The organism is Streptomyces sp. NPDC050546 (assembly GCF_044457425.1).
GTDB lineage: Bacteria > Actinomycetota > Actinomycetes > Streptomycetales > Streptomycetaceae > Streptomyces.
This window is the reverse complement of sequence record NZ_JBITGX010000006.1, coordinates 1-210,755: the sequence shown is the minus strand read 5'-3', so window position 1 is coordinate 210,755 and position 210,755 is coordinate 1. Positions and strand designations below refer to the sequence as shown.

The window sequence follows — 210,755 nt, the reverse complement described above, 5'->3', positions numbered from 1 at the left end:
CCCACAACCCCCACCACCCCCCCACACACCCCGCGGCCGCCGGCGACCACTCCCCGGCGTACCACCACCGCGTGGGGCCCCCGCCCCCCCGCCGGCCCCCACGGGAACTCCCGTGGGGCACGGCGCGTCGGCGCGTAGCGCGTCCGTGTGCCGATCAGTCGCTCTTCGGCTCCACGAACTGCATGTCGAGCTGGATCTTCACCACTTCCCCGAGCAGACCGGGAGCGAAGCCCAGCCCGAACTCGCTGCGCCGGATCTCACCCGTGGCCTCGAACCCGGCATGCCGGCTGCCGTCCATGAGCACCTCGACCAGCCCGCCGAACTCCACGGCCAGCGACACCGGCCGGGTCACCCCGCCGATCGTCAGCTCACCCTCCATCGTCCACTCCTCGCCCTCACCCGACACCCGCGTCGAGCGGTACGTCATCGTCGGGCGCTTCTCGACGTCGAGCAGGTCGGAGGCGCGTACATGCGCGTCCCGGTCGGCGTTGCCGGTGTCGATCGAGGCCAGGTCGACGGTCGCGGAGACCCGCACGTCCTCGACCCGCTCCCCGACGGACAGTTCGGCCTCCAGCCGCTCGAAGCGCCCCCGCACCTTGGCGATGCCCAGGTGACGGATGGTGAAGTTCACGGACGAGTGGAACGGGTCCAGGGCCCAGTCACCCGGAGCCAGCGGCAGGGCGGTGGCGGCAGCGGCGGCAGCGATGTCATTCGTCATGTGCTCCACCCTGAGGGGCACGCGGCCCGGGAGGGAGACCGCCCGGAGCCTGGTAGTGGCAGGGCCACGATCCGGGCCCGCGCGCGTTGTACGTTCGGCGGGTGAGCGACAACGAGTTGGGCACGTTCCTGCGCACTTGGCGAGAAGCCGTCAGCCCCGCCGAGGCGGGCCTGCCCACGGGACCCCGGCGCCGCACCCCGGGGCTGCGACGCGCCGAACTGGCCACGCTCGCCGGTGTCAGCGTCGAGTACCTCACCCGGCTGGAACAGGGGCGCGACCGCAACCCCTCCGCCCAGGTGCTCGGTGCCCTCGCCGACGCCCTGCAGCTGTCGCTCGACGACCGGATGCTGCTGCGCCGCCTGACCAAAGAGGCGGACGGCGGCGACCCGCTGGTCTGCGCGGCGGCCCCTTCGCTCGGCTACAGCGCACGCCCCACCGTCCGGTCGGTGCTCGACCGCCTGGAGCCGGCCCCCGCGCTGGTGGTCAACTGGATCGGCGACATCCTCGCCCACACCGCGGGCTACGAGCGGCTGGCCGGACCCATCGGCCTGCTCGACGACGAACGGCCCAATCTGCTCCGGTACCTGTTCACCGACGAGCGGGCCCGCGACGCCTACCGCGACTGGGACCGGGTGGCCGACGACCTCGTCGCCCGGCTCCGGCACGGGGCCCCGCTCCGGGATCCGCACGTCGCCGAGCTGGCCGACGAGCTGACGGTGACGGCGGGGGCGGACTTCGCCGACCGGTTCGCGGACCTGGCCCTGGCCCCGCGGCGGACGGGATCCCAGCAGATCGAGCACCCGGAGGCCGGATCGCTGCGACTGCTGCACGAGACGCTCGTGCTGCCCGACGAGGGCCAGCGCGTGATCGTCCATCTGCCCGCCGACGATGCCACGGCCGCCGCCCTGGACCGCCTCGACGGTCGCCGCCCCGGCGCGCTGCGGGCCGTGGGAGAGGCCGGCTGACCGGCTTCAGCCGTCCAGCTCGTGCGCGTACGGCGGCTCCGCCCCCGCCCGTGAGCAGGTGATCGCCGCGGCGCGCGCCGCGAAGCCCAGCAGTTCCGCCCAACCGTCGGACCCCAGCGCTTCCAGGGCTCGCACGCTCAGCGCATCGCGCACCGCGAGCCCGTGCAGCAGCGCCGCGTTGACCGTGTCGCCCGCACCGATCGTGTCCACGACCTCCACCCGCTCGCCCGGCACCGTGTACTCCCCGCCGTCAGCGGTGAAGACGGTCAGCCCGTCGCCGCCCCGGGTGACCACGACCGCTGCCGGGCCCGCAGCCAGCCACTCCTGGGGCGTGCCGCCGAGCCACTGGGCGTCCTCGGCGGACAGCTTCAGCAGCGACACCGACGGCAGCCAGCTCTTGAACCGCGCCCGGTAGGCGTCCGCGTCCGGGATCAGCCCGGCCCTGATGTTCGGGTCCAGCGCGGTGAACACGCCCCGCGCCGCCGCCGAACGCATCAGTTCCTCGTACGCGCTCGCCCCCGGCTCCAGCACCAGCGAGCAGGTGCCGAAGGAGACCGCACGGGTGCCCGACGGCAGCGCGGAGGGCGCCGCGAACAGCCGGTCAGCGGTCCCGTCCACATAGAAGGAGTACGCCGCCGAGCCGTCCACGCCGACCGTCGCGACAGCGAGGGTCGTCGGCTCGGCCCCGCGCTGCACCGACGACACGTCGACCCCGGTCTCGCGCAGCCGGTCCAGCAGCGCCTCTCCGAAGGCGTCGTACGACACCCGGGAGCAGAAGGCGGCGGGGGAGCCGAGACGGCCCAGCGCCACGGCCGTGTTGTACGGGCCGCCGCCGAGCGCCGGCTGCAGCGCCGCCAGGGCACCCGCGCCCCGCGGTACCAGGTCGATCAGTGCCTCACCGGCGACGACGATCATGCGACGGTTCCTCTCTCGGACTGCGGGCCGTGCGGACTACGGGGACTGCGCGGGACTGCGTGGACTACTGGGGCTGTCGGGCCTGCCGAGGCCGTTCGGAATGCCCGGGACGTTCGGGTCGTTCGGGTCGTGTCGGCTCCTCCGGGCAGCCGCACGAGGTGCGGTGGACGAAGGCGGAGGGGAGCCGCTCCGTCCGCGCCGGCCGGTCCGGCTCGGCGAGACGCTCCAGGAGCACGTGTACGGCCCGGGCGCCGATGTCCTTGCTGGGCTGCGCGATCGCGGTGAGCCGGGGCGAGAACAGATCAGCCCAGGCGAAGTCGTCGAAGCAGCACAGCGCGATGTCGCCCGGTACGGACAGGCCGCGGGCGCGCAGGGCACGCAGTGCCCCGATGGTCATGGCGTTGTTGCCGGTGACGAGCGCGGTGGGCGGCACGGCGAGGGACAGCAGGGCCGCGGTGGCCTGTTCGCCACCGGCCGACTCCGAGTCGCCGTGCACCAGGAGCCGCTCGTCGTACGGCAGTCCCGCGAAGGCGAGACCGCTGCGGTAGCCGGTGATCCGCTCGCTCGTGGTGCTCAGCCCCGGCCGCCCCGCCACCAGCCCGATCCGCCGGTGGCCGAGGCCGGCGAGATGAGTGACCAGCCCGGACGTCGGTTCGGCGTTGTCGGCGCACACCTGGTCGAAACGGGGACCGCTGTCGCCGGCCGAGGCGCTCACCAGCCGGTCGAGGAACACCGCCGGCACGTCGTGCCGCTCAAGGTAGGCGAGCAGCCCGCGCGGATCCGCCGAGGGCGCGACGATCATGCCGTCCACCCGGCGCTCGTGCAGCAGCTGGACGACCTTGCGCTCGTGCTCCGGGTCGTCGTGCGGATCGGCGATCAGCAGGCTGTAGCCGTGTTCCAGGGCACTCGCCTCGACTCCCTGGAGGATCTCCGTGAAGTACGGGTTGCTGATCGCCGACACGGCAAGCCCGATGGAACGGGTGCGGGACGTCACCAGGGAGCGGGCCAGCGTGTTCGTGGTGTAGCCGAGCTCCTCCACGGCGTCCAGGACCGCCTGACGGGTGTGCGGCAGTACCGGCCGGGTGCCGTTCAGCACGTGCGAGACGGTCGCCACGGAGACACCGGCGCTCCGCGCGACGTCGGCCATGGTCGCCATGCCGTTCCCTTCTCCGCTGCCGGTGGTCCGGTGATACCCGGTGGGGGTGATACCCGGTGGTACCCGGTGATACCGCTGGTCCGGCGGGAGGAACGTATCGCATCCGACGGCAGACGTAAACGCTTGCGCAAACGTTTACGTCCGTACGAGACCATCATCGCGACCGCAGACCGGACAGGGCTCCGCCGTCGTGACGCCTACTCCCAGTCCCAGCCGATCCCCAGAAACCCGGCCCGCACCCGCGGCTCGACCACGTGCACCGACCGGTGGCGTCCGCTCAGGGGCAGGTCCTGGCAGCCGCTGCGCGGCGCCGCCGCCGAGTGCTGAGCGAACCGGTGGCAGCGCACCGGGAGGGCCGCCGCGTCGAAGCACACCTGGAGTGCGTACTGGCCGCCGGGGGCGTCGAAGCCCCGGACGTACTCGCGCGACTCATCCGCCGTTCCGTCCTCGACTCCGTAGCGGAACAGGAACGTGTCCCCGGCCCGCAGCCGGGTGTCGAAGAGCAGCTCGGCGGCGAACACGCCGGTATCGCGGTGCCAACGCACGCGTCCTGTACGGCAGTTCTCCAGGGCGTGCACCCTCATGCGCTCGGGCACGGCTCCCCGGTCGCCGTGGTGGACGGCGACGAAGCGGTCGACGCCGTCCCGGTGGGCGCGCACGATGTGGTGCGACTCGCGCTCGGCCAGCTCGCGTCGCGCCCCGATGCGCAGCCGCTCGTGGTGCCCGAGGGTGTGCAGGCCCCCGTCCGGCGGGCAGTCCAGCTCGGCCAGCAACTGGTCCAGGACTCCGGAGGCCTCGACGAGGGAGCGATAGGACCGGGCCGCGGGCCGCTGCCCGGACGGGCCGGCGTCGGACTCGGCGAGCAGCCGGATCAGCGACTCCTCGGGAAGGTCCAGGATCTCTTCCAGCGCGCGGACGGCTCGCAGCGACTCGGGGCGCTGCGGACGCCTGGCTCCCTGCTGCCAGTAACTCAGGCTGGTGACACCGACCTTCACGCCGTGGCGGGACAGGTGGTGCTGCACGCGTTGCAGCGGCAGCCCGCGGGCCGCGATCGCCGCACGCAGGGCGACGTGGAAGGGGCCGCCTCGCAGGGCCGAGTCCAGGTCCGCGGTGGCGACGTCCGCGTGCTGTGTGGCGTGCGGCATGCAGGGGCCTCTCTGTGAGTCGGCAACGGCTGGTCAGACCGTTCGCACTGGCCGCCCGGGGCCGTCCTGCCGGCGCACGGCAGGTCTTCACATCCGTACGCCGTCGTTCAGGGTCCCGAGTTCCACCGCATTGAAGCGTGTTGACCTGGTCCCGACAACACCTGATGCCGGACAGTGATGTACGCCCGGCCGGACATGCGAACGCCCGGGGCGTACACCCCGGGCGTTCGCGGCAGACGGTGAGTTCCTAGGAGCGGTCGCTTCCGCCCTGTTCCTCGAGGGCGAGACGCTTGGCCCGCACTATGTCGGGGTCGCGCGGGTCCAGGGCGTCGCGCAGAGCGAACGCCTCGTCCGCGTACCGGCGGGCACGGACCGTCCGCCGGGTTTTCTCGATCCGCATCCGCTTCATCTGCGCAGCCCTCCGACCCGTGGCCCGCCCGCTCCGCGTGGGAAGCGGCCGGTCCGCACTGACAACCTGTGCCTGCACCGACACGGCCCTCGTCCGCCGGACGTCGCCGTGTCCCCGTGGGAAGCCTGCATTCCCGCTACCGGCCCGCCGTAATCCCCGCGGCGGGACATGCCGTTGGAAACTGCCACCCGCCAAGCCCGTGATCGTGCCCCGCGCTCCCGTCGGACTGTCGGTGCTCGCCAGTAGGGTGTGAGACATGGTCGACCCCTCCAGCTACCGCCCCAAACCGGGTGAGATCCCCGACACGCCGGGGGTCTACAGGTTCCGCGACGAGCACCGCCGGGTGATCTACGTCGGGAAGGCGAAGAGCCTGCGCCAGCGCCTGGCGAACTACTTCCAGGACGTGGCGGGAATGCACCCGCGCACCCGGAGCATGGTCACCACGGCCGCGTCCGTGGAGTGGACGGTGGTGTCCACGGAGGTTGAGGCGCTCCAGCTGGAGTACTCCTGGATCAAGGAGTACGACCCCCGGTTCAACGTCAAGTACCGCGACGACAAGAGCTACCCGTACCTCGCGGTGACGATGAACGAGGAGTACCCGCGCGTGCAGGTGATGCGCGGTCACAAGAAGAAGGGCGTCCGCTACTTCGGGCCGTACGGGCACGCGTGGGCCATTCGCGACACCGTGGACCTGCTGCTCCGCGTCTTCCCCGTGCGCACGTGCTCGGCCGGTGTCTTCAAGAACGCCGCCCGCACCGGCCGCCCCTGCCTCCTCGGCTACATCGGCAAGTGCTCGGCCCCCTGCGTGGACCGGGTCTCCGCCGAGGAGCACCGCGAACTGGCCGACGAGTTCTGCGACTTCATGACCGGCCGCACGAACACCTACATCCGCCGCCTGGAGAAGCAGATGGGCGAGGCGGCCGAGGAGATGGAGTACGAGCGGGCGGCCCGGCTGCGCGACGACATCGGGGCCCTGAAGAAGGCCATGGAGAAGAGCGCGGTCGTGCTGGCCGACGCGACCGACGCCGACCTGATCGCGGTCGCCGAGGACGAGCTGGAGGCGGCCGTCCAGATCTTCCACGTACGCGGCGGACGCGTGCGCGGCCAGCGCGGCTGGGTCACCGACAAGGTGGAGGAGATCACCACCGGCGCGCTCGTGGAGCACGCCCTGCAGCAGCTGTACGGCGAGGAGACCGGCGACGCCGTCCCCAAGGAGGTCCTGGTCCCGGCCCTGCCCGACCCCGTGGAGCCCGTCCAGGAGTGGCTCACCGGGCGGCGCGGCTCGATCGTCTCGCTGCGCGTCCCGCAGCGCGGCGACAAGAAGGCCCTCATGGAGACGGTCCAGCGTAACGCGCAGCAGGCGCTCGTCCTGCACAAGACCAAGCGCGCCTCCGACCTGACCACACGCTCGCGTGCCCTGGAGGAGATCGCCGACGCCCTCGACCTGGACAGCGCCCCGCTCAGGATCGAGTGCTACGACATCTCCCACCTCCAGGGCGACGACGTCGTGGCGTCCATGGTCGTCTTCGAGGACGGCCTGGCCCGCAAGAGCGAGTACCGGCGCTTCCAGATCAAGGGCTTCGCCGGGCAGGACGACGTCCGCTCCATGCACGAGGTGATCACCCGCCGCTTCCGGCGCTATCTCGCCGAGAAGGAGAAGACGGGCGAGTGGACCGACGGCGAGGGCGCGGACACCCCCGAGGACGACACCCCTGAGATCAACAGCCACGGCGAGATCGTCGGGACCGGCCCCACCGAGGACGACGGCCGCCCCAGGAAGTTCGCCTACCCGCCCCAGCTCGTGGTCGTCGACGGCGGCGCCCCCCAGGTCGTGGCCGCCCGGCGGGCCCTGGACGAGCTCGGTATCGACGACATCGCCGTGTGCGGCCTAGCCAAGCGCCTGGAGGAGGTCTGGCTGCCCGGCGACGACGACCCGGTGATCCTGCCCCGCACCAGCGAGGGCCTCTACCTGCTCCAGCGGGTTCGTGACGAGGCCCACCGCTTCGCGATCACCTACCAGCGCGCGAAACGGGCCAAGCGCTTCCGCTCCAGCCCCCTGGACGACGTGCCGGGACTCGGGGACACGCGGAAGCAGGCACTCCTGAAACACTTCGGTTCGTTGAAGAAATTGCGATCTGCCACCATCGACCAGATCTGCGAGGTACCCGGCATAGGCCGCAAGACCGCGGAGACCATCGCGGCGGCCCTCGCCCAGGCGGCCCCGGCCGCACCCGCCGTCAACACGGCGACCGGAGAGATCATGGAAGAGGAACCCGGCACGGAAGCCGGCTCGGAACCCGGCACCATGGGTTCCAGTGGGGAGCCCGTGACGATGGGCGCCCCGGACGAACGACGGGGGCAGGAGACATGAATGTGAACGAGCACGACGGGCAAGAACAGCAAGCCGGAGACGGAGCACAGGTGAGCACGGGCACGCCCAACGACAAGGCCCCGGTCCCGGACGCGGCCATCCCCGAGCTGGTGATCATCTCCGGCATGTCCGGGGCAGGCCGCTCGACGGCGGCGAAGTGCCTGGAGGACCTCGGCTGGTTCGTCGTCGACAACCTGCCGCCCGCGCTGATCCCCACCATGGTGGAGCTCGGCGCCCGCTCCCAGGGCAACGTGGCCCGGATCGCCGTCGTCGTCGACGTCCGCGGCCGCCGCTTCTTCGACAACCTCCGCGAGTCCCTCGCCGACCTGGAGGCGAAGAACGTCACCCGGAGGATCGTCTTCCTGGAGTCCTCCGACGAGGCCCTGGTACGCCGCTTCGAGTCGGTCCGCCGCCCGCACCCCCTCCAGGGCGACGGCCGGATCGTCGACGGCATCGACGCCGAGCGCGAACTGCTGCGCGAGCTGCGCGGCGACGCCGACCTGGTGATCGACACCTCCAGCCTGAACGTGCACGAGCTGCGCGCCAAGATGGACGCCCAGTTCGCCGGTGAGGAGGAGCCGGAGCTGCGGGCCACGGTGATGTCCTTCGGCTACAAGTACGGTCTGCCGGTCGACGCCGACCTCGTCGTCGACTGCCGCTTCCTGCCGAACCCGCACTGGGTCCCGGAGCTGCGCCCGTACACCGGCCTCAACGAAGAGGTCTCCGGGTACGTCTTCAACCAGCCCGGAGCCAAGGAGTTCCTGGACCGGTACACGGAGCTCCTCCAGCTCGTCGCCACCGGCTACCGCCGTGAGGGCAAGCGCTACGTGACCATCGCCGTGGGCTGCACGGGCGGCAAGCACCGCTCGGTCGCCATGTCGGAGAAGCTCGCCGCCCGGCTCGCGTCCGAGGGCGTGGAGACAGTGGTCGTACACCGGGACATGGGACGCGAATGACACGACGTACTCCGCGGCTGAGCCGGCTGCGCCGGGTGGTGCCCGACGGCTCCACCGACGCACGGGCCGGCCGGCCCGCCGAGGCCCGTGGCGGCAGACCGCGCCGCCGGGGCACCCAGCCCAAGGTCGTCGCCCTCGGCGGCGGCATGGGCCTCTCCGCCTCGCTGGCCGCACTGCGCCGCATCACCGGCGACCTCACCGCCGTCGTCACCGTGGCAGACGACGGCGGGTCCAGCGGCCGGCTCCGCGACGAGCTGGGCGTGCTGCCGCCCGGCGACCTGCGCAAGGCGCTGGCCGCGCTGTGCGGTGACGACGACTGGGGCCAGACCTGGGCCCGGGTCATCCAGCACCGCTTCCAGTCCCAGGGCGACCTGCACGAGCACGCGGTCGGCAATCTGCTGATCGTCGCCCTCTGGGAACAGCTCGGCGACCATGTGCAGGCCCTCGACCTGGTCGGACGCCTGCTGGGCGCCCAGGGGCGCGTGCTGCCCATGTCCGCCGTCCCGCTGGAGCTCCAGGCCCTGGTCAAGGGCCACGACCCGGAGCGCCCGGAGGCGGTCGACACGGTCCGCGGCCAGGCCACCGTCGCCCTCACCCCGGGCGAGGTGCAGTCCGTGCACGTCGTGCCGCGCGACCCGCCCGCGGTGCCCGAGGCGGTCGGGGCCGTCCTGGACGCGGACTGGGTGGTGCTCGGCCCCGGCTCCTGGTTCTCCTCGGTCATCCCGCACCTGCTCGTGCCGGAGCTGCTCGACGCGCTCACGCAGACCAAGGCACGCCGGGTACTCTCCCTGAACCTCGCCCCGCAGCCCGGAGAAACCGAGGGCTTCTCCCCGCAGCGTCATTTGGAGGTTTTGGGACGACACGCCCCTAAACTCGCCCTGGACGTGGTGCTGGCCGACGAGGCCGCCGTGCCCGACCGCGACTCCCTGACCGACGCCGCCAAGCGGTTCGGGGCCGCGGTCGAGCTGGCGCCGGTGGCCAGACCCGACGGGACCCCGAGGCACGACCCGGAGCTGTTGGCCGCCGCGTACGACCGTATTTTTCGGATGCATGGAAGGATCGGCCCATGGCGATGACGGCAGCGGTGAAGGACGAGATCTCCCGGCTCCCCGTCACCCGGACCTGCTGCAGAAAGGCGGAGGTCTCCGCCATGCTGCGGTTCGCCGGCGGCCTCCACCTGGTGAGCGGTCGGATCGTGATCGAGGCGGAGCTGGACACCGCGATGGCGGCCCGCCGACTGAAGCGGGACATCCTGGAGATCTTCGGCCACAGCTCCGAACTGATCGTGATGGCACCCGGCGGACTGCGCCGCGGTTCCCGCTACGTGGTGCGCGTCATCGCGGGCGGGGACCAGCTGGCCCGCCAGACCGGCCTGGTCGACGGGCGCGGCCGCCCGATCCGCGGCCTGCCCCCGCAGGTGGTCTCGGGGGCCACCTGCGACGCCGAGGCCGCCTGGCGTGGCGCGTTCCTGGCGCACGGCTCGCTCACCGAGCCCGGCCGCTCCTCCTCCCTGGAGGTCACGTGCCCGGGCCCGGAGGCCGCGCTCGCGCTGGTCGGCGCCGCCCGCCGCCTGTCGATCGGGGCCAAGGCGCGTGAGGTGCGCGGCGTGGACCGGGTCGTCGTCCGTGACGGTGACGCCATCGGTGCCCTGCTGACCAGGCTCGGTGCCCATGAGTCGGTGCTGGCCTGGGAGGAGCGCCGGATGCGCCGCGAGGTGCGGGCCACGGCGAACCGGCTCGCCAACTTCGACGACGCCAACCTCCGTCGCTCGGCCCGCGCGGCCGTCGCCGCCGGTGCCCGCGTGCAGCGCGCCCTGGAGATCCTCGCCGACGACGTGCCCGAGCACCTCGCCGCCGCCGGCCGGCTGCGCATGGAGCACAAGCAGGCCTCCCTGGAGGAACTGGGCGCGCTCGCCGACCCGCCGCTGACCAAGGACGCCGTCGCCGGCCGGATCCGGCGCCTGCTGGCCATGGCCGACAAGCGCGCCTCCGACCTCGGCATCCCGGGCACGGAGTCCAACCTCGCGGACGACCTCGCCGACAACCTCGTCGGCTGACCTCACAGACCGTCAATCAGCCGGTGTCCGGCGCCCACTTGGGTGACCGGCACCGGCTTTTGCGTGTCGCTGAGGCACCCTTGACTCGATCATGGACTGTCATGAGCCTGGCATCTGTTCGCTGCTGTGGCGAACCCACGCAAGGGGGGTTCATGAGACGAAGAGCGAGATCGATCCTCGCTGTCGGCGCGCTCCTGATCGGCGGAGCGAGCTTCGCACCCATCGCCCAGGCACAACCGGGAAGTTCAGCCCCGTCCGACTCGGACGAAGTCAAGGTCTTCCGGGCCGAGGTCACCCAGCAGCAGGTACCCCTGCTGCTGGCGGCCGGCCAGGACGGCCACGAGCTCGGCGAGCAGGTGCCCGAGAAGGGCACGGGCACCGTCGAGGTCTATCTCACCGACCAGCAGGCGAAGAAGCTTCGCAAGCAGGGCGTCGACCTCAGCGAGCACAAGGTCTCCGCGGGCGCCGAGAACCGCGTCAAGAACGCCGCCGAGGGCGTGTTCCGCCCGTACAGCGGAGGGGGCGGGCTGAAGGAGGAGATCCTCCGGGCCGCGCAGCAGCACCCCGGCATCACCAAGGTCGTCTCGATCGGCAAGACGGTGGGCGGCCAGGACATCCTCGCCCTGAAGCTCACCAAGAACGCGAAGAAGACGAAGGACGGCTCCAAGCCCTCCGTCCTCTACATGTCCAACCAGCACGCGCGCGAGTGGATCACGCCGGAGATGACCCGGCGCCTGATGCACCACTACCTGGACAAGTACAGGACGGACAAGCGCGTCAAGAAGATCGTCGACTCCACCGAGCTGTGGTTCCTCCTGTCGGCCAACCCCGACGGTTACGACCACACCTTCAAGAGCGACGACAACCGCATGTGGCGCAAGAACCTGCGGGACGTCAACGGCGACGGCGTCATCAGCACCGGCGACGGCGTCGACCTCAACCGCAACTTCACCTACAAGTGGGGCTACGACGACGAGGGCTCGTCCCCGAACCCCACCAGCGAGACCTACCGCGGCGCGAGCCCGGGCTCCGAGCCGGAGACCAAGGCCCTGGACGCCTTCCAGAAGCGGATCGGCTTCACGTACGGCATCAACTACCACTCCGCCGCCGAACTCATCCTCTACGGAGTCGGCTGGCAGGTGGCCACGGAGACCCCGGACGACGTCCTGTACAAGGCGCTCGCCGGCACGCCCGAGAACCCGGCGGTACCCGGCTACCACCCGCAGGTCTCCTCCGAGCTGTACACGACGAACGGCGAGGCCGACGGCCACGCGGCGAACGTCAACGGCCTGGCGATGTTCACCCCCGAGATGTCGACCTGCGCGACGGCCTCGAACGTCGACCCGAACGACGAGTGGAAGGCGTCCGACTGCCGGTCGGTCTTCACCTTCCCGGACGACGAGAAGCTGATCCAGCAGGAGTTCGCGAAGAACGTCCCGTTCGCGCTCTCCGTCGCCGAGTCGGCCGCCCACCCCGACCGGCCGTCCTCCTCGGTCGGCATGAGCGCCGCCGACTTCACCCCGGCCGCCTTCTCCACGTCGCACTCGCGCGGCGCCGACCAGGAGATCTCCGTCGTGGCACGCAAGTCCGTGCGCGACAAGGAGCTCAGGTACCGCGTCAACGGCGGCCGCACCGAGGACATGGCGCTCAAGCCCTGGAAGGGCGGCGAGACGTACGGCGGTGAGGACAACCTCTACTTCGACGAGTACCGGGCGAAGGTCAAGGACGGCGACCCGGGCGACAAGGTCGAGGTGTGGTTCACCGGGGAGACGAAGAACGGGAAGCCGGTCTCCAGCAAGCGCTACACCTACACCGTGGCCGAGCTCCCCAGGGCGAACACCCTCGTGGTCGCCGAGGAAGGCGCCACCGCCACGCAGGCGCGGAGCTACGTCGACGCGCTCAAGGCCAACGGCCGCAAGGCCGTCGTCTGGGACGTCGCCCAGCAGGGCGCGCCCGACGCGCTCGGCGTGCTGAGCCACTACGACACCGTCGTCCACTACACGGGCGCGGGCGCCCCGGGCGTCGCCACCCAGCTCCAGCTGCGGGCCTTCCTCAACGAGGGCGGCCGGCTGATCGAGGCGGGCGAGCAGGCCGGCGGCAGTGTCGACCTGGGCGGCGGCACCCTGTCGAACGACTTCAGCCAGTACTACCTGGGCGCCTACAGCCGCACCTCCACTCCCGGGGCGACCGGCTTCACCGGCTCCGGCAGGCTCGGCGGCTTCACGGGCACGCTCGCGGGCACCCCCGGCAACCCGCTGGACAAGGCGGGCACCTACGCGGTCACCTCCGGCGAACTCCCCGCCGACACGTATCCGCAGTTCGCGAGCGAGGGAGCGGGACAGTTCGCCGGCACGGTGAACCCGTACGGCCCGTACGCCGGCTCCTCCATGGCGGCGGCCGTCCACACCAACGACGGCTACAAGCGCCTCACCCGCACCGTGGACCTCACCGGCACCACGGCCGCCGACAAGCCCACGCTGCGCACCCAGCTGCTGTGGGACACCGAGCCCGGCTACGACCACGTCCTGGTCGAGGCCCACACCACCGGCGCCGACGACTGGACGACCCTGCCCGAGGCGGGCGGTGCCACCAAGGCCACCGTGCCGGAGGAGTGCGCGGCCGGCTACTACATCAATGAGCACCCCTGGCTGAAGCGCTACCTCACCCCGACGGACGCCGGCTGCACCGCGGCCGGCAGCTCCGGCCAGTGGCACAGCCTCACCGGCGCCTCCAGCGGCTGGCGGCAGGTGAACTTCGACCTGAGCGCCTACGCCGGCAAGACGGTCGAGCTGTCGATCAGCTACGTCACCGACCCGGGCACCGGCGGGCGCGGCGTACTCGCCGACGACGCCTCGCTCGTCATCGGCGGCACCGCGAAGGAGACCGAGGGCTTCGAGACCTCCCTCGGCGCCTGGAAGACGGCCGGCCCGCCGGCGGGCAGCCCGGCCGTCCTCAAGGACTGGACGCGCACCGGGGCGCTGTTCCAGACATTCGGCGCGGTCACCACGGACGACACCGTGCTGCTGGGCTTCGGCCTGGAACACGTCGCCGCGGCGGCCGACCGGACGGCACTGATGAGGAAGGCGCTCGCTTCCCTGGACGGGTGACCCATGAGGGCCGCTCTTTCCCCGAAAGGGTGACGTCCCTGGTCAACAGGGGCGTGCTCCGTGTAGCGAAATCGAGTGATCTTGCTCTCAGTGGTGGGCGGTCCGTACCCCTACTGGCGGGTACGGACCGCCCTGCCGTGTATGAGGCATCTGGATGTCACCACCTGGGGCTCAGGGAGGTAGGGTCGTAGGCGGTCGGGGACATCCCAAACAGAGCTCGCCGGCTCTTCATGGCCGGCGTACCAACGAGGAGATCGGTTCGTGACGATCCGCGTAGGCATCAACGGCTTCGGCCGCATCGGCCGCAACTACTTCCGTGCGCTGCTGGAACAGGGTGCGGACATCGAAATCGTGGCTGTCAACGACCTGGGTGACACCGCGACCACCGCTCATCTGCTCAAGTACGACACCATCCTGGGCCGCCTCAAGGCAGAGGTGTCGCACACCGCAGACACGATCACGGTCGACGGCCACACCATCAAGGTGCTCTCCGAGCGCAACCCCGCCGACATCCCGTGGGGCGAGCTGGGCGTCGACATCGTCATCGAGTCGACCGGCATCTTCACGAAGAAGGCCGACGCCGCCAAGCACCTCACCGGCGGCGCCAAGAAGGTCCTCATCTCGGCTCCGGCCAAGGAGGAGGACATCACCATCGTGATGGGTGTCAACCAGGACAAGTACGAGCCGGCGAACCACCACGTCATCTCCAACGCCTCCTGCACCACCAACTGTGTGGCGCCGATGGCCAAGGTCCTCGACGAGAACTTCGGCATCGTCAAGGGCCTGATGACGACGGTCCACGCGTACACCAACGACCAGCGCATCCTGGACTTCCCGCACTCGGACCTGCGTCGCGCCCGCGCCGCCGCCGAGAACATCATCCCGACGACCACGGGTGCCGCGAAGGCCACCGCGCTGGTCCTGCCGCAGCTCAAGGGCAAGCTCGACGGCATCGCGATGCGCGTCCCGGTCCCGACCGGCTCGGCCACCGACCTGGTCGTGACGCTCCAGCGCGAGGTCACCAAGGACGAGGTCAACGCCGCGTTCAAGAAGGCGTCCGAGGACGGCGACCTCAAGGGCTACCTGGCGTACACCGAGGACCAGATCGTCTCCTCGGACATCGTCAGCGACCCGGCCTCCTGCACCTTCGACTCCTCCCTGACCATGGTCCAGGAGGGCAACTCGGTGAAGATCCTCGGCTGGTACGACAACGAGTGGGGCTACTCCAACCGCCTCGTCGACCTTACGGTCTTCGTCGGCAACCAGCTCTGATCAACCAAGCAGGCACGACCATGTGAGTGCAGGGCTCGGGCAGCGCGAGGACGCGCTGTCCGAGCCCTGACGCACGTACAGATCAGAGCTGTTCGATCACGAGCGCTTACGAGCGATCACGAGCTCTTTCAGGAGTCCCCTCATGAAGACGATCGACGAACTCCTCGCCGAAGGGGTCGCGGGCAAGCGGGTTTTCGTCCGCGCGGACCTGAACGTGCCGCTGGACGGCACGTCGATCACCGACGACGGCCGTATCCGCGCCGTGCTGCCCACGGTCAAGGCCCTCGCCGAGGCGGGCGCCCGCGTGGTCGTCGCCTCCCACCTGGGCCGCCCCAAGGGTGCCCCGGACCCGGCCTTCTCCCTCGCCCCCGCCGCCGCGCGCCTCGGTGAGCTCCTCGGCGCCGACGTGACCTTCGCGACCGACACGGTCGGCGAGTCCGCGCAGGCCGCAGTCGCCGCCCTGAGCGACGGCCAGGTCGCGGTCATCGAGAACCTGCGCTTCAACGCCGGCGAGACGAGCAAGGACGACGCCGAGCGCGGCGCCTTCGCCGACCGGCTCGCCGCCCTCGCCGACGTCTACGTGGGCGACGGCTTCGGCGCGGTGCACCGTAAGCACGCCTCCGTGTTCGACCTCCCGGCCCGGCTGCCGCACTACGCCGGCTACCTCATCGCGACCGAGGTCGGCGTCCTCAAGAAGCTCACCGACGAGGTCGAGCGGCCGTACGTCGTCGCGCTCGGCGGGGCCAAGGTCTCCGACAAGCTCGCCGTGATCGACGAACTGCTCGGCAGGGCCGACCGCATCCTCATCGGCGGCGGGATGGCCTACACCTTCCTCAAGGCCAAGGGCTACGAGGTCGGCGTCTCCCTCCTTCAGGAGGACCAGATCCCCGCTGTCCAGGAGTACATGGAGCGGGCCGAGAGGACCGGCGTCGAGCTGGTCCTGCCGGTGGACATCCTCGTCGCGACCGAGTTCCCGGACCTGAAGACCAAGGCCCCGGCCAACCCCACGACCGTCGCCGCGGACGCCATCCCGGCCGACCGGATGGGCCTCGACAACGGGCCCGAGACCTGCAAGCTGTACGCGTCCAAGCTCGCCGACGCCGCCACCGTCTTCTGGAACGGGCCCATGGGCGTCTTCGAGCACCCCGACTACGCCGAGGGCACCAAGGCGGTCGCCCAGGCCCTCGTCGAATCCAAGGGCTTCACCGTGGTCGGCGGTGGCGACTCCGCCGCCGCCGTGCGCACCCTGGGCTTCGACGAGACGGCATTCGGCCACATCTCGACCGGTGGCGGCGCCTCCCTCGAATACCTCGAGGGCAAGACGCTCCCCGGCCTCGCCGCACTGGAGGACTGACCCACATGACCGCGCGCACGCCGCTGATGGCGGGCAACTGGAAGATGAACCTCAACCACCTCGAGGCCATCGCCCACGTCCAGAAGCTCGCCTTCGCCCTGGCCGACAAGGACTACGAGGCCGTCGAGGTCGCCGTCCTGCCGCCCTTCACCGACCTGCGCTCCGTGCAGACCCTGGTCGACGGCGACAAGCTCAAGATCAAGTACGGCGCCCAGGACATCTCGGCGCACGACGGCGGTGCCTTCACCGGCGAGATCTCCGGCCCGATGCTGGCCAAGCTGAAGTGCTCGTACGTCGCGATCGGCCACAGCGAGCGGCGCCAGTACCACGCCGAGACCGACGAGCTGGTGAACGCCAAGGTCAAGGCCGCCTACAAGCACGGCCTGACCCCCATCCTGTGCGTCGGTGAGGAGCTGGAGGTCCGCGAGGCGGGCAACCACGTCTCCCACACCCTCGCCCAGGTCGAGGGCGGTCTGAAGGACCTCCCCGCCGAGCAGGCCGAGACCGTCGTGATCGCCTACGAGCCCGTCTGGGCCATCGGCACCGGCAAGGTCTGCGGAGCCGGGGACGCCCAGGAGGTCTGCTCCGCGATCCGCGGCAAGATCGCCGAGCTGTACTCGCAGGACCTGGCCGACAGGGTCCGGATCCAGTACGGCGGCTCGGTCAAGGCGGGCAACGTCGCCGAGATCATGGCCCAGGCCGACATCGACGGCGCCCTGGTCGGCGGCGCCTCGCTGGACGCCGACGAGTTCGTCAAGATCGTGCGGTTCCGCGACCAGTGAGTATGCGGTAGCGGCGTAACGTCGTACCCTTGCGGGGTCCAGCATGTGCTGGGCCCCGCGTCGTCCGTCAGAATCCGAGGAAGTTGGTCCAGCCGTGGTTATGGGGTTCTCGATCGCCCTGATCGTCTTCAGCCTGTTGCTGATGCTGCTGGTGCTGATGCACAAGGGGAAGGGCGGCGGCCTCTCCGACATGTTCGGTGGCGGCATGCAGTCCTCCGTCGGCGGCTCCTCGGTCGCCGAGCGCAACCTCGACCGGATCACCGTCGTGGTCGGTCTGGGCTGGTTCGCGTGCATTGTCGTGCTCGGCATCCTGATGAAGGTGAACAACTGACCGAGACGCACTTCGCACGAACTCGTACGCAAGGCCCCATGTTCGGTACGCGCAGCTGAGCGCGGCCTATCATGGGGCTTGCGTCTTAGTGTGAGGGTTGTAACTCCAATCACTGGACGCGCGTTGGGCCTTACGTAGACTGAGGCGCTCGCAGCGAAGCGGAACGCCGACTCGCTTCGCGGCACCATCACGCAGGGAGTTACGACCGTGGCAAGTGGCAACGCGATCCGGGGAAGCCGGGTCGGGGCGGGGCCGATGGGCGAGGCCGAGCGCGGCGAGTCCGCGCCGCGGCTGCGCATCTCCTTCTGGTGCTCCAACGGACACGAGACCCAGCCGAGCTTCGCCAGCGACGCGCAGGTGCCCGAAACCTGGGACTGTCCCCGCTGCGGATTCCCGGCCGGCCAGGACCGGGACAACCCCCCGGACCCACCGCGCACCGAGCCCTACAAGACGCACCTGGCGTATGTACGGGAGCGGCGCAGCGACGCGGACGGCGAGGCGATCCTCGCCGAGGCGCTCGCCAAACTGCGGGGCGAGATCTAGGAATTGAGACCGGCCGGGCACCAGCAGGTGCCCGGCCGGAGCTGCTCTCACGGGCCGCCTGCGGACCGATTGTCAGTGGTGCCCTCTACGGTTTGTGCATCGGACACAGCTGAGGGGGAGCAGTGGCGACGGTAGAGGTGGGGGGCGTGCGTGCGCCCGCGTGGCGGGGAGGCTTCGGCCGGCTCTGGAGCGCCGCGGTCCTGTCGAGCTTCGGGGACGCACTGCGGACGGCGGCGTTGCCCCTGCTGGCGGTCACCCTGACCGACGAGCCGCTGCTCATCGCCTCCGTCACGGCCTGCGGCTATCTGCCCTGGATCGTCTTCGGCCTGCTCGGCGGGGCCGTCGCCGACCGGGTGGACCAGCGGCGCGCCATGTGGATGGTGGACGCCTTGCGCGGGCTGCTGGTCGCCGCCTTCGCGGTGGCCGTCGCTCTCGGCCATGCCTCGATCGCCCTGCTGATCGTGCTGGCCTTCGCGCTCACCACCCTCCAGACCCTTTTCGACAACGCGGCGACCGCGCTGCTGCCCGCTCTGGTCGACCGGGACGCGCTGGGCAGTGCCAACGCCCGGCTGCTGACCGGCCAGCGCATCGCCGGTGGCCTGCTGGGCGGACCGGTGGTGCCGCTGCTGCTGGCGGCCGGGGTGGCGGTGCCGTTCGCGGCGGACGCGGTGACCTTCCTGGTGGCCGCCGCGCTCATCGCCACGCTCCCGGCCGCCGGGCCGGACCGTGAGCCTGGGCCGGCGGGCAGCACACTGCGGCGGGAGATCGCCGAGGGACTGCGCGTCCTGACCGGCGACAAGGCCCTGCGCGGACTGTGCGCCGCCACCGCCCTGTGCAACATCGGAATGGGCGCGCTCGTCGCCACCCTCGTGATCCTGGTGACCGGCTGGCTCGACGCGGGCAATGCCGGATACGCGGTGGCGATGACCGCGTACACGGTCGGCAGCCTGGCCGGGGGAGCGGCCGGCGGCCGGCTCGTCACCCGCTTCGGACGGATGCGCCTGGTGCTCGTCGCCGGGACGGCGCAGACCGCCGCTCTCCTCGTCATGGGCTCGGTGCGCAGCATGGTCGCCCTGGTGGCCGCCCTGGCCGTCTTCGGGTTCATGGGGATGGTGTGGAACGTCAACACCACGACGCTGATGCAGCAGCGCAGCCCCGCCGAGCTGCTGGGTCGTGTGAGCTCCGCCTTCCGGACGCTCGCGGTCGCGGGTGCACCCCTGGGCGCGCTGCTGGGCGGAGCCGTCGCCGGCGCCTGGGGCGAGAACACCCCCGCGCTGCTCGCGGCCGCCTTCTTCGTCCTGTCCGTCACCGCGCTGATACCCGCGCGCCAGTCGGACGTACCTGTTGTTGCGCCGGACGACGGCGCGACGACAGGCCACGGCAACCGCTGATCAACTAGGTTGGACCGGCAGCGGGGCAGGTACGCAGCAGCACAGGCAGGCAAGGAAGAAGGCTGAAGTCCGAGATGAACGCAGACGGCCGTACCAGGCTCAACCAGACGCCCGAGTGGACGGCGCTGGCCAAGCACCGCGAAGAGCTGGGAGAGGTCCGGCTGCGCGAGCTGTTCGCCGCCGAGCCCGGCCGCGGCACCGCGTACGCCCTCCGGGTCGGCGACCTGTACGTCGACTACTCCAAGAACCTGGTCACCGACGAGACGCTGGCCCTGCTCCAGGAGCTGGCCGCCGCCACCGACGTCTTCGGGCTGCGGGACGCCATGTTCCGCGGCGAGCGGATCAACGTCACCGAGGACCGGGCCGTGCTGCACACCGCGCTGCGGGCGCCGCGGGACGCGGTGGTCGAGGTCGACGGCGAGAACGTGGTGCCGGGTGTGCACGCCGTGCTGGACAAGATGGCCGGCTTCGCCGACCGCGTCCGCTCCGGGGAGTGGACCGGGCACACCGGCAAGCGGATCCGCAACGTCGTCAACATCGGTATCGGCGGCTCGGACCTGGGCCCGGCGATGGCGTACGAGGTGCTGCGCGCCTACACGGACCGCTCGCTGACGTTCCGCTTCGTGTCGAACGTGGACGGCGCCGACCTGCACGAGGCCGTGCGCGACCTGGACCCTGCGGAGACGCTGTTCATCGTCGCGTCCAAGACGTTCACCACGATCGAGACCATCACCAACGCGACCTCGGCGCGCTCCTGGCTGCTGCAAGGCCTGGGGGGCGATGAGAAGGCGGTGGCCAAGCACTTCGTGGCCCTGTCGACGAACGCGGAGAAGGTCGCCGGGTTCGGTATCGACGTCGACAACATGTTCGAGTTCTGGGACTGGGTCGGCGGCCGCTACTCGTACGACTCCGCGATCGGCCTCTCCCTGATGATCGCCATCGGGCCGGACCGCTTCCGGGAGATGCTCGACGGCTTCCGCATCGTCGACGAGCACTTCCGCAACGCGCCCGCCGAGGCCAACGCCCCGCTGCTGCTGGGCCTGCTGGGCATCTGGTACGGCAACTTCCATGACGCCCAGTCGCACGCGGTGCTGCCCTACAGCCACTACCTGTCGAAGTTCACCGCCTACCTCCAGCAGCTCGACATGGAGTCCAACGGCAAGTCGGTGGACCGCGAGGGCCGTCCCGTCCAGTGGCAGACGGGCCCGGTGGTGTGGGGCACGCCCGGCACCAACGGGCAGCACGCCTACTACCAGCTCATCCACCAGGGCACCAAGCTCATCCCGGCGGACTTCATCGGCTTCGCCCGGCCCGTCGCCGAGCTGAGCGAGGAGCTCAGGGCGCAGCACGACCTGCTGATGGCGAACTTCTTCGCGCAGACGCAGGCGCTCGCCTTCGGCAAGACGCCGCAGGAGGTGCGGGCCGAAGGGGTGCCCGAGGAGCTGGTGGCGCACAAGACGTTCCAGGGCAACCACCCGACCACCACGATCCTGGCCACCGAGCTGACCCCGTCGGTCCTGGGCCAGCTGGTCGCCCTCTACGAGCACAAGGTGTTCGTGCAGGGCGCGGTGTGGAACATCGACTCCTTCGACCAGTGGGGCGTCGAGCTCGGCAAGGTCCTCGCCAAGCGCGTCGAGCCCGCCCTGACCGAGGGCGCCGAGGTCGAGGGCGTGGACGCGTCCACCAAGGCGCTGGTCGCGACGTATCGGGAGCTGCGCGGCAGGGAGTGAGGGATTCCGGGCTGCGGGCGCGGACGGCGGGGTGCCGTCCGTGTCCCGTAGACTCCCGGGCGATCATGACGGCGAGTGCTCGGGGGAGCGCAACATGGCACGCACACGCGGAAGTTGGACGGGCGGCACACTGACGGCCCGGTCCCTCATGAAGCCCCAGGACGTGGCTCGGGCGGTGTTCCACCCCGCGTGGATACCGCAGCCGCTCGATCCGTCGGTGGAGCGGCTCAAGAGCTTCCGCGTCATCGCCGGGGCGGTCACGTCCCTCGGGGTCTACACCTTCGTCGAGGGTGGCTTCGACCTCACGGAGCTGCTGGAGAACGCGATGACCGCCTCGGTCGTCCTGCTCTTCCTCACGCCGCTGACGGTCGGGGCGATGCTCTGGGTCTGGCGGCGCGGCGGCACCGTGCGGCAGTTGCGCGTGCCGCTCCTCAACTCGCTGAAGCTGCTCCTGCTGTTCGTGGGGTGCGTGGCCTCCCTGCTGGTGCTGGTGCAGACGGTGAACGGGTCGGCGAACCCGATCGTGATCATAGGCGTCGGTGTGACGATGATGTGGATGCTCATCTTCACGGCCTACGGAGCGGTGCGGGTGTCCGGCAACTTCTTCGGCACCGCCGCCACGCACCGCTGTCTGCCGCCGCTGCTCGCCCTGGTGACGAGCTGGCTGGTGGCCGTCCCGGACCTGGTCACCGGGGATCTGCACGGTCTGAGCCTCACGCTGGGCGTCGTCTTCATCCTGGGCGCTCCGCTGACGGTCACGGCGATCGCGCTGCTGGAGATGGGGCGGCTGAAGCGGCGGTACGGGATCCGGCTGAAGGCTCATCCGGCGACCCTGGCGGCGATGCCGGGGCCCGTGCCGCCCAGGGCACCGACGGTTCCGCCGGGCATGCCGCCCCACCTGCCGCCGCAGGGAAACCCTTACGGCAACCCGTACGCGCCGAACCGGCAGCAGCCTTACAACCCGCAGTTCCCTTACCGGGGCTGAGCACCGGGGCTGAGCACCGAGGCTGAGGACCGGGGCTGAGGACTGGGGCTGAGCACCGGGTGGAGCGCGCCGGGGTCGACCACCGAGGTCGTCAGGCCACCGCGCTCAGCGTGTCCGCCAGCCGCCGCCGTGCGGCCCGGGCCGCGGGCACGGCGGCCAGGGCCGCCGCACAGAGCACCGCCGCCGCCCCCAGCAGCAGCATGAGCAGGGCCGACGGGCCCTGCGCGATCCCCGCGCCGATCCCGCTCGATCTGCCCTGGGCGTCGATCAGCCACTGGGCGAGGGGCAGGCCCAGGGCGGTGGCGGCGAGCACGGCCGCCAGGGCCGTACAGCCGATGGCCGTGACCGTGATCGCCGTGATCTGGCGGGGGGACAGGCCGATGGCCTTCAGCGCCAGCAGGTCCCGTTCACCCTCGCGGACGGCGCCGCCGATCGCGGTCAGCAGCTCGATGAGCCCGATGAGGGCGAGCACGGCGATCAGCCCGGCGACGACCGCCCGCAGCGGGGAGAGCCCGTCGGCGGGGTTGGCCACGGTGTGCACGTCCAGGTGGCCGCGCCCGGCCGTGGCGAGCCGGTCGGCGACCTCCCCCGGGTCGGCGCCGGGATCCAGGCGCAGCTCGTAGAGGGTCGGGCGGAGCCCCGGGTCGTTCGCGCGGAGGGTGTCGAGGGACGTGGAGATGACCCGGCCGGCGTTCTCCGGCTCGATGCTGCGGCCCACGATGTGCAGGATCTGCGGCTGGTCGCCGACGGTCATGCGGACCCAGTCGCCGACGCGTACGTCCAGCAGGTCGAGCAGCCCCTGACCGGCCACCGCCTCGTCGGCGCCGTGGGCGGCGCGGCCCTCGGCGAGGGTGTACGGGTAGGGGTCCTGCTGGGTGCCGAGGCCGCGCAGGGCGATGGTCGCCGTCTGGCCCGGGACCAGGGCGGCCGTCTCGACGCCGGGGTAGGCGGCGGTGACCTGCGGGTCGCGTTCCAGGAGGGCGCGGGTCTGCCGTTCACCCAGACCGCTGTCGGCGCGGACGCTGAGCGTGGTGGGCAGGCCGATCTGCTCCGGCTCGCTGTGGAAGCGGTCGATGGTGGTCCACGCGCTCATGGCCACGACGATCAGCAGCAGCGGCAGGGTGAGGCGGGCGACCGTGGCGAGGGAGCGGGGGCGGCGGGTGAACGCCTTGTGCCAGCCCAGCACCAGCGCGGGCGGAATCCGCAGGCCGAGCGCCCGGCGGGCCATGCCGGACAGCTGTCCGGTCCGTGGAGCCGCGGGAGGGAGCCTGAGGAGGCGGCGCACGCCGCTCGCCGGCCGCCCGCCCGGCGAAGCGGAAGCGGGCCGCCTTCCCCGGTCGGCGGACCGAACCCCGAGGCTCCGGCCCGTCGCCCCGGACAACCGCCCGCCCAGCGCCGCCGCGGGCCTCGGCACCGGCACCGGCGGCACCCGTCCCGCCCGCCACGCGGCAAGGCCGGTGGTCGCGCCGATGAACAGCACCGCGCCCACCGGGACCACGACCAGCGCCACGGTGTGCCCGGGAAGGCCCTGCCACACACCGACCGCGTCCCCGAGCCGCCCGGGGATCCTGCTGCCCAGGGCCTCGGCGAGCGTGGCGGCGGCGACGGCGCCCAGCAGGGCGTAGGCGAGGTGCTGGAGCAGGAAGACGCGGACCACCTGCCCCGGGGTGAAGCCGATCGCCTTCAGCACGGAGAGGTCCCGCAGGTGGCCGCGGATACGGGTGCTGATCGCCCCGTGCACGGCGAGCCCGGCGGCGACCAGCGCGCCCAGCCCGAACAGGCCCAGCACCTGGCCGAGGAGCCGGTTGTCGCCCTGGGCCTCGGCGCGTGCCTGCTGCCAGGTGGACACCTCGCCGATCGCCCCGGCTCCCAGCACGGTCACGGCACGCTGCACGACGTAGGAGGTGTCGTCGGGGTCCGTCAGCCGCAGCCCGATCGCCTGGCCGCCGGGATCCGGCACGGCCGATGGCAGGGCCCACACCAGGCCCGGCTGCTCACCGGGCCGGTAGCGCGGCTCGGCGCTGTCGGCGAGCCCCACGACGGTCAGCTCGCGGGCGGTGCCGGGCACGCCGATGGTGTCGCCGGGCTCGGCCAGCAGGGCGCGGGCGAGGCGGCTCTCCAGGACCACACCGTTCGGCGTCGCGGGGTCGAGCCAGTGGCCGGAGACGACCGGCGGGCGGCCGACGGAGGGTCGTTCCGGGGTGCCGCGCAGTTCCACGGCGGCGCGGCTGCCCCGTGCGGAGACGGTGGTGTCGGCGGTGGGATAGGGCCCGGCGACCGAGTCGACGCCGTCCAGGCCGGCCAGTTTGCCGGTGTCGGCGGCGCTGTCGGTGTGCAGCCAGACATGCGCGCCGTGCGACTGCGTGAACACCCGCTGCCAGGGGTTGGTCGCATACCCGAACAGGGCCGTGGCCAGCAGCAGCGAGGCGACGATGCCCGCCGTGGCGAGGACGAGGAACAGCGCCTCGCCGCGGTGCGTGCGCAGATCGGAGTGCGCCCAGCGCAGGGTGGCTCGCACGGGCCTCAGCCTCTCGGCCCGGGCGTCGGGCGGTCGGGCACCCGGCCCCTCGGCCCACTCGTGGCGCAGCCGTCGTACACCCGCATGTCAGTCCTTGAGTTCCAGCACACCGGAGATGCCGGACCGGCGCGGGGGCGTGCCGCCGTCGAGTTCCGCGTCGTCGGCGATCCGGCCGTCGAAGAAGCTGATCACCCGGTCCGCAGCGCTCGCCAGCCGCGCGTCATGGGTGACCAGCAGGATCGTCTGGCCGCGCTGGTGGAAGCGGGACAGCAGCCGCATCACCTCGCGGGTGCCCTTGCTGTCGAGGCTGCCGGCCGGTTCGTCGGCCAGCAGCAGCGGGGGATGGTTGACCAGGGCCCGGGCCAGGGCGACCCGCTGCTGCTCACCGCCGGACAGCTCGCCCGGCATGCTGCGCTCCTTGCCCGTCAGGCCCAGCTCTGCCAGCAGCTGCTCGCGCTCGGTACGCGCCCGCTTCGGCGAGCTCCCGGCGAGCAGGGCCGGCAGCTCCACGTTGTCGGCGACGGACAGGTTGGACACCAGGTTGAAGAACTGGAAGACGATCCCGATCCGCTTTCTGCGCTCCACCGCCCAGCGGGCCTCGCCGTAGGTGTCGGTCGACTCGCCGTCGAGCCAGAGCCGGCCCGCGTCCGGCCGCTGGAGACCGCCGAGCAGATGCAGCAGCGTCGACTTCCCGGCGCCGGACGGGCCGGTGATCGCCACGAACTCGCCCTGCCGTACGCACAGGTCCACCCCGCGCACGGCATGGGCGGGCGCGCCCTCGCCGTGGTGGGTCTTCACCAGCCCCTCGGCGCGCAGCACAGGAGCGGGACGGTCGTCGCTCACTCCAGCTCCTCCAGCTCTTCCTGGCACCGCTCCAGCCAGTCGAGATCGGCCTGCAAGTGCAGCATCGCACCCTCTATCAGCAGATGCGCGATGCGGTTGTCGCGGTCTTCGGCGGCGGCGAGCTTCGACAGCTGCCGCATGGTGTTCAGGTACTGGCGCCGCTGGTGGTTGATCAGGGAGATCTGATTGGCGAGCCCGGTCTGCGGAGCGAGCGCCAGCTTCATGAAGAAGTCGTCCCGCACCCGCGGCTCGTCCTCGGGCTCCTCGAACCAGGCGCGCAGCGCCTCCCGCCCGGCGTCGGTGAGGTGGTAGACCTTTTTATTGGGCCGGCTGGACTGCGCCACGTCCTCGCCCTCGATCAGTCCCGACTTCTCGAGGCGGCCGAGGGTCACATAGATCTGGCCGACATTCGGCTGAGGGTACGCGGAGCCCAGCAGTTGCTCAAGGTCCTGCTTGAGCTCGTAGCCATGGGCGGGGCCGCGGGCGAGGAGTGCCAGGAGGTGCAGGCGCACGCGTGCAGTCCTCCTGTCCGGTCAATGTGCTCCAGACCCTAGTATCGCCCATACCTAACAGGTATACATGGCCTCTGATTCCGGGCAAGGGAGCCCGTCGCCGGTGTACAGGGAGGAACCTATGCGGTGGATCCATGCCGCGGGTAGGGGCCTTCTCGTTCTCGTCGTGGTCATGACCGGCTACGTCGCCGCCGGGGCACAGGCGGGCGAGCCGGCCGACGGCGGGCGCGGACCGCTCACCCTGGCCACCGCCGGAGACCTCACCGGCTATCTCGGCCCCCTGCTGGAGGGCTGGAACCGCACCCACCCGGGCGAGAAGGTGACCCTCGTCGAGCTGCCCGACTCGGCCGACGAGACCCAGGCGCAGATGGCCACCGACCTGCGTGACGGCGACCGCAGCCGGTTCGACGTGCTCAACATCGACGTCAACTGGACCTCGGAGTTCGCCGCCGCGGGCTGGATCAGGCCGCTGCCCCGCGACCGCTTCCCGCTGAAGACCTTCCTCCCGCCGGTCGTGGACACGGCGACCTACGACGGACAGCTGTACGCCGTCCCGTACGTCACCAACGCCGGCCTGCTCCTCTACCGCAAGGACGTCCTCGACGAGGAGGGCGTCGCGCCGCCGCGCACCTGGGCGGAGCTGGAGCGGTACGCGAGGACCATCGCCCCGAAGCACGGCCTCGACGGCTACGCCGGGCAGTTCCTGCCGTACGAGGGCCTCACCGTCAACGCGGCCGAGGCCGTCTACTCGGCGGGCGGTTCGATCCTCGGCGACGAGGGAGAGCGCGTCACCGTCGACTCGGCGGCGGCCCGCGAGGGCATCGGGTTCCTGGCGCGCGGAGTGCGAGAGGGCTGGATCCCGAAAGAGGCGCTGACCTACAAGGAGGAGGAGTCCAAGCAGGCCTTCCAGGACGGCTGGCTGCTCTTCCTGCGGAACTGGCCGTACGCGTACGTCGGCGCCTCCGCCCCGGGCTCCCGGGTCGCCGGGAAGATCGGCGCCGTGCCGCTGCCCGGACGGGACGGTCCGGGGACGAGTGTCCTCGGCGGCTCCAACCTGGCCGTCAGCACACACGCCCGGCATCCCGACTCGGCCGCCCGGCTGCTCGCGTACCTCACCAGTGAGGGCGTGCAGCGTCAGGTCCTCACCCGTGGCGCGCTGCCGCCCGTGCGGGCCGATCTCTACAAGGACCCGCAGCTCATCCGCAGGTTCCCGTATCTGCCGACCCTGCGCGAGAGCGTGCTCGCGGCCGCGCCGCGTCCCAAGAGCCCGCGTTACGACCAGGTCAGTCTGGTCGTCCAGGCGGTCGTGCACGACGCGATGGCCGGGCACGAGTCGCCGACGGCGGCGGTGCGCCGGCTGGCACGGGAACTCGCCGTCATCTCGCGCGGCTAGCGCTGTCGGCGACGCGCTTCTAGTTACTTGTTAGGTAACGCGGACGTCTCATCTGGCTGAGATATGCCCGATTCACCCCTAATTTTACTACCTCAACTTCGCGGTAGCTTCTGCCTTTTCATTGACACCCTCTCGACACGCCTACTTAACATGCATGCATAACCGCTGCCCTCCTCAGAGACAGGTCGATGGGTTGAACAGGCACCACTGGTGGCGTGACGCAGTGATCTATCAGGTCTACGTCCGCAGCTTCCTCGACAGCACCGGCGACGGCGTCGGCGACCTCGCCGGCGTCCGGGCCGGGCTGCCGTATCTGAAGAAGCTCGGCGTCGACGGGATCTGGCTGAGCCCCTTCTATCCCTCGCCGCAGCACGACCACGGCTACGACGTGGCCGACTACTGCGACGTCGACCCGCTCTTCGGCGACCTCGCCGAGTTCGACCTGCTGGTGGGCGCCGCGCGGCGGCTCGGCGTCAAGGTGCTGCTCGACATCGTCCCGAACCACTGCTCCAGCGAGCACCCCTGGTTCCGCGAGGCTCTCGCCGCGGCTCCCGGCAGCGAGGCCCGCGCCCGCTTCCACTTCGCCGACGGCCGCGGCCCGGACGGCGACGAGCCGCCCAACAACTGGCACGCGATGTTCGGCGGTCCGGCGTGGAGCCGGGTGACCGAGGCGGACGGGCGGCCCGGCCAGTGGTACCTGCACATGTTCACGCCCGAGCAGCCCGACTGGAACTGGCGCGAGCCGGAGGTCGCCGCCGAGTTCGACCGGGTGCTGCGCTTCTGGCTGGACCGGGGCGTCGACGGCTTCCGCATCGACGTCGCCGCAGGCCTCTACAAGCACCCGGAGCTGCCCGACTCCGACGACCCGGAGGCCGACGCCCGCACCCGCGACTCGGTCAACCCGCTCGCCTGGAACCAGCCCGAGGTGCACGAGGTGTGGCGGCGCTGGCGCTCCATATGCGAGGAGTACACCGAGCGGGACGGCGGCGAGCGCCTCCTGGTCGGCGAGGTCTCCGTCCCGACCGCCCGCGAGCACGCCCGGTACGTCCGCCCGGACGAGCTCCACCAGGCCTTCTTCTTCGACCTGCTCAGCGCCCCCTGGGACCCCGAGGCCTTCCAGAAGGTCATCTCCGAGGCCATGCAGGACATCGCCGGGACCGGCTCGACCGTCACCTGGGTCCTCAACAACCACGACCAGGTCCGCACCGTCACCCGCTACGGCGAACCCGCCACGGAAGGCAGCGGACTCGGTGCCGCCCGGGCCCGCGCCGCCGCGCTGCTGATGCTGGCACTGCCCGGCGCCGCCTACATCTACCAGGGCGAGGAGCTCGGCCTGCCCGAGGTCGTGGACCTGCCCGACGACGTGCTCACCGACCCGATCTTCCACCGCACCGGCAGCCGGGCCCGCATCCGTGACGGCTGCCGGGTGCCGCTGCCCTGGTCGGGGCAGGCGTCGCCCTTCGGCTTCACCTCCGGTGTGGAGAGCGCCAAGCCGTGGCTGCCGCAGCCGGAGTACTTCGCCGAGTACGCCACCGACCGCGCCCTCGCCGACACCCGCTCCTTCTGGCACCTGTACCGCGACGGCCTCCAACTCCGCGGCACGCTGCCCCAGCTGGGCGAGGGCACGCTGCGCTGGCTGGACGCCCCGCCCGGCGTCCTGGCCTTCTCCCGCGGCGACGACCTGGTGTGCGCCGTCAACTTCGGTACGGCACCCACCCCCGCGCCGGTCTCCGGCACCCCCCTGCTGGCCAGCGGTCCGTGCCCCGCCGGGGTGCTGCCCGGCTCCACGGCCGCCTGGTGGATCAGTTCCTGAACTCCCCGCTAGTCAACTCCCCGAAGGGACATCAACGATGATGCGACGACGTACCACCCTGCTCACCGGCTGCACCGCACTCGTCCTGGCGCTCGGCGCGACCGCCTGCGGCGGCGGCCCCGTCACGGCCGGCGGCGGCGACAAGGCGCTCAGCGGCCAGACGGTCACCGTGGCCGGCGTCTGGTCCGGCACCGAGCAGAAGAACTTCCAGAAGGTGCTGGACGCCTTCACCGAGAAGACCGGCGCCAAGACGCAGTTCACGTCCACCGGCGACAACGTCTCCACCGTCGTCGGCAGCAAGATCGAGGGTGGCAACGCCCCCGACGTCGTGATGGTCCCGCAGGTCGGCGTGCTCAAGCAGTTCGCCGCCAAGGGCTGGCTGAAGCCGCTGTCGAAGAAGACCGAGCAGTCCGTGGACTCGGGATACGCCCCCGTGTGGAAGGAGTACGGCAGCGTCGACGGCACCCTCTACGGCCTGTACTTCAAGGCCGCCCACAAGTCGACCGTCTGGTACAGCCCCGACGCCCTCGCGCAGGCCGGCGTGAAGCCGCCGAAGTCGTACGACGAGATGCTGAAGGCCGGGCAGACCGTGTCCGACTCCGGGCTCGCCGCGTTCTCCGTCGCCGGACAGGACGGCTGGACCCTCACCGACTGGTTCGAGAACGTCTACCTCTCCCAGGCCGGGCCCGAGAAGTACGACGCCCTCGCCGCGCACAAGCTGAAGTGGACGGACGCGTCGGTCGTCGACGCCCTCACCACGCTCGGCAAGCTCTTCAAGGACAAGCAGCTCATCGCCGGCGGCCAGAAGGGCGCGCTGAACACCGACTTCCCCGGCTCCGTGGAGAAGGTCTTCGGGCCGGAGCCCGAGGCCGGCATGGTCTACGAGGGCGACTTCGTGGCCGGCGTCGCCAAGGACCAGTTCGGCAAGACCGTCGGGAAGGACGCGAACTTCTTCCCCTTCCCCGCGGTCGGCGGCGGCGAGGCGCCGGTCGTCAGCGGCGGTGACGCGGCCGCCGTCCTGAAGGACGGCAAGAACCAGAAGGCCGCGCAGGCTCTCACGGAGTTCCTGGCCACGCCGGAGGCCGCGGCGGTGTGGGCCGAGGCGGGCGGCTTCCTGTCCCCGAACAAGGAACTCGACCTCGCGAAGTACGGCGACGACGTCACCCGTGCCACCGCCAAGTCCCTCGTCCAGGCCGGGGACTCGGTCCGCTTCGACATGTCGGACCAGGCCCCGGCGGCCTTCGGCGGCACGAAGGGCACCGGCGAGTGGAAGCTCCTCCAGGACTTCCTGCGCGACCCGTCCGACCCGAAGGGCACCGCGGCGAAGCTGGAGGCCGCGGCGGCCAAGGCGTACCAGGACTGATACGCCATGACAGCGACCCTCGTGAAAGAGACGAGTCCCCCGCCGCCCGGCACGATCGCCGACCGTACGCGGCGACTGCGCCGGCGCGGCAAGCTCATCGCGCTGCTGTTCGTGCTGCCCGCGCTGCTGCTGCTCGGCGCGCTCGTCGTCTACCCCGTGCTGTTCAGCATCGGCCGCAGCTTCTTCGACGCCTCCGGGACGACCTTCGTCGGCGGCGACAACTACACCGAGATGTTCAGCGACCCGGCCACCCTCAACGCCGTGCGCAACACGGCCATCTGGGTCGTCGTCGCGCCGGCCCTGCTGACCGGTCTCGGGCTGATCCTGGCCGTCCTGGTGGAGAAGGTCCGCTGGGCCACGGCCTTCAAACTGCTGCTCTTCATGCCGATGGCGGTCTCCTTCCTCGCCGCCGGCATCATCTTCCGGCTCGCCTACGACGAGGACCCCGACAAGGGGGTCCTCAACGCGGCGGTGGTCTCCGTCCACGACGCGTTCGAGGGCTCCTCGTCCTACCCGACGGCCCGGGCGCGTGACGGGCAGGGGCTGACGAAGGAGAAGGACGGGTCGTACCGCACGGGTGCGAACGTGTCGCCCGGGGACGCCGTGACGCTCGGTCTTGTCGGGGTACTCCCCGACGACCTGCCGGGCGGCACGAAGCCCGCGTTCGAGGCGGCGGGCCAGAAGGCCGCCCCGGACGAACTGCGCGGCGTGGTCTACCTGGACTTCACGCCCGGCGGGGGAGGGGAGCAGGGCAAGGTCGACCGGCGGGAGAGCGGACTGCCCGAGATGAAGGTCGAGGCGGTGCGCGACGGCAAGCCGGTCGCCACGGCGACCACCGCGTCCGACGGCTCCTTCCGCTTCGAGGGACTCGAACAGGGCTCCTACGCGGTGCAGTTGCCGGCGTCCAACTTCGCCCCGCCCTACGAGGGCGTCTCCTGGCTCGGACCGGCGCTGGTCACACCGGCGATCATCGGCGCGTACCTGTGGATCTGGACCGGCTTCTCCATGGTGCTCATCGGCGCCGGCCTGGCGACGCTCCCGCGGGACACGCTGGAGGCGGCGCGGATGGACGGCGCCAACGAGTGGCAGATCTTCCGGCGGATCACGGTGCCGTTGCTGGCGCCCGTCCTGACGGTCGTCTTCATCACCCTGGTGATCAACGTGATGAAGGTCTTCGACCTCGTCTACATCATCGCGCCCGGGCCGGTGCAGGAGGACGCGACCGTGCTCGCGACGCAGATGTGGCTGGTGTCGTTCGGCGGCGGCAACAACCAGGGGCTCGGCAGTGCGCTCGGTGTGCTGCTCCTGCTGCTGGTGGTTCCGGCCATGGTGTTCAACGTCCGCCGCTTCCGAAGGAGTAACCGATGAACGCGGTTCGGCGCGGGTTGGGCAACGGTGTCGTCCAGGCCTTCCTCGTGATCGTGGGCCTGGTGTGGATGACGCCCCTGGCCGGGCTGTTCCTGTCCTCGATGCGGTCTGCCGAGGACACCGCGAAGGGCGGCTGGTGGACGGTGTTCACCAGCCCCGGGCAGCTGTCCTTCGACAACTACTCGGAGCTGCTGGGGAACGCCGGGATCACTACGGCGTTCTGGAACACGGTGCTGATCTCGGTGCCGACGACGGTGCTGGTCGTCGTCATCGCGGCGCTCGCGGGCTATGCCTTCGCGTGGCTGGACTTCCCCGGGCGGGAGACGATCTTCCTGGTCGTGGTCGCGTTGCTGGTGGTGCCCGTGCAGATCGGGCTGCTGCCGGTCGCGAAGCTCTTCGGGCAGCTGGGGCTGTTCGGGACGATCCCGGGTGTCGTGCTCTTCCACGTCGCCTACGGACTGCCGTTCGCGGTGTTCCTGCTGCGGAACTACTTCTCCGAGATACCGAAGGAGATGCTGGAGGCAGCGCGCATGGACGGGGGCAGCGAGTGGCGTATCTTCACGCGGCTCGTTCTGCCCGTGGGGCGGCCGGCGATCGCCTCCCTGGCCATCTTCCAGTTCCTGTGGGTGTGGAACGACATGCTGGTGGCGCTGCTGTTCGCGGACAGCTCCTCGCAGCCGCTGACGGTGGAACTCCAGTCCCAGATCCGGCAGTTCGGCAGCAACATCGATGTGCTGGCGCCGGGGGCGTTCGTGTCGCTGGTGGTTCCGGTGGTCGTGTTCTTCGCGTTCCAGAAGCACTTCGTGCAGGGCGTGATGGCGGGGTCGGTCAAGTAGCCGCAGCACCAGGGGGCTCCGCCCCCTGGACCTCCGGATACCTTCGCCCACCCACCACCCGATGCGGTCAGCCAGGAGGCTGGACTCGCGAGTCGCCCAATGCAAGGGCAGTTTCTAGTGGTGGGTGGGCATAGGCGGGGGGTCCATGGGGCGGAGCCCCCTGGTACGTCAGGCCGACGCCGGCGGATACAAGGAACGGGGCAGCCCCGAAGCCGCCGCAGCGTCCAGCAGCCACAGCGTCCGGCTGCGCCCGTACGCCCCCGCCGCCGGGGCCTGGATCTCGCCCGCACCCGAGAGCGCGATCGCCGCCGCCTGCGCCTTGTCCTCCCCGGCCGCGAGAAGCCACACCTCACGGGCCGAGCGAATCGCCGGCAGCGTCAGCGTCACCCGGGTCGGCGGCGGCTTGGGCGCGCCGTGGACACCCACGACCGTACGGTCCGTCTCGCGTACCGCCGGCAACTCCGGGAAGAGCGAGGCGACATGCGTGTCCGGCCCGACGCCCAGCATCAGCACGTCGAACGTCGGCACGGGGCCGTGGTTCTCCGGGCCGGCCGCCCGCGCCAGTTCCTCCGCGTACGCGGCCGCCGCCGCGTCCACGTCGGCGCCGTGGGGGCCGTCCGACGCGGGCATCGCGTGCACCCGCTTCGGATCGAGCGGCACCGAGTCGAGGAGTGCCTCCCTCGCCTGCGTGATGTTGCGCTCCGGGTCGCCCTCGGGCAGGAACCGCTCGTCGCCCCACCAGAGGTCGAGCCGGCTCCAGTCGACGGCGTCCCGGGCGGGTGCCGCGGCCAGTGCGGCCAGCAGGCCGTTGCCGTTGCGGCCGCCCGTGAGGACCACGGACGCCGAGCCCCGGGAGGCCTGCGCGTCCACGATCTTCGTGATCAGCCGGGCCGCCGCGGCCTGCGCCATCAGCTCCTTGTCGCGGTGCACGACCAGCTGCGGTGCCGTACTCACTTCGTCGTAGCCCTCACTTCGCTGTACCCCTCACTTGCTCGTAGCCTTCCGTACCGGCTCCAGCGCGGGCGGCTCCTGCTTCACCGGTTCCTGCGCCGTCGCTTCCGCAGCGGGTGCTTTCGCAGCCCTTTCGACGGGAGCGGGGAGGGCGAGGCGGCCTCGCCCGTCACTTTTGGGCTCTCCGCTCTCTCCTTTGGCCGGCGATGCCACCGACTCCTCGGAGACCCGAGGGGCCGGAGCCGCCCAGGAGGACTTCAGCCGGTCCACCCCGTACCGCAGGGCCGACGCGTACGTGTCGTCCGGGTCAAGCCGCCGCAGCTCCTCCGCTATCAGCTCGGCCGTGTCCCGGCGCTTGAGCGCCACTCCGCGGTCCGGCTGGCCGTCGATGGAGAGCGTGGCCAGGGAGCCGTCCGCGCGGTCCAGCTTGATCGGGCCGCAGTTGGTGTCCAGGCGGACCGCCGTCAGACCGGGCCCGCCGGACAGCGACCGCTTCACGGGGACGTCCAGCCGGTCCGCGAGCCACATCGCCAGCAGCTCACAGCTCGGGTTGAACTCCTCGCCCTCCACCTCCACGGCCCTGACCTCGCAGGTGACCTGGTCGAGGGCCGCCGCCAGCATGGAGCGCCAGGGCGTGATGCGGGTCCAGGACAGGTCCGTGTCGCCGGGGGTGTAGGTCCCCGACCGGGTCGCCAGGTCCCGTACCGGCTGCTCGGAGGCGTAGGTGTCGGTGACACGGCGCTGGCCGAGGGCACCCAGCGGGTCCTTCGCCGGGTCGAGCGGCGCGTTCACCGGCCACCACACCACCACCGGGGCGTCCGGCAGCAGCAGCGGCAGCACGACCGACTGGGCGTGCTCGGCCACCTCGCCGTACAGGCGGAGCACCACCGTCTCGCCCGAGCCGGCGTCCGCGCCGAGGCGGACCTCCGCGTCCAGGCGGGACTGCGTACGGTCGCGGGGCGAGCGGGAGACGCGCTTGATGACCACGAGCGTGCGCGAGGGATGCTCGTGCGAGGCGTCGTTGGCCGCCTTCAGCGCGTCGTAGGCGTTCTCCTCGTCCGTCACGATGACCAGCGTGAGCACCATGCCGACCGCCGGGGTGCCGATCGCCCGGCGGCCCTGCACCAGCGCCTTGTTGATCTTGCTGGCGGTGGTGTCCGTCAGGTCTGTCTTCATGGCCGGCGCCAGCTCCGTCCGTGTCGCTCGAGCATTTCGTCCGCCTCGACGGGCCCCCAGGTACCGGCCGGGTACTGGGCGGGCTTGCCGTTCCTGTCCCAGTACTCCTCGATCGGGTCGAGGATCTTCCAGGACAGCTCGACCTCCTCGGTACGCGGGAAGAGGTTCGAGTCACCGAGAAGGACGTCCAGGATGAGACGCTCGTACGCCTCCGGGCTGGACTCCGTGAAGGACTCGCCGTACGCGAAGTCCATCGACACGTCCCGGATCTCCATCGACGTGCCGGGGACCTTGGAGCCGAACCGGACCGTCACGCCCTCGTCCGGCTGGACGCGGATGACGATCGCGTTGGAGCCCAGCTCCTCGGTGGCCGTCGTGTCGAAGGGGGAGTGCGGGGCCCGCTGGAAGACGACCGCGATCTCCGTCACCCGGCGGCCGAGGCGCTTGCCGGTGCGCAGATAGAAGGGGACACCCGCCCAGCGGCGGTTGTCGATCTCCAGCTTGATCGCCGCGTAGGTGTCGGTCTTCGACGAGGCGTTGATGCCGTCCTCGTCCAGATAACCCGTCACCTTCTCGCCGCCCTGCCAGCCGGCCGAGTACTGGCCGCGCACGGTGTCCCGGCCCATGTCCTTCGGCAGCCTCACGGCGCCGAGCACCTTGGTCTTCTCGGCGGCCAGCGCGTCCGCGTCGAACGAGGCCGGCTCCTCCATGGCGGTGAGCGCCAGCAGCTGGAGCAGGTGGTTCTGGATGACGTCACGGGCGGCGCCGATGCCGTCGTAGTACCCGGCCCGGCCGCCGATGCCGATGTCCTCGGCCATGGTGATCTGCACATGGTCCACGAGGGACCGGTTCCAGATCGGCTCGAACATGGTGTTGGCGAAGCGCAGCGCCAGGATGTTCTGGACGGTCTCCTTGCCGAGGTAGTGGTCGATCCGGAAGACCTGCTCCGGGGCGAACACCTCGTGGACGACCTTGTTGAGCTCCTCGGCCGACTTCAGGTCGTGGCCGAAGGGCTTCTCGATGACCGCGCGCCGCCAGGAGCCGCCCTGCTGGTCGGCCAGCTGGTGCTTCTTCAGCTGCTGGATGACCACCGGGAAGGACTTCGGCGGCACGGAGAGGTAGAAGGCGAAGTTGCCGCCCGTGCCCTGGGCCTTGTCCAGCTCCTCGATCGTGGAGCGCAGCCGCTCGAACGCGTCGTCGTCGTCGAACGTGCCCTGCACGAAGCGCATGCCCTGGATGAGCTGCTGCCAGACCTCCTCGCGGAAGGGCGTGCGGGCATGCTCCTTGACCGCGTCATGGACCTCCTGTGCGAAGTCCTCGTGCGCCCACTCACGGCGCGCGAACCCCACCAGCGAGAAGCCCGGCGGCAGCAGACCCCGGTTGGCGAGGTCGTACACGGCGGGCATGAGCTTCTTGCGGGACAGGTCGCCCGTGACGCCGAAGATGACCAGGCCCGACGGCCCCGCGATACGCGGGAGCCGTCGGTCCGCGGGGTCACGCAGCGGATTGCTGCTCGACACCTGTTCAGCCCTCCGAGGGGGCGAGGCGCTTGAGCTCGGCCTCGGTCGACTTCAGCAGGTCGGTCCAGGACGCCTCGAACTTGTCGACGCCCTCGTCCTCCAGCAGCTGGACCACGTCGTCGTACTTGATCCCGAGCTGCTCGACCGCGTCGAGGTCGGCGCGGGCCTGCTCGTATGTGCCGGCGAGGGTGTTGCCGGTGATCTCACCGTGCTCCTCGGTGGCGTACAGCGTCGCCTCCGGCATGGTGTTCACCGTGTTCGGAGCGACCAGCTCGTCGACGTACAGGGTGGACTTGTACGCCTTGTCCTTGACACCGGTGGAGGCCCACAGCGGACGCTGCTTGTTGGCGCCCGCACGCTCCAGCGCGCTCCAGCGGTCGCCCGAGAAGACCTCCTCGTACGCCTGGTAGGCGAGCCGGGCGTTGGCGATGGCGGACTTGCCGCGCAGCGCCTTGGCCTCGGGGGTGCCCAGGGCGTCGATGCGCTTGTCGATCTCGGTGTCGACGCGCGAGACGAAGAAGGACGCCACCGAGTGGATCTTGGACAGGTCCAGGCCCTTGGCCTTGGCCTTCTCCAGACCGGTCAGGTAGGCGTCCATCACCTCGCGGTAGCGCTCCAGCGAGAAGATCAGCGTGACGTTGACGCTGATGCCGTTGCCGATCGTCTCGGTGATGCCCGGCAGACCCGCCTTCGTGGCCGGGATCTTGATCAGCGTGTTGGGGCGGTCCACCAGCCAGGCCAGCTGCCGGGCCTCGGCGACCGTCGCCTTGGTGTTGTGCGCGAGGCGCGGGTCGACCTCGATCGACACCCGGCCGTCCTGGCCGCCGGTGGCGTCGAAGACCGGGCGCAGGATGTCGGCGGCGTCGCGGACGTCCGCCGTGGTGATCATGCGGATGGCCTCTTCGACGGTGACCTTGCGGGCGGCGAGGTCCGACAACTGCTGGTCGTAGCCGTCACCCTCGGAGATCGCCTTCTGGAAGATCGTCGGGTTGGTGGTGACGCCCACGACGTGCTGCTGGTCGATCAGCTCGGCGAGGTTGCCGGACGTGATCCGCTTGCGCGACAGGTCGTCCAGCCAGATCGCGACGCCTTCCTCGGAGAGGCGCTTGAGTGCGTCTGTCATGGAAATTCCATCTCCTACGTGTCGTATATGAGCGTCAGCGCTGAGCTGCGGCGATCGATTCCCGCGCGGCGGCGGCCACGTTCTCGGCAGTGAAGCCGAACTCGCGGAAAAGGACCTTGCCGTCGGCCGAAGCACCGAAGTGCTCCAGGGAAACGATGCGGCCGGCGTCCCCGACGTACTTGTGCCAGGTCAGTCCGATACCGGCCTCGACCGCCACGCGCGCCTTCACGGCGGGCGGCAGGACGCTGTCCCGGTACCCCTGGTCCTGCTGCTCGAACCACTCCACCGACGGCATGGACACCACGCGCGTGGGCACGCCGGAGCCCTGGAGCTGCTCGCGCGCCTCGACAGCGACGTGCACCTCCGAGCCGGTGGCGATGAGGACGACCTCGGGCTCGCCGCCCTCGGCCTCGAACAGGACGTAACCGCCCTTGGCGGCATCCTCGTTGGGCTCGTACGTCGGCACGCCCTGACGCGTCAGCGCCAGACCGTGCGGCTGGCCCTTGCCGAACTCCTTCGTCCAGCGCTTGAGGATCTCGCGCCAGGCGATCGCGGTCTCGTTGGCGTCCGCCGGGCGCACCAGGTTCAGACCCGGGATCGCCCGCAGCGACGCCAGGTGCTCGATCGGCTGGTGCGTCGGGCCGTCCTCGCCCAGGCCGATGGAGTCGTGCGTCCACACGTACGTCACCGGAAGGTGCATCAGCGCCGACAGCCGCACCGCGTTGCGCATGTAGTCGGAGAAGACCAGGAACGTGCCGCCGTAGATCCGGGTGTTGCCGTGCAGCGCGATGCCGTTCATCTCGGCGGCCATCGCGTGCTCACGGATACCGAAGTGGATCGTGCGGCCGTACGGGTCCGCCTCGGACAGTGGGTTGTCCGCCGGGAGGAACGACGACGTCTTGTCGATCGTCGTGTTGTTCGACCCGGCCAGGTCGGCCGAGCCGCCCCACAGCTCGGGGACGACCGCGCCGAGCGCCTGGAGGACCTTGCCGGAGGCGGCACGCGTGGCCACGCCCTTGCCGACCTCGAAGACCGGGATCTTCTCCTCCCAGCCGGTCGGCAGCTCGCCCTTGGCGATCCGGTCGTACTCGGCGGCGCGCTCGGGGTTGTTGTCCCGCCACTGCTGGTACGCCTTCTCCCACACGGCCCGGGCCGCCTGGCCCCGCTCCAGCGCCCTGCGGGTGTGGGTGATGACCTCGTCGGAGACCTCGAAGCTCTGCTCCGGGTCGAAGCCCAGCACGCGCTTGGTCGCGGCCACCTCGTCGTCACCCAGCGCCGAGCCGTGCGCGGCCTCGGTGTTCTGGGCGTTCGGGGCGGGCCAGGCGATGATCGAGCGCATCGCGATGAACGACGGCCGGTCGGTGACGGCCTTGGCCGCCTCGATCGCGTCGTGGAGCGCGTGCGGGTCCAGGTCGCCGTCCGGCTTGGGCGCCACCCGCTGCACGTGCCAGCCGTACGCCTCGTACCGCTTCACCGTGTCCTCGGACACGGCCGTCTCGGTGTCGCCCTCGATCGAGATGTGGTTGTCGTCCCACAGCAGGACCAGGTTGCCCAGCTTCTGGTGGCCGGCCATCGAGGACGCCTCGGCGGAGATGCCCTCCTGGAGGCAGCCGTCGCCCGCGATGCAGTAGACGAAGTGGTCGAAGGGGGACTCGCCCTCGGCGGCCTCCGGGTCGAACAGACCGCGCTCGTAGCGGGCGGCCATCGCCATGCCCACCGCGTTCGCGACACCCTGTCCGAGCGGGCCGGTCGTCGTCTCCACACCGGTCGTGTGCCCGTACTCGGGGTGGCCGGGGGTCTTCGAACCCCAGGTGCGGAAGGACTTCAGGTCGTCCAGCTCCAGGCCGAAACCGGCCAGGTACAGCTGGGTGTAGAGGGTCAGGGACGAGTGCCCGGCGGACAGCACGAAGCGGTCCCGCCCGACCCAGTCGGCGTCCGCCGGGTCGTGTCGCATCACCTTCTGGAAGAGGGTGTAGGCGGCAGGCGCCAGGCTCATCGCCGTACCCGGATGGCCGTTACCGACCTTCTGTACGGCATCGGCGGCCAGGACACGCGCGGTGTCGACGGACCGCTGGTCCAACTCGGTCCACTCGAGGTCTGTTGTGGTCGGCTTGGTGCTCACCCTGGGTCAGGGCTCCTCTCCACATGATCGGATGCCGGTGTATCGGGGCGCCCACCGGCCGCAGTCGAGCCTACCCCCGTGGGACGTGCGTTTTTTCGAGTCACTCCAGAGTGCCGGGGCTCATCCCGATCCGCCTCCTGACTGGGCCGTACCGCATTCGGCAAGTGAATACGGAGCCGCTCATCCGGGTGCTCAATCGAGCTTGGACGCGCCCGTCGGAACCCTCCCCTCAACACGACCCGACCCCCGCGAATGTCCGACTCTGGGCAACGTCTAAAGTGGCGTGGTACGCGCGAGCCTTTACCGGGACTTCACACGGCTGAGGCTTGCTGGGATGTCTCTGTAGGGGTGTGCGTGACGGCCGTTGAATCCCGTCCAGCGGGGATGACCGGGACGGACCAGAGCCCGGCCCACCGGCCGCTCGGGGCCCGTGTCATGGCGTTCGTGGCTCTCACCAAGCCGCGGATCATCGAGCTGCTGCTGATCACCACGGTTCCGGTGATGTTCCTGGCGCAGCAGGGTGTGCCCGACCTGACGCTGGTGCTGCTGACCTGTGTCGGCGGTTACCTGTCGGCGGGCGGCGCCAACGCGCTCAACATGTACATCGACCGCGACATCGACGCGCTGATGGACCGCACCTCGCAGCGCCCGCTGGTCACCGGCATGGTCAGTCCGCGCGAGTGCCTGGCCTTCGGCATCACCCTGGCCGTCGTCTCGACGCTGCTGTTCGGCCTCGCGGTCAACTGGCTCTCGGCCTGGCTCTCCCTCGGCGCGCTCCTCTTCTACGTCGTCGTCTACACGATGATCCTCAAGCGCCGTACCTCCCAGAACATCGTCTGGGGCGGCATCGCCGGCTGTCTGCCCGTGCTGATCGGCTGGTCCTCGGTCACGAACTCCATGTCGTGGGCGCCGATCATCCTGTTCCTCGTCATGTTCTTCTGGACGCCGCCGCACTACTGGCCGCTGTCGATGAAGGTGAAGGAGGACTACGCGCGCGTGGGCGTGCCGATGCTGCCGGTGGTCGCCTCCAACAAGGTGGTCGCCAAGCAGATCGTGATCTACAGCTGGGTCATGGTCGCCGTCTCGCTCCTGCTGACCCCGCTCGGCTACACGGGCTGGTTCTACACGGCGGTCGCCCTGCTGGCCGGAGGCTTCTGGTTGTGGGAGGCACACGGCCTGCAGAACCGGGCCAAGGCCGAGGTGACGGGCGCCAAGCTCAAGGAGATGCGCCTCTTCCACTGGTCGATCACCTATGTGTCGATCCTGTTCGTGGCCGTCGCGGTCGACCCGTTCCTGCGCTGACGTACGTCACAGGGCCCTCCCCTCGCCAGTCGATCTACTCGTGAGTAGCATCCTGACCATGGCAGACACGCAGCAGGTTGACCCGAAGGCCGAGCGCAAGGTCGCCCGGCTCGCCAAGCAGATCAGCACCTTCTCCAAGACCCACGGCGGCGCCGAGGGCCAGGTCGCCTACCTCGGCGAACGCGGCGCCCGCATCGTCCTCGTCGGCGAGGACGGGGACTGGGGCGACCTGGTGGCCCCCTCGTTCGAGATCGCCGAGCAGGCGGTGGAGAAGTCGGGCATCACCCGCCACGAGTCCTTCGACGGCGAATTCGCGGCCAAGGTCAAGACGGGCCCCTACGAGTGGTCCCGCATGGCGGGCATCCAGGTGGGCGGCCCGAAGAACGGCTGATTAGCCGCCCTTTTCGTTTGGGGGCGCGGGGAACTGCGCGAGCAACCACAACGGCCCCGCACCCGCCATCACCCGTCACCTCCCACCGCGGGACCGCGACCTCAAACCCGGTTCACCCGTTAGGACCCTTGAAAGCAACAGGGTCCACACCGGGAGGCCCGGATGATCGAAACGCCCTCACTGGTGGACCAGTACTGCCACGGAGTACTCCGCACAGAGCTGGGCCTCGGCACCTTCGAGGCCCACCTCTCCCGCACCGAGGGCCCACCCGCCCCCGGCACCACCCTCTTCGACACCCAGACCGGCTTCGCGGTACGGCGCTGGTGCCCGCCCCTGCTCGGCCTTGAACCCCACTGCGCCCCTGCCCGCTACCTGGCCCGCCGCCGCGAACTCGGCGTCCTGGAGTCCGGCCGCCGCCTCCTGCGCGGCAGCGGCATCACGACGTACCTCGTCGACACCGGCCTCCCCGGCGACCTCACCGAACCCCGCGAGCTGGCCTCCGCCGGCGCCGCCGAGGCCCATGAGATCGTGCGCCTGGAACTGCTCGCCGAGCAGGTCGCCGACACCTCGGGAACCGTCGAGTCCTTCCTCGCCAACCTCGCCGAGTCCGTGCACGCCGCCGCCGCGAACGCCGTCGCCTTCACCTCGGTCGCGGGCGTCCGGCACGGCCTCGCGCTGGCGCCCGAGCCGCCCGGGCCGGGAGAGGTGCGGGGAGCCGTCGGCCGCTGGCTAGCGGGGCGTGGTGTCGGCGGGGAGCTGAGCGACCCCGTCCTGCTGCGGCATCTGCTGTGGAGCGCCGTCGCCTCGGGCCTGCCGCTCCAGCTGCACGCGGGGCTCGGGGCGCCGGGCCTGCGCATCGACCGTACGGATCCGGTGCTGCTGACGGACTTCGTGCGGGCCACGGCCGGGCTCGGCACGGACCTCGTCCTGCTGCACGGCTACCCGTACCACCGGAACGCCGCCCATCTGGCCGGCGTCTTCCCGCACGTCCACGTCGACTGCGGTGCCGCCCTGGTCCGCACCGGCGCCCGGGCCGCCACCGTTCTCGCGGAGATCCTGGAGCTGGCTCCGTTCGGAAAGATCCTCTTCTCCAGCGGTGCCCAGGGGCTGCCCGAACTGCATGTGGTGGCCGCCCGGCTGTTCCGCGAGGCGCTGGGCAGGGTGCTCGGCACCTGGGTCGCCGAGGGCGCGTGGTCACTGGCCGACGCGCAGCGGGTGGCGGGGATGCTGGCGTCGGGGAACGCGCGCAGGGTGTACGGGCTCGGCTAGGCCTCGGTCACCCGACTAGGCCGTGGCCCCCCCCGACTATGCCCTCGGCCCTCCGACTAGGCCTTGGCCACTCGGCTAGGCCTTGGTCAGGGTGGCCTCGGCGGCCGGACCGGGCAGGTCCACGGCCTCCTCCGGCCGCTCGCGCAGCGACAGCGCCACCCGCAGCACCCAGATCCACATCACGGCCGAGCCGAACATGTGCAGGCCGACCAGGACCTCGGGCAGGTCCGTGAAGTACTGGACGTATCCGATGACGCCCTGCGCGAGCAGGATCAGGAACAGTTCGCGGGTGCGCTTCAGCGGATCCTTGGGCGCGTCGACCGCCTTGAGGACGAACCACAGGGCGAACGTCAGCGTCACCACGATCCACGCCAGCACGGCGTGCAGCTTGCTCACCGTCTCCCAGTCGACCGGCATCCGCTCGACCTCGCTGGAGTCGCCCGCGTGCGGGCCCGCGCCGGTGACCACCGTGCCGACCAGGATGAGCAGGACGGCCGCCGCCGTCAGGAACCACACCAGCTGCCGCACGGCCTTGCCGACCAGCGGGCGCGGTGCGGTGTCGCCCTCACGGGTGCGCTGCCACATCACCGTGGCCACCGCGATGAGCGCGGACGTCGCCACGAAATGGGCCGCGACCGTGTACGGGTTGAGACCCACCAGCACCACGATGCCGCCGAGCACCGCGTTGCTCATCACGATCCAGAACTGCGCCCAGCCCAGCCGGACCAGGCCCCGCCGGTACGGCTTCTGCGAGCGCGCGGCGATGATCGCCCAGCCGACGGCCGCGCACAGCACGTACGTCAGCATGCGGTTGCCGAACTCGATGACGCCGTGGACGCCCATCTCGCTGGTGGCGGTGAGCGAGGTCTCGGTGCACTTGGGCCAGGTCGGGCAGCCAAGGCCCGAGCCGGTCAGCCGCACGGCACCGCCGGTGACCACGATGAGCACCGACATCAGGACGGCGGACATGGCGGCCCGCTGGACGGTCCGGGGTTCCGGGGTCCAGCGTGCGGCGATGAAGGCGAGCGGGTTGCGCAGGGCGGCCTTGGCGTCGGCGCGGGTCACTTTTGGCACGCGACCCATCGTAGGGCGCCGCTTGTGCACGCTTTCACGAGGGTCCCTCATGGCCTACTCCCAGCGGAAGAACCGTCCGGCCGCGGCCAGCCCCGCCACGGCCCAGACCGCCAGGATCCCCAGGTCGGCCCAGGGCATCCCGGCCCCGTGCTGGAGCACGTCCCGCAGCCCCTCGGACAGGGCCGAGATGGGCAGCAGGCCCAGTACGTCCTGCGCGGCGGAGGGGAACTTGTCCAGCGGGACGACGACCCCGCCGCCGACGAGCAGCAGCAGGAACACCAGGTTGGCGGCGGCCAGGGTCGCCTCGGCCTTCAGCGTCCCGGCCATCAGCAGGCCGAGCCCCGAGAAGGCCGCCGTACCGAGCACCAGGAGCAGCAGGACGGCGAACGGGCTGCCCTGCGGCGACCAGCCGAGCGCGAAGGCGATCACCGTCAGCAGGATCACCTGGAGCACCTCGGTGACCAGCACGGACACCGTCTTCGCGGTCATCAGCCCCCAGCGCGGCAGGGGCGAGGAGGCGAGCCGCTTCAGCACGCCGTAGCGACGCTCGAAGCCGGTCGCGATCGCCTGGCCGGTGAACGCCGTCGACATCACCGCGAGCGCGAGAATGCCGGGGGCGAGGAAGTCGACGGTCTTCCCCTCGCCCGTGTCGACGATGTCCACGGTGCTGAAGAGGACGAGCAGCAGGGTCGGGATCACGACCGTCAGCAGCAGCTGCTCGCCGTTGCGCAGCAGCATCTTCGTCTCGAGCGCGGCCTGGGCCGCGATCATGCGGGGCAGGGGCGCGGCCCCCGGCTTCGGCGCATAGGTGCCGGTGGCGGTCACGAACGCAGCTCCTTACCCGTGAGCTCCAAGAAGACGTCCTCCAGAGAGTGCCGCTCCACCGAGATCTTCTCCGGCATCACGCCGTGCTGGGCGCACCAGGAGGTGACCGTCGCGAGCAGCTGCGGGTCGATCTTGCCGATGACCCGGTAGGAACCCGGCGTCAGCTCGGCGGCCGAGGAGTCGGCGGGCAGGGCCTTGAGCAGCGAGCCCACGTCCAGGCCGGGACGGCCGGTGAAGCGGAGCGTGTTCTCGGCGCCGCCCTTGCACAGCTCCTCCGGGGAGCCCTGCGCGATGACCCGGCCCGCGTCGATGATCGCCACGTCGTCCGCGAGCTGCTCGGCCTCGTCCATGTAGTGGGTGGTGAGGATCACCGAGACGCCGTCGGCGCGCAGGTCCCGGACCAGGTCCCAGGTCGCGCGGCGGGCCTGCGGGTCGAGACCGGCGGTCGGCTCGTCCAGGAACACCAGCTCGGGGCGCCCGACCACGGCCATCGCCAGCGCGAGCCGCTGCTGCTGCCCGCCGGACAGCCTCCGGTACGTCGTACGCCCGCAGGAGCCGAGCCCGAGACGCTCGATGAGCGCGTCCACGTCCAGCGGATGAGCGTGCAGCCTGGCGACGTGGCGGAGCATCTCGTCGGCCCTGGAGCCCGAGTACACGCCGCCGGACTGGAGCATCACGCCGATGCGGGGCCGCAGCCGCCCGGACTGCCTCACCGGGTCGAGGCCCAGGACGCGCACCGTGCCGGCGTCCGGCTTCCGGTACCCCTCGCAGGTCTCGACCGTGGTCGTCTTGCCCGCCCCGTTGGGGCCGAGCACGGCGGTCACACCCTCCCGGGCCACCAGGTCGAGCCCGTCCACCGCGGTCTTCGGGCCGTACCGCTTCACCAGGGCCTGGACCTGGAGCACGGGCTCACTTCGCATGGGTCCAGAGTCTAGGTAGGCGCGCGGGGGCTCAGACCGGGGGGTGCGGGAACTCCTCCTCACGCGGCCGGTGCAGCGCCAGCCACCGTTCGGCGTAGGCCACCGCGTCCGCCACCGGGAACAGCCGGGCCTCGGCCGCCCCCACCTTCCCGCGTACGACGGGACGGTCCCGTTCGAAGTCGTAGCCCAGCTCGTCGAAGCGGTCCGAGCTGATCGACACCTCGGTGACGGTCTCCCAGCCTCGCGGACCGGGCCGGCCCACGGCGACGCGCGGGGACGGTATCCGGTACTCGGCGAGGTGGAAGCTGGTGCAGGAGGCGTAGCCGGCACCGAGCAGCAGGACCCGGGCGCCCGTCGCCTCCAGCTTCGCGAGCGGGCTGCGCTCGCCGAGCCTGCAGTCGGGTGCGTGTCCCTCGGTCAGCTCCGCCGCGCGTGGCCCGACCGCCGCGAACGAGGTCTGCGGATGGGCGCTGCGCAGGGCACCGGGCCAGGTCCGTACGGTCTCCGGGACGACGCCGACCCCGCGGCTGGGCGTGATCCGGGGATCGTAGGCGGGCATCGTGGCCCGGATGGCCGCCCACCATTCCGGGGGAACGGGCGGATCGCGCCACAGGACCGGGTCGGAGAGCGCGCCCGTCTGCGTGGGGACCACCAGGGTGCCCTCCGGGCCGAGCGCGTCGAGCAGTCCCCGCACCACCGCGACGGCGCCGCCGTTGACCCAGCCGAGGGAGCTGAGCGAGGAGTGCACGAGGAGGGTCTCGCCGGGCCGTACGCCCAGTTCGCCCAACTGCGTCCGCAGTGTGTCCCGGGTGACAAGAGGGCCGGTCGGAGGGGGTGTGGACATGGTTCGCGAGTGTCCCCGAAGGTGCTGCGGGATGCCAGCGGTTTGATCGATCAAAGATCGTTTCCGCAGGTCAGGTTAGCTTTACCTAAGTGACGCAAGGCACCGTCGGACGGGCCGGACGCGGCTTGCCCGGTCCTGAAGAATTACGCAACAATGGCGTTGTGAAAAACGTCGGCGAGGCTCGGGAGGCCCCCGTGGGTGCCCCACAGGAGGAGCTCGCGACCGGTGAGCGGTCCACCCGCAACCGCGTCGCGCGGTCCATCCTGGACCACGGCCCGTCGACCGTCGCCGAGCTCGCCGAGCGGCTGCGCCTCACCCAGGCGGCCGTGCGCCGGCACCTCGACGCCCTCGCGAGCGACGGTGTCGTGGAAGCGCGCGAGCAGCGGGTCTACGGCGCGCGCACCCGCGGCCGCCCCGCCAAGGCGTTCGCCCTGACGGACTGCGGCCGGGACGCCTTCGACCAGTCGTACGACAAGCTCGCGGCGGACGCGCTGCGCTGGATCGCCGACCGCGAGGGCGGCAACGAGGCGATCGCCGCCTTCGCCCGCGCCAGGATCGCCGCGCAGGCGAGCGCGTACCGCGAAGCGGTGGAGGCCGCGCCGTCCGAGAAGCGGACCGAAGCGCTGGCCAAGGCCCTGAGCGTGGACGGGTACGCTGCTACGGCACGCAGCGCGCCCCACCCGCAGAAGGGTGAACAGCTCTGCCAGCACCACTGCCCGGTCGCCCACGTCGCCGAGCAGTTCCCCCAGTTGTGCGAGGCGGAGACGGAATTTTTCGCCGAGCTGCTCGGTACGCATGTACAGCGGCTCGCCACCATCGCGCACGGCGACGGCGTCTGCACGACGTTCATCCCCAAGATTTCCCACACCACTGATAACGCATCTGCAAGCACGGCCGGGAGGAACCCCGCATGACTCTCCCCACGGAGACTGCCCACCCTGAGCTCGAGGGTCTGGGCAAGTACGAATACGGCTGGGCCGACTCCGACACGGCCGGCGCCTCTGCCAAGCGCGGCATCAACGAGGACGTCGTCCGCGACATCTCCGACAAGAAGAACGAGCCGGAGTGGATGACCAAGCTCCGCCTCAAGGGCCTGCGCCTCTTCGAGAAGAAGCCCATGCCGAACTGGGGCTCGGACCTGTCGGGCATCGACTTCGACAACATCAAGTACTTCGTGCGCTCCACGGAGAAGCAGGCTGAGTCCTGGGAGGACCTGCCCGAGGACATCAAGAACACGTACGACAAGCTCGGCATCCCCGAGGCGGAGAAGCAGCGCCTCGTCGCCGGTGTCGCCGCCCAGTACGAGTCCGAGGTCGTCTACCACCAGATCCGCGAGGACCTGGAGGAGCAGGGCGTCATCTTCCTGGACACCGACACGGCCCTGAAGGAGCACCCGGAGCTCTTCAAGGAGTACTTCGGGACCGTCATCCCCGTCGGCGACAACAAGTTCGCCTCGCTGAACTCCGCCGTGTGGTCGGGCGGCTCCTTCATCTACGTGCCGCCGGGCGTCCACGTGGAGATCCCGCTCCAGGCCTACTTCCGTATCAACACGGAGAACATGGGCCAGTTCGAGCGCACCCTGATCATCGTCGACGAGGGTGCCTACGTGCACTACGTCGAGGGCTGCACCGCTCCGATCTACAAGTCGGACTCGCTGCACTCCGCGGTCGTCGAGATCATCGTCAAGAAGAACGCCCGCTGCCGCTACACGACCATCCAGAACTGGTCGAACAACGTCTACAACCTGGTCACCAAGCGTGCCGTCGCCTACGAGGGCGCGACCATGGAGTGGGTCGACGGCAACATCGGCTCCAAGGTGACGATGAAGTACCCGGCCGTCTACCTGATGGGCGAGCACGCCAAGGGCGAGACCCTGTCCATCGCCTTCGCCGGCGAGGGGCAGCACCAGGACGCGGGCGCCAAGATGGTCCACATGGCGCCGAACACCTCGTCCAACATCGTCTCGAAGTCCGTCGCGCGCGGCGGTGGCCGCACCTCCTACCGCGGTCTCATCGAGATCGGCGAGGGCGCCCCGGGCTCGAAGTCGAACGTGCTCTGTGACGCGCTGCTGGTCGACACGATCTCCCGCTCGGACACCTACCCCTACGTGGACGTCCGCGAGGACGACGTGTCCATGGGCCACGAGGCGACCGTCTCCAAGGTCTCCGAGGACCAGCTCTTCTACCTGATGAGCCGCGGTCTGTCGGAGGACGAGGCCATGGCGATGATCGTGCGCGGCTTCGTCGAGCCCATCGCCAAGGAGCTCCCCATGGAGTACGCGCTGGAGCTCAACCGGCTGATCGAGCTGCAGATGGAAGGCGCGGTCGGCTGACCCGGGCCGCCGTCACCATCAAGCCCCTTACGTAACGGAAAGCGAGCACTACGACAGCCATGGCTGAGGCCCAGAACATCCCGGTGGGCGCCACCACCACCGGCTCGATCGCGGTGGCGGCCGAGTCGACCGTCGCCACGCGCATGAGCGCGCCCCCCTCCTTCGACGTCGCGGACTTCCCCGTCCCGCACGGCCGGGAGGAGGAGTGGCGGTTCACCCCGCTGGAGCGCCTGCGCGGCCTGCACGACGGCACCGCCGTCGCGAACGGCAACGGCGTGAAGGTCGACGTGCAGGCCCCCGAGGGCGTCACCGTCGAGGCCGTCGGCCGCGACGACGCCCGGCTCCGCAAGGCGGGCACGCCCGTGGACCGCGTCGCCGCCCAGGCCTACTCGGCGTTCGAGAAGGCCTCGGTCGTGAGCGTCCCGAAGGAGACCGTCCTCACCGAGCCGATCCGCATCGCGGTGCACGGCGAGGGCGGGACCGCCTTCGGCCACCAGGTGATCGAACTGGGCGCCTTCGCCGAGGCCGTCGTGGTCATCGACCACACCGGTGACGCGGTGCTCGCCGCCAACGTCGACTACCTCCTGGGCGACGGCGCCAAGCTGACCGTCGTCTCCGTCCAGGACTGGGACGAGAAGGCGGTCCACGTCGCCCAGCACAACGCCCTCGTCGGCCGCGACGCCTCCTTCAAGTCGGTCGTCGTCACCTTCGGCGGCGACGTCGTCCGGCTGCACCCGCGCGTGCGGTACGCCGGCCCCGGCGGCGAGGCCGAGCTGTTCGGCCTGTACTTCACCGACCAGGGCCAGCACCAGGAGCACCGTCTCCTGGTCGACCACAACGTCCCGCACTGCAAGTCCAACGTCGTCTACAAGGGCGCGCTCCAGGGCGAGGAAGCGCACGCGGTGTGGATCGGCGACGTGCTCATCGAGGCCAAGGCCGAGGGCACCGACACGTACGAGATGAACCGCAACCTGGTCCTCACGGACGGGGCGCGCGTGGACTCCGTACCCAACCTCGAGATCGAGACCGGCGAGATCGTCGGCGCCGGCCACGCCTCGGCGACCGGCCGCTTCGACGACGAGCAGCTCTTCTACCTCATGGCCCGCGGCATCCCGGAGCACGAGGCCCGTCGTCTCGTGGTCCGCGGCTTCTTCGCCGAGCTGGTCCAGCAGATCGGCCTCCCGGACATCGAGGAGCGCCTGATCGCCAAGATCGAGGAAGAGCTGGAGGCGTCGGTGGCATGAGCCTCGCATTCGTACGCGTCTGTGGCCTGAGCGAGCTGGAGGACGACACCCCGAAGCGGGTGGAACTCGACGGCACGCCCATGTCCATCGTGCAGACCGAGGGCGAGGTGTTCGCGGTGTACGACATCTGCTCGCACGCGAACGTCTCCCTCTCGGAGGGCGAGGTCGACGACTGCCACATCGAGTGCTGGCTGCACGGCTCGCGCTTCGACCTCCGTTCCGGCAAGCCCGACGCCCTTCCGGCGACGCGCCCCGTCCCCGTATACCCCGTAAAGATCGAAGGGGACGACGTGCTCGTCTCCCTCACCCAGGAGTCCTGAGGCACCCATGGCAACGCTTGAAATCCGAGACCTGCACGTCACCGTCGAGGCCGACAACGCCACGAAGGAGATCCTCAAGGGCGTCGACCTCACCGTGAAGCAGGGCGAGACGCACGCCATCATGGGCCCGAACGGCTCCGGCAAGTCGACCCTCGCCTACTCCCTCGCGGGTCACCCCAAGTACACGATCACCGGCGGCACCGTCACCCTCGACGGCGAGGACGTCCTGGAGATGTCCGTCGACGAGCGGGCCCGCGCCGGCCTGTTCCTCGCCATGCAGTACCCGGTCGAGGTCCCCGGCGTCTCCGTCTCCAACTTCCTGCGCACCTCCGCCACCGCCATCCGCGGCGAGGCCCCCAAGCTGCGCACCTGGGTGAAGGAGGTCAAGGAGGCCATGCAGCGCCTCAACATCGACCCCGCCTTCGCCGAGCGCAACGTCAACGAGGGCTTCTCCGGCGGTGAGAAGAAGCGCCACGAGATCCTCCAGCTGGAGCTCCTCAAGCCGAAGGTCGCGGTCCTCGACGAGACCGACTCCGGCCTGGACGTCGACGCCCTGCGCGTCGTCTCCGAGGGCGTGAACCGGGTCCGTGAGACGGGCGAGGTCGGCACCCTGCTGATCACCCACTACACCCGCATCCTCCGCTACATCAAGCCCGACCACGTGCACGTCTTCTCCGGCGGCCGGATCGTCGAGTCCGGCGGTGCCGAGCTCGCCGACAAGCTGGAGGACGAGGGCTACGAGGCATACCAGAAGGGTGGCGCATCCGAGTGACACAGCTGCCGGGCCTCCTCGACGCAGAGGCGCTCCGCAAGGACTTCCCGATCCTGGACCGCCAGGTCCATGACGGAAAGAAGCTCGTCTACCTCGACAACGCCGCGACCTCGCAGACCCCGCGCCAGGTCATCGACGTCCTCGACGAGTACTACGAGCAGCACAACGCCAACGTCCACCGTGGCGTGCATGTCCTCGCCGAGGAGGCCACGGCGCTGTACGAGGGCGCGCGCGACAAGGTCGCGGAGTTCATCAACGCGCCCTCGCGCAACGAGGTGATCTTCACCAAGAACGCCTCGGAGTCGCTCAACCTCGTGGCGAACATGCTGGGCTGGGCCGACGAGCCCTACCGCGTGGACTCCGAGACCGAGATCGTCATCACGGAGATGGAGCACCACTCCAACATCGTGCCGTGGCAGCTGCTCGCGCAGCGCACGGGCGCGAAGCTGAAGTGGTTCGGCCTCACCGACGACGGCCGCCTCGACCTGTCCAACATCGACCAGGTCATCACGGAGAAGACGAAGATCGTCTCCTTCGTGCTGGTCTCCAACATCCTGGGCACCCAGAACCCGGTCGAGGCGATAGTGCGCCGCGCCCAGGAGGTCGGTGCGCTGGTGTGCGTCGACGCCTCGCAGGCCGCGCCGCACATGCCGCTGGACGTACAGGCCCTCCAGGCCGACTTCGTGGCCTTCACCGGCCACAAGATGTGCGGTCCGACCGGCATCGGCGTCCTGTGGGGACGGCAGGAACTCCTGGAGGACCTGCCTCCGTTCCTCGGCGGCGGCGAGATGATCGAGACGGTGTCGATGCACTCCTCGACCTACGCCCCGGCGCCCCACAAGTTCGAGGCGGGCACGCCCCCGATCGCCCAGGCGGTCGGGCTCGGCGCGGCGATCGACTATCTCAACTCGATCGGCATGGACAAGATCTTCGCCCACGAGCACGCGCTCACCGAGTACGCGGTGAAGCGGCTCCTGGAGGTCCCCGACCTCCGGATCATCGGCCCCACCACGGCCGAGGAGCGGGGCGCGGCGATCTCCTTCACCCTCGGGGACATCCACCCGCACGACGTGGGCCAGGTCCTCGACGAGCAGGGCATCGCGGTCCGGGTCGGTCACCACTGCGCGCGGCCGGTCTGCCTGCGCTACGGAATTCCCGCGACCACGCGAGCGTCGTTCTATCTGTACTCCACGCCGGCCGAGATCGACGCACTGGTCGACGGCCTGGAGCACGTACGGAACTTCTTCGGCTGAGAGGCGTGCGGAAACCGTGAAGCTGGATTCGATGTACCAGGAAGTCATCCTGGACCACTACAAGAACCCGCACGGGCGGGGCTTGCGGGACGGCGACGCCGAGGTGCACCACGTCAACCCGACGTGCGGCGACGAGATCACACTGCGCGTGAAGTACGACGGCACGACGATCGAGGACGTCTCTTACGAGGGCCAGGGCTGTTCCATCAGCCAGGCGAGCGCGTCCGTACTGAACGAACTCCTCGTCGGCAAGGACCTCTCCGACGCGCGGAAGATCCAGGAGACCTTCCTGGAGCTGATGCAGTCCAAGGGGAAGCTCGAGCCCGACGACGCGATGGAGGACATCCTGGAGGACGCGGTCGCGTTCGCCGGGGTGTCCAAGTACCCGGCCCGGGTCAAGTGCGCCCTGTTGAGCTGGATGGCCTGGAAGGACGCGACGGCCCAGGCCCTGGGCGAGGCCGACGCCGAAAGGAAGACGACGGCATGAGCGAGACCATCGAGATGAAGCCGGCCTCGGAGGACGAGGTCCGCGAGGCCCTGTACGACGTCGTCGACCCCGAGCTGGGCATCGACGTCGTCAACCTCGGGCTGATCTACGGCATCCACATCGACGACGCGAACATCGCGACGATCGACATGACCCTGACGTCGGCGGCCTGTCCGCTCACCGACGTCATCGAGGACCAGGCGAAGTCCGCCACGGACGGCATCGTGAACGAACTGCGCATCAACTGGGTCTGGATGCCCCCGTGGGGCCCCGACAAGATCACGGACGACGGCCGGGAGCAGCTTCGGGCTCTTGGGTTCAACGTCTGAGGCGTACTGAGACGCACTGAGACGCACTGAGATCCACTGAGATCCACGCATGACGAAGGGGCGGCACCCGATTGGGTGCCGCCCCTTCGACATGCTCAGTCCAGACCGGCCACCAGCTGGAACGACGCGTCCGCGCGGTACTGCCCGTAGTGCTGGTACGGGTCGAGGCGGAGCTGGAAGTTGCGGTGGCGCAGGAAGCGGCCCGGGTAGTTCACCGACTCCAGCATGACCGTGCCCGAGGGGTACACGGGGCGGGAGCAGAAGGTGGCGTCCTTGCGGAAGAGGGCCGAGCCGTCGTCGGCGTTCGCGACCAGGACGAAGCTGCGGTGGCGGAGGTAGCGGCCGTCCGCTGTGGTGAAGGAGTAGCAGGAGGAGTCGGCGAGACCGGAGACGCGCTTGAAGGTGGCGTCCTCGCGCTGTTCGGGGCCGGAGCCGATCTGGTCCAGACGGACGTAGCCGTCGCGGACCCGCCAGTAGCGGTCGGGATAGTTGACCGCTCGTATGGATATGCCGCCGGAGGACTTCGGGGGCTTCGACGGGTGGTGGGACGCCGCCGGGGGCTTGGGTGCCTTCTTCGTGGGCTTCGGAGCGGGGGAGGCGCTGGTGGGGGCGCTCGTCGTGGGAGTGGGGGAAGGGCGCGCGCCGTCCTTGCCGGGGGACTCGGTGCCGTTCTCGGACGGTGTCGCGAAGGAGATCAGGCCGCCCGGGGCCGAGCTGCTGAGTGTGGTCGGCTCCGCCGCCTTCTCGGCCGGCTCGTCGGACTCCTTCTCCAGCACGGTGACGGCCGTGACACACGCGGTGACCGTGGCAAGGGCGAGGGCGCCCGCCAGCCAGAGCCGTCGCGTTCCCGGTGCCCGGGTGGTGTCCGGGGCCCAGCCGCTCTCCCACGGACGGTCCTGTGGCGGCCGGGACTTCTCTTCTGACATGCGCTTTTCCTCCAGCGGGGCACCCTTGACGGCGGCGCAGTTGTGGTGGCCCGGTGTGTGATCGGTGACACCGTAGTGGACAGGTGTGAATCCTGGGACGCGTTTGATGAGAGCGGTTTCACTCCGATATCCCGAGGTCCGTTGTGTACGGGTGTACATGCGTTGTGTACGCTCGTACATATGGGTTATCTGCTGCTCGCCGGTGCCATCGCCGCCGAAGTCGGCGCGACCACCGCCATGAAGTACAGCGACGGGTTCAGCAGGCTCGGACCCTCGCTGCTCACCGTCCTCGGATACGTCGTCTCCTTCGCGCTCCTCGCGCAGACACTGAAGACCGTCTCCGTCGGCACGGCCTATGCCATATGGGCCGGCGTCGGCACGGCGGTCATCGCCACGATCGGCATCCTGTTCATGGGGGAGGGCATGACCGGCGCCAAGGCCGCCGGGATCGCGCTGATCATCGCCGGGGTCGTGGTGCTGAACCTGGGCGGTGCCCACTGATGCCCCGGCGCTACGACCCCGAGCGGCGGCAGCGGATCATCGACGCGGCGATCCGTGTCGTGGGGGAGAAGGGCATCGCCGGACTGAGCCACCGCAGTGCCGCCGCCGAGGCCGATGTGCCGCTCGGCTCCACGACGTACCACTTCAGGACCCTCGACGAACTGCTGGTCGCCGCGCTGCGGCAGGCCAACGAGGGTTTCGCCAAGGTGGTCGCCTCACGCGGCGGTCTGGAGGATCCTCGGACCGATCTGGCCGCCGAACTCGCCGGGTGGATGGGGGAGTGGCTCGCGGGTGACCGGACCGGGGTGGAGCTGGAGTACGAGCTGTACCTGGCCGCCCTGCGCCGGCCCGCCCTGCGGCCCGTCGCCGCCGAGTGGGCCGAGGGGGTCGCCGAGTTGCTGTCCCGGCGCACGGATCCCGTCACGGCGCGGGCGCTGGTGGCGGTGGTCGACGGGATCTGTCTTCAGGTGCTGCTGACGGGGGTGCCGTACGACGAGGCGTACGCCCGGGAGGTGCTGGGACGGGTCGTCGCGGGGGCGGGCGAGTGAGGCCGGTGGCGGGGCCGCCGCCGTGCGTCGCCGACCAGCACGGGAGACGTACCGCCCGGCACGTGAGACGGCCCCGTACCGGTTCGCATGGACCGCCGTTCGCCGGTTAGGTTGCCCTCATGACCGACACGACTGCTCCTCGCACCACCGGCGCCGTGGCCGCCGGCCTCGCCACGATCGCCGCCGACGGCACCGTCCTCGACACCTGGTTCCCCGCGCCCGAGCTCTCCGACGAGCCCGGCCCGTCCGGCACCGAGCGGCTGTCCGCCGAGCGTGCCGCGGAACTGCTCGGCGGCGGCGCGAACGCCGCCGTCGGCCCCGACGCCCGCCGGGGCGTCGAGGTGGTCGCGGTCCGCACGGTCATCGCCTCCCTCGACGAGAAGCCGGTCGACGCGCACGACGTCTACCTGCGGCTGCACCTGCTCTCGCACCGTCTGGTGAAGCCGCACGGCCAGAGCCTCGACGGCATCTTCGGCCACCTCGCGAACGTCGCCTGGACCTCGCTGGGCCCGGTCGCCGTCGACGACCTGGAGAAGGTCCGCCTGAACGCGCGCGCCGAGGGCCTGCACCTCCAGGTGACGAGCGTCGACAAGTTCCCGCGCATGACGGACTACGTGGCTCCCAAGGGCGTCCGCATCGCCGACGCCGACCGGGTCCGCCTCGGTGCGCACCTCTCCGAGGGCACCACCGTCATGCACGAGGGCTTCGTCAACTTCAACGCCGGCACGCTCGGCACGTCGATGGTCGAGGGCCGTATCTCCGCGGGCGTCCTGATCGGCGACGGCTCGGACATCGGCGGCGGCGCCTCCACCATGGGCACGCTGTCCGGTGGCGGCAACGTCATCATCTCCATCGGCGAGCGCTGCCTGATCGGCGCCGAGGCGGGCGTGGGCATCGCCCTCGGCGACGAGTGCGTCGTCGAGGCCGGCCTCTACGTCACCGCCGGCACCCGCGTCACCATGCCCGACGGCCAGATCGTCAAGGCCCGCGAGCTGTCCGGCGCCTCCAACATCCTGTTCCGCCGCAACTCGGTCACCGGCACGGTCGAGGCCCGGCCGAACAACGCGGTGTGGGGCGGGCTGAACGAGATCCTGCACAGCCACAACTGATCCGCTTCGGTCATCGCCGAGCGCCCTCCCGGACCCTGGAACGGCCCGGGAGGGCGCTCGTGTGTTCGGGGCCGTTCCGTCGCCTTGACCTCAAGCAAAGTCGAGGTTCTAGGCTGCCGGGCAAGTGATCGATATCTGGGGGCAGGAGCGGGCGGCGATGATTCTTGTGACCGGTGCGACCGGGAACATCGGAAGGGCTCTGCTGGGGGAGTCGGGCTTGGGGGGTTCCGTGGCTGTGCGGGCTCTGACGAGGGATGCGGGACGGGTCTCGTTTCCCGAGGCGGTCGACGTCGTCGAGGGCGATCTCGCGCGAGCGGATTCCCTGAAGAGCGCGCTGGAGGGGGTGCGTTCGCTGTTCCTGCTGTCGGGGACGGGGGCTGAGGAGGAGGTTCTCGCGGCTGTCCGGCGGGCGGGTGTGGAGCATGTGGTGCTCGTGTCGTCGATCACCGTGCAGACCCATCCGCACCTGCCCGCGGCAGGCGAGAACCTGGCCGTCGAGCGGTTGCTCAAGGACAGCGGTATGGCCTGGACGATCCTGCGGCCGACGCAGTTCGCCTCGAACACGCTGTGGTGGGCGCCGTCGATCCGCGCGGAGGGCGTGGTGCGGGCGCCGTATGCGGACGTCGGGCTTCCCGCCGTGCACCCCGCGGACATCGCCGCGGTCGCCCGGGCGGCTCTGACCGAGCCGGCGCATCGAGGGCGGACGTACGCACTGACCGGGCCGGCACGCGTCACCGTCCGGCAGCAGGTCGCTGCCGTGGCGGCGGCTCTGGGGCGGGCCGTGACCCTCGTCGAGATCAGCCCGGAGGAGGCGCATCGGCAGATGGCGTCCTTCCTGGGGGACGAGACCGCACACGCGGTGCTCGATCTCATGGGCGGGGACGTCAACGACGAGTTGCTGGCGGTGCGCGACACGATCGCGCAGGTCACCGGTTCCTCGGCCAGGTCGTTCCGGCAGTGGGCGGCGGAGAACGGTGACGCCTTCCGCTGAGCCGGGACATATGCGGACGCATGAGCGGGCGTGACCTCGTGACGGGCCAGGCAGATGAACCGGTGGACGCAGGGTCCGATCTGACGCCGAACCGATGAAACGAGGACCGGGCATGAGGAACGACCGGGGCATGAGGAACGAGCGCGAGTGGGTTGTGGCGCGTCGTCTGGCCGGGGCGGTCGCGGTACTGACGGTGTGCTGGATTCCGGCGGGGGCCGCGCACGCCGATGAGACCAACGCGAACTCGCACAACGGTCACCGATTCGGTCTGGTCAACGTCAGCACCGGCCAGGTCGACGACCCGGCGGAGGACGTGCTGGAGCACACGCTGCTGTTCGGTGACGGGTACGCCTGGAACTGAGCCGGTCTTCAGGCGCCGGTGGTGGTCAGGGCTCTGTGGAGTGACAGCAGTCCGTCGGTCGTGGTGCGGTCGGCCGGGCGCAGCGGAGCGCGGACCGGGCCTGCGGGGAGGTGCAGTTCGGTGAGGAGCGCCTTTGTCGTGACGGTGCCCGGCAGGCCTGCCGACATGATCGCCTCGATGAGGGGGGTGGCCCGCTGCTGGAGGCGGGCCGCCTGTGCGGTGTCGCCCGCGTCGAACGCGTCCAGGACCGCTCGTAGATGACCCGGGATCACGTTCGCCACCGTGCTGACGTAGCCCGTGCCGCCTACGGCGTACAGCGCGAGATTGTGCTCGTCGCAGCCCGCGTAGTACGCCAGGTCCGTGCGGTCCAGGACCTTCTGGGCGCCCAGGAAGTCGTACGAGCAGTCCTTGACCGCGACGATCCGGGGGTGTTCGGCGAGGCGGAGGATCGTCTCGGGTTCCACGCGGGTGCCGGTGCGGATCGGGATGTCGTAGATCATGAGCGGAAGTTCGGTGGCGTCCGCGATCTCGCGGAAGTGGGCCTCGATCGAGTCCTGCGGGGGCCTGCTGTAGTACGGCGGGATCACCAACAGGCCGTCCGCGCCCGCCTTTTCGGCCTCCCGGGCCAGCGTGGAGGTGTGCCTGGTGTCCGCGGTGCCGATGCCCGCGACGATCGACGCCCTGTCGTCCACGGCCTCGCGGACGGCGGCGATCAGGGCTGACTTCTCGGCGTCCGTGGTGGTCGGGGATTCGCCTGTCGTGCCGGAGAGTACGAGGCCGTCGCAGCCGTTTGCGATCAGGTGGGTGGCGAGGTGCTGGGCGCCGTCGAGGTCCAGGGTTCCGGTCTCGGTGAACGGGGTGACCATGGCGCAGAGGGCGCGGCCGAACGGTGTCGTCGTCGTCATGTCAGTAGTGTCGGCGGCATGATTGTGTAGCTCCACTTAAATTTTCTACCAGGTAATGGTCAGATTTACTTCGAGGTTGTGCGGGGGCGGTGCGGGTACTCGGGGGTTCCTACTTCGAGAGGAGGCGGAACACTGTGACCGGGACCATGGAACATCGGGTCGTGCACGACGAGCACCACTCCGTGGGCGAGCTCGTCGGACAGGCCGCGGAGCAGCTCTCCACGCTCGTGCGGCAGGAAGTGGCTCTCGCCAAGGAGGAGCTGGCCGAGAAGGGGCGGCGTGCGGGGCGTGGCGGTGGGCTGCTCGGTGCGGCGGGTGCCGTCGCGTATGCCGGGTTTCTCGCGCTGGCCGGTACGGGGGTCGCCGCCCTCTCGCTGGTGCTGTCCGTGTGGGCCGCGGCGCTCATCGTGACGGGGGTGCTGTTCGTCATCGCGGCTGTGCTGGGTGTGGTCGGCCGGGGGCAGCTGCGCCGGGCCACGCCTCCGACGCCTGAGGAGGCCCTTGGCAGCGTGAAGGCGGACGTGGAGGAGATCAGGGAAAGGGCGCATCGATGACGGACGCGACGGGCGGGGCCAAGGGGCCCGATGAGCTGCGGCGGCAGATCGAGCGGACTCGGAGTGAACTCGGCAACACGGTGGAGGAGTTGGCGGGGAAGGCGGATGTGAAGGGGCGTGCGCGGGCGCGGGCGGCTGATCTCCGGGACAAGGCCGGGGCGATGACGGTGCAGTTGCGCAGCAGTGCGGTGGAGGCTGGGCATACGGTGCAGGACAGGGCGACGCATACGGGGCCCCGGCCCGTGCGGAACGCTGTTCAGGCCGGGTTGCGGCATCCGCGGCCGGTGCTGGTGGTGGGGGCGGCCGCGGGGGCGGTGGTGGCTGTCGGGGTGTTGCGGCGGAGGCATCATCACGGGCATCGGTGATCGCGTAGCGCCTGAGGCCGGGTGGGGGTCGGGGCCGCGCCGGGGGGTGTCCGTCCTCGGATTGGCGCGATGGACTTGCGAACCGGCTCACTGTCCGTTGACGCGCCAACCGCTGCGGGCGGACACCCCCCGACACGTCCCCTTGCGTAGTCCCTCCCTAGCTGCGGGCATGCGTGCCGCTAGGGGCGGCACGGGTGGGCGCGGCGGCACCCCGCTCCGCCGGGGCGCACCCACCCAGCCCCAGCATCGACGCCGCGCACCGGAAACCTTCGCTTGACCTCAAGCTTGGTTGAGATTGAAAGGTGGGGTGCGTACGCATTCGGCGAACCGCGACTGGAGTGTTCAATGAGCCGTCGGACCGAGCAGCACCCCGATCTCACCGACCCGCGTATCGGTGCTCCCTTCTTCAGTACCTGGCGCGTGGGGACGCCCGAGCGGCAGGAGCGGACTGTGGAGGCGATCGGGAGTACGTGGGAGCGGCGGCCCTGGCCCGCTGATGGTCTGCTGGGATATCACGTGTACGTGGGGCATGACGGATCCACGCTGATGCACCACTCGCAGTGGAGCGGTGAGCAGGCCTTCGAGGCGTTCGTGAAGACGCATCGGCAGGAGCGGGTCGACGAGATCGACACCGCCGTGCCGGGGATCGAGCGCGTGGGGCTCGGGAGGTACCGGCGGTATCGCAGCCTGGAGAGGGCCGTCGGGGACGTGCGGGTGCCGGGGTTGATCGTCACCGTGCGGGTCGACTTCGAGGACGGTGCCGGGGCGGGGCCGGAGGAGTGGGTCGACCTGGTGGTGAAGGCCCTGGGGGACGATCAGGACGGGGATGCCGGGCTGATCTCCGCTCACTTCCATCTGAGTACCGATGGCGGGCATGTGCTGAATTACGCCGAGTGGGAGAGTGACCAGGCCTATGACGATGCCCTGGCTGCGTCGGGGAGCGAGGGTGCCTGGGAGCGGGTGCGGACGTATCCGGGGATGAAGGGGTCGAGCGGGAGCCGGTATCGGCATGCTCTGGGGCTTGTGCCGGGGTGAGTGGTGTGAGGTGGGCCGGCTGAAGCGGTTGTTCAGCCGGCCCTTGTGGGCTACGGGCGGAAGCGCAGGACCTGGGGGTCGTGGTCGCTGATCTGGTCGTTGAACTCCGCGTTGGTGTGCACGCTGTCGTACTCGAAGTCGCAGTCGCGGCGGATCGACGGGCTGATCAGGATCTGGTCGAGGACCTGGCTGTTGCCCTGGTAGACGTACGAGTAACGCTCGTTGCGGGGGAGGGACTTGACCGCCGACCAGAGTTCGCCGCGGCCCTCCAGGAGCTTCGTGGTCTGTGAGAACTCGAAGTCGTTGATGTCGCCCAGGGTGACGACGTCGGCGTTCTTCTGGGTGTCGAGGATGTCCTTGACGAAGGCGTTCACCAGGGTGGCCTGCTGGTGGCGCTGGGTCTCGGAGCTGCGGGACGGCGGCTGGTACTGGGAGGTCAGGCCCTGGTCGCCGCCCTTGGAGTTGAAGTGGTTGGCGATCACGAAGACCGTGCGGCCGCGGAAGGTGAACTCGCCGGCCAGCGGCTTGCGGCTGTTCTTCCAGGCCTCGTCGGCCGGCGCGATGCGGCCGGGGCTGAGCGTGAGGTGGGCCTTGCCGCGGATCTTCGTCACGTCGGTGGCCGTGGTGGCGTCACCGCCCGCGCGGTCGGCGAAGGAGACCCGCTTCGGGTTGAACAGGAACGCCTGGCGGATGTTGCCGCCCGGCTCGCCGCCGTCGGTGTTGTTCGCCGGGTCGATGGAGCGCCAGTCGTACTTCGGGCCACCGGCCGCGACGATCGCGTCGATCAGCTTGGTCATCGTCTGGTCGGCGGCGACCGTGCCGTCGTTCGTCGCGCCGTTGTTGTCCTGGATCTCCTCCAGGGACACGACGTCCGGCGACTTCAGGTTGTTCACGATCGCGGCGGCGTGGGCGGCGAACGTGTCGTCCGACGGGTCGAGGTTCTCGACGTTGTATGTCGCTACCGCGAGTTCGCCGCTCTGCTGCTTGCGGGTCGTCTCGCGCTTCAGGCTTCCGGTCCTGAGCGTGCCGAGCTCGCTCGCGACCAGGGTGTAGCCGCCGAACTGGTTGTAGTCGAGCGGGCCCGCCGTCGTACCGGTGAGGGTGTCGCCCACGTTCGCCTTCGGGAAGTCGGCCGTCGATCCCAGGGACTGGATCTGGAGGCGGCCGGTGTTCTGGGCGTCGTAGGAGCCGTAGACCGTGCCGCCGTGGCGGTTGCGGTTCTCGTGCGGCTTCACCGTCACCCAGAGTTCGGTGTACGGGTCGGTGGCGCCCACGACACGGGTGTCGGAGACGCGGACCGTCATGCCCTCCAGTGCCTCGTAGTGGTCCAGGGCGTACTTCGAGGGCTTGAGGGCGAGGCCGTTGACCGAGCCGTTGGCGGTCGTGTCGCCGAGGGGTGCGTAGGCGGCGGGGACCGACCGGGAGGTGATCGTGGTGGCGGCGGGGAGCTCGTTGCCGCTGGAGAGGACCGTGAACGCCGGCTTGGTGATCTCCGTCAGCGACTGGTTGCCGGAGGTGGCGCCCCCGGGGACGTACTCCGCGACCGTGCCGCTGACCGTGACGGAGTCACCGACGGCGACCCCCTTCGGCGCCGAGCTGGTGAAGACGAAGACGCCCTCGCTGGTCGCCGGGTCGGCGTCCGGGTTCGGGTCCTGGATCCAGAAGCCGCGGGAGGAACCGTACGTCCGGATGCCGGTGACGATTCCGGTCACGTCGGTGACCTGCTTCCCGGCGTACGGGGAGGTCCGGGTGTTGCCCTGGATGTCGTGGACGCGGACGGAGTCCGCGTGCGCGGGGGTGGTGAGGACGATCGTGGATGCCGCGGAGCACACGGCGGCGACGGTGAGCGCGGCGAGACGCGCGGACGACTTGCTCGGCAACGGGATTCCCTCCGGGGACATGACAGGTGCCGGGACGAGGGTGGTGCGTGGACTGTCTGCCGCTACCTGTGGGGCGGGCGGTGTGACGCGCGTAGCGGGCGGTGGACGGGCGGGCGGGGTGGGGCCGGCCCGGTGAACAACTGTCCGCCGACTTCTACGCGCGTCAATCTCCAGCCTGGTCATGTCACTTGTCAAGGTTTCGGCCATGTACGGCGGCTGACCGGGAGATGAAGTGGGCGGCATGGGTGGAAATCCGTCTAGGCTGAGCGGCTGAGTCGTAAAAGGCGCCCTAGGAGAAACAGCCGATGTCAGACAGCTCCCCCCTGCCGCCGGTGCGGCTGACTTCCGAAGCGGAGCTGGCGCGTGCCGCACTGTCCACCCCGTTGCTGTCCCGGGCCGCCCGGCTCGCCCGCTGGGCCGGGCCGGACACCCGTGTCGACGCCGGGGGAGGGCTCGTCGACGAGCAGCTGCCCGCGGCGGTCGAGACGCTCGGGCTGAGCGGGGACGACGCCGCCGCCGACGCCAGTGAGGCGTGGCGGGTGGCCGTGGACGCCGGGCTCGTCGAGGTCGTCGACGAGGAGGAGGGCACCGTCCGGGCGGGCGAGGACCTGGCCCTGCTCACCGGTGGCTCGCCGCAGGACGTGCTCGCCCTGTGGCTCGCGGCCCTGGAGACGGTGCTCGCCGACGCGAGCGTGCCCGACCTGGAGGGGCTCGCGGATCTCGTCGACGAGGACGGCGAGCTCGACCTCTCCGCCCTCGACTGGGACCCCGAGTCCGAGGCCGAGTTCCTCGACGGTGTGCTCGGCAACCTCTATCTGCTGACCGTCGGCGAGGACACGCCCGGTGACGCGCCGGTGCCGCTGCCCGCGCTGGCCGCGTCGGTGATCGTGCCCAGCGACATGGGCGAGCCCACCAACGACGTACTGGAGCAGGTGTCCGACGCGATGATGCGGCTGGACGACCAGTTCCGGATGCTCGAGCCGGTGGGGTTCGTGGAGTACCAGCCGGTGGACGAGGCGCTCATGGCCGACGCCGACGAGGAGCCCGCGGCGCCCGTCGACGACACCGACGTCTCCCGGTACGGCATGGTCCGGCTCACCCCGCTCGGGCTGTACGGAATGCGCGCCCGGCTGCTGGAGGCCGGGTTCGAGGCACCGGCGGTCGGGGATCTCGCGGACAAGGGGGCCGACGCGCTGCTCGACGGCACGGCGGAGTTCCCGCCGGGGGCGGCGCAGGCCGAGACCCAGCAGTGGCTGGAGCGGCGGGAGTCCCTGGCCGCGGCACGGGAGCTGCTGGCGGCGGCGCGGGGCTCGGATGCCGGGGCGCCCCTGCGGCGGTTGCGGTGTCAGCAGGCCCTGTCGCTGGTGGGGGCTTCGGCCGAGCCGGCGCTGCGGGAGGTCCTCGACGACGCCGAGCTGGGCGGGCTCGCGCGGGTGTGGCTGACCGAGCACGGGGCGGCGGACGTGCCCGCTCCGTCCGAGGCGATGGTGTACTGGCTGACCATCGACACGGTGGCCGCGCAGCTTGCGGCAGAGGGCAATTCCGAGGAGTTGCGGGCCCTGGTGCAGGGGCTCGCTCAGCAGCACAGCGGGTTCTTCGCGGCGGTGTGGCGGGTGGATCATCCTGCCGTGGCCGATGTGCTGGAGGCGATGGGGCGGCTGCATCCGGACAAGAAGGTGGCGAAGGAAGCACGGAAGGCGGCGTTCAAGGCGCGCTCGCAACAGGGTGGTTGACCTTGCCTTAGCGGGTGCGGCGCCGTCTTGGCTTATCGCGCAGTTCCCCGCGCCCCTGGGGTGTTGTTCAACCGGCGTTCATGAGTGAGCGGGACGGTTTCGCCGAACGAGGTCCGCCACCCTCCACGGCATACTCACCGTCACAGGAGACACCATGTCGCTCACCCGCAGGGACTTCGCCAGAACCTCCGCGATCACCGGTGCCGGTGTCGCGCTGGCGGGCAGTGTCGGCGCCCTCGCCACCGCACCGAACGCCCTCGCGTCCTACGACACCGACAGTGCGGGGGAGGCGTCCGCGGACGCCCGGCACGGCGTCGGCTACGGGCCGCTCGTCGCGGACCCCAAGGGCATCCTCGCGCTGCCCGCCGGCTTCAAGTACCGGATCCTCACCTACAGCGGGAAGACGAAGCTGGAGTCCGGCGAGTTCACGCCGTCCAACCACGACGGCACGGCCACCTTCGACGGTCCCCGCGGCACCACCCTGCTCGTCAACAACCACGAGCTGAAGGGCCCGCGCGCCAACTGGGAGCACCCCGTGCCGCTCACCGAGGGCCTCGTCTACGACTCGGCCGCCGCCGGTGGCTGCACGGTCGTCGAGGTGCGCCCCGACGGACGGGTCGCCGAGTGGGTCGGCATCGCCGGCACCTCCACCAACTGCGCCGGCGGCAGCACCCCCTGGGGCACCTGGCTCACCTGCGAGGAGAACTCCGACAAGGCCGGCGTCAACGGCATGACCAAGGACCACGGCTATGTGTTCGAGGTCGATCCGTGCGACCGGCGCGCCAACCGCGGCCCCAAGCCGCTGAAGTTCTTCGGCCGCTATGACCACGAGGCCGTCGTCATCGACCCCAGGCGCGGCCACGCCTACCTCACCGAGGACGCCGCCGACCCCAACGGCCTCTTCTTCCGCTGGACCCCGCCCAAGGGCTTCGAGTACGGCCCCGGGAAGTTCCGCAAGCTCGCCGACGACGCCGGTGTCCTCCAGGCGCCCAAGTGCTTCGACTCCGGCGGCAAGTTCGTCGACGACCTGTCCCGGGCCACGAAGATCGGCACCGTGTACGGCGTCGACTGGGTGGACGTCCCCGACCGCGACGCCCGCACCACCCCCGTGCGCAAGCAGTTCAAGGACGACCAGATCACCCGCGCCCGCAAGCTGGAGGGCATGTGGTGGGGCGACGGCGGTGCCTACATCGTCTCCTCGTACGCCCGTGAGGAGAGCCCCGTCCAGCACGACGGGCAGGTCTGGTTCTACGACCCCAAGCGCCGGACGCTGACGTTGAAGGTCCTGCTCGGAGTGAACCCCGACCCGTCGAAGGACGGCGCGTTCGACGGTCCGGACAACATCACCGTCTCGCCGTACGGCGGTCTCGTCATCGCCGAGGACGGGGAAGGGGTGCAGCACCTGTTCGGGGCCACCGACAGCGGACGTACGTACCCGATCGCCCGCAACGACCTGAACATCGGCACCGAGGAGGAGCCGGAATACAGCGAGTTCACCGGCGTCACCTTCTCTCCCGACGGCCGGACGCTGTACGCCAACATTCAGACGCCGGGCATCATGCTGGCCATTACCGGCCCCTGGAAGCGCCAGAAGCGGTAGAACGCCGAGTCACCCGTACGAGTGGGGGCGTCCGATTCGGCGGACGCCTCGTGCTCCTGGACATACGGTTCACGCGTGTCCAAGTTGTGCGAGAAGTGCGGTGCGCCGGTGAAGAGGAAGGGCAGGCGCTTCTGCAGTAACCGGTGCAGCCTCGCAGGTACCGCCACGCAGCGGGCACAGGCCCGGCGCAGGCCGAAGCCGGTGTGCCCTCAGTGCGGCGGTCGTGTCCTGACCAAGGGCGCGGTCCATTGTGGCCGCGCCTGTGCCAACCTGACCCGTCGGCAGGAGGCGGAGGCGCGTCGTGGGGAGCTTGCGCCGTGCCGCCGTTGCGGGACGACGGAGCGCCGCCGCCGCTGCGACGGGCCGTACTGCTCATGGGAGTGCTTCAACGAGGACCGCTACGAGCGGACGGGCACGTTCGCTCGATGGCTTGCTGCGTGGCAGGCGGGCGAGGTCAGCGGCACCCGTGAGGACGGAAGCCCCGACTGGCGTGTGCGCCAGGCCTTGGTGCTGCTCCGGGGACAGCGCTGCGAGAAGTGCGGCTGGGCCGAGGTCAACCCGGTGTCCGGCCGTGTGCCCTTGCATGTCGATCATGTCGACGGAGACCGCACGAAGAACCGTCCGGTGGACTTCCGCCTGCTGTGCCCGAACTGCCACGCGCTGACGCCGAACTATCAGCACCTCAACAACCCGAGGGTGCAACCTGTGCGCCAGAAGCAGAGCCGCAGGTATCAGGAGGTCTGGCTGAGCGAACGTACGGCATAGGGGACGCTCACTCACGCCCGCCAAGCGCGGCATCGCCGACGCCGTGCGCCGCCTCTACCACGGCAAGGCGCTGCTGAAGTACGACACCGCCTCCAAGGGGTACCGCTTCGGCGACATCCTCAACCTCGTGCACGCGGCCCCGGACCCGGACAAGCCGTGGCAGGGCGAGCTGTTCCGCTACGCCCTCGACCGGCGGCACAACCCCGACACCGCGGTGCCGCCGGAGGCGGACCGCGTCCTCGCCGCGCACCGCGAGCTGATGGCGCTGCCGGTCGCAGAGCGGCGGGCGGTCGTGACGGCCGAGGGCGGTGCCGAGCGGCTGGCCGCGGCCGGAATGACGTGGGAGACGCTGGCGGGCTGGCTCCAGGGGCCGATGGACAAGGCGGCCTGGGAGGCCGTGATTCCGTCCATGGGCGCCATGGCGCTCGTGCGCAACCTGCGGAACTTCGACGAGGCCGGGGTGTCCGACGAGGTCGCCGAGCGGGTCGCCGCGCGGATCAGCGACCCGGCGGAGGTCACGCGTTCGCGGCAGCTCCCCTTCCGGTACCTCGCCGCGTACCGGCACGCTCCGTCACTGCGCTGGTCGTACGCGCTGGAGCGGGCCCTCGGCCACTCGCTGGCCAACGTGCCCGCGCTGCCCGGCCGGACGCTCGTGCTGGTGGACCGCTCGGGCTCGATGTTCTGGTCCCGGCTGTCCGACCGACGGAGGCGGTGCGCCGGCACTACCGGAAGCACGACCGGGTGCTGATCGTCACCGACGAGCAGTACACGCACCACCGGCAGGGCGACCCGACCGAGCAGGTGCCGGCCGATGTGCCGGTCTACACCTGGAACCTCGCGGGGTACCGGGCGGGCCACGGCCCGACGGGTACCGCGAACCGGCACACCTTCGGCGGCCTGTCGGACGCGGGTTTCCGGATGATTCCGCTGATCGAGGCCTCCCGGGACGCCGACTGGCCCTGGGTGGCCTGAGAGACCGTGGCCCGCACCGCGTGGGGAGTGCGGGCCATGGTCCTCTCCCGTGCCTCTTGTCCGCGAGGGAAGCTGACATCTAACATTTCAGTTATGGAGGCCATCCGGCCCGTGCCCCGGACCCTGCTCAGGGACCGGGCGTACGCGGCGATCCGGGACGCCATCGTGGCCGGGGAGATCGAGCCCGGTGCGGTGGTGCGGGACGCAGAGCTCGCGGAGCGGCTCGGGCTCTCCCGGGGACCCGTGCGGGAGGCGTTCTCCCGGCTGGTGGACGAGGGGCTGCTGGAGAGCAAGCCGCAGAGCTACACGCGGGTGACTCCGCTCGTGGCCTCCGACGTGCGGGACGCCGCCGCCGTGGTCGGCGCCATGCACGAGCTGGTGACGCGGGTCGCCGTGCCCCGGATGAAGGCCGCGGACATCGAGGCGATGCGCGCCGCCAACGAGCGGTTCTCCGCCGCCGTCACCAGCGGAGACGTGGACGCGGCCCTGCGTGCCGACGACGCGCTGCACGAGGTCCTCGTCCGGGTGAGCGGCAATCGCGCGGCCGCCGCGACCGTCGCCCGCTACACCCCGCTCATCCGCCGCCTGGAGCGGCGGCGCTTCGGTCAGGGCGGGAGCTGCCGTTCGGCCGGGCTGCACGAGCGGCTGATCGAGGCCTGTGCGGCGGGTGACGTGGCCGAGGCGGTCCGCGTCACGGCCGAGATCTGGCGGGGGCTCGAAGAACTCGCCGACTGAGACCGACCCCCGACCCCGGGAGGACCCATGTCCCTTTCCTCGTACGAGCGCTACCCCCTGCTCTTCGGGCCGTCGCCGGTCCACCGTCTGGAGCGGCTGACCGAGCACCTGGGCGGTGCCTCCCTCTGGGCCAAGCGCGAGGACTGCAACTCCGGTGTCGCGTACGGCGGGAACAAGACCCGCAAGCTGGAGTACCTGGTCGCCGACGCGCTCGCCCAGGGCTGTGACACGCTCGTGTCGATCGGCGGGGTGCAGTCCAACCACACCCGCCAGGTCGCGGCCGTCGCCGCCCGGGCCGGGCTCAAGTGCGTGCTCGTGCAGGAGAGCTGGGTGGACTGGCCCGACGCCGTGTACGACAAGGTCGGCAACATCCTGATCAGCCGGCTCGCCGGGGCCGATGTGCGGCTGGTGAGGGCCGGGTTCGGGATCGGGTTCAAGGAGAGCTGGGAGCAGGCGCTCAGGGAGGTCGAGGAGGGCGGCGGGAAGCCGTACGCCATTCCGGCCGGTGCCTCCGATCATCCGCTGGGCGGCCTCGGCTTCGCCGCCTGGGCGCATGAAGTGGTGCGGCAGGAGCGGGAGCTGGGCGTCTTCTTCGACACCGTGGTCGTGTGCTCGGTGACCGGGTCGACGCAGGCCGGCATGGTCGCCGGGTTCGCCGCGCTGGAGGAGGTGGGTGGGCGGCCCCGGCGCGTGCTCGGTATCGACGCCTCGGCCAAGCCGGCCGCCACCCGTACGCAGATCGCCCGGATCGCCCACAACACCGGCAAGCTCATCGGCCTCGAGCGCGAGGTGACCGAGTCCGACGTCGAACTCGACGAGCGGTACCACGCGGGCGTCTACGGCGTCCCCGACGAGACCACCCTGGCGGCGATGCGGCTCGCGGCCCGCACGGAGGGCATGGTCACCGACCCCGTGTACGAGGGGAAGTCCATGGCCGGGATGATCGATCTGGTCTCGCGCGGGGAGATCGGCCGTGACTCCACGGTCCTCTACGCCCACCTCGGCGGGCAGCCGGCGTTGAACGCGTACAGCGCGCTGTTCTGAGGGGGCCTTGAGCGCTGGGGCGGCACCGGGTGGGCCCCGTCCGCTCCGAGCGGCGCCCGCCCGCGCGTGCGAGGCGTACCGGAAGGGTTGTCGGCGGGGGATCGTGCGGTGGAGGTGGGACCAGGCCCGATCTGGCGGCGGGTGCCGAAAGGGGGGCGCGGGCGCGGGTGTTCGGGGGAGCGCGGGAATCAACCTGCCGGTGGGTGGGTTGTCAGCGGGTACCCGAGATCACGGAGGAGCCCCATGCCCGAGGAATCAGCCGTTCGTGAGCTCCGGCTCGTCGTGACCGCCGACGACTACGACGCCGCGCTGCACTTCTACCGGGACGTGCTCGGTCTGGGCGAGAAGGGAGCCTTCGCCTCGGAGGGCGGGCGGGTCACGATTCTCGATGCCGGGCGGGCCACGCTGGAGCTGACCGATCCGAACCACGCGGCGTTCATCGACGAGGTCGAGGTGGGGCGGCGGGTGGCCGGTCATGTCCGGGTCGCCTTCCAGGTGGACGACTCCGTCGCCGTCACGGCGAAGCTCGCCGCCGCCGGAGCCGAGGTCGTCGCCGAGCCGACGCGCACCCCCTGGAACTCCCTGAACTCCCGGCTGGAGGCCCCCGGTGCCCTGCAGCTGACGCTGTTCACCGAGCTCGGCGACTGAGCGGCCCACCTCGCTGCCCCTGCCGGGCCGCGTCCGGCGCCGGATACAGTGCTCAGCGTGTGGACCGACAAACAACGGGTGGAGCCGGGTGACGAGCGGCCCGACGGTGCCCGGCGCCGGGCCACGATCCACGATGTCGCACGCCTGGCCGGGGTGTCTCGCCAGACGGTCTCCCGGGCGGTCAACGACAAGGGCGAGATCGACCCGGGCACCAAGGAACGGGTGCTGGAGGCGGCGCGGCTCCTGGACTACCGGCCCAGCCGGTTCGCGCGCGGACTCGTCCAGAAGGGCGCGGTGACGGCGGGCCTGGTCATCCCGGACCTGCGCAACCCGTTCTTCCCCGAGGTGGCCGCCGGAGTGCTGGAGGCGGCCGAGCAGCGCGGCTGGCAGGTCGTCGTGTGGGACTCCCGTATCGACGATGCCAGGGAGCGGCAGGCGCTCGACGTGCTCTCCCACCAGACGGACGCGGTCGTGGGCTACTTCAAGGATTCGGACGAGGTGCTCACCCGGCACCTCGGGGGCGTGCCGCTGGTGCTGCTGGAGCGCGGCCCGCAGCAGACCCGGTTCGCGGCCGTCGGCATCGACGCCTCGGCCGGTGTCGAGCAGGGCATCGCCCACCTGGTCGGGGCCGGGCACCGCCGGATCGGCATGCTGGACGGCGAGCGTGAGTCCGGTGCCCGCAAGCAGGCCTTCCTCGAGCAGGTCCGGAGGCACGGTCTGCCCGTCGACGAGAGCTGGATCGTGCTGTGCCCTGAGCACAGCGTGACCGGGGGCGAGGCCGGCATGGAGCGGCTGCTGGACGCGCGGCCGGAGATCACCGCGGTCTTCGGCTTCAACGATCTGATCGCGGTCGGGGCGATGCGTACCGCCCGGCGCCGTGGCCGCGGGGTTCCGGACGATCTGGCCGTGCTGGGCTTCGACGGTCTCTCCCTGGGCGAGCTGGTGGACCCCGCCCTGACCACCCTGCACATCGACAAGCGGCAGCTGGGACGGCTGGCCGTGGAGCAGATGGCCCGGCTGTGCGCCGGCGAGGAGCCGCTGCGGGGCGCGGACGCCTGGATCACGCCCGAACTGGTCGTGCGCGAGTCCGCCTGACTCCTCGGGCCGTCGCATCCCGTCCGTAGATCGGCCCCGCCGTTCCCTTGACACCGGTTTTCGGGCGCCCCGATACTCAACGGCAACGCTCACGTGAACGTTCACGAACCCCCAGAAGTCCCCATCGTGACACCGTCGGCCCGACCACCACGCGCCCGCCGACATCGTTGTCTTCGCTTCCTCATCCCGGAAGCGCCCGAAGCATCCGAAGCGTCCCCCCATCCCCGTGAGAACGGGCCCGCGGCAGCGCCTTCTCCCCGGCCGCGGTACGCCCGGAAAGCGAGTGCGCGCCCATGGAACACCGAACGATGTCCCGCAGACGCTTTCTGGGGGCCTCCCTGGGCGGCGCGGGAGCGGGCCTGCTCGGACTGACCGGATGCGGGGCCGAGGCGGGATCGGCCTCCACCGGCACGGACCACCTCAGCCTCTGGTACTGGAAGGGCTCGCTCAGCGACAAGCTGCTCGCCACCGCCAGGCGCGGCGTCCCCGGCGTGCCCGGGCTGCGGGTGAAGGGCTCCCAGATCCCGGACGGCGAAATCGACTCCAAGGTGCGCACAAGTCTCGCCGCCCGCGCCTACGTTCCGGACCTCACGGTCGTCAACAGCGACAACCTCGCCACGTTCTTCCCCGACGAGAACGAGTTCCTCGACCTGCGCACCCTCGGCGCGGAGTCCGTCCGTGACCAGTACCTCGACTGGAAGTGGAAGGCCTGCTTCACCCCGACGGGCAGGATGATCGGCTTCCCGCTGGACGCCGGCCCCACCGCGCTCTACTACCGCAGGGACCTCTTCGAGAAGGCCGGACTGCCCCATGAACCGGCGGATGTCGCCGAAGGGGTGCCCACCTGGGAGAAGTTCATCGCCGCCGGACGGACCCTGCGGGCGAAGGGCCCCGGCAAGCCCTACCTCGTGAGCAACATCGGCAACGTCTTCCAGCAGGTCCTGCTCCAGAGCCCCCGGCAGTTCGTGGACGCCGACAACCGCTTCATCGGTGATCAGGAGCACGTCCGCCGCGCCTGGGATGTCTCCGTGGAGATCCTCCGGCAGAAGCTCAGCGCCCGGATCACCGACGGCACGCCCGACTTCAACGCGGCCATGAGCGGGGGCCGCGTCGCCACCATGACCACGGCGGTGTGGGCCATCTACGGCCTGAAGGACACCGCACCCAAGACCTCCGGGGCGTGGCGGCTGACCACCCTGCCCGACGGCCCCTGCAACTACGGCGGCTCCTACGTCACCCTGACCCGCTACTGCCGGGAACCGGAAGCGGCCTTCGCCTTCCTGAAGTGGCTGCTCAGCCCCGCGAACCAGCTCAAGAGCTACCAGGAGATGGCCCTGTTCCCCACCACTCCGGCCACCTACGCCGACCCGGCGATGCACAAGCCCGACCCCTTCTTCGGCGGTCAGCAGCCCATCGACGTCTTCGGCCCGGCCGCACAGAAGGCCCCGGTCGTCTACTTCAGCCCTTACGAGGAGACCGCCAACACCCCGTTCTTCCAGGAGCTGACCAATGTGGAGATGCTCGGCAAGAACCCCGACCGGGCGTGGCGGGACGCCGTGGACACGGCCGAGACCACTCTGTCCCGGGTGGGGGTGAGCTGACATGGCCACGGTTCTCGATCCGGCCGGAGCGCCGGCGGCCGACGAGCGGCGGCCTGCTCGCCGTACCAGGTCAACCACCCCGGGCGGACGCAAGCGTCATATCCCGCCCCTGCTCGCCATCTCCCCGTTCTACGTGCTGTTCGCGGTCTTCGGCGCGTTCCCGATCGTCTTCTCCGTCTACCTGTCCTTCCAGGACTGGGACGGCATCGGGGACATGCGCTTCGTCGGGTTCAAGCAGTACGGCTGGCTGCTCCAGGACTCGGTGTTCTGGCACTCGGTGCTCAACACCTTCGAGATCTGGCTGCTGTCGACGGTGCCGATGCTGTTCCTGGCCCTGGTGCTGGCCTTCCTGCTGCACTCGCAGGTCCGCTTCAGCGGCGTCTACCGGGTGGCGTACTTCATCCCCAACGTGACCTCGATGGTCGCCATGACCGTCGTCTTCGGCTCGGTCTTCGCCCAGGCGGGCCTCGCCAACGCGGTGCTGCGGGCGGTCGGCGTGGACGGGATCGGCTGGCTGTCCTCCGAATGGGGCATCAAGTCGTCCGTCTCCCTCATGATCATCTGGCGGTGGGTCGGCTACAACGCGCTGATCTTCCTGGCGGGCCTCCAGGCCATCCCCACCGAGCACTTCGAGGCCGCGCGCGTCGACGGCGCGAACAGCCGGCAGACCCTCTTCCGGGTCGTACTGCCGCAGCTGCGGCCCGTGGTGCTGTTCGCGGCCGTCACCTCCACCATCAACGGCCTGCAGATCTTCACCGAGTCCCAGGTGCTCTTCCAGTCGTCCGACGTCGGAACCACGGGCGGTCCGGGACAGGAGGGAATGACCATCGTGCTCTATCTGTGGCAGAAGGCCTTCATGGAGCACCAGTTCGGCTACGGCGCCGCGATGGGCTGGGTCCTCTTCGCGATCATCGCGATCTTCACCGTCATCAACTGGCGGCTGGTCGCCGGCTCGGACGACGACCGTCGTCCCGGCATCGCCGGTCTGCTGCGCCGCAAGGGGGCTCGTAATGGCCGCTGACGACAGGACGACCGGCAGCGCGGGCCTGGCCATCGGCTCCGGCAGCAGGCTCAGCCGTATCGGCGTGCGGGCGACGCTGCTGTTCGGGGTGCTGGTCTCACTCTTCCCCTTCTACTGGCTGGTGGTGCTGGCCTCCGGGACCACGCAGGACATCTACCGCTACCCGCCCAAGCTGCTTCCGGGGCCGCATCTGCTGGACAACATGGGGCGGGTGCTCGACACCGTCGACTTCTTCGGCTCGCTGTTCAACACCGTCGTCGTCGCCGTGCTCGGCACCGCGCTGGTGCTGTTCTTCGACTCGCTGGCCGCGTTCGCCTTCGCCAAGTACGAGTTCCCGGCGAAGAAGTTCCTCTTCGGCACGCTGCTGGTGACGTACATGATCCCGGCGCAGCTCTCCCTGGTGCCGCAGTTCGTCACCATGGCCGAGTTCGGCTGGGCGGGCTCGCTGAAGGCGCTGATCATCCCCGGCGCGGCGAACGCGTTCGGCATCTTCTGGATGCGCCAGTACGCCCAGAACTCACTGCCGGACGAGCTGCTGGACGCGGGGCGGATCGACGGGGCCGGCTTCTTCCGCCTCTACTGGACGGTCGCCCTGCCGCTGTTCCGCCCGGCCCTGGCCTTCCTCGGCATCTTCACCTTCATCGGCCTGTGGAACGACTACATCTGGCCCCTGGTCGTCATGATCGACCCGGACAAGGTCACCCTCCAGGTCGCCCTGGCCAATCTCAACGTCCTCTACAACACCGACTACTCGCTGGTGATGGCGGGCGCGTTGATGAGCGTCATCCCGCTGATCCTGGTGTTTTTGGTCGGGGCGCGGCACTTCCTGCGGGATCTGGCGGCGGGGGCCATGAAGTCGTGAGGCGGGTGGGCCGGATCTCGCCTCGATAGGATGCGGGGAATGTCCCCGTTCTGCAGGGAGTGACTGTGGCGCAGGTCCGGCCCATGCGGGCGGACGCCCGGCGTAACTACGCGCGGTTGCTGGAGGCGGCCGGGGAGGCGTTCGCCGAGCACGGGGAGAGCGCGTCGCTCGATGACATCGCGAAGCGGGCCGGGGTGGGCTCCGGCACGTTGTACCGGCACTTTCCGACCCGGCACGCGCTGCTGGAGGCGGTGTATCTCGACCGGATCGAGGCGATCGCGGCCCGGGCCGATGCGCTGGCGGCCAGGCTGGCGCCGGGTGAGGCGCTGGTGGAGTGGCTGTACGAGCTCGGTGCCGGGCTGATCGAGGTGCGTGGGCTCAAGGCGCTGCTGGGTCCGGCCGTCACGGACACGGGTGCCCCCGTGGGGGCGGCCTGCGGTGACTCGGTGAAGGGGGCGGCGGGGCGGCTGGTGCGCGCGGCGCGGGAGGTGGGCGCGCTGCGGGGGGATGTCGAGCCGATCGATGTGCTGCGGCTGGTGCATGGGGTCGCCGCGGCGGCGGAGCTGGCGGATACGGAGCGTGGGTATGTGCGGCGGTATCTGATGCTGTTGGTGGAGGGGTTGCGGCCGAGGGGTGGGTGAGTGGCGGTGCGTTGCGGGTCGCCGGTCTCGGGCGCCGTGGGGGTGCGGAGGCTTGCAGGGTGCGGGGGGTGTGTGGCTTTTCGCGCAGTTCCCCGCGCCCCTGAGGGGGTGGGGGTGTGGGGGGTTTGGAGGGTGCGGGGGGTGTGTGGCTTGTCGCGCCGTTCCCCGCGCCCCTGAAGGGGCGCGGGGGGCAAGGGTGTTTACAAGGCCTGGGCTGCCGGCTTGACCATGCCTCGGACTGTGCGGGACTTGACGAAGTCGCCCATGGCGGTCATGTCCCACTCGCCGGAGAACTGGCGGATCAGCTTGGCCATCATCACGCCGGTCTGCGGCTCGGCGCTGGTGAGGTCGAAGCGGACCAGTTCCTCGCCCGTCGTGCCGTCCAGGAGGCGGCAGTAGGCCTTGGCGACCTCCGTGAACTTCTGGCCGGAGAAGGAGTTGACCGTGAAGACCAGGCCGGTGACCTCCTGCGGCAGCCGGCCGAGGTCGACCATGATCACCTCGTCGTCCCCGCCGCCCTCGCCCGTGAGGTTGTCGCCGGAGTGCTTGATCGCGCCGCCCACGATCTGGAGCTTGCCGAAGTAGCAGCTGTCGATGTGGTTGCGCTGGGGCCCGTAGGCGATGACCGAGGCGTCGAGGTCGATGTCCTTGCCGCGGTACGCCGGCTCCCAGCCGAGGCCCATCTTGACCGAGGAGAGCAGGGGGCGGCCGCCCTTGACGAGGGAGACGGTCTGGTTCTTCTGGAGGCTGACGCGGCCCTTGTCGAGGTTGATCTTCCCGGTGCCGGGCGCGGGCGCGGGCGGGGGAGGCGTGGCCGGGGCCGGGGGTGCCGCGGGCGCGGTGACGGGCGGGGCCACCGGCGGCTGCATGGGGGCCGGGGGCGGGGTCACCGGCTGGGCGGCGGCCGGCTCCTCCACCGTCACACCGAAGTCGGTGGCGATGCCCGCGAGGCCGTTGGCGTATCCCTGGCCGACCGCGCGGGCCTTCCACTGGCCGTTGCGCAGATAGATCTCCACGATCACCAGGGCCGTCTCGCTGCCGAGCTGCGGCGGTGTGAACGAGGCCAGGACGGAGCTGTCGTCCGCGTTGCGGATCGTGGCGGTCGGTTCGACGCCCTGGAAGGTCTGGCCCGCGGCATCGGGGCTGGCGGTTACGATGATCTTCTCGATGCCGGGGGGTACGGCCGCTGTGTCGACCGTGATCGCGTCGGGCGCGGTGCCGCCGCCGGAGCGGTACGTCACGCCCGGGCCCGACGGCTGGTTGTAGAAGATGAAGTCGTCGTCGGAGCGCACCTTGCCGTCGGCGGTGAGCAGCAGGCCCGATACGTCGAGCCGCACCGGGGCGGCGACGTCCACCGTCACGCGGGCGGCGGACAGGGGAATGTTCGAGCCGGGGGTCATAGCTGTCATGCCGGGTGAACGAGCGAGGCGGTTTTGCCGTTCCCTTACCTTGGGCCCAATCGGGTCAGCGGCGATTGCGGGGATGGTCGCGCGCGGTGCGTTCGTTGCCCCGCTTGTAGTTGCCGGTCCAGCGCGCCATGACGAGCTGGGGGTCGGAGGTCTCGACCTCGGCGAGGAACTGCGCGGCCCGGGGGCCGTTCAGGGTGGTGGCGGGGCGGCCGTGGTGGGTGATGCGGACGGTTCCGCCGCCGTGCTGCTCGTAGCTGAATCCGTGGGGTCGTGGCATGCCGCGAGGTTATGGGGCGGGAGGCGGGCACTCCCAGCGAATTTAGCGGGCGGCCATTGATAGGCGTTCCGCTATCAATCCGTCGGAGATCGGAATCAGGCGGATGTTCCCCTGGGGGGCCGGCTGCACAAGACTGGCGCGGAAGGATCTTGCATGTCGGCCGTGTTCGGGGGACGCGTGGGGTGCGGCCGGAGGGGGTCGCACCCCACGCGCGGTCCGGTCCGTGAGTCCTGGCTACGGCACCACGACGATCTTCCGGCCCACGCCGGACGCGAACTGCTCCAGCGCCTGCGGGTACCGCTCCAGCGGGATGCGGTCGCTGATGAAGATCTCCGGGTCCAGCACCCCGTTCGCGAACAGCTCCGCCGCCCGCTCGAAGCTGTGCAGCACGGCCATCGAGCCCGTGATGGTGATCTCCTGGTTGTAGATGCGGTACGGGTCGATCGTCACGCGGGTCGCGTAGTCGGCCACGCCGAACTGCAGGAACGTGCCCGCCTTCGCCACCCGGTCCAGGCCGTCCTGGATCGCCGCCGCGTTGCCCGTGGCGTCGACGACCAGGTCCCAGCCCTGCGGGCGGTCGAGTTCGTCGGGGTTCGCCGCCGACGCCGAGACGCCGAGGCGGCGGGCCGTCTCCAGGCGGGCCGGGTTCACGTCGACGACGTCCACGCTCGCCGCGCCCGTGCGCTTCGCCAGTTCCAGCATCATCAGGCCCATCGTCCCGGAGCCGTAGATCAGGACGTGCGCGCCGAGGCGGGACCGGAGGACGTCGTAGCCGCGTACCGCGCAGGACAGCGGCTCCACGAGGGCCGCGTCCTGGGTGCGGACGTGGTCCGGGAGCTTCACGCAGTTCGCCACGGGCGCGACCGCGAACTGCGCGGCGCCGCCCGCCGTCGTCACACCGATCGCGGCCCACCGTTCGCAGAGGTTGTTGTGGCCCGTACGGCAGTAGCGGCACTCGTAGCAGTAGAGCGAGGGGTCGACCGCGACCCGGTCGCCCACCGACACCTCGGTGACCCGGTTGCCGACCCCGACCACCTGGCCCGCGAACTCGTGCCCGGGCACGATCGGCAGCTTCGGCGCGAACTCGCCCTGCAGGATGTGGAGATCGGTTCCGCAGAGGCCGCAGGCGGCCACCTCGACGACGACCTCGCGCGGCCCTGGCGTCGGGTCCGGGACCTCGGCGACGACGGCCTTGCCCACGGACTCGATGACGGCGGCCTTCATTTCACGGCTCCCAACGACAGGCCCTGGACCAGCTTGTCCTGGGCGGCGAACCCCGCGGCGAGCACCGGCAGGGAGATGACGAGCGACGCGGCGCACACCTTCGCCAGGAACAGGCCCTGGCTGGTGATGAAGCCGGTCAGGAAGACGGGGGCGGTCTCGGCGACCACGCCGGTCAGCACTCGTGCGAAGAGCAGTTCGTTCCAGCTGAAGATGAAGCAGATGAGGGAGGTCGCGGCGATGCCGGGCAGGGCGATCGGGGCGACCACGCGTGCGAGGACCGTCGGCAGTCTGGCCCCGTCGACCTTCGCCGCCTCGATCACCGCGACCGGGATCTCGGCGAGGAAGGACTGCATCATCCACACCGCGATCGGCAGGTTCATGGACGTGTAGAGGATGACCAGCAGCCAGATGTTGTCGAGCATCCCGGCGTTCTTCGCGAACAGGTAGATCGGCAGCAGGCCCGCGACCACCGGCAGCATCTTCGTGGAGAGGAAGAAGAACAGGACGTCCGTCCACTTGCGGACGCGGTTGATCGACAACGCGTACGCCGCCGGGAAGGCCAGCAGCAGCACCAGCAGGGTCGAGGCCAGTGACGCGACCGCCGAGTTGATCAGGGCGGGCCAGGGGCTCGCGCCGCCGCCCGCGCCGAAGAACTCGCGGTAGCCGTCCAGGGTCAGGGAGGCCGCGAAGGAGGGCGGGTTGGTGGCCGCGTCGGCCTCCGAGTGGAGGGACGTCAGGGCCATCCAGGCGATGGGCAGGAAGAACACGATCCCGGCCAGCCAGGCCATCAGGCCCATGCTGTTGCGGCGTACGACGTTCATGCGCGGGACACCTCCTCGCGGAACAGGGACGACACCACGCGCAGGGCGAAGGTCGCGATGATGATCGAGCCGATGACGACCAGGACGCCCGCGGCCGAGGCGAGGCCGTTCTCGTGGGCCTGGTAGAAGCTCTGGTAGACGGTGTAGGGGAGGTTGGCGGTGCCGAGGCCCCCGGACGTGATCGTGAAGACCGCGTCGAAGTTCTGGACGATGTAGATCGAGCCCAGCAGGGCGCCGAGTTCGAGGTAGCGGCGCAGATGCGGGAGTGTCAGATGGACGAAGATCTGCCAGTCGCTCGCGCCGTCGACCCGGGCCGCCTCGATCTGCTCCTGGTCGCGGCTCTGCAGGCCGGCGAGCAGGATCAGCATCATGAACGGCGTCCACTGCCAGACGAGGGAGGCCTCGACCGCGAGCAGCGGGGTGTTGGAGATCCAGTCGGGCTGTGGGCCGCCCACATAGTGCAACAACCCATTGAGCAGACCGTATTCAGGGTTGTAGAGCACATGCTTCCAGAGCAGGGCCGCTGCCACCGGGACCACCAGGAACGGCGCGATCAGCAGGGTGCGGACGATGCCCCGGCCCCGGAACCTGCGGTCCAGCAGCAGGGCGAGGACGAGTCCCAGCACCAGGCTGGCCAGGACCACCGCCACCGTCAGCAGCACGGTCGTCCACACCGAGTGGCGCAGGTCCGCGTCGGTGAGGACCTCCTGGTAGTTGTCGAGGCCGGTGAAGTGGCGGGCGTCGGGATAGAGGGCGTTCCAGTCGAAGAAGGAGATCACCAGCGTGGCCACGAAGGGCAGCTGGGTGACGACGACCATGAAGATCAGGGCGGGGAGCAGCGGGGCCCGGGTGGCCCACGCGCGCAGCCGGGCGGAGGGCCGGCGGACCGGGGTGCGGAGCTCGGGGGAGGCCGCGGGGGCCGTTGTCGTGGCGGTCATCGTCCCTCGTACTCCTCGGAGATCTTCTCGGCGAGCTGCTGGGACTTCTTCAGGGCCGACTCGACGGACTGGCGTCCGGCGATGGCCGCGCTGATCTCCTGGGAGACCTTGGTGCCGAGGTCGGTGAACTCGGGGATGCCGACGAACTGGATGCCGGGCGCGGGCCGCGGCTGCACGCCGGGATCGTCGGGCCGGGCTCCCTCGATGGCATCCTTGGTCATCTCCTGGAAGGCTGCGGCCTCCTTGCGGTAGTCGGCGTTCGCGTACGTCGACGCCCGCTTGCCGGCCGGGACGTTGGACCAGCCGGCCTTGTCGCCGACCAGTTCCTCATAGCCCTTGCCGGACGCCCAGGAGACGAACTTCCAGGCGTTGTCGGGGTTGCGGGAGGACTTCTGGATGCCCCAGGCCCAGGTGTAGAGCCAGCCGGAGGAGTCGGTCTTCTCCACGGGGGCGGGGGCGTAGCCGACCTTGCCCTTGACCGGGGAGTTCGCCGCCTCCAGGGATCCGGCCGCGGAGGTGGCGTCGTACCACATGGCGACCTTGCCCTGGGTCATGTTGTTCAGGCACTCGGCGAAGCCGGACTGGGCGGCGCCGGACTCGCCGTGCTCGCGCACCAGGTCGACATAGAACTTCGTCGCCTTCTCGAAGGCGGGTGAGTCGAGCCGCGCCTTCCAGTTCTTGTCGAACCAGGTGCCGCCGAAGGTGTTCACGACCGTGGTCAGGGGTGCCATCACCTCGCCCCAGCCGGGCAGGCCGCGCAGGCAGATGCCCTTCATACCGGGCTCGGCGCCGTCGGCCTTCGCCGCGAGGTCCGCCACCTGCTGCCAGGTGGGGTGGGCGGGCATCGACAGGCCCTGCTTCTCGAACACGTCCTTGCGGTACATCAGGAACGACGACTCGCCGTAGAAGGGCTGGCCGTAGAGCTTGCCGTCCTCCGCGGTGAGGGACTGGCGCATCGGCTTCAGTACGTCCCGCTCGTCATAGGCCGGGTCCTTGGCCACATAGCCGTTCATCTCGTGCAGCCAGCCGTTGCGGGCGTAGATCGGTATCTCGTAGTTGGAGAGGGTGGCCACGTCGTACTGGCCGGCCTGGTTGGCGAAGTCCTGGCTGATCTTGTCGCGGACGTCGTTCTCGGGCAGGACCGTGAAGTTGACCTTGATGCCCGTCTCCTGGGTGAAGTGGGCGCGGGTCAGCTTCTGCAGCTCGACCATCTGGGGGTTGTTGACCATGAGGACGTTGATGGCGTCGCCGCCGGATCCGGCCCCGCCCGCGCCGACCCAGCAGCCGGAGAGCAGCGGGGCGAGCAGCGTCCCTGCGGCGGCCGCGGCGAGCGTGGCTCGCGGTGGCCGTCGTCGGCTCTGGGTTCGCATGGATCGCTCCTGGATGTATGGGGAGATAAGGGGTGGTTCAGGGCATGGCTGCGCCCGATGGGGAACGTCGGTGCGGGACGTCGGTGTGGGACGTCGGGTTGGGTGTCAGACCCGGATGACCTGGGGTCCGAGCAGTGAGTAGCGGTGGGCTTCGGCGGTCGGCAGCAGCGTGCTCGTCACGATCGTCTCCAGCGCACTGACCTCGGCGAACCGGCAGAAGCTGACGGCTCCGAACTTGGTGTGCACGCCCGCGAAGACCGTGCGGCGGGCGGCCCGGATCGCCTGCGTCTTGACCTCGCTGACGGCCGGGTCGGGGGTGGTGAGGCCGTGTTCGCGGGAGATGCCGTTGGCGCCGATGAACGCCAGGTCGACGACGAAGCCGGCCAGCATCTTCGTCGTCCAGTGGTCGACGGTGGCGAGGGTGCCCGAGCGGACCCGGCCGCCGAGCAGCAGGACGGAGACGGTGTCGGTCTCGGCGAGCGCGCCCGCGACCGGCAGGGACGCGGTGACCACGGTCAGCGGCCGGTCCCTGGGGAGTGCCTCGGCGATGAGCTGGGGGGTGAAGCCCTCGTCGACGAAGACGGTCTCGGCGTCCCCGAGCAGCTCGGCCGCGGCGGCCGCGATCCGGCGCTTCTCGGGGACGTGGCTGGTGGCGCGGAACGCGAGCGTCGTCTCGAAGCCGGCGCTCTCCACGGGGTAGGCGCCGCCATGGGTGCGGCGGAGCAGGCCGTGGTCCTCCAGGACGCGCAGATCCCGTCGTACGGTCTCCTTGGCCACACCCAGCTCGGTGGCGAGCGCGCTGACGTCGACGGCGCCGTCGCGTCGTGCGACGAGCACGATCTCGCGCTGACGTTCTTCCGCGGTTCTGTTCATGGCCGTCACCCGCCTCCTGCTGTGCTGCCCGTTCGGGCCCTCGGTCGGGCCTTGGGGAAGTTCTACAGGGGGTCGGGTGTGGTGACCAGGCCTGATGCGGGCTCGATGCTGCCCGCGTGTGCCCGTTCGGTCCCGGGCGTGCGCGGCGTGTTACGGGGGTGTCGTGGCTGTCTGCGGGCGCGTTGTGGCTGGTCGCGCAGTTCCCCGCGCCCCTGAGGGCACTGCCCTACGGCTTCCGGGTCGTGCCCGAATGCCCGAGCGGGCGGGCCCGTTCTCTGCCCGCTCGCCGCCGGAGGTGATGTCTTCCGGTCAGTACGGCCAGATCGGGGGGTCCGTCACGAACGGGCCGCCGAGGTAGGCGTGGGCCTCGTTGCCGTCCCGCAGCTCGCCCTGCTCGGCGATCAGCTTCTCGGCGAACGGCTCGGAGTCGTCCTGGGGGTCGTAGCCGAGCGCCCGCGCCGTGCCGAGGTCCCACCACAGGCGGGTGTTGGCGGAGGAGCCGTAGACGACGGTGTGGCCGACGTTCTCCGCCGTCAGGGTCGCGTGGAAGAGGCGGGCGCCGTCGGCCGGGCTCATCCACACCGACAGCATGCGGACGCTGGTCGGCTCGGCGAAGCAGGAGCCGATGCGCACGGAGACCGTCTCGATCCCGTGCTTGTCCCAGTAGAACTGCGCGAGGTCCTCGCCGAAGGACTTGGACAGGCCGTAGAAGGTGTCCGGGCGGTGCGGGGTGTCGACGGGGATGAGCGGATCGGTGCCCTGGGGGCGCGGGGTGTAGCCGACCGCGTGGTTGGAGGAGGCGAAGACGATCCGGCCGACGCCCTCCTCGCGGGCGGCCTCGTACAGGTGGTAGGTGCCCTCGATGTTCGCCTTGAGGATCTTCTCGAAGGGGGCTTCCAGGGAGATGCCCGCGAGGTGGATGATCGCGTCGACGCCCCGGACGGCCTCGCGCAGGGCGTCCTTGTCGCCGAGGTCGGCGACGATCGCGTCCGGCGCGTCCTCGATCGGGCGCAGGTCGAGCAGGCGCAGCTCGTAGCCGTAGTCCGGGAGCAGGTCCCGCATCAGGGTGCCGAGGCCGCCGGCGGCGCCGGTGAGCAGGACGGTGCGGGGAGCGGGCATCCTCGGATCTCCTTGAATGGGCCGCCGTGTACATGGGCGCACGGCATTCATATGTGTGGACACGCTAAGGAGCTGGGGCGGAGCCCGTCAAGTATGTCGCGGGAGCGGCGAATCCGCTGGTGCGTCGCGGGTTCGCGCGCTTGACCGGCGCCAAGGGGGCGCCTTAGCGTGGAGATGTTCAGAAATATAGACGCCAATCATGAATATGGAACTGGGAGAGCTCGTGACGTCAGCCCCTCTCGCCGCTCGACTCAGCCTTCCCAGCGGGCCGCTGTTCTTCCCGGTCACCGCGTACGGACCCGACGGCTCCGTGGACCTCGACGCCTACCGCACGCATGTGCGCCGCGGGGTCGAGGCCGGAGCCGCCGCCGTGTTCGCCTGCTGCGGCACCGGCGAGTTCCACGCGCTCACGCCCGAGGAGTTCGAACGGTGCGTCCGGGCGGCCGTCGAGGCGGCCGAAGGGCGGGTGCCGGTCGTCGCGGGCGCCGGGTACGGCACCGCGCTCGCCGTGCGCTACGCCCGTCTCGCCGAGGCCGCCGGGGCGGACGGGCTGCTCGCCATGCCGCCCTACCTCGTCGTCGCCGGGCAGGAGGGGCTGCTGCGGCACTACCGGGAGGTGGCCGCCGCGACCTCCCTGCCCGTCGTCGTCTACCAGCGCGACAACGCTGTCTTCACCCCGGAGACCGTCGTCGAACTGGCCCGCACGGACGGGATCATCGGCCTCAAGGACGGGCTCGGCGACCTCGACCTCATGCAGCGCGTCATCAGCGCCGTGCGCACGGAGGTCCCGGGCGACTTCCTGTACTTCAACGGCCTGCCGACCGCTGAGCAGACCCAGCTCGCCTACCGCGCCCTCGGTGTCACGCTCTACTCCTCCGCCGTGTTCTGCTTCGCCCCCGAGATCGCCCTCGCCTTCCACCGGGCCCTCGCCGACGGCGACGGACGGACCGTGGAGAAGCTGCTCGACGGTTTCTTCCGCCCGTTCGTCGAACTGCGCGACCAGGGCCGCGGCTACGCCGTCGCCCTGGTCAAGGCCGGTGTACGGCTGCGCGGCCTCGACGTGGGCGAGGTGCGGCCCCCGCTGCACGAGCCGACCGAGGATCATGTCAAGCAGCTCGCCGAACTGATCGAACGCGGCTACGCGCTGCTGGAGGAGGCCAAGTGAAGGCGTCGGCATTCGTCTACCCCTGGGACGTCAACGGGGACCCGGAGGCGCCCGCGCGGATCGCCGCGCTCGGCGTGGAGCAGGTGACGCTCGCCGCCGCCTACCACTCCACGCGCGCCCTCACGCCCCGCCACCCGCGCCACCGCGTCGTCACCGCCGAGCACGCCTCCGTGCTCTACCCGGCGGACGACCGCTGGGAAGGGCGGGAGCCGCGCCCCTACGCGGCCGGCGCCTGGGCTCCCGGGGACGCCTTCGGGGCGGCCGCGGTCGCTCTCGCGGACGCCGGCCTGGAGGTGCACACCTGGGTCGTCCTCGCGCACAACTCCCGGATGGGCGCCGAGCACCCGGACACCTCGGTCGTCAACGCCTACGGCGACCGCTACCCCTGGGCACCGTGCATCGCCCAGCCCGCCACGCGCGCGTATCTGACCGACCTGGCGGCGGAGGCGGCCGTACGGCCCGGGGCGCGGGGCACCGAGCTGGAGTCCCTCGGCTGGTACGGCCTCCAGCATCTGCACGCCCACGACAAGACCGGCGGCGTCGGCCTCGAGGACGCCGGGCAGTACCTGATGGCGCTGTGCTTCTGCCCGTCCTGCCGCGAGGGCTACGGCCGGCACGGCCTGGACGCCGACGAACTGGCCGCCGCCGTACGGACCGCCCTGGAGCCGGTCTGGCAGGGGGTGACGCCCTCCGACGGGGGCTGGACGGGCATCGAGAAGCTGCTCGGCGAGACCCTCGCGAACACCACGCGCGCGTACCGCGACGAAACCGCCCGCACGCTTCAGGAACAGGCGGTCGCGGCGGTCCGGGCGGCCGCTCCCGACGGCTTCCAGGTACTGCTGCACGCGGACCCGGTGTCCTACCACGTCGGCGCCAACCCCGGCGTCGACCCGGCGCACATCCTGTCCGTCGCGGACGGCGTGGTCGTGCCCTGCGCGGGCGGCCTCGGCACCCTGACGCCGTTCGCGAGCCAGGGCAAGGAGGGCGCGGTCATCGCCGCCAACTTCCCCGTCGTCTCCGGCATGGGCGGCAGTCCTGACACCCTCGTCGGCGACATGGCCGAGGCCCACCGCCTCGGCGCCACGGAACTGCGGCTCTATCACGCCGGGCTGGCGTCCGACGGCGACCTGGAGACGGTCCGCTCCGTGCTCGCGGGTCGCTGAAGCGGCCGGGGCGCCCGGGTGGCTCGGTGCCGGTGGTCAGGCCGGGTCGGTGTCCGACTGTGACCGGGAGGCGACCGGCTCGGTCCGCGCCGGGCGCTGAAGCAGCGGGGCCGCCGTAGCCAGGAGGGCCGTGCCCAGGGCGATCAGCACGAGCCGGTGGCCGGTCAGCTCGACCAGGGCCGCTCCGGCGGCCAGTCCGATCACGTTCGGGGCGTACACCAGCGTGCTGGCCGTGGCGGTGACCCGGCCGAGCAGCGGGCCGGGGGTCTCGCGCTGCACCGAGGTCAGGGCGGCGATCAGCACGGCGGGCAGGCCCGCGCCGATCGCCGCGCCGCACACCAGCGCCAGCGGGTCGGACGGCACCGCCCGTAGCGCCACCGCGACGGCCAGCAGGGCGATGCCGTACGCCGCGAAGCGCCGCTCGCCCAGACGGCGCAGGGCCGTCCCGGACAGCAGGCCCACCGCGACCGACCCGGCGCCCTGCACGGCGTACAGCACACCGGCGTACGAGGGGGAGCGCCCGAGGCCGTCGACGACGGCGTAGATCATCGCCCCGTTCACTCCGGCGCACAGCATGGTCGCGCCGCCGGCCAGGACCAGGGGGCGCTGCACGGGGTGCGCCCACAGGTGACGGACGCCCTCGGCGGTCCGCTTCCCCCGGTTTCCGGTGGGCGGCGCGGGCCTCTCCTCCCGCACCCGCAGCAGCGCGTACAGCCCCGTGGCCAGCACGAACGTCGCCGCGTCCAGGAGGGCGACGCTCGCACCGCCGTACGCCGCGTACAGGCCCGCGCCCGCCAGCGGGGCGAGGAGTTTCATGCCCTCGGCGGCCGTCATGCGCAGGCCGTTGAAGTCGCCGAGCAGGGACGGGTCGACGGCGGCCGCCACGAGCGCCGACTCGGCCGCGTGATGGACAACGCCCGCCGCTCCGTAGAAGAACAGCACCGCGTACAGCAGCCACAGGTCGCCCGGGGCGTCGACGCTCACGAGGGTGAGCAGGAGGACGCCCAAGAACACGTTCACGCCGATCAGCAGCGGCTTGCGGCGGCCCCGGTCCGCGAGGGCGCCCAGCAGCGGGCCGGCCAGGGTCGGCAGCCACATGGCGAGCATGCACAGCGCGGCCAGGCCGTCCGAGCCGGTGAGGTCCTTGACCCATACGCCGGACGCCAGCCACAGGGCCGAGGTGCCGAAGCCGGAGACCAGCACCGAGGAGAGGCAGAGCCCCGCGTCGCGGTCGCGCAGGACGCGCACGAGAGGCCAGGTCGTCTTGGTCGTCATGCCTGGCCATCGTGGGACTAAGGACCGGGCGGAGGGATCGGGAGAGTGCCCTAATTCCAGTGGACAGGGCCGGCCGTCGTCACGCTCGTGAGGCGAGCAACTCCCCGAGCTTGCCGAGGCCCTGACTCCAGCCTTCCTCGTGGAGAGCCCGCCGCCGCTCGGTGGCGAAGTCGCCCTGGTCGAGGATGAGCTCGGACCGTCCGATGCCGGTGTCGTGCAGCGACAGCGTCACGACCGTCTCCCGGTCCTCGGGGTCGGGATCCTCCCAGCGGAAGGTGTACGACAGGCCTACCGGGGGATCGACGTCGATGTATTCGCCCACCAGGTAGAACAGATCGCCTTCCGGGGGCTGCATCGCGATCCGGTAGGCACCGCCGGGGCGGAGGTCGATCTCCACACTCGGGGTGCTGAACCCGTCGGGGCCCCACCAGCGGGCCACTTCCGTGGGGTCGGTCAGCTCTCGGAACACGCGCACGGGCTCATCGGCCAGCTCGCACTCCAGATGCAGTCTCAGCTCGACGTCCTGTGTCATCACGCACCACCTGCCACCGAAGGCGCCTGGAATGACCCCTATGCGCATTTTAGGCTGGCCGGCCATGGGTCACGATTCCGTGGCGATGAGTTCCGTGGCCGGAGTCGGTCTACCTCCCAGGAACGGAACCAGGAGGAGCAGCCGATGACCGACACGACCCAGACCCCGACCCTCGACCTCGGACCACAGGCCGCGGTCGTCGCGCGCCTGGCCGAGGGCGTCACCGACGAGCAGCTCGCGGACCCGACGCCCTGCCCGGAGTACGCGGTGCGCAACGTGCTGGCCCACCTGGCCGGACTCGCCCGGGCCTTCCGCGACGCAGGCCGCAAGGACCTGGGCGTCACGACCGACACCCGCCCGGACTCCACCGTGCCCGAGCTCGGTCCCGGCTGGCGCGAGGAGCTGCCCAAGGTGCTCGGCGAGATGGCCGAGGCCTGGTGTGATCCCGCCGCGTGGACCGGCATGACCCGCGCTGGGAGCGTCGACCTGCCCGGCGAGATCGCGGGCCTCGTCGCCACCGACGAGCTGGTGATCCACGGCTGGGACCTGGCCCGCGCGACCGGCCAGTCCTACGCCCCCGACCCGGCCGCCCTCCAGGCCTGCCACGACTTCCTCGCCGCCGCCGCCGACGAGCCGGACCGCCCCGAGATCTTCGGCCCCGTCGTACCAGTCGAGGCGGACGCCGCGCTGCTGGACCGGGCCGTCGGGCTGAGCGGGCGTGAGCCGGGATGGACACGCGTCTCCTGAGGAGCCGGAACCGGCCCGCGACAGCGGCCGCCGGGCTGCCCCGGCCCCGGGTGTGCCCGGCCCGGACGGTGTGACGTCCGTGCCTCCGCCGCGGGTGCTCCCGGGCCCGGACGGTGTGACGCCTGTCTCCCCCCGGCGGGTGCGCTCGGCCCCAACGGCGTGACGCCCCCCCGCCCCGGGTGTGCCCGGCCCGGACGGTGTGACGTCCGTGCCTCCGCTTCACCGCCCCACGCCCCGTTCGGCGCGGCAGAATGGCCGGGGGTGACGGCGCACGAAGTGGTGGTCGGAACGGGGTGGGGTATGGCGGGCTCGGGGCGGCGCGGCCGGTCGCGGGGGGAAATGATCCGACAGCGCACACGGGCACGCTTCGTGGGCCGGCGGGCGCAGCTGTCGCTGTTCGCGGAGAACCTGGGGAGGGACCCGTATTCGGAGGAGGACCCGGCCGAGTTCCTGTTCCATGTGCGCGGCGTGGGCGGCGTGGGCAAGTCCACGCTGCTGCGCCAGTGGCAGGAGGCCGCCCGGCGCGCGGGCGCGGTGACCGCGGTGGTGGACGAGGGCGACGTCCACGGCGTGCAGCAGGCCCTGTCGGAGCTGGCGCGGCAGCTGGCCGCGCAGGCGGGGCCGCTCAAGGAGTACGACCGGGCGGCCGAGCAGTACCGCCGGGAGCAGGAGGCCGCCGTCGAGCCGGTGCCGGCCGAGGGGGACGCCTCGGTGTCCAGCAGGGTGGTGGCGCAGGCCGCCCTGGGGGCCGTCTCGCTGATACCGGGTGCCGCCCCGGTCGCCGCGATGGCCAGCCCCGACGCCGCCGCACAGGGGCTGGACCGGCTTCGTTCCGGTGCCCGGACCCGCCCCCGCCGGGCCCGTGCGAGCGACGCGGCTGAGGTGAGCCGGGCGTTCGTCTCGGAACTGGGCCGCCTCTGCGGCCGGCACCCGTGGGTCGTGCTGTTCCTCGACACCTGGGAAGTGACCGGCCGCTACCTGGACGGGTGGCTGCGCGACCTGCTGGAGGACGCGTTCGGTCCGTTACCCGTCAACGTGATGGTCGTACTGGCCGGACGCGACGAACTCGCGGAACGTGAGTGGGCTCCGCTGCGGGCCCTGGTGGCGGACGTCCCGCTCGACGTGTTCACCGTCGCGGAGACGAGGGCGCTGCTCGCCGCCCGGGGCGTGACGGAACCCGATGTGGTGGAGGCGGTGCTGCAGCTGTCGATGGGGCTGCCCCTGCTGGTGGAGCTCCTCGCCTTCACCCGGCCGGCGGCGGCCGAGGACGTCGCCGCCGACGGAAACGTGGCGGACCTGGCGGTCGAACGGTTCGTCCAGTGGATCACCGACGGGCGGCAACGCGAGACGGTACTGGCGTGCGCGTTCGCGCCGCAGCTGAACGAGGACATCTTCGCCACCGCCGTACCGGCCGAGGCCCGTCAGCTCTGGCAGTGGCTGTGCGAGCAGCCGTTCGTCAGCGGTCGCGGCGACTTCAAGCAGTACCACGCCGTGGTGCGCGCGAGCATGGTCCGTCAGCAGCGCGCCCACTCTCCCCAGCGCTGGACCACCGCGCACGTGCGGCTGGCGGACGCGCACGCCGCCTGGCGCGCCGCCGCCGAGCAGGGACTGCCCGAGGCCAAGCGCTGGGGTGACCCCAGATGGCGCAGGCACCGTCTGGACGAGACGTACCACCGGCTGTGCGCGCATCCCGCCGCCGAACTGCCGGCCACGCTGGAGGAGGCCGTCCACGCCGCCGGCCAGGATGCCGAGATCCTTCGCCAGTGGATCGACGGGTTCGCGCAGGCCGCCCGCGACAGCGCCGATCCGGCCCTGCTCACCTGGGCCGAACGGCTCCAGAGCGCCGCCGCGGACGCCCAGCCCCTGCTCGCCGCCCTGGCCGCCCTGCTGGCCCACGGCGGCCTGGACATCTCCGCCCGTGCCTGGGTCCACGCCTACCGCGGTCGGCAGCTCTACCTCGCGGACCGCGACGACGAAGCCACCCAGGCGCTGGACCTGGCCGTCGCCACGGATCCGCGCAACGCCCGGGCCTGGGCCTACCGAGGCGACCTGCATCGCTGGCTCGACCACTCGGAGCAGGCGATCAGCGACCTCACGACCGCGCTCACACTCGACCCCACGGATGCCTGGTCCCTGGCCCGGCGGGGCGAAGCCAACGGCCAGGCGGGCCGCAACGAGGAGGCCGTCGCCGATCTGACGGCCGCCCTCGCGCTCGACCCGACCATGGCGCGGGCCCTCGCCTCCCGCGGTGAGGTCCACCGTGCGGCGGCCCGGTACGGGGAAGCCATGGCGGACTTCACGGATTCCCTGGGCCTTGATGCCGGCCTCGCCGCGGACGTCCTGCCCCACCGCGCGCTGGTGCACTCGCAGGCCGGTCGCCACGACGCCGCGGTCGCCGACTTCACGGCGGCCCTGGAGATCGATCCCACCTACGCGTGGGCCCGCGCCCAGCGCGGGCTGGTCCACACGGCGGCCGGGCGTCACGAGGAGGCCGTCGCCGACTTCACCGCGGCTCTCGAACTGGACGGGACTCTCGCCTGGGCCCTGGCCGAGCGGGGTGTGGCCCACCGGGCGGCGGGCCGCACGGCCGAGGCCGTCACCGACCTCACGGCCGCCGCGGAACTCGACCCCCCGTACGCCTGGGCCCTCGCCCAGCGGGGCGAGACCCACCGCCTCGACAGCCGATACGACCTGGCCGTCGACGACTTCACGGCGGCCATGGCCATCAACCCCTCCTACTCCTGGGCCCTCTCCCACCGTGGCGAAGCCCACCGGGAGGCCGGCCGCTTCGAGGAGGCGGTCACCGACTTCACCGCCGCACTGGACATCGACGCCGCTTCGATGTGGACCCTCGCGTCCCGGGGCCAGGCGCACCGTGAGGCCGGCCGTCTCGACGAGGCGGTCGCCGACCTCTCGGCCGCCCTCGAGGCGGACCCCACGCTGGACTGGGCCCTGGCGGAGCGTGGGCAGGCGCATCGTCAGGCCGGGCGTTTCGAGGAGGCGGTGGCCGACTTCACGGCGGCGCTGGCTCTTGATCCGGCTTATGTGTGGGCTCTGGCCCGTCGGGGTGAGGTGTATCGGCAGGCCGGTCGGTTCGAGGAGGCGGTGGCGGATCTGAGTGCCGTTCTGGAGGGTGAACCGCGTAACGACTGGGTTCTGGCGGAGCGGGGGGCGGCTCATCGTCAGGCGGGGCGTTTCGAGGAGGCGGTGGCGGATTTCACGGCGGCGTTGGCTGTGGATCCGGGGTATGTCTGGGCGCTGGTGTCCCGTGGGCAGGCGCATCGTCAGGCCGGGCGTTTCGAGGAGGCGGTGGCCGACTTCACGGCGGCGCTGGCTCTTGATCCGGCTTATGTGTGGGCTCTGGCCCGTCGGGGTGAGGCGTTTCGGCAGGCCGGTCGGTTCGAGGAGGCGGTGGCGGATCTGAGTGCCGTTCTGGAGGGTGAACCGCGTAACGACTGGGTTCTGGCGGAGCGGGGGGCGGCTCATCGTCAGGCGGGGCGTTTCGAGGAGGCGGTGGCGGATTTCACGGCGGCGTTGGCTGTGGATCCGGGGTATGTCTGGGCGCTGGTGTCCCGTGGGCAGGCGCATCGTCAGGCGGGGCGCTTCGAGGAGGCGGTGGCCGACTTCACGGCCGCCCTGGCTCTTGATCCCGTCTCCAGCTGGGCTCTGTCCGAGCGTGGTCAGACCCACCGCGAGGCCGGCCGTCTCGACGAGGCGATCGCCGACTTCACCGCCGCCCTGGAGCACGACCCGACCCTCGTGGAGGCCCTGGCGGAACGCGGGGAGGCCCACCGCCAGACCGGCCGCCACGAGGAGGCCGTCGCCGACTTCACGGCCGCTCTGGAGCACGACCCGGATCTCTCCTGGGCCCTCGAACGCCGGGGGATCGCCCGGCGGGAGGCGGGCCACTACGCCTTGGCCCGGCAGGACCTCGAGCAGGCGATCGTGGCCGAACCAGGCGACCGCGGAGTCCTCTTCGAACAGCTCATGCTGGACACGGTGACTTCGGGATTCGAGGCCTGCCGAGACCGGTGGGCGGCCCTGTTGGAGCACCCGGTCGATACTCCCGGCGACGACGCGACCAGGTACTTCGCCCTCTTCCGGGCGCTCCTCCTCGACACCGAGGGCACCGGCGCGGAGGCCCTTCGGACGTTCCTCGACAGCGGACCGGACTTCGACGCCGTGACGGACCTGCTGCTCTACCTCGCCGAGCTCTCCGAAGGGGACGGCACCCTCGCCGAGCACGCGGAACGAAGCCGCCGGCTGGTCCTGGCGCACACCGGCGCGTGAGGTCCGCCGACAACCATCTCTGTCGAAAGCATTGACGAACCCCACGCGCCCTCCTACCGTCATCGCGTCGTACTTCGTACGTCATATATGAGACGCGATACGCGAGATCCCATACGCGATCCGTCGAGACGCGAGATCCGAGAGGCGCGCATGACCTCTGTGCCCACGCCGATCCCCTCCCGCACGCAGTTCGTGCTGGAAGGGATCAAACACCGCATCCTCACCGGGCAGTTGACGCCGGGGCAGGCGCTGGTCGAGACCGAGCTCGCCGCACAGTTCGGGGTGTCGAAGACCCCGGTGCGCGAGGCGCTCAAGACCCTCGCCGGGACCGGGCTGGTCGTGATGAGCCAGTACAAGGGCGTCACCGTGCGCCTGGTGGACGCGGACATGGCGCGCGAGGTCTACGACGTACGGCTGCTGCTGGAACCCGAGGCACTGAAGCGCGCCGTACAGCGCGGGGCCTCCCTGGACGCCGCCCGTGAGGCGCTGACCAGGGCCGACGCGGCCATCGACACCGCCGAACGCTCCCTCGCCAACCGGGAGTTCCACCGCGCCCTGTACCTGCCCTGCGGCAATCCGCTGCTCGGCCGGATGCTCGACGAGGTCCGCGACCAGGCCGCCCTGGTCTCCGCCGTCGCCTGGGCCGCCTCGCCCTCCTGGGAGCGGGAGGCCGGCGAGCACCGCGAGATCCTGCGGCTCGCCCTCGACGGCGACGCCGACGGCGCGGCCCGTGCCCTCCACTCGCACATCGCGTCCTTCGTGCGGCGCGCTTTCCCCGAGGCAGCACTGGAACAGGAAGGTCAGCAATGAGCAGCGTGGCGTTCGAGACCCAGCGGGCGGCCCTGGCCGACGTGGTGGCGATCCCGGTGACCCCGTTCGCCGAGGACGGCTCCGTCGCCGAGGACACCTACCGGGCCCTGCTGCGCCGTCTGCTCGACGGCGGCGTCACCACCCTCACCCCGAACGGCAACACCGGCGAGTTCTACGCCCTGACCCCCGAAGAGCGCCGTCTGGTCACCGAGTTGACCATGGACGAGGCAGGGGACCGGGCCGTCGTCCTGGTCGGGGTCGGTCACGACGTGCCCACCGCGGTCGCCTCAGCCCGGCACGCCCGTGAGTTCGGCGCCCAGATGGTGATGGTCCACCAGCCCGTGCACCCCTACGTCTCCCAGGGCGGCTGGGTCGACTACCACCGGGCCATCGCCGAGGCCGTGCCCGAGCTGGGTGTCGTCCCATACGTCCGCAACCCGCAGCTCACCGGTGCCCGGCTCGCCGAACTCGCCGACGCCTGCCCGAACGTCATCGGCGTGAAGTACGCCGTCCCCGACGCGGCCAAGTTCGCCGCGTTCGCCCGGGACGCGGGGCTTGAGCGGTTCGTGTGGGTGGCGGGGCTCGCCGAGCCGTACGCCCCCTCCTACTTCTCCGCGGGCGCCACCGGCTTCACCTCGGGGCTCGTCAACGTCGCCCCCGCCGTCTCCCTGAACATGATCGAGGCGCTGCGCTCCGGCGACTACCCGGCCGCCATGAAGGTCTGGGAGCAGATCCGCCGCTTCGAGGAACTGCGCGCCGACAGCGGCTCCGCCAACAACGTCACCGTCGTCAAGGAGGCTCTCGCCTCCCTCGGACTGTGCCGCCGCGAGGTCCGGCCGCCGAGCAAGCCGCTGCCGGAGAGCGAGCGCGCCGAGGTCGCCGCGATCGCCGCGGGGTGGTCGATATGACCGGCAGGCTGCGTCCCGAGGACCTCAGGAGCCACCAGTGGTACGGCGTCGAGGGCCAGCTGCGCACCTGGTCGCACAACGCCCGGATGCGCCAGCTCGGTTACGAGGCGGAGGAGTACCGGGGCCGCCCGGTGATCGCCGTCCTGAACACCTGGTCCGACATCAACCCCTGCCACGTCCATCTGCGCGAGCGCGCCGAGGCCGTCAAGCGGGGGGTGTGGCAGGCCGGCGGCTTCCCGCTGGAGTTCCCGGTCGCCACGCTCTCCGAGACGTACCAGAAGCCGACCCCGATGCTCTACCGCAATCTGCTCGCGATGGAGACGGAGGAGCTGCTGCGGTCGTACCCGATCGACGCGGCGGTGCTGCTCGGCGGCTGCGACAAGTCGACGCCCGCGCTGCTCATGGGCGCGGCCTCGGCCGACGTGCCGGCCCTCTTCGTGCCCGCGGGGCCGATGCTGCCCGGCCACTGGCGCGGTGAGACCCTCGGGTCCGGCACCGACATGTGGAAGTACTGGGACGAGCACCGCGCGGGCAACCTGACCGACTGCGAACTCCGGGAACTACAGGGCGGGTTGGCCCGGTCACCCGGTCACTGCATGACCATGGGGACCGCGTCGACGATGACCGCCGCGGCCGAGGCCCTCGGCATGACGCTGCCGGGCGCCTCCTCGATCCCGGCCGTGGACTCCGGGCACGAGCGGATGGCCGCCGCCTCCGGGCGCCGTGCCGTGGAGCTCGCCTGGACCGCGCTCAGGCCGTCCCGGATCCTCACCCGTGAGGCCTTCGAGGACGCCGTCACCACGGTCCTCGGGCTCGGCGGCTCCACCAACGCCGTCATCCACCTGATCGCGATGGCCGGGCGCTGCCAGGTCGAGCTCACCCTCGACGACTTCGACCGCATCGCCCGCACCGTGCCGGTGCTCGCCAACGTCCGCCCCGGCGGACAGACGTACCTCATGGAGGACTTCTACTTCGCCGGTGGTCTGCCCGCCTTCCTCTCGCGGATCACCGACCTGCTCCACCTGGACCGGCCCACCGTCAACGGCACCCTGAGGGAGCAGCTCGAGGACGCCGTCGTCCACGACGACGACGTCATCCGCACCCGCGCGAACCCGGTCGCCGCCGAGGGGGGTGTCGCCGTACTGCGCGGCAACCTCTGCCCCGACGGCGCCGTCATCAAGCACATCGCCGCCGAGCGGCACCTGCTCAAGCACACCGGGCCCGCCGTCGTCTTCGACGACTACAAGACGATGCAGCGCACCATCAACGACCCCGGGCTGAACATCACCGCCGACAGCGTTCTGGTGCTGCGCAACGCCGGACCCAAGGGTGGCCCGGGCATGCCCGAGTACGGCATGCTCCCCATCCCCGACCACCTGCTCAAGCAGGGCGTCCGCGACATGGTCCGGATCTCCGACGCCCGGATGAGCGGCACCAGTTACGGCGCGTGCGTGCTGCACATCGCGCCCGAGTCGTACGTCGGCGGCCCGCTCGCCCTCGTCCGCACGGGTGACATGATCACGCTCGACGTCGAGGCCCGCACCCTCCAGCTCAACGTGGACGACGAGGAGCTGGAGCGGCGCAGGGCGGACTGGACACCGCCGCCCACCCGTTACGAGCGCGGCTACGGCGCGCTCTACAACGAGCAGATCACGCAGGCCGACACCGGCTGCGACTTCGAGTTCTTGGCAAGGCCGGGCAAGGCCCCGGATCCCTACGCAAGCTGACCGGCCCAACCCAGGGGCGCGGGGAACTGCGCGACAAGCCACAACGCATCCGCACTCGCCACGCACACAGTAAGAGGCAACCCGTACCGCGCATTCCAGAGGCACTCACGCACCGCGAGAAAGCGCTTTCCGCGCCACGAACGCAAGCCGTACCGAGATCGGAGACCCTGTCATGGCCCAAGCCGCAGCCGTGGCGAAACCGCCCGCGCCACCCCGGCGGCGCCGGGCCTCCGCCACGCCGCGCAGGCTCCCGTACCTGCTGATCGCCCCGGCCGCCCTGCTCATGCTGGGCTTCATCGCCTACCCGGTCATCAGCGTCTTCTACTACAGCCTGCAGAACTACAACCCCACCAAGCCGTGGCGAAACGGCTACGCGGGCTTCGACAACTTCGTCCACGCCTTCACCAAGGACCCGGTCTTCTGGGACACCCTGGTCTTCAGCGCCAAGTGGGTCTTCGTCGAGGTCGGACTCCAGCTGCTGTTCGGTCTCGCGCTGGCCCTCATCGTCAACCAGACCTTCGTGGGCCGGGGCCTGGGACGCGCCCTGGTCTTCTCCCCGTGGGCCGTCTCCGGCGTGCTCACCTCCGCGATCTGGGTGCTGCTCTACAACTCCCAGACGGGCATCACCCGTTACCTCGCCGACATGGGCATCGGCTCCTACGGCACGAGCTGGCTGTCGGACACCTCCACGGTGTTCCCGGCGGCGGTCGTGGCCGACCTGTGGCGCGGTGTGCCCTTCTTCGCGATCCTCATCCTCGCCGACCTCCAGTCCGTCTCGAAGGACCTCTACGAGGCCGCCGAGGTCGACGGGGCCAGCCGCATCAAGCAGTTCTGGCACATCACGCTGCCGCATCTGAAGGACGCCATCATCCTGTCCACGCTGCTGCGCGCGGTGTGGGAGTTCAACAACGTCGACCTGCTCTACACACTGACCGGCGGCGGCCCGGCGGGGGAGACCACGACCCTCCCGCTGTACATCGCCAACACCTCGGTCGACGCCCACAACTTCGGCTACGCGTCCGCCCTGACCACGGTCGCGTTCGTGATCCTGCTCTTCTGCTCGATGGTCTATCTGCGGCTGAGCAAGTTCGGAGGCGACAACAAGTGAGCGTCAAGGAAGCCACCAAGGCGGCGCCCGCTCCCGTGCGCGCCACCCCCGAACCGCCGCGATCCACGAAGCGGAACCGCGCCTGGGACGAGGCCCCCCGCTGGCAGGTCTACCTGCCCCTGGGGATCTATCTGGTCTTCACCCTCATCCCCTTCTACTGGATCCTGCTCTTCTCGCTGCGCCCGGCCGGCTCGACCTCGCTCGTGCCCTGGCCGATGACCTTCGACCATTTCGAGAAGGTCTGGACGGACCGCAGCTTCGGTACCTACTTCACCAACAGCGTGCTCGTCGGCGTCGCCACCCTGCTGATGACGACGCTCGTCGCGCTGGCCGGCGGCTACGCCCTCGCCCGGTTCGACTTCAAGATCAAGCGGGCGTTCATGCTGGCGCTGCTGTGCTCCCAGTTCGTGCCGGGCGCGCTGCTGCTGGTGCCGCTGTTCGAGATCTTCGCCGAGCTCCAGATGATCAACTCGCTGGGCAGTGTCATCCTCGCCGAGACGGTCTTCCAGCTGCCGCTGTCGATGATCCTGATCAGCAACTTCATCAAGAACGTGCCGTACTCCCTGGAGGAGGCGGCCTGGGTGGACGGCTGCAACCGCATGACGGCCTTCCGGATCGTGGTGCTGCCGCTGCTGCGGCCCGGCCTGATCGCCGTCGGCTCCTTCGCCTTCGTCCACTCCTGGAACCACTTCCTGTTCGCCCTGATGTTCCTGAACAACCAGGACAAGCAGACGATCCCCGTCGGCCTCAACTCCCTGATGAGCGCGGACAGCGTCGACCTGGGCGCCCTCGCGGCGGGCGGCATCATCGCGGCCGTCCCGGTCGTGATCGTGTTCGCCTTCATCCAGAAGTGGCTGATCACCGGGTTCAGCGCGGGGGCGGTGAAGGGATGAGACTCAGACAACTCGCCCTCACCGCAGGGTTGTTGGGGCTTCTCTGCGTCCCCGCGCACGCCGAGGACCGGGACATCGGCCGCGACACCCTGCCCGCGAACGACGGCTGGGCCGCCGAGGGCGAAGGCACCACCGGAGGCGCGGCCGCCGACGCCGAGCACGTCTTCACCGTCACCGACCGGGCCGGACTGGTCCGCGCCCTGGACGGCGGCAGCGACACCCCGAAGATCATCAGGATCGCCGGGACCATCGACGCCAACACCGACGACGACGGCGACCGTCTGGACTGCTCCGACTACGCCACCGGCGGCTACACCCTGAAGAAGTACCTCGCCGCCTACGACCCCCGCACCTGGGGCGCCGCCAAGCCCAGCGGCCCGCAGGAGGAGGCCCGCCAGGCCTCCGCCGCCCGGCAGGCCGAGCGGATCGTGCTGCCCGTCGGCTCCAACACCACGATCGTCGGACTCGGCGACTCGGCCGTCCTGAAGGGCGCCGGCCTCCAGGTGAAGAACGCCGACAACGTGATCATCCGCAACCTCGACGTGCGCGACGCCTACGACTGCTTCCCCGTCTGGCAGCCCAACACCGGCGGCCTCGGCGACTGGAAGGCGGCCTACGACACGATCTGGCTGACCGGCGCCACCCATGTGTGGATCGACCATGTCACCGCGTCCGACCGGGGTCACCCGGACGCGAAGGAACCCACCTACTTCGCCCGCAACTACCTGCGCCACGACGGACTGCTGGACATCACCAACGGCTCCGACCTCGTGACCGTCTCCTGGAGCCGGTTCGCCGACCACGACAAGGCGATGCTCATCGGCAACGGCGACACCGCCACCGGCGACCGGGGCAGGCTCCGGGTCACCCTGCACCACAACGCGTTCGAGTCGGTCGTGCAGCGCGCCCCGCGCGTCCGCTTCGGGCAGGTGCACGTCTACAACAACCGGTACGAGGTCACCGGCGACGACTACCGCTACTCCCTCGGCGTCTCCACCGAGTCGAGGGTCTTCGCCGAGAACAACGCCTTCCACGCCCCCGGCCATGTGGAGGTCGCCGACCTGGTCAAGAGCTGGAACGGCAGCGCACTGCACCAGAGCGGCACCCTCTTCAACGGCTACCCGGTCGACCTGCTCGCCATCCACAACGCCTACAACTCGGGCAGTGAGCGCGATCTGACGGCCGACGTCGGCTGGACCCCCACCCTGCACGGGCCGGTCGACAGCGCGGCGGCGGCCGACCGGGCCGTGGCCCGCGGCGCGGGAGCGGGGAGGATCCCGTGACCGGTCGCATGATCGACGCCATGAACGACTCCATGAGCATGCCTCTGCCCGTCGTCCTCGCCGGTGCCCGGGGCCACGGCCGCTGGCACGTCGAGAACATCCGCCGGCTCCAGAAGCAGGGCATCGTGCGGCTCGTCGGCGTCTGCGAGCTGACGCCGCTGACCGAGGAGGAGCTCGGCGACCTCGGCACACCCGAGCAGTCCGCCGACTTCGGCGCCCTGCTGGACTCCACCGGCGCCAGGATCGCCGTGATCTGCACACCGATCCAGACCCACACCGACCTCGCGCTCACGGCGGCCGAACGGGGCGTGCACATCCTGCTGGAGAAGCCGCCCGCCCCCTCGTACGCGGAGTTCCGCCGCATGGCCGACGGAGTCGCGGCCGCCGGTGTCGTCTGCCAGATCGGCTTCCAGTCGCTGGGCTCGCACGCCCTGCCCGCCATCCGCGAGATGATCGCCGAGGGCGCGATCGGCAAGCTGGTCGGACTCGGCGGGGCCGGTGCCTGGGTGCGCGACGAGGACTACTTCCGGCGGGCGCCCTGGGCGGGCAAGCGGCGGCTGAACGGCGTCGACGTGATCGACGGGGCGCTGACCAACCCCCTCGCCCACGCCGTCGCCACCGCCCTCGCCCTGGGCGGCAGCACCCGCGCCGAGCACGTCAGCGGCATCGAGACCGAGCTGCTGCGCGCCAACGCCATCGAGTCCGACGACACCTCCTGCGTCCGGATCACCACCACGCAGGGCCACCCGGTGACCGTCGCCGCGACGCTGTGCGCCGAGGAGTCGGACGAGCCGTACGTCCTGGTGCACGGCAGCAGCGGCCGGATCACCTTCTGGTACAAGCAGGACCGGGTGCTGCTCCAGCGCGCGGGGCACGGCCCGGAGGAGTCCGACCACGGGCGTACCGACCTGCTGGAGAACCTCGTCGCACACCTCACCACCGGCGCGGCCCTGCTGGTCCCGCCGGAGGAGACCGGCGCCTTCATGAAGGTCGTGGAGGCCATCCGCACCGCTCCCGACCCGGCACCGCTGCCGGACACCGCCTGGCACCGGATCCCCGACGAGAACCGCCGTGTCGTACCCGGCGTCGACGGACTCGTCGCGGCCGCCGCCGACACCCTCTCCCTCTACTCCGAGCTCGGCGCCCCCTGGGCGCAAGGGCACTTCTCGAACGAGGTGAGCACCCGATGACCAGCAACGACACCGCGGTCCTGCGCGTCGCGGGCCGGCCGGTCGGCCGGTACGTCACCCGGCCCGAACTGCCGGTCCGGCTCTCCCCGCGCCCGTATCTGCATCCCGTCACCACCCTGTCCGGTACGGCGGTCACCGAGCTCAGCCCCGCCGACCACGCACACCACCTCGGCGTCGGTGTAGCCGTTCCCGACGTCGAGGGGTTCAACTTCTGGGGCGGGCGCACCTACGTCCGCGACCAGGGCCCGACCGAGCTGGACAACCACGGCTCCCAGCGGCACGTCGCGTTCCAGCTGCGCGACCCGGACGGCTTCGTGGAGGAGCTGCGCTGGGTGGCGGAGGGCGGCGAGCTGCTGCGCGAGCGCCGTACGGTCGCGGCCACCGAACTCACCGACCAGGCCTGGGCCCTGGACCTCACCTTCTCCCTCACCAACGTCACCAAGGACCCGCTGTCGATCGGCAGCCCCGCGACGAACGGGCGCCCGGGCGCGGCCTACGGCGGCTTCTTCTGGCGCGCCCGCAAGGAGGCCGCGCCCCCGGACGTCTTCACCGCGGGCACCGAGGGCGAGAGCGAGGCGCACGGCAGACGCGCCGACTGGCTCGCCCTGGCCGGCTCCGGCTGGACGCTGGTCTTCGCCGGAGCCACCGAACAGACCCGACGCGACCCGTGGTTCGTGCGTACCGGGGAGTACCCCGGGGTGGGTTCCTCCCTGGCCCACGACGAGCGGCTGGCGATCCCGCCGGGCGAGACCGTCGTCCGCCGGGTCGTCACCGTCGTCGCCGACGGACGACTCGGCCGGGACGCCGCGGCCGCCCTGGTCCGCAAGGCGGTGAGCCCGTGACCAACCAGCCCGTGACCACCGAGCCCGTGACCACCCCGACCTACCGCAACCCGGTCCTCGACGCCGACTGGTCCGACCCGGACGTCGTCCGCGTGGGGGATGACTTCTACCTCACCGCCTCCAGCTTCGGCCGCGTCCCCGGCCTGCCGTTACTCCACTCCCGCGACCTGGTGAACTGGACCCTGGTCGGCCACGCGCTGGACCGTCTCCAACCGACGGAGGAGTTCGAGCGGCCCCGCCACGACTGCGGCGTCTGGGCCCCGTCCCTCCGGTATCACGACGAACGCTTCTGGATCTTCTGGGGCGACCCCGACCGGGGCATCTTCCAGGTCAACGCCCCCGAGATCAGGGGCCCCTGGACCCGGCCGCACCTGCTGAAGGCCGGCAAGGGCCTCATCGACCCCTGCCCCCTGTGGGACGACGAGACCGGCGAGGCCCATCTGGTGCACGCCTGGGCCAAGTCCCGCTCCGGCATCAAGAACCGTCTCACCGGGCACCGGATGCACCCCGACGGCACCGAACTCCTCGACGAGGGCAAGGTGATCGTCGACGCCGACCGCATACCCGGCTGGTTCACCCTCGAAGGCCCCAAGCTCTACAAGCACGACGGCTGGTACTGGATCCTCGCCCCCGCCGGGAGCGTCGAGACCGGCTGGCAGGGAGCCTTCCGCTCGCGCGGCTTCTTCGGGCCCTACGAGGAGAAGATCGTCCTGGAGCAGAAGGACACCGACGTCAACGGCCCCCACCAGGGCGGCTGGGTGCGCACCCCGACCGGCGAGGACTGGTTCCTGCACTTCCAGCAGCGCGGCGCCTACGGCCGAGTTGTCCACCTCCAGCCCATGCGCTGGGGCCCGGACGGCTGGCCGGTGCTCGGGGACGACGGCGCCCCCGTCGCCGTACACGCGGTGCCCGACCTGCCGCCGCAGCCGCCCGCCGCGCCCGCCACCGACGACGACTTTCCCGGCGGACGGTACGGCCGCCAATGGCAGTGGACGGCCAACCCGGGCGACGGCTGGGCCACCCAGCACTCGGGGGACGGGCTGAGGCTGACCTGCGTCCGCTCGGCCGACGCCCACGATCTGCGCAAGCTGCCCAGCGTGCTCACCCAGCGGCTGCCCGGCGCGCCCCGCACGGTCGAGGTGGAGCTGCGGCTCGACAGCGACGAGCCCGGGGCCCGGGCCGGACTCGCGGTCCTCGGGGACGCGTTCGGCTGGATCGGTCTGCAGCGGGGCACGGACGGGACCGCGCACCTCGTGCACCGGTTCGCGGAGGGGGTCGCGGACGCCGAACGCGACGCCGCCCATCCGCGGCTCGCGCCCGAGGGCCGGGCCCGCCTGCGGATAGAGATCGGCGCGGGCGCACGCTGCCGGTTCTCGGCCGACACCGGCGACGGCTTCCGGCCCTCGGGCCCGGTCTTCGCCGCCACCCCGTGGCGCTGGGTCGGCGCCCTGCTCGGCCTCTTCGCCCTCGCGCCCACCGGTCAGGGACACGCCGGCGCGGCGACCTTCACCCGGTTCCGGATCAGCCCCTCGTAACGCACCCGCCGTCGTACGCCTGTTGGGAGCCGCAATGACGCACTTCCGTAGCAAGCGCTTGTCGAGACCGGGGCACGGCAAGGTCGTGGCCGCCGTGCTCGGCCTCGTCGCCGCGCTGGGCCTCGGGGCGATGGGGGACGCCCAGGCGGCCCCGCCGTCGAAGACCGTGCCCGCCGCGGACCGCTGGACCGACCGCCCGCACGGCTTCGCCTCCCTCGCCGGCGGCACCACCGGCGGCGCGGGCGGCAAGGTCGTCACCGTCACCGACCAGGCCGCGCTGGCGAAGTACGCGGCGGCCGAGGAGCCCTACGTCATCCGCGTCAAGGGCGCCCTGGCGATGGACCCGTTCGGCACGGAGATACCCGTCGCCTCGGACAAGACCATCATCGGCGTCAGCGACACCGCCGAGATCGTGCACGGCGGCTTCACCCTCGACCCCGGCACGCACAACGTCATCATCCGCAACCTCACCATCCGCGACACGGCCATCGAGGGCAACTGGGACTGCAAGGACACCGACTACGACGGCATCCGCCTCGACACCGCCCACCATGTGTGGATCGACCACATTCGGTTCTCGCGGATCTGCGACGGCCAGCTCGACATCCGGAAGGACAGCGAGTACGTCACCGTCTCCTACAACCGGTTCACGAACAACAACAAGACCTTCGGCATCGGCTGGACTCCGAACGTCAAGACCCAGATCACGGTCGACCACAACTGGTTCACGGGCACCAAGCAGCGCAACCCGTCCGCCGACAACTGCGCCTACGCGCACCTCTACAACAACTACCTGTCCTCGCAGCTCTCCGACGGCGACCCCGTGTGGACGTACGGCAACTGGTCGCGCGGCCGGACGAGGATGGTCATCGAGAACAGCTTCTACGACGGTGTCCAGCACCCCTACCAAGCCGATGCCACCGCCGAGCTGGTGCAGCGCGGGTCGGTCCTGCGGAACACCACGGGCCGGCACGACGCCTGGGGCACGGCGTTCGACCCCCGCGAGTTCTACGCCTACCGCCTCGACCCGGCCGCCGCCGTGCCCGCACTGGTGAAGCGGTTCTCGGGGCCGCAGCGGCGGATCGGCGGCCCGGTCGTGCTGAACGTACCGGCCGACTACCCGACCGTGCAGTCCGCCGTGGACGCCGTGCCCGACGGCAACGACACCCCGGTGACGATCGCCGTCGCACCCGGCACCTACCGCGAGAAGGTGTACATCCCCGCGAGCAAGCTGGGCATCGAGCTGCGCGGGACCGGGCGCGACCGCTCCGACACCGTGATCGTCTTCGACACGCCGGCCGAGTACGGAGGCTCGACGGGGAGCGCCACCGTCCGGATCGCCGCGAACGACGTGACCGCACGCAACCTCACCTTCAGCAACGACTTCGACGAGGCCGCGCACGAGCTGAAGGGCGAGCAGGCGCTGGCGATGAAGACGACCGGCGACCGGATCGTCTTCGAGGACACGGCGTTCCTGGGCAACCAGGACACCCTGATGACCGACAGCCCCAAGCTGACCACCGTCAGCCGGGTCTACATCCGCGACTCCTACATCGAGGGCGACGTCGACTTCGTCTACGGCCGGGCCACGACGGTGATCGAACGATCGGTGATCCGGGCGCTGAGCCGCGGCTCGGACACGAACAACGGTTACATCACCGCCGCCTCGACGTGGACGGGAAACCCGTACGGGTTCCTGATCAGCCGGTCGAGGATCGTGAGTGACGCACCCGACGGGACCTTCCACCTCGGGCGGCCCTGGCACCCGGGCGGCGAGCCTGACGCCGTCGCCCAGGTGCTGATCCGGGACACCGAGCTGCCCGCCGCGGTCAAGTCCTCGCCGTGGACCGACATGAGCGGGTTCTCGTGGAAGGACGCGCGGTTCACCGAGTACCGGAACCACGGGGCCGGGGCGGGCGTGACCGCGGACCGGCCGCAGCTGGGCGACGCCGCCGCACGGACCCACACCGTCGCGCACTACCTCAAGGGCACGGACGACTGGGCTCCGTACGCCCGCCACCACTGACCCCCCGCACGTTCACAGCCAGTTGGATCCAGAAGAAGAGAGCCGACCAATGAAGATCAGCATTCGCAGAAGCAGGCGAGCCGCCACGGCCGTCGCCCTGGGGGCCGTGCTCGCCCTGACCGTCACCGCCTGCGGCGACGACGGCAGCGGGGCGAGCGGTGACAAGGGTTCCGAGGGGAGCGGCAAGGGCGAGATCGTCTTCTGGGACAACAACGGCGGTGTCCGCACCGAGATCTGGAAGAAGATCATCGCCGACTTCGAGAAGGCCAACCCGGACATCAAGGTCGAGTACGTCGGGATCGCCGCCACCGAGTACCAGTCCAAGGTCGACACCGCCCTCCAGGGCGGCGGTCTGCCGGACGTCGGCGGTGTGGGCGCGGCGATGCTCGCCGGGTTCGCCGCGCAGGGCGCACTGGAGCCGCTGGACGAGCGGCTCGGCGAGTCCTCGCTGAACGGCAAGCTCAACAAGGACATGGTCGAGTCGCTGAAGGCGGCCGGCGGTGGCGACGACAAGCTGTACTCGATTCCGACCTCCGCGAACAACGGTGTGCTGTACTACCGCACCGACCTGTTCGAGAAGGCGGGCCTGGAGGAGCCCACGACGTGGGAGCGGTTCTACGAGGCCGCGGACAAGCTCACGAACACGGGCAAGAACGAGTTCGGCTACACCATCCGCGGTGGCTCCGGGTCCATCGCCCAGGCGCTGGACGCCATGTACGGGCAGTCCGGGATCACGTCGTTCTGGAACGCCGGCGGTGACAAGACCACGGTCAACGACCCGAAGAACGTGGCGGCGCTGGAGAAGTACGCGGCGCTGTACAAGAAGGTCACCCCGGCGGCCGACCTCAACAACGACTTCACGAAGATGGTCGCGCAGTGGGACTCCGGCACCATCGGAATGCTGAACCACAACCTCGGGTCGTACCAGGACCATGTGAAGGCGCTGGGCGGCGAGAAGTTCCGGGGTATTCCGCAGCCGGTCGGTGCCGGGGGCAAGCGGGTGCAGGTGTCCAACCCCGTTGACGGTCTTGGGCTGTTCAAGAGCGGCAAGAACAAGGAAGCCGCCTGGAAGTTCATCGAGTTCGCCACGTCCAAGGCGGAGAACTCGCGGTTCAACGAGGCGGCGGGGCAGGTGCCGTCGAACACGGACGCGGCGTCGGATGCGTGGATCTCGAAGGCCGAGCCCACGAAGCTGGCCGCTGACGCGTTGTCGGACGGGTCGACGACGATTGTGCAGCTGCCGTACTACCTGCCCGACTGGAACACGATTTCCAAGGCTGACAATGAGCCGAACTTCCAGAAGGTGCTGCTGGGGAAGATGAGTGCGAAGGAATTCCTGGACACGATGGCTGAGCAGTTGAACGCGGCTCAGGAGGAGTGGGACCAGCAGAACGGTTAGTTTTCTGGGTTTCGTCGTGGGGCGGCCTGTGGTGTGCAGGCTGCGGGCCGTCCCTGGCTTGTCGCGCAGTTCCCCGCGCCCCCAAGACGAAAAGGGAGTTGGTATTGGTGTCTCTCAGTCGAAGACAGGTTGCCGTTGCCGCTGTTGCCTCGGTGTCTCTCGGATTATCCGCCGCTGGTACGGCACAAGCCGGCCATGGCCGACGCAGTCGCACCCTCTATATCGCCGGTGACTCCACCGCCGCCCAGAAATACGCTGCCGCCGCGCCCGAGACCGGGTGGGGAATGGCGTTGCCCTTCTTTCTTCAACGGCCTCTCGCTGTCTCCAATCACGCCGTGAACGGGCGGAGTTCCAAGAGCTTCGTGGATGAAGGGCGGCTCGACGCGATTCTCGATGTGATCGAGCCGGGGGATTTCCTTCTCATTCAGTTCGCTCACAATGACGAGAAGGCGGAGGACCCCACCCGCTACACCGAGCCCTGGTCGACGTATCAGGAGCATCTGCGGATGTACGTCGACGGTGCCCGGGCCCGTGGGGCGCGGCCGGTGCTGGCCACCGCCGTCGAGCGGCGGAGGTTCGACGCGGCAGGGAAGGTCCTGCCGACGCACGGTGAGTATCCGGCGGCCATGCGGGCGCTCGCCGCCGAGGAGCGGGTCGCGTTGCTGGACACGCAGGCGCTGTCGCTCGCGCTGTGGCAGGAGCTCGGGGTCGAGCGGACGAAGACGTACTTCAACTGGACCGCGACCGAGCAGGACAACACGCACTTCAATCCGCCGGGCGCGATCGCCGTGGCCCGGCTGGTGGCCCGGGAGCTGCTACGGGCCCGGGTGCTCGGGCCGCGCGATGTGTGCCGGCTGGAGGCGGAGATCCCGGAGTCCTGGATCAGCTGGCCCGAGTCCGCCGCGTAACACCCCTCGACACAGAAGAAGGAAGAGAGCCGTACCGTGAAGATCCAGAAGTGTCATGATCATGTCATTGGTAGGGTCGCCCTCCTGGTCGGGTGCACCGCGCTCGTGCTGTCCCTGAGCGGCACCACCGCGCAGGCCGGCTCCCGGGACGCGGCTCGCCAGACCCTCGGGGCGAACGATGGGTGGGGCGCGTACGGCACCGGCACCAGCGGCGGTGCCGCCGCCGATGCCGCGCACGTCTACACCGTCACCACCTGGGAGCAGTTCAAGGCCGCCCTGAAGGACGGCGGTTCCGCACCCAGGATCATCAAGGTGAAGGGCATGATCGACGCCGTCTCCCAGGGCTGCGAGGCGTTCGAGGCCGAGGGGTACGACTTCCAGAAGTACCTCGCGGACTACGACCCCGCCGTCTGGGGGCACGAGAAGCCGGTCAGCGGTGCCCAGGAGGACCTGCGGGCCGCGTCCGCCGCCCAGCAGGACAAGACCATCAAGGCGAGCGTTCCGGCCGACACCACGATCATCGGCGTGGGCAAGAACTCCGGGATCCTCGGCGGCAGCCTCCAGATCAAGGGCGTCGACAACGTCATCGTCCGCAACCTCACCATCGAGGCCCCGGTCGACTGCTTCCCCCAGTGGGACCCGACCGACGACAACAAGACCGGCGCCTGGAACTCCGAGTACGACGGGGTCGTCGTCTACGGCTCCACCCATGTGTGGATCGACCACAACACACTGACCGACGGCCGCCACCCCGACAGTTCCCTGCCGTCCTACTTCGGCAAGACCTACCAGCAGCACGACGGTCTCGCCGACGTCGTACGCGGTTCGAATCACGTGACCGTGTCCTGGAACTCGTTCAAGGACCACGACAAGACCATGCTGATCGGCAACAGCGACAGCGCCACCGCCGACGACACGGGCAAGCTCAAGGTCACCCTGCACCACAACCGCTTCGAGGGCATCGTCGAGCGGGCGCCGCGGGTGCGCTTCGGGCAGGTCGACTCGTACAACAACCACTTCGTGGTCACCAAGGGCCAGAAGTGGGGCTATGTCTACGGCATCGGCAAGGAGTCCCGGCTCGTCGCCGAGCACAACGCGTTCACGCTCGCGCAGGGGATCAGCACGGGGAAGATCCTCAAGAAGTGGAACGAGGCGCCGGTCACCGCGAACGCCAACTACGTCAACGGCAAGGCCGTCGACCTGATCGCCGTGCACAACGCGGAGATCCCCGGGGAGACGCTCCAGTCGGGTGCCGGCTGGACGCCGACCCTGCGGGCCGGGGTCGACCCGGCGAAGTCGGTCCCGGGCATCGTCAACGCCGGCGCGGGCGCCGGCCGCGTGCGCTGACCTGACCCGCCCCTCCTGAACGGGCCGGGGCGGCCCGCATCGCACCCCTTGCCCCGGGGTGCGCCCGCCCCGGTCCTTCCCCATCCCGCATTCCCGTCCCGCATTCGCCGTACCGCGAAGGAGCAGCCGCATGCTCTCGCAACCCCACCGTGCCCTCTCCCGCCGGGGGTTCCTCGTCGCGAGCGCCGCCTCGGGCGCCGCCCTCGGCCTCGCCGCCGGCCCCGCGCGGGCCGGTACCCGTCCGCGTCCGTTCGGCCGGTACGGCTCACCGGCCGACCGCCGTGACCCCAGGACCCTGTACGTCCACCCGGGCGGCGCCGGTGACTTCACCACCGTCCGGGACGCCGTGGCCGCCGCGACCGGGACCGGCTACACCCTGGTCATCGCGCCTGGTGTCTACCGGCAGACGGTCGCCGTCGACCCCGCCCGTACGGAGATGACCTGGATCGGGGCGAGCGAGGAACCCCGTGACGTCGTGATCGTGTACGACAACGCGGCCGGGACCCCGAAGCCCGGCGGCGGCACCCACGGCACCACCGGCTCCGCCACCACCACGGTGCAGGCCGACGGTTTCACCGCCCGCTGGATCACCTTCGCCAACGACTGGCTGCGCGCCGACCACCCCGACATCACCGGCACCCAGGCCGTCGCCCTCAAGGTCCAGGGCGACCGCTCCGCCTTCCACCACTGCCGGTTCCTCGGCCACCAGGACACCCTGTACGCCGACTCCATGGCACTGGGCACCTTCGCCCGCCAGTACTTCGCCCACTGCTACGCCGAGGGCGATGTCGACTTCGTCTTCGGACGGGCCACCGCAGTCTTCGACCACTGCCACTTCCGGACCCTGAACCGCACCGACCTGCCGGCCGCCCCGTACGGCTTCGTCTTCGCCCCCTCCACGGCCGGTGCCAATCCGCTCGGCTACCTGGTGACCAGGAGCCGCGTCAGCAGCGAGGCTCCCGACGCCTACTTCAAGCTGGCCCGGCCCTGGGTGCCCAGCTCCGACACCACCGCCCGCCCGATGCTCACCGTCCGGGACACCTGGCTCGGGCCGGGCATCGACGCCGTCGCGCCCTACACGAACATGGCGAGCGGCTACCCCTGGCAGTCGATGCGGTTCACCGAGTACCGCAACACCGGGCCCGGTGCCGTCATGTCCGTTCCGGAGAACCGGCCCCAGCTCACCCGGGCGCAAGCCGCGTCGCACACCAGGCAGACCTATCTCGGCGACTGGCGGCCCTGTGCGTAGGGCCGCGGCGCTCCTGCTCGGCGTGTGCCTGCTCTGGCCGGCTCCCGCGGCCTCCGCCACCGAGCGCGGACCCGTCGGCTGGGCCTCGACCGGCACCGGCACCGACGGCGGGGCGGGCGGCAGGACCTGGACGGTGGACACCCGGGCCGAGCTGAAGCAGGCCCTGGCCAACAACGGCGATCCCACCGCGCCCAAGGTGATCCGGGTCGTCGGCGCCATCTCCGGGCACGAGGCCGACGACGGTTCCCTGCTCGGTGAGCAGGACTACGCGCCCGGATACGACCTCGGCAAGTACATGTCCTGCTTCGGCGAGGACGGCGCCGCCTGGTCCGACACCCGCTTCGAGTACTGCGGGCAGCAGCGGCGACTGCGCCAGACCGGCTCGAACAAGGAGAAGGCACAGATCCAGCTCACCGTGCCGGGCAACACCACGCTGGTGGGCGTGGGGCGCGACGCCCGGCTGCTCGGGGTGTTCCTGACCGTCAACACCGGCAGCGACATCATCGTGCGCGACCTCCGTCTGGAGGCGCCCGTCGACCACTTCACGAGCTGGTCCCCGGACGACGGCACGCACGGCAGCTGGAACGCCCGCTTCGACGCGCTGACCGTGATCACCGGCAAGAACATCTGGATCGACCACTGCACCTTCACCGACGGCCGCTTCCCGGACCGTGAGGCACCCCTCGGCTTCCACGGCGAGCGCGTCCAGCGGCACGACGGGCTGGTGGACATCGAGGACGGCTCCGACTTCGTCACCGTCTCCGACAGCCGGTTCGACGACCACGACAAGGCGATCCTCATCGGGTCGGGCGACGGGCGCGGCGACCGGGACCGGGGGCATCTCAAAGTGACCTTCGCCCGCAATCTGTTCACGGGCATCGTGCAGCGCGCCCCACGCGTCCGCTTCGGGCAGGTGCACGTCGTCAACAACGTCCACCGGGGGCGGGCGCCGCTCTACGCCCTGGGCGTGGGTGTGGAGTCCGCGATCTTCTCCGAGCGCAACGTCTTCCGCTACCCGGGCGGCGGTCCGTCCGCCGCCGTCGCGGACTACGGCGGGGTGCGGTTCCGTGACACCGGCTCGTGGTTCAACGGCCGGCCCGCCCGGCTGAACGACGTGGCGAGCGGTCTCGGCCTCGGGAGCGAGGTCGGCTGGGACCCCGCCGACGTCTACGACTACCGCGCCCTCACGTCCCCGGCGGCGGTCGAGCGGCACGTGCTGCGGCACGCCGGAGCCGGGAGGCCGTATGGACGCCCATGAGCAGCTCGGACGGCGGACGTTCGTGGTCGGAGCGGGTTCGGCGCTGCTGGCCGGGGGAGCCGTGACGGGGGCGGAGGCGGCGGTCGTGGACGGGCCGCTGCCCGACTTCCATCCGGCGCTCAAGGACGCCCTGACCTTCCCGCTCGCCTGGGGCAGGTCCCCGATCCGCGACTTCCGCGCCTGGCGGCGTACCGCCCGGGCCACGGTCGAGGAGCACCTCCTCGTGGAGCGGCAGGACCGGGTGCCGTTCGCGCCGGAGTACACCGGGCGGGGCCACACGCGGGACTACTCGCGCGAGTTGGTGACCGTGTCCCTCACCCGGTACGAGCGTGTGCGCGGCGCCCTGCTCACCCCGCACGGCGACGGGCCCTTCCCCGCCGTGCTCCTCCTGCACGACCACGGGTCCAGATTCGACATCGGGAAGGAGAAGCTCGTCCGGCCCTGGTACGACGACACGCGTCTCGCCGCCGCCCGGGCGTGGGCGGACAAGTACTTCAGCGGACGGTTCGTCGGTGACGAACTGGCCCGGCGGGGCTATGTGGTGCTGTGCCTGGACGCCCTCGGCTGGGGCGACCGCGGGCCCCTCGCCTACGAGCAGCAGCAGGCGCTGGCCTCCAACTTCTACAACCTGGGCTCCTCGCTCGCCGGGCTCATGGCCCGGGAGGACCAGCGGGCCGCCGCCTTCCTGGCGGGGCTTGACCGGGTGGACGACCGGCGGGTCGCGGCCGTCGGCTTCTCCATGGGCGCCTACCGCGCCTGGCAGACCGCCGCCCTCAGCGACCACGTCGCCGCCGCCGCGAGCGTCTGCTGGATGACAGGCCTGAAAGAAATGATGGTGCCCGGCAACAACACGCTGCGCGGGCAGTCGGCGTTCCACATGCTCCACCCCGGGCTCGCCCGCCATCTCGACATCCCCGACGTCGCGAGCATCGCCGCCCCCAGGCCGATGCTGTTCATGAACGGCGGGCTCGACACGCTCTTCCCCGCCGAGGGCGTACGGGTCGCGTACGACAAGTTGCGTGCCGTCTGGCGCTCGCGCCACGCGGAGGAGCGGCTACGGACGAAGACGTGGCCGGAGCTCGGCCACGTCTTCACCCACGCGATGCAGGACGAGGTCGTCAGCTGGCTCGACGACGTCCTGTGAGGCTCACCGCCGTACCGGCTCGATGCCCTCCAGCGTCGGCACCACCGGCTTGATGCTGCCGTCGGCCGCGAACTCCATGCGGTCGACGGTGGTCTCCCGGTGCATGCCGTCGCCGCCCGGCAGGCCCGGGCCGTTCAGGGCGAAGCGGTGGTAGACCATGTACCAGTCGTCGGTGCCGGGCGTGTTCACCACCGAGTGGTGACCGGTGCCGAGGATGCCGTACTCCGGCCGCTTCTCCAGGATCGTCCCGCGCTTGGTCCACGGGCCGAGCGGGGACGGGCCCGTCGCGTACGCCACGTGGTAGTTCTCGCTGCGGGTGTCGTCCTCCGACCACATGAAGTAGTACGTGCCCTTCCGCTTGATCACGAAGGAGCCCTCACAGAAGTTGTCCGGGGTGATGTCCTTCACCTTCGACGCGTCGAAGGACACCATGTCGTCGTTGAGCGGCACCACGTACCCGTGCCCGTTGCCCCAGTACAGGTAGGCCTGGCCGTCGTCGTCCGTGAAGACCGACGGGTCGATCATCTGGCCCTTGAACGCCCCGCCCTTGGCGACCAGCGGCTTGCCGAGGGCGTCCTTGAAGGGGCCGGCGGGGGAGTCGGCCACCGCCACACCGATCTGCTGCTCGGCGCAGAAGTAGAAGTAGTACTTGCCGTTCCGCTCGGCGATCGCGGGTGCCCAGGCGTTCTTGTCGGCCCAGCTCACGTCAGGACCGAGGTCGACGATGACGCCGTGGTCCTTCCAGTTGACCAGGTCCTTCGACGAGTACGCCTTGAACTTGGTGCCGCTCCAGCCCTGGAAGCCGTCCGTCGTCGGGTAGATCCAGTATCTGCCGTCGAGATAGTGCACGTCGGGGTCGGCGTTCAGGCCGGGGAGCAGCGGGCTGCGCGTGCGGACCGCCTCGACCGTCCAGGTGCGCTTCGTCCCGTCGGCGGCCGTCACGGTGTACTTCTGCGGCTTGCGGAAGTCGCGGCGCGTACCGGACTTGGGGCTCAGCGTGGCACCCTCGCCCACCCAGAGCTTCGGGGCGAGGCTCCGCAGGTCGGCCTTGGGCTTCATCGGCAGCACGACCTTCGAGGCGCTGTCCGTGACGATGGAGTAGCCCTTCTGGTGCTTCGCCGTGGCGTCCACGACAGAGGTGGACGTCGACGGGTACGCGGCCAGCAGCCGGTCGTACTCCTTCTGCGTCACCGGGAGCACCGTGCCGTGCCGGGGGCTCGCCGGGAGCTGGTAGTTCGCGGACGGGGTCCACTTGCCCGAGGCGAGGTCGGTGGTCTCGAACGGCAGATAGCCGCGGCCGCCGTACTCGTCGATGAACAGGTACCACTTCTTCTCGGTGTTCGACTTGAACACCGTCGGGCCCTCACCGCGGTCCATCGCGCCCTTGCCGATGCAGTCCGCCACGAAGTCGTACTTCGTCGAGGTCAGGGAGGTCGACTTCTCGCCGGTGATGAACTTCGAGCACGGGCTGGAGGACGTGGGGTCCCGCTCGTCCTTGGTGTAGCGGTAGTACTCGTCCTCGTACTTCACGACCGTGGAGTCGATGACCGAGTAGCCCGGGTCGTTCCAGACCTTCGGCTCGCTGAAGGTGCGGAAGTCCTTCGTGGTCGCGTACATCATCTTGTTGTACGTGTCGCCCTTGTGGTCCGGGTCGTCCTCGGCGTACAGCTTCGACGCCCAGAAGACGACGTACGCACCGAGCTCGTCGTCCCAGTAGGCTTCCGGGGCCCAGGTGTTGCCCGCGGTGTCCGGGGAGACCTTCACCAGGCGCTGGTCGGTCCAGTGGACCAGGTCGGTGGACTCCCAGACCATGATCGACTTGCTGCCGTGCCGCTGGACGTCGTCCCAGCTCCCGCTGGAGTTCTGGTACATCCTGAGGTCGGTGGCGATCAGGAAGAACTTGTCGCCCTTCGGGGAGCGGATCACGAACGGGTCGCGCAGCCCCTTCTCGCCGGTCGTCGACGTCAGGACCGGCTTGCCGGCGTTCAGCTCACGCCAGTGCAGCGCGTCGTTGCCCCGGCTCAGGGCGTAGCGGATCTGCTCGCCGTCGGCGGTGCCCTCACCCGTGAAGTAGGCGAAGAGATAGCCGGCGTACTTGGATTGCTTCACGGGTGGTGCTCCGGGGTCTGCGGTGCTGGGCGGCGCCGTGAGGAGAGTCAGGAGGAGGCCGGTCAGGGCCAGGAACGGAAGCAGTAGCGTGCGGGGGCGCATGACACTTCCTGTCGGAGTGTGGGGGATTCTGTTGGGTAATGGCCTTCGGAGTTTCACCGGACGGGAGCAGTGCGTCAACGGGTGTGCATGAGGCCGGTGGTTTTCGAAAGTTTCGGCACCCGGGCACACCTGTGCACTTGACGGCGGCAACCCTTTCCCGGCGCGGCGGCGACTGCTGGGCGGAAACGGATCGGAGCGGGGCCCTCCGAACCGCTTCCGTCCCTCATCCCCCAGGAAAGGAACGCTCCGTGCTGCTCAGCACCGGACGCCACCGCAGGACCCGCACGCTCACCATCGCCGCGGCCGTGGCAGTGACCGCGGGGGCGGGCGGCGTCTACCTCGGGCTGTCGAGCGGCGGCGCGCAGGCCGCCTCGGCGGCGGTCACCGTCTCCACCGCGGCCCAGCTCGAAGCGGCCGTGAAGAACGCCACCGCCGGAACCGTCATCCAGGTCCGCGGCGGCACCTACTACCCGGCCGCCACCCTCAAGTCCACGGCGAACGGCACGAGTTCCGCGCGCATCACCCTGCGGCCCCACGGCAACGAGAAGGTGCGCATCGACGGCTCCAAGCTGCCCGCAGGCTCCTGGCTGGCCGGCCTCTACGGCGACTACTGGACCGTCCAGGACCTGGCCTTCGTCAACGCCCCGGCCCAGGGCTTCGTCGCCACCTCCTCGGCCGGCGGCGTGTTCAGGAACCTGGTCACCGCCGACAACGGCGACTCCGGCTTCACCCTGCGCGGCGACGGCACCACCGGCAACCTCGTGCAGAACCTGGACAGCCACGGCAACTACGACCCGGCAGGACACGGCCAGAACGCCGACGGCATCGCCGTGAAGTTCGGCTCAGGAACGGGCAACAGGATCACCGGCGCCCGGCTGTACAACAACTCCGACGACGGCCTCGACCTCTGGCAGTTCTCCTCACCGGTCACCCTCGAGCACTCCTGGGCCTTCGGCAACGGCAAGAACCGCTGGAACGACCCGGCCTTCGAGGGCAACGGCAACGGCTTCAAACTCGGCGGCGGAGGAGCCTCCGTCGCCCACGTCGTCAACAACAACGCGGCCTGGGACAACACGCTGCACGGCTTCACCGAGAACTCCAACACCGGCGCCATCGCCCTGAACCGCAACACCGCGTACGCCAACGCCCGGAACGGCTTCTACTTCGCCACCGGCAAGGCCCGCCTCGGCAAGAACCTCGCCGTCAAGGACAAGGGCGGCCCCGTGAAGCGGGGTTCCTCGACGGTCTCCGCCGGCAACAACTGGGACAGCGGTGTCGCCACCCCGCCCTTCAGGTCGACGGACGCGGCCGGTGCGTACGCGGCACGCGAGGCGGAGGGTTCCCTCCCCGCCACGGCGTTCCTGACGACCGGCTCCACGACCATCGGCTCGACGATGGACTAGCCGGCCCTCACGTCCGCACATGCCGACGCCCCCGCCGGTGCGAACCGGCGGGGGCGTCCTGCCGACTGGCCGAGGGGGGCTCGGCCAGTACCGTTCGACCGACCGGAGGGGGGCTCCGGAGGGCCGGGTGCCGAAGGTCCGACTGGGGGCCCGGACGTCCGGCGTCCGGTCGGCCCAAGGGGGGATCAGGGCCGGCCGGGGTCACAGGGGGGCGAGCCTCACTGGTAGCTGATGTCGGAGGCCTTGAACTTGCAGGTCTTGCCGTCCGGGCCCGGCGGCTTCAGCTCGGTCGGCTCCTTGCCCGTGTTGTTGCCCTTGAAGCGCACACACGTCTTGATCTTCTTCTTGCTGTCGCCGTGGACGCGGATCTTCGACAGCGTGGCCGTGTCGCCGTAGTTCTCGTTCACGCCGACGATCGAGTTCATCGGCGCCGTCACGTCGATGTCGTTGAGCACGACCGTGCGCTTGTACTGCGTCCCGCAGTTGCCGCAGGAACGGACCAGCTTGCCGGCGTTCTGCACCTGGAAGCCCGACACGTTCAGCGTGCCGGCGCCGTTGAACTGCAGCACCTTGTCGTCGGCGTTCTTCGCGCCGCCGCCGATCACCTTGTACACCGCCGAGGCGGACTTGCCCTTGAAGCTGGCCGCGTCCTCGCCGACGTCCAGCCACCACACGTTCTGCAGCGTGCAACTGCCCTTGCAGTGCACGCCGTCCGCGGCCGGGGTGCCGATGATGACGTTCTTCAGCGTGGCGCCGTCCGCCAGCTCGAAGAGAGGCTTCTGGCCCTCGTCCTGGCTGTCGCCGCCGAGCGCGCCGCTGCCGTAGAACTTCTTCATCCCGCCGTCGCGGACACCCGAGACCGGGATGGTCTTGGACACCGGCTCGCTGCCCTTGTCGGCGGGCCAGGAGGACGCGGCGCTGGCGGTGGAGAGCATCGACGTGGTGACGATGGCCGCTCCCGCGATGCCGAACGCCGACAGTCCGGCGATCACCGCCCGCCGCTTGGTGACCCGGCGGCGATGGCGGACGCGCTGTTCTGCTGGTGCAGTCATGTACCGATTCCTCGAATGGGGGGTGACTCTTTGCGCGTTGTGGTCGTCACCGGTGAGGAAAGGGTTGCCGCGTCTTCAGATCTTTTTCACGCGGGACCTACGAGTCGCCCCCGGCGTCGTCCTCGTCGCCCTCGTTGTCCACGGCCGCGAAGCCGCCGTCCACCGACAGCCGGTCCGACCCGGCGGCGGCCGTCACCGTGTAGCGGTCCTTGCCCGCGTCACGCCCCCCGCGGTCATGGTCGAACTGGCCCGCGAACACCCACTCACCCGCCGGGACCTTCCGGCCCTCCTTGAGGGTCCAGGTGTAGACGAGGGCGCCGTCCCGCTCGCCGACCGTGAGGGTGAAGTCGTTCTCGGGCAGCGACCGCCAGGCGCCCGCGTCGGAGACCCCGCCGGTCTGTGCGACGCTCAACCGCACGGTCAGCGCGGTCAGTTCCTCGCGGGTCTTGATCGTGATGTTGCTCTGCGCCCAGAAGTCGTTGCTGTGCGGGTCGACCGAGCCGTCCGACCACAGCGGCCCGTCCTCGGTGGCGGCGGGCGGCCGCGCGGTGACCGGGGCGCTCGGCTTCCCGGAGGGCGGCGCGGCGGACTCGCGGCGCTCCGGCGAGGAGGTCGGCGTGGGATCCACCGGCGGCACGGGGGCCCGGCTCGTCGCCTCCGGCGACGGTGTGGGCGTCGGCGACGTCGCCACCTCCTGCTGCCGCGGGGCGGTCTCGTCCTTCACCGCGGACGCCACCGCGTAACCGCCCACCGCCAGCACGCCCGCCACGGCGGCGGTCGCACCGGCCACCCGCATCCAGCCGAACACCGGCGGACGCGTCGCCCGGTGGGCGGACGCGGCCGGACCGGCCATGCCGCGCTCGACCCGGGCCAGGATGTTCTCCCGGTCGGGCTCGTGCCCCCCGGCCGCCTCGTGCAGCCGGGCGCGCAGTTCCTCGTGCACGTCCCGCCGGACGGTCATCGGTCCCTCCCTCCGCCCTCACCGGTGCGCAAGCCCTCCACGGCGGGCGCGCAACGGGGCGCGCCCAGTGTCGCGTGCATCCGCTGCGGCACTCCCTGTGTGCCCAGCAACCGCTGGAGTTCGGCCATTCCCTTCGAGGTCTGGCTCTTCACCGTACCCACCGAGACACCGAGGGCGAGCGCGGTGTCCTTCTCCGACAGGTCGAAGGCGTGCCGCAGCACCACACAGGCCCGCTTGCGGAACGGCAGCCTGCGCAACGCCTCCTGGACATCGACCACGCCCGCGACGTCCGGATTCTCGGTGTTCTCCTCGCGCTGCGACCAGAACAGGGCGATGCGCCGCCGCTCGCGCACGGCGCTGCGGATGCGGGTGCGGGCCAGGTTGGCGACCACACCGCGGGCGTACGCCGCCGGATGGTCGGCGGCGCGCACCCGGTCCCAGCGGTGCCACAGCGCCAGTAACGCGTCCGCCGCCAGGTCGTCGGCGGTGTCCGACTCGCCCGTCAACAGGTAGGCCAGGCGGGACAGTTCGGCGTAGTGGCGCTCGAAGAAGGCGTGGAACTCCACGGAGGCGGCGTCGTCGACGACTGTGCCCACGGGCGACCTCTCCTCGCAGCGGCTTCGGGCACTCCCGGGCGGGGGCGCCTGTGCGTGTCATGTAGATGACATGTGATCATCCGGGGGAGGCCCGGACGAGATCGGGAAGCGTAGCAGCGTTCGTCAGGATGGTTCGTACGGAGCTTCGAACGGCGTATGGCGGGCCGGACTTCGATTCCGTAACACGAAGAAAACCTGAACGTGGTTCAACGCGAGGAAAATCCAGCCAGCACCCGCACACCGATCACCCAGGCATCAAGGAGCACTCGTCATGTCCGAATCGCAGAAGGTGGCCGACCGGTCCGACGCCGCACCACCACCGGTGAACAGCGTCGACCGGTTCTTCAAGATCTCCGAGCGGGGGTCCACCTTCGGCCGTGAGATCCGCGGCGGCTTCGCCACGTTCTTCACGATGGCCTACATCCTTGTCCTGAATCCCATCATCCTGGGCAGCGCGAAGGACAAGTTCGGGCACCAGCTGGACGCCGTCCAACTCACCACCGCCACCGCCCTGGTGGCCGCGGTCATGACGATCATCATGGGCGTGGGCGGCAATCTGCCCCTCGCGCTCGCCGCCGGACTCGGCCTGAACGCCGTGGTCGCCTTCCAGATCGCCCCGCTGATGAGCTGGGACGACGCGATGGGCCTGATCGTCCTCGAAGGCCTGCTGATCTGCGTGCTGGTGGTGACCGGTCTGCGCGAGGCCGTCATGCACGCCATACCCCAGCCGCTCAAGCAGGCGATCAGCGTCGGCATCGGCCTGTTCATCGCCTTCATCGGCTTCGTCGACGCCGGGTTCGTCACCCGCATCCCGGACGCCGCGAACACCACCGTGCCCGTTCAGCTGGGCGGCACCGGCACCCTCGCCGGCTGGCCGATGCTCGTCTTCTGTCTCGGCGTCCTGCTGACGATCGGCCTGCTCGCCCGCAAGGTCAAGGGCGCCATCCTCATCAGCATCGTCGGCATGACGGCCGTCGCACTGGTGATCAACTCCCTCGCCGACATCAAGACCTGGGGCCTGACCACACCGTCCTGGCCCGGCAACCTCGTCGACACCCCCGACTTCGGACTCATCGGCGACTTCGACCTGTTCGGCGCGTTCAGCGCCCCCGGCGTCGGTGTCATCACCGTCGTCCTGCTGATCTTCACCCTGATCCTGTCCGACTTCTTCGACACCATGGGCACCGTCGTCGGCGTCAGCGCCGAGGCCGGTCTGCTGGACGAGGACGGCAAGGTCCCGAACCTCGGCCGGGTGCTGCTCATCGACGGTGCCGCGGCGGTCGCGGGCGGCGCGGCCTCCGCCTCCTCGGCGACCTCCTACATCGAGTCGGCGGCCGGCGTCGGCGAGGGCTCGCGCACCGGCTTCTCCAACCTCGTCACCGGCGGCCTGTTCGGCCTCGCGCTGTTCCTGACCCCGCTGCTCACCATCGTCCCGCTCCAGGCGGCCGCCCCGGCCCTGGTCGCCGTCGGCTTCCTGATGATGACCCAGGTCAAGCACATCGACTGGGACCGCTACGACATCGCCATCCCCGCGTTCCTCACCATCGCCGTGATGCCGTTCACCTACTCCATCACCAACGGCATCGGCGCAGGCTTCCTCGCCTACGTCGTCATCAAGACCGTGCTCGGCAAGGCCAAGGAGGTCCACTGGCTGCTGTGGGGGACCTCGGCGCTGTTCCTCGTGTACTTCGCGATCGACCCGATCGAGCAGCTCCTGGGCGCCAAGTAACGGCGAAGGGCCGCCCCCGGGGGGAAGGGGGCGGCCCATCTGTCTGTAGAGACGGCTTTCATACGGCGAAGGTTCAGTCGGAGGTGCGGTCGGAGGTGCGGTCGGAGGTTCAGGCGCGGGTTCAGTTCTTGAGCGCCGCTTCCATCATCGCCTTGGCGACCGGAGCCGCCAGGCCGTTGCCGCTGACCTCCGAGCGGGCGGCGTTCGACTGCTCGACCATGACCGCCACGGCGACCTCCTTGCCCGACGAGTCGGACTTCCCGTAGGAGGTGAACCAGGCGTACGGCACCTGGCTGTTCTTCTCGCCGTGCTGGGCGGTGCCCGTCTTGCCGCCCACCGTCGCGCCCGCGATCCGCGCGTTCGAGCCGGTGCCCTTGTTCACCACCGTCTGCATCGCCGACTGCAACTGCTCGGCGGTCGAGGAGCTGACGATCTCCTTCGAGTCCGCCTCGTCGTCGTAGTCCTGCAACACGTCGCCGCCGCTGTTGGTGATCTGCGAAACCATGTGCGGCGAGACCAGCTTGCCGCCGTTGGCGATGGCCGCCGACACCATGGCCATCTGCAACGGGGTCGCGGTGACGTCGAACTGGCCGATGCCCGTCAGGGCCGTCTGCGACGGGTACATGTCCGACGGGTACACGCTCGTGTAGGCCCGGACCGGCACATCCAGCTGGTCGTCGTTGAAGCCGAACTTCTCCGCCATCGCCTTCACCTTGTCCTGGCCCAGCTGCACGGCCATCTTCGCGAAGACGTTGTTGCATGAGTACTGCAGCGCCGTGCGGATCGTGGCGTCCGTGCAGGGCGCGCTCGGGTTCTCGTTCGACAACTTCGTGCTGGTGCCCGGCAGTGTGTACGGGTCCGGGCTGTCGGTCCTGTCGTCCACCGACTCGTACAGCCCGTCCTCCAGCGCCGCGGCCGCCACGACCAGCTTGAACGTCGAGCCGGGCGGCAGCGGCTGCCGCAGCGCCCGGTTGGTCAGCGGCTTCTCCGGGTCGCTCGTCAGCTTCTTCCAGGCCACCCCCGCCGTGTTGGCGTCCGTCAGTGACGAGGGGTCGTACGACGGCGTCGACACGACCGCCAGGATCTTCCCGGTCTTCGGGTCGATGGCGACGGCGCCGCCCTTCTTGTCGCCGAGCGCGTCGATCCCCGCCTTCTGCACGTCCGGGTCGATCGTGGTGACCACGTTGCCCGGTTCGGCCCGCTGGTTGGTGACGGTGTCCATCACCGACTTCAGCCGGTTGTCCGTGCCGTTCAGGAGGTCGGTGTAGATGCCCTCGAGCTGGGTCGGCGCATACGCCTGCGAGGCGTAGCCCGTCACCGCCGCGTACCGCTCACCGTCCGTGTACGTGCGCTTGTACCTGAGGTCGCCTGTCGTCGTCTTGGCCGAGCCGGTGACCGACCGGCCGCCCACGATGATGTTCCCGAGCGGCGCCGAGTACGTCTCGATGGCGTTCCGCCGGTTGTCCTTGTCGTCTGCGAGCGCCTGGCCGTCGTAGAACTGCACCCAGGTCGCCCTGACCAGCAGAGCGAACACAAGGAGCAGCGCGAAGACCGATGCGCGCCTGATCGTCTTGTTCATCCCGAACATGAGGACGAGCCAGGAGGGCCGGATCGTTCCCGCCCGTCCGTTTTCTCATTCTCCGTTTAGAAAGCCCGCCTCGTACGCCGCGATGACCGCCTGCGTGCGGTCCCGGGTGCCCGTCTTGGCCAGGACCGCCGCCACGTGGGACTTCACCGTGGCGGGGCCGACCTCCATCCGGCGGGCGATCTCCGCGTTGGTCAGCCCGCCGGCCATGTGCCGCAGGACCTCCCGCTCGCGGCCCGTGAGCCTCGCCACCCACGCGGGCGGCGCGGGGTGGGCGCGTGCGTGCTCGGTCGCGAGGGTGCGGACGGCCGCCGGGAACAGCAGGCTGTCGCTGCGCGCCACCAGCCGGACCGCCTGCACGAGCGCGTCGGCGTCAGCCCGCTTCAGCAGGAACCCGGCGGCTCCGGCGCGCAGCGCGTCATACACGTAGGAGTCGTTCTCGAACGTCGTCACGACGACGATCCGGGGCGGCTCGTCCAGCGTGGCCAGGATCTGCTCGGTGGCGCGGATGCCGTCGATCTCCGGCATGCGCACGTCCATGAGGACGACGTCCGGCCGCAGGTCCCGTACGACCGACACGGCCTCGGCTCCGGTGGCCGCCTCGCCCACCACCTCCAGGTCCGGCTCGGCGGAGAGGATGGCGCGCAGGGCGGTGCGCACCATGCGCTCGTCGTCGGCGAGGACGACACGGACCGGTGCCGGGCGGGTCATGCGGCTCCTTTCGTCGCGGGCCTTCGTACGGGCCCGTCATTCAGGTTTTCTCATCGGCAGGCGTACGCGCAGCCGCCAGGTCTGTGCGGTGGTCGGTCCGGCCGTCGACGTCCCGCCCAGCAGCCTGGCTCGGTCCGCGATGCCGCGCAGCCCGTGGCCGCCGCCGGGCCGGGAGGGCGCGGGGCCGGTCAGCGGATTCTCCACGGTGATCTCCAGCTCCCCGCCCGCCACCGCGATCCGCACGTCCACGGCGACCCGGTGACCGGCGTGCCTGAGGGCGTTGCTGAGCCCCTCCTGCACGATGCGGTAGGCCTCGCGGGACAGCAGCGGAGGCAGCGCTTCCGGGTCGGCGCCGACCGTGGCCGTCACCCGGGCCCCGCCCGCCCGGGTACGGGACAGCAGGCCGTCGAGGTCGCCGGCGAGGGTGGGCGCCGGGGCCGTTCCGGGGCCGTCGCCCTCGCGCAGCACGCCCAGCACGGCGTCGAGTTCTCCGACGGTACGCCGCGTCGTGTCCTCGATCGCGGCGAGCGCCTCACGGACGAACTCCGGGTCGGAGTCGAGAACCCGGCGGGCCGCGCTCGCCTGGAGGGTGACCGCGCTCAGCGCGTGACCGACCGAGTCGTGCAGCTCCCGCGCCAGCCGGTTGCGTACGGCGAGGTCGGCGGCGCGCGCCTCGGCAGCGGCCAGCCGGCCCTCGGGAGACGGGCCGAGCAGGTCGGGCGCCCAGCGGGCCAGCAGCGCGCCGCCGCCGGCCGCACAGCCGGCGAGGGCGACCAGCATCGCCACGCCCGCGACCGGAGCGAGCGCCGACGCCCAGGCGTGGTCGAATACTTCGGGCAGGTCGAGCCGGGTGCCGCGCAGCCCCGCGAAGAGCGGCAGGACGATCAGCACGACGGCGAACGGCGGCACGGCCAGCGACATCCCCGCGATGATCCCGCCCAACCCGAGATGGAGCGTGAACCAGGCCGCCGTCCTCCCCCTCTCGCCCCGCGTCCCGGCCGGACCGAAGGCGAGCCGGTCCGCGTCGACACCGCACAGCCAGCGCACGGCGGCGGCCTCCAGCGGCCGGGTCAGCGGGAACACGGACGTGACGGCGGCGAGCGGCAGCCCCACCCCGAACGAGGCGAGCTGGAGGGGAAAGGAGCTGAAGACGTCCGTGGAGCCGGTGGCCGGGCCGATGATCACCGAGCCGACCAGCACGTACGGCATGGCGAGCGCGCCACCGAGGATCAGATGGACCCAGCGCAGGCGCGCCCGCCGGCCGAACAGGAGCCTGGCGGCCTGTCTCACGCCGCCCGCCGTACGGCCCTGGCCGAGCGCTCCGCGAAGTAGTAGACGCCGATGGCGGCGACGAGGAAGCCGACGAGCATCTGCCCAGCGTAGGCGAGGCTCATCAACGGCGTCGGACGGTCGGCGAGGTCCTCCACACCGCCGAGCGAGGCCAGCGACAGCCAGCCGCCCCAGCAGGCCACGGCCCCCGAGCCGACCCAGGCGAGCCCGAGCGGGACCGCCACGGGCAGGGCCCGGCCGCGCCGGAACGCCAGCAGGAAACCACCGGCGACGGCCGCGACGAGGAACAGCACGTACACGGCCTCCAGGACGTGGAAGTCGGCGGTGCGGTCCGCCGCCCGGCCCTCGCTGAGCCCGGCGGTGACACCACAGGCCCACAGCAGGTGGACGGTGAGCGGCAGCAGGGCGAGTACGGCGGCCGCGACGGCCAGGGCGCGGTGGGCGGGCCCGACGGCTCCGACGGGCAGCTCCCACACCCGGCCGCGCCACAGGTGCCCCCAGCGGTCACGGGCGTAGAGCACGAACAGGGCGCCGAGAGCGATCCCTTGGAGGATGAACCCGGTGTACACCACGGTGAACACCCAGGCGTGGAGGAAGGGGTCATGGCCCTGGTCCGGCGCGGCTCCGCCGCCGAACGCCTTCACGACCAGCTGCGCCGGGAACCCGGTCATGATCGGCGCGAGCAGCCCGGTGGCGACCCAGACGGGCGACACCAGCAGCCAGGCGGGCACCTTCAGCCCCCACGGCCGGGTCAGCACCAGCGCCAGCACGATCACCGCACTGTCCAGCAGCACGGAGAGACCGTTGATCACGGCCATCCCGACCCGGTCGTCGAGCAGCGGGCTCCCCTCGGGGATACCGACGTGGCTCCCGGCGATCCAGGCGGTCTTGAGCCCGAGGTACGGCAGACAGGAGAGGACGGCGACGGCACGCAGAATCCGCCGGGGGCGGCTCGAACGGACGGCGGGGCGGGGAGCGGCGAGGGGAGTGATCGACTGCGTCATGCGATCAGGCTCCCGCGCCGGAGCCGGACAGCACGTCCTGCACGGCGACGATCCGTCTCCGCCGGACGGGGGAGACCCGCGGGGAGGCTCTCAGCCCTCCAGGAGCAGCACCGTCTCGTCGATCTCGGCGCCCCGGGCCTGGGCGTACCCCGTGGCCGACGCCACGGCACGGAACCCGCACTTCTCCAGGACGCGCAGCGACCCCACGTTGTCCGAAGCCGCCCGCGCGTAGAGGGGACGCTCGTCCACCTCCGTCACCAGCGCCCGCAGAGCCTCGGTCGCGATGCCCTTGCCCCAGTAGGCGCGGTCGATCCAGTACGTCACCTCCCGCTCGCCCGGCTCCCCGTACACCGCCGCGCTGCCGATCACGTCACCGTCGGCCAGCACCGTGCGGACCACGGCGGACGAGGAGCGGATCCTGGCCCAGTGCGCGTCGAAGGCGTCCCGGTCGGCGGGGTCCTTGGGGGTGAATGCGGCCATGTGCAGCGCTTCGGGGTCGTTCATCTGCCGGAAGAAGACCGGCAGATCGCTGTCGTGGATCTCGCGCAGCTCGACATTCATGCCTCAGAGCCTACGGGTGGCCAGTGTCAGCCGGTCCCGAGCGTCGAACAGCGCGTCCTTCACCAGCTGTTCGTGCGCCGGCGTCAGCCGGGCCACCGGCACCGAGCAGCTGATCGCGTCCCGCGCCGGAGTGCGGTACGGGATCGCCACGCCGAAGCAGCGCAGCCCCAGCGTGTTCTCCTCGCGGTCCACGGCGAAGCCCTGCTCCCGCACCTGGTGCAGCTCCTCGATGAGCTTCTCCCGGTCGGTGATCGTGTGCTCGGTCAGGGCGGGCAGCGTCTCCGGGAGCATCTTGCGGACCTGCTCGTCCGAGTACGTGCTCAACAGCGCCTTGCCGAGGGACGTGGAGTGCGCGGGCAGCCGGCGGCCGACCCGGGTGAAGGGGCGCAGATAGTGCTGCGACTGCCGGGTGGCGAGGTAGACGACGTTCGTGCCGTCCAGCCGGGCCAGGTGGATCGTCTCCGTGGTGTCGTCCGAGAGCCGGTCCAGCGTCGGGCGGGCCGACGCGACCACCTCGTCGCCGTCGATGTACGACGTGCCGACCAGCAGGGCCCGGACGCCGATGCCGTACCGCGTGCCCGTCGCGTCCGTCTCCACCCAGCCCAGCTCGACCAGGGTGCGCAGCAGCATGTACAGGCTGGACTTGGGATACCCGACGGCCTCCTGGACCGCCGCGAGGGAGTGCATTCCGGGCCGGCCCGCGAAGTACTCCAGCAGTTCCACGGTCCGCACCGCGCTCTTGACCTGCGCACCGCCGCCTGTCTCGCCTGCCGACATCGCCTGTGACCCCTTCGTTCGACGAGATGCTGGAGTTATAGTCTCCGACAGCATTCATCATCAGAGACAGCGTTCAGTATATCGAACATCCCTGGTGATGACGTACATACTGCGGCATTGCATGCGGCAACGAATGTGGAGGGACCCGCGGTGGCAGCAGCACCAGTCTGGAGTGTCGACCCCCGAACCGGGAAGCAGCGCGAGCAGGTTGCGGTGGAGGCCACAGCCCAGGAGGTGGACGCCGCCGTCCGGGCCGCGGACGAGGCGCGGGGCGCACTCGCCGACCGCGCCGTCCGCTCGGCCTTCCTGCGCACCGCCGCCGACGAGCTGCAGGCGGCCAAGGACGGTCTCGTCGAGACCGCCGACGCCGAGTCCGCGCTCGGCCCGGTCCGGCTGACCGGCGAACTCGCCCGCACCTGCTACCAGCTGCGGGCCTTCGCCGACATAGTCGACGAGGGCGCCTTCCTCGACGTCGTCATCAACCACCCCGACGACACCGCGACCCCGCCGATCCCGGACCTGCGCCGCTACAAGGTGCCGCTGGGCGTCGTCGCCGTCTACTCGGCGTCGAACTTCCCCTTCGCCTTCTCGGTCGCGGGCGGCGACACCGCGAGCGCCCTCGCGGCCGGCTGCCCGGTCGTCGTCAAGTCCCACCCGGACCACCCGGCCCTGTCCGAGTACGTCGCCGTGGTGCTGCGCCGTGCCGCCGTCCGGCACGGCATCCCCGAGGGCGTCGTCGGGCTGGTGCACGGCTTCGAGGCGGGCGTCGAGCTGATCAAGCACCCGCTGGTCACGGCGGCCGGCTTCACCGGCTCGGTGCGCGGGGGCCGGGCCCTCTTCGACGCGGCGGCCGCCCGCCCCGTCCCGATCCCCTTCCACGGCGAGCTGGGCTCCCTGAACCCGGTCGTCGTCACCGAGGCCGCGGCCGCCGAGCGCGCCGAGGCGATCGGCGCGGGCCTCGCCGGGTCGATGACGCTGGGCGTCGGCCAGTTCTGTGTGAAGCCGGGCCTGGTCCTCGCGCCCGCCGGTGCCGCCGGTGACGCCCTGCTGAAGTCCCTGACCGACGCCGTCAGCGACACCGACGCCGGAGTCCTGCTCGACCACCGCATGCGCGACAACTTCGTCGCCGGCGTCGCCGAGCGCGCGCGGCTGTCCGACGTGGAGTCCCCGGTCACGCCCGGCTCGGGCGGCGAGCACACCGTCAGCGCGGGCTTCCTCACCGTCCCGGCGAGCAGGCTGGCCGCGGAGGGCGAGCACGACCTGCTCCTGGAGGAGTGCTTCGGGCCGGTCACCGTGGTGGCCCGTTACGAGGACGACGCCGAGGTGAAGGCGGTGCTGTCGCGTCTGCCGGGGAACCTCACGGCGACGGTGCAGCTCTCCGAGGAGGAGGCCGCGGGGGAGGGCCGGGGTTCCGAGATCCTGGCGGAGCTGACGCCGCTGGCCGGGCGTGTGCTGGTCAATGGGTGGCCGACGGGTGTGGCTGTGGCTCCCGCCCAGCATCACGGTGGGCCTTACCCGGCTACGACCTCGACGTCCACGTCGGTGGGTGGTACGGCGATCGAGCGGTGGCTGCGGCCGGTGGCGTATCAGAACGCGCCGTCTGCTTTGCTGCCCGCGGAACTGCGGGACGAGAACCCGTTGGGGCTGCCGCGGCGGTTCAACGGGCGTCTGGAGCGGTAGCACGCCGTAGGGGTGCGGGGAGCGGGCGGGCGCGGGTCCGTCGTGGTTGTTCGCGCAGTTCCCCGCGCCCCCAGGGCGTGGACCTGGAAGAGTTGGTTGGATGGATCTGGAACTTTCCGAACTTCCTTTCGGGCTGCGTGCGTATGGGCCTGATGGCCACTGGTCGTATGAGGACGGTGTGCTCTCCGGGTGGGCCGGGCCCCGGCAGGATCGGTTCGTGCCGCCCACGGGGGAGGGGCTGGACCCCGCCGCCGACGCGCCGCGGCTGCTCGGGGCGCCCGAAGGGGACTTCCAGCTGATCGCCCGGGTCACGGTGGGGTTCGGTGCGGCCTTCGACGCGGGCGTGCTCTACGTGCATGTCGGGGAGCGGGCCTGGGCCAAGCTCTGCCTGGAGTACTCCCCGGACGTCCCCACCGTCTGCACGGTGGTCACCCGGGGCCACTCCGACGACGCCAACTCCTTCACGGTCGAGGGCAGTTCCGTCTGGCTGCGGGTCAGCCGCACCGGCCGCGCCTTCGGCTTCCACGCCTCCCGCGACGGCGAGCACTGGACCTTCGTCCGCCTCTTCACCCTGGGCGGGGAGAAGGAGACGGGCGCGGCCCTGGTCGGCTTCATGACGCAGTCCCCGATGGGAGAGGGCTGCGTGGTGACGTACGACCACATCGAGTTCCGCCCGAACTGGCCGAAGGACCTGCGGGACGGCGGCTGAGGCCAGCGGGGGAACCGGCGCCCCGGCCGGGCACGCCCTGCCGGGCACGCCCTCGGCCGGGGAATGAAGCTCCCTGCTTGAACGTTCATGCACTCGGCGGAGGGAGTCTCCGTACCCGTACGAGCTGGAGAGAGCCGAGACATGCGCGTCGAGATCTGGAGCGACATCGCCTGCCCCTGGTGCTACGTGGGCAAGGCCCGCTTCGAGAAGGCGCTGCGGGACTTCCCGCACCGCGACGAGGTCGAGGTCGTGCACCGTTCCTTCGAGCTGGACCCGGGCCGCGCCAAGGACGACATCCAGCCCGTGATCACGATGCTCACCAAGAAGTACGGGATGAGCGCCGCGCAGGCCGAGGCGGGCGAGGACAACCTGGGCGCGCAGGCCGCCGCCGAGGGTCTCGACTACCGCACCCGGGGCCGCGACCACGGCAGCACCTTCGACATGCACCGTCTGCTCCACTTCGCCAAGGAGCACGACCGCCAGGAGCGGCTGCTCGACGCGCTGTACCGGGCCAACTTCGCCGAGGAGCGCTCGGTCTTCGGCGAGGACGAGCGGCTCGTGGAGCTGGCCGTGGCCGCCGGGCTCGACGCGGACGCCGCCCGCGCGGTGCTCGCCGACCCGGAGGCGTACGCCGCCGAGGTCCGGGCCGACGAGCGGGAGGCCGCGCAGCTCGGCGCGAACGGTGTGCCCTTCTTCGTGCTCGACCGCACCTACGGCGTCTCCGGCGCCCAGCCCGCCGAGGTCTTCGCCCAGGCCCTCACGCAGGCGTTCGGCGAGCGCGCGCCGCTGAAGATCGTCGAGGGCGGATCCACCGACGGCGCGGACGGCGCGGACGCGTGTGGCCCGGACGGCTGTGCGGTGCCCCAGCACTGAAAATCGCAGGTCAGGGCGTATCCATAAGCGCTTCTTAGTGACATCGCGCAGATATCGGCAATGGACGGGGCATTCCCCGGGGACGCAGAGTGGTCCCATGGAGACCTTCGAGAACCTCGTCCGCGCCGAGTTCACCCCGAAGCACACCTACCTCAACACCGCGAGCAACGGGCTCCTGCCCGCCCGTACCGTCACCGCCCTGCACCAGGCGGTGCGGATGCGTGCCGAGGGCACGCCCCTGGGTCCCCTGTACGAGGACGCGGAGGCCGCCCGAGCGTCCTTCGCCCGGCTGGCCGGGGTGCCGGCCGAGCGCGTCGCGACCGGCGCCTCGGTCGCCGAGTACGGTGCGCTGATCGCCGCCTCGCTGCCCGCGGGCGCCGAAGTCCTCACGGCGGAGGGCGACTTCGCCTCCCTGGTGAACCCGTTCCATGTGCGCGGCGACCTCAAGGTGCGCGCCGTCCCGCTGGAACGGCTCGCCGAGTCCGTCCGCCCCGGCACCGCGCTCGTCGCGGTCAGCATCGCCCAGTCCGCCGACGGCCGGATCGCCGACCTGCCCGCCGTACGGGAGGCGGCCCGGGCGCACGGGGCCCGCACCTACGTCGACGCCTCGCAGTCGGCCGGCTGGCTGCCCATGGACGGTGACGCGGACGACTTCCTCGCCGCCGTCGGCTTCAAGTGGCTCATGGGGCCGCACGGGGCCGCGTTCTTCGTCGCCCCGCAGGACTTCGGCGGGCTCACCCCGCTGCTCGCCGGCTGGGTCGCGGGCGAGGTCCCCTGGGACAGCTGCTACGGCCCCGTCGAGCAACTCGCCCTCTCCGCACGGCGGTTCGACATCAGCCCGGCCCTCTTCACCTACGCCGGGCTGCGCGCGTCACTGGCGCTGATCGAGGAACTCGGCGTCGACGCCGTGCACGCCCACGACCTCGCGCTCGCGGACCGCTTCCGGGCCGGGCTCGACGGGCTGGGCAACGCGCCGGTGTCCGCGCCGGGTTCGGCGATCGTGTCCGTGCCGGGGCTCGGCCACCGGCAGGGCGAGCTGAGCCGGGCGGGCATCGAGGTGTCCGACCGGGCCGGCAATCTCCGGGCCGCGTTCCACCTCTACAACACCCCGGCGGACGTCGACCGGCTGCTGGACGTCCTGTCCGGCTGAGGACATGACCGGGCCGGACCTCCCGTCCCACACGAGGAGGCCCGGCCCGGTGCTCAAAGGGGCGTCACTGCACCTGCGTCACCGCACCGGCGTGAAATCCCGAGCGCCGATGAAATCGGGTCGCCGGACCGGCGCCGCGAACGGCTCGACCGCCGTGTTCTCCACGCTGTTGAACACGATGAACACGTTGCTGCGCGGGAACGGCGTGATGTTGTCGCCGGAACCGTGCATGGCGTTGCAGTCGAACCAGGTCGCCGAACCGGCCTTGCCCGTGAACAACTTGATGCCGTGCTGCGAGGCGAACTGGCTCAGTGCCTCGTCCGAGGGCGTGCCAGCGTCCTGCATCTGCAGCGACTTCTTGTAGTTGTCCTTCGGCGTCTCACCCGAGCACCCGAGGAACGTCTTGTGCGACCCCGGCATGATCATGAGCCCGCCGTTGGTGTCGTAGTTCTCGGTCAGCGCGATCGAGACCGACACCGTGCGCATCCGCGGCAGACCGTCCTCGGCGTGCCACGTCTCGAAGTCCGAGTGCCAGTAGAAGCCACTGGCCCCGAAGCCCGGCTTGACGTTGATCCGCGACTGGTGGACGTAGACGTCCGAGCCGAGGATCTGCCGCGCCCGGCCGACAACCCGCTCGTCGCGCACCAGCCTGGCGAACACCTCACTGATCTTGTGCACCTCGAAGACCGTGCGGATCTCCTTGGACTGCGGCTCGACGATCGAACGCTCGTCGGCCCGCATGTCCGGGTCGTGCACCAGCCGGTTCAGCTCGTTCCGGTAGACCGCGACCTCGTCCTCGGTGATCAGCTCGTCGATGGCGAGGAAGCCGTCACGCTCGAACGACAGCAGGTCGGCCGGCGCCACCGGGCCCGGGGCGTCGGGCGCGCCCCAGACGACCGGGTCCTGGCGCGGCGTCAGCACCTCGGCGGCGCCACGACTCGGGTAGAGGTCCGGCATACCGGTGGTGGTGTCGTAGGTGGCGGTCATGAAACGTCACACCTCCTCGGTGAGCAGCGGGTATACGCCGTTCTCGTCGTGGTCCTCCCGTCCGGTGACAGGCGGGTTGAAGACGCAGAGGCAGCGGAAGTCCTGCTTGATCCGCAGCGTGTGCTTCTCGTGCCCGTCCAGGAGGTACATGGTGCCGGGCGTGATCGTGTACGACTTCCCGGTCTCGTGGTCGGTCAGCTCGGCCTCGCCCTCCACGCAGACAACGGCCTCGATGTGGTTCGCATACCACATCGACGTCTCCGTACCCGCGTACAGGACCGTCTCATGCAGGGAGAAGCCCACCTTCTCCTTGGCGAGGACGATGCGCTTGCTCTCCCACGTACCGGACGCCGACTTCACATGCCGGTCGGTACCTTCGATCTCCTTGAACGAACGGACAATCACGGTGCTGCGATGCCTCCTAGGTGAGTAATGCTCGGTTGGTGTGTCAGGCGGTCTCTCGGACGGCGCGGGCCAGCGTCCGCAGGCCCTCGTCCAGCTCTTCCGGGGTGATGGTGAGAGCGGGGAGCATCTTGACGACCTCGCTCTCGGGACCGGACGTCTCGATCAGCAGCCCCAGCTCGAAGGCGCGCTTGGCGACCTTGTTCGCGCGCTCCTTGTCGTGGAACTCCAGGCCCCACACCAGGCCGCGGCCCCGGTACTCCTTCACGTCGGCCAGGTTCTCCTCGGTGATGGAGATCAGCGCCTGCTCGACCTGCTCGCCGCGCTTGCGGGTCTGCTTCTCCATCGCGGAGCCGTCGGCCCAGTACGTCTCCAGGGTCGCGGTGGCCGTGACGAACGCGGGGTTGTTGCCGCGGAAGGTGCCGTTGTGCTCGCCGGGCTCCCAGACGTCGAGCTCGGGCTTGAACAGGCACAGCGACATGGGCATGCCGTAGCCGCTGATCGACTTCGAGACGGTGACGATGTCCGGCACGATGCCCGCCTCCTCGAAGGAGAAGAAGGCGCCGGTACGGCCGCAGCCCATCTGGATGTCGTCGACGATCAGCAGCATGTCCTGCCGCTCGCACAGCTCGGACAGGGCGCGCAGCCACTCGGGCCGGGCCACGTTGATGCCGCCCTCGCCCTGCACGGTCTCGACGATCACGGCGGCCGGCTTGTTGAGGCCGGAGCCCTGGTCCTCCAGCAGTCGCTCGAACCACAGGAAGTCCTCGACCGTGCCGTCGAAGTAGTTGTCGAACGGCATGGGCGTGCCGTGCACCAGCGGTATACCGGCGCCGGCCCGCTTGAAGGCGTTGCCGGTCACGGCCAGCGAGCCCAGCGACATGCCGTGGAAGGCGTTGGTGAAGGACACGATCGACTCGCGCCCCTTCACCTTCCGCGCCAGCTTCAGCGCGGCCTCCACGGCGTTGGTGCCGGTCGGGCCCGGGAACATGACCTTGTAGGGCAGGTCACGCGGCCGCAGCAGCAGGTTCTGGAAGGCCTCCAGGAACGTGCGCTTGGCGGTGGTCGACATGTCGAGCCCGTGCGTGACGCCGTCACGCTCCAGGTAGTCGATCAGGGCGCGTTTCAGGACCGGGTTGTTGTGCCCGTAGTTCAGTGACCCCGCTCCGGCGAAGAAGTCGAGGTACTCATGGCCGTCCTCGTCGTACATACGGCTGCCCACGGCGCGGTCGAAGACGGTGGGCCAGCCGCGGCAGTAGCTGCGCACCTCGGACTCAACGGTCTCGAAGACACTCAGGTCGGGCTGGGTGATGGTCACGACGAATCGCTCCTCGGTACGTGGGGAAGTCAGCGGGAGTGGGTGGGACGGGAAGTCTCAGTGGGGCAGCGGACCGATGCGGTACAGGACCTCGGGGTCGTGCGGCCCGTCGGGGAACACGGCCGTGTCGAAGAGCACCTCGCGCTCCAGCCGGGCGCCGTGACGCTCGGCGAACGATGTGAACAGGCGCTCCGAGGCGGCGTTGCCCGGAGTGATGGTGGTCTCCACGGTTGTCACCCCGCGCTCGGCCACGGTCCGGGCGACCAGACCGTCGAGCAGCGTGGCGGCCAGCCCGCGCCCGCGGTGGGCCTCGTCCACGGCCACCTGCCAGACCAGCAGGGTGTGCGGGCTGTCCGGCCGCACGTACCCGGTGATGAAGCCCATCGGCTCGCCGTGCTCGTCACGCGCCACGGCCGACGTCGCCGCGAAGTCGCGGCACCACAGCAGATAGCTGTAGGACGAGTTCAGGTCCAGAACCTTGGAGTCCTTCGCCATCCGCCACAGTGCGGCTCCGTCGGCCACGGTGGGTCGGTCGATTTGCGGGTCCGCTTGTACGGCAGTCATGCCTATTGAATTTACCCAGAGAAATTCAAAATCGCATCGCCGGACGGGGTCGCGCATGAGCCACGTCTGTGTTATCGCGCGGGCGCGAGTCTTTGGGTGTGCAGACGGCGAGATGTCCCGTATTGCCCTGGAAATATCGGGCGAAGTGGTCACTGTGTGTAACGCGTCACAGCCATGTAATCCCCACGAGATCTGCCCGAATTTCCTCGCCGAGTGTCCCCAAAATCTCTGGGTTTAGGACCGAAGAAAGCGGGCAGAAGAATACGGGAAGCTGTTCGTTGATGAATTCTTAATATGTGTGCCAGCTTACATGCGGGGTGTAGCGGAAAGCACGTGTAATTCAGGCCCCGGTCACTCCGTCGATGCGTTCCCGCAGGATATCGGCGTGACCGTTGTGCCGTGCGTACTCCTCGATCATGTGAATCAGCACCCATCGCAGACTGACCTCCATGCCCGGGACCGGCCCCTCGGCGACCCGCCCGACGTGGTCCAGCGGCAGCCCCGCACACAGCTCCCGCCCGCGCGCGACCTCCCGCCGCCAGATCCCCAGCGCCTCGTCGAGACCCCGCCCCGGATGCAGCGTGTAACCGGTCGGGTCCTCGAACAGAGGCGGGGCGTCGAGACCGGCGGTGACCCGCTGGAACCAGTTCCGCTCGACCTCGGCGAGGTGCTGCACCAGCCCGAGCAGCGTCAGCGAGGACGGCTCGGCCGAAGGGATCCGCACCTGCGCGTCGTCAAGACCCGCGCACTTCAGCGCCAGCGTCGCCCGGTGAAAGTCCAGCCAGCTCTCGAGCATGGCCCGCTCATCACCACTGAGGTGCGGCACGGGGCGGCCGTCGGGGAGGGTCGGGGTGTGTTCGGCAGATGTGTCGGTGGTCATGCGGGGAGCATGGCAGGGGCCACTGACATCGCTCCATCGCTACTGGCACCGACCGGCGTCTTTCAGCCCGCCCGGCGCCCCGCACGGCCGACCGGGGTGTCACTCAGCCCGTCCGGTGCCCGTCACGGCCGATCGGGGTGCCCTTCACGGCCGACCGCGGTGCCACTCAGCCCGCCCGGCGCTTGAGGACGAGGCCGTCCAGGCCGAAGCGGGGGCCTGGGGGCGCAGACCCCAGCGGGGTCGAAGGGGCGGAGCCCCTGGAGGCAGGGACGGGAAGGGGTGGCGGGGGCGAGGAACGGAGACCCCCGGCCGACGACTACCGCCACGCCTCCTCGACGGCCCGCAGCGCCCCCTCCACATCCACGCTCAACCCCTGCTCGGAGAGAGCCGCCCCCAGCGCCGCCAGACTCCCCCGCACAGCCCCTCGCGTCGCATCCGCCCCGTAGTGGTTGACCCGGATCATCTCCTTGGCCAGCGCACCCCCACCGGCGGCGACCGGCAAGGCCGGGTCCGACTTCAGCGCCCTGGCCACCAGCTCCGACGCCACCACCCCGGACGGCGCCCGGAGCGTCGTGGCGACGGGCGCCGCGTCCCGGGCCTCGTACACATACGGCTCCAGCCCGCCACCGAGCGCGACCGCCCCGGCCCGCGCGGCCGCCGCGGCGGAGGCGTGCCGGGCCATCACGGCATCCAGCCCCGCCGCCTCGATCCGCTCCACGCACGCCTCGAGCCCGAGCATCTCCAACTGCGCCGGAGCGTGCGGCAGCGCCGTGCGGCCGCCGTCGATCCAGCGCTCCTTCCAGTCGAGGAGCGACAGATACGACCGGCGCGGCGCCCGCGGGTTCGCCGCCATCCGGGCCCAGGCCCGCTCGCTCACCGAGACCGCCGAGACACCGGCAGGGCCGCCCATCGCCTTCTGCGCCCCGATCACGCACAGATCCACGCCCCAGGCGTCCGTCAGCACCGGCTCGGCACCGATCGACGCCACCGCGTCCAGGTAGAACAGCGCCCCGTGCGCCCGCACCACCTCGCCGATCTCCGCGACCGGGTTGGTGTTCCCGGTCGCCGCCTCCGCGTGCACCAGGGACACGAAGCCGATCTCCGGGTGCTCGGCGAAGGCCTGCCGGATCTGCTCGGCCGTGACCGCCGTGTGGAAGGGCACCGCCAGATCGACCACCGTGGCACCGCAGTCCCGCAGCCAGTCGCCGAAGGTCTGCCCGTACGGGCCCGTGATGACGTTCAGCGCCGTCGTCCCCGGCCCGGCCGCGGCACGGATCGCGCCCTCCAGCGGCAGCAGCGCCTCGCCCTGCATGATCACGACGTCCTGCTCGGTGCTCAGCAGCCGCGCCACACGGTCCTCGATCGCGGCGAAGCGCTCCGCGCCGAGCGGGGCCAGGTCCAGAAACGGGTGCGTCACGGTGGGGCTCTCTTCGTTCACGGGGCGGGCGGCATCCGCCCGGGGCCGACGGCATCGAGGGTAACCGGCGGGTACGTCCCCCCTCGCAGCCGAGGTCCGCGGCTCACTAGGGTGCGGTGCATGAGCGAACGCACGGTGCTGCACGTGAAGGGACGGGTGCTCGTCGGGCCCGAGGACGTCCGCGACGAACTGTGGGTGGTGGACGGCCGCGTCTCCTACGATCGTCCCGCCGGTGCCCGCGACATCCGCACCGTCAAGGGGTGGGCCCTGCCCGGCCTCGTCGACGCGCACTGCCACGTGGGACTCGACCGGCACGGCGCGGTCCCCCAGGACGTCGCGGAGAAGCAGGCCCTGACCGACCGGGACGCCGGCACGCTGCTGATCCGCGACGCGGGTTCGCCCTCCGACACCCGCTGGGTCGACGACCGCGAGGACCTGCCGAAGATCATCCGTGCCGGGCGGCACATCGCCCGCACCCGCCGCTACATCCGCAACTACGCCTGGGAGATCGAGCCGGAGGACCTGGTCGCCTACGTCGCCCAGGAGGCCCGGCGCGGCGACGGCTGGGTCAAGCTGGTCGGCGACTGGATCGACCGCGACCTCGGCGACCTGTCGGCCTGCTGGCCCCGGGGAGCCGTCGAGGCCGCGATCGCCGAGGCCCACCGCCTGGGCGCCCGCGTCACCGCGCACTGTTTCGCGGAGGACTCCCTGCGGGACCTCGTCGAGGCGGGTATCGACTGCATCGAGCACGCGACGGGCCTGACCGAGGACCTCATCCCGCTGTTCGCCGAACGGGGCGTCGCCATCGTGCCGACCCTGGTCAACATCGCGACCTTCCCGCAGCTCGCCGACGGCGGCGAGTCCCGGTTCCCGCGCTGGTCGGCCCATATGCGCCGGCTCCACGAACGCCGCTACGACACCGTCAGGGGCGCCTACGACGCCGGTATTCCCGTCTTCGTCGGCACCGACGCCGGCGGCGGCCTCGCCCACGGCCTGGCGGCGGCCGAGGTCGCCGAACTGGTCACGGCCGGTATCCCGCCCCTCGACGCGCTGGCGGCGGGAACCTGGACGGCCCGCACCTGGCTCGGCCGCCCCGGCCTCGACGAGGGCGCCCCGGCCGACCTGGTGGTCTACGACGAGGACCCCCGGGCCGACGTACGCGTACTGGCCGCGCCGCGCCGGGTGGTGCTGAACGGGCGCGTGGTCGGCTAGCCGCGAGGGTGACGCCGGGGAACGCCTGTGCCGGGAGATTCGAAAACTTCCACGGTATCGCCACGTTGGAGTGAAGAGGCGTCAGATCGCTGACGTCGTACGCCGGTTGCGCGAGTCTTTCCGGGTCCCGAGCCTGTCTCTCCTGGAGTCCCCACCGTGAACAGCACTTCCTTCCGCATGCCCGCACGCCGTCTGGCGACCGTGGCGACGGCCACGGCCCTCGCCGCCGGGCCCGTGGCACTGACCGGCGTGAGCCCGGCGCACGCCACCGGCGACCACGGCCGTGCGAGCGCCGTCGTCCTGCGCACCGGCCTCGATGTCTCCCTGCTGAACAAGTCGGTCGAGGCTCCGCTCGCCGTCTCCCTCAACGAGGTCCAGGCCCCGCGGAGCGCGGAGAAGACGGCGCTGACCGCCCGCCTGGACGGGGTGAACGGCGGACAGCCCTTCAGTGTGCTGCGCGCGGACGCGGCCGAGGCGAGAGCCACCGCGACCGCCACGAAGGCCGAGGGGAGCACTACCCTGGCCCGTGCCCGCGTCCATGTCCCCGGCCTGCCGCTGCTGTCGGTCGTCGAGATCGAGCAGGTCACCTCGAAGGCCGTCTGCGAGGCCGGGAAGAAGCCGGTCGCCACGACCGACCTGCCCGGCTCGGTGACCGTGCTCGGCAAGCGCGTCACCCTGACCGCCGGCGGCCCGACGGACGTCAAGGTGCCGGGCGTCGGTGATGTACGCCTGGACCTCTCCAAGACCCGGACGACGTCCCGGACGGCCGCCGCCACCGCCCTCGAACTCACGGTGTCCGTCAACCCGTTGAAGCTGAACGTGGCCGAGGTGAACGGCACGCTCACCCTGGCCGAGGCGACCTGCGAGACCCCGAAGGACGCGCCCGCCGCACAGCCGCCGGCCGAGCGGTCCGCCGAACCGTCCGACGCCCCCGCCGAGATCGAGCCGCAGGGCGCACCCGCCGGGGAGGGCCTGGCCGAGACCGGCGGCAGCTCTACGACCCCGTACATCATGGGCGGCGCGATCGCCCTGCTCGCCGTGGGCGGGGGAGCGGTGGCCCTGGCACGCCGCCGGGGCTGACCTTCCGGGGCGCGGGGACGGAGTGCCGTTCCTGGGCGGGCGCAGGGCCCGGACCGCGCGCTGCCCTGCCGACCCGCCCGGACGGTTCCCGGCACACCGACCGAGGCGGAGCCAACGGGGCCGCCCAGGCCGGGCAGCCGCCTGCCGAGGCCGTTCGACAGCTCGGCGAGCCCGACGGGCCGACGCGTGCCCGTCAGCCCGTCAGCGCGTGCTCCAGTGCCCGCAGGAACCCGTCCGTCGTCGTCCGGTCCCGCACCGCGAGACGGAGCCACTCCTCGTCCAGGCCGGGGAACGTGTCGCCGCGGCGCACGGCGTAGCCGAGGTCGCGCAGGCGGCGGCGTACGGCCGCCGCGTGCGGCAGGCGGATCAGGAGGAACGGGCCCTCCGCCGGCCCGGCCACCCGCAACCCCGCCGCGGCGAACCGCGCGAGGCCGGCCACCAGGTGAGCGCGGTCCGCCGCGACGCGGTGGGCGGCGTGGGCCGCCTCGGCCACGCCCCGGGGTCCCACGCACCCCCGCGCCGCGGCCAGCGCCGGTGTCGACACCGGCCACAGCGGCTGCGCCCGCTCCAGGTCCTCGACGGTCTCGGGCGCCGCCAGCACGTACCCGACGCGCAGCCCGGCCAGCCCCCAGGTCTTGGTCAGGCTGCGCAGCACCACCAGACCGGGGACGTCGACGCGGCCCGCCAGGGCCTCGCGTTCGCCCGGCACCGCGTCCATGAACGCCTCGTCCACGACCAGCACCCGCCCGGGACGGGCGAGCCCGGCGATCGCCTCCGCCGGATGCAGCACCGACGTCGGGTTCGTGGGATTGCCGATCACCACCAGGTCCGCGTCCTCGGGGACGGCCGCCGGGTCCAGCCGGAAGCCGTCCTCCGCGCGCAGCAGCACCCGGCCGACCGTGTGCCCCGCGTCCCGCAGCGCCGCCTCCGGCTCCGTGAACTGCGGGTGGACGACGACCGGCCGCTGCACCTTCAGCGCCCGCGCCAGCAGCACGAACGCCTCCGCCGCGCCCGCCGTCAGCAGCACCCGCTGCACCGGCAGCCCGTGCCGCTCCGCCACCGCCGCCCGTGCGGCCCGCCCGTCGGGGTAGGCCGCGAGCCCGTCCAGCGACGCGGCGATGTGCTCCCGCAGCCACACCGGAGGCGTGCCGGCCCGGACGTTCACGGCCAGATCGACGAGCGAGCCGCCGTCGTCCCGGACCTCCGCGTCCCCGTGGTGCCGCAGATCGTGCCCGCTCTCAGTGCGCATGCGAGTGCGCCCCCTGGTGGGAGTGCCCGGGCGCGTGGTGGCCCCCGGCGGCCTCCTCGTACCGCTCCCACACCAGGTCCAGCAGCTCCGGCTCCGGACCGATGACGCCGGCCGAGCGCACCTCGATCCCGGGGTACGCCTCCGCCCAGCCCTCCGTCGCCTGCCGCACCCGGTCCGGCTGGACGCCGGTGAACAGGAAGTACGGCAGGACCACGATCCGCCGGGCCCCCAGCCGCACGCACCGGTCGAGCCCGTTCGGCACGTCCGGCGCCGCCAGCGACGCGAACGCCGTCTCGACCCCCGCGTACCCGCGGCCCTCCCACAGCAGCCGCGCCGCCCGGTGCACCTCGGCGTTGGCGTCGGGGTCCGAGGACCCGGGCCCCACCAGCAGCACCGTCACATCGGCCCGGTCACCCGGCCTGCGCCCCGCGGCACCGCCCAGCGCCTCGTCCACCCGACGTTCCAGCACGTCCAGCAGCACCGGGTGCGAGCCGAGCGGGGGACCGTACGTGTACGAGATCCCGGGGTGCCGCTCCTGCTCACGGGCCAGGGCCGCCCGGATGCCGCCCTGGGCGTGCCCGGCGGGCAGCAGCGTCAGCGGAACGGCGGTGACGTGCCGTACGCCCCGCTCCACCAGCTCGGTGACGGCGTCGCCCAGCGGCGGCCACGAGGGCTCGACGAGGCCGCCCGCGACGGGCAGTTCGGGGCGCCGGGCCTCCAGCTGCCGTACGAACGCGCGGAACGCCTCGGATCCGGTGTCGTCACGGGAGGTGCCTTGGCCGGCGATGAGCAGGGCGGGCGGGATGGTCACAGGTGCTCCTCGGCGGCAGTGGGGTGGTACGGCGGGACGTTGAGCGCGGCTTCGGACCCGGCCGGACGGGTCGGGCCGGAACCCGGCTCGGCGCCCTTGGGATGGTCGGCGGTCTCGCGGCGGGTGATCCCGGCCCCGGCCGTCTCGATGTCGCGTGAGGTGTCCGGCCGGAGCCCGGCCACCCCCGGCCGCCGCACGACGGCACAGGTCGCCCTCGCGGGGCTCGCGGCCGACTTCCGCTTGGATACCAGGAGTTCACCTCCGCCGGCGAGTGCGGCGGCCTCGGCCACCGACGGGGTGCCGACGGCGGTGAGCGGCGCGTCGGACGGGTGCGGCACCTCGACCTCCGCCAGTTCCCCGGCGGAGTAGGTCACCAGGGGCACCCCGAGCCGCCGCGCGGCCTCCACGACGCCCGGCTCCTCCGCCTTGGCGTCGACGGTGGCGAGCTCGGCGACGCACGCCGCGGACAGTCCGGCCTCCCGCAGGGTGTCCTCGACAAGTCCGAGCACCTCCTCGACGGAGACACCCCGCGACGCCCCGATCCCGACGCCGACCAGCCTGCCGCTCATGACGTCCGGCACCTCTCCACGAACCGGAGCGCGACACCGGGCTCGGACGCCCAGTGCGTGTGCAGATAACTCGCGTGCACACCGCGCCGTACGAACCCCTCGACCCGCCGCTCCGGGGTCCGGAACCCCCAGGCGGGATCCGGCCCCGAGCCGGGCTCCACGGCGGTCCGGTGGAACTCGTGGCCCCGCATCCGGGTCCCCGCCGCCGCGAGCGCACTGTCGCCGAGCGCCACGGCGTCCCGGTACCCCAGGGTGAGCCGCCGCGTCATCCGCGCCCCGGCGTCCAGCACCCCGCACATCGGCTGCCCGTCCAGCTCCCGGCACAGATACAGCAGCCCCGCGCACTCGGCGGCGACCGGGGCGCCGCTCTCGGCCAGCCCGGCGACGGCCTTGCGCAGGGGTTCGTTGGCCGACAGCTCGGAGACGTACATCTCCGGGAACCCGCCCCCGATCACCAACCCGCTTGTGTCTTCGGGCAGTTCCTCGTCCCGCAGCGGATCGAAGGGCACGACCTCGGCCCCGGCGGCGGTGAGCAGCTCGGTGTGTTCGGCGTAGGAGAAGGTGAACGCCTCACCACCGGCCACGGCGACCCGAGGCCGGGGTGACTCGTGTGACCGCGTCGGCCGGTGGCCGGCCGAGGACACCGCCTCGGCGGCGTCCCAGGCCCCGCAGGACAACGCGCCCGCGCCCCGGGCCAGCCGCATCAACGCGTCCAGGTCGCACCCCTCGGAGACCTGCTGGGCCATGGCCGCGACCGCGTCGACCGCCTCCTCGCGCCGCTCGGCGACCGGCACCAGCCCCAGATGCCGCGACGGCGTGTCCACCTGCGGCGCCCGCCGCAGCACCCCGAGCACCGGCACCCCGACCTGCTCCATGGCCTCCCGCAGCAGCCACTCGTGCCGGTCCGTCGCGACCTTGTTCAGAATCACGCCCCCGACCCGCACCTCCGGGTCCCAGGTGGTGAACCCGTGCACCAGCGCGGCCACCGACCGGGACTGCGACGACGCGTCGACGACCAGCACCACCGGCGCCCGCAGCAACTTCGCGACATGAGCCGTGGACGCCAGCTCGCCCTCGCCGGCCGCCCCGTCGAACAGCCCCATCACGCCCTCGACGACGGCGATGTCACACCCCCGCGCCCCGTGCAGGAACAACGGCCCGACCAGCTCCGGTCCGCACAGATAAGCGTCGAGGTTCCGTCCCACGCGCCCGCTCGCGAGCGCGTGATACCCGGGGTCGATGTAGTCCGGCCCGACCTTGTGCGGGGACACGGCGAGTCCCCGCGCGGCGAACGCGGCCATCAGCCCCGTGGCCACGGTGGTCTTGCCGCTGCCGGAAGCAGGCGCGGCGACGACCAGCCGTGGGACGGACGAGGACATCACCACTCGATGCCCCTCTGCCCCTTCTGCCCGGCGTCCATGGGGTGCTTCACCTTGGACATGTCGGTCACGAGGTCGGCGAAGTCGACGAGCTTCTCCGGCGCGTTCCGCCCGGTGATCACGACATGCTGGGTCCCGGGCCGGTTCCGCAGCACCTCCACGACCTCGTCCGTGTCGATCCAGCCCCAGTGCAGCGGGTAGGCGAACTCGTCCAGCACATACAGCTTGTATGTCTCGGCCGCCAGGTCACGCTTGACCTGCTCCCAGCCCTCCCGGGCCTTCTCCTCGTTGTCCATCTGCCCGTCGCGCTGCACCCACGACCAGCCCTCGCCCATCTTGTGCCAGTCGACGGACCCGCCCTCACCGGACGCCCCGAGCACGCGCAGCGCGTTCTCCTCGCCGACCTTCCACTTCGCCGACTTGACGAACTGGAACACCCCGATCGGCCACCCCTGGTTCCAGGCCCGCAGCGCGAGCCCGAAGGCGGCGGTGGACTTGCCCTTGCCGACGCCCGTGTGCACGAAGACGAGCGGCCGGTTCCGGCGCTGTCGGGTCGTCAGTCCGTCGTCCGGAACGACACTCGGCTGTCCCTGCGGCATTACGCGGCCCTCCTCGAAGTACCCTGCACATCCTTGACCAGCCCGGCGATGGAGTCGGCCCGCAGTTCGTCCAGCGTCACGGCGGTGCCGCCCAGGTCACCCGCGAGCTGCCCGGCGAGCCCCAGCCGCACCGGACCCGACTCGCAGTCCACGACGACGGACGCGACGCCGTCGGCCGCGAACAGCCGCGCCGCACGCCCGGCCAGGGCGACCGGCTCCGGGCCGCCGGTGGCCCGCCCGTCCGTCACCACCACGACCAGCGGACGCCTTGCGGGATCGCGTAGCCGCTCCACCCGCAGCACGTCGTGCGCGCGCAGCAGCCCGGCGGACAGCGGGGTACGGCCGCCGGTCGGCAGCGACTCCAGCCGGGCCGCCGCCGCGTCCACGGACGAGGTCGGCGGCAGCGCGACCTCCGCGCCCGACCCCCGGAAGGTCACCAGACCCACCTTGTCCCGCCGCTGGTACGCGTCCAGCAGCAGCGACAGCACGGCACCCTTCACGGCGCTCATCCGCTGCCGTGCCGCCATCGACCCGGAGGCGTCCACGACGAACAGCACGAGGTTGCCCTCGCGGCCCTCGCGGGTGGCCTGCCGCAGATCGTCGCGGCGCACCACGAGTCCCGGCCCGGACCGCCCGCGCGCCCGCTGGTGCGGGGCCGCGGCCTGCACGGTCGCCGCCAGGTGCAGCTTGGTGAGGGAGCCCTTCGGCCGCCGGGCGCCCGTGGTCCGGCCGTGCTCGGTCCGGGCCCGCGAACGCCGCCCGGCGGCACCCTCGCCGAGTCCGGGCACGCTCAGCACCTTGGTCCGGAAGGGTTCGGAAGCGCGGGCGGCCGACTGTTCGCCGGCTCCCGACGGCTGCGGCTGCGGCTGCCCGTCCTGCTCGGCCTCCGGCCGGGCCTCCTGGTCACCGCCCCGGGGCCCGTCGTCGGGGGCCGGCTGTCCACCGCCCCCGCCGGGCCCGTCCGGCCCCGAGTCCGGGTCCGGGTCGAGATCCGGGTCCGGGTCGTCGTCCCCGGAGAACTCCTCCAGGGTCTCGTCCAGCTTGTCCTCGTCAAGACCCGGCGCGTCGAAGGGGTTGCGGCGCCGCCGGTGCGGCAGCGCGAGCAGCGCGGCCTGGCGTACGTCCTCGGAGAGCACGTCCGTACGACCGGCCCAGGCCGCCAGCGCGGTGGCCGTCCGGGCCATCACGATGTCGGCACGCATGCCGTCCACCTCGAAGGCCGCACAGGTCGCCGCGATCTGCCGCAGCGCGTCGTCGCCCAGCCGCACCGACGGCAGCAGCTTCTTCGCGGCCACGATCCGGGCCCGTACGTCGGCCTCCTCCTCGGCCCAGCGGGCGGCGAAGGCGGCCGGGTCGTCGTCGTACGCCAGCCGCCGCCGTACGACCTCGACGCGCTGCTCGGGCTCCCGCGAGGCCGCGACCTCGACGGTCAGCCCGAACCGGTCGAGCAACTGCGGCCGCAGCTCGCCCTCTTCGGGGTTCATGGTGCCGACCAGCAGAAAGCGGGCGGCGTGCCGCACGGAGACGCCCTCACGCTCCACGTACGAGGCGCCCATCGCGGCCGCGTCCAGCAGCAGGTCGACCAGGTGGTCATGGAGGAGGTTGACCTCGTCGACGTAGAGGATGCCGCGGTGCGCGTCGGCGAGCAGGCCGGGCTCGAAGGCCTTCACGCCCTCGGACAGCGCCCGTTCGATGTCCAGCGCGCCCACCAGCCGGTCCTCGGAGGCGCCGACGGGCAGCTCGACCATGCGGGCCGGCCGGGAGGCGAAACCCCCGGGCTCATGCGGCCCGTCCGGGCAGCCGGGGTCGGGCGAGCCGGGGTCGCAGGAGAAGCGGCACTCGGAGACGACGTCCACCTCCGGCATGAGCGCCGAGAGCGCCCGCACGGCCGTCGACTTGGCCGTGCCCTTCTCGCCGCGCACCAGCACACCGCCGACCGCCGGTGACACGGCGTTCAGCAGCAGCGCGAGCCGCAGATCGTCCTGGCCGACCACGGCCGTGAACGGAAAGGGGGTGGTCACTTTTCGTCGTCCTCCAAGTCGCCTTCGAGTTGCGGGTGGATGTCGGGTCGCGGACGGCTGTCGGGTCGCGGGTGGATCAGACAGCCGGGGGTCGGGCAGCCGGTCCAGCGTCTCAGGTGGCCCGCGCTCGCCGTGCGGGCGGTCGGCCCCACCGCCACGGTCCTCAACTGGGCGGCCGACCCCACCGCCATGGTCCTCATCTGGGCGCTCCCGGCGGGACGAAGGGCAGCCCCTTCGGCGCGCCGGACTCGATGAGCCGCCACAGCGCGTCCGTGTCCGCGTGCTGTTCGATCAGGTCGCCGAGCCGGTCGAGCTGCTCCTCGCGCAGCGCGGCGAACGAGGTGTCCGGCGCCGGTACGAAGCGGCGTCCGGCGGCGTCCGCCACCTCGCGCAGGAAGGCACGCCGGAATCCGTCCGACTCCAGCGAGCCGTGCCAGTGCGTGCCCCAGGTCTGGCCGACCCGGCAACCGTCCAGGCCGCGTCCTTTGTCATCAGAGATGAACGTGTCGCCGCCGGTGACGTCGGCGACGCCGTGGTGGATCTCGTAGCCCTCGACGTGCTCCCCGAGGGCCTCGCCCGTCGGCCGGGTGAGGGTCTTCTCGCGGGCGAACCGCACCCGCACGGGCAGGACCCCGAGCCCGTCGACCTGGCCCCTGCGGCTCTCGACGTCGTCCTCGATGTGCTCGCCGAGGATCTGGAAGCCGCCGCAGATGCCGAGGACGGGCCGCTGCTCGGCGGCCCTGCGCGCCAGCGCGTCGGCCAGCCCGCGCTCCCTTAGCCACTCCAGGGCACGGACGGTCCCGCGGGTCCCCGGCACGACGACGAGGTCGGCGTCGGCGAGTTCCTCCGGCCGGTCCACGAACCGCACGACGACACCGGGTTCGGCGGCCAGCGCGTCGACATCCGTGAAGTTGGACATGAGCGGGACCGCGCAGACGGCGACGCGCAGCACGTCCTCGCCGACCGGCGGGGCGACGACGGACTCGCGGACCGTCCCCCGCAGGGAGACGCGCAGCCCGTCCTCCTCGTCGATCCCGAGCCCGTGCCGGAAGGGCAGAACGCCGTACGTCTGCCGCCCGGTGAGGCCGTGGAGCATGTCGAGCCCCGGCTCCAGCAGGGAGACGTCCCCGCGGAACTTGTTCACTAGGAACCCGGCGACACAGTCCTGGTCCTCGCGGGACAGCAGGGCTACGGTCCCGAAGAACGAGGCGAAGACCCCGCCCCGGTCGATGTCGCCGACGACGAGCACGGGGAGCCCGGCGCCCCGGGCGATCCCCATGTTGACGATGTCCGTCCGTCGCAGATTGATCTCGGCGGGAGAACCGGCCCCCTCACAGATCACCGCGTCATACGTGCCCCGCAGTTGCTCAAGGCAGTCGAGCACGGTCCCGAGCAGCCGCTGCTGCCGCCCGCCGTGGTACCCGCGCGCACTCATCTCCCCGACCGGCTTGCCCAGCAGCACGACCTGACTGCTCTGCTCGCCGCCGGGCTTGAGCAGCACGGGATTCATCAGCGCGGTCGGCTCCACACGGCACGCCTGCGCCTGCATGGCCTGCGCCCGCCCGATCTCGGCGCCCTCCCGCGTCACGAACGAGTTCAGCGACATGTTCTGCGCCTTGAACGGCGCGACCTTGACGCCCCGCCGCACCAGCCACCGGCAGATCCCGGCGGTCACGACGCTCTTGCCGGCGTCGGAGGTGGTACCGGCGACGAGAAGCCCCCCGCCCGTCATGACGTACGCCCCTTCACGATGTGGCGCGCGGCGGCACAGACGCCGAGCGCGAGCCAGCCGACACGCCTGGACAGCCGTGCGGCCCGTTCGATGTCCCGGGTCGTGACGCCGCGCCCCGCGCCGTTGAGTACGGGCCGGTGCTCGACCCGCCCGCCGTAGGACAGGGTCCCGCCGAGCCGCACCCCGAGCGTCCCCGCGAACGAGGCCTCCACGGGCCCGGCGTTGGGACTCGGATGCTTGGCGGCATCGGCACGCCAGGCCGCCACGGCTCCCCGTGGATCGCCCCCGGCCACGGCCGCGAGCACGGCGGTCAGCCGGGCCCCGGGCCACCCCGCGACATCGTCCAGCCGCGCGGAGGCCCACCCGTAGCGCCGGTACCGGGCCGACTTGTGCCCGACCATGGCGTCGAGGGTGTTGACGGCCCGGAACCCGAGAAGCCCGGGCACGCCGCCCACGGCCCCCCACACGAGCGCCCCCACGACGGCGTCGGAGGTGTTCTCCGCGACGGACTCGACGACGGCCCGGGCGATCCCGTCGGCGTCGAGTGCCTGTGGATCCCGTCCGCACAGATGCGGCAGCCGCGCACGGGCCGCTTCGACGTCCCCGGCCTCCAGGGCGCGTCCGATGACCTGCGCCTCCCGCGCGAGCGAAGTCCCCCCGACGACGGCCCAGGTGGCGACAGCGGTCAGTCCGATCGACGCGGGGGCGGACCTGCGCACCGCACGCGCGGCGACGGCCCCCAGCGCGACGGCCCCGCCCGCGCACACCACGGTGTGCAGCGCGCCCCATCCCCGGTGGTCCCGCCACAACACCCGCTCCACCGCACCCGCGGCCCGCCCGAACGCGGCGACCGGATGCCCCCGGCGAGGATCTCCGAGCAGCAGATCACCGATCAGACCGACGGCGGCACCGTACGCGTGGACGCGACCGGCACCCATGGGCTCAGCCGGCCTTGGCGGCGGACAACGGTGGAGTACTGACCCTCGATCGGCAGCCGAGCATGGCGATATGTCCTCACTCAGGGTGTCCACGCCCTGGTTCGACGAGACCGGCGGTGAGAGTTCCTGGCTCCCGGGGGGTTGTTACCCCGGTGACAGTGGCGGGACCGCGCCGGACTTCCACCGGCTTCCTCTCCTGCCGCCGTATTGGCCCCGGCAGTCCACCACGGCCGCGAACAGCCGTCAACTTGCCGTTGACCTGCGAGAGGAGAGTGTGGACAAGCCCACACCGCCCGCCTCGCAGGGGGTGCCGACGGCTGCCCCGCACACGGCGACCGGGCGGCCCGGGACCGAAGCCCCGTGCCGCCCGGTGACGGACGATCGTGGTCAGGCCACGATCAGATAGATCCCGTACCCCACAGCCGCCGCGCACGCCGCGAAGCACGCGTACGCCCCCGTCACCGCGAGCCCCGCGGACCCGCCCGCCGCCACCGCCCGCTCACGGCGCGACAGGCCCGTGATGCCGAGGGTGAACAGGCCGACGAGGATCACGGTGGCCACGAGGCTGACGCCGAAGACGGAGCCGAGGGTCGCCCAGTCGATCTTCATCTCAGAGATTCTTCCTTGTCACCGGGTGGGCGGGATCAGACCGAGGTGGTCGTGGTGGAGGGCTTCCGGTCGGCAGAGGGCTGGGCCTGGGCCGGGATGGTGGCGGCCAGTTCCTCGGACGGGCCCGCCGGAGGCGGCGTCACCGCGGCGATCGCGGTGGTCACGACACCGGCCGGCTCCTCGTCGACCTCGTTGACGTTGGTGTGGTCGACGACCTCGCGGCGCGACAGCTTCCAGATCACCGCGCTGGAGGCGACCAGGAAGACCGCCACGACCGCCGTGCCCCAGTTCCCGAAGCCGGTCACGTACTCGGCGAGCGCGCCCACCAGGGCCGCCGCCGGCAGCGTCAGACCCCAGGCGACGAACATCCGCGTCGCCGTCGACCAGCGGACCACGCCGCCCTTGCGGCCGAGCCCCGCGCCCATCACCGCGCCGGACACGGAGTGGGTGGTGGAGAGGGAGAAGCCGAGGTGCGAGGAGGCCAGGATGACCGTCGCCGCGCTGGTCTGGGCGGCGAAGCCCTGCTGCGGCTGGAGGTCGGTCAGGCCCTTGCCCATGGTGCGGATGATGCGCCAGCCGCCGAGGTAGGTGCCGAGCGCGATGGCGATACCCGCCGAGAGGATGACCCACATGGGCGGGTCGGAGTCGGGGGCGACGGCGCCGCCGGCGACCAGGGCCAGGGTGATGACACCCATCGTCTTCTGGGCGTCGTTGGTGCCGTGGGCCAGCGAGACCAGGCCCGCGGAGGCGATCTGGCCGGCCCGGTAGCCCTTCTTGGAGGCGTCGCCGTCGGCCTTCTTGCCGAGGGAGTACGTCAACCGCGTGGCGAGCAGTGCGGCGATGCCCGCGACCAGCGGGGCGGCGACCGCCGGGATCAGCACCTTGGTGACCAGGACGTCACCGTGCACCGCGCCGACGCCCGCCGAGGCGATCGTGGCGCCGATCAGGCCGCCCATCAGGGCGTGCGACGAACTGGACGGCAGACCGACGAGCCAGGTCAGCAGGTTCCAGAGGATCGCGCCGACCAGGGCGGCGAAGATGACCTCGGGACGGATGCCGGCCTCGTCGACGAGGCCTTTGGAGATCGTGTTCGCGACTTCGACGGACAGGAAGGCGCCGACCAGGTTGAGCACCGCGGACATGGCCACCGCGATCTTCGGTCTCATGGCGCCCGTGGAAATGGTCGTGGCCATCGCGTTCGCGGTGTCGTGGAAACCGTTCGTGAAATCGAACGCAAGTGCGGTTACCACCACAATCGCGAGGATCAGCGAGAAGCTTTCCATTTACCCAGGCAATCGTTCGGCGTCGTTGGCGGGACGAACGTAGGTAACCCGAGTGAACGGAAGATGAACTGGGAGGGGCGCAGGGGTGTCCGCAACAGGGGTCCGTCATTCCGCCCTGGTGCGACGGCCCTTGCGCCCCAACGATCATGTGCCCCTGGCGAACTGTTTCAGTCGATCGAGTGACCCGCCGAAGAGATTCTGATCACCCGGGAGGGTGCCGTCGCCGTTGTCGTACTGCCAGAAGGTCCAGGAGGACCAGCCGGCCGGCAGGGGTCCCGCGCTCGCCGCGTTGTAGCGGGCGACCCACAGGGGGTGATGCGCGGCGAACGCACGGCTGTTGCCCGTGCACGTGTTCCACCAGTGGGTGGTCGTGTAGATCACCGGGCGGCGGCCGGTGAGCCGCTTGATCTCGTCGCTGAACGACTTGATCCAGTTGACCATCCCGGCCTTGCTCAGGCCGTAGCACTTGTGCTTCTTGTCGTACGGGTTGTACTCGATGTCGAGCGCCGGCGGCAGCGTCCAGCCGTCCGCGCTCCAACTGCCGCCGTTGCGTACGAAGTGGGCCGCCTGCGCCCGGCCCGACGACCTGTTCGGCAGCGCGAAGTGGTAGGCGCCGCGGACGAGGCCCGCCGCGCGTGAGCCGTTGTACTGCCGGCTGAAGTAGGGGTTGCGGTAGGTGGTGGACTCGGTCGCCTTGACGTAGACGAATCTGGCGCCCTTCGCCTTCGCGCTCCGCCAGTCGACGTTCTTCTGGTGGGACGAGACGTCGTGCCCCTTCGGGCGGCTCGCCGCCGTGGCCGGGAACTCCGCGAGCGAGGTCCCTCCCAGCGCGAGTGCCGCGGCGGAGACCGCCAGTAAGCGGCCGCGGCGGCGGGTCGATATGTGGTCACGGGCCATGTGATTCCCCCCGGAATGGCGACGTGCACGGCAAATCCCCCAGAGAGTACTGGAGGGCTGTTGAATGTCCGATGATCTCCGGCCAAGAGAGATCCATGGCGAGTTTGTGCGGGTATGCGCCCTTACGCATGCTCGGTTTCCGGCCTAAAGTGCCCCCGCCCAGCGGCGCGTTGAAGGGCTGCCTGGCAGGATCGCCGCATGGCTGAGGAGCGAGGCGACGAGCGGGGCACGGGGGACGTCCGAGGCGGCGGACAGGATGCGGGGGAGTCGCGGCGGAAGGGTGTGCGCCCCGAGGAGGCGCGCGCCTGGGAGGACCTCGTCGCGACGGCCCGCCGGACGGTCGGCGACGGGCTCGTCGTCGGAACGTCCGGCAACGTCTCGGTGCGCGTCGGGGACACCGTCCTGGTCACGCCGTCGGGCGTGCCCTACGACCGGCTGGCGCCGGACGACGTCACCGGGGTCGACCTCGACGGCCGGCGGGTCCTCGGCACGCTCGTCCCGACCAGCGAGCTGCCCATGCATCTCGCCGTCTACCGCACGACCGGCGCCCGCGCCGTCGTCCACACCCATGCCGTGCACGCGACGGCCGTCTCGACCCTCGTGAGCGAGCTCCCGCTGATCCACTACATGGCCGCCGCGCTCGGCGGACCCGTCCGAGTTGCCCCGTATGCGACGTACGGCAGCGACGAGTTGGCCGAGAACATGCTCCGCGCCCTCGCCGACCGCTCCGGCTGCCTCCTCCAGAACCACGGCACGATCACCTACGGCGCGTCACTGGACCAGGCCTACGACCGGACCGCCCAGCTGGAATGGATGTGCCGGCTGTGGCTGACCGCCACATCGGTCCCGGGCCTGTCCCCGAGCCTGCTGTCCACGGAACAACTGACAGAGGTACAGAACCGGCTGCGCGACTACGGCCAGCGCGGCTGACCCGCCCTCCCGGCCCCACTGCCCCCCGCCCCCCACACCCCCCGACCACCGGCGTCCCGCCACGAGCGTGGCCATCGCTCCGTGGGTTACCGGCATCCCGGCCCAAGGCCGCGGCCACCGCTCCTCCGGCCACCCGGCCCGCACCCGCCGACGTACGCAAGGGGACGTGTCGGGGGGTGTCCGCCCGCAGTGGTTGGCGCGTCAACGGACAGTGAGCCGGTTCGCAAGTCCATCGCGCCAATCCGAGGACGGACACCCCCCGGCGCGGCCCCGACCCCCACCCGGCGTCAGGCGCAACGCGATCACCGATGCCCGTGATGATGCCTCCGCCGCAACACCCCGACAGCCACCACCGCCCCCGCAGCCGCCCCCACCCCGCCGCTCGTCACCCCACCGCCCCCGCCCACTGGTCCCTCGCCCGGTCCGACGGGACACTGGAGCCGTGCGCACTGTCAGAGCGGCGGCCGCTGCCGCCACCGCCGTGATCGGGGCCGGTGCGGCCGCCGTGGCCGCCGGCCGGTTCGCCAGCGACGCCGCGCTCAAGGCGCCTCCCGGCAGGCCACTGCCCACCGAACCCCGGCTCACCGTGCACGGCACCGCCGCCGGGCAGATCACCCTCACCCGGGACCTGGCCGCCCTGCGGCCCGGCCGCTACGGCCTCTCCGGCGACGGCTCCCACGCGGTGGTCGGCCCCGTACTGGACACCGCCCCGCACACCGCCGACACCGTCGTACGCCGCCTGGAGAGCGTCACGCACGGCACCCTGAAGGCCGGCGACAAGGCCTGGCTCACCGCGAACGTGTACGTCGGCAACCCCAGCGCCGCCCTCGGCCTCGAACACGCCGACGTCGACATCCACGGCGAACTCGGCGCCCTGCCCGCCTGGTTCGTGCCCGGCGCACGGGACACCTGGGTGATCGCCGTGCACGGCCTGGGCGCCACACGGGAACTGGCCATGAACGTCATGGAGTTCCTGCACCGCAGCCGCTTCCCGGTGCTCGCCCTCGCCTACCGCGGCGACCTGGGCGCACCCCGCAGGCCCGACGGCCTGAACCACCTCGGCGAGACCGAGTGGCGCGACCTCGACGCGGCGATCCGCTACGCCGTGCGCCACGGCGCCCGGCAGGTCGTCCTGCACGGCTGGTCCACCGGCGCCACCATGGCCCTGCGCGCCGCCGCGCACTCGGGGCTGCGCGACCGCGTCTCGGGGCTGGTCCTGGACTCCCCGGTGCTCAGCTGGCAGACCACCCTGCGCGCCCTCGCCGCGGCCCGCCGCACCCCGGGCGCGCTGCTGCCCCTCGCGGTCCGCGCCGCCCAGGGCCGCACCGGCCTGTACGACGACGGCGTCGCGGGCCCGACCCCGTTCGACGGGCTCCACATCCCGGCGCTCGTCTTCCACGGCCCGGACGACATGGTGGCTCCCTGGCGGTTCTCCCGCCACCTCGCCGACGCGCGCCCCGACATGGTCGCCCTCTACACCGTCGGCAACGCGCCCCACGGAGCGATGTGGAACGCCGACCCGCAGGCCTACGAGGAGGCCCTGCGCCGCTTCCTGACGCCCCTCATGTGACCCCGTCCCTCGCCCCCGCGCCCCGTCGCGACCATGTCCCGCCCCGCTCCGCACCGACCGGTCGCGATGATTCCGTTTAGCGTCGTACGACTGGCTTGTTCCCGCCCTCGACCACTCTCAGGAACCGGTGCGTTGGCCATCCCCGTCGCCCGCCGTGACATTCCGTTTGGGTTTTCGGACCGTCAACCGGAAGACTGCACCCGTGACGTCCCGTATCCCGCGCGACTCCAGGCTTCGACTCGTCCGCCCGCGACCCCTGGCCGCCGCCCCCAGAGCGATGAACCAGCGGCGCTCGCGCCGACCCGCACCGCGCCCCCCGGAGGGCACCCCGGCACCGGCGGAGCTGGCCAGAATGGCGCGCTCAGGTCTGGCCGACGCGGCCCGCGTCGCGCGCTGGGCCGACGCCGCGCTCGGCCCCGGCGGGGACAGCGCCACCGCCGACGGCAAGGCCACCCTCTCCGACGCGACCGCCGAACGGGCCGCCCGCGACCTCGGCCTGACCCCGGCTCAGGTCAGGGCCGACTGGGACACCGCCCGCCTCGCCGGCCTCATCGAGGTGCACGGCGACAGCGCCCGCCCCGGCTGGCGGCTGCGCGCCTGGAACCGCGACGACAGCGCCGTACTGCGCGGCTGGGTCGCCCTTTTCGACGCCTGGTCGCTCGCCCACCCGGAGCCCGAGGAGCGCGAGGCCGCCGCCGTCGCCGAGGTCGTCTCGGCCATGCCGCAGGCGCTCTCCTTCCTGCAGCTGTCCGCCGGCCCCGTCCCCGTGGAGCAGCTCCTCGACCTCCTGGAGCAGCGCGTCACCGAGCTGCGCACCGAACGCTGCGAGATCCCCTACGGCCCCCAGCCCGAGCCGGTGGCCGAGCCGGAGCCCACCGACGCCCCGCTCGCCCCTCTCCTCGACTGGGCCCTGCGCGCCCTCGCCTCCGTCGGCGCCCTCACCTACGGCGAGGGCCAGGCCACGCTCACCCCGCTCGGCAGCTGGGCCGTCTGGGTCAAGCTGGAGCAGATCTGCGTCGCCGCGCAGAGCCCCGCCGGGAACATCGAGCAGGCCGCCGACGACATGCTCCGCGGCTGCGCCCAGCTGCGCCCGAACGCGGCCCGTGCCGAGTACCGCGCCTGGCTCGCCGCCCGCCCCGTCGGCAGCGCCGTCACCGAGCTCCTCGGCGCGGCCCGCGGCGAGGACGCCCTGCTGCGCGGCCTCGCCTTCGAGGCACTGCGCGTGGTCGGAGCCCCCGCCGAGCCCGACGTCCGGGGCGTGGTCGCCGAGCCGACGCTCAGGCCGTACGCACTGCTGTGGCTGGCCGAGCACGACGGCGCCGACCCGGAGGACGCCCACGAGGTCCTCACCCGTCAGGAGGCGACCTGGCTGTGGGTGGACACCGCGGCCGCCGTCGCCGACCACGGTGAAGCCCCGCTGCTCGTCCGGCACCTGGAATCAGCGATCCAGCCCACCATCCCGATGCTCCTGGACGAGGTACGCGCCGTCGGGCACCCGCGCACCGTGCAGGTCCTGGTCGCCCTCGCCGCCGCACACCCCGACCCGGCCCTGGCCAAGGCCGTACGCCGGGCCGCCTTCCAGGTGCACACGGGCGGCAGTTAGAGGGTTATCTCGGGCGTGTACGTCCCGAAGCTCCACACATTGCCCTCGAGGTCCCGGGCCATGTAGTCCCGCGAGCCGTAGTCCTGGTCCGTCGGGGGCATCAGGATCTCCACGCCGTGGTCCACGGCGCGGCGGTGGTGTGCGTCCACGTCGTCCACCACGACGTACACCCCCGTGGTGCCCGTCTCCTTCATGGCCGCGTCGAACAGGCCGCCGCGGCCCTTGCTACCGACCATCACCGCGCCGTTGCCCTGCGTCAGCTCGGCGTGCATCACCGAACCGTCCTCGCCCTCGTACACCGAGAGCTCGGTGAAACCGAAGGCCTCCGTGAGCTGCTGGATCGCCGCTTTCGCGTCCGTATAGAGCAGCGTCGGGTAAATGCTCGGACGTCCGCCGGACGAGCCTGCCATGGCGATCACTTCCTCGTTGTCCCGCTGCCTGACTCGGTCAAAAAGTGCTTGCACGTCCCCGTTAGACTGTCCCCCATGGCCATTCTCCTCGCGCATTAGACGGCGGGAACGCCCGCCCGTCGCCCGCCACCGCCCTTCCAACGGCGCGCTACGCGCGGCACCCCCTGATTCGTCCATCCCGCCCCCGTATCCGCCCTGGAGTCTGTCCGTGATCTCCGCCTCCGGTATCGAGCTGCGCGCCGGTGCCCGCGTCCTCATCGAAAACGCCACCTTCCGTGTCGCCAAGGGCGACCGCATCGGCCTGGTCGGCCGCAACGGCGCAGGGAAGACGACCCTGACCAAATGCCTCGCGGGCGACGGCATCCCCGCCGGCGGCACCATCACCCGCTCCGGCGAGGTCGGCTACCTCCCGCAGGACCCCCGCACCGGCGACCTCGACGTCCTCGCCCGCGACCGCATCCTCTCCGCGCGTGGCCTGGACGTACTGATCCGCAAGATGCGTGAGAACGAGCAGCGCATCGCCACCGGCACGGGCGGCACCCGCGACAAGGCGCTCAAGCAGTACGAGCGCCAGGAGACGGAGTTCCTCACCAAGGGCGGGTACGCCGCCGAGGCCGAGGCCGCGACCATCGCCGCCGCGCTCAACCTGCCCGACCGCGTGCTCGGCCAGCCCCTGCACACGCTCTCCGGAGGTCAGCGCCGACGTATCGAGCTGGCCCGGATCCTGTTCTCCGACGCGGACACGCTGCTGCTCGACGAGCCGACCAACCACCTCGACGCCGACTCGATCATCTGGCTGCGGGACTACCTGAAGACCTACCGCGGCGGCTTCATCGTGATCTCCCACGACGTCGAGCTGGTCGAGACGGTCGTCAACAAGGTGTTCTACCTGGACGCCAACCGCTCCCAGATCGACGTCTACAACATGGGCTGGAAGCTCTACCAGCAGCAGCGCGAGGCCGACGAGAAGCGCCGCAAGCGCGAGCGGCAGAACGCCGAGAAGAAGGCCTCCGCGCTGCATTCGCAGGCCGACAAGATGCGGGCCAAGGCCACCAAGACCGTCGCCGCGCAGAACATGGCCCGCCGGGCCGACAAGCTGCTGGCCGGCCTGGAGGCGGAGCGGAAGTCCGACAAGGTCGCCAAGCTGCGCTTCCCCGAGCCCTCCCCGTGCGGCAAGACCCCGCTCATGGCCGAGGGCCTGTCGAAGTCCTACGGCTCGCTGGAGATCTTCACCGACGTCGACCTGGCCATCGACAAGGGCTCGCGCGTCGTCATCCTCGGCCTCAACGGCGCGGGTAAGACGACCCTGCTCCGGCTGCTCGGCGGGGCCGAGAAGCCCGACACCGGCGAGGTCATCGAGGGCCACGGCCTCAAGCTCGGCTACTACGCGCAGGAGCACGAGACCCTCGACCCGGAGCGCACGGTCCTGGAGAACATGCGCTCGGCCGCCCCCGACCTGGACCTGGTGGAGGTCCGCAAGACGCTCGGCTCGTTCCTGTTCTCCGGCGACGACGTCGACAAGCCGGCCGGGGTCCTCTCCGGCGGCGAGAAGACCCGTCTGGCGCTCGCCACCCTGGTGGTGTCCTCCGCGAACGTCCTGCTCCTCGACGAGCCGACCAACAACCTCGACCCGGCCAGCCGTGAGGAGATCCTCGGCGCGCTGCGCACGTACAAGGGCGCTGTCGTCCTCGTCACGCACGACGAGGGCGCGGTCGAGGCGCTCCAGCCGGAGCGGATCATCCTGCTGCCGGACGGCGTCGAGGACCTGTGGGGCGCCGACTACGCGGATCTCGTCGCCCTGGCCTGAGCGTCAGTGCCCGCTTGATGCGTCAGTGCCGCTTGATCGAATGCGTGATCAACGGCGTATGGATCATTCGGCCTAGCGGTGATCCATCATCTGTGTGAGATCTCCTCGTACCGAGGTGTGTCCTACATCGAATTCGCGGCCGAGCCCCCGATTCTTCCGGGCTCGGCCGCGACGCCTTTCTGACCTGGTATTTCCCGGGACAATCCGTTCGGCCGTACGGACGCCGCTCTTCGGAATTACCTATTCCGGATGTGGGGACGCGCTCCCGTCGTCACAACCTTGTCTCACGGACCTTGCCGAATGGGTGGCCATCAGGGCCCGGAGGGGTGATCATGAGGAGACCAGAGCGCACTTCCCATGAGGAGGCACGGGTGGCCGAGACTCTGAAGAAGGGCAGCCGGGTGACCGGCGCCGCGCGCGACAAGCTCGCGGCAGACCTGAAGAAGAAGTACGACGCCGGTGCGAGCATCCGGGCGTTGGCCGAGGAGACCGGCCGCTCGTATGGCTTTGTGCACCGCATGCTCAGTGAGTCGGGCGTCACGCTGCGAGGGCGTGGCGGGGCGACCCGGGGCAAAAAGGCCACGGCCTGACCCCGGGTGGCCCCTCGGCTTCGATGGTGGCCACCCGGTCGGTCGGCTGATCGACCGGGTGGTTACTGTGCAGTCACTTAGCTGACCGCACACATCGGAGGCGTCCATGGCTTCGCCCGACAAGGACCTCGTTCCCGTACTCGACAAGGACGGCGTACGGCTCACCGTCGACGACACGGTCGCCACGGTGACGCTGACCAATCCGGCCAAGCGCAACGCGCAGAGCCCCGCTCTGTGGCGGGCGCTGACCGAGGCCGGGCGGCAGCTGCCGGGCTCCGTCCGTGTCGTGGTGCTGCGGGCCGAGGGCAAGTCCTTCTCGGCCGGCCTCGACCGGCAGGCGTTCACGCCCGAGGGCTTCGACGGGGAACCGTCGTTCATCGACCTCGCGCGTGGTGACGACGCCGAGCTGGACGCGACCATCGCCGAGTACCAGGAGGCGTTCGCCTGGTGGCGGCGCAGCGACATCGTCTCCGTCGCCGCTGTCCAGGGGCATGCCGTCGGGGCGGGCTTCCAGCTCGCCCTCGCCTGCGACCTGCGCGTCGTCGCCGACGACGTGCAGTTCGCCATGCGCGAGACCAGCCTCGGACTCGTGCCCGATCTGACGGGCACGCATCCGCTGGTGGGCCTTGTCGGCTACGCCCGCGCGCTGGAGATCTGCGTGACGGGCCGCTTCGTCGCGGCCGAGGAGGCCGTGAACACCGGCCTGGCCAACGTGGCCGTGCCCGCCGGCCAGCTCGACGACACGGTCCGCGACCTCGTCTCGGCCGTGCTCGCCGCGCCCCGCGACGCCGTCGTCGAGACCAAGGCGCTGCTGCGCGGCGCCCAGGACCGCACCTACGAGGCCCAGCGCGGCGCGGAACGCCAGGCCCAGGCCCGCCGCCTGCGGGACCTCGCGGGCATCGGGGACTGAGGCAGGGCCCGGCGTCGCTGAACCTCCCGGCGTAGCGGAACCTGCCGGCGGATCAGCGATCCCTCAGCCGATCCCGCTCACCAGGACCGCCACCGTCGGGTGGTCCGGCAGCGTCCTGCGCACCGCCGTGCGGACCGCCCGGGCCACCTCACGGGCCTGGTGGTCCGCTCCCACCGCGAGTTCCAGCCGGACATGGCGGTGCGGCAGCGCGGCCTCGCCCGGGAGTTCCTCGATGTGCACGGGGTGGCCCAGCGCGGCGGTGAGGTGAAGCACGCCCGGGACCTCGAGCGCGGCGGTCGCGACCCGGCCCGAGTCGCCGCCCTCGGGCCGCGCTGCCCGAGGCGGTTCGGGGAGACGTACGGCGGGCCCGGGTTCCGGCTCCTCGTCCAGCAGCCCCGTCACGCGCAGGTCCACCTCAGACACCGTCAGACCCAGCCCCTGTGTCGCGGCGGTCGCCAGCGTCGCCCGCAGCAGGGACGCCGTCGTCGGCAGCGGCTGCGAGGCCGTGGCCGCGAACTCCGCCGTCACCCGCAGCGGTCCGGGCGGCTGCGCACTCGGCGGGGCCGGTACGGCCGGCTCCCGGGTGTCCGCCGGGTCGGCGAGCGCCACACGGAGCGCGTCGAGGCGTACGCCCGGAGCGTCCTGAGCCGCGCGCCGCAGCACCGCCTCGGCCGCCTGCTCGGCGATCCACGCACCGTCCCGCGCATCACCCAGTGGCAGGAGCCTGCCGAGGCCCAGCTGATGTCTCACTGCCTGCGTCCACCGATCGGCCGTCATTCCTCCAGCCTGCCGCATCAAGGGCGCGCTACCACGCAACCGTGCTTACGGTGGTCGAAGGACGACAACCGAAAAGGACGTGCGGTGATGACTGACATGACCGAGAACCGGGGCGGGGAGTCCGAGACGTCGGCGGCGCGCAGGAGCCCGCTGGCCAAGCGCGGTGGGGGAGACCCGGGCTCCCGCGGGCGTACGACGATCGCGGACGGCGTGGTGGAGAAGATCGCCGGGCTCGCCGCACGCGACGTGGACGGCGTGCACGCCATGGGCAGCGGCATCTCACGCACCTTCGGAGCCGTGCGCGACCGCGTACCCGGCGGCGCCAAGTCCGTGACACGCGGGGTGAAGGCCGAGGTCGGCGAGGTGCAGGCGGCCCTCGACCTGGAGATCGTCGTCGACTACGGCGTGTCGATCGCCGATGTCGCCCGGGACGTACGGGAGAACGTCATCACCGCCGTCGAGCGGATGACCGGCCTCGAGGTCGTCGAGGTCAACATCGCGGTGAGCGATGTGAAGCTGCCGGACGAGGAGGAAGAGGAACCGGAGCGGCGGATCCAGTGAGGCACGGGCCACCGGACAACACAGCGGCTGAGGAGCTGAGGAGCGCATGAGCATGGCCGTGGTCGGCATGATCGCCGGCATGGCGTTGGCATTCGCCGGATACTTCGGCGGATTCGGCGCCTTCCTGCTGGTGGCGGCGCTGGGCGCCGTCGGCTTCGTCGTCGGCCGGTTCCTGGAAGGGGACATGGACTTCGGCGACTTCTTCCGTCCACGTCACGAACGGCGGCGGTGACGACCGTGAGCGCGGGGGCCGGTGAGCTCGACAGACCCATGACCGCCGTCCCGCCGGGTGAGCGCGGCGCGACCCGGATCGCCGACCGGGTCGTCGCGAAGATCGCCTCGCAGGCGGCCCGCGAGGCCGTCGGGACACTGCCGCCCGACGCCGGCCGGCCGTCCGCCAGCGTCGTCGTCCACCACGAGGCCGCCCACGTCCGGGTGCACATCGAACTCGACTACCCGTGCGACGTCGGCGACCGCTGCCGCCAGGTGCGTCACCAAGTCGTCCAGCGGGTGGGCACCCTGGCAGGCATGGAGGTGCCGGAGGTCGTCGTCCAGGTGGAGCGTCTGCACCTGGTCGCCGGGCCCGGTGCGGCACAGGGGAGGACGCGATGAGCGAACCCCGGGGCACCGATCCGGCCGAACCGCCCGAGCCCGAGGGCACCACCCAGCGCCTGCCGGTCGTCGACACGTCGGAGACCGGCGACGGACCCGACCCGTCCGCCCCGGCGGAAGCCGACGGACCGCCGCCCGCACTCGACGGCGAGGGCGGCGGCGAAGGCCGCTTCTGGTCCGCGCGCCGCGTCCCCGCCGGCATCGTCGCGCTGCTCCTCCTGGGCCTCGCCGGACTGTTCCTGTACGACATCGCGTCCGTGCGTGCCGACCGGCCCGTCATGAGCTGGCGCCGGGAACTCGCCCGGCAGCTCGCCGAACGGCCCCTGGACGACGTCTGGGTGCTCGTCGGGGCCGGGGTGGCCGCCGCTCTCGGACTCTGGCTGCTCGTCCTGGCCGCCACGCCCGGCCTGCGGGCCGTGCTCCCGATGCGGCGCGCGCACGCCGACGTGCGCGCCGGACTGCACCGCGACGCCGCCGCGTCCGCGCTGCGCGACCGGGCCATGGAGGTGTCCGGCGTGCAGTCCGTGGACGTCCGGATGCGCCGGACCAAGGCCAGGGTCCGCGCCGCGTCGCATTTCCGTGAACTGGACGACGTACGAACCGAACTGGACGCCGTGCTCACCGACGCGGTCAGCGGACTGGGGCTGTCCCGGCCGCCCGCGGTGTCGGTGCACGTCCGGCGGCCCGGCCGGAAGGGGTGACGGGGTGCTCCGGATCGTCAACCGCGTGATCATCGGGGTGGTGGGGCTCGTCCTGCTGGTGCTGGGCGGCTCGGTACTGGCCGTCGGCCTCGGCGCCCCGGCACCCTCGTGGTGGATCCACGACAGCCGCCACGACGTCCTGCTGAGCGACGCCGAACGCACGCGCTGGCGGGAGGACGGCTGGTGGTGGCCGACCGTCATCGCCGTACTCGCCGTCCTTCTGCTGCTCGCCCTGTGGTGGTTCGTCGCCGTGCTCCGCCGGCGCCGCCTCGCCGAGGTCCTCGTGGACACCGGTGACGGTGACGGCGCGCTGCTGCGCGGCCGGGCCCTGGAGGGCGCCCTCGCCCAGGAGGCGGAACGGGCCGACGGCGTGGACCGCGCCGATGCGCGTCTGACGGGCCGCCGTACCGCCCCCGAGGCCCGCGTACGGCTCGCGCTGGAACCGCACGTGGACCCGGGAACGGCCCTGCACGACCTGACGACCGGCGCCCTGGCCCACGCCAGAACCTCGGCGGGCCTCGCCTCACTCCCGGCGGAGGTGAGGCTGCGGGGTGTCAAGCACCGTGCGGAACGAGTGAGTTGAGTACGACTGCCTCAGGGGCGCGGGGCGGTATGCATGTGCGGCTCCGCCGCGTGGGCGCGACCAGCCCCCACGAACCCGCAGGCGGCCAACTTCAGAACCCGTGCCGCGCTCCGCCGTCCACGGGGACCATGACCCCGGTCAGATAGGAAGCAGCCGGCGACATCAGGAACGCGGCCACCCGCCCGAACTCCTCGGGCGCGCCGTACCGCCGCAACGGAATCCGCGACTCCGAAGCCGCCCTGGTCGCCTCGGGATCCGCCGACAACCCGTCCAGCTGGCGCACCCGGTCCGTGTCGATACGTCCCGGCAGCACCCCGACCACCCGGATCCCCCGCGGCCCCAGTTCCTCGGACAGCGACTTGGCGAACCCGGCCAGCCCAGGCCGCAGCCCGTTCGAAATGGTCAGCCCCGGAATCGGCTCGTACACCGACCCGGACAGCACGAACCCGATGACACCCCCGGCCTCCAGCTCGGAGGCCGCGGCGCGAGCCAGCCGTACCGCACCGAGGAACACCGACTCGAAAGCCGCCTGCCACTGCTCGTCCGTGTTGTCGGCGACGAACCCGGCCGGCGGGCCGCCCACGCTGATGAGGACACCGTTGAAGCGCCCGAAGTTCTCCCGCGCGGCCCCGATCAGCCTGGCCGCCGCCTCGGGGTCGGCGTTGTCGACGGCCACCCCGACCGCGTTCGGGCCGAGCGCGTCCGCCGTCTCGGCGACGCTCTTCTCGTCCCTGCCCGAGACGACCACCTTCGCCCCGTCCGCGACCAGCTCGCGCGCGGAAGCGTTGCCGAGGCCTCGCGTGGCCCCGGTGACGACGTACACCCGGTCCTTCAGTCCAAGATCCATGGTCCCTATCCTGCCCCCTCAGCACCGAACAGGGCGAGGGCGGTGTTCACGAGGCCGATGTGGCTGAACGCCTGCGGGAAGTTGCCGAGCTGCCGGCCGGTCACCGGATCGAACTCCTCGGACAGCAGGCCGACGTCGTTGGCGAGCCCCACCAGCCGTTCGAACAGCGCGCGGGCCTCCTTCGTACGGCCCGTCATGAACAGGGCGTCCGCGAGCCAGAACGAGCACACCACGAAGGTGCCCTCGGAACCGGGCAGTCCGTCCACGTCCGCGTCGTCGGTCGTGTAGCGGAGCAGGAGCCCCCGGTGGTCCAGCTCCGCGCGGATCGCGTCGATGGTGCCGATCACCCGCGGGTCGTCGGGCGGCAGGAAACCGACGCGCGGGATGAGCAGCAGCGCGGCGTCCAGCTCGCGTGAACCGTAGGACTGCGTGAACGTGTTGCGTCCGGGGTCGTAGCCCCGCTCGCACACCTCGCGGTGCACCTCGTCGCGCAGCGCGCGCCAGCCCTCCAGGTCGCCGTCCAGCTCCGGATGGCGCTCCAGGGTGCGTACGGCACGGTCGGCGGCCACCCACACCATCACCTTGGAGTGCACGAACTGACGCCGGCCGCCGCGCACCTCCCACAGCCCCTCGTCGGGCTGGCGCCAGTTCGTCCGCAGGAAGTCCATCAGGGCCGTCTGCAGCGCCCACACGTCCGGCTGGGCCGACAGGCCCGACTCGCGGGCCAGCGACAGGGAGTCCATGACCTCGCCGTAGACGTCCAGCTGGAGCTGGTTCACGGCGTCGTTCCCGATACGGACGGGCGCGGACCCGGCGAAGCCGGACAGCCACGGCAGCTCGGACTCGGGCAGCCGCCGCTCGCCCGCCAGGCCGTACATGATCTGCAGGTCGGCCGGGTCGCCCGCGACCGCGCGCAGCAGCCAGTTCCGCCAGGCCTCGGCCTCCTCCTGGTAGCCCGCCGCCAGCAGCGCGCCCAGGGTGAGGGTGGAGTCGCGCAGCCAGCAGTAGCGGTAGTCCCAGTTGCGCACCCCGCCCGGCTCCTCGGGCAGTGAGGTGGTGAGGGCGGCGACGATGCCGCCGGTCGGGGCGTAGGTGAGCGCCTTGAGCGTGATCAGGGAGCGGACGACAGCGTCCCGGTACGGCCCGTCGTAGCGGCACCGGGACACCCAGGCCCGCCAGTCCTCGACGCTGTGGCGCAGTGCCTCGTACGGGTCGACGAGCGGCGGGCGCTCCTCGTGGGAGGGGTGCCAGGTCAGGACGAACGCGACCTTCTCCCCCTTCTTGACCGTGAACTCCGCGTGCGTTCCGAAGTCCTCGCCCCAGCTGCGCACCTCCGGCTCGCTGCGCAGCCACGTCGAGTCCGGGCCGGCCACGGCGACCCGGTGGCCGTCGGACCGGCGCATCCACGGAACGATCGAGCCGTAGTCGAAGCGCAGCTTCAGGACGCTGTGGAGCGTCACCTCGCCCTCCAGGCCCTCGACGATCCGTACGAGGTCGGGGGCCTGGTCGCGCTGGGGCATCAGGTCGGTGACACGGACCGCTCCCTGCTCGGTCTCCCACTCGGTGTCCAGGACGAGGGTGTCGCGGCGGTAGGCGCGCCGGGTGCACCGGTCCGCCCCCACGGGGGCGATGCGCCAGTAGCCGTTGTCCTCGTCGCCGAGCAGCTTGGCGAAGCAGGCGGCCGAGTCGAAGCGGGGCAGGCACAGCCAGTCGACGGAGCCGTCCATGCCGACCAGGGCCGCGGTCTGTTCGTCACCGACGAGCGCGTAGTCCTCGATACCCGTATGCACGCAGTGCGGGTTCCCGGCAAGTCGGGCCCGCAATCAGGGGTCGAGCCGGGGGAGTGACGGGCCTTCGGCGGCGGAGGTGCCGGTGCCTGAGAAGATGACGCCGGGATCCGACGGTGCCTGGTTGAGCACCCACAGGCCGATCAGCACGGCCAGGGCGAAGACGACCGCGATCAGCACGGTGAGCACGAGCCGCCGACGGCGTTCGCGCCGCAGCCACTCGCCACGTGCCGTGCGGTACGCGTCGGGGTCGGGGAGCACCCCGCCGGCCAGCGCCTCGAGTGCCGCGCGCAGTTCGCGCTCGGTGCGGCCCTCGCCGTGGCCGTCGCCGTGGCCGTCGCCGTCGCCGTGGCCGGTCCGGTCCGGGCTTGTGCCACGCGGCGGAGTCGCGTCTCGATTCGTCATCGCCGGGCCTCCATCGCCTGGGTCAGGGCGGCGATGCCGCGTGCCGTGTGTGTCTTGACGGAACCGCCGGAGATTCCCATCGCGGCGGCTATCTCGCTTTCCTTCAGACCGAGCCAGTGCCGCAGCACCAGGGCCTCGCGCTGGCGGGGCGGCAACTGCTGGAGCGCGTCGATGAGCACACGCTGGTCGTCGCGCAGGAGTGCGGCGTGCTCGGCGGAGGCGACCATCTCGTCCGGCGGGCTCGGCGGATTCTCCTCGTGCCTGCGGGCGACCTGGAGGTGGCGTATCCGCATCCGCGTCAGATTGCAGACCGTGGACCGCAGATAGGCCTCCGCCGCGGCCGCGTCCCGCAGCCGCCGCCACTTGCGGTAGATCTGGTAGTACGCCTCGGCCACGACGTTCTCCGGGTCGTCGGCGCCCAGCAGGACGGCGAGCCGCAGCATCGAGGAGTAGTGCACTTCGAAGAGGCGGGCCACGCCGGCTTCCCGTTCCAGGTCGGCCGGATCGGCGGCCGCCGGGGGCAGGGGCACTGCGGCGGATGGCGGCACGGCAGGGGGCGGTGGCACGGCGGCGGGTGGTGGCACGGCCGGCGCCGCGACGGGGGAGTGCTGTCTGCGTCTCACGGGTTGTTCGCTCCGGTCTCCGGGCGTCGCCGGACGGTCAGGCGGGACGGCAGGTCGGTCGAGTCGGCGCCGCGCGGGACGCCCAGGTGGGTCAGGGCCGGGGTGCCGGCCACCGCGACGGCCAGATTGAGCAGCAGGGCCGCGAGCCCGGCGTAGATCTCCAGCGGCCCGGCGCCGGTGCCGAGCGGCACGATCGAGGAGAACCCCCCGCGCACCACCAGGTACGTCCCCGACGCCATGCCCACGGCCCACCCGGCGAGCAGCGCCCGAGGATGCAGCCGCCCGGTGAACAGCCCGACGGCGACCGCCGGGAAGATCTGCAGGATCCACACGCCGCCGAGCAACTGGAGGTTGATGGCGTCCTGGTCGCGCAGCCCGAACACGAACGCCACGGCGCCCACCTTCGCGGTGACCGACACCGCCTTGGCGATGCGCACCTGGCGCTTGGGCGTGGCCGTCGGCTGGACGTACTCGACGTAGACGTTGCGGACGAAGCTCGTCGCGGCGGCGATCGACATCACCGCGGCCGGGACGAGCGCCCCCACGGCGATCGCGGCGAACACCAGCCCGGCCAGCGGCGCCGGCATCAGCCGGTCGACCAGCATCGGCACGGCGGCCTCGGCACCACCGTGCGGCGCCCGCACCCCCGCGGCGAGGGCGGCGAAGCCGAGGAAGCCGAACAGCGCGAGCAGCCCGGTCCAGGCCGGCAGCGCCACCGCGACCTTGCGCAGGGTGCGCGGCCCGTCGGCGGCGAAGCCGGCGGTGAGCACATGCGGGTACATCAGCAGGGCGAGGGCGGAGCCGAGGGCGAGGGTGGCGTAGGCGGGCTGCTGGGCGGGGGACAGCAGCAGCGCCGGGTCGCCCAGCCGCGCCGCGGCGCCGTCGAAGACCGGGCCGGGGCCGCCGAAGCGTTCGAGGACCAGCCAGGTCACGGCGGTCAGCGAGCCGAACACGGCCACCGCCTTCAGCGCCGAGATGACCGTGGGCGCGCGCAGTCCGTGCCGGTACGTGGCCACCGCGAGCCCCGCGAACAGCGCCACCAGCACCAGATCCCCGGCCACGCCCCGCGGATGGACGCCCCCGGCGGTCAGCACCGCCCGGATGCCGATCAGTTGCAGCGCCAGATACGGCATCGTCGCGAGGATCCCGGTCAGCGCGACCACCAGGGCCAGCGGCGGCGACCCGTACCGGCCCCGGACGAAATCGGCGGCGGTGACATAGCCGTGCCGGCGGGCCACGCTCCACAGGCGGCTCAGCAGCACGAAGGCGAGCGGGCAGACGATCACCGTGTACGGCACCGCGAAGAAGGCGGGCGCGCCGTTGCCGTACGCGAGACCGGGCACGGCGGTGAAGGTGTACGCGGTGAAGATCGTGCCGCCGAGCAGCAGCCAGGTCCAGCCGGGGCCCAGGCGGCGGTCGGCCAGCGCCCAGCCCTCCAGGGAGGGCAGCCGGTCCACCGGACGCAGCCGCCGTGCGGTGACCGCGAGCAGCGACGCCCCGCCGATCACGGCGAGAAACGTCGCGGTCATGGCGCCGTCAGCCATGGGTCACCGTCCTTGGTGTGCCTGTGCCCTTGCGCGAGAGTTGCGCGGACGGCCCGTCCGGAGGACAGGGAACCGGCGGAAATTCTTCTGGGGACGCCGTGTCATCCACTTCCGGCGGGAGCGCAACTCTTGCACAGACCGACAGCGAGCGGGAGAGGTGCGCAGGTCAGGGAAGCGCCCCCGCACCGGCCCCCGCGCAGGTCCTGTCGCACACCACCGCCACGGTGAGGAGCCGCCATGCCCGTATCAGTCCTGCCCGAATCCGGCCGGCCAGCGCCCGGAAAGCGGCGAACACCCCCTCGGTCCCTCCTGCTCTGGACGGCCGTCTCCCTGCTCGGCGCGATCGCCTGGGGCGTCCTCGCCCTCGCCCGGGGCGAGGAGATCTCGGCGGTCTGGCTGGTCGTCGCGGCGCTCGGATCGTACGCCATCGCCTACCGCTTCTACTCCCGCTTCGTCGCCCGGCGGGTGCTCAAGCCCGACGACCGCCGGGCCACCCCCGCCGAGCGCCTCGAGGACGGCGTCGACTTCCACCCCACCGACCGCCGGGTGCTGCTCGGCCACCACTTCGCCGCGATCGCCGGTGCCGGACCGCTGGTGGGGCCGGTGCTCGCGGCGCAGATGGGCTATCTGCCCGGGACGCTGTGGATCGTCGCCGGTGTGATCTTCGCGGGCGCGGTGCAGGACATGGTCGTGCTGTTCCTGTCCATGCGCCGGGACGGCAAGTCGCTCGGGCAGCTGGCCCGGGACGAGATCGGCCGGTGGGGCGGAGCCGCCGCCCTGATCGCCGTGTTCGCCATCATGATCATCCTGCTGGGTGTGCTGGCCCTGGTCGTCGTCAACGCCCTCGCCCACTCCCCGTGGGGCACCTTCTCCGTCGCGATGACCATCCCCATCGCCCTCTTCATGGGCTTCTGGCTGCACGTCCTCCGCCCGGGCCGGGTCGTCGAGACCAGCCTGATCGGCGTCGCGCTGCTGCTGCTCGCCATCGTCGGGGGCAGCTGGATCCAGCAGTCCTCGCTGGCCTCCGCCTTCACCCTGAGCCCCACGACCCTCGTCTTCTGCCTGGTCGGCTACGGCTTCGTCGCCTCCGTCCTGCCGGTGTGGATGCTGCTCGCGCCGCGCGACTACCTCTCCACCTTCATGAAGATCGGCACGATCGCGATGCTCGCGGTGGGCGTGGTGGTCGCCGCCCCGGTCATGCGCGCGGACGCGGTGAGCGACTTCGCCTCCTCGGGCGCGGGGCCCGTCTTCGCGGGCGCGCTCTTCCCCTTCCTCTTCATCACCATCGCCTGCGGCGCGCTGTCCGGCTTCCACGCCCTGGTCGCCTCCGGCACCACACCGAAGCTGATCCAGAAGGAGTCCCAGGTCCGGATGATCGGTTACGGCGCCATGCTGATGGAGTCGTTCGTCGCGATCATGGCGCTGATCGCCGCCGCGACCCTGGAGCCGGGCCTGTACTACGCCATGAACGCCCCCGCGGCCCTCCTCGGTACGACGGCCGAGTCGGCGTCCCACGCGGTCGCAGGACTCGGCTTCACGATCACGCCCGACCAGCTGACCCAGGCGGCCAAGGCCGTGGAGGAACAGACGCTGATCGCCCGTTCCGGAGGTGCCCCGACGCTGGCAGTCGGCATGTCGGAGATCTTCTCCGGGGTCATCGGCGGCACCGCGATGAAGGCCTTCTGGTACCACTTCGCGATCATGTTCGAGGCGCTGTTCATCCTGACGACCGTGGACGCGGGCACCCGGGTCGGCCGCTTCATGCTCCAGGACATGCTCGGCAACGTCTGGAAGCCGGCCGGCCGGGTCAACTGGAAGCCGGGCATCTGGCTGTGCAGCGCCCTGGTCGTCGCGGCCTGGGGCTACTTCCTCTACACCGGCGCCACCGACCCGCTCGGCGGAATCAACCAGCTCTTCCCGCTCTTCGGCATCGCGAACCAGCTCCTCGCCGCGATCGCCCTGGCAGTCTGCACCACGGTCCTGATCAAGTCCGGGAAACTGCGCTGGGCCTGGGTCACCGGTGTCCCGCTCGCCTGGGTCGTCGCCATCACCTTCACCGCCGGCTGGCAGAAGATCTTCTCCGACGACCCGAAGGTGGGCTTCTTCGCCCAGCGCGCCCGCTACGCCGACGCCCTCGACGCCGGCCAGGTCCTGCCGCCCGCCAAGAGCCCGGCCGACATGGAGACCGTCATCACCAACTCCACGGTCGACGGTGTGCTGATCGCCCTGTTCCTGCTGCTGGTCGCCGTGGTGCTGGTGAACGCGGCGGTGGTGTGCGTACGGGCGGCCCGGGCCCCGGGTCCGCTGCCGACCACCGAGGCGCCGTACGTCGAGTCCCGCATCGACGTGCCGGGGGAGCCGGCCGAGTCCCTGACAGGGGCCCGCTCATGAGGGCCGTGCGCTGTGCACGGGCCGTGGCCTGGTACGTCCGCGAACTGCTGCACACGCTGGACCGGGGGTCGGGACCGCGGGGGCGGTGCTGCTGACGGCCTGAGGGGTGGGGCCTGCGGGAGAGTGCTGCTGATGTGCCCTGCGGTCGGCCGCTGCCTCGGACTGCGGGGCGGCAAGGCCGCCGGCCGCCGGCGGTCACACGGCCGCCGGCTCCGCCTCCGTCGTGTCGGTGTCCTCGGCCGCCGCCTGCGCCCGGTCCCGGGCCTCGCGGCGGGCCAGGACCACCCAGCCGACCGGGACGGCCGCTGCGAACAGCCACCACTGGATGGCGTACGCGTAGTTCAGCGCGGCGTCCTCCTTGCCCGGATTGCCGAGGAGCTCGGGGGTGTCGCCCTTCGGCTCGGGTGCCGTCTGGGCGATGTAACCGCCGAGCACCCGGACGTCCAGGCGCCGTGCCTCCTGCTCGCTGTTGATCAGCATGATCTGCCGGTCCGGCAGCCCTTCGAGATTCTTGATGCCGCTCGCCGCGGTCGTCTCGTCGGGCATCAGCCGCCCCGAGACGGTGACCTCGCCGGCCGGCGGTGCCGGAACCTTCGGGAACGCGGTCTGACTCGGGCCGTCGGAGGGGATCCAGCCCCGGTTGACCAGCAGGACCTTGCCGTCGTCGAGGACGAACGGGGTGAGGACGTGGTAGCCGACCTCGTCGTCGGAGTTGGTGCGGCGGCGGACGACGACCTCGTCCTCCGTGTCGAAGTGGCCCTTCGCGGTCACGGTGCGGTACCGCTCGGCGCTGGTGACGGTGTGCCCGGGCCCGGTCAGCTTCTCCACGGGCACCGGGTCGGCCGCCAGCGCGTGGGTGACCAGCTGGTTCCGGGCGGTGCGCTCCTCGTAGCGATGCATCTGCCAGATGCCCAGCCTGATCATCGTGGGGATGAGGAGCAGGGCGATCAGTGTGAGGATCACCCACTGCCGGGACATCAGGAAGCGGTACACCCCACGACCGTACAACTCGGTCGTGGGGTGCGATCAGGCGGGTTCGGTTTCACACCTTGTCGACAATTCCCGCCTTTCCCTCCGCGCGTGCGCAGTGCGCGCCGCAGTACCACTGGCCCTCGACCTCCACGCCCTGGCCGATGATCTGTACACGGCAGTGCTCGCAGATGGGGGCCATGCGGTGGATCGCGCAGGAGAAGCAGTCGAAGACGTGCACCGCGCCCTGCGCGTGCACCTCGAAGGTCATTCCGTACTGATTGCCACATACCTCACAGGTCGCCATGCGCCACAGGGTGAGCCGTCATCCCGGCCCGGGCGAGACGGTGCCGGGCGAGTCGCCCCCCAATCACCCGTCCGTACGGTCGCCCTCCGGCGCCGCTCCGCATACGGTCACCCTTCCGGCACGGCTCCCCATCCGGTCATCCCTCCGACGCCGGCTCCACATCCGCGAGGAGTTGCCCGAACGCCGCCTCGTCCACGACCGGCGTGCCGAACTGCCGCGCCTTGACCACCTTGGACGTGCCCGAGTCCGGGTCGTTCGTGACGAGCAGGCTGGTGAGCCGGGACAGGCTGGTGGCCACGTGCAGCCCGGCCTCGGTCGCGCGGTCCTCCAGCAGGTCGCGCTCCACCGAGGTGTCACCCGAGAAGGCGACCCGCATGCCCTGCTTGAGCCGCCCGCCCGCCTCGTAGCGCCCCGGGTTCGGGTAGGGGCAGGCGGGCCGCTTGCGGGCCGGACGCCAACTGGTCGGCCGGTAGCCGCCGTAGCCCGCCTGCTGGCCGATGCGGGGCGCGGGACGGTCCGACCACTCGGTCAGCGGCCGGCACTCCAGCAGCGGCAGCCGCACCCCGTTCGCCGCCGCGGCCCTGAGGCTGGGCCGGAACGCCTCGGCCAGCACGCGCGCGTCGTCCAGTGCGTGGTGCGCCCGCTGCTGGACGACGCCGAAGTGCGCGGCGAGGGACTCCAGCTTGTGGTTGGGCAGCGGAAGCCCGAGTTCCTTGGAGAGCGCGATGGTGCACAGCCGCTGCCGCACCGGTGCCTCGCGCCGCGCCCGCGCGTACTCCCGGGCGATCATCTGCCAGTCGAAGACGGCGTTGTGCGCGACGAGTACCCGCCCCTCGAGCCGGGTCGTGAACTCCTCGGCGATGTCCTGGAAGAGGGGCGCGCCCTCGAGTGCCTCGCTCGTCAGCCCGTGGATCCACACGGGGCCGGGGTCACGCTCCGGGTTGACCGTCGAGTACCAGTGGTCCTCGACCTCGCCGCGCGCGTCGAGCCGGTAGACGGCCGCGGAGATGATGCGATCGTCCCGGGCCAGACCCGTGGTCTCCACGTCAACGACCGCGTACCCCTTGGGATACGCGGCCGGCCATGACGTGGAAGAGGGCACTGCGGTCGTCAGGTCATCGAGCATGGTCCCTGAGGATACGGGCCACGACTGACACCACCGCCCGCCAGGGGCGCTCACCCGCCCATCCGATACTCCCTCAGGCGTCTTGTCCGGTCTGTCCGTTCGCGAGGCGTACGTCTGTCCGACGCTCAGTCACACCGATCGCACTCCGATTGGCGGAGATCACCAAGAAGCAAGCGCGTACCGTCGGTAATACTTGTGGGTAACAACGTCTAGTCGGGGCAGGGCGGCGGTCCTACGGTGCTTGCATGCCGAACCTGCCCGATGTCGTGCTGTGGTCGATCCCCGCCTTTGTGCTGCTCACCGTGGTCGAGATGGTGAGCTACCGTCTCCACCCCGACGAGGACGCGGAGGGCTACGAGGCGAAGGACGCCGCCACGAGCGTCGGCATGGGCCTCGGCAGTCTCGTCTTCGATTTCCTGTGGAAGATCCCGATCGTCGCCATTTACACGGCTCTCTACGAACTCACGCCCCTGCGCGTGCCCGTCCTGTGGTGGACCGTTCCGCTGATGCTGCTCGGGCAGGACTTCTTCTACTACTGGTCCCACCGCGGCCACCACGTCGTCCGCGTCCTGTGGGCCTGTCATGTCGTCCACCACTCCAGCCGGAAGTTCAACTTCACCACCGCGCTGCGCCAGCCCTGGACGTCCCTGACGGTATGGCCGTTCTACGTCCCACTCATAGCCGTCGGCGTGCACCCCGCCGCGCTCGCGTTCTGCTCCTCCGCGAACCTCGTCTACCAGTTCTGGATCCACACCGAGCGGATCGACAAGATGCCCCGCTGGTTCGAGTTCGTCTTCAACACCCCCTCGCACCACCGCGTCCACCACGCCTCCCAGGGCGGTTACCTCGACCGCAACTTCGGCGGCATCCTCATCGTCTGGGACCGGCTGTTCGGATCGTTCGCCGCCGAGACCGAGCGGCCCGTGTACGGGCTGACCAAGAACATCGGCACCTACAACCTGCTGAAGGTCGCCACGCACGAATACGTGGCCATCGCGAGGGACTTGAAGGCGGCACACAGCTGGCGCGAGCGCGCGGGACGCGTCTTCCGGGGCCCGGGCTGGGGTCCCACACCCGCTCCCGCGCCGACGGCGACCCTGGCTACGGCTACGGCTACGGCTACGGCTACGGCTGCGGCTGCGGCTGCGGCCCCGGCCACGTCCACGGCTACGGCCACGGAAACGGCGCCGCCGACAGACCCCGCCGCGGCCCCGACCACCCCCGCCAGTGAGAGCACGTCGGCGTGACCCCCGCCCGTCTCCTCCTCGCCGCCTTCGGTCTGGCCGCCGCCGTCGACCTCGTCTCCCTCGCGGCCGGCTTCGACGCCGGGCACACCGTGGCCAAGCCCCTGCTGATGCCGCTGCTGGCCCTGTGGGCCGCCCTGCTCCGGGCGCCCCGGCTGCTCCTGGCCGCCCTGCTGTTCGGCTGGGGCGGTGACGTCCTGCTGCTGTCCGACGCCGAGCCCGCCTTCCTCGCCGGCATGGGCTCCTTCGCCGCGGGCCACGTCTGCTATCTCCTCCTCTTCAGGACGTACGGCAGCCGGAACGCGGTCCCACGCGCGCGTGCGGGCCTCCTCGTCCTCGGCTACGGCACCGCCCTCGTCACCACCGTCGCGCTGCTGTGGCCGGACCTGCCCGCGGACCTGCGCGTGCCCGTCGCCGGGTACAGCCTCCTGCTCACGGCCATGGCGTACGGGTCCGCCGCCCGGCTCGGCCTCTTCGCCGGACTCGGCGGCGCGCTGTTCCTGCTCTCCGACACGCTCATCGCGACCGGTGTCGCCGACTGGCCGCAGCTGCCGCGGCCGGACTTCTGGATCATGCTCACGTACATCGCCGCGCAGGCCCTGCTGGTCGGCGGCGCACTGGGGGCGCTCAACGCGCGCAGGGCACCGGCCGCGACGTACGGCGAGATGCGTGCCGTCTGACACTCACCGACCGGGGCTCCGTCCGGGGCTCACCAGCGGATGGGCACCGGAAGGGCCGTCAGCAGTCCGGACACCGCGACCACCAGGCCCAGCGCGACGACCTCCGCCCGCGCCGGCGCACAGGCGCTGAGCGGATCGGCCGCCCGGCGCAGCCGGCTCCGGGCCCACAGGGCGAGGGCCGCGACGGCGGCCACGAGCAGCACCTTGGCGAGCAGCGCACGCCCGTACGCCGTGGCCGTCAGCTGCTCCACGATGGTGCCCGGCGGCATCCGGCGGAGCGAACTCCACACACCCGTCGCGGTGATGGCGGCGAGCAGCACGGCCGCCACGCGCGCGTAGAGGCCGAGCAGGGCCGCGCCCGCCCCCGTGTCGTACCGGCCGTGCCACAGGCGCAGGGTCCGCAGCGCGTGCAGCAGACCGCCCACCCACAGTGCCGCGCACGTCAGGTGCACGAGCGTCAGCCCGGAGCCGGTCAGCGGGCTCGGCTCGGTCGTGGGGTGCGCGCGCAGCGCCTCGGCGACGATCACGGCGGCCAGCGGCCACATCTGCCTGGCGGGCCGACTCGACACGGCACACAGACCCGCCACGAGGAACGCGTTGACCTCGAGCAGGGCGAGCATGCCGTCCCGGGACGTGTGGAGCCCGCCGATGTCCAGGTCCGACAGACCGCCCGGGACACGGTTGCCCGTGGCCACGACCGAGGCGAGCGCGAGAGCGGCGGCGAAACCGGCGACGGCCGCGAAGGGTGACCAGCTGCGGGGCACGGCCGGGGCGTGGCCGGGGGCCTTCTCGGGGCCCGGCACCAAGCGTGCCAGCCGGTTCACGAACAGCTCGCCGACCGGTACGCACAGCGCCGCGAAGAGCACCGTGCGCAGCAGGGCGATGCCGCCGGCCCCGGGCGCGCCGGCCTCCCCGGTACCGTGCAGCGCGGTGGACGGGCCGAGCAGCGGGATCAGCGCGGCCAGGGTCACCAGGACCAGGACGGCGACGGCCCGGCCCGCACCGGTGCGCCGTACGGGCCCGCCGCTGCCGGACACACCTGGCGTGGGTCTTGTCAAGGTCACCCCAAGATCTTCACCAACCTTCACATGCTCGGGCAAGTCCAGGGGGTCGAACTCGGTCGCCCCGTCGACGCGGCCGACCACCACAGCCGCAGTCGATGTCACCCCCATGGCGTAGCTCAGGCCGGGAGTGGCCTTCGAAGGTCCACCACCGGAACACCGCCACACCACGCTCCCCGCGAACCGCAGGGACGCAGTGGGCCGGGCGGGTGTCCCCGCCCGGCCCGGGCCGCGTTCAAGCGAGCTCTACTTGGTCACCGCGTCCAGCGCGTCCGTGATGCCCCAGCCGTAGAAGCCGTTGCGGTTCTTGGAGCCCTCGCACACCGCGTCGATCTTGCCGTCGGCGTCGATGTCGTACGGGTCCGTGCACGGCGTGGCGTCGGCCTGCGCGTACAGCAGGGCCTTCACCAGGGCCGGGGGAGCGTACGGGTGCGTCGACTTGATGAGGGCCGCGACGCCCGCGACGTGCGGGGACGCCATCGACGTACCGGCCATGTAGCCCCACTTGCCGCCCGGCAGCGTGCCCAGGATCAGCCCGCTCGTGGCCGGCGCCTCCGGCTTCTGGTAGGCGGTCGAGTCACCGCCCGGGGCGGCTATGTCGGCGACGCCCAGCCCGTAGTTGGAGAAGGACGACTTGATGCCCTTCGCGCCCGTCGAGGCGACGGTGACGACACCCGGCAGCTGGGTCGGGATGTCGAGGCACTCCGAGGGGTCGACGGTCCGGTCGCCCGGCGTGGTGTCGTTCGGGGACGACGGGTCGGTGATCTCGTCGGCCGAGAGGTCGTAGTTCTCGTTGCCCGCCGCCGCGACGTTGACCGCGCCCTTCCTCTCCGCGTACCGGGAGGCCCGGCCGACCGCGTCCAGGAGCGCCTTCTGGTCCGGGTCGTCGCCGCAGTTGAAGTACCAGGGGTCGGTGTAATAGCTGTTGTTGGTGACGTCGACCCCGTGCTCGGCCGCCCACACGAAACCGCACACCACGGCCTCCGTGTAGAAGAAACCGTCCGGGTTGGACACCTTGATGCCGGAGACCTTCACCCCGGGCGCGACACCGGTCATGCCGACGCCGTTCTTGGCGGCCGCGATCTCACCCGCCACATGTGTGCCGTGCGGGCTCTCCGAGGCACCGGGCCGCCAGGCCCCGTCCGCGGTGTCCGGCTTGCCCGACACGCAGTTGACCGACGCCTTGCGGTCGAAGTTGGGCGCGATGTCGGGGTGCGTGTCGTCGACACCGGTGTCGATCACGGCGACCGTGACCTTCTTGCTGCCCAGCGACTTCTCGTGCGCCTTGTCCGCCTTGATGGCCGGCAGGTCCCACTGCTGGGGCTGGAGCGGGTCCTGCCCGGCGGGGGCCTCGGCCTCGGCGACCTCGGCCGCGCTCAGCGCCTTCGGCGTGCCCAGGTCGCCCGTCGTCGCGGTGGGCAGCGGCTTGGTCCGGGTGGCACCGGCCGACTGCACCCCGCGCACCTTGCGGACGATCTTTGCGAAGTCGGGGTTCGAGGAGTGGACGACGATGACGCCTATCTGGTCGTACGACGTCACGATCGTGCCCCCGGCCTTGCCGACGGCCTTCTTCACATGGGCCGAAGTGCCGTGCCCCGGCTTGACGTTGACCACATAGCTGAGCGGGGTCGCGTCGGCCGAGACCGCCGGGGTGGCGTCCTCGGCGGCCGTGGCCGTGGTGTTCGGCAGGAACGCGAGGGCCGTGGCCATGGCCATCCCGGCCGGGATCGCGACGGCGCGGCGGTAGCGCGCGTGCGGCGCTGTCATGGTGTCTCCAGTAGGTTCGCGGTACGGGCGGTACGAGCTGACGGTGCGTGAAGTCTCAGGATGCACAGGTCACTTGACCGCGCGCAGCGCGTTGACGATGCCGTACCCGTAGAAGCCGTTGACCCGCTTGCCGCCCTCGCAGGTGGCGTCCTGGGTGCCGTCGCCGTCCTGGTCGTAGGACTCGGGGCAGGCGGTCCGGTCGGCCTGCGCCTTCAGCAGGGCCTGGAGCTGGGCCGGGGACGCCCACGGGTGCTTGGACTTCAGCAGCGCGGCGACACCGGAGGCGTGCGGAGCGGCCATCGAGGTGCCCTGGAGGAAGCCCCAGGTGCCGCCCGGCATGGTGGACAGGATGCGGCCGTTCTTCGAGGGCGTGTCGGGAATCTGGTAGCGCCCGTCACCGCCCGGCGCCGCGACGTCGACGACGCCCTTGCCGTACGTCGAGTAGTACGACTTGGCGCTGTTGACGCCCGTCGCGCTCACCGTGACGACACCCGGCAGCTGGGTCGGGACGTCGAAGCACTCGTGCGGGTCGATGGTGCGCTCGACGGGGGTGGAGTCGTCCGGGCTGGAGTCGTCGACGATCGCGTCCGAGTCCAGGTCGTGGTTGGAGTTGCCCGCCGAGGCGACGTGGAGCGTGCCCTTCTTCTGGGCGTACAGCTGCGCCCGGTTGACCGCGTCGACGATGGCCCGCTGGTCCGGGTCGTCCATGCAGTTGTACAGCCAGGGGTCGACGTAGTAGCTGTTGTTCGTGATCTCGACGCCGTGGTCGGCGGCGAACACGAAGGCACACACGACGCTCTCCGGGTAGAAGAGGCCGTTGGCCCGGTCGGTCACGTTGATGCTGGAGACCTTCACACCGGGGGCGACGCCCGCCACGCCTATGCCGTTGCGGGCGGCGGCTATCTCACCGGCGACATGCGTGCCGTGGTAGTCCTCGGGGGTGTACGGCCGCCAGGCGCCCTCGCTGGTGTCGGGCTTGCCGCCGGCGCAGTTGGCGGACTGCGAAGCGGAGAAGTTCGGGGCGATGTCGGGGTGGGTGTCGTCGACGCCGGTGTCGATCACGGCGACGGTCACCTTGCGGCTGCCCGGGTTGATCTTCGCGGCCTTGTCGGCGCCGATCGCGCGCAGATCCCACTGGTCGGCTTCGAGCGGCTCGCTCTCGGGCGACTTCGCCGAGGCGGCCTCGGCCCGCGCGGCCTGGGCGCCGGTCAGGTACTGCGCCGCGCCCTCCTCCTTCGTACCCGCCGCGGTCAGCGGCGTCGTCCGCGTCGCGCCCGCCGACTGGACACCGCGCACCTTGCGCACGGTCTTGGCGAAGTCGGGGTTCGCGGAGTGGACGACGATCACGCCGATCCGCTCGTACGTGGTCACGACCGAGCCGCCGGCCTTCCCGATCGCCTTCTTCACCGAAGCGATCGTGCGACGGTCCACCTTGGTGTTGACGACGTACGCCAGCTTCGGCGCGTCCGCCGAGGGCGTGGACGACTCCACGCGCGGGGCGGTCTCCGCGTGCGGGGCGGCCGACGCGGCAGCCGGCAGAAAGCCCAACGAGGCCGTCAGTGACAGCACGACGGGCACGGCGAGGGCGAGCCGGCGTCTGGAACGCAGCTGGGACATGGGGTCTCCACATCATCCGGAAACGAAACCGGCCCGAGGCACAGGTGGTGCTCGGGCAGGTACATGACGGGTGGTTCAGGGCGAAGTTATCCCGCACTCTCGCTGGCCAGCAACGGTTTCCCGAAACGACTTCGGAAAGAACGCCAGGCAGTTGAACCGGTTCTCGCGTGCCGCCGTGACGTTGAGCAGGGAGCGCGAGGACACTCGCCTCCGTCCCCGCTGAAAACCGCTTCCGTCGTCACGAGGAGACTCTCCGTGTCCACCGATGCACCGCCCCCCTCGAAAGAGCAACACAAACTCCCCTCACCCGAGGAGTTCGCCGAGGTGCAGGAGAGCGCGGAGTTCGGTGAACTGCGCCGCTCCTACCGCTCCTTCGCCTTTCCGCTGACCGTCGCCTTCATCGCCTGGTACCTGCTGTACGTGCTGCTGTCGAACTACGCGGGCGGCCTCATGGGCACCAAGCTGTTCGGCAACATCAACGTCGCCTTCGTCCTCGGCGTCGCCCAGTTCATCACCACGTTCCTCATCGCCTGGTGGTACTCGCGGCACGCCGCCGCGAAGCTCGACCCCAAGGCCGAGGCCATCAAGTCCCGGATGGAGGGCGGCGCATGAGCACCGCACAGCAGACCCTGCTCGCCCAGCAGAACTTCCTCGCGGCGAACGAGGCCAGCGAGCACCGGCCGCTGATCATCACCCTGTTCGCGCTGTTCGTCCTGGCCACGCTCGGCATCACCATCTGGGCCGGCCGCCAGACCAAGGACGCCGCCGACTTCTACGCGGGCGGCCGCCAGTTCAGCGCCTTCCAGAACGGACTCGCGGTCTCCGGCGACTACATGTCGGCCGCGTCCTTCCTCGGCATCGCCGGCGCCATCGCCCTCTTCGGCTACGACGGCTTCCTGTACTCCATCGGCTTCCTGGTCGCCTGGCTCGTCGCCCTCCTCCTGGTGGCCGAGCCGCTGCGCAACTCCGGCCGCTACACCATGGGCGACGTGCTCGCGTACCGCATGCGCCAGCGCCCGGTCCGCACCGCCGCCGGTACGTCCACGATCGTCGTGTCGATCTTCTACCTGCTGGCCCAGATGGCCGGTGCGGGCGTCCTCGTCTCGCTGCTGCTCGGCATCACCTCCGACGCGGGCAAGATCCTCATCGTCGCCCTCGTCGGCATCCTGATGATCGTGTACGTCTCCATCGGCGGCATGAAGGGCACCACCTGGGTCCAGATGGTGAAGGCCGTGCTGCTCATCGGCGGCACCATCCTGATCACCTTCCTGGTGCTGCTGAAGTTCAACTTCAACATCTCCGACCTGCTCGGCACGGCCGCCGAGAACAGCGGCAAGGGCGCCGCCTTCCTGGAGCCCGGCCTCCAGTACGGCATGACCGGCACCTCCAAGCTGGACTTCGTCTCCCTGGGCATCGCCCTGGTGCTCGGCACGGCCGGCCTGCCGCACATCCTGATCCGCTTCTACACGGTGCCCGACGCCAAGGCCGCCCGTAAGTCGGTGAACTGGGCGATCGGCATCATCGGCGGCTTCTACCTGATGACCATCGCGCTCGGCTTCGGCGCCGCCGCGCTGATCTCCCAGGACGAGATCATCGCCTCCAACCCGTCAGGCAACACGGCCGCACCCCTGCTCGCCCTGCACCTCGGCGGTGTCGACTCGACCTGGGGCGCGATCCTGCTCGCCACGATCTCGGCGGTCGCCTTCGCGACGATCCTCGCCGTCGTCGCCGGCCTCACCCTCGCCTCGTCGTCGTCCTTCGCGCACGACATCTACGCCAACGTCATCCGCAAGGGGAAGGCGTCCGGCGCCGAGGAGGTCCGCGCGGCCCGCTGGGCGACCGTCTTCATCGGCGTCGTCTCCATCGGCCTCGGCGCCCTCGCCCGCGACCTGAACGTGGCCGGCCTGGTCGCGCTCGCCTTCGCGGTCGCGGCCTCCGCCAACCTGCCGACGATCCTCTACAGCCTGTTCTGGAAGCGCTTCACCACCCAGGGCGCCCTGTGGTCGATCTACGGCGGTCTGATCGTCGCCGTGGGCCTGGTGCTGTTCTCGCCCGTCGTCTCCGGCGACCCCAAGGCGATGTTCCCCGAGGTGGACTTCGCCTGGTTCCCGCTGAAGAACCCGGGCATCATCTCCATCCCCTTCGGCTTCCTCATGGGCTGGCTCGGCACCGTCCTGTCCAAGGAGGAGCCGGACGCCAAGAAGTTCGCCGAGCTGGAGGTCAGGTCCCTGACCGGCACCGGAGCCCACTGAGCACCACCCCCCTCGCGCGGCCGCGTCGTAGGAACCTCCAGGTCCCTGCGGCGCGGCCGCGCTCCGCGTCGTGGGATCGGGCCTGTGGAGTTGTCAGTGCGGTCACGTAGGCTCGCAGGTGTCGGAGAGGAAGTGCTCCGTGCACGATCCGCGTCGAGGGAGGGGGCCCACGTGCTCATCGACACCTACGGCCGAGTGGCCACCGACCTGAGGGTCTCGCTGACCGACCGGTGCAATCTGCGCTGCACCTACTGCATGCCCGAGGAGGGCCTGCAGTGGCTGGCCAAGCCTGACCTGCTCACGGACGACGAGATCGTCCGGCTGATCGACATCGCGGTCACGTCCCTCGGTATCGAGGAGGTCCGCTTCACCGGCGGCGAGCCCCTGCTGCGCCCCGGCCTGGTCGGCATCGTCGAGCGGGTCGCGGCCCTGGAGAAGCGCCCCCAGATGTCGTTGACCACCAACGGCATCGGCCTCAAGCGCACGGCGGCAGCCCTGAAGGCGGCGGGCCTGGACCGGGTCAACGTCTCCCTCGACACGCTGCGCCCGGACGTCTTCAAGACCCTCACCCGCCGCAACCGTCACAAGGACGTCATCGAGGGCCTGTACGCCGCCCGCGATGCCGGCCTGACCCCGGTCAAGGTCAACTCGGTCCTGATGCCGGGCCTCAACGACGACGAGGCCCCGGACCTCCTCGCCTGGGCCGTGGAGCACGACTACGAGCTGCGCTTCATCGAGCAGATGCCCCTGGACGCCCAGCACGGCTGGAAGCGCGACGGCATGATCACGGCAGGCGACATCCTGACCTCCCTGCGCACCCGCTTCGAGCTGACCGCCGAGGGCGAGGAGAAGCGCGGCTCGGCCCCGGCGGAGCGCTGGCTGGTGAACGGCGGGCCGCATGTGGTCGGCGTCATCGCCTCCGTCACCCGCCCCTTCTGCGCGGCCTGCGACCGCACCCGCCTCACCGCCGACGGCCAGATACGCACCTGCCTCTTCGCCCAGGAGGAAACAGACCTCCGCGCCGCCCTCCGCTCCGACGCCCCGGACGAGGAGATCGCCCGCATCTGGCGCCTGGCGATGTGGGGCAAGAAGGCGGGAGCAGGACTGGACGACCCGTCGTTCGTGCAGCCGGACCGTCCCATGTCAGCGATCGGGGGATAGAAGAGCCCCTTGAAGGGGCGCGGGGAACTGCGCGAACAACCCCCACCGGCCCGCGGACGAAGCCGGAACTCAGCCGTCCCATTCCTCGAAAAGCACGACGTCCTTCAAGAATCCCCGCACCCCGAGGAACTGCGAAAGATGCTCGCGATGCTCCTCACAGGCCAGCCACGTCTTGCGCCGCTCCGGCGTATGGATCTTCGGGTTGTTCCACGCAAGCACCCACACCGCATCGACGCGGCAGCCCTTCGCGGAACAGATCGGCGTCTCGTCACTCACTGCTTCGTCTCACCACTGCACACAGAAAAGGCGACGCCGAGCAGCCACGGGGGGAGCTGCCCGGCGTCGGTCCGTCGCTCCGACGGGGGATGCGGAGCGCGTACGAAGTATGTCACGGGTAACCCCGGCCCCGGCACCTGAACAACATGATTGATCTGAGCTTTTCTTGAGCTTGGCGGGAAGATGACTTCCGTTTGTGACCGCCCCCGGACGCCCCTACTGCTCCCGCGAATCGGTCTTCCCGCCCGGCGCGTGCCCGGACACGGCGTCTTCCGCCGCGGATTCCGCGGAACCGTCCTGTGTACCCGGCGGCGCGATCATCGGCCGCGTCGGCGCCGCCACGAACGTCGACGGCAGAGACGGCGCGTTCTCGCGCCCGGCGTTCGCGATCACCACCGCGATGTACGGCAGTACCAGCCCGAGCACCAACGCCACGATGGCGACGTGCCGTTCGACGTTCCACAACGTGGCCGCGAGGATCACGGAGATCGTGCGGACCGTCATCGAGATCACGTACCGGCGCTGCCGCCCGCGGATGTCCTCCTGAAGTCCTGTCCGGGCGCCGGTGATCCGGAAAACCTGGACGTTGCCGCCGCTGTGCTGCTTCCGCATCGCATTCCACCATCCGCCCGTATCGGACTCTCCCCGCCCCGTGGCCGTACCCGGCCGGCCGGGGAACCTGACCAGGACAGCTTCCACGTTACGCCGCGGCTGCGCCCGCTACGAGACCGGGGCCCGTCCGGCCGACGTGAACGCCGTGCGCTGTGGCGCGTACGGCCATCCCCGGCATGCGGCGTACGGCACCTGGGCCGACACTGGCCGTAGAGCTCGCGTCGAGCCGTACGAGGAGGCAGCGATGGGCTGGTTGTGGGCGATCATCGTGGGACTGGTGCTCGGCCTGCTCGCCAAGGCGATCATTCCGGGCAAGCAGCACCTCCCCCTGTGGCTGACCGTCATCCTGGGCATCATCGGAGGCATCGCCGGCAACGCCATCGCCCGGGCGGCCGGTGTCGACGCCACTTCGGGCATCGACTGGTGGCGACATGTCTTCCAGCTGGTCATGGCGATCATCCTCGTCGGCCTCGGGGACAAGGCCTGGACGGCCGCACGGGGAGACAGACAGCGGGCGTGACGGCGGGGCGCACGGCGAAGGGGGCCGCCTCCGCACCGGAGACGACCCCCTTCCCACGCATGCTCAGCCGCCCGTGACCTCGACCGCCGCCAGGTTCTTCTTGCCCCGGCGCAGCACCAGCCAGCGGCCCTGCAGCAGGTCCTCCTTGGCGGGGACCGCGTCCTCGCCGGCGACCTTGACGTTGTTCACGTAGGCGCCGCCCTCCTTGACCGTGCGGCGCGCGGCCGACTTGCTGGCCACCAGGCCGACCTCGGCGAACAGGTCGACGACCGGACCGAGCTCGGAGACCTGGATGTGCGGCACCTCCGAAAGGGCCGCGGCCAGCGTCTTCTCGTCGAGCTCCGCCAGCTCGCCCTGCCCGAAGAGGGCCTTGGACGCGGCGATCACGGCGGCCGTCTGGTCCGCGCCGTGCACCAGCGTCGTCAGCTCCTCGGCCAGGGCACGCTGCGCGGCACGGGCCTGCGGACGCTCCTCGGTCTGCTGCTCCAGCTCCTCCAGCTCCGCGCGGGAGCGGAAGGACAGGATGCGCATGTACTTGGAGATGTCCCGGTCGTCCACGTTCAGCCAGAACTGGTAGAACGCGTACGGCGTCGTCATCTCCGGGTCGAGCCAGACGGCGCCGCCCTCGGTCTTGCCGAACTTGGTGCCGTCCGCCTTGGTCATCAGCGGTGTCGCCATGGCGTGCGCCGTGGCGTCCGGCTCCAGGCGGTGGATCAGGTCCAGGCCCGCCGTGAGGTTGCCCCACTGGTCGCTGCCGCCCTGCTGGAGCGTGCAGCCGTACCTGCGGTAGAGCTGCAGGAAGTCCATGCCCTGCAGGAGCTGGTAGCTGAACTCCGTGTAGCTGATGCCCTCGGAGGACTCCAGGCGCCGGGCCACGGAGTCCTTCGTCAGCATCTTGTTGACCCGGAAGTGCTTGCCGATGTCCCGCAGGAACTCGATCGCGGAGAGGTTCTCCGTCCAGTCGAGGTTGTTGACCATGACGGCCGCGTTCTCGCCCTCGAAGGTCAGGAACGGCTCGATCTGGGCGCGCAGCTTGCCGACCCACCCGGTCACCGTCTCCGGGTCGTTCAGCGTGCGCTCCGCCGTCGGGCGCGGGTCGCCGATCAGGCCCGTCGCACCGCCGACCAGCGCCAGCGGCCGGTGACCTGCCTGCTGGAGCCGCCGCACGGTGAGCACCTGCACCAGGTGCCCCACGTGCAACGACGGTGCCGTCGGGTCGAAGCCGCAATAGAACGTGACGGGACCGTCCGCGAGCGCCTTGCGCAAAGCGTCCTCGTCAGTGGACAGGGCGAACAGCCCGCGCCACTTCAGCTCGTCGACGATGTCCGTCACGGTTCTCGTATCTCCTTGAGTGGGCTCGAATGGAGTGGGCCCGAGTGATTGGGCTCGTAATCAGGTACGAGGTTATACGCCCTGGCTGACAGAGCTCATATTGAAGTCGGGCACCCGCAGGGCCGGCATCGCGGCCCTGGTGAACCAGTCGCTCCATTCCCTCGGCAGCGTCTTCTCGGTGCGCCCGGCCTCCGTCACCCGGCCCAGCAGACCGACCGGCGTCTCGTTGAACCGGAAGTTGTTCACCTCTCCGGTCACCTCGCCGTTCTCGACCAGGTAGACGCCGTCCCGGGTCAGGCCCGTCAGCAGCAGCGAGGCCGGGTCGACCTCGCGGATGTACCACAGGCAGGTCAGCAGCAGCCCGCGCTCGGTGTTCGCCACCATCTCGTCCAGGGAGCGGTCGTCGCCCCCGTCCAGGATCACGTTGTCGATGACCGGCGCCACCGGCAGACCGGTCAGGCCGGCGCTGTGACGGCTGGTCGTCAGGTGCCGCAGTTCTCCCTCGCGCAGCCACTCGGTGGCCGTGAGCGGCAGCCCGTTGTCGAACACCGACTCGTCGCCCCCGGAGGAGTGCGCGATCACGAAGGGCGCCGACTCCAGGCCGGGCTCGTTCGGGTCGCTGCGCAGGGTCAGCGGCAGCTCGGTCAGCTTCTCGCCGACCCGTGTGCCACCGCCCGGCTTGGAGAACACCGTGCGGCCCTCCACCGCGTCCCGGCCCGACGCCGACCACAGCTGGTAGATCAGCAGGTCCGCCACGGCCGACGGCGGCAGCAGCGTCTCGTACCGGCCGGCGGGCAGCTCCACCCGCCGCTCGGCCCACCCGAGGCGCACCGCCAGCTCCGCGTCCAGGGCCGCCGGGTCGACGTCCTTGAAGTCCCGCGTGGAGCGCCCGGCCCACGCGGACCGGGTCCGGTCCGGGGACTTGGCGTTCAGCTCCAGCGTCCCGTTCGGCTGGTCGTGCCGCAGCCGCAGCCCCGTGGAGGTGCCCACGTACGTCGACACCAGTTCGTGGTTGGCGAACCCGTACAGCTCCCGGCCGCCGGCACGCGCGCGTGCGAAGGCCTCGCCGAGTGCCGGTGCGAAGTCGGCGAACACCGCGGAGGAGGTCTCGGCGGGCGCCTCCGTGAACTCCGGACTCGCGGCCACGCCCGTGACCAGCGGCTGCGCGTCCTCGGCGGGCCCGGCACCGCGCGCGGCGGCCTCGGCGGCCCGCACCAGGGGCTCCAGCTCGTCGGCGGTCACGGCGGACCGTGACACGACGCCCGAGGCCGTGCCCTCCTTGCTGTCGACGGTGGCGACGACGGTGAGCGTGCGCCCGCGCGTGACGCCGTTCGTGGTCAGGGCGTTGCCCGCCCAGCGCAGGTTGGCGGTGGACTGCTCGTCGGCGATGACGACACAGCCGTCCGCCCGGGACAGTCCGAGGGCGCGCTCGACGACCTCGTGCGGCTTGCTGGTGCGCGCGCTCATCGACCGGCCTCCTGGGTCGTGTTCAGAATGTTGACGCCCTTGAAGAGGGCCGACGGGCAGCCGTGCGACACCGCCGCGACCTGGCCCGGCTGGGCCTTGCCGCAGTTGAAGGCACCGCCGAGGACGTAGGTCTGGGGACCGCCGACGGCGGCCATGGAGCCCCAGAAGTCGGTGGTCGTCGCCTGGTAGGCCACGTCCCGCAGCTGCCCGGCGAGCCGCCCGTTCTCGATCCGGTAGAAGCGCTGACCCGTGAACTGGAAGTTGTAGCGCTGCATGTCGATCGACCAGGACCGGTCGCCGACGACGTAGATCCCCCGCTCCACGCCCCCGATCAGGTCCTCGGTCGACATCCCGGCCGGGTCCGGCCGCAGCGACACGTTGGCCATGCGCTGCACCGGCACGTGGCCGGGGGAGTCGGCGTAGGCGCAGCCGTTGGACCGCTCGAACCCGGTCAGCTTCGCGATCCGCCGGTCCAGCTGGTAGCCGACGAGCGTGCCGTCCTTCACCAGGTCCCAGGACTGGCCCTCGACGCCCTCGTCGTCGTACCCGATGGTGGCGAGCCCGTGCTCGGCGGTGCGGTCGCCGGTGACGTTCATCAGCTCGGAGCCGTACCGCAGCTTGCCCAGCTGGTCGAAGGTGGCGAAGGACGTGCCGGCGTAGGCGGCCTCGTAGCCGAGCGCCCGGTCCAGCTCGGTCGCGTGCCCGATGGACTCGTGGATGGTCAGCCACAGGTTGGACGGGTCGACGACCAGGTCGTACAGGCCCGGATCGACGCTCGGCGCGCGCATCTTCTCGGCGAGCAGCTCCGGGATCCGCTCCAGCTCGCCCTCCCAGTCCCAGCCGGTGCCCCGCAGATACTCCCAGCCGCGTCCCGCGGGCGGCGCGAGGGTGCGCATCGAGTCGAACTCGCCGGTCGACTCGTCCACCGACACGGCGTTGAACACGGGGTGCAGCCGAACCCGCTGCTGCGTGGTCACGGTCCCCGCGGTGTCGGCGTAGAACTTGTTCTCGTGCACGGTGAGCAGCGAGGCGTCGACATGGTCGACCCCGTCGGCCGCCAGCAGCCGCGCGCTCCAGTCCGCGATCAGCCCGGCCTTCTCCTCGTCGGGCACGGAGAACGGATCGATCTCGTACGACGAGACCCAGGTCTTCTCGGAGTGCACGGGCTCGCTCGCCAGCTCCACCCGCTCGTCGGACCCGGCCGCCTTGATCACCTGGGCGGACAGCTTGGCCATGGCGACCGCCTGCCCGGCGACCCTGGCGGCGGCGTCGAGGCTGAGGTCGACCCCGGACGCGAAACCCCACGTCCCGCCGTGCACCACCCGCACCGCGTACCCGAGGTCGGTGGTGTCCGACGACCCGGCGGGCTTGGCGTCCCGGAACCGCCAGGAGGCGCCCCGCACCCGCTCGAACCGGAAGTCCGCGTGCTCGGCACCGAGCGCACGCGCGCGTGCGAGGGCCGCGTCGGCGAGGGCGCGTAGGGGGAGGGCCGTGAAGGCCTCGTCGATGGTATGAGGCACCGCCGTCTCTTTCTGTCGAGGTGAGCGTGGTCGCCGTACTGCGTGACTGCTCCGATCATGTCGTCCATCCCGCGTGCGGGCCACGAGTTTCGGTACCCCGGGTGCGTGGCTTTCTGTAGGGACCCGACAGTGAGTCCCGTACGCCACTGTCGGTGCCCGATTGTCCGCGGGCGTGCCCGGACCGATAGGTTTTCGAGGAAGCCGCCTGTCATCGCCGCCTGTCGTCCAGGCGCCCGGGCGGGCGTATCAGACCGCTATCGAAAGGGTGATCCGTTGAGCCGCTCGGTTCTCGTCACCGGAGGCAACCGGGGCATCGGCCTCGCCATCGCCCGCGCTTTCGCCGATGCCGGCGACAAGGTCGCCATCACATACCGCTCGGGCGAGCCGCCGGCGGGCTTCCTTGCCGTCAGGTGCGACATCACCGACCCCGAACAGGTGGAGCAGGCCTACAAGGAGATCGAGGAGAACCACGGCCCCGTCGAGGTCCTCGTCGCCAACGCCGGCATCACCAAGGACCAGCTCCTGATGCGCATGTCCGAGGAGGACTTCACCTCGGTCATCGACACCAACCTCACCGGCACCTTCCGTGTGGTCAAGCGCGCCAACCGCGGCATGCTGCGGGCCAAGAAGGGCCGCGTCGTCCTGATCTCCTCGGTCGTCGGCCTGTACGGCGGCCCGGGCCAGGCCAACTACGCCGCCTCCAAGGCCGCCCTGGTCGGCTTCGCACGCTCCCTCGCCCGTGAGCTGGGCTCGCGGAACCTCACCTTCAACGTCGTCGCGCCCGGCTTCGTCGACACGGACATGACCAAGGTGCTCACCGACGAGCAGCGCACGGGCATCGTGGCGCAGATCCCGCTCGGCCGGTACGCCCAGCCGGAGGAGGTCGCCGCGACGGTGCGGTTCCTCGCCTCGGACGACGCCTCGTACATCACTGGAGCCGTCATCCCCGTTGACGGCGGACTGGGAATGGGTCACTGATCACCATGAGCGGAATTCTCGAGGGCAAGCGCATCCTGATCACGGGTGTGCTGACGGAGTCCTCCATCGCCTTCCACGCCGCCAAGCTGGCCCAGGAGCAGGGCGCCGAGATCATCCTCACGGCGTTCCCGCGGCCCACGCTGACCGAGCGCATCGCCAAGAAGCTCCCCAAGCCCACCAAGGTCATCGAGCTCGACGTGACCAACGACGAGCACCTCGGGCGACTCGCCGACATCGTCGGCGAGGAGCTCGGCGGTCTCGACGGCGTCGTGCACTCCATCGGCTTCGCCCCGCAGGATGCCCTCGGCGGCAACTTCCTCAACACGCCGTTCGAGTCGGTCGCCACGGCCATGCACGTCTCGGCGTACTCCCTGAAGTCGCTCACCATGGCCTGCCTGCCGCTGATGCAGAACGGCGGCTCCGTCGTCGGTCTGACGTTCGACGCGCAGTTCGCCTGGCCGCAGTACGACTGGATGGGCCCGGCCAAGGCCGCCCTGGAGGCCACCAGCCGCTACATGGCCCGCGACCTGGGCAAGCAGAACATCCGCTGCAACCTGGTCTCGGCCGGTCCGCTCGGCTCCATGGCCGCCAAGTCCATCCCGGGCTTCGGCGAGCTGGCCTCGGTGTGGGACGACCGCTCCCCGCTGGAGTGGGACCTCAAGGACCCCGAGCCGGCCGGCCGCGGCATCGTCGCGCTGCTGAGCGACTGGTTCCCGAAGACCACGGGCGAGATCATCCACGTGGACGGCGGTCTGCACGCCATCGGAGCCTGATCTCCCGTACGCCGTCGACGCCCCGTTCCCCGCAGTGCGCGGGGGAGCGGGGCGTCACCCGTTCGGCCGAGCAGGCCGGGCGGGGGAGGCCCGTGACCGGGCACTCTGGAGTACGCGTTCACCACGCGGTCCCCTCCCCAGCTCGGCCGAGGAGGTCCCCTTGTGCGCTTGTCCCGCCGAACGGCCTCGCTGTCCGTCGCCGTCGCTCTCGTGCTGACCCTGGCGTACGAGGCGGTGCCGCACGCGCGTGTGCCCGCCGGCGACGAGCAGGAGCGGGCCGACCCCTTCGGCGCCGCGTGCCGGATCCGCGTCGAGGACTCCAGGGTGACCGCGTACTGTCACAACCCCTACCCGGAGACCGACCGTGTGAGCCTGCACGTCGAGTGCGCCCGCTGGTGGGACATCGACACCGACAGCTCCCCCGTGGAGGCCGGGCCCGCGCAGACCGTGCGCCTCAAGGGACGCTGCTGGAAGGAGGTCGGCGACGCGTGGGTCAGCCACCGGAGGGCGAGCTGATCCCGCCCAGGCGGCACAGGAACGGATAGCGGGCCGCCTCCGTCCCCGCCAGGTCCGCGTCCCCCGCGCGGATCGCGTCGAGCAGCCGCCCGTGCTCCATGTACGTCTCCGGAGTCAGCTTCTCGCCGACGTCCTCGCGCAGCCAGTCCCGCAGCACCTCGCCCAGGTCCGCGTACATGGCGGTCATCACGTCGTTGTGGGAGGCGGACACCACGGCCAGATGGAAGGTCGCGTCCGCGGTCACGAACGCCTCCGCGTCACCCGACTCCCAGGCCTCCTCGCGCCGCAGCAGCAGCGCGTCGAGCTGCTTGAGGTCCTTCTCGGTGCGCCGCTCGGCGGCCAGCCGGGCGGCGGACGACTCCAGCGTGGAGCGCAGCTCGGCGATGTGCCGGGGGTCGGCGCCGGCGAACCGCCGCTGCATCACACCGGCCAGCTCACTGGTCGCCACGACGTAGGTGCCGGAGCCCTGGCGGATGTCCAGCAGGCCGTTGTGCGCGAGCGCGCGGACGGCCTCACGGACCGTGTTGCGGGCGACGCCGAGCTGCTCGACCAGTTCCGGCTCGGTCGGGATACGGGATCCGACCGGCCACTCGCCCGACGTGATCTGGGCCCGCAGCGCGGCGATGACCTGTTCGGACAGCGCCGAACGACGGGGATGGCTCAGAGGCATGGCTCACCTTCGCACGGCCGGGGCGCCGGACGGCAGCCGAGGAGTGGACGGATTGGACAGTCAATCATCCCATGATTCTATGATGGGCCTCATGGCTAGTGAGGAAACCCGGACGATGACGCCCCCGACCGTTCGCAGCTCGGCCGCGCACGACGGCCGGAAACCGGGCGGCCCGTCCACGCGCGCGTGGACGACACGGCTGCTCGTCCTCGGCATCGTGCTGTCCGCCCTGAACCTCCGGCCCGCCATCACCAGCCTCGGCGCCCTCCTGGAGGAGGTCCGCGACGGGCTCGGCATGAGCGGCAGCGTGGCCGGACTGCTCACCTCCGTTCCGCCGCTGTGCTTCGCCGTCTTCGGCGTCATGGCCCCGCGGCTCGCCCGCCGCTTCGGAGCGGGCGCCGTGGTGTGCGCCGGCATGGCCGCGATCGCCACCGGCCTGGCGATCCGGCCGTACGCCGGCGGTACGGCCGGCTTCCTGGCCGCCAGTGCCCTCGCCCTCATGGGCATCGCGGTCAGCAACGTCCTGATGCCGGCCATCGTCAAGCAGTGGTTCCCCGACCGTGTGGGTTCCATGACCGGCGTCTACTCCATGGGACTCGCCCTGGGTACGTCCCTCGCGGCCGCGGTCACGGTGCCCGTCTCCGACGCGCTGGGCGGAAGCTGGCAGTCGGGCCTGGCCCTGTGGTCGGGGCTCGCGGTCGCGGCGATCCTGCCGTGGCTGCCGTTCGTACGGCGTCGCCCGGCGGCATCCGGGCCGGAGCAGCGGGCCGACGGCGACGGGGCGACGCGGGCCCCGGAGGCGCCGCGGCTGCGGATCACCCGGAGCCGTACCGCCTGGGCGCTGGCCGTCTTCTTCGGGCTCCAGGCCACCGCCGCCTACATCACGATGGGCTGGATGGCGCAGATCTTCCGGGACGCCGGTGTGTCCGCCGGCACCGCCGGGCTGCTGCTGGCGCTCACCATGGCGATGGGCGTGCCCCTGGCCTTCGTCATACCCCGCCTGGCCACGCGGCTGCCGCACCAGGGCCCGATCGTGCTGGCCCTGGGCATCTGCGGCCTGATCGGCTACGCCGGGCTGTATCTCGCTCCGGCCGGCGGTGCCTGGGCCTGGGCCCTGCTGCTCGGCGTGGCGAACTGCGCCTTCCCGCTCGCCCTCACCATGGTCGGCATGCGGGCCAGGACCGGCCCGGGCGTGGCCCAGCTGTCGGCGTTCGCACAGAGCACCGGCTACCTCATCTCCATCCCGGGACCGCTTCTGGTGGGCGTCCTCTACCAGCACAGCGGCGGCTGGGGCCTGCCGATCACGCTGATGAGCGCCCTGATGATCCCGCAGATGGCCGTCGGCTGGCTGGCGGGCCGCGACCGCACGGTGGAGGACGAGGCGGACCGCTGAACCGGCCTCGTCGCGACGGCCTCACCCCGGGGCGTACCGCACTCGGGCCGGGTGCGACACTTGCCCCATGCCAGTGCTCGATCCGAATCCCCAGCATGGTCAGAAGAAGATGCTGCTCGTGTTCGGCGCCTTCTTCGCGATCTTCATCGTCATCGCCGTCATCGCGACGATCGCCTCGCCGTGACCGGCCCTGGCCCTGGCCCTGGCGATGGTGGGGCTAGCCCCCCTGTCCCCTAGGGGGTGAGGGTCAGGGTCAAGTGGGTGGGTCACCGGATGGGTTGGCCGGCGCGGATTCCGTAACTTCGAGGTGTGGCCGTGAGACGGGGGCCACCGGCCACTCGAAGAGCGGAGGCACCCATGTCGGCCCCTACGCAGACCCCGCCCCACCCGGCGACCCGGTCCGGCGCCGACAGCCGGCTTCCCTGGTGGGCCCTGGCCCTGCCGGCGCTCCTCTTCACCGCGCTGCTCGTCCTGATCCTGAACCCGTCCGGCGCACACGCGGCCACCGGTGACCCCGTGGTCACCCACCTCTTCGAGCGACTGCAGCAGCTGACAGCCCGCTGAGCACCGCCGAAGCCGGTGGTCAACTCCCTGCGCCCCATGGCGTGTTTCATGCGAAGCTGGATCTCATGAGCGTCGCAGAACCCCGCACGATTGTCCTCTTCCGCCATGCGAAAGCCGACTGGCCACAGGTGACCGATCACGAGCGTCCGCTCGCTGACCGGGGCCGAAAAGACGCGGCGGAGGCCGGGCGCAGGCTGGCCGACACCGGCATCCCCTTCGACCTGGCCCTGTGCTCCACCGCGGTCCGGACCCGGGAGACCTGGAAGCTCGCCGTCCATGAGTTCCCGCATCGGCCGAAAACCGTCTACGAAGAGCGGATCTACGAGGCCTCGCCGGGCGAACTGATCGCCCTGCTCAACGAGACCCCCGACGATGTGCGGAACGTCCTCATGATCGGCCACAACCCGGGCACCCAGGGCCTCGCCGACATCCTGGCGGGCTCGGCCGAGGACGACGCCCGCGAGCGGATGGACCGCCGCGGGTTCCCGGCCGCCGCCTTCGCCGTCCTGTCGTTCACCGGCTCGTGGAAGAGCGTGGAGCCGGGCGTGGCCGCGCTGCGGGACTACTGGGCGCCGACCGAGTGACCGTCTCCGCGTGACAGGGGGGCCGTGACAGGGGGCCCGGCACCGGTGCGGTGCCGGGCCCCTCCTGTCTGCCTCAGACCGCGTCGAGGGTGTCCGCCGCCTCGACCTCTTCGCGCGTGACGCCCAGCAGGTACAGGACGGTGTCCAGGAACGGGAAGTTCACCGCGGTGTGGGCGGCCTCGCGCACCACCGGCTTGGCATTGAAGGCCACGCCCAGACCGGCCGCGTTCAGCATGTCCAGGTCGTTCGCACCGTCACCGATCGCCACCGTCTGCGACAGCGGCACGCCGGCCTCCGCCGCGAACCGGCGCAGCAGCCGGGCCTTGCCCGCGCGGTCGACGATCTCGCCGGTGACCTTGCCCGTCAGTCTGCCGTCGACGATCTCCAGCGTGTTGGCGTGGGCGAAGTCCAGCCCCAGCCGCTCCTTCAGATCGTCGGTGACCTGGGTGAACCCGCCCGAGACGACACCGACTTGGTAGCCGAGCCGCTTCAGCGTACGGATCAGGGTGCGGGCGCCCGGCGTCAGCCGCACCTCGCTGCGCACCTTGTCCACCACCGAGGCGTCCAGCCCCTCCAGCAGCGCCACGCGCGCGTGCAGGGACTGCTCGAAGTCCAGCTCTCCGCGCATCGCGGCCGCCGTCACCTCGGCGACCTTGTCCTCGCAGCCGGCGTGCGCGGCGAACAGTTCGATGACCTCGTCCTGGATGAGCGTCGAGTCGACGTCCATGACGACCAGGCGCTGCGCACGCCGGTACAGACCGGCGGCGACGACCGCCACGTCGATGCCGAGCTTCGCCGCGTCCGGCGCCAGGGCGGTGCGCAGCGGCTCGGTCTCCACGCCGGACACGGCGAACTCGACGGCGGTCACGGGGTACTTGGCGAGCCGGAAGATTCGGTCGATGTTGCCGCCGGTCCTGGTGATCCGCGCGGTGACCGCGGCGGTCGCCTCCGAGGTGAGCGGATGCCCGAGCACGGTGACCAGGGAGCGCCCCAGACCGCGCGGCCGGTTGTCGCCGAGGCCGGAGATGATCTCCGCCTGCATCTTCATCGACTCGGCCCAGCTGTGGACGGTCGCCCGCAGATCTCCCTCGAGACCGGGGGGCGGCTCGGTCACGAGCGCGCACAGCACCATCCGGCCACGGGTGACGACCTGCTCGATGTCGACGACGTCGACGGAGTAGGCGGCGAGGGTGTCGAAGAGGCCGGCCGTGATGCCCGGCCTGTCCTTGCCGAAGATCTTGACAAGGAGGGTGGGGACGTCAGAGGACGAGGTCTGCGATGCGCTCATGGTGGTTCCACCGTATCCGGCGGGCAGGTCACACCGCCCGTGAGGTCCGGCTGGCGGACAGCGAACACTGGGTGTCGTGTCGATGGCGTGAATCTTGCGTGCCGGTACGGCGTCCCTCCGGCCTCGGGATCACCTCCCGCCCCGCGGCTTCCGCGGCGGCGGGGGAGGAGGCGGGGGCGGCGGTCCGTCGTCCGGGCGGGCCGGCGGCCCGTTCCCGCCGCGCGGCCCCGGCGGTTTGCGGGGGCCGCGCGGAGGCGGTCCGACCGGCCGCGCAACGGTGGGCGCGCCGTAGACGTCGCCGCTCCCGGGCTCGGTGGCCCCCGCCTCCGACCGCTCTTCATCAGGCCGGCCCCGACGCTCGTCGCCGGGCCGCCCCCAGGCCTCGTCGGGCCGCTCCCAGGCTTCTCCGGGCCGCTCCCACGCCTCTCCGGGCCGCCTTTCCTCATCGGCAGGCCGCGCGTCCTCCGGCTCCCGCAGCTCGTCCGGAACCCGCAGGTACGGATTGGTGGCCCGGTTCGGCGGCCGGTACGGCGTCCCCGGCGTGTAGGGCCCGGCTTCCCTCCCGTACGACGCCTGCTCGCCTCGCGGAACGCCCCGGTCCCAGGACCGCCCGGCCCCCTCGCCCTGCCGGCTGGTGTCGCCGTCGTGCAGGCCCATGCCGTCGTGCTGACTCATGCCCCCGGGCCGGCCCGTGCCCTCGTGCCGGCCGCCGCCCTCGGCGTAGCCGCTCACCCCCGAGCCACCCCCAACCCCGGCCGACCCGTCCCCGGGGGCCAACGCCCCGGCCGACCCGTCCCCGCGGGCCAACGCCCCCGACGACCCGTCCCCCCGGGCCAACGCCGCCGCCGACCGCCCCGCCGCCCCGCTCGCCCACGCCAGCAACGCCCCCACGGCCCCGGCCCCCGCACCCCACACCGCGCCCAGCAGCAGGGCCATGCCGAGATGCCCGTGCAGTTCGATGCCCGCGCCGAACGCGTCGAAGCCGAGCACGGACAGGGAGGCGGTCACGGACACGTCCGTCAGCCAGGCCAGCAACGGCAGTGCCAGTGCGGTCACGACCCCCAGCCGCAGCGCGCACCGGCCGGTGAAGCCGAGGGCACCGGAACCCCGTACCGCCGCCCCCGCCCGCGCCTTCGCGACGCTCCCCACCGGCGACCGCACCGCCGTCAACACGCCCGCCAGCAGCATCATGAGGGCCGCCGCGACCCCGAGCAGCCACACCCGCCCGTCCAGCTCGGCCAGCCTCGCCAGCGTCACCTGCTGGTCGGGGCGGCCCACGAGCAGATCGTCCAGCGGGTCCGGTAGGAAACGGGTCAGTTCACCCGTTGCCCGGCCGTCCCACGGCACGAACAGGCCGATCGGCACGCCCAGCCACACCCCGTTCGGCGCCCCGAGCAGTGCCGCGCCGGCGATGCGCCCGGGATGGTCGTCGCCGCTCGCCGCGTACGCCGCCGCGGCGAACCCCGCCGCCACGGCCACCAGCAGTACGGTCACCACCGCGGAAACGGCCGGCCGCACGACCCGGTGCACGGCCTCCCACCCCCGGGGCAGCGGGGTGCGGCGCGAGGCCAGCAGGGCGACGAGGAGGATCCCGGCCGACCATCCGAGCCCGCCGAACAGCGTCGGCACGGTGTCGACCGTGAAACCCACCGCCGCCCGCGCGTCGACCAGGTCCCCGATCCGGTCCGGCAGCAGCCCGCCGATGTCCCCGACGTCCCCGAGCCCGGGGATGTCCAGGCCGCCGCTTCCGCCCCCGCCGCCGGTCAGGTCGTCCAGCCCCAGCGAGCCGCCGTCGATCGTGATGACGTCGTGCCCCGCCCAGGCCAGCCCGCCCAGCATCGCCACGAACAACGCGACCACCGCACCGGCACGCGCCAGGAGTTCGGCCGGTGGTATCACAACTCCCGCCGCCCGCAGGGACCGAAGGAAGAAGTACGACAGCAGCAGCGCCCCGACCAGGCTCACCCCCAGTGGCGTGATCTCGATGGCCGTGTCCGCCTCCGCGCCCGTGAGACCGAACACCGACACATCGCCGGACGGCGTGACCGAACCACCCGCCCCAAGGGCCACCACCGCCGCGGTCATCGGCCCCAACGAGCCCGCCGTGTCCGCCTCCAGCAGACGCAGCCCCAGCGCCGCCGTGCCCGCCATCCCGATCAACGCCCAGCTCACGGCGGCTACGGCGGACATCAGCACATCCCCCCACGGCACGCGCGTGCCGTCACTCGCCTTCTCGACACCTGCACCGGCACCCATGGCAGACCCCCCGATCCGCTACGCGGCGGGAACACCGCGCATGTCCCCCTCGCGACGAAATACCACTCTCCGGCCCGGTTTCAACCCCGTCAACGGAATCGGCCGAAGCGTCCGTACGCGGTTTTCACAAGGCCCGACTTTCGGTCAGGGGGCCGCTCCTGAAATAGTTCCCCCCGATGTTCGACATCCCTAGACTCCCCATGTCGGGGGTAACTCGGGGGACAACTCAGTGGGGCATGGAGTGCCGGAACTCGTACTGGAATCAAACGGACGTACCTGGACGCTCGATCCGTCCAGGGCATACACCCTCGGACGTGATCCGCAGGGGGACGTCGTCTTCGACGACGCCAGGGTCTCCTGGCGTCACGCCACGGTCAGTTTCAACGGCCGCAGTTGGGTCATCGAGGACCATGGCAGCACCAACGGCACGTTCGTGCAGGGGCAGCGGATCCACCACCTGGAGCTCGGCCCGGGCTCGGCGGTGAATCTGGGCAACGCCACCGACGGACCGCGTCTGAACCTCTCCGACGCCGCCTCCTCCGTCGCCACGCCGCAGGCCCAGCCTCAGCAGCAGCCTTACGCGGCGCAGGGCGCGAACCCCGGCTGGGCCCAGTCGGCGCCCTCCCAGCAGCAGGCTCCGCAGGCCGGCTGGCAGCAGCCGCAGCAGCCGCAGTCGCAACAGCCCGGCGGGCACATCCCGCAGCAGCAGGCCCCCGGCGGCGCCGCGGGGGCGCCGCCGGCCCACGGCGACCGCAGCCCCACCACCTTCCACCAGTTCTCCCTCGGCCGCGTGATGCGCATCGGCCGTGCCCTGGAGAACGAGCTGGTCGTCTCCGACCTGCAGGTCTCCCGGAACCACGCCGAGTTCCACGCGACGCCCGACGGCCGTATGGAGATCCGCGACCTCGGCTCGCACAACGGCACGTACGTCAACGGCCTGCCGATCCCCAAGGGCGGCGGGCAGTTGCTCGGCCCGGCCGATGTCGTCGGCGTCGGCCACTCGACGTTCCGCATCGTCGGCGACCGGCTCGAGGAGTTCGTCGACACCGGTGAGGTGTCCTTCTCCGCCCGTCATCTGACCGTCACGGTCGACGGCGGCAAGCAGATCCTCAAGGACGTCTCCTTCGGCGTCCCCGAGAAGTCGCTCATCGCGGTCATCGGCCCGTCCGGCTCCGGCAAGTCGACCCTGCTCAAGGCGCTCACCGGTTACCGCCCGGCCGACCAGGGCGAGGTCCTCTACGACAACCGGAACCTCTACAAGCAGTTCGCCGAGCTGCGTCAGCGCATCGGTCTGGTCCCGCAGGACGACATCCTGCACAAGGAGCTGACCGTCAAGAAGGCCCTGAAGTACGCGGCCAAGCTCCGCTTCCCGGCCGACACCACGGCCCGCGAGCGCGAGGCCCGTATCGACGAGGTGCTGCGCGAGCTGAAGCTCGACATCCACAAGGAGAAGAAGGTCACCTCCCTCTCCGGTGGCCAGCGCAAGCGCGTCTCCGTGGCCCTGGAACTGCTCACCAAGCCCTCGCTGATCTTCCTGGACGAGCCCACCTCCGGCCTCGACCCGGGCATGGACCGCGACGTCATGCAGCTGCTGCGCGGCCTCGCCGACGACGGCCGAACGGTCCTCGTCGTCACCCACTCCGTGGCCGAGCTGGCGATCTGCGACAAGCTCCTGGTGATGGCCCCGGGCGGTTCCGTCGCCTACTTCGGTCCGCCCGAGGAGGCGCTGAACTTCTTCGGCTACGACACCTGGGCCGATGTCTTCTCCGCCTTCGAGAACTACCGCGACTACGACTGGGCGGGCCGCTGGAAGGGCTCGCAGCACTACCAGATGTACGCCGCGGACATCGACGCCGTGGCGCCGCAGTCCGTACAGGTTCCGCCCATGCAGGCGATGAAGCCGCCGAAGCCACAGGGCTGGATGTCGCAGTTCGTCACGCTGGTGCGGCGCTACGTCTCGGTGATCGTGTCCGACAAAGGCTTCCTCGCCCTGATGGTGATCCTGCCGGCCGTGCTCGGCGCGGTCAGCCTCCTCATCGACGCGGACAAGGGCCTGCTGCCGAACCCGGCCAACCCGCAGACCGGCCGGATCATCCCGAACGGCACCGCCACGACGGTCCTGCTGATCCTCGCGGTCGGCGCCTGCTTCGCGGGCGCGGCGAACTCCGTCCGTGAGCTGATCAAGGAACGGGTCATCTACGAGCGGGAGCGCGCGACCGGCCTGTCGCGCTCGGCGTATCTGATGTCCAAGGTGTTCGTGCTCGGCATGATCACCGTGCTGCAGGGCCTGCTGGTCGGCGTCATCGGCTTCTCCAGCCGGGAGATCCCCGAGGAGGGCCTGGTCCTCGGCAGCGCGACCCTCGTCGAGCTCTCCATCCCGATCATGGCCCTGGGCTTCACCTCGATGATGTTCGGCCTGATCATCTCGTCGCTGGTGAAGACCGCCGAGAAGACCATGCCGCTGCTGGTGATGTTCGCCATCATCCAGGTCGTCTTCACGGGCTGCCTCTTCACGCTGCACGGCTCGATCGGCGTCAACCAGTTCTCGTTCCTGATGCCGTCGCGCTGGGCGGTCGCCGCGTCCGGCGCCACGCTGGACTTCAACAAGATCGCCCCGCCGGAGACCGCCGGCGACAACGACCCGCTGTGGGAGCACACGGTCGGGGCCTGGGCCATGGACATGGGCGCGCTGCTCGCGCTGGGCGTGCTCTGCGGCTTCTTCGTGGCCCGCTTCCTGCGCCGCCACGAGCCCGAGGTCATGCGCAAGTAGTCTCCGTCGCACGACGCCCCGAAGGGCGGCACCCCGTCAGGAGGGTGCCGCCCTTCGGCGTTCTCGTTCAGCGAGCAGAGGTCCGCGCTACCTCAGTACGCGCTGTCGACGTTGTCCATCGAGCCGTACTTGTCGGCCGCGTAGTTACAGGCGGCGGTGATGTTCGCTACCGGGTCGTAGATGTCCCAGGAGGTGCCGGGGACGTGCCAGGTCTTGAAGGTCGGCGGGATGACCTGCAGCAGACCCTTCGACGGGATGCCGTTGATGGCGTTGATGTCCCAGTTGTTGATGGCCTTCGGGTCACCGGACGACTCGCGGATGATGTTGCGGTGGATGCCGTCGTAGGACGCCGGGATGTCGTGCTTCTTCAGGATGGCGAGCGACTCGCGGATCCAGCCGTCGAGGTTGTTCGGGTAGGTCTTCTTGGCGGCCTTCTTGGCCTCGGCGCGCTTTGCGTCGCGGCTCGCGGCCTCCTTGGCCTCGCGCGCGGCCTCGGCCTTCTTCTTCGCGGCCTCGGCGGCGGCCTTCTTCTTGGCGGCAGCCGCGGCGTCGGCCTTCTTCTTCGCCTCGATCTGCTCGGCCTTCAGGCTGGCACCGGCCATCTGGTCGGTGACGCTCGCCTTCACGTCCTTGATCTGCTGGTTGCTGAACGCCACCGGAGCCGACTGAGCGGCTTCCGTCGTGGTCTTCGTCGAAGCGCCGCTCGGCACCGCGGAGAACCCGATGGCGGCGGCGCCGAGGGTGGCGACACCCGCCATGGCGATCTTGTGGTGACGGGTCAGGTTACGACTGGGGCCACGGCTGAAGATGTTCTTGGGCATGGTGGTTGGACCTCTTCGAATAGCGCGGGAGTCGCTCGGCGTCCGGCGTTGGACTCGGTGTGTTTCCGACACAAACGCCGCGGAGGTGAACCCACGGCGCTGAGCGACGGCAGCCATTCTTAGCGGCCGCAAAATGGCGTGGCAAAGGTGTGACGTACGAAGGGAGATAGTGGATCAGGGATGGGTAAATCGGGACAGATTGGACCGTACGGCCCGCTCAATAGGGGCGCCTTTGTCTCCTACGTCCCTTCGTACGTGACGTGGGTCCTATGCGAGGGCTCACATGGCCCCTAGATCAGTCTCACGTCCAGTTGCACAAGCGATGCTCTGTGTGAGGGCCTGTCAGGGAAGTACGAGGTGCACGTCCCCGAACTCGTGCCACAGGTAGCGGCCTTGCAGCGCGGCCTCGTATCCCCGCTCGATCGCCGCCCGCCCCGCGATCGCCTCCAGCATCAGCAGATGCGAGGCCTCCGGCTCGTGCAGCCCGGTCAGCAGCCCGTCCACCACCCGCACCCCGCGCTCCGGGGTCACCACGAGAGAGGTCCACCCCGCCCGCGCCCGTACGACCCCGTCGGCACCCGCCGCCGACTCCACGGCCCGCACCGCCGTCGTCCCGACCGCGAGAACCCGGCCGCCGTCGGCCCTGGCCGCGTTGATCAGCCGCGCCGACGCCGCGGGCACCACGAAGCGCTCCGGATACGGCGGCTCGTGCGCCTCCGCCGAGGCCACCCCCGTGTGCAGCGTGACCGGTGCGAACCGCACCCCCCGGCTCACCAGCTCCGCCACCAGCCGCGCCGTGAAGGGCCGCGCCGCACTCGGCATCTCCGCGCTGCCCGCCCCGTCCGCCGCCGGCAGCGCGAACACCGTCTGGTAGACGGACAGCGGCTGGTCCCGCTCCGTGTAGGAGTAGCGAATGGGCCGCCCGTGCTCCCGCAGCAGCCCCGGAATCCCGGGCCCGGACACCCGCGCCCACCACAGCCGCCCGCTCCGCCCGCTCAGCGGCTCCTCCAGCACCAGCCGGACCCCACCCGGCAGGCACACCTCCGAACCCGCGGGCCCTCCCGCCCGTCTCCCGCCGCCACCCCTCCAAGGAGCGCTTCGCGCACTGTCTGCATCCCGCGCGCGCGTAGTGCCCAGCCCGTCGGGCTCCCGCAGCTCCACCGCCCAGCGACCGTCGTCCCCGGCGGTGGAGAAGTGCACCACCACGCGTGCGTGCCCGATCCACCCGTCCACGGCCGCCGCCAGCGTGGCCGAGGTGTTGACCACCAGCAGATCCCCCGCCCGCAACAGCCGCGGCAGCTCCGAGAACGTGTGATGCGCCACCCCGGCACCCCGCGACACCAGCATCCGTACGGCGTCCCGGTCCAGCCCCGGCCTCCGCTGCTCGACCGGCACCCGGGCCGACAGCTCCTCCGGCACGCGCACGGCCGGTGTCATCGGGCCCCGTCCAGCAGAGCCGGAGCCCCGTACCGTCCGCTCGCCGGACGCTCGTCCAGCAGCCGCAGGAACCCCGGCACCACAGCCGCCGGCTCCGGCCGCGGACCGTGATCGTCCGGAACGGCCGCCGCATACAGGTCCGTGGCCATGTCCCCGGGATCCACCGCCCAGACCCGCAGCCCCGGCTCCTCCACGGCGAGCACCGCCACCAGCTGGTCCAGAGCCGCCTTGGACGCCCCGTAGCCGCCCCAGGTCTCGTAGGCCTCGGCCGCCGCGTCCGAGCTGACGGCGACGACCGTGCCCGCCCCCGAAGCCCGCAGCAGCGGCAGCGCCTCCTGGACCAGGCCGAGACCCGCCACAAGGTTCACCTCCAGCGCCCTGCGCAGCCCCTTCAGGGACAGCTCCTCGAGCCGCACCAGCGGCTCGGCACCGAGCGCGCTCGCGTTGTGCACCAGCAGGTCGACGCCGCCCAGCCGGCCCGCCGCCGACACCAGCTCCGCCCGGTGTCCGGCGTCGGTGACGTCCCCGGGCAGGGCGGTCACGCGCGTGCCGTGCGCGGAGACGGCCTCGGCCGCCTCCGTCAGCGCCTCGGCACCCCTGGCGTCGAGCACCAGGTCCCAGCCACGGCCTGCCAGGGCCTCGGCGAGCGCACGGCCCAGGCCCTTCGAGGCCCCGGTGATGATCGCAACAGGCATGATCGGCTCCCTCGTCGTGATCGCGTGCCCTCAACGTAGGAACGGAGCCGCCCCGGCCACCTCGGACGCGGGCCGCAATCCACCGGGTCCCTTCGCCCTACGCCACAGGCCCGGCGCCCCAGGCCCTACGCCGCGCCGCCCCGCCGACTCGGCCTCGCGACCTAGGCCCACCGGACCGGGCACCCGCCGCCACCGGTCCGATCCGCGCTGTCACAGCCCGCCGGTACCGTGATGACATGAGTCACGGTCCCCGGTCCGGCCTCGCAGCGGTGAGCTCCGCGTTGCTGGCCATGAGCAGGCATCTCGAGGTGCGCGACGTCCTCAAGACGATCACCGCCTCGGCCCGCGAGCTGCTCGACGCGCAGTACGCCGCGCTCGGCGTGCCGGACGATCACGGCGGCTTCGCCCAGTTCGTGGTCGACGGTGTCAGCGAGGAACAGTGGAAGGCCATCGGCCCCCTCCCGCGCCAGCACGGCATCCTCGCCGCGATGCTGCACGAGGCCAGGTCCGAGCGCCTCGCCGACGTCCGCAAGGACCCCCGATTCGAGGGCTGGCCGAAGGCCCACCCCGACCTGGTCGACTTCCTGGGCCTGCCGATCCGTGACGGCGACGAGGTCATCGGCGCACTGTTCCTCGCCAACAAGCTGCGCCCTGTGGGGGGCCACCCCCCACACCCCCCGTGCGAGAAGCCCGAAGGCGGCTGCGGTTTCACGGCGGACGACGAGGAACTCCTCGGCATCCTTGCCCAGCACGCCGCGATCGCCCTCACCAACGCCCGCCTCTACGAACGCAGCCGCGAACTGACCATCGCCGAGGAGCGCTCCCGCCTCGCGCACGAGCTGCACGACGCGGTCAGCCAGAAGCTCTTCTCCCTCCGCCTGACGGCCCAGGCCGCGGCCCGCCTGGTGGACCGGGACCCCTCCCGTGCCAAGGGCGAACTCCATCAGGTGGCGGTGCTGGCCGCCGAGGCCGCCGACGAACTGCGCGCCGCGGTCGTCGAGTTGCGCCCCGCAGCCCTCGACGAGGACGGCCTCGTGGCCACCCTGCGCACGCAGGTCCAGGTCCTCGACCGCGCCCACACCGCCCGTGTGACCTTCGCCTGCCATGGCGTGAAGGCCCTGCCCGCTTCCCAGGAGGAGGCCGTCCTGCGCGTCGCCCAGGAGGCCCTGCACAACGCCCTGCGCCACTCCCGTGCCGACCACGTCGACGTGACCCTGGACCGCCGCGACGGCGGAGCCGTCCTGCGGGTCACGGATGACGGCTGCGGCTTCGACCCGCAGGCGGTGCGGCGCGCGGGGCGCCATCTGGGCCTGGTCTCCATGCGGGACCGGGCGAGCGGAGCCGGCGGCACGCTGAACGTGGAATCGGTGCCCGGCAAGGGCACCACGATCGAGATGGAGGTCCCCGGTGGCTGACGCGATCAAGGTACTGCTCGTCGACGACCACCAGGTCGTCCGCCGGGGCCTGCGCACCTTCCTCGAGGTGCAGGACGACATCGAGGTCGTCGGCGAGGCCGCGGACGGCGCCGAAGGAGTCGACCGCGCCGAGGAGTTGAAACCCGACGTCATCCTCATGGACGTCAAGATGCCGGGCATGGACGGCGTCGACGCCCTGCGCAGACTCCGCGAACTCGGCAACCCCGCGCGCGTGCTGGTCGTCACCAGCTTCACCGAGCAGCGCACGGTGGTCCCGGCCCTGCGCGCGGGCGCCGCCGGCTACGTCTACAAGGACGTCGACCCCGACGCCCTCGCCGGAGCCATCCGCTCCGTCCACGCCGGGCACATCCTCCTCCAACCGGAGGTCGCCGGCGCACTGCTGTCCCAGGAGGAGGCCAACTCGGGGCCGGGAAGGGCCGGCTCGCTCACCGACCGGGAGCGCGAGGTGCTCGGCCTGATAGCGGACGGCCGCTCCAACCGGGAGATCGCCCGCGCGCTCGTCCTCTCCGAGAAGACCGTCAAGACGCACGTCTCGAACATCCTGATGAAGCTCGACCTGTCCGACCGAACCCAGGCCGCCCTGTGGGCCGTTCGCCATGGCGTGACCGGCTGAACGTTTCATGGGCCCACGCGCACCCCACGGCAACGCGGAAGGTTCCACTCCGGACCGAGATTCATACTGTCGTGGGAATGTCCCTCGCATGGCGCATCCTCGGTGGATCTCCGCCGTTCTCCAGTGCGTGCCGCGGCGCCTGCCGCGGCGATCGCAAGGAGGGCTCAGAAGTGAAGAACCTGAAGAAGGCCGCTGCCGTGACGATGGTGACCGGTGGACTGCTCGCCGCCGGTGCGGGCATGGCCTCCGCCACGAACGGCGCGCACGCCGACGGCAGCGCCATCGGCTCGCCGGGCGTCGCCTCGGGCAACGTGGTCCAGGCCCCGGTGCACGTCCCGGTCAACGTCTCCGGCAACAGCGTGAACGTCATCGGCGTCCTGAACCCGGCGTTCGGCAACCTCGCCGTCAACCACTGACTTCACCTCCGCCTCCGAGCCGAAGGTGACCCCGGCCTCCCGGCCCCACCCGGGAGGCCGTCGGCATAGCCGGGGGCATGCGTGCCGCCAGGGGCAACCCGGGTGAGCCCTAGCTGCGGGCATGCGTGCCGCTAGGGGCGGCACGGGTGGGCGCAGCGGCACCTCGCCACGCCGGGCTGCGAAACCCCCCGCCCCCAGCCCCAACGCCGAGCACCCGCCCGCCAACCGTCACCGCACCCCCCGCTCCCGCTCCTCCACAACGGAGTTGTACGCCGCGACCTGCGCCCGCCGAGCCGTCCGCTCCACCGGCCGCAACGCCTCCCGCCGCGCCCCCATCTCGGACGCACTCACCGCGCCTCCGTGCCCACTCTCCGTGGCCACCCCGATCAACGTCCCCACCCGCTGCGCCAGCTCCAGCACCCGCACCGCCCGCGGCGGATACCCCGGCGCCAGCACCTCCCGCCCCCGCTCGGCCCGCGCCCGATAGGCATCGATCGCCGCCTCCGCCACCGGCCCCGACCCGGCCACATCCAGCCGCGTCAGCACCTCCGTCGCCTCCCGAAGGGCCTCCGCCAGCTCCCGCTCGGCCTCACCCAGCGACGGCACATCCGCGGGCGGCGCCTCCCGCACGGGCAGCACATGCCATACGACCTCGACATGCACATCACCCTCGGGCCCGGCCTCGTACACCTCCGGCACGAGCCCGAACGCGGCGCCGTAACAGACCACCGCCTGCTCGGCGTCCAGCGCCCGCGCGTTGAACTCCGGCGGCCCGCTCAGCCCCAGCGGATGCCCGGGCGCCGGCAGCGCGAGCCGCAGCCCGGTCACCCCGAGCGTCCGCAGCCGCCCCAGCGCGAGCGTGAGCCCGACGGGCGCCGACTCCCCGGGCAGCCCCTCCACCCGGTGCACCGCGTCCTCCCCGACGATGGCGAGCACGGCGTCATCAGGTGAGACAAGTCCGGCCAAAAGGGCATTTCCCCAAGCCGCAAGACGTCCAGCGCGTGGTTCCGAGAGCATGCCTCCACCCTAAGAGAGCCCAAGACCCGGACCGAGGGAATGCCCGGACCGACCGGTGGCGTAGATTTCATGGAGGGCTGCGCCCACCGGCGCGGCGGACCGAGCCACAGGCTTACGCGACAGCCGAGACCGGCCACACTGCAAGGGGAGACAACGCGCTCATGAGCGATGTTCTGGAGCTTCAGGACGTATCCGTGGTCCGCGAGGGCCGGGCTCTGGTGGACCAGGTCTCCTGGTCGGTCAAGGAGGGCGAGCGCTGGGTCATCCTGGGCCCGAACGGCGCCGGCAAGACCACCCTCCTCAACCTCGCTTCCACCTACCTCTTCCCCAGCTCGGGCACCGCCGCCATCCTCGGCGAGACCCTCGGCAGGCCCGGCACCGACGTCTTCGAGCTGCGCCCCCGTATCGGCATGGCCGGCATCGCCATGACCGAGAAGCTGCCCAAGCGCCAGACGGTCCTGGAGACCGTGCTGACCGCCGCGTACGGCATGACCGCCACCTGGCACGAGGACTACGAGGAGATCGACGAGCGGCGCGCCCGCGCCTTCCTCGACCGCCTCGGCATGAGCGACTACCTGGAGCGCAGGTTCGGCTCGCTCTCCGAGGGCGAGCGCAAGCGCACCCTCATCGCCCGCGCCCTGATGACCGACCCCGAGCTGCTCCTCCTCGACGAGCCCGCCGCCGGACTCGACCTCGGCGGCCGCGAGGACCTGGTCCGCCGCCTCGGCCGGCTCGCCCGCGACCCCATCGCCCCCTCGATGCTCATGGTCACCCACCACGTCGAGGAGATCCCCCCGGGCTTCACCCACGTCCTCATGATCCGCCAGGGCAAGGTCCTCGCCGCCGGCCCGCTGGAGCTCGAGCTCACCTCCCGCAACCTCTCCCTCTGCTTCGGCCTCCCGCTCGTCGTCGAACAGGCGGGCGAGCGCTGGACCGCACAGGGCCTCCCGCTGTCCTGACCCGGCCCCACGCCGCACAAGTGCCAGAGTAAGAACGGCATTTCACACGCTGGGCGCCCTGTCGGCGACAGGGGCGTCGGACCTACCATGACCATGTGGAAATCGACGCATGGCTGTGGTGGCTGATCGGCGCGACAGCGCTCGGCATCGCGCTCGTGGTCACCGCGATGCCCGAACTCGGCATGCTCGCGGTGGGTGCGGTCGCCGCGGCGGCGGTCGCCGGCGTCTTCGGTGGCGGAGCCGTCGCCCAGGTCGTGGTCTTCGCCGTCATCTCGACGGCCGGCATCGCCGTCGTACGGCCCATCGCGAACCGGCATCGCGCCCAGCGACCCCAACTCGCCACAGGCGTGGACGCGTTGAAGGGCAGACAAGCCGTCGTCCTGGAACGCGTCGACGCCTCCGGTGGCCGGATCAAGCTGGCCGGGGAAGTCTGGTCGGCCCGCGCCCTCGATACCGACCGTGCCTACGAAGTAGGCCAGGAAGTGGACGTCGTGGACATCGAAGGAGCCACCGCGATCGTCATGTGACCTCGTAGGACGTAACTGGAGGAACAGCTCGCCAGGTACGCGACGGTCTGTCAGACTCGACCAGCAAGATCTTCAACAACCATAAGATCTGCCGAAGGCGCCGCAGCGGAGAAGGGACACGGGGAACGACGATGGAACCGGTCATCATCGTCCTGATCATTCTGGTGGTGTTGGTCTTCATCGCCCTGATCAAGACGATCCAAGTCATCCCACAGGCCAGCGCGGCCATCGTCGAGCGCTTCGGCCGCTACACGCGGACGCTGAACGCGGGCCTGAACATCGTCGTCCCGTTCATCGACACCATCCGCAACCGCATCGACCTGCGTGAACAGGTCGTCCCCTTCCCACCGCAGCCGGTGATCACCCAGGACAACCTGGTGGTCAACATCGACACCGTCATCTACTACCAGGTGACCGACGCGCGGGCCGCCACCTACGAAGTCGCCAGCTACATCCAGGCGATCGAGCAGCTCACCGTCACCACGCTGCGCAACATCATCGGCGGCATGGACCTGGAGCGGACCCTGACCTCCCGCGAGGAGATCAACGCGGCCCTGCGCGGCGTCCTCGACGAGGCCACCGGCAAGTGGGGCATCCGTGTCAACCGCGTCGAGCTCAAGGCGATCGAACCGCCCACCTCCATCCAGGACTCGATGGAGAAGCAGATGCGCGCCGACCGGGACAAGCGCGCCGCGATCCTTCAGGCCGAAGGTGTCCGGCAGTCCGAGATCCTGCGCGCCGAGGGTGAGAAGCAGTCCCAGATCCTGCGCGCCGAAGGTGAGGCCAAGGCGGCCGCCCTGCGCGCCGAGGGCGAGGCCCAGGCCGTCCGTACGGTCTTCGAGGCCATCCACGCCGGAGACCCGGACCAGAAGCTCCTCTCCTACCAGTACCTCCAGATGCTCCCGAAGATCGCCGAGGGCGACGCCAACAAGCTCTGGATCGTCCCCAGCGAGATCGGCGATGCCCTCAAGGGCCTGTCCGGCGCCATGGGCAACTTCGGCGGCCTCGGCGGCGGTTCCGGCGGCAACGGAGGCGCGTCCGGAGCCGGCGTCCCCGCCCAGGAACGCCGCGAGAAGCCGTCCATCGACTGACGGCACCCACCACGCACCGTTCCCCGCACCCCCTTCCTTTCAGGGGCGCGGGGAACTGCGCGAACAACCAGACTCATGCCGCAGCCGAGAGACAGCCGTCGGCTCACGGCGCGTAGTCACGCCGCATCCAGCGCCAGCCACTCCGGCAGCGCCGCAAAGTCATCCTGCCCAAGCGCCAGCAGCATCGCATCCGCCGGCGTCGGCTCGAACGGCTCCCGAAGCAACGGCATACCCGCCTCCACCGGAGTCCGATTCGCCTTGCGGTGATTGTCCTCCGCACACGAGGCCACCGTGTTCAGCCATGTGTCCTGCCCGCCCCGCGACCGCGGCACCACGTGGTCGACAGTCGTCGCCCGCCTCCCGCAGTACGCGCACCGGTTCCGGTCCCGGACCAGCACGCCCCGCCTCGACCACGGTGCTCGTCTTCGGAAGGGCACCCGTACGTACTGGCAGAGCCTGATCACACGGGGCGCCGGTATGTCGACCGCGGCTCCCCGCATCCGCAGCTCGGGGTGGGACTGCTCGACGACGGCCTTGTCCTGAAGCACCAGAACGACGGCTCGGTTCAGCGTTACCGTCGACAGCGGCTCGAAGCTCGCGTTGAGTACCAGCGTGTCCCGCATACCAGCCCACCTCCCGTGTGCACCGGCCCACCCCCTGGCGGGCTGGGATCAACTCTGGCCGGGCACGCCGAGATGGACAACGCAATATCTGCTGCTCTCACGGGGGGTGACCCCCGTGCCCCCGGCAACAAAAATGCCCGCTCCTGATCAATTCCAAGACCAGGAGCGGGCAAACGTTCTGTGAACGCTGGGATCGCCGGACGACGGCTCAGCCTTCGGCGGGCACCTCGTACTCACCGATCAGCTGGGCACGCCCGATGGTGTGAAACCGCAGGTTGAAGCCCACGACGGCAGGCGAAGCCGCCGCATCCGGACCGAGCTTCTCCGAATCCACGGCGTACACCGTGAACACGTAACGGTGCGGACCGTCCCCGGGCGGCGGCGCGGCACCACCGAACTCCTTGCTTCCGTAGTCGTTACGCGCCTGGATCGCGCCCTCGGGCAGACCCTCGAACGCGCCACTGCCCGCACCCACCGGCAGCTCGGTCACCGAGCCCGGAATGTCGAACAGCACCCAGTGCCAGAACCCGCTGCCCGTCGGGGCATCGGGGTCGTAGCAGGTCACGGCGAAGCTCTTGGTCTCGGGCGGGAAGCCCTCCCACCGCAACTGCGGCGAGGTGTTGCCGGCCGCGTAGACCTGAGCGTCCTGGAGCGTCGCACCCTCCTCGACATCCTTGCTCGTGACCGTGAACGACGGTACGGGCGGATGGAAGTCATGGGGGAGCGGCCGCCGCTTGAGCTCGGTCACCTCGGTACCTCCTGATCGATTCGTTCAGTCAGTCCCCGAGCCTAGAACCAGTTGCGCTTGCTGCCGACCTCGGACAGCCACTGGTTGAGGTACGCGGTCCAGTCGGTGCCCTGGTAGTCCTGGAGCCCCACCTTGAACGAGCGGAAGGTGTCGCTGCCCTCGCTGAACAGCCCCGGCTTCTTGTCCATCTCGAGCACCACGTCCATGGCCTGCTCGTCGGCAACGAAGCTCAGCTCGACCTGGTTCAGCCCCCGGTACTGCTGCGGCGGGTAGAACTCGATCTCCTGGTAGAACGGCAGCTTCTGCCGCGTACCCCGGATCACACCGCGCTCCATGTCCGCGTTCTTGAACCGGAAGCCCAGCTGGATGAACGCGTCCAGGATCGCCTTCTGCGCCGGCAGCGGGTGCACGTTGATCGGGTCCAGGTCACCCGAGTCCACGGCCCGCGCGATCTCCAGCTCCGTGGAGACACCGATGTGCATCGAGCGCAGCGCCTGCCCCTCGATCATCGTGATCGGGGTCTCCCACGGGATCTCCAGCCCGAACGGCACCGCGTGCACCGCGTTCGCCTGGAGCTCGAACGCCCCGCCCAGCCTCGACTTGGTGAACTCGATGTCCTGCTTGTACTCCTGGTCGCCGCTCTCCACCTCGACCTTGGCCTGCAGCCCGACCGAGAGCCCTTCGATCTGCTGGTTCACGGACCCGCCCTGGATCCGCACCTCACCCTGGACGACACCGCCCGGGACGACGTTGACCTCGTGCAGCACCGTCTCGACCGAAGCCCCGCCGGCCCCCAGGCTCGCGAGCAGCTTCTTGAACGCCATGTCTCTCCCTCTCGCCCACTACGGGTGGATCCTTGATCCATACAAACGCGATCCGGCCGTGGCCGGTTCCATGCCCTCACCCTGGCAAGGCCGGTGCCCGCTGGCCACCCCGCCGCGCCACCCGTCTTTAGTACCCTCGGACGGCATGATCGCGACCCCCGACCGTACGCCCCTGTCCAGGGAGTTCTTCGACCGGCCCGTCCTCGATGTGGCCCCTGATCTCCTCGGCCGCATCCTGGTACGCACCACCTCGGACGGTCCGATCGCCCTCCGCCTCACAGAGGTCGAGGCCTACGACGGCTCCGACGATCCCGGCTCCCACGCCTATCGCGGTCGCACGGCCCGCAACGACGTGATGTTCGGTCCGCCCGGACACGTCTACGTCTACTTCACCTATGGCATGTGGTTCTGCATGAACCTGGTGTGCGGCCCCAAGGACAAGGCGAGCGCGGTCCTGCTCCGCGCCGGCGAGATCATCGAGGGCGCCGAACTCGCCCGCACCCGTCGACTCTCGGCCCGCAACGACAAGGAACTGGCCAAAGGCCCCGCCCGACTGGCCACGGCCCTGGGCGTGGACCGCTCCCTGGACGGCACGGACGCGTGCACCCCCGAGGACACTCCCCTCCGCATGCTGACCGGCACTCCCGTGCCCTCCGACCAGGTGCTCAACGGCCCCCGCACCGGGGTGTCCGGCGACGGGGCTGTCCACCCCTGGCGCTTCTGGGTCGCCGACGACCCGACGGTCAGCCCCTATCGCGCGCATGTCCCGAGGCGCCGCCGAAGTTGACGCGTCCCCGCAAGGTGCGTAATGTGGCCCGAGCCGCTGAAACGGGTACGGCAATCGCCAACACCCGGGAGCGGCCAAACCACTACCTAGTCACTCCCCCTCAGCAGGGGCGAATTCGGCGTGCCCGCATGCCTGAATTCGATGCCGACAGACTCGATTATGAGTTGCACGGCGAATCGGCTAACGTAGTGAATGTCGAAAGGCCGACAGGCGAAAGCCAAGGCCCCACGGCAAATCCCGCCGACAGGGAATCGGATCGAAAAAGGATCTGATAGAGTCGGAAACGCAAGACCGAAGGGAAGCGCCCGGAGGAAAGCCCGAGAGGGTGAGTACAAAGGAAGCGACCGTTCCTTGAGAACT

The 210,755-nt window shown here is 71.0% G+C and carries 195 protein-coding genes, 2 pseudogenes and 1 riboswitch; of the genes and pseudogenes, 111 read left to right on the top strand and 86 right to left on the bottom strand.

Annotation, left to right across the window (positions count from 1 at the left end):
• Positions 1 to 154: 154 nt before the first annotated feature.
• The gene (locus tag ACIBK5_RS17010) at positions 155 to 718 is read right to left on the bottom strand and encodes a YceI family protein (RefSeq protein ID WP_399020359.1); all 564 of its coding nucleotides are present in this window, start codon (positions 716 to 718) and stop codon (positions 155 to 157) included.
• 101 nt (positions 719 to 819) lie between these two features.
• Between ACIBK5_RS17010 and ACIBK5_RS17005 the strand changes: the two genes are divergently transcribed.
• The gene (locus tag ACIBK5_RS17005; protein ID WP_399020357.1) at positions 820 to 1,683 is read left to right on the top strand and encodes a helix-turn-helix domain-containing protein; all 864 of its coding nucleotides are present in this window, start codon (positions 820 to 822) and stop codon (positions 1,681 to 1,683) included.
• Between the two features lie 6 nt (positions 1,684 to 1,689).
• On the opposite strand, the gene ACIBK5_RS17000 is transcribed toward ACIBK5_RS17005, so the two are convergent.
• The 4 genes from ACIBK5_RS17000 to ACIBK5_RS16985 all read right to left on the bottom strand — a co-directional run bounded on the left by ACIBK5_RS17000 (position 1,690) and on the right by ACIBK5_RS16985 (position 5,299).
• A complete protein-coding gene (locus ACIBK5_RS17000; RefSeq protein WP_399020355.1) occupies positions 1,690 to 2,598 on the bottom strand; it encodes a carbohydrate kinase in 909 nt (302 codons plus the stop codon).
• 64 nt (positions 2,599 to 2,662) lie between these two features.
• The gene (locus tag ACIBK5_RS16995; protein ID WP_399020354.1) at positions 2,663 to 3,754 is read right to left on the bottom strand and encodes a LacI family DNA-binding transcriptional regulator; all 1,092 of its coding nucleotides are present in this window, start codon (positions 3,752 to 3,754) and stop codon (positions 2,663 to 2,665) included.
• 197 nt (positions 3,755 to 3,951) lie between these two features.
• Positions 3,952 to 4,899 carry a hypothetical protein gene (locus ACIBK5_RS16990; protein ID WP_399020352.1) on the bottom strand — a complete coding sequence of 316 codons (948 nt, stop codon included), beginning with the start codon at positions 4,897 to 4,899 and terminating at the stop codon, positions 3,952 to 3,954.
• A gap of 247 nt (positions 4,900 to 5,146) precedes the next feature.
• Positions 5,147 to 5,299: a hypothetical protein gene (locus ACIBK5_RS16985; RefSeq protein ID WP_184597020.1), complete on the bottom strand. Its 153-nt coding sequence runs from the start codon at positions 5,297 to 5,299 to the stop codon at positions 5,147 to 5,149.
• Between the two features lie 265 nt (positions 5,300 to 5,564).
• On the opposite strand from ACIBK5_RS16985, the gene uvrC reads away from it, so the two are divergent.
• The 13 genes from uvrC (at position 5,565) to ACIBK5_RS16920 (ending at position 22,186) form a co-directional block, all read left to right on the top strand.
• A complete protein-coding gene (gene uvrC / locus ACIBK5_RS16980; RefSeq protein WP_399020350.1) occupies positions 5,565 to 7,679 on the top strand; it encodes an excinuclease ABC subunit UvrC in 2,115 nt (704 codons plus the stop codon).
• Positions 7,676 to 8,635 (top strand): RNase adapter RapZ, encoded by a 960-nt coding sequence (gene rapZ / locus ACIBK5_RS16975; RefSeq protein WP_399020348.1) that lies wholly within the window; start codon positions 7,676 to 7,678, stop codon positions 8,633 to 8,635. The genes uvrC and rapZ overlap by 4 nt, the downstream gene beginning before the upstream one ends.
• Positions 8,632 to 9,711 (top strand): uridine diphosphate-N-acetylglucosamine-binding protein YvcK, encoded by a 1,080-nt coding sequence (gene yvcK, locus ACIBK5_RS16970; protein ID WP_399020345.1) that lies wholly within the window; start codon positions 8,632 to 8,634, stop codon positions 9,709 to 9,711. The genes rapZ and yvcK overlap by 4 nt, the downstream gene beginning before the upstream one ends.
• Complete coding sequence (gene whiA / locus ACIBK5_RS16965) at positions 9,702 to 10,691, top strand: DNA-binding protein WhiA (RefSeq protein ID WP_382498783.1); 990 nt, start codon at positions 9,702 to 9,704, stop codon at positions 10,689 to 10,691. Before yvcK ends, whiA begins: the two co-directional genes overlap by 10 nt.
• A 152-nt stretch (positions 10,692 to 10,843) precedes the next feature.
• Positions 10,844 to 13,798 carry a M14 family zinc carboxypeptidase gene (locus ACIBK5_RS16960; protein ID WP_399020343.1) on the top strand — a complete coding sequence of 985 codons (2,955 nt, stop codon included), beginning with the start codon at positions 10,844 to 10,846 and terminating at the stop codon, positions 13,796 to 13,798.
• Between the two features lie 261 nt (positions 13,799 to 14,059).
• Entirely contained in the window at positions 14,060 to 15,070 is a 1,011-nt protein-coding gene (gap, locus tag ACIBK5_RS16955; RefSeq protein WP_399020341.1) for a type I glyceraldehyde-3-phosphate dehydrogenase, read from the top strand.
• A gap of 142 nt (positions 15,071 to 15,212) precedes the next feature.
• The gene (locus tag ACIBK5_RS16950) at positions 15,213 to 16,424 is read left to right on the top strand and encodes a phosphoglycerate kinase (protein ID WP_399020339.1); all 1,212 of its coding nucleotides are present in this window, start codon (positions 15,213 to 15,215) and stop codon (positions 16,422 to 16,424) included.
• Positions 16,425 to 16,429: 5 nt separating this feature from the next.
• Positions 16,430 to 17,206: a triose-phosphate isomerase gene (gene tpiA / locus ACIBK5_RS16945; protein ID WP_399020337.1), complete on the top strand. Its 777-nt coding sequence runs from the start codon at positions 16,430 to 16,432 to the stop codon at positions 17,204 to 17,206.
• A gap of 100 nt (positions 17,207 to 17,306) precedes the next feature.
• Positions 17,307 to 17,537, top strand: coding sequence for a preprotein translocase subunit SecG (gene secG / locus ACIBK5_RS16940; protein WP_184596855.1), 231 nt, complete (start codon positions 17,307 to 17,309; stop codon positions 17,535 to 17,537).
• Between the two features lie 207 nt (positions 17,538 to 17,744).
• Positions 17,745 to 18,080, top strand: a complete 336-nt coding sequence (locus ACIBK5_RS16935; protein WP_003976875.1) for an RNA polymerase-binding protein RbpA — start codon at positions 17,745 to 17,747, stop codon at positions 18,078 to 18,080.
• Positions 18,081 to 18,202: 122 nt separating this feature from the next.
• Entirely contained in the window at positions 18,203 to 19,471 is a 1,269-nt protein-coding gene (locus ACIBK5_RS16930) for an MFS transporter (protein ID WP_399020335.1), read from the top strand.
• A gap of 74 nt (positions 19,472 to 19,545) precedes the next feature.
• Positions 19,546 to 21,201 carry a glucose-6-phosphate isomerase gene (gene pgi, locus ACIBK5_RS16925; protein ID WP_399020333.1) on the top strand — a complete coding sequence of 552 codons (1,656 nt, stop codon included), beginning with the start codon at positions 19,546 to 19,548 and terminating at the stop codon, positions 21,199 to 21,201.
• 94 nt (positions 21,202 to 21,295) lie between these two features.
• A complete protein-coding gene (locus tag ACIBK5_RS16920; protein ID WP_399020331.1) occupies positions 21,296 to 22,186 on the top strand; it encodes a hypothetical protein in 891 nt (296 codons plus the stop codon).
• A gap of 91 nt (positions 22,187 to 22,277) precedes the next feature.
• Here ACIBK5_RS16920 and ACIBK5_RS16915 read toward each other — a convergent pair whose 3' ends face one another.
• From ACIBK5_RS16915 to ACIBK5_RS16905, 3 genes are all read right to left on the bottom strand, one after another.
• Entirely contained in the window at positions 22,278 to 24,704 is a 2,427-nt protein-coding gene (locus tag ACIBK5_RS16915) for an FtsX-like permease family protein (protein ID WP_399020330.1), read from the bottom strand.
• 87 nt (positions 24,705 to 24,791) lie between these two features.
• Positions 24,792 to 25,547, bottom strand: a complete 756-nt coding sequence (locus ACIBK5_RS16910; RefSeq protein WP_399020328.1) for an ABC transporter ATP-binding protein — start codon at positions 25,545 to 25,547, stop codon at positions 24,792 to 24,794.
• Positions 25,544 to 26,059 (bottom strand): PadR family transcriptional regulator, encoded by a 516-nt coding sequence (locus ACIBK5_RS16905; RefSeq protein ID WP_399020326.1) that lies wholly within the window; start codon positions 26,057 to 26,059, stop codon positions 25,544 to 25,546. The genes ACIBK5_RS16910 and ACIBK5_RS16905 overlap by 4 nt, the downstream gene beginning before the upstream one ends.
• 121 nt (positions 26,060 to 26,180) lie before the next feature.
• Here ACIBK5_RS16905 and ACIBK5_RS16900 point away from each other — a divergent pair, with 121 nt between their 5' ends.
• The 5 genes from ACIBK5_RS16900 (at position 26,181) to ACIBK5_RS16880 (ending at position 32,832) form a co-directional block, all read left to right on the top strand.
• On the top strand, positions 26,181 to 27,452 hold the full coding sequence (locus tag ACIBK5_RS16900) for an ABC transporter substrate-binding protein (protein ID WP_399020324.1): 1,272 nt from the start codon (positions 26,181 to 26,183) through the stop codon (positions 27,450 to 27,452).
• A 154-nt stretch (positions 27,453 to 27,606) separates the two neighbouring features.
• Positions 27,607 to 29,265, top strand: coding sequence for a glycoside hydrolase family 13 protein (locus ACIBK5_RS16895; protein ID WP_399020322.1), 1,659 nt, complete (start codon positions 27,607 to 27,609; stop codon positions 29,263 to 29,265).
• Positions 29,266 to 29,302: 37 nt separating this feature from the next.
• Positions 29,303 to 30,628: an ABC transporter substrate-binding protein gene (locus tag ACIBK5_RS16890; protein ID WP_399020320.1), complete on the top strand. Its 1,326-nt coding sequence runs from the start codon at positions 29,303 to 29,305 to the stop codon at positions 30,626 to 30,628.
• Positions 30,629 to 30,634: 6 nt separating this feature from the next.
• The gene (locus ACIBK5_RS16885; protein WP_399020318.1) at positions 30,635 to 31,996 is read left to right on the top strand and encodes an ABC transporter permease subunit; all 1,362 of its coding nucleotides are present in this window, start codon (positions 30,635 to 30,637) and stop codon (positions 31,994 to 31,996) included.
• The gene (locus ACIBK5_RS16880; protein ID WP_399020316.1) at positions 31,993 to 32,832 is read left to right on the top strand and encodes a carbohydrate ABC transporter permease; all 840 of its coding nucleotides are present in this window, start codon (positions 31,993 to 31,995) and stop codon (positions 32,830 to 32,832) included. The genes ACIBK5_RS16885 and ACIBK5_RS16880 overlap by 4 nt, the downstream gene beginning before the upstream one ends.
• Positions 32,833 to 33,000: 168 nt before the next feature.
• Here the strand turns inward: ACIBK5_RS16880 and pgl are convergent, their stop codons facing one another.
• The 5 genes from pgl to tkt are packed head-to-tail and all read right to left on the bottom strand — an operon-like array spanning position 33,001 to position 39,724.
• On the bottom strand, positions 33,001 to 33,786 hold the full coding sequence (pgl, locus tag ACIBK5_RS16875; RefSeq protein WP_399020315.1) for a 6-phosphogluconolactonase: 786 nt from the start codon (positions 33,784 to 33,786) through the stop codon (positions 33,001 to 33,003).
• Positions 33,787 to 33,816: 30 nt separating this feature from the next.
• Positions 33,817 to 34,959, bottom strand: a complete 1,143-nt coding sequence (opcA, locus tag ACIBK5_RS16870) for a glucose-6-phosphate dehydrogenase assembly protein OpcA (RefSeq protein ID WP_399020313.1) — start codon at positions 34,957 to 34,959, stop codon at positions 33,817 to 33,819.
• Positions 34,956 to 36,479 carry a glucose-6-phosphate dehydrogenase gene (zwf, locus tag ACIBK5_RS16865; protein ID WP_193480698.1) on the bottom strand — a complete coding sequence of 508 codons (1,524 nt, stop codon included), beginning with the start codon at positions 36,477 to 36,479 and terminating at the stop codon, positions 34,956 to 34,958. The genes opcA and zwf overlap by 4 nt, the downstream gene beginning before the upstream one ends.
• Positions 36,480 to 36,483: 4 nt before the next feature.
• Entirely contained in the window at positions 36,484 to 37,602 is a 1,119-nt protein-coding gene (tal, locus tag ACIBK5_RS16860) for a transaldolase (protein WP_399020311.1), read from the bottom strand.
• A gap of 34 nt (positions 37,603 to 37,636) precedes the next feature.
• On the bottom strand, positions 37,637 to 39,724 hold the full coding sequence (gene tkt, locus ACIBK5_RS16855; RefSeq protein ID WP_399020309.1) for a transketolase: 2,088 nt from the start codon (positions 39,722 to 39,724) through the stop codon (positions 37,637 to 37,639).
• 384 nt (positions 39,725 to 40,108) lie between these two features.
• Here tkt and ACIBK5_RS16850 point away from each other — a divergent pair, with 384 nt between their 5' ends.
• The 3 genes from ACIBK5_RS16850 to ACIBK5_RS16840 all read left to right on the top strand — a co-directional run bounded on the left by ACIBK5_RS16850 (position 40,109) and on the right by ACIBK5_RS16840 (position 42,686).
• Entirely contained in the window at positions 40,109 to 41,026 is a 918-nt protein-coding gene (locus tag ACIBK5_RS16850; RefSeq protein WP_382498742.1) for a heme o synthase, read from the top strand.
• A 58-nt stretch (positions 41,027 to 41,084) separates the two neighbouring features.
• Entirely contained in the window at positions 41,085 to 41,417 is a 333-nt protein-coding gene (locus tag ACIBK5_RS16845) for a hypothetical protein (RefSeq protein WP_399020307.1), read from the top strand.
• 162 nt (positions 41,418 to 41,579) lie between these two features.
• Positions 41,580 to 42,686: an amidohydrolase family protein gene (locus ACIBK5_RS16840; RefSeq protein ID WP_399020305.1), complete on the top strand. Its 1,107-nt coding sequence runs from the start codon at positions 41,580 to 41,582 to the stop codon at positions 42,684 to 42,686.
• 75 nt (positions 42,687 to 42,761) lie between these two features.
• Here ACIBK5_RS16840 and ACIBK5_RS16835 read toward each other — a convergent pair whose 3' ends face one another.
• Genes ACIBK5_RS16835 through ACIBK5_RS16820 form a run of 4 tightly spaced genes read right to left on the bottom strand, consistent with a single transcriptional unit; the run spans position 42,762 to position 46,349 of the window.
• On the bottom strand, positions 42,762 to 43,811 hold the full coding sequence (locus ACIBK5_RS16835; RefSeq protein WP_399020303.1) for a heme A synthase: 1,050 nt from the start codon (positions 43,809 to 43,811) through the stop codon (positions 42,762 to 42,764).
• A 3-nt stretch (positions 43,812 to 43,814) separates the two neighbouring features.
• The gene (locus ACIBK5_RS16830; RefSeq protein ID WP_399020813.1) at positions 43,815 to 44,531 is read right to left on the bottom strand and encodes an ABC transporter permease; all 717 of its coding nucleotides are present in this window, start codon (positions 44,529 to 44,531) and stop codon (positions 43,815 to 43,817) included.
• Positions 44,532 to 44,581: 50 nt separating this feature from the next.
• Positions 44,582 to 45,505, bottom strand: coding sequence for an ABC transporter ATP-binding protein (locus tag ACIBK5_RS16825; RefSeq protein WP_399020301.1), 924 nt, complete (start codon positions 45,503 to 45,505; stop codon positions 44,582 to 44,584).
• Positions 45,506 to 45,536: 31 nt separating this feature from the next.
• Complete coding sequence (locus tag ACIBK5_RS16820) at positions 45,537 to 46,349, bottom strand: aminoglycoside N(3)-acetyltransferase (RefSeq protein ID WP_399020299.1); 813 nt, start codon at positions 46,347 to 46,349, stop codon at positions 45,537 to 45,539.
• 161 nt (positions 46,350 to 46,510) lie between these two features.
• On the opposite strand from ACIBK5_RS16820, the gene ACIBK5_RS16815 reads away from it, so the two are divergent.
• The 8 genes from ACIBK5_RS16815 to ACIBK5_RS16780 are packed head-to-tail and all read left to right on the top strand — an operon-like array spanning position 46,511 to position 53,086.
• Positions 46,511 to 47,263, top strand: a complete 753-nt coding sequence (locus ACIBK5_RS16815; protein WP_399020297.1) for a helix-turn-helix transcriptional regulator — start codon at positions 46,511 to 46,513, stop codon at positions 47,261 to 47,263.
• On the top strand, positions 47,260 to 48,681 hold the full coding sequence (sufB, locus tag ACIBK5_RS16810; protein WP_399020296.1) for a Fe-S cluster assembly protein SufB: 1,422 nt from the start codon (positions 47,260 to 47,262) through the stop codon (positions 48,679 to 48,681). The genes ACIBK5_RS16815 and sufB overlap by 4 nt, the downstream gene beginning before the upstream one ends.
• A gap of 59 nt (positions 48,682 to 48,740) precedes the next feature.
• The gene (gene sufD, locus ACIBK5_RS16805; protein WP_399020294.1) at positions 48,741 to 49,925 is read left to right on the top strand and encodes a Fe-S cluster assembly protein SufD; all 1,185 of its coding nucleotides are present in this window, start codon (positions 48,741 to 48,743) and stop codon (positions 49,923 to 49,925) included.
• Positions 49,922 to 50,245 (top strand): non-heme iron oxygenase ferredoxin subunit, encoded by a 324-nt coding sequence (locus tag ACIBK5_RS16800; RefSeq protein WP_189731059.1) that lies wholly within the window; start codon positions 49,922 to 49,924, stop codon positions 50,243 to 50,245. The genes sufD and ACIBK5_RS16800 overlap by 4 nt, the downstream gene beginning before the upstream one ends.
• 7 nt (positions 50,246 to 50,252) lie before the next feature.
• The gene (sufC, locus tag ACIBK5_RS16795; protein WP_399020291.1) at positions 50,253 to 51,017 is read left to right on the top strand and encodes a Fe-S cluster assembly ATPase SufC; all 765 of its coding nucleotides are present in this window, start codon (positions 50,253 to 50,255) and stop codon (positions 51,015 to 51,017) included.
• On the top strand, positions 51,014 to 52,270 hold the full coding sequence (locus ACIBK5_RS16790; protein WP_399020289.1) for a cysteine desulfurase: 1,257 nt from the start codon (positions 51,014 to 51,016) through the stop codon (positions 52,268 to 52,270). The genes sufC and ACIBK5_RS16790 overlap by 4 nt, the downstream gene beginning before the upstream one ends.
• 16 nt (positions 52,271 to 52,286) lie before the next feature.
• Entirely contained in the window at positions 52,287 to 52,757 is a 471-nt protein-coding gene (sufU, locus tag ACIBK5_RS16785; RefSeq protein WP_399020288.1) for a Fe-S cluster assembly sulfur transfer protein SufU, read from the top strand.
• Positions 52,754 to 53,086, top strand: coding sequence for a metal-sulfur cluster assembly factor (locus ACIBK5_RS16780; protein ID WP_184596910.1), 333 nt, complete (start codon positions 52,754 to 52,756; stop codon positions 53,084 to 53,086). Before sufU ends, ACIBK5_RS16780 begins: the two co-directional genes overlap by 4 nt.
• A 95-nt stretch (positions 53,087 to 53,181) precedes the next feature.
• Here ACIBK5_RS16780 and ACIBK5_RS16775 read toward each other — a convergent pair whose 3' ends face one another.
• The gene (locus ACIBK5_RS16775) at positions 53,182 to 54,012 is read right to left on the bottom strand and encodes an AbfB domain-containing protein (protein WP_399020285.1); all 831 of its coding nucleotides are present in this window, start codon (positions 54,010 to 54,012) and stop codon (positions 53,182 to 53,184) included.
• A gap of 180 nt (positions 54,013 to 54,192) precedes the next feature.
• Here ACIBK5_RS16775 and ACIBK5_RS16770 point away from each other — a divergent pair, with 180 nt between their 5' ends.
• The 5 genes from ACIBK5_RS16770 to ACIBK5_RS16750 all read left to right on the top strand — a co-directional run bounded on the left by ACIBK5_RS16770 (position 54,193) and on the right by ACIBK5_RS16750 (position 57,522).
• On the top strand, positions 54,193 to 54,513 hold the full coding sequence (locus tag ACIBK5_RS16770; RefSeq protein WP_399020284.1) for a DMT family transporter: 321 nt from the start codon (positions 54,193 to 54,195) through the stop codon (positions 54,511 to 54,513).
• Positions 54,513 to 55,061 (top strand): TetR/AcrR family transcriptional regulator, encoded by a 549-nt coding sequence (locus tag ACIBK5_RS16765; protein ID WP_399020282.1) that lies wholly within the window; start codon positions 54,513 to 54,515, stop codon positions 55,059 to 55,061. Before ACIBK5_RS16770 ends, ACIBK5_RS16765 begins: the two co-directional genes overlap by 1 nt.
• A 119-nt stretch (positions 55,062 to 55,180) precedes the next feature.
• On the top strand, positions 55,181 to 56,170 hold the full coding sequence (gene dapD, locus ACIBK5_RS16760; RefSeq protein ID WP_399020280.1) for a 2,3,4,5-tetrahydropyridine-2,6-dicarboxylate N-succinyltransferase: 990 nt from the start codon (positions 55,181 to 55,183) through the stop codon (positions 56,168 to 56,170).
• Between the two features lie 157 nt (positions 56,171 to 56,327).
• Complete coding sequence (locus ACIBK5_RS16755; protein WP_399020278.1) at positions 56,328 to 57,161, top strand: SDR family oxidoreductase; 834 nt, start codon at positions 56,328 to 56,330, stop codon at positions 57,159 to 57,161.
• Positions 57,162 to 57,291: 130 nt separating this feature from the next.
• A complete protein-coding gene (locus tag ACIBK5_RS16750; RefSeq protein WP_399020276.1) occupies positions 57,292 to 57,522 on the top strand; it encodes a hypothetical protein in 231 nt (76 codons plus the stop codon).
• A gap of 8 nt (positions 57,523 to 57,530) precedes the next feature.
• Here the strand turns inward: ACIBK5_RS16750 and dapA are convergent, their stop codons facing one another.
• Positions 57,531 to 58,427, bottom strand: coding sequence for a 4-hydroxy-tetrahydrodipicolinate synthase (gene dapA, locus ACIBK5_RS16745; protein WP_399020275.1), 897 nt, complete (start codon positions 58,425 to 58,427; stop codon positions 57,531 to 57,533).
• 134 nt (positions 58,428 to 58,561) lie between these two features.
• Between dapA and ACIBK5_RS16740 the strand changes: the two genes are divergently transcribed.
• The 3 genes from ACIBK5_RS16740 to ACIBK5_RS16730 all read left to right on the top strand — a co-directional run bounded on the left by ACIBK5_RS16740 (position 58,562) and on the right by ACIBK5_RS16730 (position 60,381).
• A complete protein-coding gene (locus ACIBK5_RS16740) occupies positions 58,562 to 58,981 on the top strand; it encodes a phage holin family protein (RefSeq protein ID WP_399020273.1) in 420 nt (139 codons plus the stop codon).
• Positions 58,978 to 59,346: a DUF3618 domain-containing protein gene (locus tag ACIBK5_RS16735; RefSeq protein ID WP_399020271.1), complete on the top strand. Its 369-nt coding sequence runs from the start codon at positions 58,978 to 58,980 to the stop codon at positions 59,344 to 59,346. Before ACIBK5_RS16740 ends, ACIBK5_RS16735 begins: the two co-directional genes overlap by 4 nt.
• 345 nt (positions 59,347 to 59,691) lie before the next feature.
• Positions 59,692 to 60,381 carry a hypothetical protein gene (locus ACIBK5_RS16730; RefSeq protein WP_399020270.1) on the top strand — a complete coding sequence of 230 codons (690 nt, stop codon included), beginning with the start codon at positions 59,692 to 59,694 and terminating at the stop codon, positions 60,379 to 60,381.
• A 50-nt stretch (positions 60,382 to 60,431) separates the two neighbouring features.
• Here the strand turns inward: ACIBK5_RS16730 and ACIBK5_RS16725 are convergent, their stop codons facing one another.
• Positions 60,432 to 62,261, bottom strand: coding sequence for an endonuclease/exonuclease/phosphatase family protein (locus ACIBK5_RS16725; RefSeq protein WP_399020268.1), 1,830 nt, complete (start codon positions 62,259 to 62,261; stop codon positions 60,432 to 60,434).
• A 305-nt stretch (positions 62,262 to 62,566) separates the two neighbouring features.
• Here ACIBK5_RS16725 and ACIBK5_RS16720 point away from each other — a divergent pair, with 305 nt between their 5' ends.
• The 12 genes and pseudogenes from ACIBK5_RS16720 to ACIBK5_RS16665 all read left to right on the top strand — a co-directional run bounded on the left by ACIBK5_RS16720 (position 62,567) and on the right by ACIBK5_RS16665 (position 74,978).
• Complete coding sequence (locus tag ACIBK5_RS16720; protein WP_399020266.1) at positions 62,567 to 63,994, top strand: hypothetical protein; 1,428 nt, start codon at positions 62,567 to 62,569, stop codon at positions 63,992 to 63,994.
• Between the two features lie 154 nt (positions 63,995 to 64,148).
• Positions 64,149 to 65,594 (top strand): alkaline phosphatase PhoX, encoded by a 1,446-nt coding sequence (locus ACIBK5_RS16715; RefSeq protein ID WP_399020264.1) that lies wholly within the window; start codon positions 64,149 to 64,151, stop codon positions 65,592 to 65,594.
• 75 nt (positions 65,595 to 65,669) lie between these two features.
• On the top strand, positions 65,670 to 66,359 hold the full coding sequence (locus ACIBK5_RS16710) for a hypothetical protein (RefSeq protein ID WP_399020263.1): 690 nt from the start codon (positions 65,670 to 65,672) through the stop codon (positions 66,357 to 66,359).
• 16 nt (positions 66,360 to 66,375) lie between these two features.
• Positions 66,376 to 67,331, top strand: a pseudogene (locus ACIBK5_RS16705) (TROVE domain-containing protein); the annotation flags it as partial.
• Between the two features lie 93 nt (positions 67,332 to 67,424).
• Positions 67,425 to 68,066: a GntR family transcriptional regulator gene (locus ACIBK5_RS16700; RefSeq protein ID WP_399020261.1), complete on the top strand. Its 642-nt coding sequence runs from the start codon at positions 67,425 to 67,427 to the stop codon at positions 68,064 to 68,066.
• A 27-nt stretch (positions 68,067 to 68,093) separates the two neighbouring features.
• Positions 68,094 to 69,110, top strand: coding sequence for a 1-aminocyclopropane-1-carboxylate deaminase (locus ACIBK5_RS16695; protein WP_399020260.1), 1,017 nt, complete (start codon positions 68,094 to 68,096; stop codon positions 69,108 to 69,110).
• A 243-nt stretch (positions 69,111 to 69,353) separates the two neighbouring features.
• Complete coding sequence (locus ACIBK5_RS16690; protein ID WP_399020258.1) at positions 69,354 to 69,758, top strand: VOC family protein; 405 nt, start codon at positions 69,354 to 69,356, stop codon at positions 69,756 to 69,758.
• A 57-nt stretch (positions 69,759 to 69,815) separates the two neighbouring features.
• Complete coding sequence (locus ACIBK5_RS16685; RefSeq protein WP_399020256.1) at positions 69,816 to 70,853, top strand: LacI family DNA-binding transcriptional regulator; 1,038 nt, start codon at positions 69,816 to 69,818, stop codon at positions 70,851 to 70,853.
• 308 nt (positions 70,854 to 71,161) lie between these two features.
• Positions 71,162 to 72,454: an ABC transporter substrate-binding protein gene (locus ACIBK5_RS16680; RefSeq protein ID WP_399020253.1), complete on the top strand. Its 1,293-nt coding sequence runs from the start codon at positions 71,162 to 71,164 to the stop codon at positions 72,452 to 72,454.
• A gap of 1 nt (position 72,455) precedes the next feature.
• Positions 72,456 to 73,475: a carbohydrate ABC transporter permease gene (locus ACIBK5_RS16675; protein WP_399020250.1), complete on the top strand. Its 1,020-nt coding sequence runs from the start codon at positions 72,456 to 72,458 to the stop codon at positions 73,473 to 73,475.
• Entirely contained in the window at positions 73,465 to 74,337 is an 873-nt protein-coding gene (locus tag ACIBK5_RS16670) for a carbohydrate ABC transporter permease (RefSeq protein WP_399020248.1), read from the top strand. Before ACIBK5_RS16675 ends, ACIBK5_RS16670 begins: the two co-directional genes overlap by 11 nt.
• A gap of 65 nt (positions 74,338 to 74,402) precedes the next feature.
• Positions 74,403 to 74,978, top strand: a complete 576-nt coding sequence (locus tag ACIBK5_RS16665) for a TetR/AcrR family transcriptional regulator (protein WP_399020246.1) — start codon at positions 74,403 to 74,405, stop codon at positions 74,976 to 74,978.
• A gap of 200 nt (positions 74,979 to 75,178) precedes the next feature.
• Here ACIBK5_RS16665 and ACIBK5_RS16660 read toward each other — a convergent pair whose 3' ends face one another.
• The 8 genes from ACIBK5_RS16660 to ACIBK5_RS16625 form a co-directional block, all read right to left on the bottom strand.
• Positions 75,179 to 76,378: a TerD family protein gene (locus ACIBK5_RS16660; protein ID WP_399020811.1), complete on the bottom strand. Its 1,200-nt coding sequence runs from the start codon at positions 76,376 to 76,378 to the stop codon at positions 75,179 to 75,181.
• A gap of 64 nt (positions 76,379 to 76,442) precedes the next feature.
• On the bottom strand, positions 76,443 to 76,664 hold the full coding sequence (locus ACIBK5_RS16655) for a hypothetical protein (protein WP_382596304.1): 222 nt from the start codon (positions 76,662 to 76,664) through the stop codon (positions 76,443 to 76,445).
• A gap of 234 nt (positions 76,665 to 76,898) precedes the next feature.
• Positions 76,899 to 77,888, bottom strand: a complete 990-nt coding sequence (locus ACIBK5_RS16650) for a zinc-dependent alcohol dehydrogenase family protein (RefSeq protein ID WP_399020244.1) — start codon at positions 77,886 to 77,888, stop codon at positions 76,899 to 76,901.
• On the bottom strand, positions 77,885 to 78,709 hold the full coding sequence (locus tag ACIBK5_RS16645) for a carbohydrate ABC transporter permease (protein WP_382499678.1): 825 nt from the start codon (positions 78,707 to 78,709) through the stop codon (positions 77,885 to 77,887). The genes ACIBK5_RS16650 and ACIBK5_RS16645 overlap by 4 nt, the downstream gene beginning before the upstream one ends.
• Positions 78,706 to 79,647 (bottom strand): carbohydrate ABC transporter permease, encoded by a 942-nt coding sequence (locus ACIBK5_RS16640; RefSeq protein WP_399020242.1) that lies wholly within the window; start codon positions 79,645 to 79,647, stop codon positions 78,706 to 78,708. The genes ACIBK5_RS16645 and ACIBK5_RS16640 overlap by 4 nt, the downstream gene beginning before the upstream one ends.
• The gene (locus tag ACIBK5_RS16635) at positions 79,644 to 81,017 is read right to left on the bottom strand and encodes an ABC transporter substrate-binding protein (RefSeq protein WP_399020240.1); all 1,374 of its coding nucleotides are present in this window, start codon (positions 81,015 to 81,017) and stop codon (positions 79,644 to 79,646) included. The genes ACIBK5_RS16640 and ACIBK5_RS16635 overlap by 4 nt, the downstream gene beginning before the upstream one ends.
• 105 nt (positions 81,018 to 81,122) lie before the next feature.
• Positions 81,123 to 81,890 (bottom strand): DeoR/GlpR family DNA-binding transcription regulator, encoded by a 768-nt coding sequence (locus tag ACIBK5_RS16630; RefSeq protein WP_399020238.1) that lies wholly within the window; start codon positions 81,888 to 81,890, stop codon positions 81,123 to 81,125.
• A 309-nt stretch (positions 81,891 to 82,199) separates the two neighbouring features.
• Entirely contained in the window at positions 82,200 to 83,009 is an 810-nt protein-coding gene (locus tag ACIBK5_RS16625) for an NAD-dependent epimerase/dehydratase family protein (RefSeq protein WP_399020236.1), read from the bottom strand.
• 223 nt (positions 83,010 to 83,232) lie between these two features.
• Here ACIBK5_RS16625 and ACIBK5_RS16620 point away from each other — a divergent pair, with 223 nt between their 5' ends.
• Positions 83,233 to 84,174, top strand: coding sequence for a 5-dehydro-4-deoxyglucarate dehydratase (locus ACIBK5_RS16620; RefSeq protein ID WP_399020234.1), 942 nt, complete (start codon positions 83,233 to 83,235; stop codon positions 84,172 to 84,174).
• Positions 84,171 to 85,337 carry a hypothetical protein gene (locus tag ACIBK5_RS16615; RefSeq protein WP_399020232.1) on the top strand — a complete coding sequence of 389 codons (1,167 nt, stop codon included), beginning with the start codon at positions 84,171 to 84,173 and terminating at the stop codon, positions 85,335 to 85,337. The genes ACIBK5_RS16620 and ACIBK5_RS16615 overlap by 4 nt, the downstream gene beginning before the upstream one ends.
• A gap of 36 nt (positions 85,338 to 85,373) precedes the next feature.
• Here the strand turns inward: ACIBK5_RS16615 and ACIBK5_RS16610 are convergent, their stop codons facing one another.
• Together ACIBK5_RS16610 and ACIBK5_RS16605 are read right to left on the bottom strand one after the other, a co-directional pair.
• Entirely contained in the window at positions 85,374 to 86,612 is a 1,239-nt protein-coding gene (locus tag ACIBK5_RS16610; protein WP_399020230.1) for an MFS transporter, read from the bottom strand.
• A gap of 79 nt (positions 86,613 to 86,691) precedes the next feature.
• A complete protein-coding gene (locus ACIBK5_RS16605) occupies positions 86,692 to 87,144 on the bottom strand; it encodes an SRPBCC domain-containing protein (RefSeq protein ID WP_399020228.1) in 453 nt (150 codons plus the stop codon).
• Positions 87,145 to 87,288: 144 nt separating this feature from the next.
• Between ACIBK5_RS16605 and ACIBK5_RS16600 the strand changes: the two genes are divergently transcribed.
• The 18 genes from ACIBK5_RS16600 to ACIBK5_RS16515 all read left to right on the top strand — a co-directional run bounded on the left by ACIBK5_RS16600 (position 87,289) and on the right by ACIBK5_RS16515 (position 111,808).
• Entirely contained in the window at positions 87,289 to 87,891 is a 603-nt protein-coding gene (locus ACIBK5_RS16600) for a TIGR03086 family metal-binding protein (RefSeq protein ID WP_399020226.1), read from the top strand.
• Between the two features lie 339 nt (positions 87,892 to 88,230).
• A complete protein-coding gene (locus ACIBK5_RS16595; RefSeq protein ID WP_399020224.1) occupies positions 88,231 to 92,181 on the top strand; it encodes a tetratricopeptide repeat protein in 3,951 nt (1,316 codons plus the stop codon).
• A 150-nt stretch (positions 92,182 to 92,331) separates the two neighbouring features.
• The gene (locus ACIBK5_RS16590; RefSeq protein WP_399020222.1) at positions 92,332 to 92,991 is read left to right on the top strand and encodes a GntR family transcriptional regulator; all 660 of its coding nucleotides are present in this window, start codon (positions 92,332 to 92,334) and stop codon (positions 92,989 to 92,991) included.
• Entirely contained in the window at positions 92,988 to 93,899 is a 912-nt protein-coding gene (locus tag ACIBK5_RS16585) for a dihydrodipicolinate synthase family protein (RefSeq protein ID WP_399020220.1), read from the top strand. The genes ACIBK5_RS16590 and ACIBK5_RS16585 overlap by 4 nt, the downstream gene beginning before the upstream one ends.
• Positions 93,896 to 95,626: an L-arabinonate dehydratase gene (araD, locus tag ACIBK5_RS16580; RefSeq protein WP_399020218.1), complete on the top strand. Its 1,731-nt coding sequence runs from the start codon at positions 93,896 to 93,898 to the stop codon at positions 95,624 to 95,626. The genes ACIBK5_RS16585 and araD overlap by 4 nt, the downstream gene beginning before the upstream one ends.
• A 172-nt stretch (positions 95,627 to 95,798) precedes the next feature.
• A complete protein-coding gene (locus ACIBK5_RS16575; RefSeq protein WP_399020217.1) occupies positions 95,799 to 96,734 on the top strand; it encodes a carbohydrate ABC transporter permease in 936 nt (311 codons plus the stop codon).
• The gene (locus ACIBK5_RS16570) at positions 96,731 to 97,627 is read left to right on the top strand and encodes a carbohydrate ABC transporter permease (protein ID WP_399020214.1); all 897 of its coding nucleotides are present in this window, start codon (positions 96,731 to 96,733) and stop codon (positions 97,625 to 97,627) included. Before ACIBK5_RS16575 ends, ACIBK5_RS16570 begins: the two co-directional genes overlap by 4 nt.
• Complete coding sequence (locus ACIBK5_RS16565; protein ID WP_399020212.1) at positions 97,624 to 98,910, top strand: polysaccharide lyase family 1 protein; 1,287 nt, start codon at positions 97,624 to 97,626, stop codon at positions 98,908 to 98,910. The genes ACIBK5_RS16570 and ACIBK5_RS16565 overlap by 4 nt, the downstream gene beginning before the upstream one ends.
• 38 nt (positions 98,911 to 98,948) lie before the next feature.
• Positions 98,949 to 100,100 carry a Gfo/Idh/MocA family protein gene (locus tag ACIBK5_RS16560; protein ID WP_399020809.1) on the top strand — a complete coding sequence of 384 codons (1,152 nt, stop codon included), beginning with the start codon at positions 98,949 to 98,951 and terminating at the stop codon, positions 100,098 to 100,100.
• On the top strand, positions 100,097 to 100,942 hold the full coding sequence (locus ACIBK5_RS16555; protein ID WP_399020211.1) for a PmoA family protein: 846 nt from the start codon (positions 100,097 to 100,099) through the stop codon (positions 100,940 to 100,942). Before ACIBK5_RS16560 ends, ACIBK5_RS16555 begins: the two co-directional genes overlap by 4 nt.
• Before the next feature lie 26 nt (positions 100,943 to 100,968).
• Entirely contained in the window at positions 100,969 to 102,477 is a 1,509-nt protein-coding gene (locus ACIBK5_RS16550; protein WP_399020808.1) for a family 43 glycosylhydrolase, read from the top strand.
• A 34-nt stretch (positions 102,478 to 102,511) separates the two neighbouring features.
• Positions 102,512 to 104,503: a pectinesterase family protein gene (locus ACIBK5_RS16545; RefSeq protein WP_399020209.1), complete on the top strand. Its 1,992-nt coding sequence runs from the start codon at positions 102,512 to 102,514 to the stop codon at positions 104,501 to 104,503.
• A gap of 49 nt (positions 104,504 to 104,552) precedes the next feature.
• Entirely contained in the window at positions 104,553 to 105,902 is a 1,350-nt protein-coding gene (locus ACIBK5_RS16540) for an ABC transporter substrate-binding protein (protein WP_399020206.1), read from the top strand.
• A gap of 107 nt (positions 105,903 to 106,009) precedes the next feature.
• Positions 106,010 to 106,810: a rhamnogalacturonan acetylesterase gene (locus ACIBK5_RS16535; RefSeq protein WP_399020204.1), complete on the top strand. Its 801-nt coding sequence runs from the start codon at positions 106,010 to 106,012 to the stop codon at positions 106,808 to 106,810.
• 36 nt (positions 106,811 to 106,846) lie between these two features.
• Entirely contained in the window at positions 106,847 to 108,157 is a 1,311-nt protein-coding gene (locus ACIBK5_RS16530; protein ID WP_399020203.1) for a polysaccharide lyase family 1 protein, read from the top strand.
• Between the two features lie 130 nt (positions 108,158 to 108,287).
• Positions 108,288 to 109,406: a pectinesterase family protein gene (locus ACIBK5_RS16525; RefSeq protein WP_399020201.1), complete on the top strand. Its 1,119-nt coding sequence runs from the start codon at positions 108,288 to 108,290 to the stop codon at positions 109,404 to 109,406.
• Positions 109,399 to 110,664, top strand: a complete 1,266-nt coding sequence (locus ACIBK5_RS16520) for a polysaccharide lyase family 1 protein (RefSeq protein WP_399020199.1) — start codon at positions 109,399 to 109,401, stop codon at positions 110,662 to 110,664. The genes ACIBK5_RS16525 and ACIBK5_RS16520 overlap by 8 nt, the downstream gene beginning before the upstream one ends.
• Positions 110,651 to 111,808, top strand: coding sequence for a dienelactone hydrolase family protein (locus ACIBK5_RS16515; protein WP_399020197.1), 1,158 nt, complete (start codon positions 110,651 to 110,653; stop codon positions 111,806 to 111,808). The genes ACIBK5_RS16520 and ACIBK5_RS16515 overlap by 14 nt, the downstream gene beginning before the upstream one ends.
• A 3-nt stretch (positions 111,809 to 111,811) precedes the next feature.
• Here the strand turns inward: ACIBK5_RS16515 and ACIBK5_RS16510 are convergent, their stop codons facing one another.
• On the bottom strand, positions 111,812 to 114,019 hold the full coding sequence (locus tag ACIBK5_RS16510; RefSeq protein WP_399020195.1) for a family 43 glycosylhydrolase: 2,208 nt from the start codon (positions 114,017 to 114,019) through the stop codon (positions 111,812 to 111,814).
• A 248-nt stretch (positions 114,020 to 114,267) separates the two neighbouring features.
• On the opposite strand from ACIBK5_RS16510, the gene ACIBK5_RS16505 reads away from it, so the two are divergent.
• Positions 114,268 to 115,422: a pectate lyase gene (locus ACIBK5_RS16505; RefSeq protein WP_399020194.1), complete on the top strand. Its 1,155-nt coding sequence runs from the start codon at positions 114,268 to 114,270 to the stop codon at positions 115,420 to 115,422.
• A gap of 218 nt (positions 115,423 to 115,640) precedes the next feature.
• Here the strand turns inward: ACIBK5_RS16505 and ACIBK5_RS16500 are convergent, their stop codons facing one another.
• From ACIBK5_RS16500 to ACIBK5_RS16490, 3 genes are all read right to left on the bottom strand, one after another.
• Positions 115,641 to 116,474: a pectate lyase gene (locus tag ACIBK5_RS16500; protein WP_399020192.1), complete on the bottom strand. Its 834-nt coding sequence runs from the start codon at positions 116,472 to 116,474 to the stop codon at positions 115,641 to 115,643.
• A 97-nt stretch (positions 116,475 to 116,571) separates the two neighbouring features.
• Positions 116,572 to 117,435 carry a hypothetical protein gene (locus ACIBK5_RS16495; protein WP_399020190.1) on the bottom strand — a complete coding sequence of 288 codons (864 nt, stop codon included), beginning with the start codon at positions 117,433 to 117,435 and terminating at the stop codon, positions 116,572 to 116,574.
• Entirely contained in the window at positions 117,432 to 118,031 is a 600-nt protein-coding gene (locus tag ACIBK5_RS16490; protein WP_382499750.1) for a SigE family RNA polymerase sigma factor, read from the bottom strand. The genes ACIBK5_RS16495 and ACIBK5_RS16490 overlap by 4 nt, the downstream gene beginning before the upstream one ends.
• Before the next feature lie 271 nt (positions 118,032 to 118,302).
• Between ACIBK5_RS16490 and ACIBK5_RS16485 the strand changes: the two genes are divergently transcribed.
• Positions 118,303 to 119,760, top strand: a complete 1,458-nt coding sequence (locus ACIBK5_RS16485) for an NCS2 family permease (RefSeq protein ID WP_399020187.1) — start codon at positions 118,303 to 118,305, stop codon at positions 119,758 to 119,760.
• A 121-nt stretch (positions 119,761 to 119,881) separates the two neighbouring features.
• Here ACIBK5_RS16485 and ACIBK5_RS16480 read toward each other — a convergent pair whose 3' ends face one another.
• The 6 genes from ACIBK5_RS16480 to ACIBK5_RS16455 all read right to left on the bottom strand — a co-directional run bounded on the left by ACIBK5_RS16480 (position 119,882) and on the right by ACIBK5_RS16455 (position 125,688).
• A complete protein-coding gene (locus tag ACIBK5_RS16480) occupies positions 119,882 to 121,339 on the bottom strand; it encodes a peptidoglycan D,D-transpeptidase FtsI family protein (protein WP_399020186.1) in 1,458 nt (485 codons plus the stop codon).
• A gap of 54 nt (positions 121,340 to 121,393) precedes the next feature.
• Entirely contained in the window at positions 121,394 to 122,056 is a 663-nt protein-coding gene (locus ACIBK5_RS16475; protein ID WP_399020184.1) for a response regulator, read from the bottom strand.
• A gap of 36 nt (positions 122,057 to 122,092) precedes the next feature.
• Positions 122,093 to 123,346 (bottom strand): sensor histidine kinase, encoded by a 1,254-nt coding sequence (locus tag ACIBK5_RS16470; RefSeq protein ID WP_399020182.1) that lies wholly within the window; start codon positions 123,344 to 123,346, stop codon positions 122,093 to 122,095.
• Positions 123,343 to 124,350 (bottom strand): hypothetical protein, encoded by a 1,008-nt coding sequence (locus tag ACIBK5_RS16465; RefSeq protein ID WP_399020180.1) that lies wholly within the window; start codon positions 124,348 to 124,350, stop codon positions 123,343 to 123,345. Before ACIBK5_RS16465 ends, ACIBK5_RS16470 begins: the two co-directional genes overlap by 4 nt.
• Positions 124,351 to 124,440: 90 nt before the next feature.
• Positions 124,441 to 124,911 carry a GNAT family N-acetyltransferase gene (locus ACIBK5_RS16460; RefSeq protein WP_399020178.1) on the bottom strand — a complete coding sequence of 157 codons (471 nt, stop codon included), beginning with the start codon at positions 124,909 to 124,911 and terminating at the stop codon, positions 124,441 to 124,443.
• 3 nt (positions 124,912 to 124,914) lie between these two features.
• The gene (locus ACIBK5_RS16455; RefSeq protein ID WP_189730338.1) at positions 124,915 to 125,688 is read right to left on the bottom strand and encodes an IclR family transcriptional regulator; all 774 of its coding nucleotides are present in this window, start codon (positions 125,686 to 125,688) and stop codon (positions 124,915 to 124,917) included.
• 150 nt (positions 125,689 to 125,838) lie between these two features.
• On the opposite strand from ACIBK5_RS16455, the gene ACIBK5_RS16450 reads away from it, so the two are divergent.
• The 4 genes from ACIBK5_RS16450 to ACIBK5_RS16435 all read left to right on the top strand — a co-directional run bounded on the left by ACIBK5_RS16450 (position 125,839) and on the right by ACIBK5_RS16435 (position 130,100).
• Positions 125,839 to 127,368: an aldehyde dehydrogenase (NADP(+)) gene (locus tag ACIBK5_RS16450; RefSeq protein WP_399020176.1), complete on the top strand. Its 1,530-nt coding sequence runs from the start codon at positions 125,839 to 125,841 to the stop codon at positions 127,366 to 127,368.
• A gap of 100 nt (positions 127,369 to 127,468) precedes the next feature.
• Complete coding sequence (locus ACIBK5_RS16445) at positions 127,469 to 128,077, top strand: DUF1349 domain-containing protein (RefSeq protein ID WP_399020174.1); 609 nt, start codon at positions 127,469 to 127,471, stop codon at positions 128,075 to 128,077.
• Between the two features lie 141 nt (positions 128,078 to 128,218).
• Positions 128,219 to 128,950, top strand: coding sequence for a DsbA family oxidoreductase (locus tag ACIBK5_RS16440; RefSeq protein WP_399020172.1), 732 nt, complete (start codon positions 128,219 to 128,221; stop codon positions 128,948 to 128,950).
• Positions 128,951 to 129,047: 97 nt separating this feature from the next.
• A complete protein-coding gene (locus tag ACIBK5_RS16435) occupies positions 129,048 to 130,100 on the top strand; it encodes an aminotransferase class V-fold PLP-dependent enzyme (RefSeq protein WP_399020170.1) in 1,053 nt (350 codons plus the stop codon).
• Between the two features lie 78 nt (positions 130,101 to 130,178).
• Here the strand turns inward: ACIBK5_RS16435 and thpD are convergent, their stop codons facing one another.
• The 6 genes from thpD to ACIBK5_RS16405 all read right to left on the bottom strand — a co-directional run bounded on the left by thpD (position 130,179) and on the right by ACIBK5_RS16405 (position 135,668).
• The gene (gene thpD, locus ACIBK5_RS16430) at positions 130,179 to 131,087 is read right to left on the bottom strand and encodes an ectoine hydroxylase (protein WP_399020168.1); all 909 of its coding nucleotides are present in this window, start codon (positions 131,085 to 131,087) and stop codon (positions 130,179 to 130,181) included.
• 6 nt (positions 131,088 to 131,093) lie between these two features.
• Complete coding sequence (locus ACIBK5_RS16425) at positions 131,094 to 131,492, bottom strand: ectoine synthase (protein WP_184599670.1); 399 nt, start codon at positions 131,490 to 131,492, stop codon at positions 131,094 to 131,096.
• 43 nt (positions 131,493 to 131,535) lie between these two features.
• Entirely contained in the window at positions 131,536 to 132,807 is a 1,272-nt protein-coding gene (gene ectB, locus ACIBK5_RS16420) for a diaminobutyrate--2-oxoglutarate transaminase (RefSeq protein ID WP_215122286.1), read from the bottom strand.
• 57 nt (positions 132,808 to 132,864) lie between these two features.
• Positions 132,865 to 133,371 (bottom strand): diaminobutyrate acetyltransferase, encoded by a 507-nt coding sequence (ectA, locus tag ACIBK5_RS16415; RefSeq protein ID WP_399020165.1) that lies wholly within the window; start codon positions 133,369 to 133,371, stop codon positions 132,865 to 132,867.
• Between the two features lie 340 nt (positions 133,372 to 133,711).
• Positions 133,712 to 134,251 (bottom strand): DinB family protein, encoded by a 540-nt coding sequence (locus ACIBK5_RS16410; RefSeq protein ID WP_399020163.1) that lies wholly within the window; start codon positions 134,249 to 134,251, stop codon positions 133,712 to 133,714.
• 316 nt (positions 134,252 to 134,567) lie between these two features.
• Positions 134,568 to 135,668, bottom strand: a complete 1,101-nt coding sequence (locus ACIBK5_RS16405; RefSeq protein WP_399020162.1) for a pyridoxal-phosphate-dependent aminotransferase family protein — start codon at positions 135,666 to 135,668, stop codon at positions 134,568 to 134,570.
• Positions 135,669 to 135,788: 120 nt separating this feature from the next.
• Between ACIBK5_RS16405 and ACIBK5_RS16400 the strand changes: the two genes are divergently transcribed.
• A complete protein-coding gene (locus ACIBK5_RS16400) occupies positions 135,789 to 136,880 on the top strand; it encodes an amidohydrolase family protein (protein ID WP_399020161.1) in 1,092 nt (363 codons plus the stop codon).
• Between the two features lie 156 nt (positions 136,881 to 137,036).
• On the top strand, positions 137,037 to 137,960 hold the full coding sequence (locus tag ACIBK5_RS16395) for an SCO1860 family LAETG-anchored protein (protein WP_399020159.1): 924 nt from the start codon (positions 137,037 to 137,039) through the stop codon (positions 137,958 to 137,960).
• A gap of 193 nt (positions 137,961 to 138,153) precedes the next feature.
• Here the strand turns inward: ACIBK5_RS16395 and cobC are convergent, their stop codons facing one another.
• The 12 genes and pseudogenes from cobC to ACIBK5_RS16335 all read right to left on the bottom strand — a co-directional run bounded on the left by cobC (position 138,154) and on the right by ACIBK5_RS16335 (position 150,047).
• A complete protein-coding gene (cobC, locus tag ACIBK5_RS16390; protein ID WP_399020158.1) occupies positions 138,154 to 139,209 on the bottom strand; it encodes an Rv2231c family pyridoxal phosphate-dependent protein CobC in 1,056 nt (351 codons plus the stop codon).
• On the bottom strand, positions 139,199 to 140,020 hold the full coding sequence (locus tag ACIBK5_RS16385) for a sirohydrochlorin chelatase (protein ID WP_399020156.1): 822 nt from the start codon (positions 140,018 to 140,020) through the stop codon (positions 139,199 to 139,201). Before ACIBK5_RS16385 ends, cobC begins: the two co-directional genes overlap by 11 nt.
• A gap of 131 nt (positions 140,021 to 140,151) precedes the next feature.
• Positions 140,152 to 140,568 (bottom strand): annotated as a pseudogene (locus tag ACIBK5_RS16380) (cobalamin biosynthesis protein); the annotation flags it as partial.
• Positions 140,569 to 140,585: 17 nt separating this feature from the next.
• Complete coding sequence (locus tag ACIBK5_RS16375) at positions 140,586 to 141,968, bottom strand: cobyrinate a,c-diamide synthase (protein WP_399020154.1); 1,383 nt, start codon at positions 141,966 to 141,968, stop codon at positions 140,586 to 140,588.
• A complete protein-coding gene (cobO, locus tag ACIBK5_RS16370) occupies positions 141,968 to 142,567 on the bottom strand; it encodes a cob(I)yrinic acid a,c-diamide adenosyltransferase (RefSeq protein ID WP_189730307.1) in 600 nt (199 codons plus the stop codon). Before cobO ends, ACIBK5_RS16375 begins: the two co-directional genes overlap by 1 nt.
• Complete coding sequence (locus ACIBK5_RS16365; protein ID WP_399020151.1) at positions 142,567 to 144,588, bottom strand: putative cobaltochelatase; 2,022 nt, start codon at positions 144,586 to 144,588, stop codon at positions 142,567 to 142,569. The genes cobO and ACIBK5_RS16365 overlap by 1 nt, the downstream gene beginning before the upstream one ends.
• Positions 144,585 to 144,788, bottom strand: a complete 204-nt coding sequence (locus ACIBK5_RS16360) for a hypothetical protein (protein ID WP_399020149.1) — start codon at positions 144,786 to 144,788, stop codon at positions 144,585 to 144,587. Before ACIBK5_RS16360 ends, ACIBK5_RS16365 begins: the two co-directional genes overlap by 4 nt.
• A complete protein-coding gene (locus ACIBK5_RS16355) occupies positions 144,785 to 146,320 on the bottom strand; it encodes a cobyric acid synthase (RefSeq protein ID WP_399020147.1) in 1,536 nt (511 codons plus the stop codon). The genes ACIBK5_RS16360 and ACIBK5_RS16355 overlap by 4 nt, the downstream gene beginning before the upstream one ends.
• Positions 146,317 to 147,258, bottom strand: coding sequence for a cobalamin biosynthesis protein (locus ACIBK5_RS16350; RefSeq protein WP_399020144.1), 942 nt, complete (start codon positions 147,256 to 147,258; stop codon positions 146,317 to 146,319). The genes ACIBK5_RS16355 and ACIBK5_RS16350 overlap by 4 nt, the downstream gene beginning before the upstream one ends.
• 100 nt (positions 147,259 to 147,358) lie before the next feature.
• Positions 147,359 to 147,499, bottom strand: a riboswitch (cobalamin riboswitch).
• Between the two features lie 146 nt (positions 147,500 to 147,645).
• Positions 147,646 to 147,867: a hypothetical protein gene (locus ACIBK5_RS16345; RefSeq protein WP_391108494.1), complete on the bottom strand. Its 222-nt coding sequence runs from the start codon at positions 147,865 to 147,867 to the stop codon at positions 147,646 to 147,648.
• A 35-nt stretch (positions 147,868 to 147,902) separates the two neighbouring features.
• Positions 147,903 to 149,150, bottom strand: coding sequence for an anion permease (locus tag ACIBK5_RS16340; protein ID WP_399020142.1), 1,248 nt, complete (start codon positions 149,148 to 149,150; stop codon positions 147,903 to 147,905).
• A 144-nt stretch (positions 149,151 to 149,294) separates the two neighbouring features.
• Positions 149,295 to 150,047 (bottom strand): lysozyme, encoded by a 753-nt coding sequence (locus tag ACIBK5_RS16335; protein ID WP_399020140.1) that lies wholly within the window; start codon positions 150,045 to 150,047, stop codon positions 149,295 to 149,297.
• 198 nt (positions 150,048 to 150,245) lie between these two features.
• Here ACIBK5_RS16335 and ACIBK5_RS16330 point away from each other — a divergent pair, with 198 nt between their 5' ends.
• From ACIBK5_RS16330 to ACIBK5_RS16320, 3 genes are all read left to right on the top strand, one after another.
• Entirely contained in the window at positions 150,246 to 150,977 is a 732-nt protein-coding gene (locus tag ACIBK5_RS16330; protein WP_399020138.1) for a class II aldolase/adducin family protein, read from the top strand.
• Between the two features lie 442 nt (positions 150,978 to 151,419).
• The gene (locus tag ACIBK5_RS16325) at positions 151,420 to 152,547 is read left to right on the top strand and encodes an alpha/beta hydrolase (protein ID WP_399020136.1); all 1,128 of its coding nucleotides are present in this window, start codon (positions 151,420 to 151,422) and stop codon (positions 152,545 to 152,547) included.
• A gap of 202 nt (positions 152,548 to 152,749) precedes the next feature.
• Positions 152,750 to 154,150, top strand: coding sequence for a hypothetical protein (locus ACIBK5_RS16320; protein WP_399020134.1), 1,401 nt, complete (start codon positions 152,750 to 152,752; stop codon positions 154,148 to 154,150).
• On the opposite strand, the gene ACIBK5_RS16315 is transcribed toward ACIBK5_RS16320, so the two are convergent.
• Positions 154,147 to 154,560: a VOC family protein gene (locus tag ACIBK5_RS16315; protein ID WP_399020132.1), complete on the bottom strand. Its 414-nt coding sequence runs from the start codon at positions 154,558 to 154,560 to the stop codon at positions 154,147 to 154,149. The two genes, ACIBK5_RS16320 and ACIBK5_RS16315, sit on opposite strands and share 4 nt — an antisense overlap.
• Positions 154,561 to 154,768: 208 nt before the next feature.
• On the opposite strand from ACIBK5_RS16315, the gene abc-f reads away from it, so the two are divergent.
• The 3 genes from abc-f to ACIBK5_RS16300 all read left to right on the top strand — a co-directional run bounded on the left by abc-f (position 154,769) and on the right by ACIBK5_RS16300 (position 157,867).
• A complete protein-coding gene (abc-f, locus tag ACIBK5_RS16310) occupies positions 154,769 to 156,367 on the top strand; it encodes a ribosomal protection-like ABC-F family protein (protein WP_399020129.1) in 1,599 nt (532 codons plus the stop codon).
• A 371-nt stretch (positions 156,368 to 156,738) separates the two neighbouring features.
• Positions 156,739 to 156,957: a helix-turn-helix domain-containing protein gene (locus tag ACIBK5_RS16305; protein WP_010037790.1), complete on the top strand. Its 219-nt coding sequence runs from the start codon at positions 156,739 to 156,741 to the stop codon at positions 156,955 to 156,957.
• Between the two features lie 106 nt (positions 156,958 to 157,063).
• A complete protein-coding gene (locus tag ACIBK5_RS16300) occupies positions 157,064 to 157,867 on the top strand; it encodes an enoyl-CoA hydratase/isomerase family protein (protein WP_399020128.1) in 804 nt (267 codons plus the stop codon).
• Positions 157,868 to 157,930: 63 nt separating this feature from the next.
• Here ACIBK5_RS16300 and ACIBK5_RS16295 read toward each other — a convergent pair whose 3' ends face one another.
• Entirely contained in the window at positions 157,931 to 158,644 is a 714-nt protein-coding gene (locus ACIBK5_RS16295) for a nucleopolyhedrovirus P10 family protein (RefSeq protein ID WP_399020126.1), read from the bottom strand.
• Between the two features lie 87 nt (positions 158,645 to 158,731).
• Between ACIBK5_RS16295 and ACIBK5_RS16290 the strand changes: the two genes are divergently transcribed.
• The 5 genes from ACIBK5_RS16290 to amaP are packed head-to-tail and all read left to right on the top strand — an operon-like array spanning position 158,732 to position 161,101.
• Positions 158,732 to 159,205, top strand: coding sequence for an Asp23/Gls24 family envelope stress response protein (locus ACIBK5_RS16290; RefSeq protein ID WP_399020124.1), 474 nt, complete (start codon positions 158,732 to 158,734; stop codon positions 159,203 to 159,205).
• A 46-nt stretch (positions 159,206 to 159,251) separates the two neighbouring features.
• Positions 159,252 to 159,437 carry a hypothetical protein gene (locus tag ACIBK5_RS16285; protein ID WP_184599696.1) on the top strand — a complete coding sequence of 62 codons (186 nt, stop codon included), beginning with the start codon at positions 159,252 to 159,254 and terminating at the stop codon, positions 159,435 to 159,437.
• On the top strand, positions 159,434 to 159,817 hold the full coding sequence (locus ACIBK5_RS16280; protein WP_399020122.1) for an Asp23/Gls24 family envelope stress response protein: 384 nt from the start codon (positions 159,434 to 159,436) through the stop codon (positions 159,815 to 159,817). Before ACIBK5_RS16285 ends, ACIBK5_RS16280 begins: the two co-directional genes overlap by 4 nt.
• Positions 159,814 to 160,518: a DUF6286 domain-containing protein gene (locus tag ACIBK5_RS16275; protein ID WP_399020120.1), complete on the top strand. Its 705-nt coding sequence runs from the start codon at positions 159,814 to 159,816 to the stop codon at positions 160,516 to 160,518. Before ACIBK5_RS16280 ends, ACIBK5_RS16275 begins: the two co-directional genes overlap by 4 nt.
• Positions 160,519 to 160,522: 4 nt before the next feature.
• The gene (gene amaP, locus ACIBK5_RS16270; protein WP_399020118.1) at positions 160,523 to 161,101 is read left to right on the top strand and encodes an alkaline shock response membrane anchor protein AmaP; all 579 of its coding nucleotides are present in this window, start codon (positions 160,523 to 160,525) and stop codon (positions 161,099 to 161,101) included.
• A gap of 91 nt (positions 161,102 to 161,192) precedes the next feature.
• Here amaP and ACIBK5_RS16265 read toward each other — a convergent pair whose 3' ends face one another.
• From ACIBK5_RS16265 to ACIBK5_RS16245, 5 genes are read right to left on the bottom strand one after another with little or no spacing between them, the layout of a single operon-like run.
• Positions 161,193 to 161,948, bottom strand: a complete 756-nt coding sequence (locus ACIBK5_RS16265) for an SDR family oxidoreductase (RefSeq protein ID WP_193480809.1) — start codon at positions 161,946 to 161,948, stop codon at positions 161,193 to 161,195.
• Positions 161,949 to 161,953: 5 nt separating this feature from the next.
• Positions 161,954 to 163,738, bottom strand: a complete 1,785-nt coding sequence (locus ACIBK5_RS16260) for a glycoside hydrolase family 15 protein (RefSeq protein ID WP_399020116.1) — start codon at positions 163,736 to 163,738, stop codon at positions 161,954 to 161,956.
• A 33-nt stretch (positions 163,739 to 163,771) separates the two neighbouring features.
• A complete protein-coding gene (locus ACIBK5_RS16255) occupies positions 163,772 to 164,140 on the bottom strand; it encodes a hypothetical protein (RefSeq protein ID WP_399020114.1) in 369 nt (122 codons plus the stop codon).
• Positions 164,137 to 164,763, bottom strand: coding sequence for a sigma-70 family RNA polymerase sigma factor (locus tag ACIBK5_RS16250; RefSeq protein ID WP_399020112.1), 627 nt, complete (start codon positions 164,761 to 164,763; stop codon positions 164,137 to 164,139). The genes ACIBK5_RS16255 and ACIBK5_RS16250 overlap by 4 nt, the downstream gene beginning before the upstream one ends.
• The gene (locus tag ACIBK5_RS16245) at positions 164,760 to 166,307 is read right to left on the bottom strand and encodes a sodium:solute symporter (protein WP_399020111.1); all 1,548 of its coding nucleotides are present in this window, start codon (positions 166,305 to 166,307) and stop codon (positions 164,760 to 164,762) included. Before ACIBK5_RS16245 ends, ACIBK5_RS16250 begins: the two co-directional genes overlap by 4 nt.
• Before the next feature lie 237 nt (positions 166,308 to 166,544).
• Between ACIBK5_RS16245 and ACIBK5_RS16240 the strand changes: the two genes are divergently transcribed.
• Positions 166,545 to 168,698: a carbon starvation CstA family protein gene (locus tag ACIBK5_RS16240; protein WP_399020109.1), complete on the top strand. Its 2,154-nt coding sequence runs from the start codon at positions 166,545 to 166,547 to the stop codon at positions 168,696 to 168,698.
• A gap of 195 nt (positions 168,699 to 168,893) precedes the next feature.
• Here the strand turns inward: ACIBK5_RS16240 and ACIBK5_RS16235 are convergent, their stop codons facing one another.
• From ACIBK5_RS16235 to ACIBK5_RS16225, 3 genes are all read right to left on the bottom strand, one after another.
• Positions 168,894 to 169,691, bottom strand: a complete 798-nt coding sequence (locus ACIBK5_RS16235; RefSeq protein WP_399020107.1) for an SURF1 family protein — start codon at positions 169,689 to 169,691, stop codon at positions 168,894 to 168,896.
• A gap of 49 nt (positions 169,692 to 169,740) precedes the next feature.
• Complete coding sequence (locus ACIBK5_RS16230; RefSeq protein ID WP_215122319.1) at positions 169,741 to 169,974, bottom strand: hypothetical protein; 234 nt, start codon at positions 169,972 to 169,974, stop codon at positions 169,741 to 169,743.
• Positions 169,975 to 170,110: 136 nt separating this feature from the next.
• A complete protein-coding gene (locus tag ACIBK5_RS16225; RefSeq protein WP_399020104.1) occupies positions 170,111 to 171,100 on the bottom strand; it encodes a DEDDh family exonuclease in 990 nt (329 codons plus the stop codon).
• A 245-nt stretch (positions 171,101 to 171,345) separates the two neighbouring features.
• On the opposite strand from ACIBK5_RS16225, the gene ACIBK5_RS16220 reads away from it, so the two are divergent.
• Both ACIBK5_RS16220 and ACIBK5_RS16215 read left to right on the top strand, forming a co-directional pair.
• Complete coding sequence (locus tag ACIBK5_RS16220) at positions 171,346 to 172,347, top strand: sterol desaturase family protein (protein ID WP_399020102.1); 1,002 nt, start codon at positions 171,346 to 171,348, stop codon at positions 172,345 to 172,347.
• Positions 172,344 to 173,024: a lysoplasmalogenase family protein gene (locus ACIBK5_RS16215; RefSeq protein WP_399020100.1), complete on the top strand. Its 681-nt coding sequence runs from the start codon at positions 172,344 to 172,346 to the stop codon at positions 173,022 to 173,024. The genes ACIBK5_RS16220 and ACIBK5_RS16215 overlap by 4 nt, the downstream gene beginning before the upstream one ends.
• Before the next feature lie 29 nt (positions 173,025 to 173,053).
• Here ACIBK5_RS16215 and ACIBK5_RS16210 read toward each other — a convergent pair whose 3' ends face one another.
• The 3 genes from ACIBK5_RS16210 to ACIBK5_RS16200 all read right to left on the bottom strand — a co-directional run bounded on the left by ACIBK5_RS16210 (position 173,054) and on the right by ACIBK5_RS16200 (position 177,469).
• Positions 173,054 to 174,088, bottom strand: a complete 1,035-nt coding sequence (locus tag ACIBK5_RS16210) for a CopD family protein (protein WP_399020099.1) — start codon at positions 174,086 to 174,088, stop codon at positions 173,054 to 173,056.
• A gap of 243 nt (positions 174,089 to 174,331) precedes the next feature.
• A complete protein-coding gene (locus ACIBK5_RS16205; RefSeq protein ID WP_399020096.1) occupies positions 174,332 to 175,852 on the bottom strand; it encodes a S8 family peptidase in 1,521 nt (506 codons plus the stop codon).
• A 69-nt stretch (positions 175,853 to 175,921) separates the two neighbouring features.
• A complete protein-coding gene (locus ACIBK5_RS16200) occupies positions 175,922 to 177,469 on the bottom strand; it encodes a S8 family peptidase (protein ID WP_399020094.1) in 1,548 nt (515 codons plus the stop codon).
• Positions 177,470 to 177,724: 255 nt separating this feature from the next.
• Between ACIBK5_RS16200 and ACIBK5_RS16195 the strand changes: the two genes are divergently transcribed.
• From ACIBK5_RS16195 to moaA, 3 genes are all read left to right on the top strand, one after another.
• The gene (locus ACIBK5_RS16195) at positions 177,725 to 178,081 is read left to right on the top strand and encodes a DUF485 domain-containing protein (RefSeq protein ID WP_399020092.1); all 357 of its coding nucleotides are present in this window, start codon (positions 177,725 to 177,727) and stop codon (positions 178,079 to 178,081) included.
• A complete protein-coding gene (locus tag ACIBK5_RS16190; protein WP_399020090.1) occupies positions 178,078 to 179,721 on the top strand; it encodes a cation acetate symporter in 1,644 nt (547 codons plus the stop codon). The genes ACIBK5_RS16195 and ACIBK5_RS16190 overlap by 4 nt, the downstream gene beginning before the upstream one ends.
• A gap of 171 nt (positions 179,722 to 179,892) precedes the next feature.
• Positions 179,893 to 180,882, top strand: a complete 990-nt coding sequence (moaA, locus tag ACIBK5_RS16185) for a GTP 3',8-cyclase MoaA (RefSeq protein ID WP_399020088.1) — start codon at positions 179,893 to 179,895, stop codon at positions 180,880 to 180,882.
• A 69-nt stretch (positions 180,883 to 180,951) separates the two neighbouring features.
• Here moaA and ACIBK5_RS16180 read toward each other — a convergent pair whose 3' ends face one another.
• Both ACIBK5_RS16180 and ACIBK5_RS16175 read right to left on the bottom strand, forming a co-directional pair.
• A complete protein-coding gene (locus tag ACIBK5_RS16180) occupies positions 180,952 to 181,158 on the bottom strand; it encodes a hypothetical protein (protein WP_189730241.1) in 207 nt (68 codons plus the stop codon).
• Positions 181,159 to 181,374: 216 nt separating this feature from the next.
• Complete coding sequence (locus ACIBK5_RS16175) at positions 181,375 to 181,770, bottom strand: DUF3099 domain-containing protein (protein WP_399020085.1); 396 nt, start codon at positions 181,768 to 181,770, stop codon at positions 181,375 to 181,377.
• 244 nt (positions 181,771 to 182,014) lie between these two features.
• On the opposite strand from ACIBK5_RS16175, the gene ACIBK5_RS16170 reads away from it, so the two are divergent.
• On the top strand, positions 182,015 to 182,290 hold the full coding sequence (locus tag ACIBK5_RS16170) for a GlsB/YeaQ/YmgE family stress response membrane protein (RefSeq protein WP_399020083.1): 276 nt from the start codon (positions 182,015 to 182,017) through the stop codon (positions 182,288 to 182,290).
• Positions 182,291 to 182,353: 63 nt separating this feature from the next.
• Here the strand turns inward: ACIBK5_RS16170 and tyrS are convergent, their stop codons facing one another.
• The 3 genes from tyrS to ACIBK5_RS16155 form a co-directional block, all read right to left on the bottom strand.
• Positions 182,354 to 183,622, bottom strand: coding sequence for a tyrosine--tRNA ligase (gene tyrS, locus ACIBK5_RS16165; protein WP_399020082.1), 1,269 nt, complete (start codon positions 183,620 to 183,622; stop codon positions 182,354 to 182,356).
• Positions 183,623 to 183,694: 72 nt separating this feature from the next.
• The gene (locus ACIBK5_RS16160) at positions 183,695 to 185,089 is read right to left on the bottom strand and encodes a metallopeptidase TldD-related protein (protein ID WP_399020080.1); all 1,395 of its coding nucleotides are present in this window, start codon (positions 185,087 to 185,089) and stop codon (positions 183,695 to 183,697) included.
• Positions 185,086 to 186,609, bottom strand: coding sequence for a TldD/PmbA family protein (locus tag ACIBK5_RS16155; protein ID WP_399020078.1), 1,524 nt, complete (start codon positions 186,607 to 186,609; stop codon positions 185,086 to 185,088). Before ACIBK5_RS16155 ends, ACIBK5_RS16160 begins: the two co-directional genes overlap by 4 nt.
• A gap of 273 nt (positions 186,610 to 186,882) precedes the next feature.
• Between ACIBK5_RS16155 and fabG the strand changes: the two genes are divergently transcribed.
• The 3 genes from fabG (at position 186,883) to ACIBK5_RS16140 (ending at position 188,876) form a co-directional block, all read left to right on the top strand.
• Positions 186,883 to 187,587: a 3-oxoacyl-[acyl-carrier-protein] reductase gene (gene fabG / locus ACIBK5_RS16150; protein ID WP_399020076.1), complete on the top strand. Its 705-nt coding sequence runs from the start codon at positions 186,883 to 186,885 to the stop codon at positions 187,585 to 187,587.
• A 5-nt stretch (positions 187,588 to 187,592) separates the two neighbouring features.
• Entirely contained in the window at positions 187,593 to 188,360 is a 768-nt protein-coding gene (gene fabI, locus ACIBK5_RS16145; RefSeq protein WP_399020074.1) for an enoyl-ACP reductase FabI, read from the top strand.
• Positions 188,361 to 188,522: 162 nt separating this feature from the next.
• On the top strand, positions 188,523 to 188,876 hold the full coding sequence (locus ACIBK5_RS16140; protein ID WP_399020072.1) for a hypothetical protein: 354 nt from the start codon (positions 188,523 to 188,525) through the stop codon (positions 188,874 to 188,876).
• On the opposite strand, the gene ACIBK5_RS16135 is transcribed toward ACIBK5_RS16140, so the two are convergent.
• Complete coding sequence (locus ACIBK5_RS16135) at positions 188,854 to 189,546, bottom strand: FadR/GntR family transcriptional regulator (RefSeq protein WP_399020071.1); 693 nt, start codon at positions 189,544 to 189,546, stop codon at positions 188,854 to 188,856. The two genes, ACIBK5_RS16140 and ACIBK5_RS16135, sit on opposite strands and share 23 nt — an antisense overlap.
• Before the next feature lie 91 nt (positions 189,547 to 189,637).
• Between ACIBK5_RS16135 and ACIBK5_RS16130 the strand changes: the two genes are divergently transcribed.
• The 4 genes from ACIBK5_RS16130 (at position 189,638) to ACIBK5_RS16115 (ending at position 192,087) form a co-directional block, all read left to right on the top strand.
• Positions 189,638 to 190,939, top strand: coding sequence for a CynX/NimT family MFS transporter (locus ACIBK5_RS16130; RefSeq protein WP_399020069.1), 1,302 nt, complete (start codon positions 189,638 to 189,640; stop codon positions 190,937 to 190,939).
• Positions 190,940 to 191,006: 67 nt separating this feature from the next.
• Positions 191,007 to 191,123 (top strand): SGM_5486 family transporter-associated protein, encoded by a 117-nt coding sequence (locus tag ACIBK5_RS16125; RefSeq protein ID WP_097215821.1) that lies wholly within the window; start codon positions 191,007 to 191,009, stop codon positions 191,121 to 191,123.
• Positions 191,124 to 191,296: 173 nt separating this feature from the next.
• On the top strand, positions 191,297 to 191,503 hold the full coding sequence (locus ACIBK5_RS16120) for a hypothetical protein (protein WP_399020066.1): 207 nt from the start codon (positions 191,297 to 191,299) through the stop codon (positions 191,501 to 191,503).
• 65 nt (positions 191,504 to 191,568) lie between these two features.
• Positions 191,569 to 192,087 (top strand): SixA phosphatase family protein, encoded by a 519-nt coding sequence (locus tag ACIBK5_RS16115; RefSeq protein WP_399020064.1) that lies wholly within the window; start codon positions 191,569 to 191,571, stop codon positions 192,085 to 192,087.
• A 73-nt stretch (positions 192,088 to 192,160) separates the two neighbouring features.
• On the opposite strand, the gene serB is transcribed toward ACIBK5_RS16115, so the two are convergent.
• Together serB and ACIBK5_RS16105 are read right to left on the bottom strand one after the other, a co-directional pair.
• The gene (serB, locus tag ACIBK5_RS16110; protein ID WP_399020061.1) at positions 192,161 to 193,375 is read right to left on the bottom strand and encodes a phosphoserine phosphatase SerB; all 1,215 of its coding nucleotides are present in this window, start codon (positions 193,373 to 193,375) and stop codon (positions 192,161 to 192,163) included.
• 129 nt (positions 193,376 to 193,504) lie between these two features.
• Positions 193,505 to 195,631: a streptophobe family protein gene (locus ACIBK5_RS16105; RefSeq protein ID WP_399020059.1), complete on the bottom strand. Its 2,127-nt coding sequence runs from the start codon at positions 195,629 to 195,631 to the stop codon at positions 193,505 to 193,507.
• Positions 195,632 to 195,872: 241 nt separating this feature from the next.
• On the opposite strand from ACIBK5_RS16105, the gene ACIBK5_RS16100 reads away from it, so the two are divergent.
• Entirely contained in the window at positions 195,873 to 198,401 is a 2,529-nt protein-coding gene (locus tag ACIBK5_RS16100; RefSeq protein ID WP_399020057.1) for an FHA domain-containing protein, read from the top strand.
• 92 nt (positions 198,402 to 198,493) lie between these two features.
• On the opposite strand, the gene ACIBK5_RS16095 is transcribed toward ACIBK5_RS16100, so the two are convergent.
• The 3 genes from ACIBK5_RS16095 to ACIBK5_RS16085 all read right to left on the bottom strand — a co-directional run bounded on the left by ACIBK5_RS16095 (position 198,494) and on the right by ACIBK5_RS16085 (position 201,354).
• Positions 198,494 to 199,222 carry a transglycosylase SLT domain-containing protein gene (locus ACIBK5_RS16095; protein ID WP_399020054.1) on the bottom strand — a complete coding sequence of 243 codons (729 nt, stop codon included), beginning with the start codon at positions 199,220 to 199,222 and terminating at the stop codon, positions 198,494 to 198,496.
• 342 nt (positions 199,223 to 199,564) lie between these two features.
• Positions 199,565 to 200,659 carry an S-adenosylmethionine:tRNA ribosyltransferase-isomerase gene (locus tag ACIBK5_RS16090; RefSeq protein WP_399020053.1) on the bottom strand — a complete coding sequence of 365 codons (1,095 nt, stop codon included), beginning with the start codon at positions 200,657 to 200,659 and terminating at the stop codon, positions 199,565 to 199,567.
• The gene (locus ACIBK5_RS16085; protein WP_399020051.1) at positions 200,656 to 201,354 is read right to left on the bottom strand and encodes an SDR family NAD(P)-dependent oxidoreductase; all 699 of its coding nucleotides are present in this window, start codon (positions 201,352 to 201,354) and stop codon (positions 200,656 to 200,658) included. Before ACIBK5_RS16085 ends, ACIBK5_RS16090 begins: the two co-directional genes overlap by 4 nt.
• Before the next feature lie 236 nt (positions 201,355 to 201,590).
• On the opposite strand from ACIBK5_RS16085, the gene ACIBK5_RS16080 reads away from it, so the two are divergent.
• The 3 genes from ACIBK5_RS16080 (at position 201,591) to ACIBK5_RS16070 (ending at position 203,819) form a co-directional block, all read left to right on the top strand.
• Positions 201,591 to 202,769 (top strand): GAF domain-containing sensor histidine kinase, encoded by a 1,179-nt coding sequence (locus tag ACIBK5_RS16080; RefSeq protein WP_399020048.1) that lies wholly within the window; start codon positions 201,591 to 201,593, stop codon positions 202,767 to 202,769.
• Entirely contained in the window at positions 202,762 to 203,403 is a 642-nt protein-coding gene (locus ACIBK5_RS16075) for a response regulator transcription factor (protein ID WP_328337677.1), read from the top strand. The genes ACIBK5_RS16080 and ACIBK5_RS16075 overlap by 8 nt, the downstream gene beginning before the upstream one ends.
• A gap of 170 nt (positions 203,404 to 203,573) precedes the next feature.
• Positions 203,574 to 203,819, top strand: a complete 246-nt coding sequence (locus ACIBK5_RS16070; RefSeq protein WP_391108342.1) for a chaplin family protein — start codon at positions 203,574 to 203,576, stop codon at positions 203,817 to 203,819.
• Positions 203,820 to 204,047: 228 nt separating this feature from the next.
• Here the strand turns inward: ACIBK5_RS16070 and ACIBK5_RS16065 are convergent, their stop codons facing one another.
• Positions 204,048 to 204,836 (bottom strand): hypothetical protein, encoded by a 789-nt coding sequence (locus ACIBK5_RS16065; RefSeq protein WP_399020044.1) that lies wholly within the window; start codon positions 204,834 to 204,836, stop codon positions 204,048 to 204,050.
• A 161-nt stretch (positions 204,837 to 204,997) separates the two neighbouring features.
• Here ACIBK5_RS16065 and ACIBK5_RS16060 point away from each other — a divergent pair, with 161 nt between their 5' ends.
• The 3 genes from ACIBK5_RS16060 (at position 204,998) to ACIBK5_RS16050 (ending at position 207,413) form a co-directional block, all read left to right on the top strand.
• Entirely contained in the window at positions 204,998 to 205,795 is a 798-nt protein-coding gene (locus ACIBK5_RS16060) for an ABC transporter ATP-binding protein (protein ID WP_189730195.1), read from the top strand.
• A gap of 95 nt (positions 205,796 to 205,890) precedes the next feature.
• Entirely contained in the window at positions 205,891 to 206,322 is a 432-nt protein-coding gene (locus ACIBK5_RS16055) for an NfeD family protein (protein WP_399020040.1), read from the top strand.
• 131 nt (positions 206,323 to 206,453) lie between these two features.
• On the top strand, positions 206,454 to 207,413 hold the full coding sequence (locus ACIBK5_RS16050; RefSeq protein WP_193480843.1) for an SPFH domain-containing protein: 960 nt from the start codon (positions 206,454 to 206,456) through the stop codon (positions 207,411 to 207,413).
• A gap of 116 nt (positions 207,414 to 207,529) precedes the next feature.
• Here ACIBK5_RS16050 and ACIBK5_RS16045 read toward each other — a convergent pair whose 3' ends face one another.
• From ACIBK5_RS16045 to ACIBK5_RS16035, 3 genes are all read right to left on the bottom strand, one after another.
• Complete coding sequence (locus tag ACIBK5_RS16045) at positions 207,530 to 208,036, bottom strand: HNH endonuclease (protein ID WP_399020038.1); 507 nt, start codon at positions 208,034 to 208,036, stop codon at positions 207,530 to 207,532.
• Positions 208,037 to 208,244: 208 nt separating this feature from the next.
• Positions 208,245 to 208,784, bottom strand: a complete 540-nt coding sequence (locus tag ACIBK5_RS16040; protein WP_399020036.1) for a YbhB/YbcL family Raf kinase inhibitor-like protein — start codon at positions 208,782 to 208,784, stop codon at positions 208,245 to 208,247.
• A 41-nt stretch (positions 208,785 to 208,825) separates the two neighbouring features.
• Complete coding sequence (locus tag ACIBK5_RS16035) at positions 208,826 to 209,608, bottom strand: sporulation protein (protein ID WP_399020033.1); 783 nt, start codon at positions 209,606 to 209,608, stop codon at positions 208,826 to 208,828.
• Between the two features lie 145 nt (positions 209,609 to 209,753).
• On the opposite strand from ACIBK5_RS16035, the gene ACIBK5_RS16030 reads away from it, so the two are divergent.
• Positions 209,754 to 210,395 (top strand): DNA-3-methyladenine glycosylase, encoded by a 642-nt coding sequence (locus tag ACIBK5_RS16030; RefSeq protein WP_399020030.1) that lies wholly within the window; start codon positions 209,754 to 209,756, stop codon positions 210,393 to 210,395.
• The last annotated feature ends 360 nt before the right edge of the window (positions 210,396 to 210,755 follow it).

Bases quoted from the DNA above. Each gene is read 5' to 3' on its own strand.
- ACIBK5_RS16200 (WP_399020094.1), bottom strand. From the start codon at position 177,469: ATGTCCCAGCTGCGTTCCAGACGCCGGCTCGCCCTCGCCGTGCCCGTC.
- ACIBK5_RS16500 (WP_399020192.1), bottom strand. From the start codon at position 116,474: ATGACTGCACCAGCAGAACAGCGCGTCCGCCATCGCCGCCGGGTCACC.
- ACIBK5_RS16460 (WP_399020178.1), bottom strand. From the start codon at position 124,911: ATGAATGTCGAGCTGCGCGAGATCCACGACAGCGATCTGCCGGTCTTC.
- ACIBK5_RS16080 (WP_399020048.1), top strand. From the start codon at position 201,591: ATGAGTCACGGTCCCCGGTCCGGCCTCGCAGCGGTGAGCTCCGCGTTG.
- serB (WP_399020061.1), bottom strand. From the start codon at position 193,375: ATGAGCGCATCGCAGACCTCGTCCTCTGACGTCCCCACCCTCCTTGTC.
- ACIBK5_RS16565 (WP_399020212.1), top strand. From the start codon at position 97,624: ATGAGACTCAGACAACTCGCCCTCACCGCAGGGTTGTTGGGGCTTCTC.
- opcA (WP_399020313.1), bottom strand. From the start codon at position 34,959: ATGAAGACAGACCTGACGGACACCACCGCCAGCAAGATCAACAAGGCG.
- cobO (WP_189730307.1), bottom strand. From the start codon at position 142,567: ATGCCGCAGGGACAGCCGAGTGTCGTTCCGGACGACGGACTGACGACC.
- ACIBK5_RS16690 (WP_399020258.1), top strand. From the start codon at position 69,354: ATGCCCGAGGAATCAGCCGTTCGTGAGCTCCGGCTCGTCGTGACCGCC.
- ACIBK5_RS16880 (WP_399020316.1), top strand. From the start codon at position 31,993: ATGAACGCGGTTCGGCGCGGGTTGGGCAACGGTGTCGTCCAGGCCTTC.
- ACIBK5_RS16355 (WP_399020147.1), bottom strand. From the start codon at position 146,320: ATGACGGGCGGGGGGCTTCTCGTCGCCGGTACCACCTCCGACGCCGGC.
- ACIBK5_RS16225 (WP_399020104.1), bottom strand. From the start codon at position 171,100: ATGCTCGATGACCTGACGACCGCAGTGCCCTCTTCCACGTCATGGCCG.
- ACIBK5_RS16840 (WP_399020305.1), top strand. From the start codon at position 41,580: ATGATCGAAACGCCCTCACTGGTGGACCAGTACTGCCACGGAGTACTC.
- ACIBK5_RS16375 (WP_399020154.1), bottom strand. From the start codon at position 141,968: ATGTCCTCGTCCGTCCCACGGCTGGTCGTCGCCGCGCCTGCTTCCGGC.
- ACIBK5_RS16960 (WP_399020343.1), top strand. From the start codon at position 10,844: ATGAGACGAAGAGCGAGATCGATCCTCGCTGTCGGCGCGCTCCTGATC.
- ACIBK5_RS16610 (WP_399020230.1), bottom strand. From the start codon at position 86,612: ATGACGACCAAGACGACCTGGCCTCTCGTGCGCGTCCTGCGCGACCGC.
- ACIBK5_RS16220 (WP_399020102.1), top strand. From the start codon at position 171,346: ATGCCGAACCTGCCCGATGTCGTGCTGTGGTCGATCCCCGCCTTTGTG.
- ACIBK5_RS16300 (WP_399020128.1), top strand. From the start codon at position 157,064: ATGGCTTCGCCCGACAAGGACCTCGTTCCCGTACTCGACAAGGACGGC.
- ACIBK5_RS16625 (WP_399020236.1), bottom strand. From the start codon at position 83,009: ATGCCCGCTCCCCGCACCGTCCTGCTCACCGGCGCCGCCGGCGGCCTC.
- ACIBK5_RS16285 (WP_184599696.1), top strand. From the start codon at position 159,252: ATGAGCATGGCCGTGGTCGGCATGATCGCCGGCATGGCGTTGGCATTC.
- ACIBK5_RS16645 (WP_382499678.1), bottom strand. From the start codon at position 78,709: ATGAACGTCGTACGCCGCAACAGCATGGGCCTGATGGCCTGGCTGGCC.
- araD (WP_399020218.1), top strand. From the start codon at position 93,896: ATGACCGGCAGGCTGCGTCCCGAGGACCTCAGGAGCCACCAGTGGTAC.
- ACIBK5_RS16245 (WP_399020111.1), bottom strand. From the start codon at position 166,307: ATGGCTGACGGCGCCATGACCGCGACGTTTCTCGCCGTGATCGGCGGG.
- rapZ (WP_399020348.1), top strand. From the start codon at position 7,676: ATGAATGTGAACGAGCACGACGGGCAAGAACAGCAAGCCGGAGACGGA.
- ACIBK5_RS16435 (WP_399020170.1), top strand. From the start codon at position 129,048: ATGGAGACCTTCGAGAACCTCGTCCGCGCCGAGTTCACCCCGAAGCAC.
- fabI (WP_399020074.1), top strand. From the start codon at position 187,593: ATGAGCGGAATTCTCGAGGGCAAGCGCATCCTGATCACGGGTGTGCTG.
- ACIBK5_RS16345 (WP_391108494.1), bottom strand. From the start codon at position 147,867: ATGAAGATCGACTGGGCGACCCTCGGCTCCGTCTTCGGCGTCAGCCTC.
- dapD (WP_399020280.1), top strand. From the start codon at position 55,181: ATGACCGACACGACTGCTCCTCGCACCACCGGCGCCGTGGCCGCCGGC.
- yvcK (WP_399020345.1), top strand. From the start codon at position 8,632: ATGACACGACGTACTCCGCGGCTGAGCCGGCTGCGCCGGGTGGTGCCC.
- ectA (WP_399020165.1), bottom strand. From the start codon at position 133,371: ATGACTGCCGTACAAGCGGACCCGCAAATCGACCGACCCACCGTGGCC.
- ACIBK5_RS16540 (WP_399020206.1), top strand. From the start codon at position 104,553: ATGAAGATCAGCATTCGCAGAAGCAGGCGAGCCGCCACGGCCGTCGCC.
- thpD (WP_399020168.1), bottom strand. From the start codon at position 131,087: ATGACCGCCACCTACGACACCACCACCGGTATGCCGGACCTCTACCCG.
- ACIBK5_RS16295 (WP_399020126.1), bottom strand. From the start codon at position 158,644: ATGACGGCCGATCGGTGGACGCAGGCAGTGAGACATCAGCTGGGCCTC.
- ACIBK5_RS16190 (WP_399020090.1), top strand. From the start codon at position 178,078: ATGAGCACCGCACAGCAGACCCTGCTCGCCCAGCAGAACTTCCTCGCG.
- ACIBK5_RS16275 (WP_399020120.1), top strand. From the start codon at position 159,814: ATGAGCGAACCCCGGGGCACCGATCCGGCCGAACCGCCCGAGCCCGAG.
- ACIBK5_RS16885 (WP_399020318.1), top strand. From the start codon at position 30,635: ATGACAGCGACCCTCGTGAAAGAGACGAGTCCCCCGCCGCCCGGCACG.
- ACIBK5_RS17000 (WP_399020355.1), bottom strand. From the start codon at position 2,598: ATGATCGTCGTCGCCGGTGAGGCACTGATCGACCTGGTACCGCGGGGC.
- ACIBK5_RS16160 (WP_399020080.1), bottom strand. From the start codon at position 185,089: ATGAGCGCGCGCACCAGCAAGCCGCACGAGGTCGTCGAGCGCGCCCTC.
- ACIBK5_RS16670 (WP_399020248.1), top strand. From the start codon at position 73,465: ATGGCCGCTGACGACAGGACGACCGGCAGCGCGGGCCTGGCCATCGGC.
- ACIBK5_RS16755 (WP_399020278.1), top strand. From the start codon at position 56,328: ATGATTCTTGTGACCGGTGCGACCGGGAACATCGGAAGGGCTCTGCTG.
- ACIBK5_RS16675 (WP_399020250.1), top strand. From the start codon at position 72,456: ATGGCCACGGTTCTCGATCCGGCCGGAGCGCCGGCGGCCGACGAGCGG.
- ACIBK5_RS16895 (WP_399020322.1), top strand. From the start codon at position 27,607: ATGCATAACCGCTGCCCTCCTCAGAGACAGGTCGATGGGTTGAACAGG.
- ACIBK5_RS16635 (WP_399020240.1), bottom strand. From the start codon at position 81,017: ATGCGAACCCAGAGCCGACGACGGCCACCGCGAGCCACGCTCGCCGCG.
- ACIBK5_RS16410 (WP_399020163.1), bottom strand. From the start codon at position 134,251: ATGACCACCGACACATCTGCCGAACACACCCCGACCCTCCCCGACGGC.
- ACIBK5_RS17010 (WP_399020359.1), bottom strand. From the start codon at position 718: ATGACGAATGACATCGCTGCCGCCGCTGCCGCCACCGCCCTGCCGCTG.
- ACIBK5_RS16835 (WP_399020303.1), bottom strand. From the start codon at position 43,811: ATGAGGGACCCTCGTGAAAGCGTGCACAAGCGGCGCCCTACGATGGGT.
- ACIBK5_RS16050 (WP_193480843.1), top strand. From the start codon at position 206,454: ATGGAACCGGTCATCATCGTCCTGATCATTCTGGTGGTGTTGGTCTTC.
- ACIBK5_RS16480 (WP_399020186.1), bottom strand. From the start codon at position 121,339: ATGAACAAGACGATCAGGCGCGCATCGGTCTTCGCGCTGCTCCTTGTG.
- ACIBK5_RS16085 (WP_399020051.1), bottom strand. From the start codon at position 201,354: ATGCCTGTTGCGATCATCACCGGGGCCTCGAAGGGCCTGGGCCGTGCG.
- ACIBK5_RS16475 (WP_399020184.1), bottom strand. From the start codon at position 122,056: ATGACCCGCCCGGCACCGGTCCGTGTCGTCCTCGCCGACGACGAGCGC.
- ACIBK5_RS16590 (WP_399020222.1), top strand. From the start codon at position 92,332: ATGACCTCTGTGCCCACGCCGATCCCCTCCCGCACGCAGTTCGTGCTG.
- tal (WP_399020311.1), bottom strand. From the start codon at position 37,602: ATGACAGACGCACTCAAGCGCCTCTCCGAGGAAGGCGTCGCGATCTGG.
- ACIBK5_RS16845 (WP_399020307.1), top strand. From the start codon at position 41,085: ATGGCAGACACGCAGCAGGTTGACCCGAAGGCCGAGCGCAAGGTCGCC.
- ACIBK5_RS16335 (WP_399020140.1), bottom strand. From the start codon at position 150,047: ATGGCCCGTGACCACATATCGACCCGCCGCCGCGGCCGCTTACTGGCG.
- ACIBK5_RS16990 (WP_399020352.1), bottom strand. From the start codon at position 4,899: ATGCCGCACGCCACACAGCACGCGGACGTCGCCACCGCGGACCTGGAC.
- ACIBK5_RS16095 (WP_399020054.1), bottom strand. From the start codon at position 199,222: ATGCCCAAGAACATCTTCAGCCGTGGCCCCAGTCGTAACCTGACCCGT.
- ACIBK5_RS16890 (WP_399020320.1), top strand. From the start codon at position 29,303: ATGATGCGACGACGTACCACCCTGCTCACCGGCTGCACCGCACTCGTC.
- ACIBK5_RS16575 (WP_399020217.1), top strand. From the start codon at position 95,799: ATGGCCCAAGCCGCAGCCGTGGCGAAACCGCCCGCGCCACCCCGGCGG.
- ACIBK5_RS16555 (WP_399020211.1), top strand. From the start codon at position 100,097: ATGACCAGCAACGACACCGCGGTCCTGCGCGTCGCGGGCCGGCCGGTC.
- ACIBK5_RS16775 (WP_399020285.1), bottom strand. From the start codon at position 54,012: ATGTCAGAAGAGAAGTCCCGGCCGCCACAGGACCGTCCGTGGGAGAGC.
- ACIBK5_RS16060 (WP_189730195.1), top strand. From the start codon at position 204,998: ATGAGCGATGTTCTGGAGCTTCAGGACGTATCCGTGGTCCGCGAGGGC.
- ACIBK5_RS16175 (WP_399020085.1), bottom strand. From the start codon at position 181,770: ATGCGGAAGCAGCACAGCGGCGGCAACGTCCAGGTTTTCCGGATCACC.
- ACIBK5_RS16065 (WP_399020044.1), bottom strand. From the start codon at position 204,836: ATGCTCTCGGAACCACGCGCTGGACGTCTTGCGGCTTGGGGAAATGCC.
- ACIBK5_RS16455 (WP_189730338.1), bottom strand. From the start codon at position 125,688: ATGTCGGCAGGCGAGACAGGCGGCGGTGCGCAGGTCAAGAGCGCGGTG.
- ACIBK5_RS16765 (WP_399020282.1), top strand. From the start codon at position 54,513: ATGCCCCGGCGCTACGACCCCGAGCGGCGGCAGCGGATCATCGACGCG.
- ACIBK5_RS16600 (WP_399020226.1), top strand. From the start codon at position 87,289: ATGACCGACACGACCCAGACCCCGACCCTCGACCTCGGACCACAGGCC.
- ACIBK5_RS16545 (WP_399020209.1), top strand. From the start codon at position 102,512: ATGACGCACTTCCGTAGCAAGCGCTTGTCGAGACCGGGGCACGGCAAG.
- ACIBK5_RS16720 (WP_399020266.1), top strand. From the start codon at position 62,567: ATGTCAGACAGCTCCCCCCTGCCGCCGGTGCGGCTGACTTCCGAAGCG.
- ACIBK5_RS16695 (WP_399020260.1), top strand. From the start codon at position 68,094: ATGTCCCTTTCCTCGTACGAGCGCTACCCCCTGCTCTTCGGGCCGTCG.
- ACIBK5_RS16995 (WP_399020354.1), bottom strand. From the start codon at position 3,754: ATGGCGACCATGGCCGACGTCGCGCGGAGCGCCGGTGTCTCCGTGGCG.
- ACIBK5_RS16825 (WP_399020301.1), bottom strand. From the start codon at position 45,505: ATGCGAAGTGAGCCCGTGCTCCAGGTCCAGGCCCTGGTGAAGCGGTAC.
- ACIBK5_RS16985 (WP_184597020.1), bottom strand. From the start codon at position 5,299: ATGCGGATCGAGAAAACCCGGCGGACGGTCCGTGCCCGCCGGTACGCG.
- ACIBK5_RS16495 (WP_399020190.1), bottom strand. From the start codon at position 117,435: ATGACCGTCCGGCGGGACGTGCACGAGGAACTGCGCGCCCGGCTGCAC.
- ACIBK5_RS16800 (WP_189731059.1), top strand. From the start codon at position 49,922: ATGAGCCTCGCATTCGTACGCGTCTGTGGCCTGAGCGAGCTGGAGGAC.
- ACIBK5_RS16900 (WP_399020324.1), top strand. From the start codon at position 26,181: ATGCGGTGGATCCATGCCGCGGGTAGGGGCCTTCTCGTTCTCGTCGTG.
- ACIBK5_RS16090 (WP_399020053.1), bottom strand. From the start codon at position 200,659: ATGACACCGGCCGTGCGCGTGCCGGAGGAGCTGTCGGCCCGGGTGCCG.
- ACIBK5_RS16560 (WP_399020809.1), top strand. From the start codon at position 98,949: ATGCCTCTGCCCGTCGTCCTCGCCGGTGCCCGGGGCCACGGCCGCTGG.
- ACIBK5_RS16510 (WP_399020195.1), bottom strand. From the start codon at position 114,019: ATGCGCCCCCGCACGCTACTGCTTCCGTTCCTGGCCCTGACCGGCCTC.
- sufB (WP_399020296.1), top strand. From the start codon at position 47,260: ATGACTCTCCCCACGGAGACTGCCCACCCTGAGCTCGAGGGTCTGGGC.
- ACIBK5_RS16205 (WP_399020096.1), bottom strand. From the start codon at position 175,852: ATGACAGCGCCGCACGCGCGCTACCGCCGCGCCGTCGCGATCCCGGCC.
- ACIBK5_RS16130 (WP_399020069.1), top strand. From the start codon at position 189,638: ATGGCTAGTGAGGAAACCCGGACGATGACGCCCCCGACCGTTCGCAGC.
- whiA (WP_382498783.1), top strand. From the start codon at position 9,702: ATGGCGATGACGGCAGCGGTGAAGGACGAGATCTCCCGGCTCCCCGTC.
- ACIBK5_RS16465 (WP_399020180.1), bottom strand. From the start codon at position 124,350: ATGACGCAGTCGATCACTCCCCTCGCCGCTCCCCGCCCCGCCGTCCGT.
- ACIBK5_RS16135 (WP_399020071.1), bottom strand. From the start codon at position 189,546: ATGCCTCTGAGCCATCCCCGTCGTTCGGCGCTGTCCGAACAGGTCATC.
- ACIBK5_RS16820 (WP_399020299.1), bottom strand. From the start codon at position 46,349: ATGTCCACACCCCCTCCGACCGGCCCTCTTGTCACCCGGGACACACTG.
- ACIBK5_RS16290 (WP_399020124.1), top strand. From the start codon at position 158,732: ATGACTGACATGACCGAGAACCGGGGCGGGGAGTCCGAGACGTCGGCG.
- ACIBK5_RS16640 (WP_399020242.1), bottom strand. From the start codon at position 79,647: ATGACCGCCACGACAACGGCCCCCGCGGCCTCCCCCGAGCTCCGCACC.
- ACIBK5_RS16440 (WP_399020172.1), top strand. From the start codon at position 128,219: ATGCGCGTCGAGATCTGGAGCGACATCGCCTGCCCCTGGTGCTACGTG.
- sufC (WP_399020291.1), top strand. From the start codon at position 50,253: ATGGCAACGCTTGAAATCCGAGACCTGCACGTCACCGTCGAGGCCGAC.
- ACIBK5_RS16735 (WP_399020271.1), top strand. From the start codon at position 58,978: ATGACGGACGCGACGGGCGGGGCCAAGGGGCCCGATGAGCTGCGGCGG.
- ACIBK5_RS16715 (WP_399020264.1), top strand. From the start codon at position 64,149: ATGTCGCTCACCCGCAGGGACTTCGCCAGAACCTCCGCGATCACCGGT.
- ACIBK5_RS16315 (WP_399020132.1), bottom strand. From the start codon at position 154,560: ATGGCAGGCTCGTCCGGCGGACGTCCGAGCATTTACCCGACGCTGCTC.
- uvrC (WP_399020350.1), top strand. From the start codon at position 5,565: ATGGTCGACCCCTCCAGCTACCGCCCCAAACCGGGTGAGATCCCCGAC.
- ACIBK5_RS16660 (WP_399020811.1), bottom strand. From the start codon at position 76,378: ATGACCCCCGGCTCGAACATTCCCCTGTCCGCCGCCCGCGTGACGGTG.
- pgi (WP_399020333.1), top strand. From the start codon at position 19,546: ATGAACGCAGACGGCCGTACCAGGCTCAACCAGACGCCCGAGTGGACG.
- ACIBK5_RS16525 (WP_399020201.1), top strand. From the start codon at position 108,288: ATGCTCTCGCAACCCCACCGTGCCCTCTCCCGCCGGGGGTTCCTCGTC.
- ACIBK5_RS16730 (WP_399020270.1), top strand. From the start codon at position 59,692: ATGAGCCGTCGGACCGAGCAGCACCCCGATCTCACCGACCCGCGTATC.
- ACIBK5_RS16340 (WP_399020142.1), bottom strand. From the start codon at position 149,150: ATGGAAAGCTTCTCGCTGATCCTCGCGATTGTGGTGGTAACCGCACTT.
- ACIBK5_RS16850 (WP_382498742.1), top strand. From the start codon at position 40,109: ATGACCGGGACGGACCAGAGCCCGGCCCACCGGCCGCTCGGGGCCCGT.
- ACIBK5_RS16240 (WP_399020109.1), top strand. From the start codon at position 166,545: ATGCCCGTATCAGTCCTGCCCGAATCCGGCCGGCCAGCGCCCGGAAAG.
- ACIBK5_RS16780 (WP_184596910.1), top strand. From the start codon at position 52,754: ATGAGCGAGACCATCGAGATGAAGCCGGCCTCGGAGGACGAGGTCCGC.
- ACIBK5_RS16105 (WP_399020059.1), bottom strand. From the start codon at position 195,631: ATGGGTGCCGGTGCAGGTGTCGAGAAGGCGAGTGACGGCACGCGCGTG.
- sufD (WP_399020294.1), top strand. From the start codon at position 48,741: ATGGCTGAGGCCCAGAACATCCCGGTGGGCGCCACCACCACCGGCTCG.
- ACIBK5_RS16030 (WP_399020030.1), top strand. From the start codon at position 209,754: ATGATCGCGACCCCCGACCGTACGCCCCTGTCCAGGGAGTTCTTCGAC.
- dapA (WP_399020275.1), bottom strand. From the start codon at position 58,427: ATGACGACGACGACACCGTTCGGCCGCGCCCTCTGCGCCATGGTCACC.
- cobC (WP_399020158.1), bottom strand. From the start codon at position 139,209: ATGCGCACTGAGAGCGGGCACGATCTGCGGCACCACGGGGACGCGGAG.
- ACIBK5_RS16700 (WP_399020261.1), top strand. From the start codon at position 67,425: ATGGAGGCCATCCGGCCCGTGCCCCGGACCCTGCTCAGGGACCGGGCG.
- ACIBK5_RS16630 (WP_399020238.1), bottom strand. From the start codon at position 81,890: ATGAACAGAACCGCGGAAGAACGTCAGCGCGAGATCGTGCTCGTCGCA.
- ACIBK5_RS16115 (WP_399020064.1), top strand. From the start codon at position 191,569: ATGAGCGTCGCAGAACCCCGCACGATTGTCCTCTTCCGCCATGCGAAA.
- ACIBK5_RS16830 (WP_399020813.1), bottom strand. From the start codon at position 44,531: ATGATCGCGGCCCAGGCCGCGCTCGAGACGAAGATGCTGCTGCGCAAC.
- ACIBK5_RS16595 (WP_399020224.1), top strand. From the start codon at position 88,231: ATGATCCGACAGCGCACACGGGCACGCTTCGTGGGCCGGCGGGCGCAG.
- ACIBK5_RS16120 (WP_399020066.1), top strand. From the start codon at position 191,297: ATGTCGGCCCCTACGCAGACCCCGCCCCACCCGGCGACCCGGTCCGGC.
- ACIBK5_RS16445 (WP_399020174.1), top strand. From the start codon at position 127,469: ATGGATCTGGAACTTTCCGAACTTCCTTTCGGGCTGCGTGCGTATGGG.
- tpiA (WP_399020337.1), top strand. From the start codon at position 16,430: ATGACCGCGCGCACGCCGCTGATGGCGGGCAACTGGAAGATGAACCTC.
- ACIBK5_RS16950 (WP_399020339.1), top strand. From the start codon at position 15,213: ATGAAGACGATCGACGAACTCCTCGCCGAAGGGGTCGCGGGCAAGCGG.
- ACIBK5_RS16125 (WP_097215821.1), top strand. From the start codon at position 191,007: ATGCCAGTGCTCGATCCGAATCCCCAGCATGGTCAGAAGAAGATGCTG.
- secG (WP_184596855.1), top strand. From the start codon at position 17,307: ATGGGGTTCTCGATCGCCCTGATCGTCTTCAGCCTGTTGCTGATGCTG.
- ACIBK5_RS16920 (WP_399020331.1), top strand. From the start codon at position 21,296: ATGGCACGCACACGCGGAAGTTGGACGGGCGGCACACTGACGGCCCGG.
- ACIBK5_RS16330 (WP_399020138.1), top strand. From the start codon at position 150,246: ATGGCTGAGGAGCGAGGCGACGAGCGGGGCACGGGGGACGTCCGAGGC.
- ACIBK5_RS16350 (WP_399020144.1), bottom strand. From the start codon at position 147,258: ATGGGTGCCGGTCGCGTCCACGCGTACGGTGCCGCCGTCGGTCTGATC.
- ACIBK5_RS16585 (WP_399020220.1), top strand. From the start codon at position 92,988: ATGAGCAGCGTGGCGTTCGAGACCCAGCGGGCGGCCCTGGCCGACGTG.
- ACIBK5_RS16170 (WP_399020083.1), top strand. From the start codon at position 182,015: ATGGGCTGGTTGTGGGCGATCATCGTGGGACTGGTGCTCGGCCTGCTC.
- ACIBK5_RS16400 (WP_399020161.1), top strand. From the start codon at position 135,789: ATGAGCGAACGCACGGTGCTGCACGTGAAGGGACGGGTGCTCGTCGGG.
- ACIBK5_RS16515 (WP_399020197.1), top strand. From the start codon at position 110,651: ATGGACGCCCATGAGCAGCTCGGACGGCGGACGTTCGTGGTCGGAGCG.
- ACIBK5_RS16485 (WP_399020187.1), top strand. From the start codon at position 118,303: ATGTCCGAATCGCAGAAGGTGGCCGACCGGTCCGACGCCGCACCACCA.
- ACIBK5_RS16360 (WP_399020149.1), bottom strand. From the start codon at position 144,788: ATGAGGACCATGGCGGTGGGGTCGGCCGCCCAGTTGAGGACCGTGGCG.
- ACIBK5_RS16255 (WP_399020114.1), bottom strand. From the start codon at position 164,140: ATGACGAATCGAGACGCGACTCCGCCGCGTGGCACAAGCCCGGACCGG.
- ACIBK5_RS16230 (WP_215122319.1), bottom strand. From the start codon at position 169,974: ATGGCGACCTGTGAGGTATGTGGCAATCAGTACGGAATGACCTTCGAG.
- ACIBK5_RS16265 (WP_193480809.1), bottom strand. From the start codon at position 161,948: ATGGATCTTGGACTGAAGGACCGGGTGTACGTCGTCACCGGGGCCACG.
- ACIBK5_RS16680 (WP_399020253.1), top strand. From the start codon at position 71,162: ATGTCCCGCAGACGCTTTCTGGGGGCCTCCCTGGGCGGCGCGGGAGCG.
- ACIBK5_RS16035 (WP_399020033.1), bottom strand. From the start codon at position 209,608: ATGGCGTTCAAGAAGCTGCTCGCGAGCCTGGGGGCCGGCGGGGCTTCG.
- ACIBK5_RS16770 (WP_399020284.1), top strand. From the start codon at position 54,193: ATGGGTTATCTGCTGCTCGCCGGTGCCATCGCCGCCGAAGTCGGCGCG.
- ACIBK5_RS16750 (WP_399020276.1), top strand. From the start codon at position 57,292: ATGAGGAACGAGCGCGAGTGGGTTGTGGCGCGTCGTCTGGCCGGGGCG.
- ACIBK5_RS16655 (WP_382596304.1), bottom strand. From the start codon at position 76,664: ATGCCACGACCCCACGGATTCAGCTACGAGCAGCACGGCGGCGGAACC.
- ACIBK5_RS16650 (WP_399020244.1), bottom strand. From the start codon at position 77,888: ATGAAGGCCGCCGTCATCGAGTCCGTGGGCAAGGCCGTCGTCGCCGAG.
- ACIBK5_RS16605 (WP_399020228.1), bottom strand. From the start codon at position 87,144: ATGACACAGGACGTCGAGCTGAGACTGCATCTGGAGTGCGAGCTGGCC.
- ACIBK5_RS16045 (WP_399020038.1), bottom strand. From the start codon at position 208,036: ATGCGGGACACGCTGGTACTCAACGCGAGCTTCGAGCCGCTGTCGACG.